General features: G+C 43.2%; 187 protein-coding genes, 3 tRNA genes, 2 other RNA genes and 1 pseudogene (1 of these 193 cut by a window edge). 129 read left to right on the forward strand and 64 right to left on the reverse strand.

Translation table 11 applies throughout. From position 1 onward, the window contains the following. The 9 genes from K370_RS12360 to K370_RS00050 form a co-directional block, all read left to right on the forward strand. Positions 1-8,358 (forward strand): VCBS domain-containing protein (locus tag K370_RS12360; RefSeq protein WP_152603123.1); only part of this gene is annotated, 8,358 nt, incomplete at its 5' end. A gap of 227 nt (positions 8,359-8,585) precedes the next feature. Beyond that, positions 8,586-10,109 (forward strand): TolC family outer membrane protein, encoded by a 1,524-nt coding sequence (locus K370_RS00015; RefSeq protein WP_235272634.1) that lies wholly within the window; start codon positions 8,586-8,588, stop codon positions 10,107-10,109. 305 nt (positions 10,110-10,414) lie between these two features. Then, the gene (locus tag K370_RS00020; RefSeq protein WP_081977121.1) at positions 10,415-14,869 is read left to right on the forward strand and encodes a filamentous hemagglutinin N-terminal domain-containing protein; all 4,455 of its coding nucleotides are present in this window, start codon (positions 10,415-10,417) and stop codon (positions 14,867-14,869) included. Positions 14,870-14,881: 12 nt separating this feature from the next. Further along, a complete protein-coding gene (locus K370_RS00025; RefSeq protein WP_088177641.1) occupies positions 14,882-16,603 on the forward strand; it encodes a ShlB/FhaC/HecB family hemolysin secretion/activation protein in 1,722 nt (573 codons plus the stop codon). Between the two features lie 129 nt (positions 16,604-16,732). Then, positions 16,733-16,819 (forward strand) — tRNA-Leu (locus K370_RS00030). Positions 16,820-17,199: 380 nt separating this feature from the next. Then, on the forward strand, positions 17,200-17,703 hold the full coding sequence (locus K370_RS00035) for a sigma-70 family RNA polymerase sigma factor (RefSeq protein ID WP_047536623.1): 504 nt from the start codon (positions 17,200-17,202) through the stop codon (positions 17,701-17,703). 26 nt (positions 17,704-17,729) lie between these two features. Further along, positions 17,730-18,689: a FecR domain-containing protein gene (locus tag K370_RS00040; protein ID WP_047536625.1), complete on the forward strand. Its 960-nt coding sequence runs from the start codon at positions 17,730-17,732 to the stop codon at positions 18,687-18,689. Between the two features lie 91 nt (positions 18,690-18,780). Continuing rightward, positions 18,781-22,311 carry a TonB-dependent receptor domain-containing protein gene (locus tag K370_RS00045; RefSeq protein WP_052185111.1) on the forward strand — a complete coding sequence of 1,177 codons (3,531 nt, stop codon included), beginning with the start codon at positions 18,781-18,783 and terminating at the stop codon, positions 22,309-22,311. Between the two features lie 303 nt (positions 22,312-22,614). Next, positions 22,615-22,854, forward strand: a complete 240-nt coding sequence (locus K370_RS00050) for a hypothetical protein (RefSeq protein WP_047536626.1) — start codon at positions 22,615-22,617, stop codon at positions 22,852-22,854. Between the two features lie 153 nt (positions 22,855-23,007). On the opposite strand, the gene K370_RS11925 is transcribed toward K370_RS00050, so the two are convergent. Together K370_RS11925 and K370_RS00055 are read right to left on the reverse strand one after the other, a co-directional pair. Then, positions 23,008-23,223, reverse strand: coding sequence for a hypothetical protein (locus K370_RS11925; RefSeq protein ID WP_235272635.1), 216 nt, complete (start codon positions 23,221-23,223; stop codon positions 23,008-23,010). Between the two features lie 84 nt (positions 23,224-23,307). After that, positions 23,308-23,841 (reverse strand): peroxiredoxin, encoded by a 534-nt coding sequence (locus tag K370_RS00055; RefSeq protein WP_047536628.1) that lies wholly within the window; start codon positions 23,839-23,841, stop codon positions 23,308-23,310. 196 nt (positions 23,842-24,037) lie between these two features. Here K370_RS00055 and K370_RS00060 point away from each other — a divergent pair. From K370_RS00060 to mauJ, 16 genes are all read left to right on the forward strand, one after another. Further along, positions 24,038-24,113: transfer RNA gene (locus tag K370_RS00060), tRNA-Arg, on the forward strand. Positions 24,114-24,851: 738 nt separating this feature from the next. Continuing rightward, complete coding sequence (locus tag K370_RS00070) at positions 24,852-25,196, forward strand: helix-turn-helix transcriptional regulator (RefSeq protein ID WP_047536632.1); 345 nt, start codon at positions 24,852-24,854, stop codon at positions 25,194-25,196. Continuing rightward, on the forward strand, positions 25,193-26,083 hold the full coding sequence (locus K370_RS00075; RefSeq protein WP_152603124.1) for a hypothetical protein: 891 nt from the start codon (positions 25,193-25,195) through the stop codon (positions 26,081-26,083). Before K370_RS00070 ends, K370_RS00075 begins: the two co-directional genes overlap by 4 nt. A 964-nt stretch (positions 26,084-27,047) precedes the next feature. Then, a complete protein-coding gene (locus K370_RS00085; protein WP_047536641.1) occupies positions 27,048-27,512 on the forward strand; it encodes a hypothetical protein in 465 nt (154 codons plus the stop codon). Between the two features lie 55 nt (positions 27,513-27,567). Continuing rightward, entirely contained in the window at positions 27,568-27,798 is a 231-nt protein-coding gene (locus K370_RS00090; RefSeq protein ID WP_152603125.1) for a hypothetical protein, read from the forward strand. A gap of 19 nt (positions 27,799-27,817) precedes the next feature. After that, entirely contained in the window at positions 27,818-29,452 is a 1,635-nt protein-coding gene (locus K370_RS00095; RefSeq protein ID WP_047536646.1) for a hypothetical protein, read from the forward strand. A gap of 69 nt (positions 29,453-29,521) precedes the next feature. Next, positions 29,522-30,058 (forward strand): hypothetical protein, encoded by a 537-nt coding sequence (locus tag K370_RS00100; protein ID WP_047536649.1) that lies wholly within the window; start codon positions 29,522-29,524, stop codon positions 30,056-30,058. 29 nt (positions 30,059-30,087) lie between these two features. Then, positions 30,088-30,420 carry a hypothetical protein gene (locus tag K370_RS00105; protein WP_047536652.1) on the forward strand — a complete coding sequence of 111 codons (333 nt, stop codon included), beginning with the start codon at positions 30,088-30,090 and terminating at the stop codon, positions 30,418-30,420. 55 nt (positions 30,421-30,475) lie between these two features. After that, positions 30,476-31,285, forward strand: a complete 810-nt coding sequence (locus tag K370_RS00110) for a hypothetical protein (protein WP_152603126.1) — start codon at positions 30,476-30,478, stop codon at positions 31,283-31,285. A 3-nt stretch (positions 31,286-31,288) separates the two neighbouring features. Beyond that, the gene (locus K370_RS00115; RefSeq protein ID WP_047536658.1) at positions 31,289-31,555 is read left to right on the forward strand and encodes a hypothetical protein; all 267 of its coding nucleotides are present in this window, start codon (positions 31,289-31,291) and stop codon (positions 31,553-31,555) included. Positions 31,556-31,567: 12 nt separating this feature from the next. After that, positions 31,568-32,635, forward strand: coding sequence for a type IV secretion system protein (locus tag K370_RS00120; protein ID WP_047536661.1), 1,068 nt, complete (start codon positions 31,568-31,570; stop codon positions 32,633-32,635). Positions 32,636-32,736: 101 nt separating this feature from the next. Beyond that, on the forward strand, positions 32,737-32,904 hold the full coding sequence (locus K370_RS12380) for a ribbon-helix-helix protein, CopG family (protein ID WP_081977123.1): 168 nt from the start codon (positions 32,737-32,739) through the stop codon (positions 32,902-32,904). After that, complete coding sequence (locus K370_RS00125; RefSeq protein ID WP_047536664.1) at positions 32,901-33,110, forward strand: hypothetical protein; 210 nt, start codon at positions 32,901-32,903, stop codon at positions 33,108-33,110. The genes K370_RS12380 and K370_RS00125 overlap by 4 nt, the downstream gene beginning before the upstream one ends. A 115-nt stretch (positions 33,111-33,225) precedes the next feature. After that, a complete protein-coding gene (locus tag K370_RS00130; protein WP_047536667.1) occupies positions 33,226-34,101 on the forward strand; it encodes a DUF5677 domain-containing protein in 876 nt (291 codons plus the stop codon). Between the two features lie 37 nt (positions 34,102-34,138). Then, complete coding sequence (locus K370_RS00135; protein WP_052185112.1) at positions 34,139-34,423, forward strand: hypothetical protein; 285 nt, start codon at positions 34,139-34,141, stop codon at positions 34,421-34,423. 1,648 nt (positions 34,424-36,071) lie between these two features. Continuing rightward, complete coding sequence (mauJ, locus tag K370_RS00140) at positions 36,072-37,412, forward strand: methylamine utilization protein MauJ (protein WP_047536670.1); 1,341 nt, start codon at positions 36,072-36,074, stop codon at positions 37,410-37,412. A 23-nt stretch (positions 37,413-37,435) separates the two neighbouring features. Here the strand turns inward: mauJ and K370_RS00145 are convergent, their stop codons facing one another. Beyond that, a complete protein-coding gene (locus K370_RS00145) occupies positions 37,436-38,188 on the reverse strand; it encodes a hypothetical protein (RefSeq protein WP_152603127.1) in 753 nt (250 codons plus the stop codon). Between the two features lie 391 nt (positions 38,189-38,579). Here K370_RS00145 and K370_RS00150 point away from each other — a divergent pair, with 391 nt between their 5' ends. Both K370_RS00150 and K370_RS00155 read left to right on the forward strand, forming a co-directional pair. After that, positions 38,580-38,795, forward strand: a complete 216-nt coding sequence (locus K370_RS00150; protein ID WP_047536676.1) for a hypothetical protein — start codon at positions 38,580-38,582, stop codon at positions 38,793-38,795. Between the two features lie 376 nt (positions 38,796-39,171). Continuing rightward, positions 39,172-39,735 carry a hypothetical protein gene (locus tag K370_RS00155; protein WP_047536679.1) on the forward strand — a complete coding sequence of 188 codons (564 nt, stop codon included), beginning with the start codon at positions 39,172-39,174 and terminating at the stop codon, positions 39,733-39,735. Between the two features lie 48 nt (positions 39,736-39,783). Here K370_RS00155 and K370_RS12210 read toward each other — a convergent pair whose 3' ends face one another. After that, entirely contained in the window at positions 39,784-39,927 is a 144-nt protein-coding gene (locus tag K370_RS12210) for a hypothetical protein (RefSeq protein ID WP_160255831.1), read from the reverse strand. A gap of 463 nt (positions 39,928-40,390) precedes the next feature. On the opposite strand from K370_RS12210, the gene K370_RS00160 reads away from it, so the two are divergent. Then, a complete protein-coding gene (locus K370_RS00160; protein WP_047536682.1) occupies positions 40,391-41,032 on the forward strand; it encodes an SOS response-associated peptidase in 642 nt (213 codons plus the stop codon). 36 nt (positions 41,033-41,068) lie between these two features. Here K370_RS00160 and K370_RS00165 read toward each other — a convergent pair whose 3' ends face one another. From K370_RS00165 to K370_RS00175, 3 genes are all read right to left on the reverse strand, one after another. Further along, the gene (locus K370_RS00165; protein WP_052185113.1) at positions 41,069-42,055 is read right to left on the reverse strand and encodes a hypothetical protein; all 987 of its coding nucleotides are present in this window, start codon (positions 42,053-42,055) and stop codon (positions 41,069-41,071) included. 70 nt (positions 42,056-42,125) lie between these two features. Further along, the gene (locus tag K370_RS00170; protein WP_047536685.1) at positions 42,126-43,400 is read right to left on the reverse strand and encodes a Y-family DNA polymerase; all 1,275 of its coding nucleotides are present in this window, start codon (positions 43,398-43,400) and stop codon (positions 42,126-42,128) included. 6 nt (positions 43,401-43,406) lie between these two features. After that, positions 43,407-44,039 carry a LexA family protein gene (locus K370_RS00175; RefSeq protein ID WP_047536688.1) on the reverse strand — a complete coding sequence of 211 codons (633 nt, stop codon included), beginning with the start codon at positions 44,037-44,039 and terminating at the stop codon, positions 43,407-43,409. Positions 44,040-44,224: 185 nt separating this feature from the next. Between K370_RS00175 and K370_RS00180 the strand changes: the two genes are divergently transcribed. From K370_RS00180 to K370_RS00215, 7 genes and pseudogenes are all read left to right on the forward strand, one after another. After that, positions 44,225-44,437 carry a hypothetical protein gene (locus tag K370_RS00180; protein WP_047536691.1) on the forward strand — a complete coding sequence of 71 codons (213 nt, stop codon included), beginning with the start codon at positions 44,225-44,227 and terminating at the stop codon, positions 44,435-44,437. Positions 44,438-44,587: 150 nt separating this feature from the next. After that, positions 44,588-45,262 (forward strand): hypothetical protein, encoded by a 675-nt coding sequence (locus K370_RS00185; protein ID WP_152603128.1) that lies wholly within the window; start codon positions 44,588-44,590, stop codon positions 45,260-45,262. A gap of 502 nt (positions 45,263-45,764) precedes the next feature. Further along, entirely contained in the window at positions 45,765-46,088 is a 324-nt protein-coding gene (locus tag K370_RS00195; protein WP_047536699.1) for an ArsR/SmtB family transcription factor, read from the forward strand. Positions 46,089-46,110: 22 nt separating this feature from the next. Next, entirely contained in the window at positions 46,111-47,178 is a 1,068-nt protein-coding gene (arsB, locus tag K370_RS00200; RefSeq protein WP_047538601.1) for an ACR3 family arsenite efflux transporter, read from the forward strand. 15 nt (positions 47,179-47,193) lie between these two features. After that, a pseudogene (locus tag K370_RS00205) lies at positions 47,194-47,672 on the forward strand (arsenate reductase ArsC). Further along, entirely contained in the window at positions 47,673-48,392 is a 720-nt protein-coding gene (gene arsH, locus K370_RS00210) for an arsenical resistance protein ArsH (RefSeq protein WP_047536702.1), read from the forward strand. It begins immediately after the preceding pseudogene. 17 nt (positions 48,393-48,409) lie between these two features. Further along, positions 48,410-48,724, forward strand: coding sequence for a thioredoxin family protein (locus K370_RS00215; protein WP_047536705.1), 315 nt, complete (start codon positions 48,410-48,412; stop codon positions 48,722-48,724). A gap of 118 nt (positions 48,725-48,842) precedes the next feature. On the opposite strand, the gene K370_RS00220 is transcribed toward K370_RS00215, so the two are convergent. The 10 genes from K370_RS00220 to K370_RS00260 form a co-directional block, all read right to left on the reverse strand. After that, positions 48,843-51,173: a heavy metal translocating P-type ATPase gene (locus K370_RS00220; RefSeq protein ID WP_047536708.1), complete on the reverse strand. Its 2,331-nt coding sequence runs from the start codon at positions 51,171-51,173 to the stop codon at positions 48,843-48,845. Between the two features lie 29 nt (positions 51,174-51,202). Then, the gene (locus tag K370_RS00225) at positions 51,203-51,454 is read right to left on the reverse strand and encodes a heavy-metal-associated domain-containing protein (protein ID WP_047536710.1); all 252 of its coding nucleotides are present in this window, start codon (positions 51,452-51,454) and stop codon (positions 51,203-51,205) included. Positions 51,455-51,612: 158 nt separating this feature from the next. After that, a complete protein-coding gene (locus K370_RS00230) occupies positions 51,613-53,007 on the reverse strand; it encodes a multicopper oxidase family protein (protein WP_047536713.1) in 1,395 nt (464 codons plus the stop codon). A 1-nt stretch (position 53,008) separates the two neighbouring features. Then, positions 53,009-54,397 (reverse strand): TolC family protein, encoded by a 1,389-nt coding sequence (locus tag K370_RS00235; protein WP_047538604.1) that lies wholly within the window; start codon positions 54,395-54,397, stop codon positions 53,009-53,011. Then, positions 54,387-55,640 (reverse strand): DUF2231 domain-containing protein, encoded by a 1,254-nt coding sequence (locus K370_RS00240; RefSeq protein WP_047536715.1) that lies wholly within the window; start codon positions 55,638-55,640, stop codon positions 54,387-54,389. The genes K370_RS00235 and K370_RS00240 overlap by 11 nt, the downstream gene beginning before the upstream one ends. Positions 55,641-55,722: 82 nt before the next feature. Further along, positions 55,723-56,013, reverse strand: coding sequence for a hypothetical protein (locus K370_RS00245; RefSeq protein ID WP_152603129.1), 291 nt, complete (start codon positions 56,011-56,013; stop codon positions 55,723-55,725). Positions 56,014-56,141: 128 nt separating this feature from the next. After that, positions 56,142-56,357 carry a hypothetical protein gene (locus tag K370_RS12175; RefSeq protein ID WP_152603130.1) on the reverse strand — a complete coding sequence of 72 codons (216 nt, stop codon included), beginning with the start codon at positions 56,355-56,357 and terminating at the stop codon, positions 56,142-56,144. A gap of 78 nt (positions 56,358-56,435) precedes the next feature. Then, positions 56,436-57,482, reverse strand: a complete 1,047-nt coding sequence (locus tag K370_RS00250; RefSeq protein WP_047536721.1) for a DMT family transporter — start codon at positions 57,480-57,482, stop codon at positions 56,436-56,438. Positions 57,483-57,732: 250 nt separating this feature from the next. Further along, positions 57,733-58,833 carry a site-specific integrase gene (locus K370_RS00255; protein WP_047536723.1) on the reverse strand — a complete coding sequence of 367 codons (1,101 nt, stop codon included), beginning with the start codon at positions 58,831-58,833 and terminating at the stop codon, positions 57,733-57,735. A gap of 219 nt (positions 58,834-59,052) precedes the next feature. Then, positions 59,053-59,568: a hypothetical protein gene (locus K370_RS00260; RefSeq protein ID WP_047536726.1), complete on the reverse strand. Its 516-nt coding sequence runs from the start codon at positions 59,566-59,568 to the stop codon at positions 59,053-59,055. A 190-nt stretch (positions 59,569-59,758) separates the two neighbouring features. Here K370_RS00260 and K370_RS00265 point away from each other — a divergent pair, with 190 nt between their 5' ends. Further along, positions 59,759-62,365: a glycosyltransferase gene (locus tag K370_RS00265; protein ID WP_047536729.1), complete on the forward strand. Its 2,607-nt coding sequence runs from the start codon at positions 59,759-59,761 to the stop codon at positions 62,363-62,365. A gap of 88 nt (positions 62,366-62,453) precedes the next feature. Here the strand turns inward: K370_RS00265 and K370_RS00270 are convergent, their stop codons facing one another. The 4 genes from K370_RS00270 to K370_RS00285 form a co-directional block, all read right to left on the reverse strand. After that, positions 62,454-63,995, reverse strand: a complete 1,542-nt coding sequence (locus tag K370_RS00270) for a sulfatase-like hydrolase/transferase (RefSeq protein WP_047536732.1) — start codon at positions 63,993-63,995, stop codon at positions 62,454-62,456. Positions 63,996-64,045: 50 nt separating this feature from the next. Next, a complete protein-coding gene (locus K370_RS00275) occupies positions 64,046-65,962 on the reverse strand; it encodes an ATP-binding cassette domain-containing protein (RefSeq protein WP_047536736.1) in 1,917 nt (638 codons plus the stop codon). A gap of 89 nt (positions 65,963-66,051) precedes the next feature. Then, a complete protein-coding gene (locus K370_RS00280; protein ID WP_052185114.1) occupies positions 66,052-68,151 on the reverse strand; it encodes an AsmA family protein in 2,100 nt (699 codons plus the stop codon). Positions 68,152-68,398: 247 nt separating this feature from the next. Next, complete coding sequence (locus tag K370_RS00285) at positions 68,399-70,435, reverse strand: UvrD-helicase domain-containing protein (protein WP_047536747.1); 2,037 nt, start codon at positions 70,433-70,435, stop codon at positions 68,399-68,401. 192 nt (positions 70,436-70,627) lie between these two features. Between K370_RS00285 and K370_RS00290 the strand changes: the two genes are divergently transcribed. From K370_RS00290 to K370_RS00300, 3 genes are all read left to right on the forward strand, one after another. After that, on the forward strand, positions 70,628-71,800 hold the full coding sequence (locus K370_RS00290; RefSeq protein ID WP_235272636.1) for a GGDEF domain-containing protein: 1,173 nt from the start codon (positions 70,628-70,630) through the stop codon (positions 71,798-71,800). A gap of 29 nt (positions 71,801-71,829) precedes the next feature. Continuing rightward, positions 71,830-72,138 (forward strand): hypothetical protein, encoded by a 309-nt coding sequence (locus K370_RS00295; protein WP_047536749.1) that lies wholly within the window; start codon positions 71,830-71,832, stop codon positions 72,136-72,138. Positions 72,139-72,341: 203 nt separating this feature from the next. Next, positions 72,342-73,511, forward strand: coding sequence for a GGDEF domain-containing protein (locus tag K370_RS00300; protein WP_047536751.1), 1,170 nt, complete (start codon positions 72,342-72,344; stop codon positions 73,509-73,511). Between the two features lie 118 nt (positions 73,512-73,629). On the opposite strand, the gene K370_RS00305 is transcribed toward K370_RS00300, so the two are convergent. From K370_RS00305 to K370_RS00320, 4 genes are all read right to left on the reverse strand, one after another. Next, positions 73,630-76,749, reverse strand: a complete 3,120-nt coding sequence (locus K370_RS00305) for an efflux RND transporter permease subunit (RefSeq protein ID WP_047536758.1) — start codon at positions 76,747-76,749, stop codon at positions 73,630-73,632. 68 nt (positions 76,750-76,817) lie between these two features. Continuing rightward, positions 76,818-78,335 (reverse strand): efflux RND transporter periplasmic adaptor subunit, encoded by a 1,518-nt coding sequence (locus tag K370_RS00310; protein ID WP_047536761.1) that lies wholly within the window; start codon positions 78,333-78,335, stop codon positions 76,818-76,820. 33 nt (positions 78,336-78,368) lie between these two features. Continuing rightward, positions 78,369-79,679, reverse strand: a complete 1,311-nt coding sequence (locus tag K370_RS00315; protein WP_047536763.1) for a TolC family protein — start codon at positions 79,677-79,679, stop codon at positions 78,369-78,371. Between the two features lie 86 nt (positions 79,680-79,765). Further along, entirely contained in the window at positions 79,766-80,176 is a 411-nt protein-coding gene (locus K370_RS00320; protein ID WP_235272637.1) for a hypothetical protein, read from the reverse strand. Positions 80,177-80,512: 336 nt separating this feature from the next. Between K370_RS00320 and kdpF the strand changes: the two genes are divergently transcribed. From kdpF to kdpE, 6 genes are all read left to right on the forward strand, one after another. Next, on the forward strand, positions 80,513-80,593 hold the full coding sequence (gene kdpF, locus K370_RS11935) for a K(+)-transporting ATPase subunit F (RefSeq protein ID WP_235272679.1): 81 nt from the start codon (positions 80,513-80,515) through the stop codon (positions 80,591-80,593). Next, complete coding sequence (gene kdpA / locus K370_RS00325; protein WP_047536765.1) at positions 80,593-82,416, forward strand: potassium-transporting ATPase subunit KdpA; 1,824 nt, start codon at positions 80,593-80,595, stop codon at positions 82,414-82,416. The genes kdpF and kdpA overlap by 1 nt, the downstream gene beginning before the upstream one ends. A gap of 22 nt (positions 82,417-82,438) precedes the next feature. After that, entirely contained in the window at positions 82,439-84,556 is a 2,118-nt protein-coding gene (gene kdpB / locus K370_RS00330) for a potassium-transporting ATPase subunit KdpB (protein WP_200883432.1), read from the forward strand. 26 nt (positions 84,557-84,582) lie between these two features. After that, the gene (gene kdpC, locus K370_RS00335; RefSeq protein ID WP_047536768.1) at positions 84,583-85,191 is read left to right on the forward strand and encodes a potassium-transporting ATPase subunit KdpC; all 609 of its coding nucleotides are present in this window, start codon (positions 84,583-84,585) and stop codon (positions 85,189-85,191) included. A 65-nt stretch (positions 85,192-85,256) separates the two neighbouring features. Then, positions 85,257-88,139 (forward strand): DUF4118 domain-containing protein, encoded by a 2,883-nt coding sequence (locus K370_RS00340; RefSeq protein ID WP_047536770.1) that lies wholly within the window; start codon positions 85,257-85,259, stop codon positions 88,137-88,139. Further along, positions 88,139-88,831, forward strand: coding sequence for a two-component system response regulator KdpE (gene kdpE, locus K370_RS00345; protein WP_047536772.1), 693 nt, complete (start codon positions 88,139-88,141; stop codon positions 88,829-88,831). The genes K370_RS00340 and kdpE overlap by 1 nt, the downstream gene beginning before the upstream one ends. A 45-nt stretch (positions 88,832-88,876) precedes the next feature. Here the strand turns inward: kdpE and ylqF are convergent, their stop codons facing one another. Then, on the reverse strand, positions 88,877-89,827 hold the full coding sequence (gene ylqF, locus K370_RS00350) for a ribosome biogenesis GTPase YlqF (RefSeq protein ID WP_047536774.1): 951 nt from the start codon (positions 89,825-89,827) through the stop codon (positions 88,877-88,879). A 240-nt stretch (positions 89,828-90,067) separates the two neighbouring features. Here ylqF and K370_RS00355 point away from each other — a divergent pair, with 240 nt between their 5' ends. The 4 genes from K370_RS00355 (at position 90,068) to K370_RS00370 (ending at position 96,943) form a co-directional block, all read left to right on the forward strand. Further along, positions 90,068-90,916: a class I SAM-dependent methyltransferase gene (locus K370_RS00355; RefSeq protein ID WP_047536776.1), complete on the forward strand. Its 849-nt coding sequence runs from the start codon at positions 90,068-90,070 to the stop codon at positions 90,914-90,916. Between the two features lie 26 nt (positions 90,917-90,942). Next, positions 90,943-91,788, forward strand: a complete 846-nt coding sequence (locus tag K370_RS00360; RefSeq protein ID WP_081977125.1) for a DNA ligase — start codon at positions 90,943-90,945, stop codon at positions 91,786-91,788. A gap of 155 nt (positions 91,789-91,943) precedes the next feature. After that, positions 91,944-96,005 carry an ATP-dependent RNA helicase HrpA gene (gene hrpA / locus K370_RS00365; RefSeq protein WP_419177386.1) on the forward strand — a complete coding sequence of 1,354 codons (4,062 nt, stop codon included), beginning with the start codon at positions 91,944-91,946 and terminating at the stop codon, positions 96,003-96,005. Positions 96,006-96,010: 5 nt separating this feature from the next. Beyond that, positions 96,011-96,943: a hypothetical protein gene (locus K370_RS00370; protein WP_047536781.1), complete on the forward strand. Its 933-nt coding sequence runs from the start codon at positions 96,011-96,013 to the stop codon at positions 96,941-96,943. Positions 96,944-96,991: 48 nt separating this feature from the next. Here K370_RS00370 and K370_RS00375 read toward each other — a convergent pair whose 3' ends face one another. The 4 genes from K370_RS00375 to K370_RS00390 form a co-directional block, all read right to left on the reverse strand. Continuing rightward, positions 96,992-97,366, reverse strand: coding sequence for an MliC family protein (locus K370_RS00375; RefSeq protein ID WP_235272638.1), 375 nt, complete (start codon positions 97,364-97,366; stop codon positions 96,992-96,994). A gap of 26 nt (positions 97,367-97,392) precedes the next feature. Next, complete coding sequence (locus tag K370_RS00380; RefSeq protein ID WP_047536784.1) at positions 97,393-98,424, reverse strand: CobW family GTP-binding protein; 1,032 nt, start codon at positions 98,422-98,424, stop codon at positions 97,393-97,395. A 59-nt stretch (positions 98,425-98,483) separates the two neighbouring features. Then, positions 98,484-99,719, reverse strand: a complete 1,236-nt coding sequence (zigA, locus tag K370_RS00385) for a zinc metallochaperone GTPase ZigA (protein ID WP_047536787.1) — start codon at positions 99,717-99,719, stop codon at positions 98,484-98,486. 236 nt (positions 99,720-99,955) lie between these two features. Continuing rightward, a complete protein-coding gene (locus K370_RS00390) occupies positions 99,956-100,360 on the reverse strand; it encodes a Fur family transcriptional regulator (protein WP_047536790.1) in 405 nt (134 codons plus the stop codon). 222 nt (positions 100,361-100,582) lie between these two features. Between K370_RS00390 and K370_RS00395 the strand changes: the two genes are divergently transcribed. From K370_RS00395 to K370_RS00410, 4 genes are read left to right on the forward strand one after another with little or no spacing between them, the layout of a single operon-like run. Beyond that, positions 100,583-102,487, forward strand: coding sequence for a ribonuclease catalytic domain-containing protein (locus K370_RS00395; RefSeq protein ID WP_047536793.1), 1,905 nt, complete (start codon positions 100,583-100,585; stop codon positions 102,485-102,487). A gap of 28 nt (positions 102,488-102,515) precedes the next feature. Beyond that, positions 102,516-103,289 carry a polyamine aminopropyltransferase gene (locus K370_RS00400; RefSeq protein WP_047536797.1) on the forward strand — a complete coding sequence of 258 codons (774 nt, stop codon included), beginning with the start codon at positions 102,516-102,518 and terminating at the stop codon, positions 103,287-103,289. A 49-nt stretch (positions 103,290-103,338) separates the two neighbouring features. Next, positions 103,339-104,481, forward strand: coding sequence for a THUMP domain-containing class I SAM-dependent RNA methyltransferase (locus tag K370_RS00405; RefSeq protein ID WP_047536800.1), 1,143 nt, complete (start codon positions 103,339-103,341; stop codon positions 104,479-104,481). A gap of 51 nt (positions 104,482-104,532) precedes the next feature. Then, complete coding sequence (locus tag K370_RS00410; RefSeq protein ID WP_235272639.1) at positions 104,533-104,904, forward strand: nucleotide pyrophosphohydrolase; 372 nt, start codon at positions 104,533-104,535, stop codon at positions 104,902-104,904. Positions 104,905-104,976: 72 nt separating this feature from the next. Here K370_RS00410 and tpx read toward each other — a convergent pair whose 3' ends face one another. Together tpx and K370_RS00420 are read right to left on the reverse strand one after the other, a co-directional pair. Next, complete coding sequence (tpx, locus tag K370_RS00415; RefSeq protein WP_047536809.1) at positions 104,977-105,480, reverse strand: thiol peroxidase; 504 nt, start codon at positions 105,478-105,480, stop codon at positions 104,977-104,979. 155 nt (positions 105,481-105,635) lie between these two features. After that, positions 105,636-106,796, reverse strand: a complete 1,161-nt coding sequence (locus K370_RS00420; RefSeq protein WP_047538628.1) for an FIST signal transduction protein — start codon at positions 106,794-106,796, stop codon at positions 105,636-105,638. A 260-nt stretch (positions 106,797-107,056) separates the two neighbouring features. Between K370_RS00420 and K370_RS00425 the strand changes: the two genes are divergently transcribed. The 8 genes from K370_RS00425 (at position 107,057) to tilS (ending at position 121,836) form a co-directional block, all read left to right on the forward strand. Beyond that, a complete protein-coding gene (locus K370_RS00425; protein WP_200883407.1) occupies positions 107,057-107,503 on the forward strand; it encodes a response regulator in 447 nt (148 codons plus the stop codon). 64 nt (positions 107,504-107,567) lie between these two features. Continuing rightward, positions 107,568-107,936: a response regulator gene (locus K370_RS00430; protein WP_047536812.1), complete on the forward strand. Its 369-nt coding sequence runs from the start codon at positions 107,568-107,570 to the stop codon at positions 107,934-107,936. Between the two features lie 61 nt (positions 107,937-107,997). After that, positions 107,998-108,522, forward strand: coding sequence for a chemotaxis protein CheW (locus K370_RS00435; protein WP_047536815.1), 525 nt, complete (start codon positions 107,998-108,000; stop codon positions 108,520-108,522). 132 nt (positions 108,523-108,654) lie between these two features. Beyond that, positions 108,655-110,406 (forward strand): methyl-accepting chemotaxis protein, encoded by a 1,752-nt coding sequence (locus K370_RS00440; protein WP_047536818.1) that lies wholly within the window; start codon positions 108,655-108,657, stop codon positions 110,404-110,406. A gap of 35 nt (positions 110,407-110,441) precedes the next feature. Continuing rightward, a complete protein-coding gene (locus tag K370_RS00445; RefSeq protein ID WP_047536820.1) occupies positions 110,442-115,775 on the forward strand; it encodes an Hpt domain-containing protein in 5,334 nt (1,777 codons plus the stop codon). A gap of 130 nt (positions 115,776-115,905) precedes the next feature. Beyond that, complete coding sequence (dnaE, locus tag K370_RS00450) at positions 115,906-119,397, forward strand: DNA polymerase III subunit alpha (RefSeq protein ID WP_047536822.1); 3,492 nt, start codon at positions 115,906-115,908, stop codon at positions 119,395-119,397. A 44-nt stretch (positions 119,398-119,441) separates the two neighbouring features. After that, positions 119,442-120,437 (forward strand): acetyl-CoA carboxylase carboxyltransferase subunit alpha, encoded by a 996-nt coding sequence (locus K370_RS00455; protein ID WP_047536824.1) that lies wholly within the window; start codon positions 119,442-119,444, stop codon positions 120,435-120,437. Continuing rightward, positions 120,406-121,836 (forward strand): tRNA lysidine(34) synthetase TilS, encoded by a 1,431-nt coding sequence (gene tilS / locus K370_RS00460; RefSeq protein WP_047536827.1) that lies wholly within the window; start codon positions 120,406-120,408, stop codon positions 121,834-121,836. Before K370_RS00455 ends, tilS begins: the two co-directional genes overlap by 32 nt. A 52-nt stretch (positions 121,837-121,888) precedes the next feature. Here the strand turns inward: tilS and K370_RS00465 are convergent, their stop codons facing one another. After that, the gene (locus tag K370_RS00465) at positions 121,889-122,602 is read right to left on the reverse strand and encodes an arylesterase (RefSeq protein WP_047536830.1); all 714 of its coding nucleotides are present in this window, start codon (positions 122,600-122,602) and stop codon (positions 121,889-121,891) included. Positions 122,603-122,604: 2 nt separating this feature from the next. On the opposite strand from K370_RS00465, the gene K370_RS00470 reads away from it, so the two are divergent. The 7 genes from K370_RS00470 to K370_RS00500 all read left to right on the forward strand — a co-directional run bounded on the left by K370_RS00470 (position 122,605) and on the right by K370_RS00500 (position 134,360). Further along, positions 122,605-123,348 (forward strand): ABC transporter ATP-binding protein, encoded by a 744-nt coding sequence (locus K370_RS00470; protein ID WP_047536833.1) that lies wholly within the window; start codon positions 122,605-122,607, stop codon positions 123,346-123,348. Then, complete coding sequence (locus K370_RS00475) at positions 123,345-125,849, forward strand: ABC transporter permease (RefSeq protein ID WP_047536836.1); 2,505 nt, start codon at positions 123,345-123,347, stop codon at positions 125,847-125,849. Before K370_RS00470 ends, K370_RS00475 begins: the two co-directional genes overlap by 4 nt. Before the next feature lie 177 nt (positions 125,850-126,026). Continuing rightward, positions 126,027-128,477, forward strand: coding sequence for a TonB-dependent receptor (locus K370_RS00480; protein ID WP_047536838.1), 2,451 nt, complete (start codon positions 126,027-126,029; stop codon positions 128,475-128,477). A gap of 34 nt (positions 128,478-128,511) precedes the next feature. Then, entirely contained in the window at positions 128,512-129,951 is a 1,440-nt protein-coding gene (locus K370_RS00485; RefSeq protein WP_047536841.1) for a sigma-54-dependent transcriptional regulator, read from the forward strand. Between the two features lie 162 nt (positions 129,952-130,113). After that, the gene (purT, locus tag K370_RS00490; protein WP_047536844.1) at positions 130,114-131,340 is read left to right on the forward strand and encodes a formate-dependent phosphoribosylglycinamide formyltransferase; all 1,227 of its coding nucleotides are present in this window, start codon (positions 130,114-130,116) and stop codon (positions 131,338-131,340) included. Positions 131,341-131,362: 22 nt separating this feature from the next. Then, positions 131,363-131,791: a group II truncated hemoglobin gene (locus K370_RS00495; RefSeq protein ID WP_047536847.1), complete on the forward strand. Its 429-nt coding sequence runs from the start codon at positions 131,363-131,365 to the stop codon at positions 131,789-131,791. Positions 131,792-132,221: 430 nt separating this feature from the next. After that, positions 132,222-134,360, forward strand: coding sequence for an EAL domain-containing protein (locus tag K370_RS00500; protein WP_047538638.1), 2,139 nt, complete (start codon positions 132,222-132,224; stop codon positions 134,358-134,360). Positions 134,361-134,457: 97 nt separating this feature from the next. On the opposite strand, the gene K370_RS00505 is transcribed toward K370_RS00500, so the two are convergent. Beyond that, the gene (locus K370_RS00505; protein WP_047538639.1) at positions 134,458-135,870 is read right to left on the reverse strand and encodes a DEAD/DEAH box helicase; all 1,413 of its coding nucleotides are present in this window, start codon (positions 135,868-135,870) and stop codon (positions 134,458-134,460) included. Between the two features lie 37 nt (positions 135,871-135,907). Continuing rightward, positions 135,908-137,731: a DEAD/DEAH box helicase gene (locus K370_RS00510; RefSeq protein WP_047538642.1), complete on the reverse strand. Its 1,824-nt coding sequence runs from the start codon at positions 137,729-137,731 to the stop codon at positions 135,908-135,910. 398 nt (positions 137,732-138,129) lie between these two features. Here K370_RS00510 and typA point away from each other — a divergent pair, with 398 nt between their 5' ends. Next, on the forward strand, positions 138,130-139,950 hold the full coding sequence (gene typA, locus K370_RS00515) for a translational GTPase TypA (protein ID WP_047538645.1): 1,821 nt from the start codon (positions 138,130-138,132) through the stop codon (positions 139,948-139,950). Between the two features lie 77 nt (positions 139,951-140,027). Here typA and K370_RS00520 read toward each other — a convergent pair whose 3' ends face one another. From K370_RS00520 to guaB, 5 genes are all read right to left on the reverse strand, one after another. Then, positions 140,028-141,623 carry an ABC-F family ATPase gene (locus K370_RS00520; protein WP_047536850.1) on the reverse strand — a complete coding sequence of 532 codons (1,596 nt, stop codon included), beginning with the start codon at positions 141,621-141,623 and terminating at the stop codon, positions 140,028-140,030. 46 nt (positions 141,624-141,669) lie between these two features. Beyond that, entirely contained in the window at positions 141,670-142,272 is a 603-nt protein-coding gene (locus K370_RS00525) for a nitroreductase family protein (protein ID WP_047538654.1), read from the reverse strand. A 56-nt stretch (positions 142,273-142,328) separates the two neighbouring features. Further along, complete coding sequence (locus K370_RS00530; RefSeq protein WP_047536853.1) at positions 142,329-142,841, reverse strand: GreA/GreB family elongation factor; 513 nt, start codon at positions 142,839-142,841, stop codon at positions 142,329-142,331. Between the two features lie 107 nt (positions 142,842-142,948). Then, complete coding sequence (guaA, locus tag K370_RS00535; protein WP_047536856.1) at positions 142,949-144,556, reverse strand: glutamine-hydrolyzing GMP synthase; 1,608 nt, start codon at positions 144,554-144,556, stop codon at positions 142,949-142,951. A gap of 101 nt (positions 144,557-144,657) precedes the next feature. After that, positions 144,658-146,118: an IMP dehydrogenase gene (gene guaB, locus K370_RS00540; protein ID WP_047536859.1), complete on the reverse strand. Its 1,461-nt coding sequence runs from the start codon at positions 146,116-146,118 to the stop codon at positions 144,658-144,660. 248 nt (positions 146,119-146,366) lie between these two features. Between guaB and K370_RS00545 the strand changes: the two genes are divergently transcribed. After that, the gene (locus K370_RS00545; protein WP_047536862.1) at positions 146,367-146,876 is read left to right on the forward strand and encodes a DUF4124 domain-containing protein; all 510 of its coding nucleotides are present in this window, start codon (positions 146,367-146,369) and stop codon (positions 146,874-146,876) included. Positions 146,877-147,088: 212 nt separating this feature from the next. Here K370_RS00545 and K370_RS00550 read toward each other — a convergent pair whose 3' ends face one another. After that, positions 147,089-147,529 carry a cupin domain-containing protein gene (locus tag K370_RS00550; protein ID WP_047536864.1) on the reverse strand — a complete coding sequence of 147 codons (441 nt, stop codon included), beginning with the start codon at positions 147,527-147,529 and terminating at the stop codon, positions 147,089-147,091. Positions 147,530-147,760: 231 nt separating this feature from the next. Between K370_RS00550 and K370_RS11830 the strand changes: the two genes are divergently transcribed. Continuing rightward, a complete protein-coding gene (locus K370_RS11830; RefSeq protein WP_052185116.1) occupies positions 147,761-149,185 on the forward strand; it encodes a PAS domain-containing protein in 1,425 nt (474 codons plus the stop codon). A 34-nt stretch (positions 149,186-149,219) separates the two neighbouring features. On the opposite strand, the gene K370_RS00560 is transcribed toward K370_RS11830, so the two are convergent. Both K370_RS00560 and K370_RS00565 read right to left on the reverse strand, forming a co-directional pair. Then, positions 149,220-149,507: an RnfH family protein gene (locus K370_RS00560; protein ID WP_047536866.1), complete on the reverse strand. Its 288-nt coding sequence runs from the start codon at positions 149,505-149,507 to the stop codon at positions 149,220-149,222. A 25-nt stretch (positions 149,508-149,532) separates the two neighbouring features. After that, positions 149,533-149,970: a type II toxin-antitoxin system RatA family toxin gene (locus K370_RS00565; RefSeq protein ID WP_047536868.1), complete on the reverse strand. Its 438-nt coding sequence runs from the start codon at positions 149,968-149,970 to the stop codon at positions 149,533-149,535. A gap of 70 nt (positions 149,971-150,040) precedes the next feature. Between K370_RS00565 and smpB the strand changes: the two genes are divergently transcribed. Both smpB and ssrA read left to right on the forward strand, forming a co-directional pair. After that, positions 150,041-150,499: an SsrA-binding protein SmpB gene (gene smpB, locus K370_RS00570; protein ID WP_268747047.1), complete on the forward strand. Its 459-nt coding sequence runs from the start codon at positions 150,041-150,043 to the stop codon at positions 150,497-150,499. A 100-nt stretch (positions 150,500-150,599) separates the two neighbouring features. Continuing rightward, positions 150,600-150,966: a transfer-messenger RNA gene (ssrA, locus tag K370_RS11940) on the forward strand. Positions 150,967-151,003: 37 nt separating this feature from the next. Here the strand turns inward: ssrA and K370_RS00575 are convergent. From K370_RS00575 to K370_RS00595, 5 genes are read right to left on the reverse strand one after another with little or no spacing between them, the layout of a single operon-like run. Further along, positions 151,004-151,960, reverse strand: coding sequence for a rhodanese-related sulfurtransferase (locus K370_RS00575; RefSeq protein ID WP_047536873.1), 957 nt, complete (start codon positions 151,958-151,960; stop codon positions 151,004-151,006). Positions 151,961-152,008: 48 nt separating this feature from the next. Then, positions 152,009-152,695 (reverse strand): formylmethanofuran dehydrogenase, encoded by a 687-nt coding sequence (locus tag K370_RS00580; protein WP_047536876.1) that lies wholly within the window; start codon positions 152,693-152,695, stop codon positions 152,009-152,011. Next, entirely contained in the window at positions 152,692-153,600 is a 909-nt protein-coding gene (gene fhcD, locus K370_RS00585; protein ID WP_047536879.1) for a formylmethanofuran--tetrahydromethanopterin N-formyltransferase, read from the reverse strand. The genes K370_RS00580 and fhcD overlap by 4 nt, the downstream gene beginning before the upstream one ends. Before the next feature lie 13 nt (positions 153,601-153,613). Further along, complete coding sequence (locus K370_RS00590; protein ID WP_047536882.1) at positions 153,614-155,275, reverse strand: formylmethanofuran dehydrogenase subunit A; 1,662 nt, start codon at positions 155,273-155,275, stop codon at positions 153,614-153,616. Next, positions 155,275-156,525 (reverse strand): formylmethanofuran dehydrogenase, encoded by a 1,251-nt coding sequence (locus tag K370_RS00595; RefSeq protein ID WP_235272641.1) that lies wholly within the window; start codon positions 156,523-156,525, stop codon positions 155,275-155,277. The genes K370_RS00590 and K370_RS00595 overlap by 1 nt, the downstream gene beginning before the upstream one ends. Before the next feature lie 96 nt (positions 156,526-156,621). Here K370_RS00595 and K370_RS00600 point away from each other — a divergent pair, with 96 nt between their 5' ends. Next, positions 156,622-157,086, forward strand: coding sequence for a DUF2721 domain-containing protein (locus K370_RS00600; RefSeq protein WP_047536892.1), 465 nt, complete (start codon positions 156,622-156,624; stop codon positions 157,084-157,086). A 69-nt stretch (positions 157,087-157,155) separates the two neighbouring features. Here the strand turns inward: K370_RS00600 and K370_RS00605 are convergent, their stop codons facing one another. Further along, complete coding sequence (locus K370_RS00605; protein ID WP_047536894.1) at positions 157,156-157,461, reverse strand: DUF5666 domain-containing protein; 306 nt, start codon at positions 157,459-157,461, stop codon at positions 157,156-157,158. A 321-nt stretch (positions 157,462-157,782) separates the two neighbouring features. On the opposite strand from K370_RS00605, the gene ndk reads away from it, so the two are divergent. The 12 genes from ndk (at position 157,783) to der (ending at position 169,692) form a co-directional block, all read left to right on the forward strand. Continuing rightward, positions 157,783-158,187: a nucleoside-diphosphate kinase gene (gene ndk, locus K370_RS00610; protein ID WP_047536897.1), complete on the forward strand. Its 405-nt coding sequence runs from the start codon at positions 157,783-157,785 to the stop codon at positions 158,185-158,187. A 147-nt stretch (positions 158,188-158,334) separates the two neighbouring features. Then, positions 158,335-159,453: a 23S rRNA (adenine(2503)-C(2))-methyltransferase RlmN gene (rlmN, locus tag K370_RS00615; protein ID WP_047536905.1), complete on the forward strand. Its 1,119-nt coding sequence runs from the start codon at positions 158,335-158,337 to the stop codon at positions 159,451-159,453. Then, positions 159,450-160,241, forward strand: a complete 792-nt coding sequence (gene pilW, locus K370_RS00620; protein WP_047536908.1) for a type IV pilus biogenesis/stability protein PilW — start codon at positions 159,450-159,452, stop codon at positions 160,239-160,241. The genes rlmN and pilW overlap by 4 nt, the downstream gene beginning before the upstream one ends. A gap of 40 nt (positions 160,242-160,281) precedes the next feature. Continuing rightward, complete coding sequence (locus tag K370_RS00625; RefSeq protein ID WP_047536915.1) at positions 160,282-161,295, forward strand: helix-turn-helix domain-containing protein; 1,014 nt, start codon at positions 160,282-160,284, stop codon at positions 161,293-161,295. Between the two features lie 36 nt (positions 161,296-161,331). Next, on the forward strand, positions 161,332-162,612 hold the full coding sequence (gene ispG / locus K370_RS00630) for a flavodoxin-dependent (E)-4-hydroxy-3-methylbut-2-enyl-diphosphate synthase (RefSeq protein ID WP_047536917.1): 1,281 nt from the start codon (positions 161,332-161,334) through the stop codon (positions 162,610-162,612). A 45-nt stretch (positions 162,613-162,657) separates the two neighbouring features. Further along, positions 162,658-163,932, forward strand: coding sequence for a histidine--tRNA ligase (gene hisS, locus K370_RS00635; protein WP_047536920.1), 1,275 nt, complete (start codon positions 162,658-162,660; stop codon positions 163,930-163,932). A gap of 30 nt (positions 163,933-163,962) precedes the next feature. Then, positions 163,963-164,730, forward strand: a complete 768-nt coding sequence (locus tag K370_RS00640) for an SIMPL domain-containing protein (protein WP_047536923.1) — start codon at positions 163,963-163,965, stop codon at positions 164,728-164,730. A 3-nt stretch (positions 164,731-164,733) separates the two neighbouring features. Beyond that, the gene (locus K370_RS11945) at positions 164,734-165,570 is read left to right on the forward strand and encodes an ATP-binding cassette domain-containing protein (protein ID WP_081977127.1); all 837 of its coding nucleotides are present in this window, start codon (positions 164,734-164,736) and stop codon (positions 165,568-165,570) included. After that, positions 165,567-166,379 carry an ABC transporter ATP-binding protein gene (locus tag K370_RS11950; protein WP_047538664.1) on the forward strand — a complete coding sequence of 271 codons (813 nt, stop codon included), beginning with the start codon at positions 165,567-165,569 and terminating at the stop codon, positions 166,377-166,379. The genes K370_RS11945 and K370_RS11950 overlap by 4 nt, the downstream gene beginning before the upstream one ends. 51 nt (positions 166,380-166,430) lie before the next feature. Further along, a complete protein-coding gene (locus tag K370_RS00655) occupies positions 166,431-167,057 on the forward strand; it encodes a YfgM family protein (protein ID WP_047536926.1) in 627 nt (208 codons plus the stop codon). Between the two features lie 15 nt (positions 167,058-167,072). Next, the gene (gene bamB / locus K370_RS00660; protein ID WP_047536930.1) at positions 167,073-168,248 is read left to right on the forward strand and encodes an outer membrane protein assembly factor BamB; all 1,176 of its coding nucleotides are present in this window, start codon (positions 167,073-167,075) and stop codon (positions 168,246-168,248) included. Positions 168,249-168,261: 13 nt separating this feature from the next. Continuing rightward, positions 168,262-169,692, forward strand: a complete 1,431-nt coding sequence (der, locus tag K370_RS00665; protein WP_047536933.1) for a ribosome biogenesis GTPase Der — start codon at positions 168,262-168,264, stop codon at positions 169,690-169,692. Positions 169,693-169,800: 108 nt separating this feature from the next. Here the strand turns inward: der and K370_RS00670 are convergent, their stop codons facing one another. After that, on the reverse strand, positions 169,801-170,628 hold the full coding sequence (locus K370_RS00670) for an outer membrane protein assembly factor BamD (protein ID WP_047536936.1): 828 nt from the start codon (positions 170,626-170,628) through the stop codon (positions 169,801-169,803). Positions 170,629-170,685: 57 nt separating this feature from the next. On the opposite strand from K370_RS00670, the gene rluD reads away from it, so the two are divergent. The 5 genes from rluD to K370_RS00695 all read left to right on the forward strand — a co-directional run bounded on the left by rluD (position 170,686) and on the right by K370_RS00695 (position 175,627). Then, positions 170,686-171,792: a 23S rRNA pseudouridine(1911/1915/1917) synthase RluD gene (rluD, locus tag K370_RS00675; RefSeq protein ID WP_047536944.1), complete on the forward strand. Its 1,107-nt coding sequence runs from the start codon at positions 170,686-170,688 to the stop codon at positions 171,790-171,792. Between the two features lie 47 nt (positions 171,793-171,839). Further along, positions 171,840-172,604, forward strand: coding sequence for a peptidoglycan editing factor PgeF (gene pgeF, locus K370_RS00680; protein WP_047536948.1), 765 nt, complete (start codon positions 171,840-171,842; stop codon positions 172,602-172,604). A gap of 163 nt (positions 172,605-172,767) precedes the next feature. After that, positions 172,768-173,661, forward strand: a complete 894-nt coding sequence (locus K370_RS00685) for a ZIP family metal transporter (RefSeq protein WP_047536957.1) — start codon at positions 172,768-172,770, stop codon at positions 173,659-173,661. A gap of 22 nt (positions 173,662-173,683) precedes the next feature. After that, positions 173,684-175,033, forward strand: coding sequence for a 30S ribosomal protein S12 methylthiotransferase RimO (rimO, locus tag K370_RS00690; RefSeq protein WP_047536959.1), 1,350 nt, complete (start codon positions 173,684-173,686; stop codon positions 175,031-175,033). A 3-nt stretch (positions 175,034-175,036) separates the two neighbouring features. Next, entirely contained in the window at positions 175,037-175,627 is a 591-nt protein-coding gene (locus K370_RS00695; RefSeq protein ID WP_047536962.1) for a hypothetical protein, read from the forward strand. A 38-nt stretch (positions 175,628-175,665) separates the two neighbouring features. Here K370_RS00695 and K370_RS00700 read toward each other — a convergent pair whose 3' ends face one another. Then, positions 175,666-176,013, reverse strand: a complete 348-nt coding sequence (locus K370_RS00700) for a hypothetical protein (RefSeq protein ID WP_235272642.1) — start codon at positions 176,011-176,013, stop codon at positions 175,666-175,668. A 93-nt stretch (positions 176,014-176,106) separates the two neighbouring features. Between K370_RS00700 and K370_RS00705 the strand changes: the two genes are divergently transcribed. Beyond that, the gene (locus tag K370_RS00705; RefSeq protein WP_052185117.1) at positions 176,107-176,907 is read left to right on the forward strand and encodes a phytanoyl-CoA dioxygenase family protein; all 801 of its coding nucleotides are present in this window, start codon (positions 176,107-176,109) and stop codon (positions 176,905-176,907) included. A gap of 22 nt (positions 176,908-176,929) precedes the next feature. Here the strand turns inward: K370_RS00705 and K370_RS00710 are convergent, their stop codons facing one another. Next, entirely contained in the window at positions 176,930-177,568 is a 639-nt protein-coding gene (locus K370_RS00710) for a TetR family transcriptional regulator (RefSeq protein WP_047536967.1), read from the reverse strand. A gap of 237 nt (positions 177,569-177,805) precedes the next feature. Between K370_RS00710 and K370_RS00715 the strand changes: the two genes are divergently transcribed. From K370_RS00715 to K370_RS00725, 3 genes are all read left to right on the forward strand, one after another. Further along, on the forward strand, positions 177,806-179,047 hold the full coding sequence (locus K370_RS00715) for an efflux RND transporter periplasmic adaptor subunit (protein WP_047536970.1): 1,242 nt from the start codon (positions 177,806-177,808) through the stop codon (positions 179,045-179,047). Positions 179,048-179,071: 24 nt separating this feature from the next. Further along, positions 179,072-182,200, forward strand: coding sequence for an efflux RND transporter permease subunit (locus K370_RS00720; protein WP_047536972.1), 3,129 nt, complete (start codon positions 179,072-179,074; stop codon positions 182,198-182,200). Positions 182,201-182,285: 85 nt separating this feature from the next. After that, a complete protein-coding gene (locus K370_RS00725; RefSeq protein WP_047536976.1) occupies positions 182,286-183,761 on the forward strand; it encodes an efflux transporter outer membrane subunit in 1,476 nt (491 codons plus the stop codon). Between the two features lie 4 nt (positions 183,762-183,765). On the opposite strand, the gene K370_RS00730 is transcribed toward K370_RS00725, so the two are convergent. Next, a complete protein-coding gene (locus K370_RS00730; protein WP_235272643.1) occupies positions 183,766-185,385 on the reverse strand; it encodes a hypothetical protein in 1,620 nt (539 codons plus the stop codon). A 238-nt stretch (positions 185,386-185,623) separates the two neighbouring features. Between K370_RS00730 and gltX the strand changes: the two genes are divergently transcribed. The 16 genes from gltX (at position 185,624) to K370_RS00810 (ending at position 201,337) form a co-directional block, all read left to right on the forward strand. Continuing rightward, positions 185,624-187,018 (forward strand): glutamate--tRNA ligase, encoded by a 1,395-nt coding sequence (gene gltX / locus K370_RS00735; protein WP_047536983.1) that lies wholly within the window; start codon positions 185,624-185,626, stop codon positions 187,016-187,018. 215 nt (positions 187,019-187,233) lie between these two features. After that, positions 187,234-187,473: an RNA chaperone Hfq gene (gene hfq / locus K370_RS00740; protein WP_047536986.1), complete on the forward strand. Its 240-nt coding sequence runs from the start codon at positions 187,234-187,236 to the stop codon at positions 187,471-187,473. Positions 187,474-187,482: 9 nt separating this feature from the next. Further along, positions 187,483-188,667, forward strand: coding sequence for a GTPase HflX (gene hflX / locus K370_RS00745; RefSeq protein WP_052185160.1), 1,185 nt, complete (start codon positions 187,483-187,485; stop codon positions 188,665-188,667). A 133-nt stretch (positions 188,668-188,800) separates the two neighbouring features. Continuing rightward, a complete protein-coding gene (gene hflK, locus K370_RS00750; RefSeq protein WP_047537001.1) occupies positions 188,801-189,958 on the forward strand; it encodes an FtsH protease activity modulator HflK in 1,158 nt (385 codons plus the stop codon). Positions 189,959-190,008: 50 nt separating this feature from the next. Next, positions 190,009-190,881: a protease modulator HflC gene (gene hflC, locus K370_RS00755; RefSeq protein WP_047537004.1), complete on the forward strand. Its 873-nt coding sequence runs from the start codon at positions 190,009-190,011 to the stop codon at positions 190,879-190,881. A 59-nt stretch (positions 190,882-190,940) separates the two neighbouring features. Further along, positions 190,941-191,126 (forward strand): DUF2065 domain-containing protein, encoded by a 186-nt coding sequence (locus K370_RS00760; protein ID WP_047537007.1) that lies wholly within the window; start codon positions 190,941-190,943, stop codon positions 191,124-191,126. Between the two features lie 124 nt (positions 191,127-191,250). Further along, on the forward strand, positions 191,251-192,405 hold the full coding sequence (locus K370_RS00765; RefSeq protein WP_047538670.1) for an ATP phosphoribosyltransferase regulatory subunit: 1,155 nt from the start codon (positions 191,251-191,253) through the stop codon (positions 192,403-192,405). Positions 192,406-192,493: 88 nt separating this feature from the next. Beyond that, positions 192,494-193,831, forward strand: a complete 1,338-nt coding sequence (locus K370_RS00770) for an adenylosuccinate synthase (protein WP_047537010.1) — start codon at positions 192,494-192,496, stop codon at positions 193,829-193,831. A gap of 126 nt (positions 193,832-193,957) precedes the next feature. Continuing rightward, positions 193,958-194,542 (forward strand): flavoprotein, encoded by a 585-nt coding sequence (locus K370_RS00775; RefSeq protein WP_047537013.1) that lies wholly within the window; start codon positions 193,958-193,960, stop codon positions 194,540-194,542. A gap of 11 nt (positions 194,543-194,553) precedes the next feature. Further along, the gene (locus K370_RS00780) at positions 194,554-195,993 is read left to right on the forward strand and encodes a DUF6513 domain-containing protein (protein ID WP_047537016.1); all 1,440 of its coding nucleotides are present in this window, start codon (positions 194,554-194,556) and stop codon (positions 195,991-195,993) included. Next, positions 195,990-196,565 carry a DUF447 domain-containing protein gene (locus K370_RS00785; protein WP_047537019.1) on the forward strand — a complete coding sequence of 192 codons (576 nt, stop codon included), beginning with the start codon at positions 195,990-195,992 and terminating at the stop codon, positions 196,563-196,565. The genes K370_RS00780 and K370_RS00785 overlap by 4 nt, the downstream gene beginning before the upstream one ends. 2 nt (positions 196,566-196,567) lie before the next feature. Continuing rightward, on the forward strand, positions 196,568-197,317 hold the full coding sequence (locus tag K370_RS00790; RefSeq protein WP_052185118.1) for a (5-formylfuran-3-yl)methyl phosphate synthase: 750 nt from the start codon (positions 196,568-196,570) through the stop codon (positions 197,315-197,317). Between the two features lie 63 nt (positions 197,318-197,380). Beyond that, positions 197,381-198,460 (forward strand): OmpA family protein, encoded by a 1,080-nt coding sequence (locus K370_RS00795; RefSeq protein ID WP_047537022.1) that lies wholly within the window; start codon positions 197,381-197,383, stop codon positions 198,458-198,460. 135 nt (positions 198,461-198,595) lie between these two features. Next, positions 198,596-199,960, forward strand: a complete 1,365-nt coding sequence (locus K370_RS00800; RefSeq protein ID WP_047537025.1) for a TRZ/ATZ family hydrolase — start codon at positions 198,596-198,598, stop codon at positions 199,958-199,960. 13 nt (positions 199,961-199,973) lie between these two features. Next, entirely contained in the window at positions 199,974-200,669 is a 696-nt protein-coding gene (ubiG, locus tag K370_RS00805; RefSeq protein WP_047537028.1) for a bifunctional 2-polyprenyl-6-hydroxyphenol methylase/3-demethylubiquinol 3-O-methyltransferase UbiG, read from the forward strand. A gap of 14 nt (positions 200,670-200,683) precedes the next feature. Continuing rightward, entirely contained in the window at positions 200,684-201,337 is a 654-nt protein-coding gene (locus K370_RS00810) for an HAD family hydrolase (protein WP_047537031.1), read from the forward strand. A 32-nt stretch (positions 201,338-201,369) separates the two neighbouring features. Here the strand turns inward: K370_RS00810 and recR are convergent, their stop codons facing one another. The 6 genes from recR to K370_RS00835 all read right to left on the reverse strand — a co-directional run bounded on the left by recR (position 201,370) and on the right by K370_RS00835 (position 206,411). Next, entirely contained in the window at positions 201,370-201,966 is a 597-nt protein-coding gene (recR, locus tag K370_RS00815) for a recombination mediator RecR (RefSeq protein ID WP_047537035.1), read from the reverse strand. A gap of 60 nt (positions 201,967-202,026) precedes the next feature. Beyond that, on the reverse strand, positions 202,027-202,335 hold the full coding sequence (locus K370_RS00820) for a YbaB/EbfC family nucleoid-associated protein (protein ID WP_200883408.1): 309 nt from the start codon (positions 202,333-202,335) through the stop codon (positions 202,027-202,029). A 37-nt stretch (positions 202,336-202,372) separates the two neighbouring features. Then, positions 202,373-204,118 carry a DNA polymerase III subunit gamma/tau gene (dnaX, locus tag K370_RS00825; protein WP_047537041.1) on the reverse strand — a complete coding sequence of 582 codons (1,746 nt, stop codon included), beginning with the start codon at positions 204,116-204,118 and terminating at the stop codon, positions 202,373-202,375. Between the two features lie 56 nt (positions 204,119-204,174). Next, positions 204,175-204,271: signal recognition particle sRNA small type (gene ffs, locus K370_RS11955), an RNA gene on the reverse strand. 90 nt (positions 204,272-204,361) lie between these two features. Then, positions 204,362-204,748 carry a DUF779 domain-containing protein gene (locus K370_RS00830; RefSeq protein ID WP_047537044.1) on the reverse strand — a complete coding sequence of 129 codons (387 nt, stop codon included), beginning with the start codon at positions 204,746-204,748 and terminating at the stop codon, positions 204,362-204,364. A 142-nt stretch (positions 204,749-204,890) separates the two neighbouring features. Next, the gene (locus tag K370_RS00835; RefSeq protein ID WP_047537047.1) at positions 204,891-206,411 is read right to left on the reverse strand and encodes an aldehyde dehydrogenase family protein; all 1,521 of its coding nucleotides are present in this window, start codon (positions 206,409-206,411) and stop codon (positions 204,891-204,893) included. A 324-nt stretch (positions 206,412-206,735) separates the two neighbouring features. Between K370_RS00835 and K370_RS00840 the strand changes: the two genes are divergently transcribed. Together K370_RS00840 and K370_RS00845 are read left to right on the forward strand one after the other, a co-directional pair. After that, entirely contained in the window at positions 206,736-207,974 is a 1,239-nt protein-coding gene (locus K370_RS00840; protein WP_047537050.1) for an adenylate/guanylate cyclase domain-containing protein, read from the forward strand. A 102-nt stretch (positions 207,975-208,076) separates the two neighbouring features. Beyond that, positions 208,077-208,166: transfer RNA gene (locus K370_RS00845), tRNA-Ser, on the forward strand. Positions 208,167-208,223: 57 nt separating this feature from the next. Here K370_RS00845 and K370_RS00850 read toward each other — a convergent pair. Continuing rightward, complete coding sequence (locus tag K370_RS00850) at positions 208,224-208,838, reverse strand: TetR/AcrR family transcriptional regulator (protein WP_047537055.1); 615 nt, start codon at positions 208,836-208,838, stop codon at positions 208,224-208,226. A 137-nt stretch (positions 208,839-208,975) separates the two neighbouring features. On the opposite strand from K370_RS00850, the gene K370_RS00855 reads away from it, so the two are divergent. From K370_RS00855 to K370_RS00870, 4 genes are all read left to right on the forward strand, one after another. Then, entirely contained in the window at positions 208,976-209,773 is a 798-nt protein-coding gene (locus K370_RS00855) for an SDR family NAD(P)-dependent oxidoreductase (protein WP_047537058.1), read from the forward strand. A gap of 45 nt (positions 209,774-209,818) precedes the next feature. Next, positions 209,819-210,724: an alpha/beta fold hydrolase gene (locus K370_RS00860; RefSeq protein ID WP_047537060.1), complete on the forward strand. Its 906-nt coding sequence runs from the start codon at positions 209,819-209,821 to the stop codon at positions 210,722-210,724. A gap of 71 nt (positions 210,725-210,795) precedes the next feature. Continuing rightward, a complete protein-coding gene (locus tag K370_RS00865) occupies positions 210,796-212,220 on the forward strand; it encodes a DHA2 family efflux MFS transporter permease subunit (protein ID WP_047537062.1) in 1,425 nt (474 codons plus the stop codon). Between the two features lie 92 nt (positions 212,221-212,312). Further along, positions 212,313-212,759: a YiiD C-terminal domain-containing protein gene (locus K370_RS00870; RefSeq protein WP_047537070.1), complete on the forward strand. Its 447-nt coding sequence runs from the start codon at positions 212,313-212,315 to the stop codon at positions 212,757-212,759. 82 nt (positions 212,760-212,841) lie between these two features. Here the strand turns inward: K370_RS00870 and K370_RS00875 are convergent, their stop codons facing one another. Both K370_RS00875 and K370_RS00880 read right to left on the reverse strand, forming a co-directional pair. Further along, positions 212,842-213,441, reverse strand: a complete 600-nt coding sequence (locus K370_RS00875) for a pyridoxamine 5'-phosphate oxidase family protein (RefSeq protein WP_047537073.1) — start codon at positions 213,439-213,441, stop codon at positions 212,842-212,844. A gap of 94 nt (positions 213,442-213,535) precedes the next feature. Beyond that, positions 213,536-214,081, reverse strand: coding sequence for a carboxymuconolactone decarboxylase family protein (locus K370_RS00880; protein WP_047537076.1), 546 nt, complete (start codon positions 214,079-214,081; stop codon positions 213,536-213,538). 138 nt (positions 214,082-214,219) lie between these two features. Here K370_RS00880 and K370_RS00885 point away from each other — a divergent pair, with 138 nt between their 5' ends. Further along, positions 214,220-215,113, forward strand: a complete 894-nt coding sequence (locus K370_RS00885) for a LysR family transcriptional regulator (RefSeq protein ID WP_047537079.1) — start codon at positions 214,220-214,222, stop codon at positions 215,111-215,113. Positions 215,114-215,243: 130 nt separating this feature from the next. On the opposite strand, the gene K370_RS00890 is transcribed toward K370_RS00885, so the two are convergent. Further along, the gene (locus K370_RS00890; protein WP_047537082.1) at positions 215,244-215,555 is read right to left on the reverse strand and encodes an ArsR/SmtB family transcription factor; all 312 of its coding nucleotides are present in this window, start codon (positions 215,553-215,555) and stop codon (positions 215,244-215,246) included. A 114-nt stretch (positions 215,556-215,669) separates the two neighbouring features. Between K370_RS00890 and K370_RS00895 the strand changes: the two genes are divergently transcribed. From K370_RS00895 to K370_RS00945, 11 genes are all read left to right on the forward strand, one after another. After that, positions 215,670-216,422 carry an SDR family NAD(P)-dependent oxidoreductase gene (locus tag K370_RS00895; RefSeq protein ID WP_047537085.1) on the forward strand — a complete coding sequence of 251 codons (753 nt, stop codon included), beginning with the start codon at positions 215,670-215,672 and terminating at the stop codon, positions 216,420-216,422. A gap of 618 nt (positions 216,423-217,040) precedes the next feature. After that, entirely contained in the window at positions 217,041-219,146 is a 2,106-nt protein-coding gene (locus K370_RS00900; RefSeq protein WP_047537088.1) for a TonB-dependent receptor, read from the forward strand. Positions 219,147-219,158: 12 nt separating this feature from the next. Continuing rightward, entirely contained in the window at positions 219,159-220,595 is a 1,437-nt protein-coding gene (locus tag K370_RS00905; RefSeq protein ID WP_047537091.1) for a PepSY domain-containing protein, read from the forward strand. Between the two features lie 149 nt (positions 220,596-220,744). Next, positions 220,745-221,851, forward strand: coding sequence for a sigma-54 interaction domain-containing protein (locus K370_RS00910; RefSeq protein ID WP_047537093.1), 1,107 nt, complete (start codon positions 220,745-220,747; stop codon positions 221,849-221,851). 410 nt (positions 221,852-222,261) lie between these two features. Further along, positions 222,262-223,062, forward strand: a complete 801-nt coding sequence (locus K370_RS00915) for an energy transducer TonB (RefSeq protein ID WP_047537096.1) — start codon at positions 222,262-222,264, stop codon at positions 223,060-223,062. Between the two features lie 43 nt (positions 223,063-223,105). Then, positions 223,106-223,828, forward strand: coding sequence for a MotA/TolQ/ExbB proton channel family protein (locus K370_RS00920; RefSeq protein ID WP_047537099.1), 723 nt, complete (start codon positions 223,106-223,108; stop codon positions 223,826-223,828). Further along, on the forward strand, positions 223,828-224,235 hold the full coding sequence (locus tag K370_RS00925) for an ExbD/TolR family protein (protein WP_047537102.1): 408 nt from the start codon (positions 223,828-223,830) through the stop codon (positions 224,233-224,235). Before K370_RS00920 ends, K370_RS00925 begins: the two co-directional genes overlap by 1 nt. 75 nt (positions 224,236-224,310) lie before the next feature. Beyond that, positions 224,311-224,733, forward strand: coding sequence for a DUF6152 family protein (locus tag K370_RS00930; protein ID WP_047537105.1), 423 nt, complete (start codon positions 224,311-224,313; stop codon positions 224,731-224,733). A 44-nt stretch (positions 224,734-224,777) separates the two neighbouring features. Then, a complete protein-coding gene (locus K370_RS00935; RefSeq protein WP_235272644.1) occupies positions 224,778-225,605 on the forward strand; it encodes a hypothetical protein in 828 nt (275 codons plus the stop codon). Between the two features lie 51 nt (positions 225,606-225,656). Then, the gene (locus K370_RS00940) at positions 225,657-226,673 is read left to right on the forward strand and encodes a hypothetical protein (protein ID WP_047537108.1); all 1,017 of its coding nucleotides are present in this window, start codon (positions 225,657-225,659) and stop codon (positions 226,671-226,673) included. Positions 226,674-226,766: 93 nt separating this feature from the next. Continuing rightward, positions 226,767-227,780: a hypothetical protein gene (locus tag K370_RS00945; protein ID WP_047537111.1), complete on the forward strand. Its 1,014-nt coding sequence runs from the start codon at positions 226,767-226,769 to the stop codon at positions 227,778-227,780. Positions 227,781-228,076: 296 nt separating this feature from the next. On the opposite strand, the gene K370_RS00950 is transcribed toward K370_RS00945, so the two are convergent. Next, a protein-coding gene (locus K370_RS00950; RefSeq protein WP_047537114.1) for a TonB-dependent receptor domain-containing protein crosses the window boundary here: on the reverse strand, positions 228,077-230,686 show its 3' portion. 222 nt of this gene lie beyond the right edge of the window; 2,610 of the gene's 2,832 nt are visible here — the last part of the coding sequence; the start codon falls outside the window, past its right edge; the stop codon is at positions 228,077-228,079.

The following is a 230,686-nucleotide window of genomic DNA, read 5'->3' on the forward strand; positions in this document are numbered from 1 at the left end:
GCGGCCGTCATCACTGGCAGCAGTACCGCCGACCTGACCGAGACCAATGCCGTACAAAGCACTGGCGGCACACTCACGGCGACCGACGTGGACAGCGCCGCGACCTTCGTGGCGCAGACCAACGTGGCCGGTTCCAACGGCTACGGCAAGTTCAGCATCAACGCCGCCGGCGTGTGGACCTACACCATGGATACCGCCCACAATGAATTCGTTGGCGGCACCAGCTACACCGACAGCATTACGGTGGCGACAGCCGACGGCACCACGCAAGTGATCACCGTCACCATCCTTGGCACCAACGATGCGGCGGTACTGGGCAGCGCCACGGTTAACCTCACCGAAACCAATGCCGTGCTCAGCACCAATGGCACACTCAGCATCAGCGACGTGGACAGCCCAGCCACCTTTGTGGCCCAAACCGCCACTGCTGGCACCTACGGCAGCTTCAGCATCAACGCGGCAGGCGCCTGGACCTATGTTGCCAGCAGCGCGCACAATGAATTCGTCGCTGGCACCACCTATACGGACACCTTTACGGTGACCAGTAGCGACGGCACCACCACCAGCGTCACCGTCACCATCCTTGGCACCAATGATGCGGCCGTCATCACTGGCAGCAGTACCGCCGACCTGACCGAGACCAATGCCGTACAAAGCACTGGCGGCACACTCACGGCGACCGACGTGGACAGCGCCGCGACCTTCGTGGCGCAGACCAACGTGGCCGGTTCCAACGGCTACGGCAAGTTCAGCATCAACGCCGCCGGCGTGTGGACCTACACCATGGATACCGCCCACAATGAATTCGTTGGCGGCACCAGCTACACCGACAGCATTACGGTGGCGACAGCCGACGGCACCACGCAAGTGATCACCGTCACCATCCTTGGCACCAACGATGCGGCGGTACTGGGCAGCGCCACGGTTAACCTCACCGAAACCAATGCCGTGCTCAGCACCAATGGCACACTCAGCATCAGCGACGTGGACAGCCCAGCCACCTTTGTGGCCCAAACCGCCACTGCTGGCACCTACGGCAGCTTCAGCATCAACGCGGCAGGCGCCTGGACCTATGTTGCCAGCAGCGCGCACAATGAATTCGTCGCTGGCACCACCTATACGGACACCTTTACGGTGACCAGTAGCGACGGCACCACCACCAGCGTCACCGTCACCATCCTTGGCACCAATGATGCGGCCGTCATCACTGGCAGCAGTACCGCCGACCTGACCGAGACCAATGCCGTACAAAGCACTGGCGGCACACTCACGGCGACCGACGTGGACAGCGCCGCGACCTTCGTGGCGCAGACCAACGTGGCCGGTTCCAACGGCTACGGCAAGTTCAGCATCAACGCCGCCGGCGTGTGGACCTACACCATGGATACCGCCCACAATGAATTCGTTGGCGGCACCAGCTACACCGACAGCATTACGGTGGCGACAGCCGACGGCACCACGCAAGTGATCACCGTCACCATCCTTGGCACCAACGATGCGGCGGTACTGGGCAGCGCCACGGTTAACCTCACCGAAACCAATGCCGTGCTCAGCACCAATGGCACACTCAGCATCAGCGACGTGGACAGCCCAGCCACCTTTGTGGCCCAAACCGCCACTGCTGGCACCTACGGCAGCTTCAGCATCAACGCGGCAGGCGCCTGGACCTATGTTGCCAGCAGCGCGCACAATGAATTCGTCGCTGGCACCACCTATACGGACACCTTTACGGTGACCAGTAGCGACGGCACCACCACCAGCGTCACCGTCACCATCCTTGGCACCAATGATGCGGCCGTCATCACTGGCAGCAGTACCGCCGACCTGACCGAGACCAATGCCGTACAAAGCACTGGCGGCACACTCACGGCGACCGACGTGGACAGCGCCGCGACCTTCGTGGCGCAGACCAACGTGGCCGGTTCCAACGGCTACGGCAAGTTCAGCATCAACGCCGCCGGCGTGTGGACCTACACCATGGATACCGCCCACAATGAATTCGTTGGCGGCACCAGCTACACCGACAGCATTACGGTGGCGACAGCCGACGGCACCACGCAAGTGATCACCGTCACCATCCTTGGCACCAACGATGCGGCGGTACTGGGCAGCGCCACGGTTAACCTCACCGAAACCAATGCCGTGCTCAGCACCAATGGCACACTCAGCATCAGCGACGTGGACAGCCCAGCCACCTTTGTGGCCCAAACCGCCACTGCTGGCACCTACGGCAGCTTCAGCATCAACGCGGCAGGCGCCTGGACCTATGTTGCCAGCAGCGCGCACAATGAATTCGTCGCTGGCACCACCTATACGGACACCTTTACGGTGACCAGTAGCGACGGCACCACCACCAGCGTCACCGTCACCATCCTTGGCACCAATGATGCGGCCGTCATCACTGGCAGCAGTACCGCCGACCTGACCGAGACCAATGCCGTACAAAGCACTGGCGGCACACTCACGGCGACCGACGTGGACAGCGCCGCGACCTTCGTGGCGCAGACCAACGTGGCCGGTTCCAACGGCTACGGCAAGTTCAGCATCAACGCCGCCGGCGTGTGGACCTACACCATGGATACCGCCCACAATGAATTCGTTGGCGGCACCAGCTACACCGACAGCATTACGGTGGCGACAGCCGACGGCACCACGCAAGTGATCACCGTCACCATCCTTGGCACCAACGATGCGGCGGTACTGGGCAGCGCCACGGTTAACCTCACCGAAACCAATGCCGTGCTCAGCACCAATGGCACACTCAGCATCAGCGACGTGGACAGCCCAGCCACCTTTGTGGCCCAAACCGCCACTGCTGGCACCTACGGCAGCTTCAGCATCAACGCGGCAGGCGCCTGGACCTATGTTGCCAGCAGCGCGCACAATGAATTCGTCGCTGGCACCACCTATACGGACACCTTTACGGTGACCAGTAGCGACGGCACCACCACCAGCGTCACCGTCACCATCCTTGGCACCAATGATGCGGCCGTCATCACTGGCAGCAGTACCGCCGACCTGACCGAGACCAATGCCGTACAAAGCACTGGCGGCACACTCACGGCGACCGACGTGGACAGCGCCGCGACCTTCGTGGCGCAGACCAACGTGGCCGGTTCCAACGGCTACGGCAAGTTCAGCATCAACGCCGCCGGCGTGTGGACCTACACCATGGATACCGCCCACAATGAATTCGTTGGCGGCACCAGCTACACCGACAGCATTACGGTGGCGACAGCCGACGGCACCACGCAAGTGATCACCGTCACCATCCTTGGCACCAACGATGCGGCGGTACTGGGCAGCGCCACGGTTAACCTCACCGAAACCAATGCCGTGCTCAGCACCAATGGCACACTCAGCATCAGCGACGTGGACAGCCCAGCCACCTTTGTGGCCCAAACCGCCACTGCTGGCACCTACGGCAGCTTCAGCATCAACGCGGCAGGCGCCTGGACCTATGTTGCCAGCAGCGCGCACAATGAATTCGTCGCTGGCACCACCTATACGGACACCTTTACGGTGACCAGTAGCGACGGCACCACCACCAGCGTCACCGTCACCATCCTTGGCACCAATGATGCGGCCGTCATCACTGGCAGCAGTACCGCCGACCTGACCGAGACCAATGCCGTACAAAGCACTGGCGGCACACTCACGGCGACCGACGTGGACAGCGCCGCGACCTTCGTGGCGCAGACCAACGTGGCCGGTTCCAACGGCTACGGCAAGTTCAGCATCAACGCCGCCGGCGTGTGGACCTACACCATGGATACCGCCCACAATGAATTCGTTGGCGGCACCAGCTACACCGACAGCATTACGGTGGCGACAGCCGACGGCACCACGCAAGTGATCACCGTCACCATCCTTGGCACCAACGATGCGGCGGTACTGGGCAGCGCCACGGTTAACCTCACCGAAACCAATGCCGTGCTCAGCACCAATGGCACACTCAGCATCAGCGACGTGGACAGCCCAGCCACCTTTGTGGCCCAAACCGCCACTGCTGGCACCTACGGCAGCTTCAGCATCAACGCGGCAGGCGCCTGGACCTATGTTGCCAGCAGCGCGCACAATGAATTCGTCGCTGGCACCACCTATACGGACACCTTTACGGTGACCAGTAGCGACGGCACCACCACCAGCGTCACCGTCACCATCCTTGGCACCAATGATGCGGCCGTCATCACTGGCAGCAGTACCGCCGACCTGACCGAGACCAATGCCGTACAAAGCACTGGCGGCACACTCACGGCGACCGACGTGGACAGCGCCGCGACCTTCGTGGCGCAGACCAACGTGGCCGGTTCCAACGGCTACGGCAAGTTCAGCATCAACGCCGCCGGCGTGTGGACCTACACCATGGATACCGCCCACAATGAATTCGTTGGCGGCACCAGCTACACCGACAGCATTACGGTGGCGACAGCCGACGGCACCACGCAAGTGATCACCGTCACCATCCTTGGCACCAACGATGCGGCGGTGGGCATTGTAGATAGCTTCGTTGTAACAGAAGGCACCTCGGCTGTCTTGGGTAATGTGCTAGCAAATGACACGGACGTTGATAGCGGAGCCCTGACTGTTGGGCAATTCGCTACTGATGCTGCCGGCACTGGCGCAAAGGCAGCTAATGGGTCAAATTCCATTACTACCGCTCTTGGCGGTACAGTGGTCATGAATGCTGATGGTACGTTTAATTACACTGCACCTGCATCCAGAATTCATGACGATGCAACTTCTGATGTAGACAGCTTTACTTACAAAACATCGGATGGATCAGCACTTTCTGCTACTTGGACAACCGTTTCCATTAATCTTGCAGATACGGCTCCAGTAGCGAATGACGATGTTGACAGCCTAAGCGGCAGTGGCGGCTCTATCACCGGCAATGTGATAACAGGCGCAGGCGGTACAGTTGCTGGCGGGGCGGATGTATTGGGTGCAGATGCTACCTCGATAACCAATGTAGGAGTAACGCAAGGTACCGTGATTTCCAACACTGTTGGCGCCGGCAACGTACGCACTATCGTCACTATCAACGGTACACTGGTTATCGACCAAGACGACGGCAGCTATACTTATACACAGGCAGCTACCAAGACTATTGCCGCTGGTACTGCCGCGAGCCTGGCTACATGGAACGCTGCTTTCAAGGTTTACGGTTATGACACTACGGGAACTACCACTCCTTATGTCGGCAATGTTGCGGCCAATGGTATTGATTTTGCCAAGTTGACTGCCACGCAGGCTGGTTTTGTAAGGTTCTGGAATAATACCGGCACAAATGATGATGGCATCGGTGTAGAGAGCACTGCAGGAACCACTACCACAGGTAAGATCGAGACCAATGAAAATCTGCTGATCGACCTTGGCATGACGACCACTTCGGCCACGGTCAGGTTAACAGACCTTACTGCCGCGGAAACAGCCACCTGGCGCGCTTACGCGCTTGACGGCAGTTTTGTTGGTACGGGTACGATCACTGGTGCTGCTGGCAATATTGCAAATTCAACGATTACTACCGCATCGGCCTTTAGTTATCTGGTATTTACCTCGGGCAGTGCAACCTATCGCCTTGATGGATTGACTGCCACACCAGTAATTGTTAAGCCAGATATTTTTACTTATACGCTGACTGATGCTGATGGCAGCACTTCTTCCGCGACGTTGACAATCAATCCAGGCATAGCGCCGGTTCTCGATCTGGATGCCTCAGGCGCGGGCACAGGTTTTTCGACCGTCTTTGCCCAAGGCGGCGCTGCAGTATCGATCGCGGATACCGACATCAGCATTACCGATGCCGATTCTACCAATATCACCAAGGCTACTATTACATTAACCAACTCCCAAGCAGGGGACGTATTAGCTGCAGGTACGCTGCCCGGAGGGATCACAGCTTCCGTTGTCGGGAATGTAGTGACCTTGACCGGCTCTGCGACCCTGGCCAATTACCAAACAGCGATCCGGGCGATTACCTTTAGCACAACCAGTACAAATACTACGGCGCGTAGCATCGATGTGGTGGTGACAGATGGCGCAAACAATAGCAACACAGCAATTACTACTGTAGCGGTGTCCTTACTGAATGCACCGGTTCTCGACCTGGATGCATCCGCCGCTGGCACTGGTTTTGCGACGGCTTACACGGAGAATGGTGCAGCCGTCTCGATTGCCGATGCGGATATCAGTATCACCGATGTTGATTCGACTAATATTACTGGTGCCACCATTACATTGACCAATGCGCAAGCTGGAGATGTGCTGACGGTCGGTGTACTGCCTGGCGGTATTAGCTCAAGCATTGTCGGCAATGTAGTGACTTTGAGCGGTGCCAGCTCGCTCGCAAACTATCAAGCTGCGATCCGGGCCATTACCTTTGCAAACTCTACCGAAAGCCCGGATACCACTCCGCGTATTATTAATGTGGTGGTGACCGATGGAACAAGCAATAGCAATACCGCTACCGCAACTATTGCGGTGATAGCAGTGAATGATGCGCCAGTTAACACTGTTCCAGGCGCACAAACCACCGCTGAAGATATTAGTAAGGCCATTACTGGCCTCAGTATCAGTGATGTGGATGCGGGTAGTGGCAGCATGACTGTGACTCTGTCGGTTACCAACGGTACGCTGACTGTCACTGGCGGTAGTGCCACCATTATAGGTAGCGGTACGGGAACAGTTACCTTGACAGGAACTGTGGCAGCAATTAATGCGACTTTAGCGTCAAATGTGACTTATCTGTCAGCACTTAACTATTATGGTAGTGATATTCTCACCATGACTACCAGCGACAATGGTAATACAGGCACTGGCGGCACACTCATCGATGTAGATACTGTCAATCTTACAATTACCTCAGTGACTGATGCACCGCAAATCATCATGCCTGCCTCTTTGTCGAGTGTCCACGCTGGCACACCAACTGCAGCCATTAATACAACTACTGCAATTACACAAGCGAATATAGAAACTGCATTGGGTTTACCAGCAGGCTCTCTGGATAATCGTTTTGATCCACCAACTGGAGGAGCGAATGACCCAGGGAACGTAGATGTATTTGATGGCGCCTATAGTAATTATGCAATTACCCTTGGTGCGGGTAGTCAGGTTGCATTCGATTGGAGCTTCTTCAACGGCGAGATTGTTCTTAGTGAAATCAACCAGGGATACAACGATATCGCGGTACTGGTCATTACCGCCCCCAATGGCGTGGTTACCTATCAGCTTCTTTCTTCATCGGAGCAAACTGGTATCAATGTGAACGGCACTGCAGTAGATGCGACCGGCACCGTTAATTACACCGCAACAACTACGGGACAGTATCAATTTTCGTGGCTGGTACTTAATGCGATCGATGGAAATAATGACTCTCAGCTTTCAGTTGGGGCACCCAAAATTTACTATAACGGGAACAGTTATGCTACACCGATCACATTCCCAATCAATGTGCTACCGGTGGGTGACGAAACTATTGGCCTGATCACTATATCCGGTCTGCCATTGAGTGGTGTTGGATTCAGTTTCATTGGCTCAAATGGCGTTGCTGTTGGAACAAATCTGGGTGGTGGTTCGTGGAGCTTCACCGAGTCTCAGTTGAGTAGTCTGCAGTTATTAACACCACCAGATTATGTTGGAACCATGAATCTCACTGTTTCAGCGATTGGAACCGAGAATGGCATAGACGCTACTGCCACACAAAATATATCGATTGAAGTTGCTGCAACAACTGTAAATATTATGGGTACGCAGGCTGGGAATACCTTGACTGGTAGTGCGGCTAATGACCTGATAGACGGTCTGGGCGGCAATGATATTATAGATGGAGGAAGCGGAAACGACATACTGTCTGGTGGTGCCGGCAACGATAATTTGAGTGGGGGTATTGGCAATGATTTCCTGATGGGCGGGTCAGGTAACGATACGCTAAATGGCGGTGCAGGCAACGATACGCTAATTGGGGGTGCTGGTAACGATACCATGACAGGTGGCTTAGGTGTGGATGTCTTCAAGTGGGAGTTGGCCGACAAAGGTGTGGTTGGTACCCCGGCAGCTGATATCGTGACTGATTTTGATGTGGCGTCTAGGGTTGCAGGTGGCGATGTGCTGGATCTGCGCGATCTCCTGACGGGTGAAAACCAGACAAATCTGACGAACTATCTACACTTTGAAAAATCCGGCGTCAATACCATCGTGCATATTAGCGACAGTGGGGCTTATGCCGGTGGCTTTAATAGTGCTAACGATGTTCAGGTAATCACGTTGCAGAATGTCGATCTGATCGGCTCATTTGCTAACGATCAGCAGGTTATCGCTGATTTGCTCACTAAGCAGAAACTTATTACGGATTAGCAAAATGTTGCTTTGGAACCAATTGCTTTTGTAAACAAATGTAAATAGCAAGGCCTGAATAAGCCAAGTCTGCGGACTTGGCTTATTTTTTTGCACGTAATTCCACACAAAGTCAATGGCTCTTGTGAAGCATAGTTTCACAGTTACAGTTCTGATAAACTTTTGTAACAATATGAAATAATTTATAAAACTAAAATAATAAAAAATTGATTTAAGGCTTAAATATTTTGAATATTATCAATGCGTTAAATATCCAAGTGCGCTCAAATACAGGAAAAGAGTTAATGGTGAAAAATAAGACATTTCTAAAAAGATTGTTAATTACCGCGGTCATGAATAGCTTGCTGATTTCTCCAGCTATCAATGCAGAACCAATTGTTACGTTAAAGCAAATGGTTGAAAAAACCATCTCATCTAATCCAGAAGTGCAAACCAGATACCACGCTTATCTTGGTGCTGGCTATGAGCAGGATGTGGTAAAAGGCGGATATCTACCCAAAGTCGATATTCAATCGACTTATCGCAAGCAAGAAGATATTAATGGTTTTCGTAATAGCACTGGCACAGAAATTCCTCGTTGGAACAATGAGTTAGTATTGCGTCAAATGATTTTTGATGGTTTTGCCACGCCTTCTGAAGTGAATCGTTTGGGCCATGCAAAGCGTGTTCGCTATTATGAGTTGCAAGCTGCGATGCAAGATACGACGCTGGAATTTATGCGCGCTTATATTGATACTTTGCGTTATAGCCAGCTGGCTGAGTATGCTAAAACCAATTATGTTACGCATAAACAGCTGTTCGATAAAATCAAGGAACGTGTCGATGCAGGTGTTGCACGTCGCGTAGATTTAGAGCAAGCGACTGGTCGCTTGGCATTGGCGGAAGCCAATTTATTGACAGAAATGACGAACTTACATGATGTCACTGCCCGTGTACAACGTTTGCTGGGCGAATTACCGCCTGAAACTTTAGAGCAGCCAGATTTCATCAGTACAGGCAAGCAAGCAACACCAGTTGAGACGCTCCGTGTTGCTTATTTGCAAAACCCCAATTTACTTTCAACGATTGAAGATATTCAAGCAACTAAAGATGAAGTGAAGACAAAAGAAGCTAAATATTTACCGCGTCTAGATTTGCAGGCACGTAAAAATTTAGGCACTAGTTCAGACGGTCGCAATAGTACCAATGCGGCAGATGTGCTTGAATTAACGATGAGTTTTAATTTATTTAACGGTTTCTCAGATAAAGCTTCAGTAGGTCAAGCGGTTGAAAAGCTGAACACAGCGAATGATTTCCGTGATAAAGCCTGTGTTGATACGCGTCAATTAGTGACGATTGCTTATAACGATATTAATCAATTAAAAGAGCAATTAACCTATCGTGATATCCATCAAAAGTCGATTGAAAATGCGCGCGAAGCTTATCGCAGGCAGTTTGACATTGGACAGCGTACGTTGCTGGATTTATTAGATACCGAAAATGAATACTTTCAAGCCAAACGTAGCTTTGCCAATACGAATTTTGATATACAAGCTGCTTATGCGCGACTTTATGCCAGTCAGGGTGAGTTACTGAATAAAATTGGTTCAGCGCGCCAAGGTTTGCCAGAGGTGACTCGCGAAACTTATATGGATGTTGCTAATATATGTGAAGCCATCGCGCCAGCACAGGTAACTGTGGATAAAGAGGCATTGTTGGCGAACGCGAAACCTTTAGGGGTAAACCAACAGTTGATTAAGCCAGTTCGCTAGTCTGCAGCCTAAAGGCGATTGCTAGGCGTGTTAAGGACCGAGCAAAATCCTGTCGTCAAAAGGACTGCGATATCAAATTGTACGAGAGCCTGTTAATAAATAAATTGCTGATGTTTTGCTTATAAGCACTAATCAGTATTAGTTTAAAGAGGCGCATTGTCTGTTAAGGTAATGCGCTTTTTTATTGCCTAAAGCTGAATTGATGGCGGCATGTAATTTGCTGATGTGCTATTAGTGCGGCAGTTTTTATTCATTCACTGCCTGTTTTTTCTGATTGTTAAAAAGAATTTTATTGGAACTTTGTGATGAATCATTGCTACCGTTTGGTGTTTAATAAATCTTCTCAGATATGGCAAGTGGTGTCTGAAATTGCTAAATCACACAGCAAATCCGCTGCGCTTGTATTGTTGCCACTATTGAGCTTATTACCCAATATGGCTGCTTGGGCAGACCCAGCGTTAAACGCTTTGCCGACTGGCGGGCAAGTGGTTTCAGGGCAATCTGCCATTACGCAAAATAGCAATCAATTGAATATTTTGCAAAATACGCAAAAATCCATCATCAACTGGAACACTTATAACATTGGCGCCAATGCGCAAGTGACTTATGTGCAGCCTAATGCCAATGCTATTTCACTTAATCGGGTGATTTCGGGTAATCCCAGTGAGATTTTCGGTAAGCTAAATTCAAATGGTCAGGTGTGGCTGATTAACCCTAACGGCGTGCTGTTTGGCAAAAACGCACAAGTGAATGTGGGTGGTATTGTTGCTACCACTTTAAATATTGCCGATGAAGATTTTTTAAATGGTAATTATCAGTTTACGGGTAATGCCGGCAGCGTTATCAATATGGGCAGTATTGTTGCTAACAGTGGCGGTTATGTTGCCCTACTGGCGCCGGAAGTGCGCAATGAAGGTGTGATCTCAGCACTGCAAGGCACGGTTGCAATGTCAGCAGGTAATGCAATAACGCTGGATTTTAATGGTAATGGTTTAATTAATGTGCAAGTGGATAGCGCCAGCGTGAATACGCTGGTTGAGAATAAACATTTGATTCAAGTAGGCAATGGCCAAGTGCTGATGAGCACAAAAGCGGCGGATGGGCTAATCACTTCCGTGATTAACAATAGTGGCAAAATTGAAGCCAATAGTATGGTGAGTGATGGTGGTGTGGTTCGTTTAACGGGGGCTAAAACTGTTGTCAATAGTGGCGAAATTTCAGCAGTTTCATCCAGCCAAAAAGGTGGCACGGTACATTTGTTGGGCGACAATGTCGGCATGTTTAGCACGAGTAGCGTGAACGTATCAGGCAAAACAGGCGGCGGTACGATTTTGATCGGGGGTGATTATCAAGGTAAAAACGCCGATATTCAAAATGCGACTAAAACATTTGTTCATCAAGATGCACAGTTAATCGCAGATGCCACAGATAGCGGCGATGGCGGTAAGGTGATTGTTTGGGGAAATGATATTACCCGTTATTACGGAAGTGTTTCGGCAAAAGGCGGTGTGGTTTCAGGCAATGGAGGTTTTGTTGAAATTTCTGGCAAACGTTTGCTTAACTTCTTAGGCAATGTGGATTTAAGTGCTGCGAATGGTCGGGGCGGTAATTTGTTGCTGGATCCAACTAATATTACGATTGGTGTTGGCACAGATGCAAATACAATAGGATTTTCAGCTGTTGATAATGAAGAGGCATTTGCAGAGGACTTAAATCAGGACAGTTTTTTTGATGTCACTGCGCTTACTGGTAGTTTTGCTGGCATCACAGAGGGCAGCACGATTACCTTGCAAGCCACTAACGATATTACTGTTAAAGATGCTTTTAATGTCGCAACAGCTACTGGTTCAGCTAATAACAACTTGGTGTTAGAAGCTAATAACGATATTCATGTAAAGGCAGCAATAGCTTTAGATGGCACAGGCGCATTAACTTTAAAAGCAGATGCTGATGACAATGGCGCAGGCAATGTGGCGATTGGTGCAAACATTACCACTCAACGTGGTGGCTTAACATTAGAAGGTTACGATATTACCCACACGGCTGGCAATATTGCGACGACTGGCGCTACCAACACTAATGCGGGCAATATTACTATTACGGCAAGTAACGCTGTTTTATTGGGTGGCGCTTTGATTACTGCCGATGGCGGTACAACATCTAGCGTAGGCCGGGCGGGAGGCATAGTCAATATTACTGCAAACGCAGGAGTAGAGACGGGTGCGATTTCCGCTAATGCAAGCCATGCGGCTGTATCTGATGCTGATGGCGGTAATGCTGGTTTTATTACCATCAATAATTTAGTAAGCGGCGATATAAAGGTTAATGGTAGTTTATTTGCACGTACTGGCACTTCAACAGGCACAGTTATTGGGGTTGGTGGAAATTTTGGTGAAGTCAAAATTATTAATCAAGCTAATGGCGGTAATGTAACGACAGGGGCAATAGATCTGAGAGCTAAGAACAAAGCGCATGGCGGTAATGTAGTTATTAGCTCTAAGGCGGATGTGACAGTTAATGGTTATATTGATACCAGTATAAACGTCCCTGTACCTACTAATGACGTTGCTGGCCGTAATGCCGGCAATATTACGATTACTGGCGTAAATCGCACTATTAATGGTGCAATAACAGCAAATGGCGGCGCAGGCGGAGCAAGTAATCAGGCTGGAGGTAATGCGGGGGTGATTTCTATTACAGGCGCAGGAGCGCTTACAACAGGCACAATCACTGCAAAAACAGGTAATGCAAATGGTACAGGAACTGGTGGTGCAGCAGGGAGTGTAACTTTAAGTGGTAGTCAAGTAACGTCCGCAGCCATTGATACTTCGCATGGCACAAATGGCACAGGTGGCAACGTAAATATCACCACGATAGGCGGCGGTACTTCTACCGTTACATCTATTAATGCGGATAATTCCGGTGCGATTAATATTAACAATATGGACACATTGACCGTCAGTGGCGTGATTGCTGGTGATAATGCTACAGTGACTAAATCGGGTGCAGGATCACTTATCTACGCAGGAACGAATACTTATACTGGTGGAACAGTTGTTAATGCGGGTGTTTTACAGATAGGTAATGGTGCAACTAATGGGTCTATAGTAGGAAATATTACCAATAATGCAACTGTAGTATTTAATCGGTCTGACGCATATAGTTATGCCGATAGCATTAGCGGGTCTGGTGCTGTAGAAAAAGTCGGTAGTGGTGAATTAACATTCTCTGGTAACAATACCTACATAGGTGCTACTAATATTAAGGCGGATACATTAAAGCTCGGTAACGCTGGCGCTATCGGTGATTTAAGTGCAATGAATATTTCATCTGGCGCTACATTTGATTTAAATGGTTATGCTGAAACTGTGGGTTCAATTGCAGGCGCGGGTAATATTGTTATGGGTACTGCTGCCTTAACCTCTGGCGGTAATAATGCATCTACTACATTTTCCGGCGTAATAAGCGGTACGGCTGGCAATTTTAATAAAGCAGGTTCTGGCACATTAACCTTAAGCGGCAATAATACTTATACTGGCGTAACCAATGTGCAAGGTGGAACTTTGACTGCAGCACACGCAAATGCGCTGGGTGCTACAGCAGGCGGTACGAATGTTGCCAGTGGCGCAACACTTAATGTGAATAATGTGACTTTAGCAGCAGAAGCAATTACTTTAGCCAATGCCGCGGCGTTGACAGGTACTGATGCGGCAATAGTTACTGGTAATGTGTCTGCGGGCGATAATAGCCAGATAGGTACAACATCTGCTGCATCCACTTTAACCATCAATGGCATATTAACTTCAGCCACTAATAGCACATTGGAAATTATTGGTGCAGGTAGTGTGATAGCAACTAATACAGACAATGATATCGATATTGTCAAAATCACCAATGCAAAAGATGTGAGTTTGCGCGATATAAACAGTATCCGTTTTGCAAATGCGGCATCTAATTTAACTGGCACGTTAACCGTCAATGCGATTGACAATATTACCTTGCAAACAGGCGGTACGATGACTAGCTCAGCGGGTGATATTTTATTAACCAGCAATGCGTTTATTAATAATGCAGGGGCGAATGCATTAACAGCCACAGCAGGCCGCTGGGTTGTGCATACGGATGCTCTAGCTGGTAATATTTACGGCGGACTTAATAGCGGCAACCAAGCGATTTATGGGCGCTCACTAGGTGTGGCGACGGCTGAAGCAGGTAATCGCTATGTATTTGTACAAAGCCCAACTTTAGATATTACCTCAACAGATCAAACCAAAACTTATGGGCAAGATGCAGCAACCTTAGTAGCTAATGCTTATATTGCAACGCCGTTTGTTAATGCAGCAACTTATGGCAATGTATTCACGCAAGATACTGTTGCTAACTCACTGACTGGTTCAGCTACTTCTACAGGTTCAGCAGTGGCAAGCAACGTAGGCAGTTATGCGATTGATGTGACTCCTGTTGCGGCAACAACAGGCTATACGCTGAATAAATCGAACGCAGGTAATTTAACTGTCACTGCGGCTATTTTACCAGTGAGCCCCGTCAATACCTCTGGCAATATCAGCGTGTTTAATAATGCCGTTACTCGATCAGATCAAGAGTTAGCTTGCTCTCAGTTTAACGGCAATCAGCCGATAGTTAACGGGCTTGATGCGTTTGGTGCGGATAATGTAGACTACGAGCCATCAATCAGCCAGCCTTTAGTGGGCGGCGTGGTGGCCAACGCCTTAGCGGCGACAACATGCTTAAAGCTATAATAAATAAAAAATATGAAAAACTTCAATAAGTTACCAGTTAGCCCGTTTATATTAAGTGGCCTGTTATTCACGATTTTTCAAACAAATTATCTGTATGCCGCGCCAAATATTGATTCTGGTAGCATACAGCGTGATATTGAAAACTTGAATACGCCCAACTTGCCGCCACCCACACAGCCTGTTGAGCCAACACAAGCTACACCTAAATCAGACAATGCGATTTCAGTAAAGGTGACTAGCTTTCAGTTTGTTGGCGCTACGTTGCTGCCTGATAGCCTGTTGCAAGCCGAAGTACAATCTTATATTGGTCAAACCTTAGATTATGATGACTTAACTAAAGTCACTCAAAGAATTAGTCAGTTGTATCAACGCAATGGATGGCTGGCAAAAGTGTTTTTACCACCACAAGATATTCAAAATGGCTTGGTGACAATTGAGATTAATGAAGCAAAGTTGGGTGAAGTGCGTACCAATAGCGACGCAAAAGCGCGTTTAAATCCAAAGCTAGCGACAAAAATGCTGGCAAGCACACAACAAAAAGGCATGCCGCTAAGTAGCCAAGCGCTAGAGCGCGCTATGTTGTTGATTAACGATACCCCTGGTTTCAGTGGGCAAGCGACTTTGTCGCAAGGTGCTCAAACAGGTGAAACCGATGTCACCGTTAATTTGGCAGATACACCTTTATTTAATGCGCGCGTTTGGGCCGACAATTATGGTTCAAGATTATTAGGTAAAGCACGCCTAAATGGCTTGGCTAGTTTTAACAACTTAACAGGTTGGGGCGATCAACTTACTGTAAATGCTTTAATAAGCAAAGGTCTTGAATACGTACAAGGCGCCTATGACTTTCCGGTTGGATATGCCGGCACGCGCATCCAGCTAGCGGGCTCGGTTTCTAATTATGAAGTGAATGGCGGTGATTTAAGTGTGCTTGACCCGGAAGGTGAATCCTATGCTTATCGGGCAAGTATTAAACATCCGTTGATTCGTAGTCGTTACAGTAACCTTGCTTTTCAAGGTAGTATTGAGTCGTTTAGCAGTAAAGATGACGTATTAGGGTTTGAGGTCTCTGATAAAGATTATCATGCGCTTACAGTTGGTTTAAAAGGTGATCATAGCGATGGTTTTGGCTTGGGTGGCACGTTTTGGGGCGGCGCAAGTTTAACCACTGGTGATCTAGACTTATCTGGAAATCGTGCTGAACAGGCATCGGACAGATTAACAAGGCGCTCTGACGGGCGTTATAACAAAATCAATTTTTATCTTGGGCGCCAACAAATACTGGGTGAAAAGCTCACTGCAAAAGCGCTGTTTTCTGGACAGTTAGCAGATGCGAATTTGGGCGGATATGAAAAATTTTCGCTTGGCGGGCCGGTCGGCTTGACTGGATTTACAGTAGGCGAAGCAGCAGCAGATCAAGGCTGGATGCTAAATTTAGAAGCTAAGTACGCAATCACATCACAATTTAGCGCAAGCTTGTTGGGCGATGCTGGTGGCGTGTGCCAATTCAAAGATACTTGGGCAGATTGGAATGCCGGCAATCCTAAATTAAAAAACTGCTATCAATTAGCAAGCGTCGGTTTTGGTTTAGGCTATACCAATCAATATTTAGATGCAAAATTAAGTTACGGGCGTCAGATTACGGGAAATCGTGGTTTGGATAGCAATGGAAACGACACTGAAGGCGAAGACAGCAAACATCAAGTTTGGCTACAAATAGGTAGTAATTTTTAATCGGCCTAAACCAGTATGGTTTTAACTGGGTTTGAGACAATAATATTCAAATTATTTTCACAAACTTTAGTCATAATTGACCTAACGATGTTAGAATACGCTCCGCAACAAATTCAGTAGTAATCACCCGCCCGGGTGGTGAAATTGGTAGACACAAGAGACTTAAAATCTCTCGACTTTACGGTCGTGCCGGTTCGATTCCGGCCCCGGGCACCATAAAAAAATCAATGAGTTAGCTGGTTTTTATATCACACTGTATCATTAAACCAATTTCGGTTCTGATGCGTGTTGGATCAAAGCGACCATTAATTATTGTTTCAATATTGTCCACTTCAATCGCGAATTAGAAACCGTTTAGAGCGTGCGTATATCATACGTTGAAGGACGCTTAGGGAAAGTTGTATTCGTTTGATCTGGTGGTTAATAACAACCTAAAACAACCAACTTTTGGTTGTTTACAGCCAATTTATAAAGCGCTTAAAAATATATTTAATTAACTTTATCTAATAAAACAAAGGCTTAATCGTTTTTATTTTTAGGCACGTTTTTCGCTATTAAATACAGCTAACCATCTAGCAGTATTTAAGGATAAGAATATGGTAATGCAAAGTGCGTTGGTCGGAGAGTTTTATGTTGAGCATAACTCTTGGCTGCATAAATGGCTGTCAAAAAAGGTGGGCTCTACTTTTGACGCTGCTGATTTAACGCAAGATACATTTATGCGTTTGCTTTCTAAGGTAGAAACTGAGCAGATTGTTGAGCCGCGCGCATACTTAACAAAAATAGCACATGGGTTGATGGCTAACTTTTTGCGCCGTCGCGATATTGAAACTGCTTATTTAAATGCCTTGGCGGCTCTTGGTGGAAGTCAAGATGCGTATAGTGGACAGTCTTTAGAAAATCAGCAAATTTTATTAGAAAGAATTATCGCGCTGGATTGTATGCTTAGTGGCCTTTCGCACAATGCGCGTGCCGCGTTTTTATTGCACCGTGTTGACGGCATGTCTTATGCAGAAATTGCGTTAGAGCTTGGTGTTACAGTGAGCTCTATTAAAAAATATATTGCAAAAGCGTTGTTACATTGCGCTTCTGCAGCTTAGCTGTCCACTATACTAATTATTTTAAAATGTCAGACTCTTTAAAAGCTGCGACAAACTGGTATGCAAAACTGAATGCAGATAATGTAACCGAGACTGATCGCCACGCTTTTCAAAATTGGCGGCAAGCATCTGAAGATAATGATCAGGCTTGGCAAAAAATACAATCTATTGCAGGTCAATTTGACGGCATTGCGCCTACAATCAGCAAAGCCACGTTACTTACAGCAAATCAACCTAAGTCTTTAGAGCGCCGCCGCTTACTGAAAAATTTAGGGATTGTGGCTGCAGCAACCACTACTGGCTGGCTAACTTATCAACATCAGCCATGGCAAACATTTACTGCTGATTACGCAACTCAAACGGGTGACCAGCGCGAAATTCAACTGGCAGATAATACAAAAATAATTCTGAATACTAACTCAGCAATTAACATCGATTACACCGAAAAAAGTCGTACAGTCATACTAATTAAGGGTGAAATATTCATCGAAACTGGCCACGGTGCTAATAGCGATTTGTCATTTATTGTACAAACCAAACAGGGAGATGTACGTGCATTAGGCACAAAATTTACCGTGCGCAACAATGGTAATTATCATACTGTGGCTGTGTTTGAAGGGGTCGTTGAAATTATACCAACTCCTACTGTCACATTAACACATGATCCTACTCTTAGAGTTAACCAAGGTGATATGGTCACTTTTGGGGAAGGCTATTTTTCTCAAACCAAGCCGCTAACTCCTAGCGCTGATTTATGGGTGAAAGGTATGTTTAATGTGGTGAATATGCCACTTAAAGACTTTGTTTTAGAGTTGCGTCGTTATCACAAAGGCATTTTACGGTGCGATTCTAATGCTGCAAAAATTCTCATCTCAGGCGCATTTCCCATTAAAGATATGAATGCACTATTTGCCAGTTTAGAAAGAACCTATCCTGTTCGCGTAGATTCGGTCACCAAGTATTGGGTGACTGTAAAAGCAATCTAAAAAAATTATTTAAAAATAATTAAAAAAGTATTGTCCCTTTTTGGTTTTCAAGTGGCATAGGCAGCATAAACCAAATTTTTAAAGAGACATTATGCTTAATCTTTCTCATGCCTTTCAAAAAAATGTTCTAGCTGCAGCTATTTCAGCGTTTGCCATACATTCACCCGTTGCAAATGCAGAGCCGCTTAAAACGAACATTCCCGCACAGTCTTTTAACATACCAGCAGGCGATTTAACTAATGCACTATCACTTTATGCTGCTAATGCTGGTGTACTACTTCCTTTTGATTCTACGCTAACCGAGGGGAAACACACACAAGGCTTAAAAGGCCAATATACGGTTAAAGACGGTTTTACTACATTACTTAAAGATTCTGGGCTTGAAATCATTAACAATAAAAAAGGCGAACTGGAACTCAGAAAAGCACCAACAGTTAAAGTCAGTGAAAACAACCTCCCAATCGATGTCGAGTTAGACCAAGTCCAAGTTCGTGCCAAGCGCTTCTACGAAATCGGCCCGTTGCCCGGTTTAGGACTCACCAAAGACCAGATCCCCGGCAACGTGCAAAGCATTACCGCCAAAGAGATCAAAGAATCCCATTCATTAAGTATTACCGACTTAATGAATAAAAAACTGCAATCCGTCACCGTCAATGATTACCAAGGCAACCCCTTTCAAATGGACGTGCAATACAGAGGCTTTACAGCAGGTCCACAAATCGGTACTCCGCAGGGTCTATCAGTATTCTTTGACGGTATCCGTGTCAATGAACCGTTTGGTGATGTAGTGAACTGGGACATGATTCCCATGAACGCTATCGCAAATTTTGATGTTTTCCCAGGATCAAATCCGTTGTTTGGATTGGGCACATTAGGTGGCGCTATTTCTGTTAAAACCAAAGATGGCTTTAACAATGAAGGCGTTGATGCAGAAGTGCTAACCGGTTCTTTTGGTCGTAAACAACTGCAAGTAGAAGGTGGCATTAACAATGGCACTTTTGCACTCTTTGGTGCAGGCAACTTTTTTATGGAAGATGGCTGGCGTGATAATTCACCTAGCAAGGTGAATCAGTTCTTTGGTAAAGCCAGCTACCGTGGCGATAAACTAGATTTAAGTTTCAGCAGCTTGATTGTGGGTAATGATTTGGTAGGAAATGGAGTTGTGCCTACCAATTTTTATGAACAAGACCGTAATAGTGTATTTACCAGCCCAGATACCACTAAAAACCGCCTTGCGCAGTTTCAGTTATCTGGCAATTATTTTGTGAATGACAATTTTACGGTTACGGGTCAGGTGTATAGACGTAACAGCAAGCGTAAGCAAAAGAATGCAGATGTATATACCGATTATGATAATCAAACGGTAAGCCAAAACTTTAAAGAAGGTGACCAATTTACTTGTCAATTCAATAGCACGAATAAATATGGCATCCCAGACTATGTAGTGATTGATCTTCCAGATCCGAATGACTTATCTTCAAGTGCTTTTCTAAATGAGTTGTTTAGTAATGGTGTTGCAGATTTTGATTTGTTAGGATCGGATGCATTTAATCGAGAGCTGCCTCAATATTATGCAGACTTACTTAAAGATCAGTTGGATTACTATGCAAATCCGACCCAATATGTTTATACAAATAAATTTCCATCAAATCGAACATTTTTTGGAGAAGAAACATCTTTTTCTAATGGAGAAGTATCCTATATTGCAAGAGTTGATGGTTTTTCGAATGACTTTGCTGTTTCTAGTTTAGCGTCGCTTGGCGTTGATTTTGAAATATTTAGCGGGCTAGGGGCAACAAATTATTATACTGAAGATGGTGTAAAACATATTGTTGCTTTTCGCCAGGCAGCAAATGGTGAAGCTTGCCTAAACACTCAAACTAATTCCAATGCGAATGTTGGCTTAGGCTACAACACATTGTTTGATCCAGTAACAAACCAGCCTAGGACGGTGGACGGTTTGTATGATGGGGGTGAAGGTTATGTAGAAGGTATCCCAACAGCTGTTATAACTGACAATCGCATCAATCAAATTGTAGACGGCTTTTCTACTCAGCTTAACTGGAACTTAGATCATCATAAATTCATGATTGGAGCTTCAATTGATAGTGCCTATGCTGAATATAATAATTCGCAACGTTTAGGTTTCTTTGATGCGAAGCGAAATGGAAAAATTGATCCTGATCGCGCATTAGATATTTATGCGGCTGCTGACAGGGGAATCTCAAATAATAACTTTGACGGTACATCGCGCACTAAAAGTTTATATTTTAGTGAAACATGGAGCCCAGTAGAAACTTTTCACATGACTGGTGCTGTGCGGTACAACGAAACGCAAGTGAACAGTACTTTAGCGGCACGTGATTTCGGCGCGTCAGAAATTAGCCTTTCCGACATTCTTAACACTCCTAACTTATTTGAAATATGTCCTAACGGTGTTTGTTCGGGCGAATTAGGTTATAGATTGGCGCCATTTAATCTGCAGTTTGGAGAGGCAGCAGAAAAATTCAGTTATTACTCACTAAATCCTTCACTAGGTGCCACCTGGCAAGCCAAGAAAAACTTGAATTTATATGCCAATTGGGCGCAGGGTGCACGTACCCCCAGTGTGGTAGAGCTTGGCTGTGCTTTAGATAAGACACCAACTGCGTTTGGATTAGATGCTAATGGCAATCAAGTTTTTGTTCCACGCAGTGTCGCCAATGGACGCTCTTGCCAACTACCCAGTGGCTTATCTGGCGACCCTTATTTACCACAAGTTAAAGCAGAAACGTTTGATTTAGGCATGCGTGGACATTGGGCAGATGCGATTGAATGGAATTTAGGCTATTACCGCACTGAACTTAAGGATGATATTTACATGGTCACCTATTTTGGTAATCAAAACTTTTTTGACAGTATTGGCAAAACACGTCGCCAGGGCATTGAAATGGGCATGAATGGTGATATAGGAAAAGCACGATTCAGCCTTAATTACGCACTGACAGATGCTAAATTCAGAAGTACATTCGTCACGGGTGGCGAAACAAATAGTAGCGCTAGCGCGCCAATTATACTTGCTGGCTCTGGTGAAACTGCTCCTGGTGAAATAACTGTAAAACCAGGCTCCCGCATACCGGGTGTGTCACTACATAATCTAAATGCTAATGTGAGTTATGACGTTACGCCGAACTGGACAGTAGGTTTAAGTGCGGTGATGCATTCCTGGTCTTACTTACGTGGTAATGAAAACAATGAGCATAGGAAGGGGGTTGCAAGGCCTGTATTCATTAAAGAGTTTGATGCGAATGGTGTACCAACTGGATTCAGAACTGTCTATCGGCAACCAACTACCAACCCAGGAAAAATCCCTGGTTATACGGTATTTAATTTCCAAACCAGTTACAAGTTCAATCAAGAGTGGACGGCTAGCATGTTGGTGAATAACGTTTTTGATAGGGAGTATTTTAGTGCTGGTCGTTTAGGTGTTAATCCTTTTTCACCCAGCATTAATGGAGCTATTGGCCCGGACGGCTACAACCATAATTCTGGCGATTGGCTCAGCACCAACTTTGTTGCACCTGGTGCACCGAGAGGTATTTGGTTTAGCTTGAATTGGCAGTTTGTACCGGATAAGAAGTAAGGCTATAAAAACAGAACAAAAAGCAGGGCATTTGCAACTGCCCTATAAAGCATTCAATCGCAACCATATTAGTACTTTACGAGGCGCTAAATGAGTTGTGATGAATTGGAGTAGCAGGCAGCCACAAATACCTGCTTATCAAACAATAGGGGACGGACCACGATTAATTGCTAACTTTGGGCTTTTAAACTGGATTCTCCCTTGTGGAGCATCCGTGCGGAATCTCTGCTACACCTTTCGCGGGAATAACGGATAAGACGTGAGCAATATCAATTGAGGCTCAATAATTTGAGTAATTAAAACATGTTAATAAAGTATACAAAAACATCAGCAGATTTAAACGATGTGGATGCTATTAACCTCGCTGAAATTGTGCGCGAGGTCAATCAACATGGATTTTATTCAGCATATTGCGCTATTCTGATGCGCCATATTGATGACCATGATGTGCTTATAGGTGAGATCAAGAAAATGGCGATACGCGCTAATTTGCAAGTAACATTTAATACAACTGAGACTATTTGTATTTTTGAGGCATTTTGATACTTGCCTCAATTATTCGCTAAGTAGAGGTTTTTTAACACCCACTATGGTTGAGTTTCAATGAGTCGCACAAAGCGGGCCGTCATACGAATTTGAGCCAGAGTTTGAAACTGAACTCATTATGACCTAAGTGATGTGGTTGCCAATAACGTATCAAGATTTACATGCCACACTGACTTCACGGCGTTGAATGGTGTAGTTTTCCAATTGGTCTGATGTATAGAACCCATTTGGGCAAATGGATCGTGCCTGTTGCCAGCATTCGTTCCAAGTCAAAAATCCGCTGCAGGTAAGTGTTCTCCACTTATGTGAATCTAGGTTAGCAACTTTAGGGCTTTGCGCGCAGCCAGCTAGTAGTGCCAGTGACATGGCTATTAATCCAAGCTTTACCAAGTTCCTCATCATCTCTCCTCAATACGGGCTATATGCAGATAGATTTATATATGACTTAAGCTATTTGAGTTTCGTTAAATCATCAATAATTTCTTGAGAGTGTTTTGATGTGTTCACGTTCAGATAGATTTTTTCTAGCTTGCCTGCAGGGTTAATTAAAAAAGTATAGCGTTTGGCAATTTTGATAAAGCCTAAATTGGTTAAGGCATTGTATTCTTTGGCTGCTCTGCCATCCTCATCGCTCAATAGCGGAAAAGGCAGATGATATTTTTTTGCAAATTCTGCATGACTGCGGCTATCGTCTACGCTGATTCCCACTACTTTTGCGCCTAGTTTTTCTAGTTTGTGCAAATCATCTCTAAACTGGCAGGCTTCTTTCGTGCAACCGGGTGTGTCATCTTTGGGATAAAAATACAGCACTAAATATTGCCCTGCATAATCGGATAAGTAATGCGTTTGGCCTTCTGCATCATTTAATGTGAAGCTAGGTGCATTGTCGCCAACTTTTAAAATATTGGATGAGTTTGAATAATGGCGATAACCAAAAAATGCCAATATTAGAACGGCAATGTAAAATAATATTTTTAGCATCATGGTCTTTGTTATGAGTCTTTGTAAGTATTGGTGTGCAAAATCGACAATAAGTTTATGTTAGTGCTGACAATTAATGCGCGCTAACACACACGATATGCTTTGAAATATGGATTTTGCAGACTAGTTTGCAAGCTGAAAATAATCATATTTTAAATATGCCCTGACAACTATATAATACAAGCCTTCTAAAGAAGTTGCCCCCGTAGCTCAGTGGATAGAGCATCCCCCTCCTAAGGGGAGGGTCACACGTTCGATTCGTGTCGGGGGTACCATTTATAAAGCATAGTACTTTGATTTTAAAGAAAATACTATGGTTTTATATCATTCCATATAATTCTATTTCACTATATATCATTATATTTTTAATATATGACTGTACCAAATTTGCACCAAGGTCATTTAAATGGTGTGCCTATTGGGTTTTAGAGACGTGGATAAGTATTTATCCATAAGTATATGTTTATAAAGAAATTATTTTTTATTTTATTATTTACATTTTATTATACTTAGGTATACTTTTATTTAAATATGAAGACAGACAATTCATTTAAAGCAATTCGGTACAGCCTAATCAACAGAAGAACTGATGGGCTGTTTAAATGCATTGAGCGGATCGAAAGTTTAATACGCTTTTCATTTAAACGAATTATGTTTAACTATCGATTTCCAAGTTCAGAGAGTATTGCTTTCCGTAGATTTCATGAAAAACGCGATTCAGAAGTTTTTTGTAAATGGTTACTTACTGTTTTTTTAAAATCATTAAAGGTATTAGTTGACGTGCTGATTGTAATTGAGCGCGTATTGATTAGTCAGCTAACAAAGCAGTTATTCGAGCGACCACCGCTTTTAAAATCGCGTCACATTGTCGATATTAATTTAACGCAACGACTCCTACCCGCACCGATTTCACTGAGCGCATAGAAGCCTCTTTTCAAGCCCTCGGGGGCATTCGGGTGCGCCCACATAAAATCCCATAGTTCTGGGCTGTAACTTCGTTATTGGAGTACAGCATGCAGTCAAATTTACAAACAACACAGTCAGAAAAGCAACAACAGCATTTAGAAATTCTTGATCCTAAAACCATATTTGTCGGCGTGGATTACGTTGCCGCGCTTCTAGGTGAAGAGCTTAGTACCATCTACAACAAATCTCATTCGGGGCGTCTTCCATTCCCTGTCTACAAGCCCACCAGTAGTTCTGTCAGATTCAAGTACAGTGAAATAATGGAGTGGGTTCAGAATTTAAAGCCGATTCAATCACGAAATAATAAAAGTAAAACAGACGCCTCGGTAAAGCGCGGCCGTGGGAGGCCACCAAAAAGACTACCAGACTCTGTGGCGGGTGGTTCTTTATGAGCAAATTGAATAATTGTGAAATAGAGGCAATTAAACAACGAGCTGAGTTAGTAGCGTCTCATTTACCGTTCTGTCACAAAGGATATTCCACACTTCCAAACATATTCTCAGGAAATAGCCTATTTGCAGCCACAGATGGGAAGTCAAAGTCTAAATCCCTTCAAATTTATGAAGAAGAAGTAAAGGTATATACACCTTCGAAGAGGTACGAAATATATTTCGTAGGTGAACCATTATCTCAATCTGACTTAACCACATATTTAAGAATTATTTCTCTGTATGGTATAGGTGGAACTAGGTTGGGTGAAAATATTTGGGTCAAATTACATGAGTTTCTAACTGAAGAAAAATCATCTGCGTCGTCACAAGCTTATGCTCGTTTTGAAGTTACGGTTCGAAGGCTCTACAACACAGAAGTAATTATTACTAGGCCAAATATGCCTCCGTTTTATTGTAGGTTAGTCTCTGGCCGCACGCCTGTTTTTATTGGTAATGGTAACAAGAAGATGCTCGAAATTTCTATCGAACGAACACTTCGTGATGCATTACAAATAGATGGATACTCATATATCAGTTTGAATGAAAGATTTAGCCTGGGGAATAACCAACTCGCTTTATGGTTGCACACGTACTACACAAGGCACGCGGAACCATATCCGATCACAGCTAGGTTTGTGTTCGAAAATTCAGGGGCTCGCGCAAAGGATTTTACAAGATGGATACGTTGTACTTTGGTGCAGGCAGTTGAGAAATTTAAGCCGTTGAATGGATGGTATCTACACCTCGATTTTAAAAATGGGCTTGATCAAGTTAAGCTACATTGCAAAAAGCCAGCCACGGCGAGCCAAGAAAAATACCTTAAAGATAGAGGTATTAATGTTGAATAATCAAAAGTCCGACGGCTATGTCTTTTCACTTAAAAAAGTCCGACGACTATGTCTTAAAGTACCGACGACTATGTCTTAAAACTATGCTTAAAGTCCGACGACTATGTCCGAAAGTCCGACGACTATGTCCCAAAAATCAAAATTTTAATTTTAATACATGAGGAAATAATCAATAAGAACAGTGGGTTAGATTGAATTTAAATATTCAATAAAATTGGGCTAATAAGTATTTAACAAGTCTTTTAATAAGACTTTAATAATTAGGATAATTTTGATTGTGGATATCTTTTTACGCAAAACAATGAATTCGCTAGCGCTCATGCTTTTTTTAAAAGCCCTCTGGCGGATGCGCTGAAGCGCAACCGTCCTCAACCCAATCGCGTTCCACGCTCTTGGGAGGATCCTTCCAGGGACCACCCACCAGCTTTGCTGGTGGACGGGTAATTCAAAAGCGGTCTGCAGGAAAAGGAGCACGTGAGATCTGCAAATAAAAGTGGAGTTAAAAGTAAATAGAACGAAAAAGCAGTCAATAGCTTTACCACAGGCCACAGCGTAGCGGAGCCGAAGGCGAGCAACGAATGGGCGCGGATAAAGGCGTAGCGAACTATTGACGGCTTTGTAGTGATTTAAGCTTTGGCATTGGTTGGTGGTTGGTTTTAACCGCCAACCGTTGCCCATCGGCGAGATGGTTTTGATCTTGAATTTGTGTAAATTTAACTTACCAATAATTTACTTTTATTTAGTCAAATTCCCTGCTTTTCTTAACAAGAAAACGACATGTTTTGCTTGTCCAAAACAGACAATAAATTTAACTGTATTTTTGTTGAATAAAAACAGTAAATCAACAGTAAGTAATTGAAAATAAAGGATAAATAGCCTTGTTAGTGTTTGAGTTTAGGAGTAATATTTAAGTGTTGATACAGCATTAATTTCATTATTATTTAATCTAAAAAAGGAGCAATTTATGCAAGTTACCCAAGATAATTTATTTGAGTATTTCGTACCTGTAAAGTCAGAATTTAAAGAAAAATCTTTGATATTGCTGACGGAAGATTACATGTTTGGGAAACGACTAATAGCGGTTGTCCACTGGCTCAACAGAAAGGTGAGTCTTACCTTCGCGGATGGCGTTTACAACAGTTCTCAAGTTCAAAACGGGATGGAGGAAGTTTTCACTGTTGAGTCGTTATTTCCGTCATATTTAGATAAAGAATATTTCAAAACCATGGGCGATGGTCATTTTGATGTTTCAAACAACCGCGGGTGGTCAGGGTCGGGTTGGAGTCAAAAAGTTCTAAATGAGATGGACGAATATCAAAATTACATATTGAGAAAAGTACGAGAAGCGCAAAATTTGCTGGATGAAGTTGGAGAAAATAATCCCGTTAACGAACAAATTCGTTCTGAAGTCCGCTCAATATTTAATTAAACCCTCCCCCGCGCGGATGGCCTCCATCCGCGAGGAAATAGGAATAGGAGTCGTTATGTCTGTTTTGAAAACCATCACAAACAATCTTGAGTCACCAACTTTGCAAATTGGCCTTGAATGCATTAACAAAGCGGATAGCGCTGAAGACGCCATTCGTAAGTTCCCTATTCATTCTGGCGAAATTGCGCTGGCAGCGATGGCGCTGCTTCTAACAGATGACGCGGCGCAAAATGAAATTTTTGAATATGTATCAAATCTTATTTTAGTTCATGACGAACTCTATTAATTTGAAAAAGGGGAACCTCATGAATGATTTAAAAACACCAACCAGCCTATTTAAGCGGATTGTCTCAGCTGTGACGTTGATTTGTTTCTCATCGTCAATACTGGTTGTGCCAAGCGCACAAGCAGGTACAACAGTAGATATTGCCCCTTCGTCTGGAATCTCCTCGACTTGGGCAAACCTTTCTGCTCAACCTAATAACTGGGTGAGCATGCCTAATTCACGTGGTTATGGCCAGAACGTAAAGTGGCCAAAGCTAAACTACACCAAGATTGCAGAATCCACATGGTCGGCAGACCGCACCAATGAAAACCAAGCTGCATTCGACTGGAAAATGATTGAAGGTGAGCGCTGGATTACCAATGGCCGTGAAGAGCTAGGACAAGCTGGCGTACCAAGTTCGCAGATTTCATCACGCATTAATGCTTTACCGAAAACCTCAGCTTATGTGTTCGCAGCCTATAGCCCAACCAACGCAGAACTTGTGATTGAGATTCAGAAAGTTGAAAAAACGCCAAATGGTCAGCTGATCGTCTATCGCGCAGATTACACCCCGCATCATGGTGAATATAATCGTTGGAAACGTGACTATTTAACGCCATCGGAAAATGCGGATCCAACTAAATTGGGATACAACCCATTCCAAAACTTCAAAGGTGCAACCAACGACAATGCTTTCCATAATATTTCATGGGAAGCGGTTGGTGTAGCCGTTGGTATGGCCATGCGTGCGAGTGATGCACACATTGGTTATATTGCGTCCGATAAATCGCGCTTTACTCAAAAAGTGAAAAAATCGGGGGGAATGTTAAAGAAAAAAGTCAAAGTCACAGTGCAGGGCTTTGTTAAACCGCAATGGTTTATTGCCACGCCCCTGGAGGTTCAACCCGAAGGTGGAATGTCTTCAATTTGCGCGGTAAATAGCGGTGCCGCAACTGGCCACGGCAACACCAGTTCTTGTGACTCTCCTTATCATTTAGTGACAAGCGGCGTATCTATCATGTCGTGGGCAGGCGGAAATATGCCCGAAACGGAGGAGTTGTTGTACAACTATGTTTACAAAAAATCTAGCTTCACCGTGTTGGCGTTTACGATTTTAACTTTTGCGTTGACTTGGGGGTTGGCGAGTGCTTTTGCGGCTGTTGTTGGGCCTGCCTCGGCAGCTAGTACTGCGGCAATTGGCAGCGCGGCTGGTTCTGGCATTGGATCTGCAACAATTGGAGCAATCGGCGCTGGTATTTATGCGGGTACAGCCGTGCTTGCAGGTGCCGATATCGTTGACGCACAAGCGGGATGGGCTGGCAGTACGGGCAATGGTGTCATGAAACCAAACACGAGCGCCCAGAGCAGGCATGAGAGTGGGCTTAATCAAGGCATTAAAAATAAGCAGATTACGAGTCGAGTTGGGACAGGTTTGGCGGGCTACCAAAGCCTGTATAAAGGTGATTGCCCTGAAACCATGGCAGGTAAAGATTGTATTGCTGCGGGGCTTGATACTGGCAGTATGCACAGAACTGACAGCTATTTGGAGTCCAACGTAGTGCGGCAGTTACGAGAGGCAGAAGTGCGTTGTAAAGCGAAAGGCTTAACGGGTAAGGCTTTAGCTATTTGTACAGCACCTAAAGCGGGGGCTTGGACAATTAGTACTGGTTTGTAAGTCAACTAAAAAATAACTAAAACGTTATACTGTTATAACGTTATACTGTTATAACATAATGGAGGATATATGAAGTGGTATCAAGTAATTAAGTTGCTGGGCGTGGGATTGATAATGCTAAATGCGGCAGGTTGTGCATCAACTGCAAATACGTTCCATAATTCAATAAGCTCAAATAAAACTGGGTCAATTGTTGGTTTTGCTTTGAGCAGTGCTCCCAGTAGTACGCAAAAAGAAAAGCTGGAGTATTGTGAAAAATTTAACCTGAATGATCCGCGTTGTTCAGATCACGATTACAGCATGGTAGCCGTTATGTCCGAATTCGGTTTCGCTAAGGCGTGGACTGGTGGTTTTGGCTTCGCCCACAAATCACTAAATCTGCCAGACAACTCAAAAAGCGGATGCGGAACAAATGGAAGTCAAGATCAAAAGTGCACCTATGTCAAATTACAGGTAGTGCCGAACAGCGTTGGAACGGTCTCTGAAGTAGTTTCACGCCCTGGCGATGGTAAGTGTAAGTGGGGTGGACTTCCACGCGCTGGCGGCGTGGTATGTGCAGGTGTATTCGATTACAAAACCGATAACCAAGCAGCAGTTTCTCAATAATAACTAACAAACTTTTTAAAGGGTTAAGCATGAAAAAACTAACTTTAGCATTACTACTTTCATTAGCATCTGGTGCTGCATTTTCTGCCGAAATTACTGGCCAGCTTATCGGCAATGACACTTCGGTCGAAGAGGCCTGCAAAGGCATTTACAAGGCAGATGATCGCTGTGTCACTCCTAACGATTATTTACTGTCTGCAATTGTCGCTAATAAAACTGAATCCGAAACTCTTAATGATGGCGAGGAAGTAGAAGCGGTTATTGCACTAATTAAAAAGTCAGATTTTGAAAGTCTCGAAGGTAAAACGGTAACTGCAAAATATGAGCCAGGTCAATTCGCAGAAATTATCGAAACAAAATAACCAATCCTGCTTCGGCAGGTTTTTTTTGCTCGTTGTACAGAAAGGACAAGCGCAAGTGTTTAAACAAAAAATTATATTGATCCCATTGTTAAGTGCATTTCTAAATACAAATGCAATGGCAGGCGGTGCAGCAGGCGGCGGAGCGTCTGAGGTTACTCAGGTTATGAATAATGGCGAGCTGATTGCGTCTGTTAGCAAGCAGTCTCAAATCGTGGCTGGTCAAATACGCGATTACACAGTTCAAATGAACCAACTGGCCAATGATCTGCAGAACTTAAAAAACGTACCAGTTGCCTTGGTTGCAAAAGCACTTAAGCCATACAAAAGTACCTTAAAAGCATTGGGCGAGTTGTATGTTGCGACCAACGAGGTGCATAAATCAAGTACAGATGCGTTTGATGCCCTACAAAGACGTAGGGCTGAAATGCGCAATTTGAATATGACTCCGACAGAATATTTGAATGCCGAGGCCTTGCTAGCCCACTCAAAAGGTGGTGTCTATAAAGCGCAAGCAGATCGTGATATTTCCGCATTCAAAAAAGCCGAGGAAAAGTCAGTGGCATTGGCTGCCATGGAGTCTCAAATATCAGCGGTAGGTGGCAACGTAGAAGGCCTTCAGTTGTTAGCCCAACAAAACCAAATAATGGCAGGTGAGCTGATGGAAATGAACGCCCAGATTCGTGAAAAATCACTTCAAGACAACATTGCTAAACAGCAGCAACAGGCAATTGAGGAAGAGAACAAAAAACGCGAAATTGCGTTACGAGAAAAGGCTCAAAAATCCTATACCGCAACACAAAATGCCATCAATAGTGGGAAATACGATGTTGAGGCCAACCGAAAAAGACTACTAAAGGACATGTAAAAAATGACAAAAATTAAACCAATTTACCGAGGAATACTGCATTTTTTCTGGGTACCTGAAGATGATGCTGCCAAGATTGTTGAGTCAATAAATAAATATGAAAAAGGTGTGACTGGCGACGATAGAAATGCACCAAAAATGGGGCTTAAGAGGTCATATGTAGCTTGGTCAGTAAGCATTACGTACTTCGAAACACCTTACCTCATTTATCTATTCATTTTTTGCTTTGGGTTTTTTATTCCAGCAAAATTCATTAGCTCATTTTTCTAAAGGCACATTTCAATGGCAGATCTCACGGCAATAAAACCAGTTATAACCAATGTGTTGCAGGCAATGGACAGCGTAGGAGTAGAGCTGTCGGCGAAACTTGGCGGTATGGATGGGGTAGGTTTTAAATTTTTAGGCATCGTATTTGCCCTAATGTTTCTCTATAACGTATTCATTTTTATGATCGACGGTAGTAACAAAGTAATGGTTGATGTAACCAAACTACTTTTAACATATGTGATATTGGCTTCGATGATCATTGGGTGGAGTAGTCCAATGGGCGGCAATGGCCCAACGTCATCTGTATCAGTGAGCGGATTTTTCCTAAAAGCGATTCCAGATATTGCCGAAGAATTTACCAATGGCAAAGATGCAACGGTTGAGATTGTCGATAAATATGCTACTTCGATTGGGCAAATGTACAAGGTTTTGTCACCACCAGAAAAGGAAACGCAAAGCATTTCTGACAAATTGATCAATGCTGTGCCAATTGCTGGCTTTGCTACGACTGTAAGCTTAATCTCAGGTGGCAATGCAATGCAAAATGCCAGTGGAATATCGCTTTTTATCAGCATTATAATTTTAGTTATTGCCGTATTTTTTCAGCTTTGGGCACTAGTTACTTTTATATTTATTTTGAACGCAGGCCAGCTAATGATGTATGTTGGCCTTGCGCTAGGACCTATCCTTATTCCATTTTTACTAATACCAAAACTGAGTTTCTTGTTTGATGGTTGGCTTAAATTCATGATTTCAGCGAGTTTGTTTAAGGTCGTTGCTGTATTGGTTGGATTGTTGTCACTTGGCACAATCGATGCGATTGTTGTTTATAGCAACGCGGCATCAACTGGCGATGAAAACATAATCTTTCTGTCACTAATGGTTCTTTTTTTTGCGATGCTCGGAAAACAGATGATGGGATTAGCTGACAATATTGCATCTTCAATTGCAACAGGTGGTGCTAATTCAGGTGGTGCGGGCGATAGTCATGCACTATTGGTTGGAGCTGCCAGGACAAATAATAGAGGCAGCAGTACGAAAGAAAAAGTGATAAAAGCCGAAAAGACTACAAAAGCTGCTTAGTAACATTTCAACGTATATTAAACCTTTTAAAATGGTTTAATATACGTTGTTAATTGGGTTCAAAGCAGATGTAAGTAGTGAAAAGGATTTCGAAATAGAAGATGGCCAGAGCGATTAAAAAACAAGAGTTGATACTAGATGCTAGGCTCACAATTAAATTGCCCGCAACGGAGCTTAAAGAGCTGAAAATGATTGCCTTGAAGAACGACACCACCTTGTCAGACTTTGTAAGGGCCGCAATCGAAGAACATAGAAAGAAATTGAAGTGAAATCAGACGTTCAAAGCATTCGGCTGGATCATTTAAATGGTGAGGTTGCTTGTTATGTTGGGACAACCAAAATCTGCTCAGTCAATAAAGAATTACTAAATCTGAATTCATCAGCTGATATTGAAGAGCTCATCAAAATCAACGGCTCAATTTCCATGGCCATAAAAACCATTCAAGAATCTTCTAGTGTTAAGCGCTCCTTCTAGATTGGTAACTCCCTTAATTTGCATGCTTTAAGTCAAGCTGTGCCTAATAAAGCATTGGAGCGGACAAGGCGCTGAATTCAGAGTTGGCGATAAAATCCAATAAAAAGTCACGAGCATGGATGAAATTCAAAAAATAATTAGTCGCTATGATGAGGTGTATATTTCAGAAAGCTTGAAATCCCTTGAAGATATTAATAAATTCACAGGGCTTTTCGTTAAAGATGTGGCTGAAATTTATGATTGCATAACACGGATAAGGAACGTTGATAGGAACCCTGTAGGCTTTTCATTAGATGATGCACCGATTTTGGGATTGCTTACAAAAATATGGAAGTTACTCAAGGAAATCGTTACATATTACGATAAAAATAATGCTGAAATAATTAGCATATTAGAAAGACCTCTTCTGGAGGCATCAATTATTGCTCAATATTTACTAATGCAAGATTCCGCAGTAATGGAAGACTATCGAAAGTGCTCTTATAAAGATCGACTAAGAATATTGAGGGAGTTAAAGGATGGTTCCCATTTTTTTGATACTAAAGCAGGTAAGAGATTGCTTGTGTCAATTCAAGAAAAAATGGATCTCGAAGGTTTTACTGAAGAAAGCTTTCAATCTCAGAAGAAAAATAGCTGGAAGTTACAAGGGAAAAATTTTTTTGAAATTTTTAAAGAAATCACGGATGAAGATCTTTATAAATGTACCTACGGAATAATGTCAGAGTCAATTCATGGCTCATGGAATGAATCAATGGACTGGTGTCTTCAAAAAAATGAAGATTCAACATTTTCAGCTTTTCCTTTCTACCACGAAGCCGATGTAAGATACATCTGCCCAACTATCAAGTTTTGCAATGAACCTTATAGATTATGGTTAAAGAGGATAGACTGCGAAGATGAGTATTTAACGGCTGTTCTTGATTGGGTTGAGAGAGTAAATGCGAGAATATTTATGATTTATGATCAAAAGTATGATGGGCCAAATGGCTAACAAAACGCGACTTTAGGCAAATACAAAAGGAAATTGAATGAATTCCGAAAATGGAAAAATAGAAGGCAGCATGGAAATCTTAAAGGACTTCCAACTTAACGGCACTATTACAGGTAATGCTACAGTTAAAAGCGGAGTGTACTTTAGGCTAAATGGAGTCGTTCTTGGCAATCTAACTATCGAGAATGGCGGTTCCTCTGATATCAATGGCGTAGTATGTGGCAATGTTATTAATGAGGGTGGCACAGTTAGCGTGACAGGTGTTGTTCAGGGCGCAATACATGGTGGGGCTAATATAAGTCCAAATGCAAAGATTGGTTGATCTTAATGCCTATCCACAAGTATTTTAGGGGATGGCAACACATAACTTGAATCTAAATCTCTATCAGGAATTCCAGAATCTCTTGCAATAATCTTTGCTAAAGATAAGTTGTCGCATGATAGGCCTTGGTTATACATATAAAATCCACCACCCAATTAAGGGTGGTGGCGTGCCTAGTATTACCTAGTCGCGAGTTGTTTAGTCTCACGCTTGCCGCAATCGGCCAAATGCTACACAGTAGCCCGTAAATGAGTCGGTTCAATAGTCTGTTTATCACGAGTTCAGACCAGTCGTTTAAAACACTTGCCAACAAAATATAAAAGGTCAGTTCATTAAGCTGTACCTAGTTTATTAAGTCTAAATCCACCACTTTTCGAGCAGTGTATCGCTATAGTCGCTCGAAAAACCCCGCCAAGGGTTTCTCGAGACTTCTGTTTGCCTGCCAAGGCAAAAGCACTTCTTTGTTACAACAACTTTTGGGATTCAACCCAACCGCACTGCGTACCCCTTTACTAACGGTGCCCTCGATGTTTTGAGGATTGCCAGACCTTTCGAGTCTGTTATTTATAGCCAATTACTCAACTATAAAGCCAGGCTTGCGCCCAACAACAACTGTCTTTCAACAACACTTTCAGTAACCTTTCACCCTCCACGTACAAGCTGCGCATATTGCCTATATGCGCCGTGGGTAGGGCTTCAAGTAATTAGTCTCTTTTACATCTTCGTTATAGTACGTCGTAAGCTCACTGTATTAATCTACTAACATTGGCCTTTGCCAATCTTTCAGGGGACCGAGGTTCCATAGCATCTCCCTTACCGATTTCTAATACATTGTTTCCACTTATTCGCAGGCACTGGAGGCCCTAGCGACACTTTTAACGCGGCTTTGCAGCCTCTTTCCTACTTTGCTGTTTCCAGCTTATCAACCCGATTGACGCTCCTCCACGACTCCCTACAGCTTCCCAATTGACTGGTTCACTATCTGGTAGCCACGATACTCACTTTTTCTAGAAGTGTTACCGTATGTGACCGTTTCGATCACTTTCATTGTGGGCCTCGGGTGAGGCACCAACCATGCAACATGTCTATCCCTAGATTTAGCTGCACAACTGGGCGGTGAGTTACACACCGTTTTATTACAAGACAGGGTTTAAGTCTTACTCGATATTTTGAGCTATACACTTTCCCTCTTTCTTACTCGCACAATTTCTATAATTTAAAGCTTATTCAAGGGACAAGATAAAGTGGTGAGTTTAGTTTCAGAAAAAATTACTTTCTAAAGATTACCTCACCACCTCCCTTGATGCACCGCTGATGCGAATTTCTTGGCTGCGGCGCTAAGGTACTTCTCAGTTGGCTGACTGAGTATTGCGGTAAGTTGTTAGAGTTGGCGCTCCCCGAGAAGTCATCCTAAATGGCCTCTGGGGGAGCGCCAATCCTAGCGTCTTAAGTAGATTGTAGACTAGTTATTTTTGCTTTTGTTAATTTTATATAGGAACCTCTATATGTTAACTAACAATAAATATGAACGCATATTAACAATCAAGAGCTTAACCATATTTGTTTATTTACAACAAAGACTTGCTTATTGATAATTAAAATCTTATTTTCTCAATACCTTAATTGCTTAAATTTGAAGAATTTAATTATGCAAACTAAATATGTTCCACACTATTTCGGTGAATTAGTGATTCAAAAATTATCAGGTAGAGTTGGATGGTTAACTGCTGGTGTTGCATCATCTATTCCATGGCCGAAGCTAGATGTTTGGGTGCAGTATGGAGGAGATGATTATATTCTTAGGGGAACAGAACTTAACGGAAAACAGTCACCACCTTGCATCACAGTACCTTGTGATTCTCATCAAGTGGATGAAGTATTGGCTAAAGTTTATCGATTTACTTCAATACTAAGTTGGTATTTACATGGCTATGTAGATGTTTCTGGGTATGTTTCAGGATCACATCCTATGCTATACGGTGACCCTATAAAGGTCTACTCCGAATTAGGTATTTACGGAAGTAAATCATTTAGTTGTAACCATATGCCAATAATAAAGAGTGAAAATGTGCGAAAAGCACTCGCATTTTGGCGCGAAGGTCAAAGGTTGCGGCGAGTGCACAGTAGTTATGCATTTCTAAGTTTTTATAAAGTCATAGAATCTCAATTTTCAAAACCTGCCCTCAAAATAGCCTGGATTAATGAAAATTTAGATAAGTTAACTGCAAAAGCTGCTAGAAGAGTTTTAGACCTTCAAGGAGAAGGTATTGATGTAAGTAAGCATCTATTTGAAAGTGGAAGATGTGCAGTCGCACATGCAACCCTTGAAGGCGAGATCGTTGATCCAGATATACCAGCTGATAGGCGTAGACTAACATCCGATATGGACATTATGGAACAGTTAGCTGAGCGTTACATTAGATGTGAATTAAAAGTCCCAAATGAAAGAACTTTGTATGAATCAAGAAATCGCTTAGAGCCATGGGAAATATTAATATCTCCTGAGAATTTAGCCATTCTAAAAAATGGCGAAACGCCATCGAACTTCACTGATTTAGATAATCTTTATGTTTCAGTAGGTTTATGGCCAGATGGACCAATCCTTGGATTGGAAAATATGATTATGCATGTTGACGTGATAGAAAGGGGTGTTGTAAAAATTGTACTATTCAATAATCGAAAAACAGTATTTCTTGTGTTCTTTTTAGATTTCGTAAATGGCCGTTTACACGCCAATTTAGAAGATGGTGGTTTGTGTAAAGGTGACAATGATCCTAATGAGGATGATGTTAGATCCTATTACTCTTTTTTCTATTATCTTCTATGGAATGGTATAGCGGAACTCACGTGTAATGACATTGAGCCAATTGATTGTGAAGTTATCATACCTGTGAATATTATTCCTCAAAATCCAATTGAGGCAATTGAAAAAACTATTTCAGCATTTCGCTTACAAGAAAATAAAAGCAAAGCATTAAAGTTGTATTAAACTTTTAATGCTTCACTTTTTATTTAAATTAATTCTAATAATTCGTTTGCTTGGTCGGCAGCTTTTAATAGCCTTTCATTTTCAACATTGTTCATTTGCTTAACTAAATCTTGAAGTGTTAAGTCCTTGAACACTTCAATTCGCGGCATGGTTGGTAGTTTCACAGGTAACACCTGCGGATATGCTGACTTACGTTTTTTATTCCAAGTTTTACGACCGTAGTCATTAAGGTCTATAACCTGGTCACGTATCCCGCTAAACATCGGCATATGGCCAATACGACTAAAGTAATCTTTTAAAGCTTGCTCACCTGAGTCTGCTGCACCTTTAGACATGGCAAGTTGATCCTTAAAATACTCCTTTTGCATTTGCCATGTCCATGTGATTTTGCCACCTTGCTTTCTATCACGTTGAATTTGGGTTAAGTGGTATTGATCGCGCCAAGTCAGCGGCACTTTTAGTGCGTCTGACAGTTTTTCTCTTTCATGAGTTAATCCACTGCCTGGCGTAGCTAAAAGCCAATACATAACCTTAGTTTTGTCCTTATCGTGGGGAAAAATCACTAGTTTGGCTGCGGCTTTCCCCTTTTTCTTGAGAGTTTCTCGTTGAGATTGGGTGGCTTCCACACCGTAAAGGCTATTCATTTTAGATGCGAAGGCTTCTGCTTTAGAGAAGTGCATCACACCACAGGTCCAGTTTCGATAGCCAGTGCTTACGAGTAATTGAAGGTAAGACATAGCGGCAGCTTTTGAGGTGGGAATATTGATTGATTGCATGACAAACTCCATCAGTAACAAATTTAGTGAATTGGTTACTGAAGTTTTGAGTTACATCACTTCTTGAAGCGCTAAGCAGCTACCTATTTCTACTTAGTTATGAAGATGTTTAATGCATAAATATATTAGTTTAGATTAACTGAAAATGCAATATATCCTATTGATTTATAGTGATTAATTGATTTTTTGTAGATTTGTTTACTCAATTATTTTTATAGTCTGATGTTGCTCCTATAAAACTGGCTGAAGTTTGGGTTTATCCCTTTTTAAGGCGTTAAGCAGCTACCTAATATCCAGTATTTTGTATTAATTTTAATTCATTAAATTTTATGTTCATGTGTAATACCTATAGAGCTTAGAAAGTTAAATTTTAATAATTGAGGTATTCATAATGAGTAATAAAAAATTAGATGCAAAAAATGTTGTAACTATCGAAATAGACAATGAGTTTGCAGATATTTGTAAGCGTAACTGCACAAATCCAGTTGAAGTCTTAAATGGATTTATTGCTGATTTATGTGAACTAAATAATAGCCATGGAAGCGACGAAAGGCGGTTAGCCAATGATTATTTTGACAGAGTAGGATATTCATGGAGAGCCCAATAAATTGGGGCTAAGTAAATTCTAAAGTAAAAACCACACTCATTATAGAGTGTGGTTTTTTTACTTTTGAGATTTCATGCTCAATATTGTCACTCCTTAGCCAATTTTAAGTGCCTTTGAAGATCCTTCTAAGCCCCTTCAAAGGGTGGCTATACTCCGTTTAAGATAACTTTTTGAAACCCTTCCGAGGCCCTTCTTAGGGTACTAAAAATTATTTACTCACCGTTAAGAAACTCTTTTGAAACCGTTTCGAAACTGTTTCAAAACCCTTACATTAACCCAAGAAAAGTAAACCTGTTTTGGGCATAATACGTGTGCAAAGACGTGCTTGGATGTTTTCAAGACACAACACAAAAAATAAAAATAAGGAGTAGTAAAAATGAATGTTTCAAAGAATAAAATATTAAAAGGATGGGCTTTAAGTGCATTGGTAGCAATGACTGTTGGATGCGCGAGTGTGGACAGCCAAGTTAAATCTAGAGTAGATAACTCTTATAAATTAGTTAAGTCAGCAGATGGAATAGCTTATGGCTCATTTTTCATCTTGGACGATCAATCAGTTAAAACCAAGCTTTGCGAAGCAGTCAATTATTCCGATGCCCGATGTCAAGATTTGGATAACTACAATGCTGTAAATGTATTTCACGGGTTTGGTTTTAAAGCCGCCGCAGCCAATTCTTTAGCGTTAGCACCAAAAGATTTCCCCGCTAAAAATACCTGTGGTCGTGTTGGAGATTCTAAATGCACTTACGTTTCAGTTAAAGTTGCACAGAATTCAATCACCTCAGTTATAGATATCGCATCTGCCAATAACGATAACAAGTGTTACTGGAAGGGTGGCGCTCGCTCTGGTGGCACCGTTTGTCCTGCTTATAACTGGGATTACCGCAAAGATTTAAACGACTGGGATACTACTAACGGCGTATTGTCAGTAGATAAATAAAAAAAGCCATACACGATGTATGGCCTCCTCTTTGCTGCGAATTACAGATTACAGGCCAGTGTTAATTGTCCATGCCCCCGCTTTTGGGGCTGTACAAATCGCTAAAGCCTTACCCGTTAAACCTTTCGCTTTACAACGCACCTCTGCTTCACGCAATTGACGCACCACGTTGGATTCAAGGTAACTATCCAAGAAGTTGTTGAGTCTACTGTTAAGAAACCGTTTTGAAACAGTTCATTAAACCCTTTCGAAACCGTTTGGAAACCCTTTCACTAACCCAATAAAAGTAAACACGTTTTGGGCATAATATGGCAATATTGCAGAATGCCGATTGGGTAGAAAAGCACTTCGATTGCGAATTGAATATAGAGGATACATTATGAATGCAGTCACTTTAACATTAGGTTTAGCCGTTTTAATGACTATTGGCAGCGTAATCATGGCGTATAAATTGCGCAAGATTAATAACGCCCGTGAACAACAAGCTAAGTCAAAAACTTAGATAAAAAGGACAGAATAACTTCTGTCCTAATTTTAGGATTTTTATTATGTACGAATTAGCTATGATTATTTTAACAATCGGCGTTATCTACATTGCTTTGGCGTGTTTTTTTGCAAATAAATTGCACAAGAAAAATCGACAATCCAGAGCGTAATGTGCAGCAATTTTCAACCAATTAAAAATCACCATGCCGACTGGGTAAAGAAGCACTTTGATTGCGAATTACCTAACGAGGAATGGCGCGATGAAACATACCCAACATATTCCGCCCCATTTGTTTACCTTGATGATGGTAAGCCACGCTGCGAGCTAGCCCAGTTTGGCCTTGTTCCGCATTGGGCACCTGATAAAAAGAAATACGGCTTACGCACATACAACGCAAGATCAGAAACTGTTCACGAAAAACCTAGTTATCGAGAGGCTTGGAAGGAACGTAGATTCGGTTTGGTACTTATGGAAAGTTTCTATGAACCTAGTTGGGAAACTGGTAAGGCAGTACGTTGGCGTATCAGAAGATCTGACGGGCAACCATCAGCAGCCGCATCCATTTGGGAACGTATAATCGATAAGGAAACAGGGGAGGTTATATTCTCTTTTTCAATGCTTACAATCAACGCAGATGGCCATGAAGTGATGAAACATTTCCATCGGCCAGAAGATGAAAAGCGTTCAATTGTGGTGCTGAATGATTCGGATTACATGGGTTGGTTGTTTTCAAGTAATCATAAAGCTAATAATTTACTAAAACTAACACCAAAACATTTTTTACTTTCAGAGCCAGCACCCCAAAAATGAATTAAAAACTGGCAATTTAAGTTAGGTCATTGACTTCTAGTAATTTGAACTTGAATCTTTGGTAAGGTTAACTTTCTTAAACTTACCTTCAAAGAGTTCAATGTGTATAGATGGTCGTGAAATTGTATAGCTACGAGATGCTTCAACTTCATCAATCGCAGAATTTAGAAATTGATATAGCATTTCTCCTGTCGAATTGCCTGCTTTTGTCGCGGCTTCAAATTTGGCTTGTGCAGAATCTTCAAATTTCTTCCGCATCCCTAATACTGCAACTTGATTTTGAAGCATTTCTTGTCGATTAAAATAAACTTCAATGACACCATTTACAGTTTTAGACTGCATTCTGTATGTATATAAATGATGCGTATGTTTGCAGGGGCAGTAAATTCCAACTACAAAATCGGTGTGCATATTATTTAAATCTTGTTGGCTGATGCAATACTTTCGAACTGACGAAAGTGCAATATTAAGTGAATGTTCTATTGTATCGGCCAGAAAATCTGCTGTAACTATTCCCTTGAAGTCACTATCTAAAAAAGTATCTTCACCCCACGAGGTTGGGTCTTTAGGATCTTTTAGTAAATTATATTGACAATGCCTTTGTACAATGTAGTTTCCAGGGTTTGAAAAATTTTCATTTCTTTTGTAACTTATTTCTAATTTTTTTAAATGTTCTGTAACTGTATTAATAGCGTGTGAAGCAGCTAAAGTGCTCCCTGAAAAGGCTATAAAGCAATTAGACTCCAAAAATGTAGAAGAATAGCTTTTAAAGTATCTTCCGACGAAATATGGCTTCCATACTTTAATTGTTATTTCATGAATTTTACGATGGCCACTCAATATTGGAGTCGCTCCTTGTGAACCCATTGAAGTAATTACACTATCTGCTACCACAAATAATCCACTTGCTTTAAGTTTAGGAGCTTCTTGACCCTTTGAAGTAGTGCGTTTCTTTTCCTCATCACCCCAAACAGAATCCCAAGGATCTTTTGCTAACTCATGTCCTGCAATAACCAATGTCATAATTGTTTTTCTTAATTAATTTAATAGCTTACTTCAAATAAGTTGGAACCTTAATATTATAGAATGTTTATTAATTTACTTCGGGTAAATCTTCCCACTTAGTCGTATAACTCGGACTCATGTTTTCCTGCTTCATCTTCCAAGGCCGCGTAAAACCCTCGCTGGCCAGCTTAACGGCTTCTTTACCCATTTTACGATTAATCTTATCCATAGCAGCCATCAAAGCATTTGATTTAGGTGAGACTTGCACCTGGCTGAATAAATCGGTTTGCACGCCAGCTGAAGGAACCAGTTCGGAGAGCATTACTCCTGCCTTCGCGTATTTAAAGTTTGGTTTGAATATCTGTTTTAAGCCCCATAGAGCGACGTTTGCCAGTTGTCTAGTGTCATCGGTGGGGGATGGCATTGGAAGTGTCATGCCGTTGCTGTAGTAAGGTTGATTAGGCTTGAATTCACTCGTTCTGATGAATACATATACCGAACCTGCAAATGACTGTTGTTTACGTAATTTCTCTGCAGCGCGACTCATGTACAACGTAATTGATTCTGACAGGCTGTTGTAGTCGTACACTGCATGGCCGAAGCTCCTTGAGCTAACTATCTGCTTCTTAGGCGGAGCAATTTCCTCCATCTCAATGCAGACTATGCCATTTAACTCATGAATCGTTTTCTGCATGACAACACTGAATTGCTGTCGCAACGCATTCGCATCAGCGCGTTTTAAATCCAGTACGGTGTTGTAACCAAGCGCTTGCAGCTTGGGGGCTAGTTTGCGGCCCACACCCCAAATCTCACCAACTCCAATTTGACCTAATAGATTATCCAGCTCAATAACTGGCATGGCATTGAAATTACACACGCCATTAAATTCAGAACGCTTTTTAGCACAATGATTGGCCAGTTTGGATAGTGTTTTAGTTGAAGCAATGCCAACACATACGGGCAGCCCAGTCCACTTCAGAACACGCTTGCGCATCTGTTGGCCATAATTGATTAGATCCAGCGATTTAAATGCAGTGAGTTCGAGGAAGGATTCATCAATCGAATAAACCTCTTGGTCTGGGCTAAATTCGCGCAAGATATTCATGACGCGATTGCTCATGTCAGCATAGAGGGCATAGTTGCTTGAGAGGGCTTTGATGCCATGTTGCTTGGCCAAGTCTGCGAACTTAAACCAAGGCGCACCCATGCCGACACCTAGCGCTTTAACCTCATTGCTACGAGCTACGGCGCAGCCATCATTATTTGATAAAACAACGACAGGAATATTAATTAGCTTGGGATTAAATACACGTTCACACGAAACGTAAAAGTTGTTTACGTCGATAAGGGCAATACTGCGCATACAACACTACTTTTGGAAACGTCTAAAGGAGCCTGTGCAAACTCCCCAGATTTCAAACTGCATTTCTTCAGTAATTTCTATGGGGGAATATGCGCCTGTGGAATTTGCTGGTAAAAGTCTTGGGGCTTTCGTCTTGCTATGACGACCAAGAATTTTAATAGTGAATTCACCATTCACAATAGCCAACACGATATCGCCAACAGAAGCATCTTTAGAGCGATCAATTACGGCTTTATCACCTGGTAACAAGCCGACATCAATCATTGATTGACCTTGGATGGTTACGAAGAATGTAGCGTCTTTTTGATCAATCAAGAACTCACTTGGATCAAGGCGTGTTTCTACATGGTCGTCAGCTGGTGATGGAAAGCCTGCAGAGACTTTTGATGAATACAATGGAAGTGATACAGGCAACGCGCTAAGACTCGGTAACTCAAACTCTGCAATCACATCTAGATCAGTCAATAATTTTTTATGCTGGTAGGCTGCCAAAAAATCTTTAATGACAGGTTCTTGACTGACTGGAACACGGACTACAGATGTCGGCTCACCAAACTTGCCTGTACCTTCTCTGCGGCCAGCATTAGGCCGAGCACCACCATGGGTTATTTCTAAAATATTTGATTTATTATCGTTCATTTGATTATTGTAACAGTAATCAAGTTTAAAATTGCTATATTGCTATATTGCTATATTGCTATATTGCTATATTGCTATATTGCTATATTGCTATATTGCTATATTGCTATATTGCTATATCGCTATATCGCTATATCGCTATATCGCTATAATTATAGATAACCGATTCGTAATGGAGATTTGATATGTTTTTATATATTTTTGCGGCTGGATTGTTGGCTGATGCCCACCATCAATCAAATGAAGGTTTGTACTTTTTCGGTTATTTTCTTTGTGGCTTTGCATTCTTAATGTCTATTGCATCTTTTGTTGGTGCTATGAAGCTAAAAAATATTAATGATAAAAGGGAACAGGATAAAAGCATTGCAGCTCGATTAAAGTTAAGCGTGAAGCCATAATCAGATAGTTTACAAATTCAGCTATTGATTCAGAGTTAAATTAAGGAAGTTAGATATTTCCTAATTGAGCTTACTTTGACTAGAATATTTTCGAACAGACTCTCTGTCTCTATAATTACTGTTAAGTGTGTTTAATCTGGAGCCTGGTTAGTGTTTAGTGATTCTGATCGCAACTTTATGGCCAGCAACATGAAAATTGTTGTTGAATCTATTGAACACAAACTTAATGAATCGTTTTTTGCCGAATTCAAGCCAATTGCGATTAGCACAATATCTACATACATTGAAGCCATTAAAAATTTCGAGGCGTCAGGAGTAAAACGGGACTTGGATTTTGGCCAAGACAACGAGGCTGAAGAGTTTATACGTTCACATCACTGCGACCTTGTAGATGAAATCGACAATGAGGATGTTATTCAGGTGCTTGATACTTTACGGTACTCATTTTCGTGTTATGCATACAACGGCCTTCACCAACTCTATACTCGCCAAGAAAACGAATGTTGGCATCCCAAAATAAAACTCACAGAGGTTCTAACGCCTAATGATATTGAATTACTTGATCAAGTTCTAACCCTGTATCGAGGTTGCGATATTAGTGAGCTTGAAAATAACTCTTTCGGTCAGGCGTGGACTACTTCATTAGAGGCGGCCAAAGAGTTCGCATACATTCATTATCGAAACCAAGCTTGGTTCAATGAAAACAACAGAGTCGTGTTAGAAACAACATACTCCAAAGATCATGTATTATTTTCAGATCAATCAGATGAGTATGAAGTGGTGGTTGATGTGGGAAAATTAGTTGATGTACGTAAACACTCCTAACCTTTCAGTCAACCTGACCGCCCAAAGCTGCGCTTTGGGTTCCCTCCATCCCTCTGGCATTTCGGCGGCAGGTTGCTTCCAACGTTAAGCTCTTAGTCGCCACATTCATGTTTTAATTCATCAGACACAGCCAATTGGAAGATTCGAAATGGAAATCGGAAAAACATACGACATTGCCTTTTCAACAGGCCGCTATGAGATTGAATATGAAAAGTATGTGACATGCATTAAGAAAACACCGAAGTCATATCGCGTAAAAAGAGTGAATGGAACTACTAGGCTCGTCGGCCATGACTCCATTTTGGAATTAAAAGAAGTTTCACCACTAACTGGAATGGAAACTCCGTTGAACTGAACATTTGGCCTACTCATCATTCAAGCAGAATGTCCGAATTGGGCCGTTTTCGACTACTTAGGATTGACGTTATCCGGCCCGAAGCAGCCATTCGCTAAATAAATATATCTCTTGACTGTATTTCTATATTTATGGAAATATAGCTACATGGATATTAAATCAGCCGTATTACAACTTTCATCAATTGCCCAAGAAGCGCGTCTGGAAATATTCAGACTACTGGTGCAGGCTGGACCAGAAGGCCTGCCTGCCGGAAGCATTGGCGAAACACTTCAAATCCCCGCCAGCACGCTTTCATTCCATCTTAAAGAATTAAGCCATGCTGGATTGATTCATTCACGCCAAGTGAGCCGTTTTATTTACTACTCAGCAAACTATGAGGCTATGAATGGCTTGCTAGCTTACCTCACTGAAAATTGCTGTGCAGGGGCAAAAGATTGCGCTCCTTCCTCTATATGCAAACCAAAATAGAGAGTTCTAAGTAAGGATGGGTATGGATAAAGTAACTGAATCAGGCGAATTGCAAATCACTAAACCAGCAATCGGAACTTTTGAACGCAATCTAACGTGGTGGGTGCTTGGCTGTATTGCTGTAGGTATCGCACTAGGCAAAGTCTTTCCAAGTTTCTTCCAATTAGTAGGAAGTCTAAAGGTTGCGGAAGTGAATTTTCCAGTAGCGGTGTTGATATGGCTGATGATTATTCCGATGTTGCTTAAAATTGACTTCAGTGCAATGAAAGAAGTGCTGACACATAGCAAAGGCATAGGAGTAACACTGTTTATCAATTGGGTGGTGAAGCCCTTCTCAATGGCATTACTGGCTTGGATATTTATACGACACTTATTTGCTGGCTTGTTACCTGTAGAACAGATTGATAGCTACATCGCAGGATTGATTCTATTAGCCGCTGCGCCATGCACGGCAATGGTATTTGTATGGAGTGGCTTATGTGGTGGTGAGCCTAAGTTTACGCTCTCTCAAGTGGCAATTAATGATGCCATTATGTTGTTTGCATTCGCTCCACTTGTTGCTTTGTTACTCGGCCTATCAAGCATTACTGTGCCTTGGGCTACGCTATTTTTATCTGTTTTGTTGTTTATCGTAGTGCCTGTGGTGATTAGTCAAATCTTACGTAAACTACTGCTATCAAAAGACGTTAATACTTTAGAAATCACGCTTAAACGCTTACATCCAATCTCACTCTTAGCATTACTCATTACATTAGTACTCTTGTTTGCATTTCAAGGCGAGCAAATATTAGCTCAGCCTATCATTATTGGACTTCTAGCCATTCCAATTACTATTCAGGTGTATTTCAATTCAATGTTGGCCTATTGGCTGAATAAGAAACTCAAAGTAGCACATTGCGTAGCTGGTCCATCTGCACTAATTGGTGCTTCAAATTTCTTTGAGCTAGCTGTGGCTACTGCAATTGCATTATTTGGGTTTAACTCAGGTGCAGCTCTTGCCACTGTTGTTGGTGTGTTGATTGAAGTGCCTGTGATGTTATCGGTGGTATCTATCGTTAATCGCAGTAAACATTGGTATGAAACTAATTAATTTTAAGAGTAACGCATGAACATATTATTTTTATGTACGGGCAATTCTTGCCGTTCCATCTTAGCTGAAGCGACATTTAATGCATTAGCACCTAGTGGCATAAAACCATGAGTGCAGGTAGTCAGCCTGCTGGATATGTGCATCCGAAATCTATTGCTTTGTTAATATCTAAAGGCATTGCAACTGAAGGCTATTACAGTAAGTCTTGGGATAACCTACCAGTAACACCCGATATCGTAATTACTGTTTGTGGTAATGCTGCAGGTGAAACTTGTCCAGCTTATTTAGGCAAAGTGATTAGAGCGCATTGGGGTGTTGAAGACCCTGCAAAAGCAACAGGAACCGATGCAGAGATTGATGCGGCTTTTGAATTGGCCTATTTAATACTGCGTAAACGTATTGAAGCATTTATAAAATTACCAGCATCACTATTTGAAGCTAAAAACGAAGCTCAACTTCAAGCTCAGCTCAATGCAATTGGTGAGATTAATTAAATGGAAACAATTGATATTTTGCCAAACATTGACAATACACTGCTCAGTAAAACTCACGTTTCTGAGTTAACCAATTACACGCCCTCTACACATGCACCTCGTTTTTTATTGCTATATGGCTCTTTACGGGAACGGTCTTACAGTAAATTACTGATACTTGAAGCGGCTAGATTGCTCGAAGCATTAGGAGGCGAAGTTAAGATATTCGACCCGCATGGTTTGCCATTACCTGATGATGCGCCAGACACACATTCCAAAGTGCAGGAGTTACGAGAACTGGCGCTATGGTCTGAAGGCATGGTGTGGTGCTCACCTGAAAGACATGGCGCAATGACTGGCATCATGAAGGCACAAATTGATTGGATACCATTAACCATGGGCGCTGTTAGACCAACGCAGGGGAAAACACTTGCCGTCATGGAAGTATCGGGTGGTTCTCAATCATTCAACGCAGTCAATCAAATGAGAATATTGGGACGCTGGATGCGGATGATTACTATACCCAACCAATCATCTGTCGCTAAAGCTTTCCAAGAATTTAATGAGGATGGCAGAATGAAGCCATCTGCATACTATGACCGAGTGGTTGATGTGATGGAGGAACTGGTTAAATTCACGTTATTAACACGTGATGTATCAGGGTTACTGGTAGATCGATACAGTGAACGTAAAGAATCAGTGGATGCACTCAGCAGTCGTGTTAATCAGCAAAAGATTTAAGAAAGTAAAACATCCTAATGACGACCTCACCAATATCCGAACCTACACGCGAAGAAATCAATCAACTCACTGGTGCTGTGATGCTGGAGTTTGGTGCTGAGTGGTGTGAATATTGCCAAGTGGCACAAGACATTATTTCCTCTGAGCTTGTCCTACACCACAATATACGGCATATCAAGATTGAAGATGGCAAGGGTCGCGTTCTTGGTAGGACATTTACTGTTAAGCTTTGGCCGACTTTGATTTTTATGAAAAATGGAGTCGAGTTGAAACGATTAGTAAGGCAATTCAACCCCGAAGAGATTGAATCAGCATTAAACTTGATTGATTAGTAATTATTATAGTTAATTACAATCGTCTACTTTGAGCCGCTTCATGTCTTTTTGCTGAGATGTAATAGTTCGGCCCTAAGCGGATTGTGAATTCAAGTTAAAATCATAAAACTACATTTTATGTGTGAGAATTTCTCAAACGTAATGCATTCGTAATCACAGAAACTGAACTCAAACTCATCGCCAAAGCCGCAATCATGGGTGAGAGTAACCATCCAGTGAATGGATAAAGCACTCCCGCAGCTAGCGGCACACCTAATGCGTTATAAACAAAAGCAAAACCTAAGTTTTGTTTCATATTAGCGATGGTTTGCTCCGATATAGCACGAGCTTGCGCAATCCCGCGTAAGTCACCCTTAACGAGTGTTACCTGAGCGCTATTCATCGCTACATCAGTGCCAGTACCCATAGCGACACCAACGTCAGCTTTCGCAAGCGCAGGGGCATCGTTGATACCGTCTCCTGCCATTGCCACAATACGACCTTCGCGCTGCAACTTATCTACGAGTGCTAATTTGTCTGCAGGTTTAACTTCTCCATATACTTCATCAATACCTAACTTGGAGGCCACGGACTTTGCTGTCATCAATCCATCGCCTGTCGCCATGATGACGCGCATGCCAGATGATTGTAAAGTAGCCAATGCTTCGGCTGTGCTTTCCTTAATTGGATCTGACACGGAAAGCAACCCTGCTAGCTGACCATCAACGGCCAAATACATCACGCTGGCGCCTGTAGCACGTAATTCTTCTGCCTGTACTTTCAATGATTCGATATGCACATTAAGTTGAGTCATCAGCGCAGTATTCCCTAGGGCCAGTTGTTTGCCGTTTACACGGCCACGCACACCAATACCCGTACTGGATTCAAAGTCTTCTACTTTATCAATAACCAAACCCTTTTCACGCGCGGCTTTCACAATAGCATCAGCTAATGGGTGTTCACTGCCTTGGTCAAGGCTGGCTGCTAGACCTAATACTTCGTCTTCGGTATAACCTGATAATGCCAAAGCTTGATTAAAGCGCGGCTTTCCTTCTGTCAGCGTACCAGTCTTGTCTACGATTAAGGTATCTACTTTACGGAAGTTTTCGATAGCGGCTGCGTCGCGGAACAGAACACCCTGCGTTGCTGCCTTACCAGTAGCGACCATGATTGACATCGGAGTAGCTAATCCCAAAGCGCAAGGGCATGCAATGATAAGCACCGCCACTGCGTTGATCAAGCCATAAACCCAGCTAGGTTCTGGACCAAATAACCCCCAAACAACAAATGTCAGCAATGCGATTGCAACGACAGTGACTACAAAGTAGCCAGCCACTTGGTCTGCCATACGTTGCATCGGTGCTTTGGAGCGCTGGGCTTGGATAACCATCTGCACGATACTGGCCAATACAGTTTGCGAACCTACTTTTTCTGAGCGCATGATTAGTGCGCCGTTAGTGTTTAGCGTTGCGCCAATGAGCTTATCGCCGACACCTTTAGTCACGGGCATTGGTTCACCGGTGAGCATGGACTCATCTACAGCGCTGCCACCCTCAGTCACCACACCGTCGACAGGGATTTTTTCACCTGGACGTATCCGTAACATGTCACCAACATGTACATGCGTGAGAGGAACATCTTCTTCCACTCCATCAGCATTTATTCTGCGAGCTGTTTTAGGTGATAAACCAAGCAATGATTTTATTGCAGCAGACGTTTGTGAACGTGCTTTGAGCTCTAGAATTTGGCCGAGTAATGTTAACGATATAATCACTGCTGCCGCTTCAAAGTATACGGATACACGACCCATTGCCATAAATGATGCAGGGAATACGTTTGGTGCAACCGTGGCCACAACGCTATAAATGAAAGCCGCTGCAGTACCCAATCCAATCAACGTCCACATATTTGGACTACGATTGATTACTGATTGGATACCCCGCTCGAAGAAAGGCCAGCCTGCCCATAGCACTATAGGTAGCGTTAACACCAGTTCAATCCAACTTTGTGTGGTCATCTCAAACCACTGCAACCGATGACCAAGCATGGCTAAGAAAGTGACGATAATAGTGAGCGGAAGCGTCCAGATAAATCGTCTTTTAAAGTCGTGCAATTCTGGACTCTCAGCATCATCTAAAATAGGCATTTCTGGCTCTAATGCCATGCCACACTTTGGACAATCTCCAGCCTGATCTTGCCGAACCTCTGGGTGCATCGGACAAGTGTATATAGTCCCAGTGGGGATAGGTTCGGACAAAGTAGATTTTGTTTCTAAAACTTTGCTATCCGAGCTTGAGTTTTTATCTGAATACTTCGCTGGATCACCCACAAACTTAGCTCTGCAGCTAGCACTACAGAAATAAACTGGCTTGCCTTTGTAATTGAATACGTTAGGAGATTGATCTGTCACCGCCATGCCGCAGACGGGGTCTTTTAATGCTTGCAATACAGGACTATTTATAATCATGATGTCTCACTCCTGCTGTTATAAAGCAATTATCCGCAACAGCCTTTACCTTGAGATTGCTGTGCAGTATTGGATGTATCTACCCCATAACCAGCTCCTATTACCGCTGATTTTAATTGTTCAGGAGAGGTTAATTTCTCGTCATATTGCACTGTTGCCTTCCCATCGGATAAAGAAACGGTGACATCATTAACTCCATTAACGGTTTTAAGCGCTTGTGTAACATTAGATGTACAACCGCCACAGGTCATTCCTGTTACTTGTATAATTTCAGCTTGCATGGTGAAACTCCTTTTTCATTGTATTCAAGCAAATATCTGCCAACTTGTCATCTATCAATTGATGTTCAAAGTCTGTTCGATAACACATCTTAGATGTAAAGACGCATTGAATTAACAACACCAGCTATACTAACTTTTATAGCTGGTGTTAAGTTAAATCAATGCTCCATATGCTCCATCGGTTTTCGTACAGACATTTCCGTACCGCCTTCTGGAACAGTCATCTCTGATCGTTCAACAGGTGGTAAATCGTTAATCACTTCATGTGCAACTGTACCTTTAGGGTTTTTGTAAGGTCCTGGATCTTTATAATCGTTACGCGCTAAACCTTCACGCACTTTGAGCGTGGTGAACATGCCACCCATATCAATGGCACCGAATTGACCAGTGCCGGACATCATGGGCAGTGTATTCTCTGGCAGCGGCATATCCATCATGCCAGCCATTTCACTCATCTCGGCCATACCAGTTGCGCCCATGGGCATGTAGTCAGGCACTAGATTACCAATTTTTTTCACCAAATCCCCTTGCTTTACACCGAGTAATGTAGGTACGTCATGCCCCATCGGGTTCATAGTGTGGTGACTTTTATGGCAATGAAATGCCCAATCTCCAGGATTATTCGCCACAAATTCAATGGCGCGCATCTGGCCTACCGCGATGTCTGTAGTAACCTCTGGCCAGCGTGCTGTTTTCGGCACCCAACCGCCATCGGTGCCAGTCACTTCAAATTCATGTCCGTGCAAGTGGATGGGGTGATTCGTCATGGTGAGGTTGCCAACACGAATGCGTACTCGGTCGTTTTTGCGCACTACCAATGGGTCTGTGCCTGGAAAAACGCGGCTATTAAATGCCCACAAATTGAAGTTCAGCATTTCCGCTATCCGAGGTGTATAGCTACCAGGCTCTATATCGTAGGAACTGAGTAAAAATACAAAATCTCGGTCAACGGCCATGAATTTAGGATTTTTTGGATGCGTCACCCAACTACCCATCATGCCCATCGCCATTTGCACCATTTCATCGGCGTGTGGGTGGTACATGAAGGTACCTGGACGCTTAGCCTCAAACTCATAGACAAAAGTTTTCCCAGGTTGTATTGGTGGCTGTGTTAAACCACTCACGCCGTCCATTCCGTTTGGCAATGGCTGTCCGTGCCAGTGAATGCTTGTATGTTCAGGTAGTCTATTCGTTACAAATATTCTTACTTTATCGCCTTCAACTACTTCAATAGTAGGCCCTGGGCTTTGGCCGTTATAACCCCATAAGTGCGCTTTCATACCAGGTGCAATTTCACGTAATACTGGTTCAGCCACTAAATGAAATTCTTTTACGCCTTTATTCATACGCCATGGCAAAGTCCAACCGTTAAGTGTTACTACTGGATTGTAAGGTCGGCCGGTATTGGGTTGCAACGGCGCTTGAGTATTAGCATGCTCTGTAGAAACAATTTCTGGTAATGCGGCCATTGCTACTTTACTAACTGCGGATGCAGCAATACCTGCACCTGCTAATCTAAAAAAGTCACGTCTGTTAAATTTAGAAAAATCCATGTTAATTTCCTTCAATCATATTTTCGTTACCAATAAGTGTCATTTGTAATGTGCTATCGGCCACCCAAAATTCACGTAAAGATTCGATATAACTTTGCACACTTGTCACTTGCGCACGCGCATCTCCAAACAGTTCAAATGGACTGGTCAGCATGCCGTTATAGCGAAGTTGGTTTTCTTGCAGAATTTTTTTGCGAAGCGGCACAATTTCATCACGTATATGCTTTGTCACATCGTAATTGGTACGATAGGTGTTATAGGCCTCACGGATTTCAGACTGTGCATTGATTGCTACTTGTGCGACCCGATTGACCGATTGCATGTAAATGGATTCAGCCCGTGCAACGCGCGCTGTACCCCAATCAAATATTGGCAATTCAAATGAAAGCTCTACACCCTTTTTATAAGGATCGCCACGACGACCTTCTAACACTCTTGCTGGGCCAATTTCTAATACATTAATGAAGCGTGTCGTCTTGGTAAGCCCGAGTTGTTTAGCTAATGCATCCGTTTCTAGTCGCATAGCCTGTAAATCTAGTCGCTGTTCAAAAGCTGCTTTCTCAAATGGTTGCAACTCTGTGATTGACTTAGGTAAATCTGGCAAACGTTCTTCCAAACTAAACTGATCAACTGATACACCTAGCAAACGTGATAGCGCTTCATAGGCAGATACTTTCTTGTTTGTCGCACTTGCGTAATCTAGTGCTGCATCAGCATAAAAGCTCTGCTCACGTGCTTGCTGTAGCTTGTTAAAGTTACCTGCCTTGACCATCCGTCTTGCTAATTCAGCACTGGCTTCTGCAGATTCTTTTACTTGCTCGCTATAGCGTACTTGCTCTGTTGCAGCGACTGCATTGAAATAGGCAATACGTGTGTGATTTGCGATTTTAATCACTTCAAAAGCAGTTTTCTTCTGAGTTTGCACAAATCTCTGGCGTTCTATCTCTTTCATTTTAGGCATGGTTATAAGCGAGAAAATATTAAACGTGAGCGCTTGTTCTATACTATATTCACCATTATTTCTCACATACAGCATAGAAAACTTAGGGTTAGGCAAACGACCAGCCTGCACCAAATCCGCTTCCGATATACCAAGGTTGTAAAAGTCTGCCTGCAACCCTTTATTATTGAATAGAGCAATTTGTACGGCTTGCTCTACATTTAAACGTTTCGATAATAATTCGTTTACACGTTCAGTGACTTTATTCTTTTCACCTTCTGTTTTTGGCCAAACCACCTCTTGCTTGATGTGTTTTTGAGTAGTATCTTGCACAGCGCCAAAACCACCATCTTTAGAAAAAGTAGCACAACCGCCGAGTGCAAAACTGGCACTGATAATGGCGATTAGAGTACGAGATTTGATTGCTGCATGTTGTGCATTAGTGTTCATGCGATTCTCCTTTTTCATCATCATGTTGCTCTGTAGGTTTATCAGACCTTGTGTTAGCGGTAGCATTAACATCACCGTGGTGACCATGGCCTGCACCCTCACTGGCGGGAATAGATAACACACCTATGCCGTGTCGATAAACTACTTCTCCTCCCAACCATGCTGTCACAGCAATCGCTTGAGAAAGCAGTAAAAGTAAAAACAACATTGGTACTGATATCAGTTCATTGACACGATACTTCCATGCATCCCAGCTAGCCAGCAAGATTAAGCCTAAAGCCGATGGAATGGCCCAAGAACGGTGTAACAACATCGCTGCATGGCCAGCATCATCGTGGTTCACTGAATTAAAAGCGAGCCAGCCAAATAACACTGCTGTTGCAGCACCGATTGCAGCAAGCCATAAGATAAAGTGACCAGCGGCGGCCAGCTGTGCCGAGATCGGATGGCTACGTCGTGCGTAAGCTGCGATACTCAATAGAAATGCGATGATGGTTAAAGCAATTGGGAAATGCACAACAATCGGATGAAAGTTAGGAATTATCTGCCATTGTGTGGGTTGCACTTTAGATGCAGCCATTGAAGGCATTACCATACCTGCATGCTCAGCCCCTTGTTTAGAGGCATGCTCGTGTGGTTGAGACTCATCTTGGGCGGCAGCGTCATGACTTGGTTGCATTTCATCCGGCTTTGATTCACTCATCTTGGAGTGATCCATCGCTTTCATATCAGAACTAGCATGATCATGCTCGGCCATTTTGTCGTGGCTCATCTCTGGCATGTCGTCTTTTTTCATAGCCTGCATCGGTGGTTTATTATCAGACTTGGACTTCATACTGCCATGATCCATCTCTGCCATTGGCGCCGCAGAATGGTCATGTTTCATTTGGCTATGATCCATACCTTTGATACTACCTGAGTCCGTATTTTCCATGCCTTCCATCTTGCTATGGTCCATACCCTCCATTCCAGGCATATCCTTACTTTCAGAAGACATATTAGCCATCTGCTCTGGCGTCATTTTATGTTGCATGCCAGCCATGGAGTGTACGGCATGAACGCCACCGCTTGAAGGTACGTTTATAGATTGCCAATCTGATAAGTTGTCATCAGATAAGGGTTTGTAGTCATCAAAGGATGATTGATAGGTATTGTTCTCTTGAGGGGCATCCGCGGCAAAAGCTGGCGTAAATGCACCTATCGCAAGAGAAAGAATAAACAACGATAAGTTGAATAGTTTCATCGAAATCTCATTTCAAAAATAAATATGGCGAATCAGCAACAGGCCGAAATGGCCTAGAGCTGAGTTAAATCCATCGACTTATTTAAGAAATGGGAGGTCTTTGAGGCTGTGCACTGATGTGCGAGTGGTAACTTGGCTCAAACAAGCTCACTTCGATTGCTTGAACCTGGGATTGCATATTGTCAAGTTGACGAGGTGGCAGAACGGTAAAGCAAGCCATGCAGTGACCGCATTTAGAGCAATTGTCATTGGCTGACTGTTTCTGATCTGCATCGTGCTGATGGTTTTCATGTTGATTCATGCCATGGTCATCATGATTATGGCTTTCAGTACTTGCTGCATGATTATCACAAAGTTGGTCAGCAACCATCATTCCGCTCGCGTAAACAGTATCTGTGAAGAATATTGTTAGCAGAAGGAAAATGAATACACGAAATGATCGCAGTTGCTTAAATTGCATAAGCGTTAGTTTACGCCAACTCAATAAAGTTTAATTAAAAATTAATGGCAGTGATAAGGAACTGAGCCGTTGTGACAACCAGCGCTATTTGTACCACCACTATGGGAAGGAGCACCATGAGTGCCTTCAGCATCATGAGTGTGACCACTATAAAATTCTACTGCGATTCTAGGGCTTATAACATTAGCGACTACAACTGTCGCTCCGACTACACCTACAGTTGCTAAAACAATTAAAAAACCCTTTTTAATATTCATTATTGTCTCCCAGTATTTTTAGAGTTGTGTATCAACTGCCAGCTAATACTGAGCTTTATCTAATTTCATGTCAAAGCTTTATTTCACGAGCTCATCATGATCATGTTGATGATGAACGTCTGGAAAATGTGAGTGGCTATGTTCTATAGGTTCGTGTGAATGTCTATGGGTATGCGTTAGGCTAACATCTCCCGATTTAGCATGGGTGTGCTGGTGATGTTCATCATGACTGTGTTCATGCTCATGTTCTAAAGGCGTGTGTTCGTGTAAATGCTCATGGCACTCACTCAAATGTAGCCAGATTCCAGCAGCCATTAGAATTCCAGTGATGATCAATGGCAGAGTAATAGGGTCACCCAAAGCAATTGCAAGTAGCGCCCCAAAAAATGGTGCTACCGAGAAATACGCGCCAGTTCGTGCTGTACCCAAATGACGCAAGCCAACCACGAATAAAGCCAGACTTACACCATAAGCAAAGAACCCCACAAACATTGAGCCTGCTACATTAAATAAAGAAGGCAAAGTAGCACCAACTGTAAATGCCAAAATTAAATTGACTGACCCAGCAATCAAGCCTTTAATAGAAGCAATCCAAGCAGCATCTGATAATGAAATTTTACGCGTTAGGTTGTTATCCAATCCCCAAGAAAAGCAAGCACCAAGCACTGCTAACGATGGCCATATCCCAGAAAACTTTATTTCACTTGGCCAACTTAAGGTTAGTGCACCTACAACTATTAATGCCATACCAAGCGCAATGCGGCGGTCAAAGTTTTCTTTAAATACAAACCATGCTAACAGAGTAGTAAATACACCTTCCATGTTGAGCAGTAAAGATGCGCCTGATGCCGGCATAGATGTCAAACCCAGCATTAAGAGTACAGGTGCTATTACTCCGCCAGCTAAGATTGCGGCTGCAAACCAAGCAATTTCTTCTCGCTCTAATTTGACTGATGGCGCACGAATAATAAAGCGATAAACCGTTAGGCCAATACCAGAGCCAAGATATAAAAGTCCAGCAAGCAGCCACGGACTAATATGATTGAGTAAAAGCTTTGCAAGTGGAGTGCCAGCCCCAAATAACAAAGCAGAACCTAATGCAGCAAGAATACCTTTTTGTAACATTTTTAAATTCTATATGTATATTGGAGTAAATAAGTACCTTAATTTGCTTGGTCACTTTTCATTATACTTTCGGGTACTAGCAGTCCGCTTTGGGCCGTTTTTTGCCCTTTGACCTACATAAAATCTTTCCGTAAAGCAGACAGTTAAAAGTACAATCAACATTATTTTATGAAGTTTATTTAGCTAGTAGCAATACCTATACTTTATAAGTAATGCTGATGACTTGAAAGAAACAATTATCAAATTGAAACTATAAAGAATTTACAGCCATTTTCTTAGCCAGGTCATCAACACTCACTTGATAATATCTATTAAGCATTTTCAGATCAGAGTGGCCAGTAACGCGACTAAGCTCAATTACGTTCGGAAGAAGGGCAGCCAACCGACTCGTTGCTTCGTGCCGCAAATCGTGAAATCTTAGGTTAACCAAGAAGTTTTCATCAATCTTAACGCCATTCAACTCACATTCATTCAGATACTTGGCCAGTGCGCGATCTCTGGCGCGTTCAAAAGCTTGGCTTATATATTCACCCTTCAGCCCAAATACGAAACCATCTATGCGAGCTGGCAGGGCCTTTAACAGTTCAGCAGCAGTTGGTATCAATGGCGCTACTCTGTTTTTACCATTTTTGGTTTCCATCAGCTTTGCAGATGGAACAGTTAAATCAATATTTATTCGCATTAAATTCGATATTTCACCGCGCCGCATTGCAGTATAAAGCGCAAGTTTTACGATTGATGCTAACTCAATACTGCTTGTGTTGTTGCAAATGGCCTCAATCTCAGCATCGCTAACGCGTCTTTCACGAGCATCATCAACAGATAGTTTTTTAACTTTAGGTATGCCGTGTGGCAATGTGATTTTGCAGTCGTCATGAGCATAAGACAATAATCGGTTTAAAGTCGTAATTTCTCGATTGGCGGAGTTTGCCTGAATTGTTTCAAGTCTAGTGTTTCGGAATTGGATGATGACACTGGTTGTTATGGCACCAATAATTTTACTTCCCAAAGCTTTCTCAATGATATTGAGGCGTGAAACTTCCTGAGGCTGTGCTTTTATGGAAAGCTTGGTTTTATCTGTCTTTGTTTTTGGAGTTTTTTCATCTGCCTCTGACTCTGATTTCGGCTTAATGTTGAGTTTTTCTTTTTTGTATCGTTTGATTAGTTGGCTTAGTGTAGTGCGCTCGGCTTCATTTGTATTAATAAAGATTCCGCGATCAATCTCACTTTCGGTTTTTCTTGCCCAGACATCAGCGTCTTTCTGATAAAAAAAGGTTTTACTGATTTGATGGCCTTTTCGCCTGATTGAAGCACGCCACTGGAATTCACCGCGATATGTAATAGTAGCCATTTAAGCCTTCACTGTACCAAATTTGCACCAATAAATAGCATTAAATCATCAGATGTTTTATTTTACAAGGGATGTAGCGTGTATTTAGTTCCCCCTCCTAAGGGGAGGGTCACACGTTCGATTCGTGTCGGGGGTACCAAATATAAAGGGTGAATATAAAAAGGTTAGTTTTAATCACTAACCTTTTTTGTTTTTAATCGATTGTATTTAATATACAGCTTAAACTGATTTAGGCTTTGCTTTTGGTTTTAGCATCACACAATTTTCTGTTCCATAATTCCCTGTATTTTTTGGCTCTGCTTTGGTTTCGCCAGTATTTGCAATCTGATTAGATTCATAATAGTGATTGATGTAGCTAAAGTGCTTGTTCTTGGCTTGCTTAAAGCGGGCGATACCCGTGCTAAAAATCACTGCGTTACCATCAACTATTTCAATCGTTAAAGCCATGTCGCTTCCGTTAACGATTGCTTGACCACCGTAGGTGGTTGAATTTTCTGTTTCTATGGTTAAATCATATCGACCCAGGTTGCGATGGCTATACACTTTATTTAACTCGAAAGTAATCAGCAAATTATAACTGCCTATTTTTGCATTATTTCCCGCGCATGAGTAGACTCCACTATAATCTGTGCCTGTGAATTTTGCTGCTGCTGGTTTGGATGCGGCAAGTGCACTTGTTGTACATAAGAGTTGTGTGGTGATAGCGACGAGTAGTGTTAAGAATATTTTGTTCATATGAATGGGTGATATTTAGCCGAACTAGATTGTAACTTGATGCTTGCGGTTTTAGAAATAACTATTATATTTATTCTGAATCTATTTCGTTTTCAGCACACTTACTCTTTGCTTTGACGTTTTTTAGATTTGAAATAGATTAAACAAACACAAAGATTTTTTACTCATTATTTTGATAAACATGGATTGAATGAATTTTTTTAACAAACGTATCTTTACACCATTATTGTTTGCGCTCGTTGTTGGAGCAGTCCATTTTGGCATTTGGGCATTATTCAATCAAACATTGCCTTTAATTAATGCGCCTCAAGTGGTCAATGGTTTTGCTTACAGTGGCTTTCAACAAAGCCAAAGTCCTTTGGAGCGGAATTATCCAAGCACGGCTGAATTGTTGGCCGATTTAAAGTTGCTTAAACCGTTAACTAATCATATTCGCATCTACGGCGCGCTTGAGAACAGTGAAGTGACGCCGCTTGCCTCCAGCTTGGGCTTTAAGATTTCAGCAGGCGCGTGGCTTGGTGCCGATAAAGTAGCTAATGATCGTGAAATCTCTGCCTTAAAAGCGCAAATCAAAATTTACCCTAATATTGAGCGTGCAATAGTGGGTAATGAGGTTCTGTTACGAAAGGATATGACTAACGAAGAGTTGTTTGCTTACCTTGACGAGGTGCGTGAATCCACAACTCTGCCGATTTCTACCGCTGAGCCGTGGCATGTCTGGTTAAGAAATCCAGATTTAGTTAAGCATGTGGATTACATTGCAGTGCATTTGCTGCCTTACCATGAGGGCTTGCATGTAGAACAAGCAGTTGACTATTCTTTATTAAAATATCAAGAGCTTATGGCAGCTTTTCCTAGAAAAAAAATAGTGATTACCGAGGTTGGCTGGCCGAGTGAAGGCCCTGCGATTGGCTCTTCAGTTGCCTCAAAAATTAACCAGGCTCATTTTGTGCGGGAATTCATCGCAAAAACCGCTTATAAAAATTATGACTATTACTTGATGGAAGCCTTTGACCAGCCGTGGAAGAAGAATCTGGAAGGTTGGGCGGGTGCATATTGGGGCATGTTTAGTGCAGATCGTACTCTAAAGTACTCATTACAAGGCGCAGTGCCTAAAGACGTGCGATGGATTACCAAGGCAACCTGGGCAACATTAATTGCTTTTTTACCTATTTTATTTATTGCGTATCGTTTTAGAAATTGGGGCTTAGGTGGACGAATCTCACTGGCAGTTTTATTGCAGGCATGTATCACAATCTTGGTCATCGCCTGGAATTTGCCGGGGGATTATTACTACACATTAATGGATTTCAGCATATTAATTGCCTTGATTATGGGTATGTTCCTGACCTCTGCGGTATTAATGATCTATGGCGTAGAGTTTAGCGAGGTGATGTTTAAAAAGCTGGGATGGAAAATCTACGGGCGCGCAAAGCCATTACCTGCCGACGAAGAGTTATTTGTGTCAATCCATCTTGCTTGTTACAACGAGCCACCAGAAATGGTGATTCAAACCATTGAAAGTTTGCTCAAACTAAACTACACAAAATTTGAAGTGATTGTGGTGGATAACAACACCAAGGATGAGGCGAAGTGGAAGCCAATTGAAGCGTATATGGCCACAATGCCTAGTAATTTTCATTTCTATCACTTACCACAATGGCCCGGTTTCAAAGCGGGCGCTTTAAATTTTGCGCTGAGTAAAACCAATCCTGCGGCAGAAGTTGTTGGTGTGGTGGATGCGGATTATGTCGTCACTGCGGATTGGCTATCAGATTTGGTGCCACATTTTAAAGAGGCTGGGGTTGCCGTTGTGCAGGCTCCACAAGCGCATAGAGAGTGGGAGAATAATTTTTTCCGTCGCATGAGCAATTGGGAGTTTGAAGGTTTTTTCCGTATTGGTATGCATCATCGGCATGAGCGCAACGCTTTGATTCAGCATGGCACGATGACATTGATTCGCCATGAATCGCTGCTGCAATGCGGTTCATGGTCGGAATGGTGTATTTGTGAAGATACGGAATTAGGCTTAAGGTTGCTTGAAGATGGTTATGAGCTGCGTTATGTTGATGACACCTTCGGACGCGGACTTACTCCTTCTGATTTTAAAGCACTTAAGTCGCAACGTTCCCGTTGGGCTTTTGGTGCGATGCAGATTTTAAAACATCATCTTCCAAAACTTCTCGGAAAATCCACATTAACTTTTGGTCAGCGTTATCACTTTTTGACCGGTTGGTTTGGTTGGCTGGGCGATGCCTTACAGCTTATTTTTACGATTGGCTCTATCGGCTGGAGTATCGCCATGATTGCCTTCCCTAAAGAATTTTCTCTGCCCGTGACAATTATGATTGCGCCTATTGTGTGCTTTTTGTTTATTAAAGCGGCATTAGGTCCTATTTTGTATCGCAAAACCATGAATTGCCAATGGAAAGATATTCTTGGTGCATCTTTGGCTAGCTTGGGTTTATCTCACGCAATTGCTACTGGTATTATCGCTGGCATCATTCAAAAGAATGGTGTATTTAAAGTGACTTCCAAAGGTAAGCTGAAAACTAAAAAGCTGGCGATTTTGAACCCGATTGTTGAGGAGGTCGTGCTACTGGCTGCTTTGGTGATTTGTGCCACGGCAATGATAATAACTAGGGGCGTAGAGAATTTTGATGCTCAACTATGGGTGGGCTTGTTGGCACTGCAATCATTGCCTTACGTGAGTGCGCTAATTTGCCAGATTCTTGCACACACTTCTGAGGCAGAGAGTTCTGGTGCCAGTGAAAGTAAAGCGATATTAGACGTTTAAGGTGCTTAATTAAAGCCGTTTATCTAACTTGGGTAGTTTCTAGTCTGTTTAAAAATAGGTTATTTAATCAGTAAATACCCTATTTTTCTTATTGTTTTGCTACTTGTTTTTCTTGCCAAAGCTCTAGGTATTTTTCCGAGTTATTCAGTAAATCCTCCTTCATGTCTTCATAAATAGTAGCTGGCGGTAGCGGTGTGTTTTGTGAGATAGCACTAAAACCTAAACCGAGCTTGCCACCTTCTACCTGAAGTCCGATGAATTCCAACATCGTCGGGAACAAATCAAAATGCAGAATGTATTCACGATTTTTTGTGATGGGTTTATTTGAAATAAAACGATTGTAAATATAACGTTGCTTGATTTTATCTAGCTGTTTATGCGACGGGTTGTACATCGCTAAATGATCACCAATAATCACCACATTGGTATCTTTAAGGTAGCCATTTTTTTTCATAAATTTTATAAAATCAACCACTTGAGTTGCGGTGCACTCTACAATTCCCTTGAATTCTTTAACGCCGCGACTTTTGCAGTATTTTGAAAAATGGCCATCTGGCCCGTGCGTATCAATGGTCGTAAATGTTAAGTTAAACGGTTGGGATTGAGCATGCAGTTCTTTAAGTTTGGCTTTAACTAATACCAATAAATCGTCGTCATACAGCCCCCAGTAATTCATTTCATTAACAGTCAGGTTTTTCTTAAGCTCTTCTCTACCATAGACCTCATCGTAATGATGATCTTGAAAAAATTTGCCCTTGCCTGAGAAACTTAACGCATCGCCACCCATGTAAACGTTGTGGTAGCCAGCATCGTGCAGAACATCACCCAGGCAAACTGCATTAGGTAAAAATGCTTTAATTCTTTCGCCTTGGTCATTGCCGCCGTACAAGCTGACAGTTTTCAGTGGAACACCACATTGTGTTGCGGTGATGCCAGCAATGGTCCAGTTTGTACCAGGTGCTTGTTTGTATTGACTAAAGCTGACACCCTTGAGTGCATCTAAACTGCTGAGCAGGTTTTTACCAAATTTTGTCTCATCTTTATAACTGTCTTCTAAAGACTCTACATAAATAAGCACTAAATTCTTAGGTTTTGCGTTGGCCTTTATTGGTTCAATTTTAACCGACCGCGGGTTAACGTAATGTTCGCCAAAGTAATCTGGACCTAATTGATTGTGTACAAAAGCGCTGATTGAAAATTGAAAAGCAAAGTAAATCGAGCAGGCGATCAATGTATATAAAGGCGCACGATGGCTGATGAACCAATAAAACACCTTTAAACCTTGCACATTGAAGATTTGCATGGGTTTTGCAAACCAGTGTTTTGAGTTGTAAATCAGATATAGGGCAATCGAATATTCAACAATCACCAACAGCAATGCGAAACTAATCGGTAATGCCAGGCAAGTTAGAATAAAACTTCTGACGATGCCGACATCTGTGGCTACCAAGCCATCCATGCCAAATTGCGCGTGATATAACACTTGCTCTAGCGAGGCTTGACCAAAGTTTGAAGTCACCCAATAAGCAATGCTTGCTAAAAAAAATGCGAATAAATAACTAAAAAACCTGACAGCGGCTCTTAAATAATGCCTTTGCTGGTTTTGGCTTATTTGTTCACTGGAAAGCATGGATGATTTGATGGTTAACTATTGTCAGATGGTAGTAAATTCAAAGCAATCTACTTATTATCCGTTTTACTATCCAGCGTTTCCCAGCGTGCTAAAAGCGTTTCTAACAGATTTTCAATCTCACTTAATCTCGCTTGCAGACTTTTTACAAGAGGTGCTTGTGTGACATAAATCTCGCTATCAGCCAGTTGCGCGTTGATGCTGCTTTGTTCAGCTTCCAGTAGCTCAATTTGCGCTGGAATGCCTTCCAACTCTTGCTGCTCTTTAAAGCTTAATTTATTGGTCGGTTTGCTTTGCTTGGGACTGGCAGTGTTTTGTTTATTGTTCGCCTTAGCTGCGTTATCGGCTTTTTTATCGTCTAAACGTTGCTGCGTAAAGCGTTGCCAGTCATCATAACCGCCGCCAAACTCCGTTAATACCGCATTGCCTTCAAAGGCGATGACCTGTGTCACAGTGTTTTCCAAGAAAGCGCGGTCATGGCTGACTAAAAATAGTGTGCCGGCAAATTCTTGCAACAGGCTTTCCAATAATTCAAGCGTATCAATATCCAAGTCATTGGTTGGCTCATCCAGCACCAGTACATTAGCAGGGCGGGCAAACAGGCGCGCCAATAGTAAACGGTTGCGTTCGCCACCAGAAAGTGATTTTACCGGGGAGCGTGAACGTTGCGGCGGGAACAGGAAGTCTTCCAAATAGCTGATGACGTGTTTACGTTCATTGCCGATTTCCACAAAATCCGAACCCGGACTGATCGTATCTGCCAGAGTCGCTTCTTCGTCCAGTTGCTCACGCATCTGGTCAAAATACGCCACATTGATTTTAGTCCCACGTTGAATATCACCGCTATCGGCTTCAATATCGCCTAGAATTAATTTCAGCAATGTTGTTTTGCCAATACCGTTAGGTCCGAGTAAACCGATTTTATCGCCGCGTAAAATGCGTGTACTGAAACCGTTAATCAAGGTTCTGCCGCCGTAGGCTTTGACAACGTTTTCAAGTTCAGCAACTAACTTGCCACTACGTTCGCCCGCATCCAGATTCAATCTCACATTGCCTTGGCGTTCGCGTCGAGCGGCGCGGTCTAGGCGCAATGCTTCCAGTCTGCGCACGCGACCTTCGTTACGGGTGCGACGCGCTTTAATGCCTTGGCGAATCCATACTTCTTCCTGTGCTAAAAACTTATCAAATTTGGCTGCATGTGTTTCTTCAACAGCAATCAGTTCTTCTTTTTTGACTTGATATTGCGTGAAGTTGCCGACGAAATCGGTGAGTTTTCCGCGGTCTAATTCGGTAATGCGTGTAGCCAATCTGTCCAAGAAGCGGCGGTCATGCGTAATAAACAGCACGCTGCCGTTAAAGCCTAATAATAAATCTTCCAGCCATTCAATCGCTTCTAAGTCTAAATGGTTGGTGGGCTCGTCCAGCAATAGTACTTCAGGCTCGGCGACCAAGGCGCGGCCTAATGCCACACGTTTGCGCCAGCCGCCCGATAAAGTTGAAATCAAAGCGTCGGCATCTAGCTTTAAACGACTTAACACGGTTTCAACACGCGACTGCGCCGCCCAGCCATTTTGTGTATCCAAATCATGCTGCAAAGCCTGCATTTTGGTCATCAGTGCATCAATATCGGCATCAGGCATGCCCATGTCGTGCGTCACAGCGTGATAATCAATAATCGTTTGCTGTAACGAGCCCAAGCCCTCAGCGACCGCTTCGAATATGGTGTGCGAAGTATCCAGTTCCGGTTCTTGTGGCACATACACCACACGTACATTGGGCGCACGCCATACACTGCCTTCGTCTAGCTTAATGGTTCCGGCAATGGCTTTTAATAAGCTGGATTTGCCTGCGCCATTTCGACCAATGAGGCCGACACGCTCTCCGGAGTCTAGCTGGAAATCTGCGTGGTCGAGTAATGGATGGTGCCCGTAAGCGAGGCTAGCTTGGTCTAAGGTGATATATGGCATAAGCGTTATTTTAACACGGACGCGTAAATGCCAGCCGTGTTTAAGTGCTTAGTTAACATTCATTTAATTTGATGTTAAATGTATGTGAGTTACAGATTTTTCTTAAAATCTGCCAAACTTTGTTTGCAAGGAGATTCCTCTCCTGATCCTGCATCTAAAAATGGCACAATCGCAGCAAGCGGGTTAATGAACGCTAATGCAATACCGCCCAAAACACGTGCGACAATCGGCGTTTTTTCGATGGAAACATCAGGGGTTTTAAACGTGCCTTTTACATGGATAGGTGAGCGCACGGTAAACGGTGACATGTTTTTAGGTTTTGCTGCCAAGCGTAAATCCAAGGTTTCTTTGGCAATGTTCACATTGCCGTCAATCAGTATCAAGGTTACAGGTGTATCTATTAGTGCTACTTTAGGTATGGCAATGCCTTTTTTAGCAGTCAAATCCATTACCGCACATTGCATCGGTAGTGCGTTGTCTTTTGTCAGTAATATACCTAATCCTTGCGCGATATCTAAACCAAGCGCCTCCACAATTAAATGTGAGACAGTGCCTTTATGGATATAAAGCGATACATCGCCATCTAAAGAACTTAACATTTCGGCAGTTGAATTGCCTGTACCCGTTAACTTGGTTTTGCCGTTAAGCATGCCGGTTACATAAGAAGGTGGGCTTTCTTTTTTGCCTTCTGATTGTGCTTGTTTCTTTGGCTGGGTTGAAACCGCTAGCCATTTTTCAACATCAATATCTTTCCAGCGCAGATTAATATTCCAAGTAGGTGCAAGTGCTGTTTTTTTTGTAGCGTTTGCTAATTCTTTATCATTATTTAAGCCTGCGTCTTTTAAATGCGTATCGATGGATATCAAGCCAGCAATGCTACCATCAGCCGTGCGTGCATCAATTTTTGAGAGCGATAATTTTCCGCTATCCAGCAATAAATCTGCTTTTAATGGCGTAATAGGGCGTGAAAATGCATTGCCCAATTCCACATATTGTAAGTTCACCGCAATTTGTGCATCCATTTTATTTAACGATGGTAAGTCGAGCGGGCGATCAGGAATTACTTGGTTATTCTCTGGTTTTGCAACAGAGCCATCGCTATTTTTGGTACCGAACGCAGGTGCTAAGTCGGCTAGAAAAAAGCGTTTTCCGCCTAAGTTGCCTTTCAACACGGGCCTTACAGGTCTAGGGTCATAGGTAAAATTGCCATTCAAATCGCTTTTGCCCACATGCGCAGAAACCGCATTAGCAACCCAGACTTCACTGTTTTTTTCAATTAAGGTGCTCAGTGAAAACTTATCAGTTGTCGGCAACACCACATTCACTAGTTTGCCCAATACTGCAAGAGACGGGCCTTTTACTGACAACTTGCCTTTTACATCATGTTGTCCAAATAAGTCAGAAACCGTACCGATAAAGTCGGCACGTAATCCTGCATGCTCTAGCCAAGCTTTTGAGGAGATAGGTGGAGATGCACTGTCATGTGTTGCAATCGGCAAAAAGCCGTCTGTTATTAACTGGCCTTTAATGGTTTTTTGAGTGAATTTTCCTTGTATCTCAATCACCGAGCTTGCTGTTTTATTTAAATGCCCTTCATCTGTATGAAACTTTGCGGCTAAGTCAATTTGTGTTTGCGGGTCTAAAATTTTTGCAGAGCCGTTTTGCACCACAAGTGTTTCAACAATTGGAAAAGGGCTGTCCGGCTTGTTAGGGTCAGCATTAAATTGCCAAGTAGACGCGCCGTCTTGGTGACGCAAAAGTTGTGCATCAATTTGATTTACGCGTAGTGACTTAATACGTAACTGATTGGATTTTTTGAAATTAAACAGATCGCTATAACGCAGGTTAAGCGTAATATTCTTGGTATCAATAAAATGCGGCGCATCAAATTCTTTCGGCGCCGATATATACAAACCACCGACATTCAATTTTACGCCGCCAACCAGTTTAAGATTAAACGGCTGCTCGATTCTAACGGTGCGTTCCAGTTGCTTACTGGCGAAGCGTTCGGCAGGTTCTCTTAAAAAAGGCCATCCTAAAGCTTCACAGATAATCACTGCAAGAATAGCCGCGCTGAACAATATGAGCCAAAACTTGGCTAGACTAAATTTTTTCTTGGCGGCAATTGAATCCGTTTGGATGTTAGATGCATTTGCTTCTGGTATGTGGGTTTGAGGTTCTTCAATCATACTGAATGCCTTCTTTATTCTTAAAATTATTATGCGTGCAAGTTAGTACTCGCGAGTACGGCATGTATTTACAAACTTAAAATTACGCTTGCCGATGAGTAAAACTGGTTGATGGATTAAAATCGGATGCTGGCGATAATCATCAACGTCATTCAGTTATATCTAATTTTTGAGGGTTACAAAACCAAGATAAAGATGATTTTGATGTCGGAACAGGCCTACACGCGATCAATTTTAAGTGGATTAATCAGCTGGTTTTTTTGCCTAGCATGGCGTGGATATTCGCCATACGTGCTTTGCCATGCTCTTTGCTGACAACAGGATCGTTAAACGGATTACCAAAATGCTTTACATCGGCTGTAGGCAACTCCGTAATGAATCGACTGGGTTCGCACATTTGAACCTCGCCTGCGCGCTTGCGTTTTTTACACCATGAGATATTCAGCGATTTTTGCGCACGCGTAATGCCCACGTACATCAAACGCCGTTCTTCCTCGATTTTTGTAGGATCTGCCACACCTAAATCGATGCTTTCACGATGCGGCAAAATGCCTTCTTCAACGCCGATTAAGAATACATGACCAAACTCCAGACCTTTGGCCGCATGTAGCGTCGATAGTTTTACCGCATCTGGCTCGCCATCTTCACGGCCTTCCAGCATGCTAATCAGCGAAACCATTTGCGTGAGTTCCAGCAGGTTTTTGCCTTCGGTTTCATTGCCGAATTCAGTACTTGGTTCGCCTTTTTTGGTTAACCAGCCTATAAAATCTAATACATTGCTCCATTTACTTTCAGCCGCACGCGGCTCTTCAGAATCGTACAAAAACGCTTCATATTGAATGGTGTTGATTAAGTCATTTAATACTTCACCAGCTGGGTCGCGTACGGCACGGCTTTGTATTTTTTGGATGTATTGACAGAAGTTAAGTAAGTCATCCAGCTGTTTAGCACCAACGTCACGCTGAAAGTCGCCTTCAAATGCCGCTGCAAACAATGATAGTTTGTGCGCACTGGCATATTCGCCCAGTCGTTCAAGTGTGGTGTTACCGATACCTTTTTTTGGTGTAGTCGCTGCGCGAATGAATGCTGGATCGTCATCTTCATTGGCCACCAAGCGTAAATAGCTCACCAAGTCTTTAATCTCGGCTTTATCAAAAAACGATTGCCCGCCAGAGATGGTGTAAGGGATTTTTTGGTTGCGTAGATGTTGTTCAAATATACGCGCCTGATGATTGCCGCGATATAAAATCGCATAGTCCAGAAATTTAGTGCGGTTCTCAAATTTATGCGCCTGCAGCTTCATCATCACAGATTCGGCTTCATGCTCTTCACTCATGGCGGCAGAAACTTGAATCAAGTCGCCAGTGCCAAGCTCGCTCCAAAGTTTTTTTTCAAATAACTTAGGATTGTTGCTGATGACTTGGTTTGCTGCACGCAGAATGCGCACTGTGGAGCGATAATTCTGCTCTAATTTAATCACTTTTAGCTTACTGAAATCGGTGGTGAGTTGACGTAAGTTTTCCACATCAGCGCCACGCCAGCCATAAATCGCCTGGTCGTCATCGCCCACCGCAGTAAACTGTCCGCGCACACCGGTGAGCATTTTCACCAATTTATATTGGCAAGCGTTGGTGTCTTGGTATTCATCCACCAGCAAATACTGCAGTTTGCGCTGCCATTTGTTTAGCGCTTCCTCGTGCTGCTCAAATAACTCAACCGGTAGCTTGATTAAATCATCAAAATCTACCGCTTGATAAGCTTTAAGTGTTTGCTGGTATAGCTGATAAACCTTGGCAGCGGCATGTGTGAGTTCCTCATCTGCTGTCGCTTTGGCTTGATCTGGATTAATAAACCCATTTTTCCAAGCGGAAATTTGCCACTGTGTTTTGCGTAATAGCTGTTTGTCTGTCGTTGATAAAATGTCTGCCACGATTTTCAAACTATCGCTGGAATCTAAAATAGAAAACTGCGGTTTATAGCCCAGTAAAGCGGCTTCGGCGCGCAGCATTTGCAGGCCAAGCGAGTGGAATGTCGCAATAGTTAGACCTTTGGTGGACTTTCCCGCCATCAGCTTACTTACACGCTCCTGCATTTCACGCGCGGCTTTATTGGTAAATGTGATAGCGGCTATTTCTTTGGGGGAATAGCCAGCTTCATCGATTAAATAGCCTATTTTTTGCGTAATCACGCGTGTCTTACCACTGCCAGCACCCGCCAATACAAGTAAAGGACCATCGAGATATTTAACGGCTTCGCGTTGTGGTGAATTAAGGCTATTTAGCATGAATTTACTGGATTTAAGATGAATTTATAAGGCTGGAATGCCAAAACGCGCTGGGTGGCGTTATACTGACAAGCATTACTACAACACAATATTTTAACTGTTAAATCAAAAATCAGCGTTATTTAATTCACTAAATATAATTTTAATACTTTAATTTTGATGCCAAAATTTGATTTAAAAACCATTATCTTCATGTCAATGTTGCTCACATTCATGTTGTCTATGTTGTTGGCAATTACGCGTAAACATCATAAAGAGGTGGGCGGCCCGGGTTATTGGGCAGTGGGTAATCTGGTGGTTGGTTTGGGCATGGTGCTGGTGCTGATTCAGTTGGATACCCCCAAAGTACTTTTTCTGCCGGGCCTGGCATTAATAGGCGCGGGCTTAAGTTTGTATTTAAACGGTATTCAAGCCTTTATTGGTAAAAAGCCCGATCATCGTATTCCAGTCGTTCTGTTTTTTTTACTGGTGGCGATTGACGTTTTTTTTGTAATACTACAGCACGATTTACGCATAGCAACAGCGCTGGGTGCACTGGTTTTTGCAGGTATTTATCTGGTCAGTGCGCGCCTTACTTTTTCGCGCGATGAAGGCATTGTCGGCAGTTTGTTTTGGGTTGCTTCCAGTTTATTTTTGCTGATGGCTTTGTTTATGCTAGGCCGTGCTTTCGCAACGGTTAAAGCCGATGCTGCGGTGTTTACCAGCTTTGCGACGTGGCCTATCAATGCTTACACTTTTATGCTGGGCGCTGTTTCACAGTTTTTTATTTCCAGCCTGTTTGTCTTATTGCTAAGTTACCGTCTGAATCAGAATCTGGAATCCATTGCGACTATCGATAGTTTGACAGGGATACTAAATCGGCGCGGTTTGGAAGATTCCGCCTTCAAAATGCAAGGTGTTTGTAAGCGTATCAACCTTAGTATGGCAGTGTTGGTGATTGATGTGGATCACTTTAAAAAAGTGAATGATAAACATGGACATTTATTTGGTGATGATGTGCTGAAAGGTTTGGCCAAAACGATTGCGGAAATTCTGCGTTCTGGAGATGTGCTGGGGCGATACGGTGGCGAAGAGTTTTTTGTTTTTTTGCCCAACACCAATGAAAAAGATGCGGCTAATTTGGCGGAACGGATTCGTATGGGTGTTGAAAAAACACTCCATACCGTGAATCATAAAATCATTAAAGGCACGGTGAGTATTGGCGTGGCGGATTCTGTGCGTGCAGGCTACGATTTTAAGGGCTTAGTCGCTGCGGCAGATAGTGCGTTGTATGTGGCTAAAAATAGCGGCAGAAACCGTGTTGTCAGCTATACCAATATTACGCGGGATAGTAAATTAGATACCCGATTTGCTGATGTACTCTAACGTATCATATTGAGCTAAATATTTAAATTATGCGATCAACCAAAGCCAGTGCGGCAATAGACCGATTAAAACGCCGTAGTGGTAACGACAACTACTCAATGGCGATGACGAGTAATGGACTGTTTAGTCTGATGCTGCCTAGCACAATTGAAGCGCTTCTTGCTGATGACCAAATAACGCCAGCAGGCAATAAACCTACCCGTCTATGTGAGCCAATGCCGATAGATGAGTTTGTTGTTTTCGTGAATGCTTATGGCCCGCAAACGCCTAAGCGTGTGAGTAAGCTGGATGTTGCTTTTAGTCAGCAGCTTGCCAAAGGTAGAAACAACCGCTCTTAGAACTGCCGTTTTCAAACCATATTCAAATAGTAGTGCTATAAATAGAGCACTAATTCAATGTATCAAAATAATAGTTCAAGAAATCTTTCAATTCGAATAAAACACAATCTGCATCAGTAGCTGGCATAGAAAATGCTGATAATTTCATAGGATGTTAAGAAATAAATGACTGTCTGTTAGTGTTATCTAAAGGTTAAGTAAAAATGATGTTTGCGTGGCTAGAGTTCAGAACGATGTTGTTTATGTCCGGATTATTGGCAGTAGCCTTATCTATATTGCTGCTGACAATTAACTCGCGTACTGTCATGCTCAATGGCTTAAAAGAATGGGTGTACGCTAACTTGTTGATAGGTGGCGCCATTATCACTTTCACACAAGTGATGGTGCCACTCGATATTCGAACTTTTATCGGTGGTTTACTGATTGTTTCAGGTCTTGCTCTCTATTTCATTTCGATTCGCATTTTTGATCAGCGCCCAATAGAGCGGCGATATATTCAGTCTGCATTTCTCATTTTTATCGTGCTAAAAATAACGATTGCGGTGTTGTCAAAAAGTGAATATGCCTCTGTTGTCTTTAATACCGCTATTTGCATGATATTAACCGCTGTGATTGCTTTGTATCTACTCAAGTATTCAAGCCAAAAACGCTCACCGGAATATCGCTTTACAGGTGTTTTTTTTGTTATTTTCACCGGCATCACACTCTGGCGGTTTTATATACTGTGTGCTGATACTGTCTCGCCTTTGGCACATTTAACCGAATGGACATTAAATGAGGTGACATTTCTGGGTTGTATGTTAAGTGTGTTGGCTATTAATTTCGGGTTTATTGCGATGGTCAACGTCAGATTGGCCGAATTGCTTGCGTATAGCGCAGGGCATGATTGGTTAACTGGCGTGATGAATCGTGGCAATTTAGAGAAAGGTGCCGAATTATTGACACTGAAATCGTTTAAATCGAAACAAACACAGGCCATGTTGTTAATGGATTTAGATCATTTCAAAGAGGTTAACGATACTTATGGCCATCTGCTTGGAGACAAAGTGATTCAAACGTTTGCCCAATTGGCTAAAGATAATATGCGTGATATTGATTTATTAGGGCGCTATGGTGGTGAAGAATTCTGTATCCTAATACCCAATGCTAGTGAAAAAGAGGCGTTAATGCTGGCCGAACGGATACGCCAAAAATATGAAAACATGCCTATTATGTTGAATGACCAGTCAGTGAATTGCACCGTCAGTGCGGGCGTTTGCGATTCTAGTCAATTAGGCAGCGATTTTAAAAGTATGTTTTCAGCCGCAGATAAAGCCTTGTATGCAGCTAAAAAAGCGGGTAGAAATAAAGTCGTTTTATATTCAAGTTTGTAATGGTTTGATTGCTGTCATTAGATTGTCGGCGTTGCATTGGCGGCGATATGGCAGTTAATCAAAAGACTCTGCAAGACTTGCTAGTGCGAGCCTTACAGAGTTTATGTATTAGATATCGCTATTGATCAGATCGATAAAACAGGCGATATAAAACAGGTAATACCAATAAGGTTAACAGCGTTGATGACCAGATGCCACCAATGACTACTGTAGCCAAAGGTCTTTGTACTTCTGCGCCTGTTCCCGTTGCGATTGCCATTGGCACAAACCCTAATGAAGCCACCAATGCGGTAATCAATATCGGGCGTAGTCGGCTGATGCTGCCTTCCTGAATCGCAGTGTCGATAGATTTATTTTCAGCGATTAACTGACGAATAAAGCTAATCATCACCAAGCCATTTAGTACTGCGACACCCGATAGTGCAATGAAGCCAACACCTGCGGAAATAGATAACGGAATGTCACGCAAATACAAAGCTAACACACCGCCTGTCAGTGCAAAAGGGATTCCGGTAAATACGATTAACCCATCTTTCACATTATTAAACATCGCGTAAAGCAGTATAAACACCATTAACAAGGCAAGAGGAACCACCAGCTGTAAACGCTTGCTGGCAGATTGCAACTGCTCAAAAGTACCGCCCCAGTTTATCCAATAACCTGAGGGAATTTTGACCTCATTTTGAATACGTTCCTGCGCTTCATTGATATAAGAACCGATGTCACGGTCGCGAACGTTAGCAGTCACGACCACACTGCGTTTACCATTCTCACGACTGAATTGATTCGCTCCAGGCGCAACATCAATACTCGCGACTTCACCTAATTGCAAATAAACTGGCGTATCACTGTTACTCGCGATTTTAATGGGTAAACGTTTAAAGCTTTCAATATCCGCTCTGGATTCATCAGGCAGGCGCACCACAATATCATAGCGTCTGTCTCCCTGAAATAAAGTGCCTGCTGCGCGACCATTCATGGCGATTGAAATAGCGTCCTGTACATCGGCAACATTCACACCCAATCTGGCAATCTTTTGGCGATCAATATTCACAGTCAGGATTGGTAAGCCAGTGGTGTGTTCGATTTTGACATCTTCGCCGCCTTGAACATTAGCAAGCACTTTTGAAATTTCTTTGGCAGACTCATTCATCACCTCCATGTCATCACCAAATACTTTAACGGCGACATCGCTACGTACCCCTGAAATCAGCTCATTAAAGCGCATCTGTATCGGTTGGGTAAACTCGTAGTTATTGCCTGGCACCTGAGTCATTGCTTTTTGCATTTGTGCGACTAATTCATTTTTAGTTAAATTGGGGTTTGGCCATTCAGATTTTGGCTTGAGCATCACAAAGTTATCCGCCACGCTTGGTGGCATTGGGTCGCTGGCAATTTCAGAGGTGCCCAATTTAGCAACGATGCGTTCTACTTGCGGAAAACCTACAATGGTATGTTCAAGCTCTCTTTGCATTTCAATCGCCTGGCTTAAGCTAGTGCCTGGAATGCGCAAGGCATGCAGTGCGATATCCCCTTCATTTAAGCTGGGTACAAATTCGCTGCCCATGCGGCTGGCTAATAAACCACTCAGCAATACGGATACAATAGCAATTGTGATGACCAGCGCTTTGTTAAACATTGCCCACTGCAATATGGGTAAATAGCTTTTTTTCACCCAGCCAATGAGCGGTTGCTCTGTTTCGTTGATCTTGCCGTTGATGAAAAGCGCTATCGCGGCAGGAATGAATGTGACGGAAAGCAACATGGCACCAAGTAGCGCAATCACTACGGTAAATGCCATTGGGTGAAACATTTTTCCCTCTACGCCAGTCAGCGCAAAAATGGGTAAATAAACCACCATGATAATAAGCTGGCCAAATATCAAAGGTTTTTTGGCTTCTTGTGCAGCGCTAAACACTGCTTCGAATCGTTCCGATTTTGTGAGCGTTCGTCCCAAATTTGCTTGGGCATGTGCAAGTCGGCGCATGCAGTTTTCTACAATCACCACGGCACCGTCAATGATAATGCCGAAATCCAGCGCACCTAAGCTCATTAAATTTGCACTGACTTTGCCTGTTAACATGCCAGAAAAAGTAAATAGCATGGAAAGCGGAATCACCAGCATGGCGATAATGGCGGCGCGCATATTGCCCAAAAAGATGAACAAGATGGCAATCACTAATAGTGCGCCTTCCAGCAGGTTGGTTTTAACCGTATTAATGGCTTTATCAATCAAAATTGTGCGGTCATACACGGTTTTTGCAATAATGCCAGCAGGTAAGGTTTGGTTAATTTTTTGCAATTGCGCTTCTACCGCAGCAGAAACCGTACGACTATTTTCGCCTGTGAGCATAAATACCGTGCCCAACACAACTTCCTGTCCATTCTCCGTGGCGGCACCATCGCGCGCTTCGTTGCCAATCATCACTTCTGCAACATCCTTTACACGCACAGGCACACCAGATTTTGCATCTATCACAATATTGCCAATATCTTCCAAATTGCTCACTTGTCCAGGCACGCGAATCAAATATTGCTCACCCGATTTTTCAATATAGCCAGCACCAATGTTGGCGTTGTTATTTTCTAAAGCGCTCACCAAATCATTTAACGATAAGCCTCTGGTGATTAATCGATCTAGATACGGCGCAACTTGATACTGCCTGACGTAGCCACCGACGGTATTGATTTCATTCACGCCAGGCACATTGCGTAGTTGTGGCTTGATGATCCAATCTTGCACTTCGCGCAAATCCATTGGGTTGTAAGGCGTGCCATCAGCTTTTAATGCACCCTCTTTTGCTTCAACAGTCCACATGAAAATCTCGCCCAAGCCAGTGGAGGTAGGGCCCATCTTCGGCAAAATACTCGCTGGCAATTTCTCTTTTGCCTGACTAATGCGTTCACTCACCAACTGGCGCGCGAAATAAATATCCGTACCTTCTTTAAATACCACCGTCACTTGCGACAAGCCGTAGCGGGATATCGAGCGCGTTTGTTCCAGTTTAGGCAATCCAGCCATTGCCGTTTCAATCGGATAGGTGATACGTTGTTCCGTTTCCAATGGCGCATAACCCGGCGCAGATGTATTAATCTGCACCTGAATATTGGTAATATCCGGCACGGCATCAATCGGTAGTTTTTGGTAGCTGAAAATACCCAGTACTGCGATACCAAGCGCGATAAGCATGACAAGCCAGCGCTGATTAATCGAGAATCGAATGATATGATCAAACATATTGCTGTTCCTTTTGGTGTTGCTTAAGTATCTTTTTAAAATTCAGCAGATTTTTAATGAGAATTGGTTTAGTGGTCATGACTTGCACCCGCCTTACCAATATCCGCTTTGATTAAAAAGCTATTACCAGCAGCATATTGCTCACCGGCACTTAGGCCTTCCAGAACCTCAACATATATATCGTCACGGCTACCTAATTTTAGTGGCCTTGCCTCAAAGTATTCCCCATAACGTCCAAACACCACCGTCCAATCTCTTAGTGTCTGCAGGCCTTCTATAGAAACTGCCAGAGGCACTTTTATTTCCTCAGAAATCAATTCAATATTCACAGGCAAGCCAGGCAGCCAGGTTTGATCAGGATTGTTTAATACCACACGCGCCATCGCAGTACGCGATTGTTCACCGACCAGCGCACCGACATAGGAAATCGTGCCAACGGCTTGTGCATCAAACGCGCTTGCTTTAATGGTAACGTTTTGCCCTGTTTTTACCGTATTAATATCTTTGGCATAAATGGTCATTTCTGCCCAAACGGTGCTTAAATCCGCTATTTCAAACAGGCTGTCAGCTTCACTGACGACTTGACCAAGGCTAATTTTCTTATTAGTCACTACGCCGTCTATAGGTGAGCGTAATTCATAACGTGATAAACCACCTGTACTGGAACCTGCACCAATCGCCCCGAGTTTTTGCTGAATGCGCTGGCTGTTAATTTTCGCTTCTTGTAAATCGTGTTGCGCCTGTAAATAATCTTGTTCGGCAGATATTTTTTCTTCCCACAATTGCTTCTCTCGATTATAAGTAGCGTTTGCTAGCTCGATTCTTTTTTGCGCCGCCAATAAATCACTGCGCATATCCGCAATCGATTGACTCGAAATAGACGCCAATACTTGCCCCTTGCGTACTTTGTCGCCAGCGTTAGCGTTTACCGACTCAACAATGCCGCCAACGCGCGGCACGATATGCACGCTTTTATCAGCATTTAATTTGATCTTGCCTTGCAAATGCAGTGTGCTTTTGATTTTTGCCGGGCCTGCCGTTAACACTTCAATGCTATTAATTGTCAGTTGCTTATCTGTTATTTTGACTCTGGCTTCAATTTGCTCATAAGAAAACTGATGGTGTTTATCGGCATGTTTAGCGGTAATCTTTACCTTAAATGAATGCGGCTCTTCAATAACGGCATTGCCTTTTAGATAGTCCTTTTCTGGAGAAAATTGAATCAGTTGCGGCTTGTTGCCCAACCTTTCTAATTGGATGGTAATGACTGACTTTGCAGGACTAAGCGGCTGGCCATTTTCATAGGTGTAGATCCTAAATTCGGGTGGCGTATTACGCTCAAAAATAGTCACTTCAACGCCATAATCATCTTGGGTAAATAACTTGCCACCATGCGGGCCTTTAATGATTTCTTGCGCTTGAGGAGCATGGTCATGGTTATCCATAATGGCTGGTGATTCTTCATCTGTGTGTTGTTCGTGCTCATGATCTTTTGATGGATTTGAGCTAAGAATAAGCGCGCCCAAAATAATGCCAATGAGAATGACGGCAATAATGGCTAACGATTGTTTGTGTTTAAGCTGCATGATTGTTCCTGATAATTGATGCTTAAGTTTCGCTTAATATTGATTGTGGTGTGAAATGACATCACCCAGAATGCGTTCTATTTCCGCCACTGCCTGATGCGCATCCAGTAATGTCTCTATGTATTGAGATTTGGCTTGAACCAGCGTGCGTTGTGCATCCAGTACATCCAGAAAATTGAATTTACCAGCGCTAAAACCTTTATTGGCTGCATCAAAAGCACTTTGAGCGCTTGGCAAAATGTCGGTTTTAAGCGATTCTGCCGCTTGTCTGGCTGTATTTAAGCGTTCGTATTGACCTGATAAATTCGCCGCAAGCTGGTTTTTGAGTGCGACTAATTCATCCTGCGCCTTGTATTGGCGACTGACCGCTTCCTGCAAATTGCCTTGGTTGCGATCAAAGATTGGAATAGGAATGGATAAACCCAATAAAGCCTGATTAACACCGCCAAGCTCTTGGTTATTAACAACACCGGCGCTAATGGTGATATTCGGCGTACCTTTACTGCGCTCAATTTTTGTCAGCGCACTGCGTGAATCAATTTCAATGTTTGCCAGTTTTATGGCCGGGGCATTATCCAGTTGGCTGGCCAGTGTACTAAAAGCGGCCATTTCAGGAATGACAGTGGCATCGCCTTCAGCATTTTCAAATGTGTGCAATGCGCTGCCCCATAACGCAGCTAGACGTTTGCGGGAATTTGTTAATTGCGTGTTGGCTTGGTTGAATTCAATTTTTGCGCTGGCTTCTGCGATTTTTGACTTGGTTTCTTCTACAGGCGAACTTTTGCCAGCTTTTACGCGCTTACTGGCGGCATCGCGTGCTAGCTCAGCAATGTCGAGTGACGACTTTGCCAAAGTTAATCGTTCCTGCGCGATTAGAACTGTATAAAAAGCTGCGATAACATTGGCGTGAATCTCGGTTTTTTTATTGTCTAACTCCGCTTCGGCCTTGGTGTAAAAAGAATCAGCCGCTTCTATTCTCGCCTCTCGTTTATTGCCAAGCTCAATTTCTTGGTTAAGCTGTAAGAGGGTCTGCCTGTTGGAACTGCGGGTATCTTGAATCGAAGTCGATAGTGATGGATTTGGTCTAGTGGCGGCTTGTGTCTTAATGCCCTCAATTGCCTCGCGTTCACGTATGGCGACAGCAATTTCAGGATTGGCGTTAAGGGCTAAATTTAACGCATCCTTTAAGGTTAAATGCGCGGCTGGCAAGCTTGCTTGTAAGACAGGTGCATAAGAGTCAGCAAAAATTGCAGTTGAATTACCGATTAACAATAGCGATATCAATATGTTTTGAATGCCGGATTGTAGGCATTTTGACCCAAGTTTTGGTCGTGTGAATTGCATGACGCACTCCTGAAAAATCTAATATAAATTCAAATAAAACCACGCAATATGGCAATTACCATATGCAGGAAATCAAGGGATTGAATTTAGATTTGTGGTGGTGCGCGCGGGGTGGGAAGCCGGCGTTTAAGCGGCTGGAGAGTGACTAAACTTAACGGAAAAAACTGCCCTGAAACGGGCATTAAGGCAAGTGGAAAACACAGGAAAAATAGCACCAGTAAACTTGTGCTAACGAGCAACGTTGAGTTGATATCCTGTTTGATGCCAGATGCGACTGATATGGTATGTGCGGCATGCGGTTCAGCAGATAAAAGATTGCTTTCTGCATGAACTAAACTGATTACTTTTTCTTCATGCGCATCGCCTACATGAAAACCGGTATTTTGAATGGGATGCTCTGTATCTAAATGCGCGTGAATAAAAGGCGACAAGACTTGTAGCAGTGCAAAACACACTACCATAAAATAAACAAGAAAATTAGCTTTGACGCGCAACATGCCTTAAATATAGCATTTATTCAGGTTTTCTGTAATACATAGCGACTTACTCCCGTTATTAAACTTCAAGTTTTAAACTCAAATCTTAATCAAACTACAGTCTGGATTAGGTGCATTTTTACGCTTTCTTTACACGTAACCCCGTAGTTCTTACGACATTTTTATCTGCATCCGCCTAACATTACATATCTCTTAATTCGCAATAGTGAGATTAAGAATGTTAATTTAAATGTTGATTATGGATATCTTGGGTGTTGGCTGGATATTGGTTTATCTGGCGGTGTGTATTTTGATGGCTTGTGTCCTTGTCAATTTGGAAGGTAAAAAATGAACGTGATGCTGTGGTTAAGTGGCGCGCTTGCGCTATTTATATTGGTTTATTTATTTTATGTATTAATTAAACCGGAGAATTTTTGATGTTATCGAATGCTGGATTTTTTTCTAATGCCATCGTCCAAGTGGGTTTGTACCTCACGGTTTTACTGCTTATTACTAAGCCGATGGGTATTTGGATTTACAAGGTTATGCATGGTGAATCGGCTATCGCGAATAAAGTTGGAGGCCCAATTGAGCGGCTTATTTACCGTGGTTTGGGCGTTAAGCCTGAGCAGGAAATGCACTGGAAGCATTATGCAGTCGCATTAATGCTATTCAACATTATTGGCATTGCATTTGTATATTTGTTACAACGCTTGCAGTTTTCATTGCCGCTTAACCCACAACAATTTGCAAATGTGAGTGTTGATTCCGCATTTAATACTGCGGTTAGTTTTGTGACCAATACCAATTGGCAAGGTTACGCAGGCGAATCGACCATGAGCTATCTCACACAAATGTTAGCGCTTACAGTGCAAAATTTTCTGTCAGCGGCAACTGGGTTGGCAGTAGTGATTGCATTGATTCGTGGTTTCGCGCGCCATAGCGCAAAAACCATCGGTAATTTTTGGGTGGATATCACGCGTTCCACTTTGTACATTTTGCTACCGTTATCGTTTATTCTCGCGATCTTTTTGATGGGCCAAGGGGTGATTCAAAACTTTGACGCATACAAACAAGTGACGACTTTACAGCCAACCAGCTACTCAATCACTGATGCAGCAGGTGAACTCGCTACGCAAACCACAAGCACGCAAACCCTTGCAATGGGGCCAGTGGCTTCGCAAGAAGCAATTAAAATGCTGGGAACAAATGGTGGTGGTTTTTTCAACGCCAACTCTGCACATCCGTTTGAAAACCCAACGCCACTTTCTAACTTGTTACAAATGCTGGCTATTTTCTTAATTCCAGCCGGGCTGTGCTTTACGTTTGGCTTAATGGTGGGTGATAAAAGACAAGGTTGGGCAGTATTTTCCGCCATGGCGATGGTATTTGTGGTGATGGTGGGTGTGGTGGTTTGGGCAGAACAAGCAGGTAATCCAGCGCTGGCAAATAGCGGTGCTAATCAATCGTTCATAGACCAATCAAGCATTGCTTCACCATCAGGCATGGAATTGCAATCTGGCGGCAATATGGAAGGCAAAGAAACACGTTTTGGTATTGTTGCCTCTAGTTTATTTGCCACCGTTACCACTGCGGCTTCTTGTGGTGCGGTTAATGCCATGCACGATTCATTTACGCCAATTGGCGGCATGGTGCCAATGTGGTTAATGCAGTTGGGTGAGGTGATTTTTGGCGGCGTGGGTTCCGGGCTTTATACCATGCTGATCTATGCAGTCTTGGCCGTGTTTATTGCGGGTTTAATGATTGGTCGTACGCCAGAATATCTAGGTAAAAAGATAGAGATATTCGACATGAAAATGACGGCGATTATTATATTAGCCACACCATTGCTAGTGTTAATCGGCACTGCCGTTGCAGTAAGCGTTGCTTCTGGCACCGTCGGCATTGCAAACCCCGGCGCGCATGGCTTTAGCGAGATTTTATATGCGCTGTCATCCACTGCTAACAATAACGGTAGTGCATTTGCGGGTTTATCTGCCAATACGCCTTTCTACAACACTTTATTGGCAATTGCGATGTTTGTAGGCCGTTTCGGCATCATTCTGGCAGTGTTGGCAATTGCAGGTTCTATGGCGGCTAAAAAGCGTATCCCAGTGAGCTTAGGCACTATGCCTACGCATGGTCCACTATTTGTCACCTTGTTGATTGGCGCAGTGATACTGGTAGGTGCGCTGACTTATATCCCTGCGTTGGCGCTTGGCCCTATCGTTGAGCAGTTGCTCATGACTGCTGTTAATTAATTGCTGAATATTAGGAAAAATGATGTCAAGTTCAAGTACTAAAGATTTAAGTATGAAATCTATGTTTGATCCAGCATTAGTCAAACCAGCTATTGCGGATTCGTTTAAAAAATTGGCGCCGCAGACACAATGGCGCAACCCAGTGATGTTTGTGGTGTATTTGGGTAGCATATTAACCACACTAATATTGCTGCAGGCTTTATTTAGTCGTGCAGATGTGCCAACCGGCTTTATTGCGCTAGTGGCTATATGGCTTTGGTTTACTGTGCTGTTTGCCAACTTTGCCGAGGCGATGGCGGAAGGGCGCAGTAAAGCACAAGCTGCTTCCTTACGCAGCGCCAAGAAAAACGTAGTTGCTAAAAAGTTGGCAACAGCAGCACGTGACTCTACGGTGACACTTACCGATAGTAGCAGCTTGCGCAAAGGCGATATTTTACTGATAGAAGCTGGCGATATGATTCCTGCCGACGGTGAAGTGATTGATGGTATTGCTTCAGTGAATGAGGCGGCGATTACTGGGGAGTCTGCGCCAGTGATTCGTGAATCTGGCGGTGACTTCAGTGCTGTAACAGGTGGTACGCAAGTATTATCCGATTGGATAGTGGTACGCGTAGCGGTGAACCCAGGAGAAGCGTTTTTAGACCGCATGATTGCCATGGTGGAAGGTGCAAAACGCCAAAAAACACCGAATGAAATCGCGCTAACTATCCTATTAGTTGCATTAACCATTGTGTTTTTACTGGTGACCGTGACTTTATTGCCGTTTTCAACCTTTGGCGTAACAGCTTCAGGTGGCGCAGGTTCGCCGCCCAGTATTACCGTGCTGGTTTCACTGTTGGTCTGTTTAATTCCCACCACTATTGCAGGTTTGTTATCTGCTATTGGCGTAGCAGGTATGAGCCGCATGATGCAAGCCAATGTGATTGCGACTTCTGGCCGCGCAGTAGAAGCGGCGGGCGATGTTAACGTATTGCTATTAGATAAAACAGGCACCATTACCTTGGGCAATCGCCAAGCTTCTGTGTTTATTCCGGCAGAAGACGTAACGGAGCAAGCGTTAGCAGATGCGGCGCAATTGGCATCGCTTACCGATGAAACGCCAGAAGGTCGTAGCATTGTGGTGCTGGCAAAAAATCGCTTTAACATTCGTGAACGGGATATCGCATCGCTTCATGCCAAGTTTATTACGTTTACCGCGCAAACCAGAATGAGCGGGGTGGACTTGCAAGATGCAGGCGGACTGGATTCCAATAAGAAAGTCCGCCAAATTCGTAAAGGTGCTGCCAGTGCGATTAAGTTGCATATTGAAACTTTAGGTGGTGTATTTTCAGCTGAAATGAGCCAAAAAGTAGATGAAGTAGCGCGTCGCGGCAGTACGCCGTTAGTCGTTTCAGATGGTGACAAAGTGCTGGGTGTGGTTGAGCTTAAAGATATTGTAAAAGGCGGCATTAAAGAACGCTTTGCCGAGTTACGTCGCATGGGTATCACAACCATTATGATTACCGGCGATAACCACTTAACTGCCGCTGCGATTGCCGCCGAAGCTGGTGTGGACGACTTTTTAGCAGAAGCCACGCCTGAGGCGAAACTAAAGCTGATTCGCGAACATCAAGCGGAAGGCAAGTTGGTTGCCATGACAGGTGACGGCACCAACGACGCGCCAGCCTTAGCACAAGCTGACGTTGCCGTTGCCATGAATACCGGAACGCAGGCAGCCAAAGAAGCGGGCAATATGGTGGATTTGGATTCAAACCCGACCAAGCTGATTGAAATAGTGGAGATTGGTAAACAAATGCTAATGACGCGCGGCTCTCTCACCACATTCAGTATCGCTAATGATGTGGCCAAATATTTTGCGATTATCCCCGCCGCATTTGCCAGCACTTATCCCGCGTTAAATAGCTTAAATATCATGCAATTAGCCAGCCCCAATTCGGCCATTCTTTCTGCAGTGATATTCAATGCGCTGATTATTATCGTATTAATACCATTGGCCTTAAAGGGCGTGGCTTACAAAGCCGTTGGTGCACAACAGTTATTACGTAGAAACTTATTGATTTACGGGCTTGGCGGTTTGATAGTGCCGTTTATCGGCATCAAGGCAATTGATTTGGTGCTGACTTCAGTTGGTTTTGCCTAATTTTAATTATATAAAAAGGATTCATCATGGAAAATAGTTTAAAAAATATAACGTTACAAAGTTTAAGGCCGGCCTTGGGTTTATTTGTGATACTGAGCATTATTACAGGTATCGTTTATCCATTACTCACTACAGCATTAGGCCAATCGTTCATGCCTGCGCAAGCCAATGGCTCACTGATTACGCAAGGAGATAAAGTCATAGGCTCAAGCTTAATTGGCCAAAACTTTACTGAAGCCAAATACTTTTGGGGTCGCCCGTCTGCTACTGGGCCATATCCCAACAATGCTGCGGCTTCATCTGGCTCAAATCAAGGGCCGTTAAACCCTGCATTAGCAGAAGCTGTTAAAAACAGGGTTGCTGCGTTAAAAGCGGCAGATTCAGATAATACATTACCGATCCCTATCGATTTAGTCACCGCTTCTGCCAGTGGGTTAGATCCTGAAATTAGTCCTGCAGCAGCAAATTATCAGGTGAGCAGGGTAGTCAAAGCCAGAGAGTTAACAGTGGAAACCGTGCAAAAATTAATCGCAGAAAATACCAAGGGTCGCCAATGGGGTGTGTTTGGTGAGCCTCGTGTGAATGTATTGCAGTTGAATATTGCATTGGACAAATTGACTGTTATTCAGCCATAGTAAGCAATAACGTTTTTAGCAAATTTAATTAAACATTAGAATCAAACCTACTATAAGACACAGGCATGGCCGAATCAGAATCCAATGTAGAGTTTCGCCCCAATCCAGATCAGCTTCTGCAAAAGATTAATCAAGAAGCTGAAAAAGAAAAACGCGGCTGTTTAAAGATTTTCTTTGGCGCGTGTGCGGGGGTGGGTAAAACATTCGCCATGCTCAATGCTGCGCACCATTTGCAATCAAAAAGCCAGCAATCACAACAGTTAGACGTACTTGTTGGTATTGTCGAAACGCATGGTCGCGCTGGCACAGCTGCGCAACTGTTAGGTTTAACAGTGTTGCCGTTAAAAACGTTTCATTATCGTGAGCGTGAGCTAAAAGAGTTTGATTTAGATGCCGCATTAGTGCGCAAACCTGATTTGATCTTGGTGGATGAACTAGCGCACTCTAATGTGGAAGGTTCGCGCCACCCCAAGCGCTGGCAAGATGTTGAAGAGTTATTAGCCGCAGGTATCGACGTATTTACCACGCTGAATGTACAACATCTGGAAAGTCTTAACGATATTGTTGGCCAGATTACGGGTATTCGCGTCACGGAAACCCTGCCAGATAAAGTGTTTGCTGATGCAGATGAAGTCACATTGGTGGATTTGCCAGCAGATGAATTATTACAGCGATTGCAAGATGGCAAAGTGTATCAATCGCAGCAGGCGGAACGCGCAAGCAAAAGTTTTTTTCGCAAAGGTAATTTAATTGCACTGCGTGAAATGGCACTTAGATGTACGGCGGACCGTGTGGATTCACAGATGCGCGAATATCGCAGCAATTCGTCCATTCAACAAGTATGGCAAGCGAAGGATAGGCTGTTAGTTTGTGTTGGTACAGGCGTAGAAGCTGAAAGGTTAGTCAGAGTGGCGGCTAGGCTGGCGCAAAGTTTAAAGTCTGATTGGCTGGCCGTGTATGTAGAAACGCCTAAACTACAGCGATTATCGAACACCGCGCGCGATACGATTCTGAAGACATTAAAACTAGCCGAAACTTTAGGCGCAGAAACGGCTACATTGAGCGGCACCAAAGTGGCTAATGTTGTGCTGAACTATGCTCGCAGTCGGAATGTGTCTAAGCTGGTTGTAGGTAAGTCCACACGCTCTGCTTTTGCGCGTTTAATCATGCCTGGCGTCATTGACGACTTAACGAATCAGGCGACTGATATTGATATCCACGTGGTTTCGCGTGAAAAAACGCTTGGCGAAAAAGATGCACATACCTTAGATATTAAGCGCAATAACCAGCATAACGATTACCAAAATCATGCGCATAGCGAATCAACCCTAAAAGGTTACTATTGGGCGGCAGCGGTATGTGCAGGCACATCAATATTGGTGGCATTGATTCTGCCTTATTTTGAGCTGGCGAATGTGGTGATGGTGTTTTTGCTTGGCGTCATTCTTATTTCATCCAAATTTGGCAGAGGGCCGGGCATTTTTTCATCGCTGATTAGCGTTGCCAGTTTTGATTTCTTTTTTGTCTCGCCAAAATTTTCTTTTTCAGTATCCGATACTCAGTATTTACTGACTTTTGGCGTGATGTTTGTGGTGGCTTTGGTGGTTAGCAATTTGACGGCTAATCTGCGCTATCAAGCGGTGATTGCGATGCGTCGTGAAAAACGCAGCCGTGCTTTGTATGATTTAGGCAAGTCGTTGGCATCATCACTCACTGCAGAGCATATCATTGAAATCAGCACGCATCATTTAACTGGTATTTTCCAATCTAAAATAGCGATATTGCTGCCAGATAATCATGAGAAAATCACACAGCCAATTTCAAATCATGTGCAGCATAGCGATGCGGACAGCAATAGTTTACACGTTGATTTAGGAATTGCTCAGTGGGTGTACGACAATCAACAGCAGGCTGGTTACGGCACCAACACCTTGCCATCATCCGCTATTTTATATATCCCCTTGCAAGCACCCATGCGCACAAGAGGCGTGCTGGCAATCATGCCTAACCATGAAGAAGGTTTAATGGCAAAATCCAGGCGCATGATTTTTCTGCCAGAGCAACGGCAGTTGTTAGATACATTCGCTTCACAAATTGCCATTGCGATAGAGCGTGTACATTATGTGGATATCGCGCAAAATGCATTGGTTTCGATGGAATCTGAACGCTTAAGGAACTCCGTATTAAGTGCAATATCACATGATTTAAATACGCCATTAACCACGATTGTGGCAACCGCTGGTTTGCTTAAACAGCAATTAAATACGCCGCTAAGCCATAACTTAACAGACCATAAAAAACAGGAAGACGAGCGAAACGAATACGTTGATATGCTGTATGAGCAATCAATACGCATGAAGAGTCTGGTCGTTAACTTGCTTGATATGGCGAGATTACAATCTGGAAAAGTTCAGCTCAATAAACAATGGCAAACGTTAGAGGAAGTAGTCGGTACGGCCTTGCGCACCATGAAGCAACCGCTGGAAAAACACCCTATTGTGATTGATCTAACCAATACGTCTACCGGCGATTTACCATTAATACAGTTCGATGCGGTGTTAATCGATCGCGTATTGTGTAATTTACTGGATAACGCTGCCAAATACGCATCAGAAGGCAGTAAAATCATTATTAGCGCCAGAACAACACATCAAGACGTGCTGGTCTCGATTTCAGACGAAGGTCCTGGCTTACCAGGGAGTTTGGAAGATCAGATATTTGAGAAATTTACACGTGGAGAAAAAGAGTCTACCAAAGCAGGTGTTGGGCTTGGCTTGTCAATTTGCAAGGCGATTATTGAGGCGCACGGTGGAAAAATTGGCGCGCGTAACAAGTTAACTTCTAATGGAAATGACCATTCTAAAACACATATAACTGGCGCAATTTTTACATTCACTTTACCGCTGGGTACGCCGCCTAGCTTGCCTGATGAAGATTCATTATCGTAATGGCTAACTATTTGGCAAACATTGTACTGATAGAAGACGAACAGCAAATTCGACGTTTTGTAACAACTGCGCTTGAGATTGAAAATTTTCAGGTTTTTAGCGCAGAAACTGGTAAGCAAGGTTTGATTGAAATTGGTACCAGAAAACCAGATGCGGTTATTTTAGACTTAGGCTTGCCCGATATTGATGGTTTAGAAGTGATTCGCGAAGTTAGAACCTGGAGCAACATTCCTATTATTGTGCTTTCTGCCAGAACACAAGAAGCCGAGAAAGTGGCTGCATTAGATGCTGGCGCGGATGACTTTCTATCTAAACCATTTGGCACGCCTGAATTATTAGCTAGAGTTCGCGCACAATTGCGCCGCAGAAGCATGTTAAATGAAACGAGCAGTGAAGGCGTTTATGCGTTTGGCGACATCAGTATTGATTTTCCGAAACGATTGATTTCAAAAGCTGGTGCGCCAGTGCATTTAACGCCAATTGAATTTAGGCTATTTACTGAACTGGTTAAAAATGCCGGCAGGGTTGTCACCCAAAGGCAACTACTGAAAGAAGTTTGGGGTCCAGCCTATGTGGATAATGAACATTACCTCAGGATATACATGAGTCATCTGCGTCAAAAACTAGAAAATGATCCCGCGCAGCCAGAACATTTAATCACCGAAATAGGTGTGGGGTTTAGGTTTATATAGCGCTTGAATATTTGCAGCAAATAATTGTTAAGTTACGATGAGTACTTATTCGTTTTGCCCATCTATCTCAGTTGCTGCTTTATCTGGGCCATTATCTGGTAAAACGTTATCAGCTGGCGTGCTATTTTGTTGCATCATCAATAAGCGACTTTGTGGCGTTTCTAAACTAACGCGGCCAATTGCGCCGCTACGATAATCAGTTAAAAATGCTACTGCGGTTTTTTCCATATCCCACAAACCATCATGACGCTTGTAACTACGGCGTTTGGCAATCGCCTCTAATAAATCGACGCCATCAATTTGCGATACATCGATTTTCATCGCATCCAGCTTGTAGCGCGCATTGATTAAATCGGGATAAGTTTGCAATAAATTATCCGCCAGAAAAGTCGCCACATCTTCATCAATCACCGCGTTGCGACCAATCGCATGGCTGGCAGCCAGCATATAGCCATCTGATTCATATGCGATTTTCGGCCACATCATGCCTGGCGTGTCCGTAATGCTAAAAGTAGCATCCAACTCAAACCGCTGTTGGCTCTTGGTTACAGCAGGCTCATCGCCAACTTTGGCCACACGGCGATTCAGCAGTGCGTTCATCAAAGTCGATTTTCCCACGTTAGGAATACCCATGATTAATGCGCGCAGAGGCTTTAAATGTGTGCCGCGATGCGGAGTTAATTTACGACAAACAGCGGGTATTTTTTTTGCGTCACCGGCTTTTTTACAGCTTAAGGCGACAGCTTTAGTGTTGGGTAAACTATTGAAGTAATTCAACCAAGCTTCTGTGGCTTTCGGGTCAGCTAAATCGGCTTTGTTTAAAATTTTAAGATTGGGGCGTTGGCGAAACAAACGCATTTCGTTAATGACAGGATTGTGGCTGGCTTCCGGCACGCGCGCGTCCAACACTTCAATCACCATATCGGTGAATTCCATGGTTTCTTCCGCTTTTTTGCGGGCTTGGGTCATGTGGCCCGGGTACCATTGAATTGCCATTTTGTCTCCTGATTAACGCTGGCGTTGTTGCCTGCGCCTTGCCGTACTGATTACACTGAATTTTGCCTAGATTTTTTAATTTTGATAGGCATTAAAGTAGTGTTGCGAGTTGAGTAATCATGAATTTTATCATTTGGCGCGAAAAATACAGGATTTATCTGTGCAGGGGCATGCTTGATTCATTAATCACAAACAAAACTAAATATGATTGATTTAAACCAATTGCATTAAAATATCAGCATGCAAACCCCTGATAATTTAAAATCGCTAGACTTAAAATCACTAGTTCAGCCGAATCAATCTATTACGCTACTAAAGGCGCTGCACATTCTTACCGTTGATGGCAAGCTGAATCAAGATAGTCGCCGCAAATTGAAGCAGGTGACGCACTTAATCAATTTTATTGCGCCATTATTAAATGAAATATTGGTCAGCAATGCTAATCCCACCATTGTTGACCACGGTGCCGGAAAATCCTACTTGGGATTTATTTTGTATGATTTATTGTTAAAACAGCATGCGGCAGGGCGAGTGATTGGTATAGAAACTCGTGCCGATTTGGTTGAGAAATCCAAAGTGCTGGCGCTTGATTGTGGGTTTGATCGCATGGATTTTCAGCATTTAAGTGTAGAGCAATCCATTACCTCGCAAGCATTACCAGATACGGTGGATATTGTGACAGCGCTGCATGCTTGCAATACCGCAACCGATGACGCGATTAAGTTTGGCCTGAAAAAACGGGCTAAATATATGGTGCTAGTGCCGTGCTGTCAGGCCGAAGTGGCCGAGGTTTTACGCAAACATAAAAATGAAAGTTTCGGTAAAACGCCGTTAAGTGAAATCTGGCGACATCCGATTCATACGCGTGAGTTTGGTAGCCAAATCACTAATGTATTACGTTGCTTGCAACTGGAAGCAGCGGGTTATCAAGTCACCGTGACTGAACTGGTGGGTTGGGAACACTCCATGAAAAATGAGCTAATTATTGCTAAATACACAGGTCAGAAACGCAAAAATGCTCTCGAGCGATTAACGGCAATTTTAAACGAGTTTAATTTGCAGGATTTACAGCCGCGCTTTCTGGCTTAACGCGCATTAAATCATTCAGTTTTCATATGCATTTAAGCCGTTATTTACTATTAATTGCGTTGATATTCACGCAACTGTTTTCTATACAGGTCCTTGCTCAAGAGCCGCCTCAGTTACTATTGGCACAAACTTATCAGCAAGGTATTGATGTTAAACAATATTTAATCAGCGAAAAATATGATGGTGTGCGTGCTTTTTGGGATGGTGAACAACTGATAACTCGCCAAGGCAATCCAATTAACGCACCGGGCTGGTTTACCAAGAACTTACCCAAAATACCGTTGGATGGCGAGTTGTGGTGGGCGAGAGGGAGATTTGATGATCTTTCTGGCGCAGTGCGAAAAGATAAACCAGTCGAAGCTGAGTGGAAAAATATCAGCTATCAGATTTTTGAGTTGCCAAACGCCAAAGGTACGTTTGAAGCACGTGCCAGACGCATTGTCGAAATCGTCAAACAAGCCAATCTGCCGCACCTGAAAGCCGTTGCACAGTTTCGCATTAGCGATGAAGCGGCGTTAAATAGTCGCTTAAAACAGGTAGTGAAAAGCGGTGGTGAAGGTTTGATGCTACATCGTGCTGATGCAATCTACACAACAGGCCGTAGCGACGTATTGCTTAAATTAAAACCTTTATTCGATGCTGAAGCAAAAGTCATTGCCCATACTGTGGGCAAAGGCCAATACGCCGGAAAATTGGGCGCATTGGTGGTAGAAACGCCACAAGGAGTTCGCTTTAAACTTGGCACAGGTTTTAGTGATGTGCAACGTAATCATCCTCCTAAGATTGGCAGTGTTGTCACTTACACGTATAAAGATATGACTAAAAATGGCAAGCCGAAATTCGCCAGTTTTTTAAGAGTGAGAAATGAATAAAAAAGTCGTAATATCAAGCGAGTACAAAAATATTGCTTTTAATTAAGCATTAAGTACCCATATAAACACTAACCAACCCAATAAAATTGAAATAGCAGCCAATGTTAGCCTCTTGTAAAAATGGCTTGACGCTGCCATGTTAAAATACCCGCCGCATGACGATAACTGTTAATCCCAGCACGACTAATCAACAATTGCAAATCTGCATGCTGGCAGACAGGCACGCGTTACGCCGAAAACTGCGCGATGCGGAGGGTTTGCTCAAGTTAAAAGATGAGAAGTCTGCGCTAAAAGCCCAGCGTTTGCAGGCGGAAGTCGCGCAGAAGTTACGCACTTCGCAAGCTAAATATGCGGCGCGATTAGCCAATTTACCCAAGCCTGAATATTCGCTTGAATTGCCGGTTTCATCACGTCGCGATGAAATTGCTGCAGCGATTAAAAACAATCAAGTGGTGATTGTGTGCGGTGAAACAGGCTCTGGTAAAACCACACAGTTGCCTAAAATCTGCCTGGAACTTGGGCGTGGCGTTGCTGGCTTGATTGGTCATACGCAACCGCGGCGTATTGCGGCGCGTTCGGTGGCATCGCGCATCGCACAAGAACTGCAAAGTCCGCTGGGCGAAGTGGTTGGCTACAAAGTGCGCTTTAACGACAAACTTTCAGAGTCCAGTTACATCAAGTTGATGACGGATGGTATTTTGTTGGCTGAAACGCAGGGCGACAGATTTCTTAACGCTTACGACACCATCATTATTGATGAGGCGCATGAGCGCAGCTTGAATATTGATTTTCTGCTGGGCTATCTCAAACAGTTATTACCAAAACGCCCCGATCTAAAAGTCATCGTCACTTCTGCCACAATCGATGCCGATAGATTTTCGCAGCATTTTTCAGCGCAAACCAGTGTTGGAGTTATAAAAGCTGCACCAGTGATTGAGGTTTCTGGGCGGACTTATCCAGTTGAGATTCGTTATAGGCCACTTGGTAAAGCAGGTTTTCGCACGAAAGAAATCGCGGCAGATAACGCATTTGATTTAGATGATGAAGCCGAGTTTGCAAATGAAAGCCTGTTGGGCATTCCACGCAAAGCCAAAACAGAAGCACGCTGGCTTGAGGAAGACGATGAAGAAGAGGCGATTGAAGAAGCGATTTTAGATGCTGCCGATGATTTATTGCGACAAGGCGACGGCGATATTCTGGTGTTTTTGCCAGGTGAGCGTGAGATTCGCGATACTGCAGAGCATTTACGCAAATACCAAGGCCGTTCAGCCAAGCTAAAACATATTGAAGTTTTGCCTTTATTTGCACGCTTAAGTATTGAAAATCAGCAAAAAATATTTAAAAGCCATAGTTCACGCAGAATTGTATTGGCGACTAACGTGGCAGAAACTTCACTCACCGTGCCAGGTATTAAATATGTGATTGACGCAGGATTGGCGCGGGTAAGCCGTTATAGCTCGCGTGCAAAAGTAGAGCAGTTGCAAATAGAAAAGATTAGCCAGGCGGCAGCGAAACAACGTGCAGGACGCTGCGGTCGCGTTTCTAATGGTATTTGTGTGCGTTTGTATTCTGAGCAGGATTTTGATGGACGATCTGAGTTTACTGAACCAGAAATTCTGCGCAGTTCACTTGCCAGTGTTATTTTGCGCATGGCAGCGCTACGGCTTGGTGATGTAGTTGATTTTCCGTTTATTGAAGCGCCAAGTTCCAGATTGATTGCCGATGGTTATCAACTTTTACAAGAGTTGGGTGCAGTGGATGTGCGCCGCCAAATTACCGAAACAGGTTTGCAGCTTGCCAAGTTGCCGCTAGATCCGCGCGTAGGGCGCATGATTCTGGCGGCCAAGCGTGAAGGCTGCCTGAACGAGATTTTGATTATCGCCAGTGTGTTAAGTATTCAAGATCCGCGCGAACGACCGATGGATAAACGCGAAGCGGCAGATAATGCGCATGCCAAATTTGCCGGTGAAGGTTCAGATTTCATGAGCTATCTCAAGCTGTGGGATTTCTTTGATAATGCACTGAAAACTAAAAAATCCAATAAAGATTTGCTGAATCAATGCCACACCAATTTCTTATCGTTTCTACGCTTAAAAGAATGGCGCGAACTGCACGCCCAAATCAAGCAGATTACTGACGAAATGGATTTTAAGCTTAATGAAAAAGAAGCTAACTATGAGCAGATTCATAAAGCTTTATTAGCAGGTTTGTTAGGCAATATTGGCTTTAAAGATGGCGATAATGACGCATATTCAGGCGCTCGTGGCATTCGTTTTCATGTGGCACCGGGTTCTACACTTAAAAAAACGCGGCCGAAATGGGTGATTGCGGCTGAGTTGGTGGATACAACCAAGCTATACGCGCGCTGTGTAGCGAAAATAGAGCCCGATTGGATTGAGCCGCTTGCACGCACATTAACCGAAAGCCAATATACCGACCCGCGCTGGGATAGAAAAATGGGCATGGTAAACGCTTGGGAACGCGTTTCTTTGTATGGTTTAACTATTATTCCTAAACGCCGTGTGCATTACGGGCCGATTAACCCTGCTGAATCACGTGAAATATTCATTCGTGAAGCTTTGGCAAATGGTGAGTTCGATACGCGTGCTGCATTCTTTATCGCGAATGAGCGCTTGATTGCCGAGGTTGAGGAGCTGGAACACAAGGCGCGTCGTCAGGATGTGCTGGTGGATGAGCATAAGTTATTTGCTTTTTATGATGCAAAAATTCCTGCTGATATTTTTCAGGCCGCTACTTTTGAAAAGTGGCGTGAAGGCGCAGAGAAACTTAATCCCAAGTTGCTGTATTTAACGCGTGATGACCTGATGCGTCATGGTGCCGATGCGATTACCGCAGTGCAGTTTCCTGAAAAAATCACTTTGGATGGTGTGGAAGTGAGCCTTAAATATCGCTTTGAGCCGAGCCATGTACTGGATGGTGTGACTGCAACGATTCCGTTAGCGCTATTGAACCAGCTAAATCCAACGCAAACTGAATGGTTAGTGCCGGGCATGTTGCGCGAAAAGCTTACTTATTTGATTAAAGCTTTGCCGAAAACCTTTCGTCGCGTATGTGTGCCTGTGCCGGAGTTTGTGACGAATTTTTTAGATAAACATCAAGTGGGAGAAGTACCGATCAAGCAAGCGCTTGCCGCGTATATTCAGCTTGTGACTACACTCAAAATTGGTATTGATGATTGGGTGGAAGAAACGCCAGCGCATCTGCTGATGAATTTTAGCGTGGTGGATGATGCCGGGCGCGAATTGGCGATGGGGCGTAATTGGAATGCGCTGAAAAAACAATTGGGCTCTGCCGCGCAATTAACTTTTAGAAATACGCTGCCCGATATTGAAAAAACAGGTTTGAAGCAGTGGGATTTTGGCGATTTACCCGAGAAATTATCTTTTGAGCGCGATGGGTTAAAGGTGACGGGGTATCCGGCATTGGAAGATAACACCGATAGTGTTGCAGTTAAGTTGTTTGATACAGAATATGCGGCACATGTAAATCACCGTAAAGGTGTTTGCAGGCTGATGCGTTTTGAGTTAAAAGAACAGGTTAAACAGTTAGAAAAAAGCCTGCCAAATTTTAACCAATATGCCCTTACTTTAAGAAATATCATGTCGCCCGAAGAGTTGCGTGAAGATATGGTGACTGCGATTGCCGACCGCGCCTTTATGGGTGAGGATGATTTGCCACGAACCAATGCGGAGTTTATGACGCTGAAACAACGCGCCCGCACACGTCTGCCAGCGGTGACGCAAGCGATTGCAAGGCAAGTGCAGGCAATCGCGACCGAATATCAGTTGTTGATTGCACAGCAAAGTAAGATGCCCGCAACGGTTAATCGATTAAAACGCGATGTAGAGCAGCAAGTGGGTTTGCTGGTGTATAAAAATTGTTTGTCACTCACGCCTTGGGAGTATTTGCAGCATGTGCCGCGCTACTTAAAAGCGTTAAGGCTAAGGATTGAAAAACAACCCGCCAACCCTGACCGAGATGGCAAAAATGCCGCCAGCGTTGGGTTAACATGGCAAAAATGGCAAGATAAGGTGAGCAGTTTGCAGCAAGCGCACCGTGAAGTGCCGCAAAACTTACAGGATTTTCGTTGGTTAATAGAAGAATTACGTGTTTCTTTGTTTGCACAAGAACTCAAAACGCCTATGCCTATCTCAGTTAAACGGTTAGATAAAATCTGGGCAGACATGAGCTTATAGTTTTGATGTTAAATAGTGAACATAGTTTTGATGCATTTTTAGAAAAGCCGCGTGGTGACCAGGTTTTTCGCATTCAATTTAGCCGTAACACGCTAATTGCGGTCATCATTTCCTTGCTGATCCATGCGCTAATCGCATTTTTTGCCTTACCAAAATTTGAACCAGATAAAGCAGAATCACCCGCGCGTGAATTAGAAGTCAGCCTGGCACCGCCGACACCAGAAAGAAAGGTGGCTGAGCTAACCCCAGAAACACCGGCAGTGCCTCCTGAAGTTGTTCCAGAACCAATCGTGAAGCCTAAACCAAAGGTCATCACACAGCAAATCAATAAACCAGCTAAAAAACCAGCGTTTAAAGTGCCGGATGTCTTGGCAACCAATAAACCTGCGCCGGAAAAAATCCCACCAAATTTGAGCATACCAAAAGAGTCTACTCAAACAGAAACGCCACCAGAAGATGCGCCTCCGGTGGATATGATGGCGTATGTGAATCAACAGCGGGCAAAGCGCGCCGCGCAAGAGTCGGATGCTGCCCGTCAAAATGCGGAAGCAACGGCGCGTGAACGTGGGCCAAGTGCCGAGCAAATCCGCGATGAAAAAATCAAGCAGAATTTCCAGACAGGCGTGAATGGTATTTTTGAAATTACTAATTTAGAAGCACGTAACGCGAGCTTTACTTTTAACGGCTGGACAAATAATTTTAGCAGCGCCAGACGTGAGTTTTTTGAAGTGCAAGCGAACCCAGGTCAGGATGTACGTTTGCTAATGATTAAGAAAATGATTAGCTTAATACGACGGCATTATCAGGGTGATTTTAATTGGGAGTCGCACCGCATGAATCGCACCATCGTGATGTCAGCAAGGCCTGAAGATAACGCTGGCTTGGAAGAGTTTATGATGTTGGAATTTTTCGGGCAGAATTACAAAACGGCGTTTTAAACTTAAATATCCAGTTAACTACACTTTTTAATTTTACTTAAGACTTAGCTAAGGCTTGGCTAGGCACTGTTCTGCAAGCATCCTGCCGACAGACCACATTGCTTCGTTACCTTTTCCTCTCAAGCTGTATTTACCATTGCTGTACATAAAGCCAGAAGCTACTATCTGCGCTGGTAATGTAATTAATGTTCCGTCGGCTAGCGTGACGTTTGCTACGAAATCTTTTACTTTATCCTGGTGCGCGGTATTTCTGTCAGCGCGTTCCTTTGTAAAGTCTCTATCCGTGAACGTGACACTTAGACTGGTTCCGCGATCACATTGATAATCAACAGTCTTTACAGGTGCAGGTTTCGTCGCACAGGCGCCAACTGTAATTATTGCAAATAATACAACGAGGATATGCTTTTTCTTATCTTGCATCATGTGAGTTCTTTTCATTTTTAGCTGGTTTATACCTGCATCAATGTTTTTCTGATGGTTAATTCATCAATGCCTTTACCAATAATCACAATGCGTGAAATAGGCTCATCTTCATCCCAGCCTTCCAATAATGTGGGTGGATAGGGCGTAAAGTGCACTGCATGAATCGCCAGCGGTGCAGGTTGATCTTCGGCATGGATAATGCCTTTTAATCGTAGTAAATTTTTGCCATGTATTTGGCACAGATTCAGAATCACCGGTTTCAAATCGCGCCAATTCAGCGGTTTTGGCATAAACACGGTAAAACTCACGATTTCATCATCATGCGCTTTTTGCGGCAATGTGCCTTTTGGTGTGGCAGTTTTTAAGGGCGCGCGCAGCCAGCGTTGTGGTTCTGCTTGTTTGGTCGCAATATCAAATAAACCGACATCAATCACAAATTGTGGATCTAATTCACCATTTAACACGCGATGCTGAGTGGCGCCTAGATTAATGGTAATGAGTTTTTCTTTTAGCTCGTTTATTTGCTCTACTGTGGCTAAATCGGTTTTGGTGATTAATAGCACATCTGCTACCGCCACCTGTTTCAATGCTTCGATATTGTCAGTGATTTGCTGTAAGCCATATACCGCATCAATGGTCACGACAACGGCATCAAGCCTGTAAGTTGATTCAATCACTGGCTCATTCATCAGGTTGCCCAAAATAGGACCTGGGTCTGCCATACCAGTAGTTTCAATGATTAAACGTTTAAACTCCGGGATTGCTTGCAACGCACGCTTAAAAAATAAGTCGCGCATGGTATCCGCCAGTTCATTTTTAAGTGTGCAGCATAAACAGCCGCTACTTAATAAAACCGTATTGTCGTCAATATGTTCGTTTTCAATATTCTCAGCCAAATTGCTATTGGCGAATATTTGATCCAAACCTGCATCGCCTAGCTCGTTAATAATCACGGCGGTGTCTTTCATGGCCGGGTCGTGCAGTAATTTATTCAATAGCGTGGTTTTTCCACTGCCTAGAAAGCCGGTAAGCAGGGTGACAGGAATGCGTTTATCCATTTTATTTTTTTGCTGATAATTATTAAGTGATGAAAGGTTAATTTTAACCTAGATGTAAGTTAAGCAGTTTCTAAATATGACTCTGACTCATGTTGATGCCAGATAGGAAAAGGGTCGCTGAGCGCTTTCCAGCCTTGCATATATTCACCCATGTCGCCCAGTAACATTTCAGTTGGTGTCAGTAAGCAGCGGTCAAACTCTGTGATTAAAGCTGTTTTATCCATATTGATTCCGATTAATACTAACTCTTGCTGCCTATCGCCAAATGGTTCTTGCCAGCGATTTTTAATCTCTTCTAACTGATCAATATCTTGCGGCCAATATTCTTTAGGCGTAGCAGCCCACCAAAACCCAGCTAACTCGTTACGCGAAATAGCGCCAGCCTGCGACCAGCTAATGCAAAACTCTGGTCTGGAGGCGATCCAGAAGTTACCTTTTGAGCGAATCACACCTGGCCATTCCTGGCCGATATAATCATAGAATCGTTGTGGATGAAAAGGACATCTGGCCTTGTAGACAAAGCTACTGATGCCATACTCTTCACTTTCTGGCACATGTTCGCCACGCAGTTCTTTTAGCCAACCAGCGGCATCTTCGGCGGCTTCAAAGTTAAATAAACCTGTATTCATCACCGCATCCAGTGGCACTTTGCTAAATTGGCTGTGCACGATTTTTGCCCGGGGATTGAAAGTTTTTAAAATACCTTCCAGTTGACCTATTTCGTCCTGATTTAATAAATCGGTTTTGTTTAACACCAGCACATCGCAAAACTCAATTTGCTCAACCAGCAAATCGACAACTGTTCGTTGGTCTTCATCGCCCATGCTTTCTCCCCGTTGCGAGATGAAGTCGCGCGAACTGTAATCTTTAAGAAAGTTAAAACCATCTACTACCGTTACCATTGTGTCCAATTCCGCCACGTCAGATAAACTCAAGCCATCTTCGCCACGGAAAGTAAACGTTTCTGCTACAGGTAATGGTTCTGAAATGCCTGTCGATTCGATGAGCAAATAATCAAAGCGATTTTCTTTGGCTAAACGCGTGATTTCGATGAGTAAGTCTTCCCGTAAGGTGCAGCAAATACAGCCATTGCTCATTTCAACTAATTTTTCTTCACTGCGCGATAGCGCCGCGCCGCCATTGCGCACTAATTGTGCGTCGATATTGATTTCACTCATATCATTCACGATAACGGCAACGCGTTTGCCTTCACGATTATTTAAAATGTGATTAAGTAGCGTGGTTTTACCTGCGCCCAAAAAACCAGATAGAACGGTGACGGGGAGTTTTTTCATGCTAATTCCTTCAAGTTACTTGTTCATGTTTTTTTGATGCATTGATGGCTTTAGTCATGACAAATAGATTTAAAATTGCGATTGAATTTTATGCAACATTGTTGCGTTTGTTGGCATATTAACCACAATGTAGAGTTTATGCAACTAAGTTGCATTTTTATGGCGCAATTATTGTTTTGTTGAAAGGGGCTGGGAAATTAGCGTTTAAGGACTGGGTAGAGGATTTAGTATGAAAGTTAAGGCTGGCAGTTGGCGCAAATACCGCTAATGCTTAAGTGCACGTTGTTGGCGGTAAATCTCTCAGGCAGGCTTTGAGCGATGGCGTCATCCACTTTGTCCAGACAGTACACTTGCCCGCATTTTGTACATTCAAAATGCGCGTGCTGATGTTGGCTTGGCTGTGTATTGGTCTTGAATCGTCTGGTTTTATCTGGGCTAATTACGCTGTGCACAAAGCCTTGGGCACTTAACCAATCCAATACTCTGTAAATCGTCACACGGTCGATAGGTTCTACGATTCTCTTTTGGATTTCAGGATGCGACAGCGGTAAAGGCGCATTTAATAAAGTGTCTAATACCAATACCCGTGCGCTGGTCGGCGTTTGGGATTGTGCTTGTATCAATTCAAAGGCTTTGCTCATGGTTCGAATATACCGTATTTTTAATGGCAGCATCAACAGTAAATTTTTACAGAATTGAAGATGAATCGGGCATATGTACAGTGAAAGCAAGGCGTGATATTGGAATTAAACAAGCTTAATTGCTTAGAACACATTAAAATTATGCTTTAAAAATAATGACGCTTAAAAATACGTTATTTAATTCTGCGCTAGATAAATTTAATTGAAGAAAAAACAACCCCAATGAATGTGTTTTACGAAGAAGATGGCAGCTTTAAGGTGGCCTCTATCATGTCTGAGTCGCCTGCCGCGTTACAGGTGGAATCGCTTTCCGGCAAGCGTTCAAAAATTAAGACAAATAATGTATTAATGCAGTTTGAAGCACCGTTAACAGGTCTTATGGAAGCCGCGCTAAATGAAGCGGAAAGCCTGGACATTGATTTTTTGTGGGAGTGCTGCGGCGAGCCGGAGTTTGCTTTTGAAGATTTAGCCAGCGATTATTATGGCAAAAAGCCTAGCCCAATCGAAGCCGCCGCGACGGCGATTAAGCTGCACAGTGCGCCCATGTATTTTTACCGCAAAGGTAAAGGCCGCTACAAAGCAGCGCCGGCTGACACGCTGAAATTAGCGTTGGCAGCAGTAGAGCGCAAAAAACTGCAGGCTGAACAAGTGGCAGTTTGGGTGGCGCAGCTTAATAATAAGCAATTGCCAGAAGGCTTTGCAGCAAAAGCGGATGCCTTGATTTATAACCCAGATAAAAATAGTCTGGAATGGAAGGCGATTGACGAAGCTGCGCAAGTCTCTGGCAGACTAGCATTAAGCGTGATGGCCGATTGCGGCTTGATTCAAAGCGCGCACGACTATCATCTGGGTGCATTTTTGCGCGAGATGTTTCCTAGCAAAGATGGAAAATCAGGGGTGGATTTCCCTGCATATGAAATGCCTGACATCCCTGACGATTTGCCATTGGCAACAGTTGAATGCTTCAGTATTGATGACTCGACGACCACCGAAGTGGATGATGCGTTTAGCTTGGAAGCATTAAGTAACGGTAATACGCGCCTAGGCATTCATATTGCCGCGCCAAGTTTGGGTTTGCCTGTTGATTCCAGCTTAGATTCGATTGTGTTATCGCGATTATCAACGGTATATATTCCCGGTAATAAAATCACCATGTTGCCCGAAAATGTCGTTAAGCCATTCAGTTTAGACGCAGGTGAGATAAAACCCGCGCTTAGTTTGTATTTGGAAGTGACGTCTGACTTTGAGATAGTCGCGCATGAAACGCGACTGGAAAAAATAAAAGTTGCGGATAATTTGCGCCATGACACGATTGAGCCGTTCTTTAACGCACAGTCATTAGATGCGGACAATGGTCATATCTATTGGGCAAAGCTTAAGTTGCTGTTTAGCTTGGCTGAAAAGTTAGAAATTGCGCGCGGCAAGGCCGACCCGAATCGCGCACCACAGATTGATTACAGTTTTTATGTGCGTGATGGAAAAGTACAGATTGTGCCGCGCGAACGTGGCGCACCGATAGATAAATTGGTGGCGGAATTAATGATTTACGCCAACAGCCATTGGGGTGGGTTGTTGAAAGAGGCGGGCTTTGCCGGCATTTATCGCGCGCAAACGGGTGGTAAAGTATTTATGACCACCAGCGCGGAACCGCATCAGGGTTTAGGTGTGTCGCAATATGCATGGAATACATCGCCATTACGTCGTGCGGTAGATCTGGTTAATCAGCGACAATTAATTGCTATGCTGAATAACGAACCTGCGCCTTACAACGTGGCAGATGGAAAATTGAACGTCATTATGCGTAATTTTGACCAAACTTACAGCGCCTACAGTGACTTCCAAACCCGTATGGAACGTTACTGGTGTTTGCAGTATTTGATTCAAGAGCAATTGAGCGAAGTGACTGCCACCGTTTGGCGCGAAAATTTAGTCCGCATAGACGGCATGTTTTACATCACCAAAGTGCCCAGTTTGCCTGAGCTTGAAGTGGGCACAAAAGTCAGCCTGGATATTAAACATATCGATACTTTGCTAATGGAATTGAACTGTAAATTTAAAGCGATAATCCCGGTGGAAATTGCTGAGTCAGAGCCAGTTGCTGTAGTTGAAGAAAATACTGAAATATAAACACATTGAAATTGAATATAAGTAATTTATGCTGAGATTTAATCGCAAAATCCATAAAAGTGTCGCCGAAGATAGTGTTGTCGAGGTATCTGAAAGTAATGGCATACGTTCGTTGCATTTAGGCTCAGTGACAATCCAAAGCAGCATGAAAGTGAAAGACCCATTTGCGCTAGAGCTGACTTATACGCGCGGCATGATGGGATTCTTGCTGTTTTCCAATACGGTTAAAAGCGTGCTGACAATTGGCTTGGGCGGTGGTTCGGTGCCTAAATATGTTTATACACATTGCCCCAATATCAACCAAACCATTGTAGAGATTAATCCGCAAATTATCAGCATTGCGCGCACCCATTTTTGCGTGCCGGATGACGATGCCAGATTTAACGTGATTGAAGGCGATGGTATTGCCCACTTAAAGGCTAATCAAAACAGCGTAGATTGTTTGATGATTGACGCTTTTGACCGCTTTGGTATTCCGCCGGATTTTTGTAGTCAGGATTTTTTTGATGATTGCGCAGCCACTTTGTCGAACCAAGGCATATTTGTGATTAACTTGTGGGGTAGCGACAAGAACTTTGATATTTACTTGCAGCGTATTGAGCAAAGTTTTAATCATCACACTTTGATGCTGCCAACAGGCAAGCCTGGCAATATTGTCGTATTTGGCTTTAAGCGCGCTACGCAATTGAATGAGAAGAAACTAAGAGAGCGTGCTAAAGCGCTTCAAAACACACACAACATAGAGTTTTTAAGTTTTGTTGAAAAGCTGTGCGAACATAACCACAATTATCTCGCCAATTAAACCAAATAATTTAAACTCGCTAAATTGAACAAGAAATGACAATTAACCTATGATGAATCAATATTTTGCCACTTGCCCACGCGGTCTAGAGGCTTTGCTGGTAAACGAGCTGAAAAACAGCAACGCAAAAGACATCAAGCCGACCGATGGCGGCGTTGGTTTTGCAGGGGAATTAAGTGTTTGCTACCACGCGAATTTACATTCGCGCATTGCCACACGCATCCTGATGCAAGCTGGGCAGGGAAAATATGCCACTGAAGATGATTTATACCAAGCAGCCTATAAGCTGAATTGGCCTAATTGGTTTGATGTGAAGCATGATTTTATGGTGAAAGTCACTGGCGTGAAATGTCCGCTTAAAAGCCTGGAGTTTGCGACCTTGCGCATTAAAGATGCGATTTGCGATAAATTTAGGCAGGTGGTGAATTCACGGCCTTATATTGATACCAAAACGCCTGCTGTGCGTGTTCATGCCTATTTAACTGCGGATAGTTATGTTTATTATGTAGACACTTCTGGTGATGCTTTGTATCAGCGCGGCAATCGCAAAGCCAGCATTGAAGCGCCATTGCGTGAAAATTTAGCAGCAGGTATTTTGCAATTAAGTGGCTGGCAAGCCGGGCAACCTTTGTTGGATCCCATGTGTGGCAGCGGCACGTTTTTGCTGGAAGCAGCGATGATGGCGCTGAATATCGCACCGGGATTAAAGCGTGATTTTGGCTTTGAAAAGCTGAAAAACTTTGAAAGTGACACTTGGAAAAAAATTAAAAATACAGCACTTAAAAATGTGAAGCCAGTCACTTTTCAAAAACTGTATGGCTCAGATAGCGATTTGCGCGCTGTGCGTGTTGCCAAGCAAAACCTTACAGAAGCAGGCTTGGCAGAGGCCGTGCAGTTAACACAAACCAATATTACCGAAGTAGTGCCGCCTGCCGACAATGGCGTGCTGGTTGCCAATCCACCGTATGGCGTGCGCATTGGTGAAGATGAAGAGCTGGCTTTGCTTTACCCGAAAATGGGTGAAGCATTAAAGCGCAAATTTGCAGGTTGGAATACGTATTTTTTAACCAATGATTTACGACTACCAAAATTAATGCGTTTAACGCCAAGCAAACGTACGCCATTATTTAACGGGCCACTGGAATGTCGATTATTTGAAATTAAAATGGTTGCAGGCAGTAACAGAAAGTAGTTTAACGCTAAATAGTTAATTAAAAATCACCGCTAATTTAAGGTTAATTGAATGATGGATACGATACATCCCCTGGATTCATTACAACATTTACGACTTCGCATTAACCAGTTTGTGAATGAACGCGATTGGGCGCAGTTTCATACGCCTAAAAATTTAGCCATGGCAATGATTGTAGAAGCTGCCGAACTGGTTGAACATTTTCAATGGGATACGCCAACTGAAAGTCAGCAATTAACACCTGAAAAACGGGAAGAGGTGAGCCATGAATTGGCGGATACTTTTGTTTATCTATTAAGAATTGCAGAGGTGTTGAATATCGATTTGATTGAAGCTGCCAACAAAAAGATTGATTTGAATGCCTTGAAATATCCGGTGGAGAAGGCCAAAGGTAGCAATGCGAAATACACAGAATATCTTTAAGCTATTTAAATAAAATCTGAAACGACAATAAAAAAGCCAGCATATGCTGGCTTTTTTAAAATCTGAAACGATTTATTTTAATGCGGCTAAAGCGGCATCATAATTAGGTTCGTTTGCGATTTCTGGTACTAACTCAATGTATTTAATCACATTGTTTTCATCAATTACAATCACTGCACGCGCTGCTAAACCGGCTAATTTGCTGGTAAACAATAATACGCCGTAATTCATTAAGAAATCACGGCCGCGCATTGTAGATAAGTTAACTACATTTTCAATACCTTCTGCTGCACAAAAACGCGTTTGAGCAAACGGTAGGTCGGCAGAAATATTCAACACCACTGTATTTGTTAAGTTGGCAGCATGCTTATTGAAAGCGCGTACAGATGAGGCACACGTTGGTGTATCTACGCTTGGGAAAATATTAAGAACTTTACGTTTGCCAGCGTACGTTTCTAATGTAACGTCTGCTAGCGCTTTGTCAACTAAAGTGAAGTTGGGCGCAGTACTGCCAATTTTTGGCAAATTGCCTGCAACATCAACTGGATTGCCTTTGAGAGTTACTGAGCTAGACATGATTTTTTCCTTTTTGAATGATATAAAGCGCCTGAATATTAGCGCGTTTATTTATGCTAACTATAATAAAACAAAAAGCACCTGTTTAAAACAGGTGCTTATCGATTTGACGCAATAAAGTTTGAAATTAAATTACACGATAATTGATTAATCAATTAAGCCAGTAAATTCTCACTTAAATAACCAATTGTCATGGTTTGATTGTGCAATACGCTATCCGTCGTATTAGGGCGTGGTGCTAATTCCCCATAAGAATAGAAGCCGGTTAAGCTAGTTTGAGGGCCTAAAATTTGTTGCACTAATTTTATTTCATCGCCTACCAGTTCAGCCATCACGCCTTTGCGACCAACACAGCTAACACAGAGAGCTAAACCGGTTTGATTGGTTTTATTGGCACTCAAGCCATCCATTACCAGATTCGCAGCAGCGCCAGCACCATCAACGAGTCGATCATGGTTGGTCTGACATAAGCGTACCGTTTCGCCTTCTTCAACGTTGCCAGCAAAAGTTAAGCTATTGTTTTTGGTATCAATAGCCAACAAGGTACGGATTTTCTCCACATCGCGTTTGCCTTCTTCAATGACCGCAAGTGGGAATTTTAAGCCGGTACCTGGCAAACCTTTTGAAAACGCTTCACCAATATACATTCTGTAAAGCGGTAGCGCTGGCTTACCATCCATTTCAAACACAACGTTTTTCTCTGATTTGGTCACTGTGCGCGGTGGGCCATAAGGTTTCCAGCCGCCAAGAGCGCCGCTTGCCGTGATTAATGCGTTGCCGTATAAGCCGACTGCAATAACTAGATTATCCGAAACGGTATCGTTATATAGTTGTAAGGTTTTAACAAAGGCACCGCCATCGCCTGCTAAACCGCCAACAATTGGAATGTCGCCTAAAACACTTTGAAAACCTTTTAATAATTCGGAGCCATTGACGTTTAAACCATCTGATATTACTAATACTGTACGTAAAGTATCGGCCTTCAACTGCTTTGCTAAACCAGCTGCAGCCTCAAAAGAGCTTTGCATACCGGACATTTTGGTTTGTGCCACCCGTTGAACGGTTTTTTCCCATTGAATCGCCGTGATTTGAATGCTGTCGTCAAAGACGCCGTTGGGGCTTATTTCACCGGAAGTGGTACAGCCAACTACTTGGGCTGTTGGGTAGCGAGATTTTAGAAAGCCTTGCAATTTGCCTTCGTTAAATCTTTTGATAGAGCCAAATACCAGTACTAAATTAGCACTTGCTAGCGGTGATATGCCAGGTAAATCTTTAAGCGCCGTTTTGGAATCTACAGATTCTTGTCTTATAAGCATTATTCTTTGCTCCCAAGCATGCAATTATTTCTACGTGTTTTAAATAATCGTAATTTATACATTAATTATTGAATGTTGTTAAAGTATTTTATTACAAATATTACGTAAGTGTTGCAAATTGTTTTAAAAAATGTAATATTTTGTGTGTGCTGACGAATATCACTCAACTCAAAGTTGTTAATGAGTTGTTAATAGAATAAAGTAAAAACATTTTTTTAGATAGAGTGATTTATAATTTGGTTATATAAACGTATGTTTATATGCTGGGAGAATATAAAGTGGCGCAAACAAATCTGGCTGGCACTAAAGTAATGGTGATTGACGATAGCAATACCATTAGACGTAGTGCTGAAATATTTCTGAAATCAGCGGGTTGCGAAGTCATTTTGGCGGAGGATGGGTTTGATGCGCTAGCAAAGATCGCCGATCAACATCCTCAGATTATTTTTGTCGACATTATGATGCCGCGCTTAGATGGTTATCAAACCTGTGCACTAATCAAGCGCAACAGCCGTTTCAAATCAACTCCTGTCATTATGTTGTCCAGCAAAGATGGTCTATTTGATCGCGCGCGTGGACGCATGGCGGGGTCAGATCAGTATTTAACTAAGCCTTTCACACAAGATACGTTAATTGATGCAATTAATACGTACACCAGTGATGCCTATCTGAGCAGCAAAAATAATGCAGAAAATATTGTTGATTAATAAATTGCTTGGTTAATAAAAGCGTTAGTTAGTAAACTAGTAACGAGTAATTGGGGGAGTAACGATGGCAATCAGTAAAATTTTAATAGTGGACGATTCAGCAACGGACCGTTTTTATCTAACAGAGTTGTTAGAGTCAGAAGGTTACCAGGTGATTGCTTTAGAAAGTGGCGAGGCTTGCGTGGAACGCGCAGCTGGTATTGCGCCGGATTTGGTGATTATGGACATCATTATGACTGGTTTAACCGGCTTTCAGGCGGCGAGATCGTTAACAAAAGACGCTGCTACAGCAACAATTCCGGTTATTTTGTGCTCAGGAAAATTGCAGGTTACCGATCATGCGTGGGCGGAAAAAATGGGCGCAAAAGGGTGTTTGTTGAAACCCATACAAAAAAATGATTTAAAAGCATTGATTGATAAAATCGATGCATGACATTGACTATGCTGATTTTTAGCATGGACATGTTTTTAAAATAATTGGAACCGCTGCATTTATGTCAAAACAATCACAATTACGTGAGTATCAAACTAATATTTTAGCTAGATTGGAAAATGCTAAAAAGGCCGGTGCTGAATCGCCTGCAGGTTATTTAGGTGTGATTATTGGCGGAAAAAATGTGCTGGTTAACTTGCAGGAAATTAGTGAAACACTGCCAATTATGGATATTCAGCGTGTACCACTGGTTAAGCCATGGTTTTTAGGTGTGGCAAACGTGCGCGGTGTGTTGTATGCCATTAATGATTTAGCGCAATTGCTTGAAAACACTTTCACTAATATTTCATCGAATGCACGCTTATTGCTCATCAGTGATTCAGTGACGAGCAATGTGGCTTTCCTGGTTGATAAATTAGTCGGCCTGCGTAAGCTGGATGAAATGAAGTTAGCTGATGTACTGCTTGATGATAATATTTGTTTAAAAAATCAAACTTATACAGATGACGAAAATCGTGTGTGGCATTTACTCGATTGTGACAAGTTGGTACGTTCAAAAGATTTTACAACTCCTTATGCAACTTAAAATGTATTTGTGGTTTAGTTTTCATAGATAGAAGTGTTTTAGAAGTTAATTTTAGTCATTAAATTTAGTTGAATTTAATAGTTCAGATGGCAGTTATTTGAAACAGTTAAGTGAGGCTTAAAGGGAATCAACATGGCATTGAATATTCAAGTAATCAAAGAGTTACCAGCAAAAATCTCACAGTTGTTCAATAAGGGGTCTTCCGAAGGCAGCAGTCGTGGCTATGGGCAAGTAATCGGACCGGTAATCGGTTTGATTATCTTTATTATTTTGGCGTTCTATGTGATTAATCAGGTGCGCGTTGGCGGCCCTGTGTACGATCAAATTAAGCTCAGTAACGATTTGCGTGCAGATATTCTGCCGCCTCCACTTTATGCGGTGGATGCGTTCGCGGCGACAAACGAGGCCTATGTGGCGACATCAAGTTCTGACTATCAGAAAAGAGACCGCAAACTGGAGGAAGTAAAAGCGCTTGAGGCTGACTATAGAAATCGTTTGGCTTTTTGGCAAACGGCAATTGCTAGATTTGATGAAGAGGGTGTTAAACGATTAAAAGGCCCATTTGAGGCGGTGGCAAAATCTAACGAAAACTTTTATCGTATTTACAATAAAGATTTTGAAGTGGCTATTAAGTTAGGTGCGATTGCTGCGGCTAAACCACTGGGCGATTTAGCCGGTGCCTATGAAATCAATAAACAAACTGTTAAGGCGCTAAATCAAGAGCTTGAGAGAGAGTCGGCACGGATTACATCTTCTAGCAATACATTGGTAAAAGGTATTTTGTTGGCGTTGGGTTTATTGGGTTTATTGATTCTGTTCTTAATTGCTTACTTTGGTTCACGCCAGGTGAAACAAATTGAAAGCGCAGTGCAGATGCTGGAAAATGATGGTCAGCAAAACCAAATGGCTGTTCTTAACTTACTGGATGAGATGGGTGATTTGGCGGACGGTGACTTAACGGTACGTGCAGAGGTAAAAGAAAACATTACGGGCGCGATTGCTGACTCTATTAACTATACGATTGATAGCTTGCGTGATCTGGTAACAGAGATTAACCGTGCATCAGAGCAGGTGAATACGGCAACTGGGCAAGCGCAAGCGACCTCGATTGGTTTGTTATCAGCGGCAGAAAAACAATCCAAACAAATTACAGAAACGACAGATGCTGTTTCAAACATGACACGTTCCATTCTGCAAGTATCAAGCAATGCGAGTCAGGCGTCACAGGTTGCGCAACGTTCATTGCAAGCTGCGACACAAGGGTCGCAAGCGGTACAAAACACAATTACGGGTATGAACGGTATTCGTGAACAGATTCAGGAAACATCAAAACGGATTAAACGTCTGGGTGAAAGCTCGCAAGAGATTGGTGAGATTGTGGAGTTGATTTCTGATATTACGGAGCAAACGAATATTCTGGCGTTGAATGCGGCGATTCAAGCTGCTTCTGCGGGTGAAGCCGGTCGTGGCTTTACGGTGGTTGCGGAAGAGGTTCAGCGCTTGGCGGAACGTTCATCTGAAGCGACGAAGCAGATTGGCGCGATTGTAAAAACGATTCAAACCGATACCAACTCTGCGGTTGCGGCGATGGAGAAAAGTACTGAGGGTGTGGTAGAAGGTGCGCGACTTTCTGATGCGGCGGGTAAAGCGCTGACAGAGATTGAAACCGTTACTAACAGCTTGGCACGATTGATTCAGTCGATTTCTAGCGCAACAGAAGCACAAACAGAAGTGGCTTCTACCGTGACTAAAAACATGCAGCAGATTCAGGAAATTACTTCACAAACTACCGAAGGTACTAAACAAACAGCAGAATCGGTCGGGCAGTTAACAACGCTAGCTGAAGAGTTACGTGAATCAGTAGCTGGTTTTAAATTGGCTTAAATTGAATAGGTTGATATCTTTGGAGTCGAATTTAAGTGTCTGAAAATTTTGATATAGGCCCCTTAACGTGGGTTAAAGACCAGATAGATCAATCGCTTGCTACTGTTTTAGATAATCTAAAAACAGTACAAGGCAACTTACATGACACAGCTCCCATGCGTTTTTCGCAAACGCATTTATATCAAGCATCAGGCGCGCTGGATATGGTGGGTCTGGAAGGATGTAAGCGATTTTGTGCTGAATTAGAAAAGCTGGCGAGTCGCTTAGAGAAGAAAACACTGGATGCGACGCCTGAGCTAATTGATCGTTTTATTAAAGCCGTTGAATCATTGCAATCTTATTTACAAGACTTGTTAAACGGCGCGCCTGATATTCCATTACGTTTATATCCAATCATCCATCCAATCGTTTTAGCACTGGGTGAGACGATGGATGAAAGCGAATTATTTTTCCCCGATACCAGTAATAGCGCACCCAAAGACTTACCCGTTAAACAGTTAGAAGCTGCTGAATATTCTGCATTTATCGTAGAGCAACGTACGAGTTATCAAAAGTCTCTATTAAGCTGGTTGCAAACCAAGCAAAGCAATGCGCTGCATAGCATGACTGAAGCGGTGAGCAATGTTAGCCATGCACAGAAGAAAAATAGCGACAAAACCTTATGGTGGGCGGCTAGTGCATTTACCGAATCTTTAGAGCAGAAGGAAATTGCTGAAAATCTAGGCGCAAAACGCTTATGCCGCAAACTGGATCAGGAATTGCGCCAACTGACTGATGGTGTTAATAAGCCGCACAGCAGTTTATTGCGCGATATTTTGTATTACGTGGCAATCAGTAATGTAGATAGGGATAACGTTCAAAAAGTAAAAGAAGTTTTTGAACTGAATCTGCTTGTCGATAAGAAAAACGCTGTTAGTTTTGATACAAGCTCAATTGATGTAAATGAATTGACTGTTGTACAAGAGTTAATCACGCAGTTAGAAGTATTGCGTGAACTGTGGGATGACGTATCCAATACCATCGACTTTAGTAAAGTAGATGCTAGCGCTAGCTTTGCACAAGTACATGTAGATAACGTACTGATTACTAAATTTTCTGACACATTGGTTGTTAGCCAAACACTTACGCAGCAACTAAGCCAGGTGGTCATTGTTGATTTGTATACATCTTTGCAGCTTGCCAGCAGTACTTTGCGTGATGACGCAACCAAAGTGAACCATGCTGCATTAATTGAAATTGCTGCTGCGCTTAATTTATTGGAAACTTCGCTTAACCATTATCAACATCTTGACGCTGACCGTGTACAAAAATTGCTTTCTGAAATGCATCGATTAGAAGCGATTTCATCTGGTGAAAGTTATGATAAGTTAGATGGTGACAGAACGGGCGAGCTTGATCGCGATACGATAAAAGCACTTGTTATCCAAATTAAAGAATCACTTAAAATTACGGAACAAGCTTTAGATAGCTTCTTCCGTCATCCAGCTGAAAAATCACCACTTGCATTAACGGCTAAACCTTTAAAACAAATCGCAGCTGTTTTTGACATGCTCGGGTTAGCAACGCCAACCGCTATCGTGAAAGCAAGTAATCGTTTAGTACAGCATTTCCAAGCTGAAGATTATGTTTCAAACCAACAGCACTTTGAGCTGGTAGCAGAAAGTTTGAGTATGGTTGGCATTTATGCGGATGAAATGCCAAAAATACGTCCCGAATCAGAGCTGGCTTTAGAAGGTGCTGTGACGCGCCTGACTAGCGTGCTTGCAGATGCGGGTGTTCATTTTGCTACAGTTGGTTTAGATGATGTTTCAATCAATTCTGATACAACAGAATATGCAACTGATTCAAATGCTGAGTCTAGCGAATACTCGAACGAAAAACATGCAGAGCAAGCGACAACAACGCCTTCCCAGTTAGTTACTAACCCAAGTGATGTCAAAGTAATTGACCAAGCATTCGACGCGGAATTGCTGGACATTTATTTGACTGAAGCAGAAGAAGTGCTGGCGCATATTGCTCAAAATTGCCAGGCGTTACGCGTCAATGCAACCGATAGTGAAGCGCTGGTTGAAGTCAGACGTAGTTATCACACCTTAAAAGGTAGCGGCCGTACGGTAGGTTTAAATGCCATGGGTGACATTGCTGGCCAAGTAGAGCAGTTTTTAAATGGTGTTTTAGATAAAAAATCGATACTTGATCAGTCGCAAATTGCGGGCATTGAACAACTAAGCGCTGCTTTTGCAGATTGGGCAGCAGAACTGCGTACAAATGGGCAGGTTGAAATTAATCAAACCGCATGGACGGCACGCGTTGCTGCACTTTCTCAAGCGACGGCGGTTGAACATTCGGCCGCTCAGGAATCATCCGCTCCAGTCGTTACAGAAGTAGATAAAGCTGAATCAATAAGTAATGAAAATACTCAATTCAGGCAAGATTCTGAGCCGCCATTAACCCCTAAAAAAGCTAAAAAAACAGAGCCCCAGGTATTGATTGGTGGTACGCGCAAAATGAGTCGTGCTTTCTACGATATTTTTGTTAAAGAAAGCATGCAAAACATCACCATTCTTGAGCAGGATGTTGCTAAGTTAATTGCAGATGCTAGCTTAACACCTGCTCAAGTGGCAAAAGTAGCGATACACACGCTAGCCAGTAATGCACTCGTTGCAGAGTTTAAGCCTATGGGTGAACTGGGTCGCGCACTTGAGGTCTGGTTAAATGATGTGGAAACCTGGACGCCGCAGCATACCGAGTTGTACAGCAATACCGTTAAATCACTTTCTACTATGTGGGTGAAAATTTCAGAGTTGCGTAATCCGCGCTCTGCAAGAGCATTGATTGAAGTGCTGAATCAGGCTGCTGATCAAGCTCGACAAAACAAAGCTTTAACTATGGTACCTAGCGAGGTGCCAGAAGCGGTAGAAGAAATTACCTTCACCTTACCAACTACTTTACCGACTGAAACCCCAACTGTTGAATTGTTAAGTGAGCTTGGCACACCAAGTGTTGATTTAGAACAAGCCGCGATTGTTAATTTAGCAGAAGCGCCTGCTGCCGCAGCTGTTGAATTTAGTCATGATGACTATGAAGTTAAATTGGTTACGGAAAGCAAGGCCTACCAAAATGTCTCGGCCAGTGATATTGGTAAGAACGTAGAGTTGGATAGAACGCAGGTTGATCAAGAACTGCTAACCATGTTTATTGAAGAGGCGCGTGAAATTCTGCCTGAAATTGGCACGGAATTACGCGCTTGGCGAGCACATCCAAAGCAATCAGAACATCCTGATGCACTACAGCGCGCATTGCATACCTTAAAAGGTAGCGCGCGTATGGCGGGGCAATCTGGGCTTGGCGATGCCGTACATGAGATGGAAGACTTAGTTATCCGATCATTAAAACGCAAAACGGTTGATATCGATTTTGACAGTATGTTTGTCGATTTAGACAAAATAGGTAGTTTTTTTGAAGAAACACTAGAAGGTACATCGGCTGAAACCATTAGCGCGATTAAGCAACAGGATATTCCGTTAGCGAGCCGTGTAACGGATCGTAAAGCACAATTCTTGCGTATGCGTGCAGATACGCTGGATCGACTGATTAACGATGCTGGTGAAATCTCAATCATCCGTTCACGTATGGATAGGGAAATCAGCGGCGTTAAACAATCATCAAATGACCTAACCGAGAGCGTGACACGTTTACGTAACTATTTACGCGAGTTGGAAATTGAAGCAGAAACACAGTTGCAATCGCGCTTGAATATCCTGCAGGAATCGAATGAAAATTTCGACCCCTTGGAATTTGACCGATTCACACGCCTGCAAGAACTGACGCGCATGATTGCTGAGAGCGTTAACGACGTGGCGACGATTCAGCACGGCTTGTTGACTAACTTAGGTCAATCAGAAGCTGCACTACAACAACAAAACCGCATGAACCGCGATTTGCAGCAAACTTTACTGGGTGTGCGTATGTTGCCATTTCAGCAGATTGCCGAGCGTTTACAGCGAATTGTGCGACAAACGGCGCGTGAACTTAATAAGTCTGTCGATTTAGTGATTGTTGGTGAAACGACAGAAATTGACCGCAGCGTACTGGATAAACTAGGTGCACCGTTAGAGCATTTGTTGCGTAACGCAGTAGCGCATGGTTTGGAGCTGCCGGCAGAGCGTAAAAATCAAGGTAAAGCAGAAACAGGTACGATTGAGCTAAAGATACGCCAAGAAAATGACGAGATTCATATTACCGTTACGGATGATGGTGCTGGTGTCAACTTGCAGCGCGTTAAAGAAAAAGCCATTAAAAATAATTTGATTGATGAATCTTCAGATATCACTGAGCAATCGTTGATGTCCATTATTTTTGAAACAGGTTTCTCAACAGCGGACAAAGTGTCGCAAATTGCTGGTCGTGGTGTCGGTTTGGATGTGGTGCGTAACGATATTAGTGGTCTGGGCGGGCGTGTCGATTTAAATAGCGAGTTCGGTAAAGGCACGGTGTTTAATGTGCATTTGCCAGTGACATTGACAGTCGCGCAGGTTTTAGCCGTGCGTTCCGGCGCTTCGATTTATGCCTTGCCAGTGGGGATGATTGAGCAGGCACAGAAAATTAAACGCCAGGATTTAATCAATGCTTATAGTGCAGGCGAAATTAACTGGGCAGGGAAGCAATACCCGATTCACGATTTATCTAAATTATTAGACCATGAGGATCATCAGCCAGAAGATCATGCTTATGCTTCTGTGTTACTACTGCGCAGCGGTACGTACAATATAGCGCTGCATATCGATGAAGTAATTGGCAACCAGGAGGCGGTGATGAAGCCAATTGGTGCGCAGTTGGCACGCGTACCAGGCATTGTAGGCGCTACGGTTGCAGGTGACGGTAAGATCATGTTGATTATTAACCCTGTACAACTGGCTAATCGTGAAATTTTGGCGGTTGGCAGTGTAGTGGTTAAAGCAGATAAAAAAGCCGTTAAAGCAACGACTAAACCGCGTGCTTTAGTCGTTGATGATTCGCTGACCATGCGCAAGGTGTTAGGTCGGTTACTAGAGCGTGAAGGTTATGAGGTGCTAGTGGCAAAAGATGGTATGGATGCGATGCAGGTATTGCAGCAATTGACACCGGATATCATTTTGACAGACATCGAAATGCCACGGATGGATGGTTTTGGTTTGGCGCGGAATATCCGCGATGATGTGCGCACCGCTAATACACCGTTGATTATGATTAGCTCACGTACTGCCGATAAGCATCAAAATCTGGCGAAAGAAATTGGGGTAGATGCTTTCTTTGGTAAACCAGTGCAAGATGAGGAATTAATGAGTAAAGTCAATGAGTTGCTTGCTGGGCAATCGACTAAACATTAATGTAGCGCTGCAATAAAGCAAAAATCCGCTAGACCTAATCTGAAGGTCTAGCGGATTTTTGCTTTAAAGTCGCTCAATTTAACATTATTAATTTTGCGTCAATTTGTGTATGAGCGGGTAAAATAGCACTATGCAAAATGAAGTAAATATTCCATCTGATCATACACAAATGCCCAGTCCGCAGTTTGTACATTTGCGCTGCCATAGCGAGTATTCAATTGTCGATGGCACGGTGCGCATTGATGATTATATTCAGGCAGCCAGCGCAGATGCCATGCCAGCAGTCGCGTTAACAGATTTAAGTAATTTATTTGGTGCAGTCAAGTTTTATAAAGCAGCACGTGGTCGCGGTGTTAAACCGATTTTAGGTTGCGATATTTGGCTGGAAAACGCTAAAAATCGTGACCAAGCGCATCGTTTATTATTGCTCGTACAAAACACTGCAGGGTATCGTCAATTATGCGCATTGTTAAGTCGCGCTTATCTTGAAAATCAATATCGTGGTCGTGCGGAGATTAAGCAGGAGTGGCTACAGAATACTGAAGGGTTACTGCTGTTTTCTGGCAGCGCGCTAAGTGATATTGGCACAGCATTAATTGCCGGTAACACAGTACAAGCAACGCAGTTGGTTAACACTTGGTCTGCCCTGTTTCCCAATCGCTTTTATTTGGAATTGCAACGCGTATCTGACCCTAAAGACAGCCCAGCGCAAGAAGCGCTAATTCAACAAATACTCGATTTAGCCAGCGCTGCTGATTTGCCAGTAGTGGCGACGCATCCGATACAGTTTACAACGGCAGATGATTTCGAAGCGCACGAAGCTCGCACCTGTATTGCAGAAGGCTATATGCTGGCAGATAAGCGTCGGCCTAAAAACTTTACACAGCAACAGTACTTTAAATCACAAGCGGAAATGTGTGCGCTGTTTGCGGATATTCCTGAAGCGTTAATGAATACGGTTGAAATTGCTAAACGCTGTAATTTGGTGATCGAGTTGGGTAAAAATTATTTGCCAAACTTTCCAACACCTGACCAATCCAGTTTGGATACGTATTTAGTTGCGCAATCGCATATTGGATTATCAGGGCGCTTAAAAAGTCTGTATCCCGACGATGCAAAGCGCGAAGCCAAACGACCAGAATATGAAGCCAGGTTAGAGTTTGAATGCAAGATTATTAACCAGATGGGCTTTGCCGGTTATTTCTTGATCGTGGCTGATTTTATTAACTGGGCTAAAAATAATGGTGTGCCAGTAGGTCCTGGGCGCGGCTCAGGCGCAGGTTCTTTGGTTGCCTATAGTTTAAATATTACCGATTTGGATCCGCTGCAATATAACTTACTGTTTGAGCGCTTTTTAAATCCAGATCGCGTTTCAATGCCTGACTTTGATATCGACTTCTGCATGGACGGACGCGATCGCGTGATTGATTACGTGAAGCAAAAATATGGCTTGGATGCCGTGTCGCAAATTGCCACCTTCGGTACTATGGCGGCAAAAGCGGTGATTCGCGATGTCGGTCGTGTGCTGGATTTACCGTTTAATTTTGTGGATGGAATTGCCAAATTAATTCCGCTTGAATTGGGAATTACGCTAAGCAGTGCACTAGAAAAAGAACCGCAATTACAAGAGCGCCGCGAAAAAGAAGAAGAAGTCGCACATTTGCTGGAGCTGGCATTAAGACTGGAAGGCTTGGTGCGCAACGTGGGCATGCATGCAGGCGGCGTGTTGATTAGCCCGGGAAAAATATCCGATTTTTCACCTATTTACTGTCAGCCGGATGGCGCCAGTTTGGTGAGCCAATACGACAAAGATGATGTTGAAGCAGTTGGTCTGGTCAAGTTCGACTTTTTGGGCTTAAGAACGCTGACTATTCTGGAATTGGCCTTAGCCAATGCCAATAAGCAGCGCGCCACTTTAGGTGAGCCGCCACTTAGTTTTGAAACATTACCGCTTAACGATAAAGCCAGTTATCAATTACTCAAAACGGCCAATACTACCGCGGTTTTTCAGCTGGAGTCGCGCGGCATGAAAGACATGCTCAAGCAGGCGATGCCAGATTGCTTTGAAGATATTATTGCCTTGGTAGCATTGTATCGCCCCGGCCCAATGGATTTGATTCCCGATTTTTGTCGCCGTAAACATGGTAAGCAGCGTGTGGAATACCCACACCCAGCCACGGAGTCGATTCTAAAAGAAACTTACGGCATCGCGGTTTACCAAGAGCAGGTGATGCAAATTGCGCAAGTGGTAGCCGGCTATAGCTTGGGTGGCGCGGATTTGCTGCGGCGCGCCATGGGTAAAAAGAAGAAAGAAGAAATGGATGCGCAGCGCGCTATTTTTGTGGAAGGCTCACTTAAAAATGGCCTTAACGAAAAACAGGCGACTGAATTATTTGATTTGCTGGAAAAATTTGCGGGTTATGGTTTCAATAAGTCGCATGCCGCAGCTTATGCGTTGGTTGCTTACCACACCGCGTATTTAAAAGCGCATTATCCTGCTGCATTTTTAGCAGCAACAATGTCGGCAGACATGAACAATACGGACAACATTCACAGCTTTTTTGATGATTGCGCACCAAATAAAGTAGAGGTGTTACCGCCAGATATTAACCAAAGCGGTTATCGATTCTTGCCGTTGAATAATAGTCAGATGCTATATGGTTTGGGTGCGATAAAGGGAACGGGTTTAGCGGCAATCGAGCTTATTGTGGCGTCTCGCGAGTCAAGTGGACCATTTAAGAGTTTGTTTGATTTTTGTAATCGGCTGGATTTACGCAAGGTGAATCGACGTGTGATTGAATCGCTGATCCGCGTTGGAGCGTTTGATAAGCTGGAGCCAAACCGCGCAGCGTTATTGGCAGCAGTCAGCATGGCAATTGCTGCGGCTGAGCAAAATAATAGTAATGCAGGGCAAGATAATCTATTTGGCGATGTATCTGAGACCAAGCACGATCTGCCAAACGTAGCAGAATGGACGCCGCAACAAGCGTTAATTGAAGAAAAGGCCGCGTTGGGTTTTTATTTAAGTGGTCATCCATTTTTAAACGCTAAGCATGATGTGAGTCAGTTTGTACGTGGTTCGCTAGCAGACTTAACACCTCAAGAACAACCAAAATTAATGGCCGGTATTGTAGTAGGCGTGCGTGTGCGCATGACGCAGCGCGGTAAAATGGCGATAGTGACCATTGATGACGCGGTATCGCGCGTCGATGTGGTGGTGGGTAGCGAAATGCTCAATCAGTCTGCGCAGTTAATTAAAGAAGATGCCTTGCTGATTATTGAAGGACGCGTGAGCTATGATGATTTTTCTGGCGGAATCCGTGTAAACGCACGTAAGTTGTACGACTTAGCATCTGCACGTAGTCAATATGCCAGCATGCTGAAGATTTCATGTAATGGACAATCCGATGCCGCAAAACTGACTGCTATATTAAACCCCTATCGCAGAAAAGCAGCAGAAACCGACAAAAAGCTGTGCCCCATTAAAATTGAATATCACAATGCGCAAGGCCAAGCGAGTATGATGCTGGGCGATGCGTGGCGCGTAGAGTTGCATGATGAGTTATTGCAGAATCTGACCGCATGGTTATCGAAAGAAAATGTTAAAATCCTATATAATTAGGTCGGTTAAAACATTCACTTTAAATAGTTGAGCAATATAAAAATATGAGCCTTAGACGCGCTACAGATACAAAAATAAGTTACTTGGATTTTGAGCAATCCATTGCTGAACTTCAACAACGCATTGAAGCATTGCAGATATCGCATGATGAGCATGATGGATTGGATATTTCTAAAGAGTTAGACCAGCTAGAGAAAAAACAAAAAAAACTGCTGCAAGAAACCTATCAGAATTTAAGTGCGTGGCAGATTTCGCAAGTTGCGCGCCATTCACAACGACCTTACACGCTGGACTATATTCGTGAGTTATTTACTGATTTTGAAGAGCTTCATGGTGATCGCGCTTATGCGGATGATCCGGCAATTGTCGGTGGTTTAGGACGATTTGAAGGTGTTCCAGTCGTTGTAATTGGACATCAAAAAGGCCGTGATGTAAAAGAGCGGCAATATCGGAATTTTGGTATGCCGCGCCCTGAGGGTTATCGCAAAGCCTTGCGTTTGTATCGCATGGCAGAAAAATTTAATCTGCCGATTATTACCTTGATTGATACGCCAGGCGCTTACCCTGGCATCGGTGCGGAAGAGCGCGGACAGAGTGAGGCGATTGCTAAAAATCTATATGTAATGGCCGAGCTTAAAACACCGATTATTGGCGTGATTATTGGTGAAGGCGGTTCTGGTGGTGCATTGGCGCTAGGTGTGGTCGATCACCTTTTGATGTTGCAATATGCAACTTATTCCGTTATCTCACCTGAAGGCTGTGCATCGATTTTATGGAAAAGCGCTAGCAAAGCGCCAGAGGCAGCAGAAACACTGGCAATTACTGCAGACCGTCTAAAGGCACTCGGTTTGGTTGATACGATCGTGAGTGAGCCATTAGGTGGTGCGCATCGTGACATTTCATTAATGATGCAGACGCTACGTAAACTGCTTAAAGATCAATTGGTTGCGTTGCAGAAAAAAGATACCGAGCAGCTATTAACGGCACGTTATGCCCGCTTGATGAGTTATGGAAAATTCAAAGAAACAACGCCAAAATAAAAAAATAAATGAGCGCGATAGTTCGCTATCGCAGCAAGTCAGTTCTTTTTTAAGCGATGTTTTCTCTGTACAAAATTCTGAACAGACTTCTTCTGTTCAACCCGTATTAACAATTGCATTTAGTGGTGGGCTGGATTCATGTGTGTTATTGCATGTTTTAGCCGGCCTTAGACAAAGTGTGGGGTTTCTATTAACTGCCCATCATGTGCATCATGGCCTCAGTATTCACGCAGACGCATGGGCAGATTTTTGCCAAACAAGATGTAAGCAGCTCAATATTCCACTCATTATTTCAACAGTCAATGTCGACTCTAATAGCTGTCTGGGTGTTGAGGCGGCAGCCAGAAAAGCCCGTTATGCGGCACTGATGAACCAAAATACAGGCTTTGTCTGTACAGCACACCATCAAGATGACCAAGCTGAAACCCTACTTTTACAGCTTGCGCGTGGGGCAGGTGTGAAAGGCTTGGCGGCCATGGCGCCAATGGATGCAAAAAGAAAATTATTGCGTCCATTATTGAATACATCCAGAACCACCTTAGAGCGTTATGCCAAACAATATCAATTGGCTTGGGTGGACGATGAGAGTAACTTGAATCAGCAGTTTGATCGTAACTTTATGCGACATTCGATTTTGCCGATTTTCATGCGGCAGTATCCCAGCATCAAACAAAACTTAGCACGCACCGCTGCACATCTAGCTGAAGCGAATCATTTACTGGATGAATTGGCAGAGCAAGATGCAAAAGCTTGTTTTAACGATGATTTGACTATTAACACGCTATTATTGCCTCCATTAATCGGGTTGAGTCAGTCTAGAGTCAATAATGTATTGCGTTGGTGGCTGGCACAGAATGATGTGCGCATGCCGAGCACCAGTCAATTGCAGCAGATCACGCAGCAATTATTCAATGCTAAATCTGATGCGGCAATTAAAATAAAGGTGACTCAAGAAAATTTTAGCGACGATGATGAAAGCTCGCCTGAGTTAATGCTCAGGCGCTATCGACATTGTGCGTATTTGGTCGCAGAATCAACTGCCAATGCGCCTATAGATGCTGTATGGAAAAATGAACAAGTCGTACATTTACCTAACCAAAGCTATTTAAGTTTTAGCCAAAAGTTGGGTGAAGGTATTGCGATTAAGCATTTAAATAACAAGCAGTTACTCATTAAAAATCGAGTCGGTGGTGAGCGGTTTAAGCCGGATTTAAACCGACCTAGCCGCAGCTTAAAAGTAGCCCTGCAAACCTCAAGCGTACCGCCATGGCAACGCGCACAATTGCCACTTATTTATCTGGAAGATACCTTGGCTATTATTCCGGATATTGGCGTTGATGCCCATTTAAAAGCAGCCGCAGATGAAATGGGCTTGCTGGTGAGTTGGCATGCAGAATAATAAGAGAATGCCGATAGTTTGATTTAATTAACTGAGACTACTTAACTATTTGTTACTTAATAAGCTTTCTCAGTTGCGACCAAACGTTTTCTAATAGTTTGTCTTGTGCAATTGCCTTGGGATGCAAGCCATCATCTAAGATCAGGCTCGGATTGCCTGCAACACCCTCTAGAAAAAATGGCACCAAAACTAAGCCATGTTTTTGCGCCAAATTAGCATAGGTTTCGCTGAATTGCTGGGTATATTGAATGCCATAATTTGGCGGTATTCTCATGCCAAGTAGTAGCACTTTGGCTTTGGTGGCTTTTGCTTGGGTAATCATGCCATCCAAATTACTTTGCATTTCGCGTACGCTTAAACCGCGCAAGCCATCATTTGCGCCTAGTTCAATAATGACAATATTGGGCTTATGCGTCGTGAGCATCGTTTTAAAACGCCCCAAGCCGCCGCTGGTGGTCTCACCGCTAATGCTGGCATTCACCACTTTATAGTCAAGCTTTTGCTGATTAAGCTTGTTTTCCAGCAGTTTGACCCAACCTTCATTCTGCTGAATGCCATAAGCCGCAGACAAACTGTCACCAAAAATGACAATAGTTTGTGTTGCCTGCGCGGAAGTTGCAACCAAACTCATTACCGCTAGACTAATACCAAGACTTAAGCTTAACTTTCTAAAGTACAGTTTGGAAATTTTCAGGTTTAGAACTTTAAAACTGGATTTTTTAAATGCAGACACATACAGCAAAAATCCTAATAAACGAGAGCACATACATGTTACTTTCTAATGAGCACAGCCCAATTAATGTCAATCAACCATCAACGCATCATCATACGATAACGGCTACTCCAGCTATTCTAGCGACAAATCTATGCAAAAGCGTGGGTGAAGAGCCAAATAAAATTAGCATCCTCTCTGAGTTGCAACTAAAAGTGGCTGCTGGTGAGAGTGTGGCTATTGTTGGTAGTTCAGGTTCAGGTAAATCCACTTTACTTGGCCTGCTGGCAGGATTAGATCAGCCAAGTAGTGGTAGCGTTAGCGTTAAAGGCGCAGCGTTCAGTGGTTTAGATGAGGATGCACGTGCCGCAATACGCGGTAAAAATATGGGGTTTGTGTTTCAGTCATTTCAACTATTGCCTACGATGACTGCACTGGAAAATGTCATGCTGCCGATGCAGTTGGCGAATCAAGCAAATGCGAAGCAAGTGGCGCTGGCGACGTTGGAAAAAGTCGGTTTAAGCGCACGTGTCAGTCATTATCCCAAGCAGCTTTCAGGCGGTGAGCAGCAGCGTGTAGCCATTGCGCGCGCATTTGCCTCGCAGCCCGCCATTTTATTTGCAGATGAGCCAACTGGTAATTTAGATTTAGCTACAGGTGAGCGCATCATTGAATTGCTGTTTGATTTAAATCATGCAGCAGGCACTACACTTATTTTAGTCACACATGACATGAAATTAGCCAAGCGTTGCCAACGCTCATTAACATTGAATAATGGTCAGTTGAGCGAGTCATTATGATGGTAAAACTGGCTTGGCAGCAATTGTTTTCACAGTGGAAATCGGGTGATTTACGCGTCATGCTATTGGCCTTGGTATTGGCAGTCACTTCAATTACAGCGGTTAATTTCTTTATTAATCGCATCGCGCTGCATCTTAACGCACAAGGCGGTTTGCTGTTAGGTGGCGATTTAGTCGTTATTTCCGATCATGCAATTCCGCAGTCCTATCATCAATTAGCCAAGCAATATGGCTTGCAAAGCACGACTACACTTGAGTTCCCTAGCATGGTGATTCAAGGTGACCGCAACCAGCTGGCAGAAATAAAAGCCTTGTCTGATGGTTTCCCGTTGAGAGGAGATTTTGGCGTACAGCTAAGCAATAACCAATTGCCAACCAGTGTACAAACTACGCCCAAAAAAGGTGAAGTGTGGGTTGAGGCGCGTCTGGTGAATGCGTTGAAAATAGGCATTGGCGATGAGATTGAATTGGGTGCAGCGCGCTTCAAAGTCGCAGGTATTTTAGCGCGTGAACCATCGCGCGGCGGCGATATGTTTAGCTTCGCGCCGCGCTTAATGATGCACGCAGACGATATTGCCGCAACACAATTGGTGCAGTTTGGTAGCCGGGTTAAATATCAGTTATTGGTCGCAGGCGCATCCGACAAGGTTGCGCAGTTTTCCAATGATTTAGCTACAAAATTGCAACGTGGTGAACGTATTGAAGACGTTAAAACCGCGCGGCCAGAGATTAAAAGCGCATTGGATAAAGCAGAAACTTTCTTAAGCTTAAGTGCATTTGCCAGCGTGATTTTATCCATCGTCGCCATGTTGCTGGCGAGCATTCCTTTTATCGCGCGCTGCACCGACACCGCCGCTTTGATGCGTTGTTTTGGCGCGAGTAAAGCCAGCATACAAAAGCTCATGTTGTTGCAAAGTACGTTTTTGGCGCTGATTGGCGGACTGTTAGGTTGTTTGCTGGGTTATATTTTGCAGTACGGTTTAGCTTATATTGCGGGCAGATTGTTTTTGGAAGCGTTGCCAGCACCAGACTTTACACCAATATTCATGGGCTTAGCATTGGCGTTTGCAATTCTGTTCAGCATTATGCTGCCACATATTCAAGCTTTAAAAAATGTGCCGATTATGCGTATTTTGCGACATGATTTTGCAGAACAGTCTGTCTCGGTTTGGCTGAAATATGCACCGATTGCGATTGTGGTTGTTTTATTCATGTTCGTGCTGGCCAAAACGCTGCAATTGGCCTTGGTGTTTTTAGCAGGTATCTTGGGTATTTGTTTAGTGGCAGGTTTGCTGGCCTATGGCTTGGCAAAAATGCTTAAAAAGATCAGCCAGCAAGCCACAGATTATTCAAACCAACATTACGCGATCAGTCTTGGGTTCGCCAATTTAAACAGACGCTTAGGTTTATCAATCGCGCAGATTATTGGCTTTAGTTTAGGCGCGATGGTGTTGATGCTATTGATGATGATTAAAACCGATTTAATGCAATCATGGCAGGCTTCGCTGCCAATTGATGCGCCGAATCGTTTTATTATTAATATTCAGCCAGATCAGGTTGCATCAACAGAAACTTTTCTTCATGGCGTTGGAGTTGTCGCGCCACAGGTATTTCCAATGATTCGCGGCAGGTTAATGGCGATTAACAATCAGGCGGTTGACCCAAATTCATTTACTGAAGAGCGCGCTAAACGTCTTGCTTCGCGCGAGTTTAATTTATCCAGCGCCGCACAAATGCAAACGGATAATAAGCTGCTACAAGGCCGCTGGTGGCAACCGAATGAAGCTGGAAAACCGCTTTTATCCTTAGAGCAAGATATTGCGACAGCGCTGAATATTAAGCTTGGTGATACGTTAACTTATGACATCGCAGGCAGCAAAATCACGCTGACAGTGACCAGTATCCGTAAAGTGGAATGGGATAGCATGCGCGCTAACTTTTTTGCGGTGACACCAGTCGATACGCTTAAAAACTACCCAACCAGTTATATGACAGCGTTTTATCTACCCAAAGACCAAGATAACGCATTGAATCAGTTAGTGCAAAAATTCCCTAATTTTACGGTGATTGATGTTGCCAATTTAATGAACCAAGTACGCGATATCATGAATAAGTTAGCACTTGCGATTGGTTTTGTTTTTATGTTTTGCTTAGTGGCAGGTTTAGTGGTTTTATATGCTGCGTTGATTGCTACGTTAGATGCGCGTTTGCGAGAGTCGGCATTGCTACGTGTATTAGGCGCATCGCGCGCGCAAACTACCATTGCAACGCTCACCGAGTTTGCCAGTATCGGCACGGTGGCAGCAACTGTCGCAATTATGATGGCCACTGGACTCAGTTACTATTTAAGTAGTTTCGTACTGGATATTCCTTATCAATTTAATATTAGTTTAGCTTTAAGTGTATTTCTGCTGACTTTTGTATTGATTCCTTTTGCTGCATGGCTTGTTATCCGCAGGTATTTGAATATACCGCCTAAGCAATTACTCAATAGCATTTGAGTTGGTTGTATACAACCATATTGGTGGTTGTATACAACCAATAAACCAATTTATAATAGCTGTTTTTCACGGCGATAAAATTTAGCCATTGATTTAATTGAAGTTTTTATAACTGTTGATTCTGGAACGCGTCTTGCATAGTTATGCCAGTTGTATATTTAAATCTAGGGAGTCAACATGCAAGCAACACTTAAATCTAAAATAAAATTACAAAGTAAACCAAAATTAACCCTCATTTCTGTCATGATTTCCTGTGCTTTGCCACAATTGGCGCAAGCAGAAGAGATGGCGCGTACAAGCGCTGAGAAAATTGAAGTGATTTCTACTACGCCATTACCAGGGATTGGGTTGCCACTTCATAAAGTGCCAGCCAATATTCAAGTGGCTGTACCTCAAGATGTGAATAATCAAACAGGCGTTTCGATTGCCGATTACATGAATAACAATATGCAAGGTGTTTCCGTTACCGAAATGGGCGGCAATCCTTGGCAGCCTGAAATTAACTTCCGTGGCTACTCTTCATCACCGTTATTAGGCAATGCACAAGGTCTTTCTACTTATATCGATGGTGTGCGTGTCAATGAACCGTTTGGCGATGTGACGCTCTGGGACAAGATTCCTAGTTTTGCTATCGGCAATATGCAAATGATTCCTGGATCCAATCCATTGTTTGGTTTAAATACTTTAGGTGGCGCTATTGCTATTCAGACCAAGAATGGTCGTGATAATCAAGGCGCTGCAGTTGAATACGAGGCTGGCTCATGGGGTCGTCAACGTGCGTTAATTGAATACGGTGGCGTTTCAGAAGATGGTTCCGTTGACTACATGTTTGGCTATCAACATACTACCGAAAATGGTTGGAGAGATTATTCACCATCGCATGTGAATCAGCTATTTGGTAAAACAGGCTGGCAAAATGAATCTACCAAGTTAGACCTTACCTATATTGGTACAGATAATAATTTAATTGGTAATGGCTTTACACCTGAAATTCTGTTGCATGGCAAGCGTGACCAGATTCACACACGCCCAGACTTTACTAATAACTATTCTCACTTTTTAGCGCTAAATGGTTCACATTTCTTTAATGAAGATACGATGTTCTCAGGTAATGTGTACTATAAAAAATCAAACCGTCACACTAAAAATGGTGATGCGTGGGAAGGTGACAATGAAGATGGAGACCTGGAAGCGCTATATCCTGGCTATGCTGGGGAATTCGACGATGAAGAATATCTTGGTGCTGTCATGAACACGACCAAGACCACTCAAGACACATACGGTTTAACTGGTCAGTTTGCTTTTGATCAGGATTGGATGGGTAAAAAGAATCAGTTTATCGTTGGCGCAGGTTACGACTATACACTCATGCGATTCAAACAGTCAGAGCACGTCAATGTGGCTGGTGAAGAGGATGACGTGTTTGATGATGGATTAGGCGAAAATGTATGGACACCGTCAAGAAAACCAATTATGAGCGGCCCTGAATTTGAAGATGGCGCAGGCTTGCTTCCCAAACGCCAAACTGTTGGTTTAACCGGTAAACAATACACTGCTCGTCTCTTTGCAACAGACACATTATCGTTAAACGATCAATGGCATTTGAATGCAGGCGCAAGCTGGAATTTCACACGTATTGATAATTCAGACACATTACGCGGCGATGATGGTGATTTATCGCTTACTGCTAAAGATAGTTACACACGCCTAAATCCAACAATCGGTCTAACACATACGCCAAGTGAAAGTTTGACTTTCTATACCTCTTATAGTGAATCAAGCCGTGCACCAACAGCAATTGAGCTAGGTTGCTCTAATCCAGCCAATCCATGTCTATTGCCGGCTGCGATGGCAGATGACCCTCCACTGAACCAAGTGGTTGCTAAAACCTATGAATTTGGTGGACGTGGCAAGTTAACTGATTCTATCAACTGGAATGCTGGCATTTACCATGCCGTGAATCACGACGACATTCAGTTCACTGCATCAAATCAACTATCCGGTGCAGGTTACTACAGAAACATTGGCAGAACTAAACGTCAAGGTCTGGATTTTGGTTTGAACGGTAATTTAGAAAAATTCAAATGGGGTGCGTCATATAGTTATGTAAGAGCCACTTATGACACAGAGGTTGAATTTGCTAATGAGTCAAACTCATCTCACGATGATGGTATTTATACTGCGACTAAAGGTGATTATTTACCATCTATTCCTAAACACCAGATCAAACTGCGTGGCCAATATGCAGTCACCCCTGCATGGACAGTCGGTGCGAACGTCATTGGTTATTCAAGCCAGTATGTGTGGGGGAATGAAAACAACAAACACAAGGCAAACTCTGCTAATTGTGATGGTGGTGAAGACTGCGCAACCGGTAAAGGCAAAATTAGCGGTTACTTTGTTGTGAACCTGGATACCCAATACAACATTGGTAATGGCTGGAAAGCATTTGCAAAAGCCACTAATATTTTTGACAAAAACTATTACATCAGTGGTCGTTTAGCTGAAACCGCATTTAACTCTGCCGGCGTATTTGGTGAAGAGGCCAGAATGTTAGGTTTGTTGCCTGGTGCTCCACGTGCTGCTTGGTTGGGCTTGCGCTATGAGTTTGCTGCACCAAAAAAATAGCCAGAGTCATTTAATGATTAACGCAGGAGTTTAATTGCTCGCACAACACACTCAATCAAAACCCGCCCATGCAGATTCTGGGCGTGCAGAACAGTCAACGCACTTCAACCAATCTAAAAAAATATTGATTGTAGAAGATGAGGTGCTGTTTGCACGCGCGGTGCAAAAGCGTTTGCAAAAAGCGGGTTTTGAGTGTGAGCATGTTGAAAATTTAGCCGATGCGCGTGCGATCATTAAGCAGTTCAACGCAGATCTAGTCTTGCTGGATATGCGTTTGCCGGATGGTAATGGTTTAGATTTATTGAGTGAGTTCGTTGCAAAAAGTATGACGACGATCGTCATGACAGCATATGGCGAAGTTAGCGATGCCGTAACTGCAATGAAGTTAGGCGCAAATGATTACTTAAAAAAACCAATTGATTTAGAAGAGTTATTATTAGTTGTTCAAAAAAACGAAAAAACCTCAGCGCTTCAAACCAGCTTGGATTATGCGCGGCAACGCAATGCACATTCTAGCGACGGTATTGCATTAATTGGTGATAGCCCCGCCACCCAAAGTATTCATATGCAAATTGCGCGTATTGCACAGTTGGGGCATTTGACTGATTCTGTCGCGCCAACGGTTTTAATTACAGGTGAAACCGGTACAGGGAAAGATGTTGCAGCCCGATTACTGCATGCCTCTGGAACCAATAGTGAAAAGCCTTTTGTACATGTTGACTGTGCTTCTTTGCCAAACGAATTAATTGAAAGTGAGCTATTCGGCCACGAAAAAGGTGCATTTACCAATGCGATTACTTCAAGACCTGGTTTGATTGAGGCAGCAGAAGACGGCACGCTGTTTTTGGATGAAATTGGCGAGTTGCCGTTAGCATTGCAAGCGAAGTTATTAAGTGTGCTGGAACGTCGCCGCGTAAGGCGATTGGGTTCAACTAAAGAACGTATCGTACCAGCGCGTATTATTGCGGCAACCAACCGCAATTTGCATGAGATGTCGCAAAATGGGCGTTTCCGCTCAGATTTATACTATCGCTTAAATGTGATGACGATATCACTTGCGCCTTTGCGTGAGCGCGGTAACGATATATTGCAGTTAGCAAAACATTTTATGCAGTTAACTGAAAAGCGCTACGGATTAGCGAAACATCAGTTTAGCCAGTCGGCAATCGATGCGATGCAGCTTTACAATTGGCCTGGCAATGTGCGTGAGTTACGTCACCAAATTAGCCGCGCCGTATTATTAAGCAGCCAAGCCCAAATTACGGCTAATGATTTAAATTTGCTCGACAGTAAAAATAAAGCTGGTAATGAGCATCATCAACAATCCCAATTAACCTTAGATGCAACTGAAAAAAGTATGTTACTGAAGGCTTTAGAGGCTGCACATAACAATGTATCTGAGGCTGCACGCCAATTAGGCATTACTCGTATGACTATGCGCTATCGCATGGATAAGCATGGCATTAGCTTTTAAAGCTAATCAATTTATCTAGTTAACAATCTTATATTAAGTTTCTGCGCTTTAGTCAGCTACTTATAGCCAGTCTCTAGACGTACGATTTCTGCATCCCCGCGTGGTATTATTCTAGTCATTTCCAATACTCAAAAATCAGATACAGCGCATGGGCAAAATTTTATGAAACTAGGCACTCCTCTTACCGCTTCGGCGACCAAAGTCATGTTGCTGGGTAGCGGCGAACTTGGCAAAGAAGTGATTATTGCACTGCAACGCTTTGGGGTAGAAGTGATTGCAGTTGACCGCTATGCCAACGCACCAGGCCACCAAGTAGCACATCGCGCGCATACAATCGATATGACAGATGCTGTCGCACTTAAGGCATTAATCAAGCAGGAAAATCCTCATTTTATTGTGCCGGAAATCGAAGCATTGAATACCGACGTACTGGCCGACGTTGAGAGCGAAGGATTGGCAACGGTCATTCCTACGGTTAGAGCTGTACAGCTCACCATGAATCGCGAGGGAATACGGCGTTTGGCGGCAGAAGAGTTGCAGTTACCGGTTTCACCTTATGCTTTTGCACGAAGCGAAGCCGAATTGCAAGCCGCCATTGACGGGGATGTGCATGCAGGTAAAGCGGGTATTGGTTATCCGTGCTTTATTAAGCCAACCATGTCTTCCAGCGGGAAAGGTCAATCGCGCATTACACAAGCCAGTGAAGTAAAAGCTGCATGGGATTATGCCGCAACGGGTGGGCGCGTCAATCAAGGTGTCGTGATTGTAGAAGGCCAAATTGATTTTGATTATGAAATTACCTTATTAACAGTGCGTGCAAAAAATGCAGCAGGTGAAACACAGACTTATTTTTGTGAGCCGATAGGACATCTGCAAAAAAACGGTGATTACGTTGAAAGCTGGCAGCCACAAAAAATGACAGCCAATGCGCTTAAAGCCGCGCAGCATGTTGCTAAAACCATTACCGATAGTTTGGGTGGGCTTGGCTTATTTGGCGTAGAACTGTTCGTTAAAAACGATCAGGTTTGGTTCAGCGAAGTGAGTCCGCGCCCACATGACACAGGTATGGTGACGATGTGTTCGCAGCGACTAAGTGAGTTTGAATTGCACGCACGTGCTATTTTGGGCTTGCCTGTTGATGTGAGCATGAAAGAAGCGGGCGCTAGCGCAGTCATTTATGGTGCAGTGGAAAGTAACAATCTTCAATATGATGGTCTGCAAGCTGCTTTAAATGTGCCTGGTAGTGATGTGCGCTTGTTTGGCAAGCCAGAGTCATTTGCGCGTCGCCGCATGGGAGTTGCTCTGGCAACTGGTAAAGATACTGACGAAGCGAGAGCACGCGCTAAATTGGCAGCGAGCTTGGTGAAACCAAGCGCTGCATCGCATTAAGTAACGGAAAGTTAAGTAACGAATGTTAGACAAGATACAAGAAGCAGGCAGTAGTAAGTCCACCTTTTATACCTTGCTCGGTGGCGAGCAAGGTGGTACTGCTGCGATTCGCCTGTTGGTAGAAACATTTTATGACATTATGGATAGCGACCCGAAAGCCGCGCCAATTCGTGCCATGCATTCGGCTGATTTAACGGCCGCGCGTGAGAAGCTTTTTATGTTTTTAACAGGCTGGACGGGCGGCCCGCAGTTGTACATAGAGCGTTATGGAAATCCATTTTTGCGGCGTAGACATTTGCCTTTTAGCATCGGTGAAAGTGAACGTGACCAATGGATGTACTGCATGATAAAAGCCATGCAAACCTTGAAAATGGATGAGGTGTTAATGCAGAAATTGGCCGAGCAATTATATGGTGTAGCGGATTTCATGCGTAATCGCGAGGCAGAATAAACAGAATTATTGAAGCAGCCTAATTCTGGTCATTATTGCGGTAACCTACAGAAAAACTGAGAGTTAACTCATTTTAAAAACATAAACTGTCGTAATAAAATAACGGCTCACGTCTGTTATTGCTCAAACTCAACAAGTTACAGCCCACCAGACATCTCACACAAATTTCTCAATCATTGGTCAGACACGCTTAATTAGAAGCAGCAGGATCAATTATATTCCGCCAGATTTCATTATTTTAGATATACAATTACTTGTATATTAACGAGTTAGACGTATCGTGTAGGAAAGAGCGTGCCCATGTAACCGTCAGGCGGCCATGAAAATTATTAGCGATGGCTGTTTGTTATATTAAAAAAATCAATTGATCCGATGTTAGCGATTCAACAAGTAGAACTAAAAATAAACGACAAAACAAGATGAGGTGATTGTGAGAATTTTAGTTGTTGAAAGTGATGAGAGCTCTAGGCAGTTATTGGAAACTGAGTTGACGGCAAAAGGTTATGCCGTAGTCAGTTTTGACAATAGTTTAAGCGCGCTGCCCTATTTACAAACGCAGGCAGTTGATCTGGTTATTTCAGATAATCCCATGCCTGAAATGGATGGGTATGGCTTGTGTCGAGCCATTAAACAAGACCAGAACCTTAAGCATATTCCCATTGTTTTTTATACAGCGACTTATACATCAGAACAACACAAACATTTTGCATTGTCACTTGGTGCGGCTAAATACTTGGTAAAACCCATGCTAGTGCCAGAACTAATGGATATGGTTGATGAAGTTCTACGACTCAATCAGCCAGTAGGCTCATTCAAAAGTCACGATTTAAATCATGAGGATCATCGTAAACTGGATAAACAAGGTGCAGACCTTGTACTTAGTAATTTAGATAAAAAAATCTTGGAGTTGAGTGAAGAGCGAGAAAAGCTTATCGCAAGTGAGGCGCGATTTAGAGATTTTGCGGAAGCTTCTGCAGACTGGTTTTGGGAATCCGATGAGGATTTAAAAATAATTGCAGTAACGGGTGGACCTCAAGGGTTGAGCTTTAACAGTTTGACCGATTTGGCAGAGGCTTGCCATAGTCACAGTTCTAACGAAATGCTAAAAACCTTGCAATCACATAAAAGCTTTGCGGATTATGTCGTGCACTGTACCGATGAAATGGGCAAGTTAGTTTATTTACGCATTTCCGGTAAGCCTGTATTTGCGAAAGATGGCAATTTTATTGGCTACCGTGGTGTTGGGCGAGATGTGAGCGAAGCGATTGCCTTAAATCGCAAAGTGGAGTTTTTAGCCTCGCATGATGAATTAACTGGCTTACCCAACCGTAGCATGTTCAGGCAGCGATTAGAGCATGCGGTAACAAAAGCTGCGCGCGAAGGTAATCAGGTTCTACTGTTATTTTTTGATTTAGATCATTTTAAAACCGTCAATGATACGCTCGGCCATGAAGTGGGTGACCAATTGCTAATGCTGGCAACCAAGCGTATTACAGAGCGTGTGCGCGCAACCGATGTGCTGTGTCGATTGGGCGGTGATGAGTTTGTCATGATTATGGAAGGCGCATCACCGCAGGATGGACATCGTTTGGTGCGCGATATCATTGCTGCATTTGCAACACCGTTTGAGATTCAACAACAAAAAGTACAATGCACAGTAAGTATTGGTGTGAGTGTTTATCCGGATGATACGACTGATGCGCAAACGCTTTTGGTCTATGCTGATTTAGCCATGTATCGCGCCAAACAAAATGGGCGTAATGATTTCGAGTTCTATACCAGTAATCTGAATTTTATTGCGCATCAATGGTTGGAAATGGAGCATGGTATCCGCCATGCGCTAATCGCCAGTCAGCTGTTTATTATGTACCAGCCGCAATTAGAAAATACGCACAATCAGTTAATTGGCATTGAAGCATTAATCCGCTGGCGTCATCCTGAGCGGGGTCTGATTCCACCATTAGAATTCATTAAAATCGCAGAACAATCTTCATTGATTAATCTGATCGGTGAATGGGTGTTAGAAGCGACTTGCAAGCAATTGCGTATATGGCTAGATAAGAAATATAAAGTGCCGCGCGTATCGATGAATATTTCAGTCCGCCACTTACGTTCAGATAGTTTAATCAAAACATTGAGTACCATCCCGGTTAAATACAATATCGCCCCGGCGATGTTGTGCATTGAAATAACTGAATATGCTTTGCTGGAAGAAGTGGATGCCGTTAAAAATAATATTCGCTTAATCAAGGATTTGGGTTTTAATATTTCGCTAGATGATTTTGGTATGGGGCATTCATCGCTTTTATCGCTAAAACGCTGGGCCGTGGATGAAGTGAAAATAGACCGTTCATTTGTTGAGGACTTGGTCAATCGTGAAGAAGACCGTGTCATTGTTAAAGCGATTATTGCGCTGGGCGATGCACTGGGTTTGGATCTGATAGCAGAGGGCGTAGAGAACCAGGAGCAAGCTGATATTCTCATTGCAAGTGGATGTAAAAAAGTACAAGGCTATTTTTATTCGCCACCATTAGAGCCAAAGGAAATGGAAACTTGGCTTAAAAAGTAGTAATGAAATCAGTTTGAAAACTACTTTGAAAATTGATATAAAAAAACAGTTAAGCTTTTAGGCTTAACTGTTTAATTTAGCTATTTTTTAAACATGGCTATTTTTGAATTGCTCTATTACTGAGCTTTAGCCCACCTAATAAAGCGGCCACAGGTGCTTTGTGCAACCTGGCTTGAATCGGCGCAGTGCTGTTATTTGCCTGGTGAACTGTCGGTTCATACGGTTTATCAAACCAAGGGTCTTTTGAAGGTTTACGCGTGTGTTGGCGTGGTTTAGCATGGCGGTTAGATGCAACGGTATCGTTATCTTGTTGCGGTAAATGATCAGTTGTTCTTTTGCCATTTGTTGCGCTGGATTGATGCGTTGTTTTCACAAGGATTTTTGGGTCAACTTGTACTTTTTCAACGCTACGTTTGATCAGCTTCTCAATATCTGCCAGATATTTTTCTTCATCTTCACTCACTAAAGAAATGGCGATACCGCTTGCACCTGCACGGCCTGTGCGGCCAATACGATGCACATAATCTTCTGGCGCACTAGGTATTTCGTAGTTAATCACCATTGGCAAATCGGTAATATCCAAGCCGCGCGCAGCAACATCGGTTGCCACGAGTGCCGTGATTTTTCCCGCTTTAAAAGCATCCAATGCTTCAATGCGTTCTTTTTGACTTTTATCGCCATGAATTGCATCAGCTGTGATGCCTTCTTTTTGCAAAGCACGACTTAATTTGCTAGCGGTGATTTTAGTTTTAGTGAAAATGATGACTTGTTTGCTGTCCGATTCACTTAATAAGTGAGTCAGCAATGCTTGTTTACTATTTTGTGCAACCAAATATACTTTTTGCGTCACATTGTCGTTAGTGGCGTTACTACGAGCCACTTCAATCAGTGTTGGGTTGGTTAAAAAGTCATCGGATAATTTTTTAATTTCATTTGAAAACGTCGCAGAGAACATCAAGTTTTGACGCTGTTTCGGCAATAAAGCCAAAATACGTTTTAAATCGGGCATAAAACCCATGTCCAACATTCTGTCCGCTTCATCCAGCACTAAAATCTGCACTTGCGATAGGTTTAAGGTTTTTTGCTCAACGTGATCAAGCAAGCGTCCAGGCGTTGCGACTAAAACTTCTATGCCCGTTTTTAAATGCGGAATTTGCGTCTTGATATCTACGCCGCCAAAAACCACTAAACTCTTTAGTGGTGTATGTTTGGCATAAACCTTAATACTTTCTTCTACCTGAATCGCCAATTCACGCGTTGGTGTTAGCACCAGTGCGCGTATCGGGTGTTTTGCAGGAGAAGTGCTTGTACTTGCAAAAGGCAGTAGTTTTTGCAAAATAGGCAGCGCAAAAGCCGCCGTTTTGCCGGTACCTGTCTGTGCGCCAGCCATCAAATCCAAGCCTTGCAATGCCAATGGAATTGCTTTGGCTTGGATGGGTGTCGGTGTAGTGTAGCCAGTTTCGCTCACCGCTTTTAACAGCGGTGCAGCGAGACCTAGCGCATCAAACATAATGGGTTCAATCGTTGTATCCATTTAGTTTGTTTTCTTATACAAAACTACGTGGGCGACGTGGTGCAGAATCACCGCCGTTACGTGCCGGACGGTCACCTGTTGGGCGTTGCGGGCGTGGATTACCGAATTTTTCGCCAGTATTGTTTCTTGGCGCTACACCGCGTGGAGCATCACCGCGTGGCGTAGAGCGTGAACCTTCACTGCGATTTGGTCTGTCGCCAAAGCTGCCTTCTGGTTTACGTGCATAAGGTTTAGGCGCGCCTGTTCTATCGCCAGATTTACCGCCGAAACCTTTACTTAATTCGCGTGCGAATTGCATATCGGTATCTTTGGTATAGCTACGGCTATTACCATCTACTTCGCGTGGAGTAGATGAGCGGTTGTCGTTGCTGTTAGCAAAACGGTCGCTGTTACGCGCTGGACGCTCTGAGTTAGAAAACGCAGGCTTATCACCAAAAGCAGGACGGTCGCCAAATGAGCGAGCAGGGCGTGCGCCATCATGTGTACGCTCTTTGTTGCGGTCGTTAAAGCCGCCACTGCGTGCACCATAGGATTTTTCGCCAGCTGGTTTTTCACCCATTACGCGGTCACCAAATGTGCCTCGGTTGTCGCGTGATTGATAGCCACCACGGTCACCTGGTTTGTGTGCAGAGCGTTCGTTGCGGCCACCACGGTCGTTACCACGTCTTGCACCATCTGATTTACCAGAACCAGTGCTAAAACTGCGTTTTGGTTCGAAGCCTTCCACTACTGCTGCATCTAATTTTTGACCTGTGTACTGCTCGATTTTGCGCAATAAATGGCGATCCATATTCGATGCAAATGAAATCGCGATACCTTTATTGTTTGCACGGCCAGTACGACCAATGCGGTGTACGTAATCTTCAGCGAATTTTGGCAGGTCGTAGTTGATTACATGGCTAATGCCTTGCACATCAATACCGCGTGCTGCAACATCAGTTGCTACTAAAACTTTTACATCACCCTGGCGTAATTTAGTCAAAGTACGGTTACGCGCACCTTGTGTCATATCGCCGTGTAAAGCAGCTGTTTTATGGCCAGCTGCATATAAGTCTTCTGCTAATACATCTGCATGGCGTTTAGTGCTGGTGAAGATAATGGCTTGGTTCACGTCTGGTGCAATCAACAAGTGCTCAAGCAGTTTGTTTTTGTGCGTCATGTCGTCTACAAAGTGTAAACGTTGCTCAATATTGGCGTGTTTTTCTTTTTGACCAGCAACTTGCAACGTGATTGGGTTGGTTAAGAACTGTTTGCCAATATGCATAATGCCATCTAATGTGGCTGAAAATAACAATGTTTGGCGCTCTTTAGGTAATGCTTCGCAAATGCGTTCTACGTCTGGCATAAAACCCATGTCCAACATGCGGTCGGCTTCGTCCAGTACTAACATTTGCAGACGGCTTAAATCGATACGGCCGCGTTCCATATGGTCAATAAAACGGCCGGGTGTAGCGACTAGAATATCTAATGGCTGTGAAAGTAATTTGTTTTGCAATGGGTAAGGCATACCACCCACGATACTCACGGTACGGGCACGGATGTATTTACCGTATTTACGCGCAGCTTCGTTAACTTGTGCAGCTAATTCGCGTGTTGGAGTTAATACTAAAATACGTGGGCCACGGCTGTTAAGCGCGTGTGGTGTAGCTAATAAGTTTAATGCGGGCAATGTAAATGCCGCTGTTTTACCAGTACCTGTTTGCGCAGAAGCCATAATGTCACGGCCTTCTAAGGCTGGGGGAATCGCTTGTGCTTGTACAGCTGTTGGAGTGTCGTAACCTGCTTCAAGCACGGCACGTAAAATGGTTGGGTGTAGATTTAATGAATCAAAAGACAAAATGATGTCCCTTTCTAATAAGTACAAAAAGGGCGCAAGCAATCACATTAATGCTGAAGTTATTTGAAAATAACTTGCCAACATAAAACGCGTAAAGCATATATTTATTAAATTAAAATGCTTTTTACCAGCGCACGGGCATAGCCGCTAACCAGTAAAAGATAGATTGTGTGTAAATTAAATTTACAAATCTATATGATAGTTGCTTCAACATTTCACGAGCAACAATTGGGTCAGGGCAATGAGTCTAAAACTAAACTTTGTATTGCGAACTTAGCTTTAAGTTGTGCGCATTATAAGCATAAATTTTACTTTGTCAAAGGTTATTCGATTTTAATCAGCAGTTAATGGTCGTTTATGTGTTAAAATCGCGCCCTTTCAAACCAATGGCTTCATCTATGTCTACACCTAATTCTCGAAATCTGCGTAACGTCGCAATTATTGCCCACGTTGACCATGGTAAAACTACCATGGTAGATAAACTTTTACAACAGGCTGGCACGTTTTCTTCTCATCAGCAAGTCACTGAACGTGTGATGGACAGCGGCGATATCGAAAAAGAGCGTGGCATCACTATTCTGGCCAAAAATACAGCACTTAACTACGAAGGTACACATATTAACGTAGTGGATACGCCAGGCCATGCCGACTTCGGTGGTGAAGTCGAGCGTGTATTGGGTATGGTAGATGGTGTTGTGCTATTGGTTGATGCTGTAGAAGGTCCGATGCCGCAAACAAGATTCGTCACTAAAAAAGCGTTGGCGCTTGGTTTAAAGCCTATCGTCGTTATTAATAAAGTTGACCGTCCAGGTGCGCGTCCTGATTGGGTGATTAACCACACGTTTGACCTGTTTGCCAACCTTGGCGCTACAGACGAACAATTGGATTTTCCTGTAGTTTACGCATCTGCATTAAACGGCTTTGCAATGTTAGATATGAAAGCACCATCTGACAATATGCGCGCGTTATTTGAAACCATTATTAGCCATGTAGCGCCACCAGCTGGCGACAGCAACGCGCCATTGCAAATGCAAATTTCAGCATTAGATTACTCTACTTACACAGGCCGTCTTGGCGTTGGCCGTATTACTAACGGTAGAATTAAGCCTGGCCAGTCAGTTACCGTGATGAACGAAGACAAGCAAATTGCTCTTGGTAAAATCAACCAAGTATTGGGTTTCCGCGGTTTAGAGCGTGTGGCGGTAGAAGAGGCTGAAGCTGGCGATATTGTCATTATTTCTGGTTTGGATGACATTGGTATTGGCTTTACCATTTGCGACCGTGAAAATCCAAAAGGCTTGCCGCATTTAGGCGTGGACGAGCCTACTTTGACCATGGATTTTATGGTGAACACTTCACCAATAGCTGGCACCGAAGGTAAGTTTGTGACCTCGCGTCAGATTCGTGATCGTTTAACGAAAGAGTTATTGGTTAACGTGGCATTGCGTGTTGATGAAACAGAGGACGCAGATGTGTTTCGTGTTTCAGGCCGTGGTGAGTTGCATCTGACTATTTTGCTAGAGAATATGCGCCGCGAAGGTTTTGAATTGGCGGTAGGTAAGCCAAAAGTGGTGTACCGCGAAATCAATGGTGAAAAATGTGAACCGTATGAGATTTTAACGGTTGATTTAGAAGATGAACATCAAGGTGCTGCGATGGAGGAGTTAGGCCGTCGCCGTGGTGAAATGCAAAATATGGAATCTGACGGCAATGGTCGTACACGTCTCGAATATAAAATTCCAGCACGTGGCTTAATTGGCTTTCAGGGCGAGTTTTTAACCATGACACGCGGTACAGGTTTAATGGCACATATTTTTGATGAATATGCGCCAGTTAAAGCTGATATGCCAGGTCGTCGTAATGGTGTATTGATTTCTTCTGAGCATGGTGAAGCTGTAGCTTATGCACTGTGGAAATTACAAGATCGCGGCAAAATGTTTGCAGTTCCTGGCGATAAATTGTACGAAGGCATGATCATTGGTATTCACAGTCGTGATAACGATTTGATTGTGAACCCGATTAAAGGTAAACAGTTAACAAACGTTCGCTCATCTGGTACCGATGAAGCTGTGCGCTTGATTACACCAATTGCGTTGACTTTAGAGTCTGCCGTTGAGTTTATTGATGATGATGAGTTGGTTGAAATTACGCCAAAAACTATCCGTATTCGTAAACGCTATTTGTTAGAGCATGAGCGTAAACGTGCATCGAAAGAATAGTTAAGTAACTTTAGAATCATTAAAAAAGCCAGCGAAAGCTGGCTTTTTTAATGAGCGATGAATTGTTAAAAATTAATTTACTCAACACCCTGACTGGCTAAGTAATCTTCATAGTTCCCCGTAAAGTCGACAATGCCATCGGCTTTAATTTCAATAATGCGGGTGGCGATAGAGCTGACAAATTCACGATCATGGCTGACAAAAAATAGTGTGCCTTTATATTTATCCAGCGCGGTGTTTAATGCTTCAATCGACTCCATATCCATGTGGTTGGTGGGTTCATCCATTAGCATTACATTGGTTCTGCCTAGCATTAATTTGCCATATAGCATGCGGCCTTTTTCGCCGCCGGATAAGACTTTGACGGATTTTTTAGTGTCGTCTCCGCCGAATAATAAGCGTCCCAGCATGCTACGTACCACTTGGTCGTCGTCACCTGTTTGGCGGTAAAGCGTCATCCATTCAAATAAATCTTCGCCGTTTTCAAACTCGTATTCGTGGTCTTGTGCAAAATAGCCAATGGTGGCTTTTTCTGCCCACTTCACTTCGCCATGTTTAGGATGTAAGTCCTTGGCTAAGCAGCGTAAAAAGGTGGTTTTACCGATACCATTTTCACCGATAATGGCCACTTTTTCGCCCGCTTCAAACATGAGCTCAACATCATTAAACAAGATTTTATCAAAGCCATGGCTGAGTTTTTTAAGTTCAACAGCATTGCGATGCAGTTTATCGCGCTCATCATATTCAAAGCGAATAAACGGATATTGACGTGAAGAAGGTTTGAATTCCTCCACCTTGATTTTATCAATCTGTTTAGCGCGGCTGGTGGCTTGTTTGGCTTTAGAAGCATTGGCAGAGAAACGGCGCACAAAATCCTGTAAATCTGCAATCTGTTGTTTAGCCTTGGCGTTGTCTTTGGCTTGCTGATTACGGGCAGCAATACTGGCTTCCATGTAATCATCGTAATTGCCTGGATACATGGCGATTTTACCGTAATCCATATCGCAAGTATGCGTACATACCTGGTTTAAAAAGTGTCTGTCATGCGAAATAATCACCATGGTGCAATCGCGATTATTCAGCACGTTTTCTAGCCAGCGAATGGTGTTGATGTCCAGGTTGTTGGTCGGTTCATCCAGCAACAAAATATCAGGGTTAGAAAATAGTGCTTGTACCAGTAGTACGCGCAGTTTCCAGCCGGGTGCAACCGCACTCATTGGGCCATTATGTTGCTCAATCGGAATGCCAACACCCAGCAATAGTTCACCGGCGCGCGCTTCGGCTGTGTAACCGTCATATTCTGCAAATACACCTTCTAATTCGGCGGCGTGCATATAGTCGTCTTCTGTCGCTTCCAGATTGGCGTAAATAGCATCACGCTCCTGCATTGCCGCCCACATTTTCTCATGTCCCATCATCACTACGTCTAGCACACGCTGGTCTTCATAAGCAAATTGGTCTTGACGCAGAAAGGCCATACGCTCATGGCTGTCAATTGAAATATTGCCGGAAGTTGGTGTTAACTCACCCGCTAATATTTTCATATAAGTGGATTTTCCGCAGCCATTGGCGCCGATTAAACCATAGCGATTACTATCGCCAAATTTGACGGAGATGTTCTCAAACAGTGGCTTTGCGCCAAATTGCATGGTGATATTGTTACTAATTAACACAGTGATACCTTAAAAATAATTGAGAATAAATAATGAAATTTTGTTTTTAAAATGTATTGTAAATAAGTACTTCGCTTAGTTCTAACTGACCAGCACGTTGCGCAGCGGGCTTAATGGCTTTACCCACGGTGATAAACATCACCGGTGTATGGTCGGCAGGCAGGTTAATTAATTTAGCCACTGCGTCAAAATCAAAGCCGTCCATTGGACAGGTGTCATAGCCCATTTCTTTGGCCGCCAACATAATGGTTTGCGCGGCGATACCGCATGAACGCATCGCTTCATCACGCTGAACGCGCTCATTATTTTCATAATAATGCCCAATGGCCGGGAGCAAATGATCTTGTACCGCTTGCGGCGCATTAGCCCAATAGCGGCTTGGCTGTTTAGCCCACGCCTGTAAGTCGGCAGTTAATATGATGAGCAGGGATGCTTCTTCAATTTGTGCTTGATTCCAGCTCACTGCGCGAATTTGCTGACGTAAAACAGGGTCAGTCACCACTACAAAACGCCAATGCTGAATATTAAAAGCAGTAGGCGACAATATCGCGAGCGATAGCAATGACTCAATTTCCGCTTGTGTCATTTTGTGATTGGTATCGTAATGTTTAATCGAGCGGCGGGTTTGTATTGCTTCAATAACGTTCAAAATGCTTAACCCCAAATAATCAATAATACTTAAAAATACAATTTAAAAAGTGCTGTTTAAATATAGCGTATAGCGGTAATGGTTAATTCCTGGTTGCCGGCTGGCCGCAACCAAATGACCGACTCATCCAGTTTATGGCCAATTAACGCTTGGCCAAGTGGTGATGTATAGCTGATTTTGTTCGCTTTAATATTCGCTTCATCTTCACCCACAATCGTATATGTATGGCTATCACCAGCTTCGTCTTCAACCGTAACAGTTGCGCCAAATAGCACGGTTTGGTTGTCTGTATTAGATCGTGCGTCATTGGTTTGGATAATCAATGCACTTTCTAAACGTGCTGCAACATACCTTAAATCGCGATTAACCACTGCTAATTGCTGCATTGCCGTTTGGTCATCTTTTTTATTGCTTAAATCTACACGCTGTTTTTCCAGTGTTTCTGCCAGCATTTCCAGCTGTCGGTAACCATTTGTTGTGACATAGTTGGCGTGCAGGCTCACTGGCCGCTCAGGTACATCGGTACCGGCATGTTCTAAATCATCTTCTTTAACAAATCCGCGGCTCATAAAAGTTCAAGCCAAGCTTAACAATATTAGTAGGCTTGGCTTTTAGGCTTTAATTTTATATTAAAAAACGTAACCTATTGATAAATTTAAAAAATTAAGCAAGTGACTTATTCCCACTCAATGGTCGCAGGTGGTTTTCCAGAAATATCGTAGACCACGCGGTTAATGCCTCTTACCTCATTAATAATGCGGTTAGACACTTTACCCAATAATGCATAAGGTAATTCTGCCCAGTGCGCAGTCATAAAGTCACTGGTAACTACCGCTCTAAGTGCAACAACATAATCATAAGTGCGGCCATCGCCCATCACGCCAACAGACTTAACCGGTAAAAATACCGCAAAAGCCTGGCTGGTGAGCGCATACCAGCTTTTATCTGTTTTTTCATCGATGGTGTTGCGTAACTCTTCAATGAAAATAGCATCTGCACGACGTAATAAATCGGCGAATTCAGTTTTGATTTCGCCTAAAATACGCACGCCCAAACCTGGGCCTGGGAAAGGGTGGCGATACACCATGTCATGCGGTAAGCCAAGCGCCACGCCCAATTCGCGCACTTCGTCTTTAAATAAATCGCGCAAAGGTTCTAATAATTTCAAGCCCAGCGTTTCAGGTAAGCCACCTACGTTGTGATGGCTTTTAATGGTGACGGCTTTTTTGGATTTTGCTCCGCCCGATTCGATCACATCCGGGTAAATCGTGCCCTGTGCAAGGAAGGTCGCACCCTTATGACCGCCAGTACCCGCTTTTAGTTTAGCTGCCTCAGCTTTGAATACCTCAACAAATTCGCGGCCGATAATTTTACGCTTGGCCTCAGGCTCACTGACGCCATTGAGGTGTCCCATAAATTGCGTAGTGGCATCCACGCGAATGACGTTCACATGTAAACGTCCGGCAAACATATCCATCACCATGTCGCCTTCATTTAAGCGCAGTAATCCGTGGTCTACAAACACGCAGGTAAGCTGGTCACCAATAGCGCGATGAATTAAAGCCGCAGCGACTGAAGAGTCTACGCCGCCAGATAGACCAAGGATCACTTCTTCATCGCCCACTTGGGCTTTAATCTTTGCTACAGCTTCCTTGATGTAGTCACCCATAATCCAGTCTGGTTTTACCTGGCAAATTTCCAACACGAAGCGCTCAAGCATGGCTTGCCCAAGTTTGGTATGCGTCACTTCTGGGTGAAATTGCACACCATAGAATTTGCGCTCTTCATCAGCAAATGCGGCGATTGGTGTTGTTTCGTTGCTGGCAATTACTTTAAAGTTGGGCGGTAATTCTGTGACTTTATCGCCATGGCTCATCCACACGTCAATTAAACCATGACCTTGTTCATTGCTACGATCTTGAATGTTACGGAAAAGTGCAGAATGGCCACGGGCGCGAATTTCAGCATGACCAAATTCACGTTTAGCACCAGCTTCCACCTTACCACCGAGTTGCTGCGCCATAGTTTGCATCCCGTAGCAAATACCTAAAACTGGAATGCCCAGTTCAAATACGGCTTGCGGTGCCGTATCTGTATCAGTTTCATAAACACTGGCGTGACTGCCTGAAAGAATAATGCCGTCTGCATTAAAGCTTTTAACAAAGTCATCGGAAACATCGCAAGGATGAATTTCGCAATACACATGCGCTTCACGCACGCGTCTGGCAATCAGTTGCGTTACTTGTGAGCCGAAATCGAGAATGAGGATTTTTGAATGGGACATGGTTAATCAATACTAAAAGTTAAGGGCAAATGGTTTTATCAATAAACCATTCGCCCTAATTTAAATAAATGAATCAATAAAATGCTAGTTAACTGTTTAAACTAGTCAATTCTGTAATTAGGCGCTTCTTTGGTAATTTGCACGTCATGCACATGCGACTCACGCATGCCTGCACTGGTGATTTGCACAAATGCTGCTTTTTCACGCATTTGTGTAATATCCGCCGCACCCACATAGCCCATGGATGCGCGTAAACCACCCATTAACTGGTGAATCACCGCTAATACACTGCCTTTGTAAGGCACGCGACCTTCAATGCCTTCTGGTACGAGTTTATCCGCATTGCCATTATTGTCCTGGAAATAGCGGTCGCTGGAGCCTTTTTGCATCGCGCCGATTGAACCCATGCCGCGATACGATTTGTAAGAACGGCCTTGGAACAATTCCACTTCACCGGGAGCCTCTTCAGTGCCTGCAAACATACCACCCAGCATAACTGAGTAAGCGCCAGCAGCGATGGCTTTTGAGATGTCGCCGGAGAAGCGAATGCCGCCATCGGCAATAAATGGAACGCCTGATCCACGCAAAGCCTCTTCTACATTACTAATGGCGGAGATTTGCGGAACACCAACACCAGCAACGATGCGGGTTGTACAGATTGAGCCTGGGCCAATACCTACTTTAACGCCATCTGCACCGGCATCTACAAGTGCTTTTGCCGCGTCGGCAGTGGCAATATTGCCGCCAATCACTTCAATGTGCGGATAATTTTTCTTCACCCAATTCACGCGATCTAAAACACCTTGTGAATGGCCATGTGCGGTATCAACCACAATGACATCGACACCAGCAGCAGCTAAAGCTGCCACGCGCTCTTCAGTTTCTGCACCGACACCAACTGCTGCGCCAACACGCAAACGGCCTTTACTATCTTTACATGCAAATGGATGATCATGTGATTTCTGGATATCTTTAACGGTGATCAAGCCTTTAAGTGTATCGACTTCATCAATCACCAATACGCGTTCTAAGCGATATTGGTGTAGCAGGCGAATCACTTCTTCTTTACTCGCGCCTTCGCGTACCGTAATTAAACGTGCGCGTGGCGTCATGATGTTGCTAATAGATTGGTCTAGATTTGTTTCGAATCGCAAATCACGATTGGTGACAATGCCGACTATTTTGTTGCCATCCACAACAGGCAGGCCGGATATTTTATGTTTATGTGTTAATGCTAAAACGTCGCGCACGGTCATGTGCGGCTGAATCGTCACGGGGTCATTGACAACGCCAGATTCAAAGCGTTTAACACGCGAGACATGTGCTGCTTGCTCGGCGGCTGTCATATTTTTATGAATAATGCCAAGACCGCCTTCTTGCGCCAATGCAATGGCTAACGGCGCTTCGGTAACAGTATCCATTGCGGCAGAAACTAGGGGGATATTAAGTTTAATGTTTCGGGTGAGTTGCGTACTCAGACTAACTTCGCGTGGCATGACCACTGAGTGCGCGGGAACGAGTAAAACATCATCAAAAGTAAGAGCTTGTTGCAGCAAACGCATGAGTCATCCTTATTTCCAAAACGAGATTATACCGATTTGCAACACTTATTAAAAGTTGAACCAGCAATTGTGTTAAGAAAGCTGTTAAAAATCATCCAATCATAGCTAAATTAAGCATAATTCCGTAAACTTAATGCGCATTGCTGGCATGATTTAGTATGGGATATGCTTAACAGGCTCAGCAAACGACATTCGTTAAAATAAATAAAATAACTAATAAGTTTATAAACCTAAGATTGGGAAAAGAAATGAAATTTGACCATTTAATATTAGCGTTAGCCGTTTGTATTGCATTGCCAACTTTAGGCCATGCGGAGCTTTATAAATGGAAGGACAAAAATGGGCAAACGCAATATACCGATACGCCACCGCCTTCTAATATCAAGATTGAAAATATGAGTGGTAAAAAAATCCATAGCCCAACAGGTAAGGAGCCATTATCTGCTGTCCCAAATCCGGAGTCCGTACCAGTAAGTGTGTCGCCGCCGCAAATGCCAACAGTAAGTGCGGAAGATGCTGCAGCAAAAATACGTCAAGAAAATGCTGAGAGAGAAAAGCAAAACAAGCAAGAAAAAGAAGCACAAGCAAAGCTTAAAGAAGAAAACTGTAAGGCAGCAAAAGCTAATCTCCAATCGTATGCACAAGGCGGACGTGTATACAAAATGAATGAGAAAGGTGAGCGAGAGTATTTGGATGATGCGGGATTAAAACAAGGTGCTGATAAAGCGCGCAGCGAAGTGGCGCAATATTGTAATTAATTTAGAAATCTTAAAAAAATAACTAATGCAGTGTTGATGCACTAGTTATTGCTTGATTTGTATTTAGCTAACAGACGTCCCATATCTATAGTAGTTAGCAGGCCCACTATTCCTAAAGAAGTTAAGGCGTAGTGGGCTTTGCAGAGCGCTAACTGGCAGCTAAGATATTAAAGGGGCGAGTTGTTTTGCAACTGGCTCCTGATATTGTAGCCTTAGAACTGTTTACGTTGTCCGCAGGCGAATGCTGTACCACTTGTGTCGGATGAGAAGGTGATTGTTGAGCCTTTTGGAAAGAATAAAACGTCGCCTGGCTCGCCTTTCACTTTTTGCTTGCCATCAGAAAAGTAAATGTGACCTTCTAGAATGACTTTTGCATCGTCGTAATCATAGTTGTACACCAGTGATTGACCCTTTTCGATTTTGAACAAACCGCACCAAATTGGAGCAGCTGGGCTGCTGCTTCCCACAATATCCTGAAAGTAAGCGTTAACGCCTGGTTCGTTCATAGAAGCGATTGGCTGACTTTTAGGGTTTTTGAAAAACTGAAGGCTTTTGCTTCCTTCTGGAACTGTGACGCCATGCGCAAATGATAAAGCAGAAAATAGTGCGATACCGGCTACAGTTAAAGACTTTGCTATTGATAACTTATTCATAACGATGCTCCTCTAAAAGATAATTTAAATGCCTTAAAAGCCAGCTTAATTAGTGCGGTGACACATGTTTAGCGATAAATTAGGACATTGGTGATATTTATACAGGGTAATTTATTACTTGTAAAGTAATAAATTACTTATTAAGTGATAATATGGCTGAACTATTTTATTTGGATAGTGTTTTATATTTATAATCATCTGAATTAATTAAAAGAATTGAGCTTAAGCAGTATGTCAAAAAGTAATAGTAAAAATGGTTTCTCTGAACGTTTGGCGGTGTTAATGCAGCAAAAGCAATTAACTTTTGCACAAATAGCAAACGCAGTTGGTAAATCCGCTCCCTCTGTACATCGATGGGCAAATGGAGGCGAAATTGATTATGAAAACTTAAGAGTACTAGCCAATTTTCTAGAGGTTAACTGGATTTGGCTTCGCTATGGGGATGATGCTATTCAAAGCATTCAAGATGTAGTTCAGGGGCAACGTCAAAGCGCGATGACAGATATAAGAAGAAAGTATCTGACTGACATTATGGAAAGCGAAGCGCGCATGAAGTTGACGCTTGAAATGGCCGGGGTTGTCTCTTGGGAGTGGAATGTATTAACTGGCTCAATAACCTTTAGTGACAATGCAAAGCAGGTTTTCGGTGTAGAACCTGAACAAATAAGAGCGAAGTTATTGCCTTTTGAAGAGATGCTGCTTGAAGATTTGATTGATCAGTTTGATGTTGCAACGCCACCCAACTGGGATTTTAGCTTAAATGATTCTAAAACTAACGAAGAGCGCTGGTTCAACTCTAGAGGCATGCTTGTTAGGGACTCTATGCAAAGACCATCAAAATTGATGGCAATTAGTGCGGATATCACAGATAGAAAGCGTGCTGAAAAGGCGCTGGAATTTAGCGATCTTATGATGAGAAACATGATTGATATTATTCCGGTAGGTTTATGTGGGGCAGATAAAGATGGGCACATACATCTTTTAAATCCAGAAGTGAAAAGGATTTGGGGCGGTGAAAGATATGTGGATCTGGATAAATACGGTGAGTACAAAGGCTGGAAAGAAGCGGATGGGAATGAACTAGGAGCTGAAGGTTGGGCTTTGGCGCGCGCGGTGAAGCACGGAGAGATTGTTGCTAAAGAAACTGTCAATATCCAAGCGTTTGATGGAGAGAAAAGAACTATCGTTATGTATGCAATGCCGTTGTTAGATGCGGATAAACAAATTGTCGGTGCGATAGAGGTTAACCAAGATATTACCGACGCTAAGAATTTAGAGCGCACTTATAAAATAGGCCTGCAAAATTGGGACGCTATTTTTTCTCAGGAAAGCTATGGCGTGATGGTGCTAAAAGGATCGAATCGCATTGAGGCTGTTAATAAAAAAATAGCGGAAATTTGCGGTAAAAATGAAGCTGAAATTTTAAAACGTGGATTAGAAATAATTTTTGGAGATGATACCTGCCAGCGAATCAGCGATCTTTTAAGCAAATTTAAAAAAGGAGTGGTTAGCACGCATAGGCTAACAGCTGAGGTGAAAAAACACTCATCAACCAGCAAGGCGTACACATTATTAGCTGGCGAGATTCTTGTGTTTGTGGATGCGCGAGATGAGAGTCGACTGAAAGCGACGGTGCTGATGTTGGATAGTTTTTAGTAACAGGACTGAAAATGCTTTCTTGTTTGTTTCATTATTTTTTATCGGTTGCACGCTTTCTACGCAAAGCTTTAGGGTCCGCAATTAATGGGCGATATATTTCGATTCTATCCAAGTGCCGAATATGAGCGTTTAACTTGGCAATCTTGCCAAAAACGCCCACCTTGTGCATATTTAAATCAATTTCTGGGAATTTTTGTAAGATACCTGAAGCGTGAATTGCTGCTTCAATGCTAGATTGTTGTGGCACTTGTACCGGGATAATCAGTTGATTATCCGATAGCGCATAAGCAACTTCTACAGTAATTAATGCATCATCCATATTTAACTTAACGTATTAGAATGCGCTATTTTGTTGCATATACCTTGTCGGCTCTGGCGACAAAACCATCCACAAAAGTATTAGCGATATGGCTGAATACAGGTGCGATTATTTTCTCTAACAAGTTATTTGCAAACTCATAATTTAATCTAAATTCAATTTTGCAGGCGTCTGGCCGCAACTCAATAAATTGCCAATGGCCGTCTAATTGTTTAAACGGGCCATCTTTTAATTTGATATCCATGTGGTGTGGAAATTGTTTCAGGTTTTGCGTGGTAAATTTTTGTTTTAAACCATGATAATTAATATGCAAAGTCGCACTAGTGCTTGTTTCCGTACGCTCCAGTAAATCAACCCCACCGCACCAAGGTAAAAATTTAGGATAATCTTCAACTGCATCCACCAGCGCATACATTTGTGCTGCGGAGTGCATTACTAAAACAGTTTTTTCAACCTTATTCATTCAGATTTTTTCTATTAGTCAGTTAGTCAAACTAGCGTAAAATACCATTTTAAGTCATAAATACGCCAATATTAGTAATATGAGCATTGCCCAAAATAAAAAAGCCTTTTTTGATTATTTTATCGAAGATAAATACGAAGCGGGGATTGTGCTGGAAGGCTGGGAAGTAAAAGCTATCCGCGACAATCGTGTCAACCTGAAAGAGGCCTATGTCATTATTCAACGTGGTGAAATTTACATCATTGGCTGCCATGTCACGCCATTGGGGGCCGCTTCTACACATGTTCGGCCAGATGCAATCAGAACGCGAAAGTTATTGTTACATGATGCGGAAATCATCAAGCTGATTGAAAAAGTAGATCGCGCAGGCTACACGATTGTGCCACTGGATATGCATTTTTCCAAAGGCCGCGTAAAAGTACAGATTGGCTTAGCCAAAGGTAAAAAGCAGCACGACAAGCGCGATACCGAAAAAACCAGAGATTGGGAGCGCGAAAAAGGCCGCATTATGCGCGCGCATAATAAATAGTTTTTGAACAATTTCAAGAATCCGGAATCAATAGAATACTGTTCAATAATAAGTTGCAAGGCTAATCAAACCAAATCAGCGTATAATTGAATTCTGTTTTGGGGCTGACCAGGTTTCGACGTGGGTTACAAAGCAGTGCAGGGCATACCGAGGCTCAGATTACCTCGTAAATACAGCTGAAACAAGTATAGTCGCAAACGACGAAACTTACGCTCTAGCAGCTTAGTCCTGCTAGACGCTGCACCATCTCTCCCGTGGGGTGGGTGGCCTTAAAACCATCGCAGCGTCATATACACGGGATACGTGAAGTGTTGGGTTACTTAGCACCTCATTAACCTTAAGGTAGCTCGCGTGCAAACTGCTTGTCTGTTGGTGTGTTGCACGTTAAATTAAACAACAAGGCTAAGTATGTAGAACTGTCTGTGGAGGATTTGCGGACGCGGGTTCGATTCCCGCCAGCTCCACCAATAAATAAAAAAGCCACTCTTTTGAGTGGCTTTTTTATTATGACTTTTGTTTTTCACCAATATGCGTTTGGCCACGCTTTTTAGCTAAAATCACTTGCTTCTGCCTTTCGGTCAAACTGGCGCGCTTTTCTTCGCTAATCGTGTTGTAGCAATATGGACACGAGATGCCAGGCGTATATTCTGCGCTCTCCATTTCAGCAGGAGAGAGTGGGTGGCGACAGGCATAGCATTGGTCAAACTCACCCACTTCCAAGTTGTGTTTAACTGCTACGCGCTGGTCAAATACAAAGCATTCACCTTGCCATAGGCTTTGCGCTTCTGGCACGGTTTCCAAATATTTTAAAATGCCGCCTTGCAGGTGATACACTTCTTCAAAGCCTTGATCCATCATGTAGCTACTGGCTTTTTCGCAACGAATGCCGCCCGTACAAAACATGGCGACTTTTTTGTGTTTGGTTTTATCTAGGTTTTTTGCCACGTACTCAGGAAACTCCCGAAACGTGGTGGTTTTTGGGTCAACTGCACCTTTAAAAGTACCAATGTCAACCTCGTAATCATTGCGCGTGTCGATTAAAATCACGTCTGGGTCACTGATTAACGCATTCCAATCTTGTGGTTTTACATAAGTGCCGACTAGCTTGGTTGGGCTAACGCCTGCAACGCCAAGCGTCACAATCTCTTTTTTCAGTTTTACTTTCATGCGGTAAAACGGATGTTCATCAGCAAAAGACTCTTTATGTTCTAAATCGCTAAAGCAGCCATTGAAAATGTGATCCTCACGCAAAAATTTAAGTACTGCGTTAATGTCATTTGGCAGTCCGGCAATCGTGCCGTTAATGCCTTCAGCAGCTAATAATATCGTGCCTTTAATATGATGTGCTTCGCAGGCGGCATGAATAGGGACTTGAAGAGCGGTGTAGTTAGGCAGGCTAACGAATTTATACAGCGCAGCAGTCAGATATTTTGCTTGGATATTGGGTTTTATTTCAGGCATGGCAATGCTTAACAATTACTAAAAAAGCTATTTTAACACCTACAATAATTAAGCAGAAACATTGGTGTTGCAAATAAGTATTTCGCCGTTGCCATTACACGCTAAATCGCCGGCATAACGCTGTACACGCAGATTTTTAAGTGCATTAAATGGCGTATTGAATGCGCTAAACGATTTGAAAAGTAAGGTTAAAAATGGCAGGGTGTGTGTGCCGCAGTCTTGAATCGTGGCAAGTAAGCTAGGTACTTTGGTCAGCAAAATTGTGCCGCGTTTCATGGCGAATCCAATGTTGCTCCCTATGTTGCCATAAATGCCGATTGTGCCGGCAATCATGCGACTGCCGCAATAATCACCAGCGTCGCCTGCAATTAAAATCAAGCCGCGCCGCATTTGATCGCCAACGCGGTCATTAGCATTGCCATGGCAAATGATATTGCCGCCACGCATATTTGCACCTAAAAAATCGCCACAGTCGCCTTCAATGGTGATTTGCCCACTTGTCATTTTATGGCCAATATAATCCAGTTGATGGTGCGTTTTTTTGAAAATAATATGATTGGCATCTGTTCCTGAAACATCAAAGCAATCGGCAATTTTTGGTGAGTTTTTAGTGTTAAGTAAGCTTAAATTTTCAATTTGAGCAACTGTTAAGTTAGCTAAGTTATTCGGCGTTAAACGGCGACAATCAACGTTGTGTGCTGAATTTGATTTAGACGTGAATGTCAGTGCAGTCATGATGAAGCGCTACCCATAATTTCATGTAATTTGAAATGATGCGGTCCCAGCTTTCCGCCATAATTGCCTGCGGAAATGCGCTTTACGCCGCTGGACTCACCTAAATCGCAAATAGCTTGGATGCCCACGCGCATGGATGTAGCGATGTCATCAAATGTTAGGCCATCAATCACAATTTCCATTACGCTTTCAATGTTGTCACTTAATTCACTATTCACTAAACCTTTTAATGTCGGGCAAAATGCATCATTGGTTGAGGCGAACATTTTTGGGTATTTGCTGCCAACTTTAGAGCCAGAACGCACCACACCACCAGGAAATGGCATGATGACATTGGGCACTTGTTTCATGGCTTCAATCGCGGTTTCTGCTGCGTGCAAAGCGGCGGGTTGTGAAGTGGCTAAAATTAAAAAGTTACCGCCACCAATCGCGCGCACCATACCAGTGGTTTCTTCAGTGAGAAATTCGCCGTCCATCACTGGAATGCGCCAATATCTTTTGCCATTAATTAGTTTGGAGGTTTGATAGCCATCGCCAAAGTAGCGCAAATTTTTACCTAAACTGATTTGATCGTCCGATTCAATACCTGCAAAAGCGGCTGCGGTCGGGCAGGTGAGAATACATTGACCCATACGGGTTTCCAGCTGTTGCATCAACACTTTGCTGCCCATGGCGAACATCAAAATACTAATACCTGGCCTGCCATCTGGTGTTTCATCTGCTGATAATTCACGCTCAATACCAGCTTCAACGCCGCAGCCAATTACACTGGTAGCAAATCCGGTCATGGCGTTGGCTGCGTGGTAAGCCCACTTGTGGTTTTGCGCGGTAATGAGTACACGCGTGCCACGCATATTAAAGGCCTCGGCAAAGGTGTCATCAATTTTAATAGAGTTAATAATCATGGTTGTTGCGTGATTAATTCGTATGATTGATGATGCCGCCGCGACCATCTTCGGCGATTTCATCATTCGATATCTTAAAGTTATCTAATTGAATCGTATGGTATTTATCGAAATATTGTTTTAAGCCTTGCTCTACACCAATATCAAATGCAGGTTTTGCGGTATGGGTTTTACCCCAAACCACTTTGACTACTTTGCCATCTTTTACAACCAGTTCACCATCTTTGAATACGTAGTCAGGCTTGGCAAACATAGCTTCGCGGTCAGATTGGTCGGTGTAAATGGTAATGTCTGCCGCGGCACCAGCACCTAAATGTCCGCGATCGTTTAGGCCGATTAGTTTGGCGGCGCCTGCACGCGTCATAATGGCAATTTCATACAGGCTATATTCGCGATTTAAACTGGTTAAGTTGCTCATGGCTTGCGCATCCAAATTCAGTTTGGCAAAAGCATCGTTTCGGAAACTCTTATCCATCAGCAAGCGAATCAAATGTGGATAGCTGGTAAATGGTGCGCCGTTTGGATGGTCGGTGGTTAAAAAGATGCGCCAGGGATCTTCAACTGATAGGAAAATTTCCAAGCCAATTGCCCATTGCAGTGCGTTAACATAGTTTTGATCTCGATATTTAAATGGCACTACGCCACAGCCTGCATCGCATTCAATATCCATAATCACCGATTTTTTAGGGTTCGCGAGTTTTGCGTTTAAGTGCTGCATCATACTATCGCCAGAAGCCGTGACAGTTTGGCCGAATAGAATTTGCCCAACATCAGCGGTGATATGTTTATTCCTATTCAGCGCTTCTGAAATCTGAGCAGCGGCGGATGAAAATTTCTTGTCACCTTCTGTGCCGTAGCTGTGAAATTGAATATGTGTCAAATGCATGGGTACACCGTCAGATGCGCCCATGGTATTAAGTGTGGTTTCAAAGTTACCGGCGGCGCCCAAATTATTGCAATGTACGTGCAAAGGTTTAGCGATGCCTAAATCATGCACGGCGCGGCTTAAACTTTTTAGAATTTGGCGTGGTGAAATTTGATAGTGGCTGTGATTTTCATCCAAATCTAATCGGCGTTGATTGAATTTAAAGGCCGAAATTCCACCAGGATTAACCACTTTAATGCCGATTGCCTGTGTCGCATGTAGTGTCCAGGCCACATAGTCGTTAATCGCCTTTTGATCGGCGTTGCTACTTAATAGACGCAAAAAGTAGTCATCATTACCCAGCATGGCATAGCCGCCTTTATCTATCATCGGCGTGTCGGCCATTTCCAGATGTGCCTGACGGGCGTTAATCGGCAAAATCGCCGGCTCGAAAGCGGCGGTATAACCCATTTCGATATATCTAAAACCAGTGTCACTGGTGTTGGGAGTTGCATGATGACTGCAGTTTGGCGTGCAGATATGCGCCTCAGGCTCGCTATAATTCTTTGTTTCCTGAAATTCAGGCAACATCATGCGCGCAATATTGACCTTGCCGCCGCCAATATGGCTGTGCATGTCAATTGCGCCAGCCATCACGATTTTTCCAGCTAAATCAAAAGTTTGGCTTATTTTTTCATGACTGGCTGGTTTGGCAATAATTTTGCCGTTGCGAATGTAAATGTCCTGAACCACGCCATCTGCGCCCATGACTGGGCAATAAATTCTGCCGTTTTTTAAATGCGTAATCACTAAAGCAAACCCTCAATCTGGCGTGCAATTTCACTTAATGTCGGTAAATTATTTTCGCGTATTTTTTTTAATGGCAGAATCACAGCCGAATCCACTCTAAATAATGTGCCGCTGCAATCTAATCCCGGCGTGGTTACAGGGATAAATACATCAGGGGTTTGTTCGAATTTTGTATTGGCATTGCCTAAAACAATCAACGGATGCTTTGTTTTTTCTGGCAATTTTTTAGCATTAAAACTATTAATCCAAACTAACGCATCGTGTTCGATGTTGTCATTGTTCAGACTGAAACCACTTAACCAAGTGCTTGCATTGTTCGCAGATGTATCGCCATCGCTGCCACCCAATGATAAGCCTGCTGCGCGACCTGTGCGGTTGCTATCATTTTGATTAAGTAAAGTCACTGTTTCAGTAATGCTTTGAATCGTGAGTGCTGCATGCGGAAAATCTAGGTCTTTCGCAATCCAAGCCAGCACAGCATATTTGGCTTGTCTCAATTTATCAGCTACTGCGATTAAATCACTTATTTGGATGCCTGCTACGTTTTGCGCTTTAAGGTTTTTACCCATGATTAAAGCGCGTAATACCGCTAATATTTCAGGCAAATCAGATTTGCTGCAATTGACTGATTCTGGCTGTCTGCCATCTGGTGAAATGCCTGCTTTAGTATTGAGATTTTCACCAATATAAATCACTTCACGTTTACCAGAATCCGTAAACATGGCATCTGATTTTTGATTGTTTAACCAAACAAAACGCTCAAAAAATCGCGTGTTGTGGGAAATAATATCGGTGCCAATACACACAATTACATCCGCGCGATTCTTCACTTCAGTCAGTGTGGTCGTTTGCCAGCCGGAACTTTGCAACACTGCCATATTACGCGCCATACTTTGTGCATTGATGTGTTGTAAGTTGCCATTGGTTTTGTTGGCAAGATTATAAATGGCACGAAAGCCCTGCACGTCGGTACTTAAACCTGCAAATAAAGGATTTTTGCTGGCTTTTAATAAACTTGCGGCGTGTGAAATCGCTTGTTTTAAGGTGGTCGATTCACCATTGATTTTTGGTGAGTCATCACTTAAAGCTTGCTCAAAAAACTGAATGCTTTTTGGGCAAGCTGTATTTAAAACACGGATGCGTGATTGCTTAATCTCAACTGACACATTGTCGCACAACAAGCCACAAGCAGGGCAGGTGACGATTGTCGTGCTGGGGTTATTTGGTGCATTGTCTTGCGTTATTTCCATGACGAGATTTTGCCACAATTCGTGCTAGTCATGCTTTTAACTTTCAGGTGATACCGTTAAAATGGGTTCAATCTATTATTCTGATCGCAAAATCGCATGCAAATTATTACCGAAAATTTAACCAACGTTGCACATGTGATTCAACTAGCCGTTGCACCTGTATTCTTACTAACTGGCATCGGTGCCGTTTTGAGTGTGCTGACAGGCCGACTTGGTCGAATAGTCGACCGTTATAGAGTGCTTAACGAAGCGGAGATCGCACTGCCGCAAAACAAATTAAGCGAGTTATCCATATTGTCCGTTCGCGCATCGTGGGTGCATTGGGCAATCACGTTGTGCACCGCATCTGCCTTATTTGTTTCGCTGGTCATTGGCGCTTTATTTGTAGGTGCAGTGGTTCACATTGACCCATCACGGATCGTTTCAATTTTATTTATTGTTACCATGGCAAGCTTGATTATTGGCTTAGGTTGTTTTCTGCGTGAGATATCGTTGTCGGTACATATTTTTGATGTGAATAAAGGCAATGCTCGAAAATCACCGAAAAATTTAAAGAACTAAAAATTAAATTAAGTGAATTAAATAAAAAAGAGGCTATAGCCTCTTTTTTATTTAACAGAAATCCAGTAGTTACTTTCTACCACATTTTGCTGGCTTGGCAGACTCAATCTCTTTCACTACGCCTTTTTTGTGCTCAACTTCAACACATGAGCCCACAACCAACGGACCGTGATCATTGTCGATTTTTGTTTTATCCGTTACTTCAACCTGCTGGCCACTCACAACCCAAATGCCAGGGTTTTCAGTTGGGCGGCTTTCAATAGTGCCATAAAACTCTTCATCGGCAAAAGCTGGGCTACTTAATGCAAAGCAGCTGATAGCAATGAACAAGCTCGATTTTAATGAAAAAAGTGGATTGGTTTTTGCAGTATTCATATCATTCTCCTAAATTTAAGCGGGGAATCAGTTTTAATTTTGAAACTGAAGTGTGATATGAATGTTAGTCAGCATTGCTGATGCTGCGTATAGGATAGATGTGGATTGTGATGTAGGAATTGATGAAGTAATAAAGCAAGTCGGAAATGACAAATAGATAAGCATGTTTTTAAGATTAATCATTCGCAAAACTTTTTTATAATGCGGCATTGTTTTTTTGTGGTTTATCAAATCCGTCAAAAATGCTAAAATCTACGCCTTTCTAAGTAGTTATTTTAATTATTTATTTTTGGAAAACTTTTTTAATTATTGGAGTACAGAATGGCAGTAGAACGCACCCTTAGCATTATCAAACCAGACGCAGTAGCAAAAAACGTAATTGGCCAGATTTATACGCGTTTTGAAAACGCTGGTTTAAAAATTGTTGAAGCCAAAATGGTTCAATTGACTAAAGCTGAGGCTGAAGGTTTTTACGCTGTGCACGCAGCACGTCCATTTTTCAACGATTTAGTTAAATTCATGATTTCTGGTCCTGTGATGATTCAAGCGTTAGAAGGCGAAGGCGCTGTATTGAAAAACCGTGATTTAATGGGCGCAACAAATCCTAAAGAAGCCGCTGCTGGTACGATTCGCGCTGATTTTGCTGAAAGCATTGATGCAAATGCAGTGCATGGTTCAGACTCTGCAGAGAATGCGGCCATCGAAATTAAATACTTCTTCGGCTAAATAATTCAATCTTCGTCATTATGCTGCGTTGCGAATAAAAGATAATTTCCTTACATACTTTCATGTGTGTCTCGCTATTATTTTTTATTCACTCTTGACCTAATTTAGAAGTTTGAATTCTTTGAACATAAGAAAAGGTTTAACTAATTGATTAATTTATTGAATTTTAATCAACCGCAACTCGCCGATTACTTTGCAAGTATCGGTGAGAAACCTTTTCGCGCCAAGCAGTTGATGCGCTGGATGCATCATTTTGGTGTGCACGATTTTGCGCAGATGACGGATATTGCCAAAAGTTTGCGTGAGAAGTTAGCCGTTAATTCTGAAATTGTTTTGCCGAATGTGCAGTTGGAACAGGTATCCAACGACGGCACACGCAAGTGGTTAATCGGTACGGATGACCTTAAAACCGGTGCGGCCAGCAGTGTTGAAACGGTATTTATTCCTGAAGATGACCGTGGTACTTTGTGCATCTCCAGCCAGGTGGGTTGTGCGCTGGCTTGTACGTTTTGCAGTACAGGCGCGCAGGGTTTTAACCGCAATTTAAGTGTGTCGGAAATTATCGGCCAGTTGGCGATTGCCAATAAGTCACTACGCAGTGAATCTGGATACGATTTGCTTTCTGCTAATGACCGCATCATTTCAAATGTGGTGATGATGGGCATGGGCGAGCCGCTGACGAACTACGATAATGTTGTCACCGCCATGCAGATCATGCTGGATGACAGTGCCTATGGTTTAAGTCGCCGTCGCGTCACGCTTTCCACATCTGGCATTGTGCCTGCAATGGATAGGTTAAAAGAAGATTGTCCTGTGGCATTGGCCGTTTCATTACATGCGCCTAATGATGCCTTGCGTGATGTGATTGTGCCAATCAATAAAAAATACCCGATTAAAGAACTGATGGCAGCTTGTAATCGCTATTTAGAAAAAGCGCCGCGTGATTTTGTAACATTTGAATATGTGATGCTGGACGGTGTGAATGATACGGTCGAGCATGCGCATCAATTGCTGGATGTGATTAAAACTGTGCCGTGCAAGCTGAATTTGATTCCGTTTAATCCGTTTCCAAATAGTGGATACGAAACCTCAAAGCCTAGTCATATTCGCGTGTTTCGTGATATTTTAATGCAGGCGGGTTATATCGTAACCGTGCGCAAAACGCGCGGCGATGATATTGACGCGGCTTGCGGGCAGTTGGCGGGCAAGGTGTTAGATAAAACGAAGCGGTCACTTAAAAATATTCCAATAGAGGTGGTTGCATGATGGTGAATTTAATCAAGATTAGAAGTTCGATGAAAATGTTTGTGCTTGGATTGCTAATGATCTTGCCGCTTGCTGCTTGTGTCACAAACCCACAAACCAGTAATCAAGGTATTTATAGCGAAACTGCCATTACTGAACGCGCGCGCGCGCACAGTGATTTAGCTGCCGCCTATTTGCAGCAGAATAAATATGAAATCGCACTGAATGAATTTACAATCGCCACGCAAATCGACCCTGCTTATTCACCAGCCTATAATGGACTGGCTTTAGTGCAATCGGCTTTGGGTGAAGATGCTAAAGCCGATGCTAACTTCAAAAAAGCGATCCAGCTTAAGCCTAACAGTTCAGAATCACATAACAATTATGGTAGTTTTTTATGTGCCAGAAAGCGTTATGATGAATCGATCATTCATTTTCTGGAAGCAGTAAAAAACCCGCTTTATACAACGCCGAATCTGGCGTATGCCAATGCTGGTATTTGTTCCGCGCGTAAAAACGATATTAAAAATGCTGAGCTTTATTTGAACAAGGCCTTGCAGATACAACCATTAACTTATTCTGCTGCTTATCAGTTGGCAGATATCCAATTTAAACGCGGAGATGTAGTTACAGCAAAATCTACCTTACAAAATGTTCTGGTAGCTGCACCAAGCCCTGAATCATTATGGTTGGGCATTAAAATTGAGCGTGTTTTAGGTGGGCGAGATAATGAGGCCAGTTATGCATTGCAGTTGCGCCAACAGTACCCAAACTCTGAACAAACTAGCTTATTATTAAGCGGTCAATAATCATTTGCTAAACTCAGAGCGATAAATATAGGGCGATAATATGGCACGTAAAAATACCGATAATGTAGATGTGAAGCAAGCACCTGAACAGGCTAACGTAAGCGAAAACTTAGCATCATCTACTGCTGACGCTAATCAGGCGGAATACTTGGCTTATTCACGTTCGCGTTGCGGTGGCGCGTTACGAATCGCGCGTGAAAAGCAAGGCTTGTCATTAAATGATGTAACGAGCCGGCTTAAGATCAGCAATAAACAGATTGAAGCGATTGAGGCGGATAATTTTACGGCTTTGCCTGAATCAACGATTGTGAAGGGATTTATTCGCAATTATGCCAAATTGCTTAAGCTGGATGCCGGACCTCTATTGGATGCTTATAACGTATTGGTGCCAAGTAAAGAACCATTGGCTTTTACGATTAAACCTAGTTCCACCATGAAAGTGGGTGGATATAAAAAACCTAAAACAGGACGTTATATTGTATTCAGTGTGTTGCTGGCATTAGCATTGGCAACATGGCTTTTTTATCAGCATTACATTGAAAAACCTAGCCCAACTGCACCTATAGCCGGCACAGAAAAATTAGAACCTTTGCCGGAACAAGCCTTACCAGCGGTGGAGCGAATGGAGCAATCCACTGAGATTGCATTGCCACCAGCGACTGTTGATTCTCTGAATGCGCCACAGTCTACGAATTCGCCCGACTCTTTAAATGCGCCTCAAGCGGCATTAACACCGAACTCTTCTGCTACAGCTAATGCACAGTTAATGCTAAATCCTAACGCGGCATCAGCCAGTACGCCAGTCGTTGACCAAAGGGGGACTCGCTTGGAGCTTGCAGCTAGTCAGGAAACCTGGGTGAGTGTTGTGGATGCCAAAGGCAAACAGGTGTATAGCAAAATCATTTTTGCCGGTGGACGCGAAACGGTCGAGGCTAAAACTCCTTTAGAATTGGTGATTGGCAACGCGATTGGCACTACTTTGATGGTGAACGGAAAGTCTGTTGATCTGGCTCCGCATACGCGTGTAAATGTAGCGCGGCTTAAATTAGAATAACTTTTTAGAATTATTGGAATTGTAGAGTCGTTATTCATGCGTAGAAACACCCGTCAAGTCATGGTAGGCGATGTGCCAGTAGGCGGTGGCTTGTATGGCACAATTGCTTCTCCGGTTGTCGTGCAAAGCATGACCAACACTGATACTGCCGATGCACAAGCCACTATCCAGCAGGTGTTTGAGTTGTGGCAAGCGGGTAGTGAGGTCGTACGCATTACGGTTAACTCGCCCGAAGCTGCAGCACAAGTCGGCAATATTCGCGCCGGTTTGGATGCACTCGGTTGCAATGTGCCTTTGGTCGGTGACTTTCATTATAACGGTCACAAATTACTAGCCGCTTATCCTGATTGTGCAAAAAGTTTAGCTAAATATCGTATTAATCCAGGTAATGTAGGTAAAGGCAGTAAGCGTGACGAGCAATTCGCTGCCATGATTGAAGCCGCTATTCATTACAAAAAATCGGTGCGAATTGGTGTTAACTGGGGCAGCCTAGATCAAGCAAAAATGGCGCAGATGATGGATGATAACGCCAAGCTTGCGGAGCCATTATCTTCAGACGCCTTAATGCGTGAGGCATTGATACAATCTGCTTTAGAAAGTGCGCAACAGGCGGTTGATATTGGTTTAGACCCTAATCAGATAATCATTTCCTGTAAAGTCAGCAATGTACAGGATTTGGTTAAGGTGTATGCCGATTTAGCAACTCGCTGTGATTATCCTTTGCATCTGGGTTTAACCGAAGCTGGCATGGGTTCCAAAGGCATTGTCGCTTCTACAGCGGCATTGGCATTATTGTTGCAACAAGGCATTGGCGATACGATTCGCGTCAGTTTGACACCAGAACCAAACGAATCCCGAACAAAAGAAGTCGTTGTTGCACAAGAGATTCTACAAACCATGGGCATCCGCTCATTCACGCCTTTAGTCACGGCTTGTCCAGGTTGTGGCCGTACCACTTCAACCTATTTCCAGGAGTTAGCCATGCAAATTCAGAGCTATTTGCGTGTGCAAATGCCTGTTTGGCGCAGCGCATATCCAGGCGTGGAAGATATGAGCGTTGCTGTGATGGGTTGTGTGGTGAATGGGCCAGGTGAATCCAAACTGGCTAATATAGGCATTAGCTTGCCAGGTACTGGCGAAACACCAGTCGCACCGGTATTCGTAGATGGTGAAAAAACAGTCACTTTGAAAGGTGATCATATTGCCGAAGAGTTTCAGGCGATTGTAGAAGATTATGTACAGAAAAACTATGCTGAAGGCGGAAAACTACGCGTCGCAGTTATCCAAAAAACCATTCCTATTCAATCCATCAGCTAAGTAACGGCTGTACCTTTCTAATATAAATCCTGTTCTAATATAATCGTGTCTAATACCAAATCTACCAATACCAAATTTCAAAGCGTCAAAGGCTTCTACGATATTCTGCCTGAGGCGACACCGCTGTGGTTTAAGCTGGAGGACACCGCAAGGCATATATTAAGTCAATATGGCTATAATAATATTCGCATGCCCTTGGTCGAACCAACCGATTTATTTGTGCGTTCAGTCGGTGAGCATACCGATATTGTTGAAAAAGAGATGTACGCGTGGGAAGATAAACTGAATGGTGACAAGCTGACGTTGCGTCCAGAGGGGACTGCAGGCTGCGTGCGTGCGGTTGTTGAACATAATTTGACATATAACGGCCCACAACGTTTGTGGTATTCAGGCCCTATGTTCAGGCATGAGAATGTGCAAAAAGGCCGTCAACGCCAGTTTCACCAAATTGGCGTAGAAGCTTTTGGCTTTGATGGCCCGGATGTGGATGCTGAACAGATCGTTTTGCTGGCAAGATTGTGGCGCGAGTTAGGCATTGCTGATGTTGAGTTGCAGATCAATAGTATTGGCGATGCGGCAGAGCGCGCCGAATATCGCCAAACTTTAATTGCCTATTTTGAGCAACATTTGGATGTGCTTGATGAAGATGCAAAACGCCGTTTACACACGAATCCAATGCGCATTTTAGATACAAAAAATCCGCGCATGCAGGCGATGTGCGAAGCGGCACCTAAACTCATGGATTGTTTAGGTGAAGCAAGTCGAACCCATTTTGAAAGATTGTGTCATTTACTAAACGATGCAGGTATTGTTTTTATCATTAATCATCGCTTGGTAAGAGGCTTGGATTATTACAATCGTACAGTATTTGAATGGGTGACCACTAAGTTGGGTGCACAAGGAACGATTGCTGGTGGTGGACGTTATGACGCTTTAGTCGAGCGTTTAGGCGGTAATCCAACACCTGCATGCGGTTTCGGTATCGGTTTAGAGCGCGTGTTTTTGTTGATGCAGGAATATGGTGTGACCGCCACGAATTCACCAGATATTTATTTGGTTAACGTGGGCGACTTAGCTGAAAAACAGGCATTTATGACGGCTGAAGCCTTACGCAGCTTTGGTCTGAGCGTAGTATTACATGCGGGTGGCGGCAGTTTTAAATCACAAATGAAAAAAGCCGATAGAAGCGGCGCGCACTTTGCGGCAATTATCGGTGATGATGAAGCTGCAGCAAATGAAATATCATTAAAGCCCTTATTACAAGCGGGTGAACAAAAACGTTGTAAACTAAGCGAAGTGGTTAATTTTCTGCGGAGCTAGACAAAACTAGCCGCTAATGAGAGGACTAATATGACCGATAGCAAGCTAAAAGAAAATAAACAGTTTTCAACTGCTATTATTGTGCTGGGTTTGTTGTTGGCGATTGGCATGGCAAGTGCTGCATTCATATTGGGTGTACAAGCCAAACGTGCGGTTTCAGGTCAACAGTCCATTACAGTAAAAGGTTTAGCAGAAAAGCCAATCAAGGCTGATAGCGCAGAATGGACAATCACTGTTGGCGTGACGCAGCCTACCCAAGCAGCAGCGTTAGAAAGTCTGGCGACAGAACGCAAAGTGGTCGAAGCGTTTTTAGTCAAACAAGGTTTCGCTAGCGAAACTTGGTCGGCAGATGTTGAGACAATCGGCCCGCATTATGAGGAAGTCTTTGTAAAAGACATCCCGCGCCAAGTGCAGAATGGTTTTGATGCTTATCAGAACATTCGTGTCACTAGCCAGGATTTAACTAAGATTGCCGCTGCAAATAAGGCGTTTCTGCAATTGCGTGCAGAAAATCATCCTGTTACAGCCCAATCACCGAATTATTTAGTTGGTAATTTAGAAGCCATTAAAATGTCATTGATTGCAGATGCCACTAAAAATGCGCGCAGCCGTGCCACAGAGTTTGTTAAACAAGATGGCGTAAAAGTAGGTGTAATGAAATCAGCTAGCCAGGGCGCGTTTTACATACTGCCTGTAGGCGGTGATGCAGGCGATGATAGCTATGGCGGAGTTTACGACAAATCAACAATCGACAAAATTGCGCGCGTTGTGGTGACGATTGTTTACAACATTGAATAAACCATGGCCGAAATTCTAAATATCAGCAATTTAACTATCACGCCAAAAAATGAGCCTAATCGGTTTTTGGTTAAAGATGCAAGTTTGAGCTTATTGGCTGGTAAAACTACCTGTATCGTGGGTGAGTCTGGCAGTGGCAAAAGCTTAACGGCCTTGAGTATTATGGGTTTGCTTTCTAAACAACTGCAGTCAACGGGTAGTGTTATATTTAAAGGTCAAGATATTGCAACGCTGGATAATAAAGCCTTGCAAAAAGTCCGCGGCGCTAAAATCGGCATGATTTTTCAAGAGCCGATGACTTCACTTAACCCTGTTTTGACGGTCGGTTATCAAATTGGCGAATCACTCACGGCACATTTAGGCCTTAAAGGCTCTGGCTTAAAATTGCGCGTTGAAAGTTTATTGCAGCAAGTCGGTATCCCAATGGAGCGTGCCAATAGCTACCCTGATGAATTGTCAGGCGGGCAGCGTCAACGCGTGATGATTGCGACGAGCATTGCCTGCGAGCCAGCATTGTTAATTGCAGATGAGCCTACAACTGCGCTGGATATGACGGTGCAAGCGCAAATTTTGCATTTATTAGATGAGCTCAAAACACGCATGAATATGGCGATGTTGTTTATCACACACGATTTTGGCGTGGTGGCGGATATTGCCGACGATGTGATTGTGATGTTTAGAGGCGAGATTGTTGAAACCGGCACAAAAAAACAAATTTTAGAAAAGCCGCAACATCCATATACCAAAGCTTTGCTGGCCTGCGTGCCTGATTACGAAGGCAGGAAACAACTTAAACCCATTGATTACGCTTGGTTAAAAGATAGCAAGGTTGCTGCATGAGTAATACGGATGCCGGCAACATTATCTTGCAAGCCAATCATTTGGTGAAAACTTACATACAAAGCAGCGGGCGTTTTGGCTTTGGAAAAGCACAAGTTAGGGCGCTGGATGATGTCAGTATTGCGCTTAAAGAAGGTTCTACACTTGCGATAGTAGGTGAATCTGGTTCTGGTAAATCCACCTTGGCGCGTTGTCTGTTACAATTGCAACCTGTGGACAGCGGTGAAGTGCTGTTTCAAGGGCAAAATTTAGCCAAATTAGATGCGCAATCACTTAGAGCCGTTCGTAAGAATTTACAAATGGTGTTTCAAGATCCTTTTGCCTCGCTTAATCCCCGCATGCACGTTGGTGAAATTGTCGGTGAGGGTTTGCTGATTCATGGTTTGGGTAGTGTGGCCGAGCAAAAAAATAAAGTGTATCAAATGCTGGAGCGTGTTGGCTTAAAGGCAAATGATGCACTGAAATACCCCCATCAGTTTTCTGGTGGACAACGACAGCGTATTGGTATCGCGCGCGCATTAGTGCTAGAGCCAAAAATAGTTGTGTGTGATGAGCCAGTATCTGCATTAGATGTGTCGGTGCAAGCGCAAATTTTGTTGTTATTAAAAGAATTGCAAGTTGAGATGAACTTGAGTTATTTGTTTATCAGTCACGATTTAAGAGTAGTGCGTCACATTGCTGATGAAATGGTCGTGATGCATAAAGGTAAAATTGTAGAGCAGGGCAATGTAGTGGAAATTTACAACTCACCGCAGCAGCCTTATACACAGCAGTTATTAAGTGCGATTCCAGGCCGAAAAGCGGCCTAGTTTAGTTAAAAGGTATTTGGAAGCAAATTAGTTATTAAGAGAGAAAGAGTAATGGCATACGATTTAGAAGAGCAAGAACAGTTAGATGAATTTAAAGCTTGGTGGAAAAAGAGTGGGAAATTAATCTCTAATTTAATACTGGTAGTATTGCTGGCCTATGCTGGATGGCAAGGTTATCATTATTTTCAAGCTAAAAAATCGGTTGAAGCATCTACTTTATATCAAACCCTGGTTACCACAGATACAAGCAAATTAGCCGATATTCAAGCGCAAGCGACAAAATTAACGGCAGATTATGCTGGTACGCCCTATGCTGGACGAGCAGCAATTTATGCGGCAAAAGTGAATATTGCCGCAAACGATCACAAAAATGCTAAAACTCAGCTTGAGTGGGCGGCTAAAAATGCCAAAGAAAGTACAACCAAAGCAATAGCCAGTTTGCAGTTGGCTGGTATTTTGTTTGAAGAGAAAAGCTATGATGCTGCGCTGAAATTGTTGTCAAGTGACAGCGACAAAGGCTTTGTAGGGCTAAAGGAAGATTTAAAGGGTGATATTTACATGGCCCAAGGTAAAAAAACAGAGGCTAAAAAAGCTTATGAAACAGCTTTAATTGAGCTAGATTCTCAAGGTAGATTGTCGCAATATACGCGTCAAAAACTTGAATCACTTGGCGTTTAATTGCTGGCCTACACAATGCGTAAATCCATTTTTAAATACAGTTTAATTCTTAGTTTGGCATTCTTAAGCGCTTGTAGTGTGTTGACAGAGTTCCGTTCCGACCTTGCTGATAAGGTATTCGGTCGTGAGCCGGCCAATCCACCAGCTGAACTGGAAGATTTTAAAGCGACTTATGTGGCTAAAATTGATTGGTCCGCCAAAGCTGGCGTTACGGACAAGTATGACTACACGCCAGCCAGGGATTCCGATGCCGTTTATGTCGCTAATACCAAAGGCGAGATTGCTAAGTTTGATGCAGCCAGCGGCCGTGAATTATGGCGTATGAGTATTGGTGAGCCTATTAGTGGTGGTGTTGGTGTAGGTGGTGGAGTTGTGATGGTGGGCAGCAATAAAGGCTATGTGCATGCGGTAGATACGGCAGGCAAGTTTTTATGGAAAGCCAAAGTTTCCAGCGAAATATTAAGTGTGCCGCGTTATTTCGATGGCATGGTGATTGCGCGATCTGGTGACAACCGTATCTATGGATTGGATGCCACAGATGGCAGCCGTAAATGGGTTTATGAACGCATTACGCCGGCATTATCATTACGCAGTAGCGTTGGTTTTGTCGTAGATGCGGGCGCAGTTTATGCTGGTTTTGCCGGTGGGAAATTAGTTGCCATACGCGCAGATACTGGTAAGATTTTATGGGAAGCGACCATCGCACAGCCTAAAGGCGTGACAGAAATTGAGCGAATTGCTGATATAACCAGCTTGCCTTTTATTGATGGCAGCGTGATTTATGCGGTTGCATATCAAGGAAAGATAGCGGCAGTGGATCGCGCAACTGGCAAAGTGCTCTGGAATCGCGATATTTCTAGCTACTCAGGCTTAAGTGCCGAAGATGCAAAAATATTTGTTTCGCATACATTAGGTTCTGTTTACTCACTGGATTACACCAGTGGTAAAACCTTTTGGCGGCAAGGTGCCTTGTCTAATCGCCGCCTGACAGCACCATTGCCAATGGGCAGTTTAATTGCCGTTGGCGATTTGGAAGGCTATATCCATTTTTTAAGTCGAGATGATGGTAATTTTTCTGCCCGAATTAAAGTTGATAGCAACCCTGTCATGTCTCTTATTCCTGGTTCCAATACTTCGCAATTAATTGCAGAAACACGCGGCGGTGGCGTTTACGCCATCAGTGTAAAATAGTCGCCTCAAAAATATGTTACCTACCATTGTATTAGTCGGTCGACCTAACGTTGGCAAATCTACCCTTTTTAATCGCATGACTAAAAGTCGTGATGCTTTGGTGGCTGATTTGCCCGGCCTGACACGTGATAGACACTACGGTCGCGGCATTGGTGCAAGTAAGCCTTATTTGGTGATCGATACTGGTGGTTTTGAACCCACAGCCGAAAGCGGTATTTTAAAAGAAATGGCGCGCCAGACATTGTTGGCGATAGATGAAGCGGATATCGTCATTTTTCTGGTGGATGGTCGCGCGGGTATGACGCCACAAGAGTTTATTATTGCTGATAAATTACGTAAATCTCAACGCCCTGTATTGTTGGCCGTGAATAAAACTGAAGGCATGAATAAAGCAGTGGTTTCGGCTGACTTTCATGAGCTAGGTTTGGGCGATCCACTGTCAATATCCTCTGCGCATGGCGAAGGCGTGAAAGATTTGGTGGAGTTAGCGTTAGAGAGTTTTCCAGAGCACGATTTTGAAGAAGCTAGAACCAATCTTAACAAACCTAAAATCGCCATTGTCGGTCGCCCAAACGTAGGTAAATCAACACTGGTTAATGCTTTGTTAGGCGAGGAGCGCGTAATTGCGTTTGATGAACCTGGTACGACGCGTGATTCAATTGAAATTGATTTAGAAAAAAATGGTAAAACTTATACCATTATTGATACTGCAGGCGTTCGTAAGCGTGGCCGCGTATTTGAAGCCATTGAGAAGTTCTCGGTTGTTAAAACCATGCAGGCGATTGAAGACGCCAATGTAGCGATTCTGGTGGTGGATGCGCAAGAAGGCATCACCGAGCAAGATGCACACGTAGCAGCATACATATTAGATGCTGGTCGTGCACTGGTCGTTGCGGTGAATAAGTGGGATGGCTTGCCGGAAGACGAGCGTGAATTCATCAAAAAAGAGATTGACCGTAAATTAGTGTTTTTAGATTTTGCCAAATTTCACTATATTTCAGCGTTAAGAAAAAAAGGCTTACCTGAATTATTCACATCAGTGGATGGTGCGTTTAAAGCGGCAATGGTCAAGCTAGCTACGCCGCAACTTACCCGCGTTTTAATTGATGCCATCGCGCAACATCAGCCACCGGTTAGTCGTGGTACAAGGCCTAAATTGAAATATGCGCATCAGGGCGGCATGAACCCGCCGATTGTGGTGGTGCATGGCACCCATGTAGATGATATTAAAGACAGCTATAAACGCTATTTAGAAGGCGTTTATCGCAAGACTTTTCAGCTTACTGGTACGCCATTGCGCGTACAGTTTAAGCAGGGCGACAACCCATTTGCAGAGCCAGAAAAGCGTAAAGCAGGTGAAGGTATTGTGAGTATGCGTCGCCGCAAAACTGCGCAACGTGCAGAGCTTAAAGCTAAGAAGGATATTGAAGATAAGAAGCGTTAATTTATTTTGGCCATGCTAATCTGGTAATCCTTACGCTTACCAAATTAGTGTAAAGCCAGTTAAATTAATTAAGGTTTGCTCTTAAATTAAGCATAAATACTAGCCGTTTTAATACATGCTTTCCCAAAACTTCCACCAAACGCGCTCGTCATTAGTTACTTTACCTAATATCATCGGATTTTCTGGATAGTTGGTTTTCAGTATACGTAGCGTATCTTCTTTCAAGTCCGTTAAATCCATGTAGTCGTAGGCACTAATGCTGATAACCAGCGCTTCTTCAACTGAAGTTGAGTTTGGGTAATATTCCAGCACATATTTGGCACGATTTAATGCCGCTAAATAGGCTGTGCGGTTCATGTAATAACGCGCAACATGCAACTCATGCTGGGCAAGCGTGTTGACCAAATAAACCATGCGCTGCGTTGCATCTTTGTAATAACGGCTTTTGGGGAAGCGTTCAACTAATTCTTTTAATGCAGCAAAAGATACTTTGAGCGTTTTAGGGTCGCGGTCGCTGATTTCCTGAGCGGTATATTTTTCAATCACGCCACGCTCATTAAAGCTGGCCAGACCTTTTATGTAATAAGCATAATCTACATTAGGATGATTCGGATGTAATTTAATAAAACGATCAGCTGCTGCGACAGTAGAAACTGGATCTTGCTTTTTATAATACGCATAAGCAATTTCTAATTGTGCTTGTGTCGCGTACTTTCCATGTGGAAAGCGAGATTCTAGAATTTGAAAATAGCGTAAGGCCTGATCATAATCTTTATCGAGCATTTTCTGCTCGCCTTCTGCATAGATGCGGTCAGCTTGCCAGCCTTTTGTATCATCTAATTCGGTAGGGTCACCAAAAATGGCGCAGCTGGTTAATACTAAAGGCAGCAATAAAGCCGCAATGGATTTGAATAAAAGCGGTAAAATACGTTTCACAATTTAAAACCTACAATCAATTTAAGTTTTATTATAACTTAAGCTGTTAAGAAACTGATGCCAAAAAAAGAGTTACAACACAACATACCTGATAATCGTTTAGATACCCCTGTGGAAATGCTGAATGTTCCGATGAGTTTAGGCGGCGAACGACTGGATATTGCTTTGCAACAAATGCTGCCCGCACATTCACGCTCGCGCCTACAAACCTGGATTAAAGCAGGTTTGGTCACATTAAACGGTGAAGCGGCTACACCTAAAACCAAAGTGTGGGGCGGCGAACAAGTGTGCGTTGTAATACAAGCCAATGTGCAAGAGCAGGCCTTTTTGCCAGAAAACATTCCGCTGAATATTGTGTATGAAGATGACACGATTTTAGTGATTAACAAACCTGCTGGTTTGGTCGTACACCCAGCTGCGGGTAACTGGAGTGGAACACTTTTAAATGCGCTGTTATACCATTTGCCGCAATTGAAAGATGTGCCACGCGCAGGCATCGTACATCGATTAGATAAAGATACCAGCGGCTTGCTGGTTGTTGCTAAAACACTAGAGGCACAGACTAGCTTGGTACGCCAGTTGCAGGCACGTACGGTTAAGCGAGAGTATCGTGCAATCGTTTGGGGGCAACTGTGGCGCAATGGCACTATCAATCAGCCGATTGGTCGCCATTCGCATGCGCGAACAAAAATGGCGATTTCGCGTACAGGCAAGCCCGCTGTTACACATTACGAAGTGCTAGAGCGTTTTGGCGTGCATACTTATTTGCGCTGCCAGCTTGAAACCGGCCGCACGCATCAAATTCGTGTGCATATGCAGTTTTTAAAAGCGCCTATGTTGGGTGACCCTGTTTACGGAATCGGTAATATTATTCCGCACAAATTCATGACACAAACATTACGCGATGCGGTGAGCGGTTTTAATCGTCAGGCACTACACGCGGTAAAACTTGGTCTAATTCATCCTAAAACAGACACCTTTATGGAATGGCAGATTGAGTTGGCGGACGATATGAAGGTTTTGCTGGAAGCGATGCGTCATGAAGATGCGCCACTTGATGATGAAGAATCATTTGATTTTAGTTATCAAGACGGGGATTATTATGAAGGTGAAGCCGATGATGATTTTGAGGACTTGGATGACGACGAGTTGGAAGATGAGTAAGTAATCTAGGCAGTACTTAGAATTTAAAGCCATTAAAACTTAAGACGATGCTTAAAACTAGTGATTTTATTATTCCTGATTGGCCAGCTCCGGTCAATATACATGCCCTGCAAACCACGCGGCAAGGAGGCATTAGCTTGGCCCCGTATGACAGTCTTAATTTAGGCAGTCATGTGCAAGATGATCTTATCCATGTTGCACATAATCGCCAGTTATTAAGCCAGTTTGTACCGTCTGAGCCAGTTTGGCTGAATCAGGTTCATGGCATAAACGTAGTGGATGCTGCGAATACCGACTGTGTGCCAAATGCAGATGCCAGTTTTACTACGCGTCACAATGCCGTATGCGTAACTATGACAGCCGATTGTTTGCCCATATTGTTATGTGATAAAGCTGGCACTGTAGTCGCAAGCGTTCATGCCGGTTGGCGGAGCCTTTGTGACGGTGTGATAGAGGCGACAGTGCAAAAAATGCCGGCAGATGCTGATCAGTTAATGGCTTGGCTAGGCCCGGCGATTGGCCCGCAAGCGTTTGAAGTAGGCAGTGAAGTAAGAGCACAGTTTCTAGCAAAAGACGCACAGGCCGAAATTGCATTTAAACCACAACTTGCATCTGAATCAAACAGTGGCGATAAATGGTTAGCCGATATCTATACACTTGCCGCGCAACGCCTTAATAATATAGGCGTCAAACAGATTTACGGCGGCGGCCAGCAAGAAACCTTCTGTACTTTTACCGATGAGCAACGTTTTTTCTCGTTCCGTCGCGACAATCTGACGGGTCGCATGGCGACACTTATCTGGATAACCTAGTTTCTGATTAACTTAGAAAAATCACTGATTTTCACGTATTAACTGGTTTTCAATCATGATGTAAGCTTAATGCAATAAAGTTGCATTATTGAGCATTGCGGAATAGCAGTTAAAACAGTGTCTTACGCTATAATGCCGTTTATTCTTGAATCTATAAGTCCGCATGACTATTCCTGACCTTTCCGTTTTACTTTGGATATTATTATTTAGCTTGCTTGGCGGCGTATTGAGTGTCGCTGGCGCTGCATTAGTCGCACTCAACATCAGTAAATCTACGGTTCCTATGCTGATTAGCTACGCAATTGGCGCGATGCTGGGCGCAGTCTTCTTAGAAATTCTGCCTGAAGCCATTGAAGTCGCGACTAGCCCAAAACATATCACCGTGACGGTTTTGCTGGGTATATTGCTATTTTTTGCTTTAGAAAAGTTAGTCATTTGGCGGCATTGTCATGGTGACCATTGCGAAGTACATGCGGTACATACTGCGGATGATTGCCCCAATGCCGAAATGCAGACGGAAACGACATCTGCGCCAGCAACAAAATATAAAGCAGTCACAATAAAGCAGCCTTCTATTACGGCGCACCATCATCACACGCAACATGATCATGGCCGTAGTGGTTTAATGATTATGATTGGCGATACCTTTCATAATTTTGTAGATGGTATTTTGATTGCATCTGCTTTTATGGTGGATATAAAAGTTGGCATTGTGACGGCTATCGCCATCATTGCGCATGAAATTCCGCAAGAAGTGGGCGACTTTCTAATTCTATTGCATTCTGGCTATAGCAAAAAACAAGCTTTTATTTTTAACTTAGTCTCCAGCTTGGCAACTGTAGTTGGCGGGGTTGTCGCTTATTTTGCCTTAACCCACGTGCAAAGTTGGATTCCTACCATTTTAGGTTTAGCTGCTGCCAGCATGCTTTACGTGGCTGTCGCCGATTTAATCCCCAGCTTGCACAAGCGCACCGAATTACGCGCCACTATTTCGCAACTTGTCCTGATTGCCTGCGGCGTCGCATCCATTTGGCTGGTTGGCTACTTTTTAGAATAAAACTATTGATGAAAACAAACGTATGAAAACATCTGCATTAACATCCACACCAAAAGTTGGTTTTGTATCACTTGGCTGCCCTAAAGCAGGCTCTGATGCCGAGCGCATACTGACTCAATTGCGCGCAGAAGGCTATGAGATTTCAGCGAGTTATGAAGACTCGGATTTAGTCGTCGTGAATACCTGTGGCTTTATTGATTCTGCCGTACAGGAATCTTTAGATGCGATTGGTGAGGCGATTCATAAAAATGGCAAAGTGATTGTGACCGGCTGCTTGGGTGCAAAAAAAGGTGTGGTAGAAGCAGCGCATCCGAGTGTTTTAGCCGTCACAGGCCCGCACGCACTTGAAGAAGTAATGACGCATGTGCATCATAATCTGCCAAAATTACACGATCCATACACGGATTTAGTGCCGCCTCAAGGCGTGCGTTTAACGCCTAGTCACTATGCTTATTTGAAAATTTCTGAGGGCTGTAATCATAGATGCAGCTTCTGCATTATTCCCAGCATGCGTGGCGATTTAGTGAGCCGCCCAATCGGTGATGTGCTAAATGAAGCAGAAAACCTTGTTAATGCAGGTGTTTCAGAGATGTTGGTCATTTCGCAGGATACTAGTGCTTATGGCGTTGATGTGAAATATCGCCCAGGCTTTTGGAATGGACGCCCAGTAAAAACGCGTATGACAGAGTTATGTGGTGCGTTAAGTGAGCTAGGTATTTGGACGCGTTTACATTATGTATATCCATATCCACATGTGGATGAAGTGATTCCATTAATGGCTGATGGCCTAATTTTGCCGTATTTGGATGTGCCATTTCAACACGCCAGTCCACGTATCTTAAAAGCCATGAAGCGTCCTGCACATGCCGAAAATAACTTGGCACGCATTAAAGCCTGGCGCGAAATCTGCCCAGATATTACCGTACGCAGTACATTTATTGCAGGTTTCCCAGGCGAGACAGAAGATGATTTCAAAATGCTGCTCGACTTTTTAGAAGCGGCTCAATTAGACAGGGTAGGTTGCTTTACCTATTCAGCAGTGGATGGTGCAAAAGCCAATGAATTGCCAGACCACGTGCCGCAAGAGGTAAAAGAAGAACGCCTGGCACGATTCATGGAGGTGCAAGAGCGTATCAGCGCGGCAAAATTGCAGGCTAAAATTGGCAGTATGCAAACGGTTTTAGTGGATGAGATTAACGAGCTAGAAGACGGTAGTTTTGAGGCGATAGGGCGTACAAAAGCAGATGCACCAGAGATTGATGGTGTAGTGTATTTAGAGGATGCCGAAGGATTAACGCCTGGTGATTTTGTAGAGGTTGAGATTTATAGTGCGGATGGACATGATTTATGGGGTGGGCCACCAAGAGATTAAGTGATGGAATCAGAAGCTCAATCAATCACCGAGTTGGAAAATGCCAGGAATCTTGCTTTACAAAAATATGGACGTAATGTTTACAATTTTGGTCTTTTAGAGTCATGGCTGAAAGTGTTGGTTTCACGGGCTGAAATCTCAGGCCATGTAAGCGAACTTCCAGAGATATTAAATCGACAATCAGAGGCTATACGTAATAAGACGATGGGGCAAGTAATTAAGCAATTCGTCGAAAAAATTGACCCTGATTATGTACCTCTTAATAAAGAGCCCTTAGAAGTAAAAGATTTATATATATCTCATACTTTTAACTTAGAGATTGATAATGATGAGTTCCAAGAAAAGAAATTGATATTGGAAGCCATATCTAAAGATCGTAATGAATTAATTCACCATTTTCATGAGCGTTTTAAATTTGATTCAATTCAAAATTGTCAGAAGGCTATTAAATTTCTTGATTTGCAGCGAGAAGAGTGTTGGCCGTATTTTGAAGAAATTCGGAATTTACTAAGAGTCTACGGCGAAGGTATGAAAGAAGTTGCTGAGATGATGAATTCTGAACAGTTTTTGAATGCCATTGTTGATGCTAATTAGTCTGGTTTCGGACCGAGTAATCGTGTTACATGCTGTAATCAAACTACGTTAAATAAATCCGGCAATATCGGTGCTGGTCTTTGGCTATCTGCACGATCTTCTAAAAAATCAAAAGTAAGCGGGCAGCGGGTTGGTTTTTTTGCAGCTTTGCGACGTTTGGGTGTGGTGGCTTGTAAATCAATATACGGTGTTTGGCTAATGCGGATATAGCCTGATGCAGCTAATTTTTGTGCTGTGGTTTCAAATAGGCTTAGTGGATTGTCAATGTTTTGCAGAGTGACAATCTCGTCAGCAACTCCTTTTGATTTGGTGACTTTTAGTACGTTGTACATCACCAATTTGGCCGCAGTTTGTTTGCCGTAAATTTCGCCTGTTTGTATCTGCAAGGTCACTCCAAATGGGCTATAGAACATTCATTAAAAATAATAGTACAATTATTGGCAATTATAAAGCAATTAACCAGTTGATTAAGCAAATTAATGGACGTGATTATGCATGCTGAATTTAAAAAAAATGGTTATGTGTATATTAAAAACTTTTTCTCTCAGGCTGAGGTTGATGCGCTGGTTGCTGATATTAAAGAGGCGTCTGCGACTAAGTCAGGGAAGGATGTTTTAGATAAGGGTGATTTAAAGTTTCATGCATTAATTATGCATCGTAGCGAAAAATTACGTGCTTTTATCTCGCAGTCCAAAATCATCGACTTTTTAAAACAATTTGCAGGTCCTGATATTTGGGTGAGATGGGATCAGGCTGTAGAAAAAAAACCGGGTGCTGGTACTTTTCCTTGGCATCAAGATAATCAGTACAGCCAATTGAAAGACCAGCACTTTCAATTTTGGATTTCATTGACAACGATGACGGCAGATAATGGTGGTTTGTGGGTTGTGCCGGGAAGTCATAAAGGTATGTTGAAATATGATGTAGATGATAACCACGTTTCATACAACGGAGATGTGAGCAAGGCTGAGTTTATTTCGGCTGAGCCCGGCGATGTTGTTTTGTTTTCATCCTTTCTATTGCATTCCACAACACCCAACATTACGCAGAACAGCCGCTGGGCATATGTCATTGAGTATATGCAAATGGATAGTATTGACCCATACATTGATGCGCCATATTTAGTTGTGGCTAAAGATGGGCAATCACATTTGGAGTATTTAGATAGGTTGCCAAGTGAAAATGACTGGGTAAATCGCTGGAAATATTGGGATATGAAGCACAAAGTTAAACAACAAATTAAGACCAGTTTAGCTGCAATTAAAAATACAGTTTTTTAAAAGACAGTTCTTAAGTCTTGTTTTAAAGCTTAATCTGTTTGCGTCGTAAATTAATGTGCGATTGAATTAATTCTTTTGCTTGATGGCGGAATCGGCTACCGTCAGCATCTTTTACCCACATATGTAATAAGCCGCTAAAAAACAAGTGTGTATCTAACGCCAATGCATGTGGTGTATGGTTTGGCGCTAAAATATTCTGCGCCTGTGCACGTTCGTATGCGAGTTGAATTTTTTCTGTAATATTCGAGCAATTGTTTAAGATTTGCTGTAGCACGGTGGCAAATTCATCTACATATTCACACTTAATCATCATGATTTCATAAATCTGACGCATTTCAATGTTTTCATTGAGTCCATTGATGGTGACGCACATGCTGTTTTCAATTTGAGTGAGCGCGTCAACATCGTCCGCTAGGTTGGCGATTGCGAGTGTATCATCCATGCGGTCGATTAAAGGTAAAATAACCCGATCACGCATAGCATTGAAAATTTCAGTTTTATTTTTAAAATGCCAATATACGGCACCACGAGTGACCTCGGCTTGTAACGCAATGTGCTCAAGCGTAGTGCGACTTACCCCGCGTTTTAAAAAAACCTCCTTGGCCGCGTCAATAATACGTTGCCTTGTAAGTTCTGCATCTTCTTTCGTTTTTCTTACCATAATTTAAGCACTTAATTCTGATCTAACATTTATTTAAAATATTTACATGTTTGGTTTGTTGCTCGGAGTTCAACTCCGTGTCTATATAACGATTTAGTTAAAAAATAGTTTACATACATTCTTGTTTGTATATAATATACAACAAATATGATTATAAATAAATAACTATTATCATTACCAATATCATGGTTAATTATTAATTGTGATAAAAATTACTTTAAACAGGGCTCTTAAATCATGCTTTTTTTGCCGCAACAAAATAACTTAAAACCAAAACACTTAAAAAAACAAAATTTTTCACGCGCCAGCTTAATTGTTATGGCAGTTGTAGCCATCGCTTTACAGAGCTGCGGCAAAAAAGAAGATGTCGCCGCCAGTGCGCCGCCTGCAATGCCAGTTAGTTATGTCAGTGTACAGCCTACCAATGTGCCAATGAGTGTGGAAGCAGTTGCGCAAACTGAAGGCGCCAGAGAGGTTGAGGTTAGGCCGCGTGTGGGCGGTATCATCCTAAAGAAAATGTTTGAAGAAGGCGAATCAGTAAAGGCTGGTCAAGTGCTGTTTATTATTGATCCGGTACCATTTCAAATTGCATTGGCACAAGCCAAAGCACAAGCGGCAGGTCAAGGCGCGCGTATTACGCAAACCTCACGTGAGTCGAATCGTTTGAAAGAGTTGCTTGAAACTCAATCAGTGAGTCAGCGTGAGTATGACAATGCAACATCAGACGCAAGTATTTCTCAGGCAGATATGTTGCAGGCACAGGCAAATATTAAAGAAGCGGAGTTGAATCTTTCTTATACGCAAGTAACGGCACCTGTTTCTGGCATCGCTGGCCGTTTCCAGTTCTCCGAAGGGGCATTGGTTGCTGCAAACACTAGTTTGCTGACGACTATTGTTCAGTTGTCACCCATTTGGGCGCGTTTTAGTTTGTCTGCATCAGAACTTGCCAGTTTGGGTGGGCATGTTAATTCAAGCAGTGTGACGGACGTGACTTTGATATTGCCTAATGGTAGTGAGTATGCACAAAAAGGTAAGCTTAATTTTACCGCAAATCAAATTGATCCAACTTTAGGCACACAGGAGCTGCGCGCGACTTTTAATAACGACGATAAAGCGTTGTTGCCAGGTCAGTTTGTTCGCGCTCGTGTGACGACTGGTGAGCGTGAAGGGGTGTTTTTGGTGCCGCAGGCTGCCGTGCTATCAGGGGATCTAGGCAAGTTTGTTTATGTGGCTAATGCCAAAAATGAAGCGACCCCAACGCCTGTAACTGTGGGTGCGTGGCATGGTAAGGATTGGATTATCTTGGATGGTTTAAAGGCTAACGATAAAGTGATTGTTGATAATTTGATCAAATTACGCCCTGGAGCAGTAGTGCAACCGAAAATTTTTGTTCAGCCTACTCAATCAACTCAAGAACCTGCTGCTATAGATAAGTCGACCTCTAAGTCTACGACTAAATCTAAAGTAAAAGTTGGTTAATCAAACATCTGAGCACATAAAACCATGACCAAATTTTTTATCACAAGGCCTATTTTTGCCTCAGTTCTGTCCATCATTATTGTATTGGCAGGTTTAGCTGCTGCGCTTAAATTGCCGATTGCGCAATACCCGCAGATTGCACCGCCGACAGTACTGATTACTGCAACCTATCCCGGTGCCAGTGCAGAAACGCTATCTAAAACCGTTGCAGCGCCGATTGAAGAGCAGTTGAGTGGCGTTGAGGGTTTGCTGTACTTTAACTCTAGCGCTGACTCCAGCGGCACATTAACGATTACTGCTACTTTTGAAATCGGCACTGATGTGAATCAGGCAACATTTAACGTGAGCAATCGCGTTAATATTGCATTGCCACGCTTGCCTGATGAGGTGCGTCGCACTGGTTTGGTCGTACAAAAGCGTTCAAACGACATTCTGCTTGTGGTGATGTTGACCGATAAGCAAAAGAAATATGATCCGCTGTATTTAAGCAACTACGGTACGCTTAATGTATTAGATGAACTTAAACGTATTAACGGTGTGGGCGATGCGATTATTTTCGGTGCACAAGATTACTCTATGCGTATCTGGTTAAAACCAGACCGCATGGCGCAATTGGGTGTGACGACTACTGATATTGCAAATGCAATTCAATCGCAGAATAACCAGTATGCGGCAGGTAAAATCGGTCAGGAGCCATCACCTGATTCGCAGCAGTTGATTTATACCGTTACCGCTAAAGGCCGCTTAATTGACCCGAGTGAGTTTGGCAGTATCATTATTCGCGCAGATGGTCCACGTGGTGTGCTTTATTTAAAAGATGTTGCACGAGTTGAGTTAGGTTCGCAAACCTATAACGTGCGTACTGCGCTAGATGGTTTGCCGGGTGTAGGTATCCCTATTTTCTTGCAAACAGGTGCCAATGCGCTTGATACAGCACAAGCTGTTAAAGACAAAATGAATGAGCTGAAACTACGCTTTCCAGAAGGCGTAGATTGGGAAACGCCTTATGACACCAGCGACTTTGTTAAATCATCAATATCGGAAGTGCTTAAAACGCTGGCTGAGGCTCTAGTCTTAGTTGTGTTAGTGGTGTATGTGTTCTTACAAAGCTGGCGTGCGACTTTAATTCCGTTGATTGCGGTCCCGATTTCATTAATTGGTACGTTTGCAGGTTTATGGATATTTGGCTTTTCTATTAATACGTTAACGCTATTTGCCATGGTGCTTTCAATTGGTATCGTGGTTGATGATGCGATTGTGGTGCTAGAAAACGTTGAGCGACTGATGGCAGAAGAGAAGCTGTCACCGATTAAAGCTGCAATTAAATCCATGGAGCAGGTTTCAGGCGCTGTGGTGGCGATTGTGCTGGTGCTGTGCGCAGTATTCGTCCCAGTAGCATTCTTGGGCGGTATTGCGGGTGAAATGTATCGCCAATTCGCGGTTACTGTCGCCGTGGCAGTGGTCATTTCAGGTGTTGTTGCCTTAACATTAACGCCTGCATTGTGTGCAATCTTGCTGAAATCTGTACATGAAGAATCTAAATTCTTTAAACCGTTTAACCGTGGTTTTGGGAAGTTAACGAATTTTTATACGAGTACGGTTAATCTAACTTTGCATCATAGAATTATTGGCACCATTGTATTCGTTGGCATTATTGCGCTGGTTGCGATATTACTTAGAACTGTGCCAGGTAGTTTTGTGCCGGCAGAAGATCAAGGTTATGTCGTTACTGCGGTGATTATGCCGGATGGGGCAACTTTGAGTCGTACCACTAAAACCACGGAAGCAGTGCGTACTGAAATTGCCAAAGACCCTGCTGTCGCGACTGAGTTTGCAGTCTATGGTTTTGACTTGATTGGTGGCGGCAACAAAACCAATGCAGCTACCATGTTTGTGCGTATGACCGATTGGGATAAGCGCACAACGACGGCGGATGACATTGTCGGTAAGTTATTTGGCATTGGTATGCAACAGCCAGATGGCATGGCTATTGCGTTTAATCCACCGGCAATTCGTGGTTTAGGTAGTTCAGGTGGTTTTGAGTTGTATTTGCAAAGTCGTGGCGATGCAGATCCGTTGCGTTTATCAGCTGTCGTTAATAACTTTATGGATGCCTTGCGCAAAGAGCAACGTTTAACTGGTATTAACTCATTTTTCCGCCCAACTGTGCCGCAACTATTTGTGGAAGTCGATGAAGCAAAAGCGATTTCGCAAGGTGTGCCAGTAGCAGACATTTATGCGACGCTGCAAAGTACGATGGGTTCTTTATATGTGAATGACTTCAATAAGTCTGGCCGTACTTATCGCGTGCAATTGCAAGCAGAGGCTGAATATCGCATGAAAGCAGAAGATTTAGGCAAAGTATATGTACGTTCTAATACTGGGAAAATGGTGCCTTTATCCGCATTAAGTAGAGTAAGCAGTATCGTTGGTGCTGAGCAACTAGAGCGTTACAACGGCTTGCTTTCTGCCAAAGTGATGGGTAGTGGCGCTGCAGGTGTGAGCTCTGGTGACGCGATTAAAATGGTTGAAAAAATCGCTGCGGAAAACTTGCCTGAGAACTATCAAATTGCATGGACAGGTCAAGCCTATCAAGAAAAACGGACTGGCTCTGCTGCGGTTCTAGCTTTTGGTTTTGCCATCATTATGGTGTTCTTGATTCTTGCAGCACAATTTGAAACCTGGGCGTTGCCTCTGGCTGTTATTATGGCGGTGCCGTTTGCCTTGGCTGGTGCTCTGCTAGCTGTGCTGGTGCGCGGTATGCCAAATGATATTTACTTCCAAATCGGACTCATTACGTTGGTTGGATTGGCAGCGAAAAATGCGATTCTGATTGTGGAGTTCGCCAGCCAGAAAATGGAAGAGGGTATGCCTGTGATGGAAGCTGCGATTGAAGCCGCACGTTTAAGGTTTAGACCAATCGTGATGACATCGATGGCGTTTGTACTAGGTATCGTACCATTGGTTATCGCTACTGGCGCGGGTGCTGCAGCGCGACGTAGTATGGGTACCGGCGTGTTTGGCGGCATGATGTTAGCGACATTTGTGGCGACGATATTTATTCCGCTATTCTTTACATGGTTAAGTAATACGCATGTAGATAGGAAACATCATGACAAAGGCTTGGTGGATCACTCTAAGGAAACCGCTTGATACATTACAAAAAAATCAAATAACATCAATAAGGCTTCATTAATAAGCCTTATTAATTAAGTATAAAAATTAGGTAAAAATCTGTATGAAAAAACTAAGTTTATTGTTACTACTGCTTTTGGCTTCATGCAAAATGTTGGGGCCAGATTATCAGCGCAGCGAGGCGAATTTGCCTGCGGCATATAGCGAAGCAGAGGCGGGTTCTAATGCTGCGGAAAATTTAACGAAGCAGTGGTGGAAACATTACCAGGATGCAAAATTGAATGAGCTGATTGAGTTAAGTTTAAAAAACAATACTGATATTCAATTAGCGGTAGCGCGTATTGAAGAAGCCGATGCCAGCATGCGCGAAGTGGGTGCATCATTGTTTCCTGAAGTGAATTTGTCTGGCAGTGCGGCGCGTTCAAAAGTAACAGAGTTAGGTGCTAACCCAGTATCGATTTCCCCAATTCGAAACAATTATACAATTGGTGTTAACACTAATTATGAGATAGATTTTTGGGGCAAAATCAGACGCGCTAAAGAAGCCGCAGCGGCAACTGCATTGGCTACACGCTATTCAAAAGAAACCGTTGAACTTTCACTGATTGGATTAGTAAGTAGTAACTATTTGCAATTACGCGGTATTGAGGCGCAAATTGCAGTGACAAAAGATAGTTTGCGTAGCCGTACAGAATCATTGGGCTTAACACAACGTCGTCTTGCTGGAGGTATTGCAAGCAGCTTGGAAGTCAGTCAGGCAGAAGTGGCTGTGACCAATTTAGATGCGCAGTTAATCGAATTAAACCGTTTGCGGGCATTAAGCGTGCATCAATTAGCCGTGTTAACGGGGGTGCTGGATTTAAAATTAGATAATGATGTTAATCAGGCTGATATTCGCTCATTGCCTTTGCCGCCAGTACCGCCTGCAGGCTTGCCATCTGCATTACTTGAAAATCGTCCAGATATTCGCCAGGCAGAACAAGCGTTAATTGCTCAAAATGCTCAAATCGGTGTTGCCAAGGCTGCCTTGTATCCTAGTATTAGCTTAACCGGCAGTTTTGGCGGTGAGAGTTTAGAGTTAGGCGATATATTGAAGTCTGGTGCGCGTATTTGGTCGCTTGGATTGGGGTTAGACTTACCTATTTTTGACTCAGGCAGACGTAATGCGCGAGTTGATCAAGCAACTGCGCGACAAAAGCAAGCATTAGCGCAATATCAAACAGCGATTCAAGGCGCGTTTAGAGAGGTGAATGATGCGCTGGTAACAAGGCGTCTAAACGTAGAGCGTGAACAAAGTTTAGCTTCAAGCGAGGCTTCAGCTAAAAAAGCGCTTACTGTTGCTGAAAATCGCTATAAAGCAGGCTATTCGGCTTATTTAGAAGTGCTGGATGCGCAACGCGTACACAATGATGCGGCTTTGGCAAAAGTACAAGCTAGGCAGGCGAGTAGTTTAGCAACAGTTGAGTTATTTAAAGCCTTGGGCGGTGATTGGCGTGGTGCTGAGCAGGTGGATGCTAACAATCCTACTGCTCCGGATAGTTCTGTTTCAAGTGATAAGGCTGAAACATCACCTCAATAAAAGACTAAAACGGAAAAGCGACTTTGACCCAATCGTCGCGTGATTCAATCGGCTCACCCAATCTGGCATGTTTGGGTGAGCCGGAAATATTGATCGCATAAGATGTGTTAGGTCGGTAATTGATTTTTGGCAATATCAATGTCGATATACTAGACAAGCCTTCTTCAATGGGTAAATAAACACCTGCAAACAGACTGGTTTCAATCAATGCTGATTGACTTGTTTGTATGGTTTCTGACACCGTATCGGCAAAAGATTCGCCATGATGTAACTGCCGTAATTGCACCCAGTTCGGATGGCGCGACAGAATTTCGATGCCAACTTTAAACTGATTGCCAGTGGTTGATTTCACACTTCTGATAATCCCAATCACAATTTCACTTGGATCTTCATCCATCATCAAGCCGATTAACTTATCCGGCCTGGCCAGAATATTGGCATATTTATTGACTCTGGTACCCAAACCGTGCGGACTTTCATCCGTCACAATCCAGGTATCAAGTGACCCACTGTTGAGACCTAGGCCAGAGGATTGTGTCAAAACAGTATGACCACGCAATCGTTCATCAAACGATCTGCCATCACGCGATAATCGTAAGCCGCTACTGATTTGATTGGCTTGTAACACTTGATTGCAGATATTCGAAACGCCTGCATTGACTTTGGCCGTTTTTGAAGTTGCATGGCGTTCTTCTTTGCGGCGTTGTCTCACATAATGCGTTTTAGTCCACTCTGCCAGCATGATATTTAATGTGCTGTTTAATTTTTTTACATTATCGATTTTTGCAAATTTTAAACTATCCGGAATTTCCCCGCGATCCGTCACTGTAATGGCAATGGTAATTTGTTTTTCTAACTCATCTAATTCCCAATAACGGCATTGCTCATTGGCTTCAAAATTGCGCATACGCTTGGCAGCGATGTCTTTTTCCAGGTCAATATAAAACAGGTATTGTTCAGGCGTGTCATTTTTACTGATATGCGCACGCGTTAACCAAGTCGTTAACACGCGGTAAACAATGTCTACTTGTTGCTTATTCAAATTGGTTTGTACCAATTGCCCCAGCATGCATATTTGAACAAAATAAGCAGATAGGGTGGTCGGTGGCGATAGTTTGAACAGTTCAATCGGACTATTTAATAATGCCTGTTGGCTGGCAATACGGTACAGCATATAAATTTGAATCCACATTTTTGTCGGTGGGTTCGCTTGCGTCAGCATGCGCCACTTCATCATGTTCATTGCGGCAAAAATCGCTCTGGCAATGATGATAATCTGCATATTCCCTTCTAATTTAAACTTGCTGGGATTTATTACTTTTTCAATGATTTTAAGGTGGGCGATATACGATTGGCGGCAGTAGTTATAGCAAGTTTCTGAAATGTTCACTTCCAGCTCTGGCTTCAGGTTTTCTACTTGCGCAAATTGAGATGATATTTTTTCTAAGTGCGGAAAATTAAGCTCTTCAAGTGTAATCATTAAATCGAGCAGAGCGTGATAATCCGTCGATTCATTGGATTGCATCTGCGCGATAATGACAGCAAGCTGTTGATAGCTAAACTTTAATGCGGCAAGACTTTCCATCTCCGCAATATCATCCACCCAAGCAAATTGAGTGTGCATTTTTTTGCTATGAGCGAGACTAAATAATTGTTCGATAATATTTTTCATTTAGCTTACAAAAAGTTAAATATATATTGTTACAGCATTATTCTCATATATTTAGTTAAAATATAATTATAAATAATTGAATAATCAATAGTTATTTTTAAATTAATCATTCAAACTGCGTAAACAAGCAGTCAAAATAAGCCATTAAGCGCATGGTAGAATAGCGTTTTCCAATAAAACGATTTAACACATGAACGTTCGTACTCGATTTGCCCCTAGCCCCACTGGTTTTTTACATATTGGCGGCGCACGCACCGCACTATTTTCTTGGGCTTATGCTAAAAAAAATGCAGGCCGATTTATATTGCGTATCGAGGATACCGATGTAGAGCGCAGTACGCCAGAAGCGGTGCAAGCGATTTTGGATGGTATGCATTGGCTGGGTTTGGATTACGATGAGGGTCCGTTTTATCAGATGCAACGCATGGATACTTATAAAAAAGTGATTCAAGGCATGCTGGACAAGGGTGCGGCGTACTACTGTTATAGCAGTAAAGATGAGCTGGAAGTTTTGCGTGAAAGCCAAATGCAGCAAGGTTTAAAGCCACGTTATGACGGAAAATGGCGCCCAGAAAGCGGTAAAAACTTGCCCGCTATTCCAGCGAATATTTCACCGGTGGTGCGTTTTAAGAACCCACAAACCGGTGTTGTGGCTTGGGATGATTTGGTTAAGGGCAGAATCGAAATCGCTAATAGCGAATTGGATGATTTGATTATTGCCCGTGCCGATGGCACGCCTACTTACAATTTTTGTGTGGTGGTAGATGATTTTGAAATGGGCATCACGCAAGTGATTCGCGGTGATGACCATGTAAACAATACACCGCGTCAAATCAATATGCTCAATGCTTTGGGGGCAACGGTTCCGCAATATGCACATTTGTCGATGATATTGGGCGATGATGGTCAAAAACTTTCCAAGCGGCATGGCGCTGTCAGCGTGATGCAATATCATGAGGATGGCTATTTGAAAGAGGCCGTTCTAAATTATCTTGCACGTCTTGGCTGGAGCCACGGTGATGCGGAAATTTTTAATATGCAACAGTTTTGCGAATGGTTTGATTTGGATCATATTACGCCATCAGCTGCGCAATTTAATACCGAAAAACTCAATTGGTTGAATGCACATTACATCAAAGAATCCAGTTTGGATGCGCTTTCTGCCGACATTACAAACCGCTTGGCAAAGATGAGTGTTAAGGTTGCAGCTTCTCCAGATTTAAAAGCGGTACTGAATTTATATCGCGAACGTGCCAATAACTTGAATCAATTAGCTGCGGATATTGCTTATTTTTACGCCTTGCCAGAGGCAAGTGCAGCAGATGTTGAAAAACATATCACAGCTGAGATTCAACCAGTGATTAAAGCCTTAGTTGAAAAGTTATTAACAATTGAATGGACAGCGGAAGCGATTCATCATGCAATCAATACCGTTGTGACCGAAAACCAACTTAAGTTTCCTAAAGTAGCCATGCCATTGCGCGTGATGTTGACGGGCATTGCGCAATCGCCCAGTATCGATCAAGTGATGGCCTTATTAGGTCAAAAAGAGACATTGGTCAGAATAAATAGCTATTTAGCATAGGTGGTTTTGTTAGAAGTCGATTTTAAAGTTGTTCAGATATTATTCCAAAGGCTATAGAGCGCTGCTTATTAAAGTTAATGTGAAAATATCCGCAAAATTGTGAGATTTTGCTATTGAAAAGCGAACAAAAAGCCACAATACTACTCATACGCGTGGCAGTTTTAGCTTTTTCACAAAAGCTACTCCAACATTATTACAACTAAAAGGAGCACAATATGAATAACAAAGGACAAATGCTGCAGGATCCATTCTTAAATGCCCTCAGAAAAGAGCATGTACAAGTATCTATCTATCTGGTTAATGGTATTAAATTACAAGGCCAGGTAGATTCGTTTGATCAATATGTGATTTTACTAAAAAATACTGTGACTCAAATGGTATACAAACATGCGATTTCGACCATTGTGCCAGCGCGCGCAGTGAGTATGGCGCTATCAGGCGAAGCGGAAGAGTAAGGTTTGGCAATTAGACCTTCCGGTTACGGCGAAAATACCCTAGCAAACCCAACGACTTTAACAACGCCATCAGATGGTGGTGTTGTTTTAGTGAGTATAGATTTTGGTGAGCCAGATTATGCAGAAAGTCTGCATGAGCTGCGTCAATTAGTCATTTCTGCAAAAATGCAAGTGCGTGCTACGCTTGAAGGTAAGCGGAGTATTCCAGATGCGAAATTGTTTATTGGTAGTGGGAAAGCCGATGAGTTAAAGCAGATATTAGAAGCCAGTGAGACAAATTTGGTGGCTTTTAACCATGACTTAAGTCCTTCACAACAACGGAATCTTGAGCGCTTCCTGCAAGCCAAAGTGCTTGATAGAACAGGCCTGATTCTAGATATCTTTGCGCAGCGCGCGCAAAGTCATGAAGGTAAGTTGCAGATTGAGCTGGCCCAGCTAGAGCATTTATCTACCAGGCTGGTACGCGGCTGGACACACTTGGAACGGCAAAAAGGCGGTATTGGCGTGCGTGGTGGCCCGGGTGAGACGCAGTTGGAGTTGGACCGTCGTATGCTACGTGTCCGCGTTAAACAATTGCGTGAAAAATTGGATAAACTCAAATCGCAACGTGGCATGCAAAGGCGTGCGCGTAAACGTTCTAATTTGATGACTGTCTCGTTGGTCGGCTACACCAACGCAGGTAAATCTACGCTATTTAATCGATTAACCCAGTCTGGTGTTTATGCGGCAGATCAGCTATTCGCCACGCTGGATACCACTTCACGCAAAATGTATCTAGGCGAAGATTACCATTCAGGCGGCGGCTCTGTGGTAATTTCGGATACGGTCGGGTTTATTAAACATTTGCCGACCACTTTAATTGAAGCATTCGGTGCAACTTTAGAGGAAGCAGCGCAAGCGGATTTATTGTTGCACGTTGTGGATGTTGCCAGCACCAATCGCGATGCGCAGATTGCACAGGTGAACTTTGTATTGGAAGAAATCGGCGCATCAAAAGTGCCGCAAATTCTGGTATTAAATCAAATCGACAAGCTAGATATGTCTGCCGGCTTGATTCGTGACGAGTATGGTAATATTTCAAAAGTGAGTATTTCAGCTGTCTCTGGTGCTGGAATCGATTTGTTGAAATTGGCATTAACAGAACATCAGCAACTTTTAAGACGCAGAAGCACAGAAGAAAGTGCTTATGTTTAATCGTAATTTTTAATAAAGATAGTATTTTAAATACGCCATTTTTTGGCCAAATGTAACTTTAAAACAAGTGTAACTTTAAAAAGTACAATATTTAAATACTAAATGTAATCTCTAAATGTATGTGGAGTAGTGAATGATTAAGTTTCCTGGATTCGGCCAAAACAACAGCGAAGGCCCACCTGATCTGGACAAAATATTGGGTGACTTAAACGAAAAAGTCAGCAATCTTTTTGGTAAAAAAGGCGGTGGTAATAATAACTCACCATCCAATCGTAAAGACTTTGATGTGCCTGTGTTGCCAATTGCTGCGGTCGTTGTCGCTATTTGGATGGCAACTGGTTTTTATATCGTCGATCAAGGTTCGCTAGGTGTTGTGCAGCGTTTTGGTAAATATAACGAAACCACTGAAACTGGTCCGCGCTGGCATTGGCCTTATCCGTTTGAATCGGTTACGGTGGTTAACATGGAACAAGTGCGCCGCTTGGAAGTGGGTTACAGAAGTAATGGCGAAGGTGTTGGCGGCAAAACTAAGCAGCCAAAAGAGGCTTTAATGCTCACAGAAGATGAAAATATTATCGATCTGCAATTCGCCGTGCAATACAACCTAAAAAACGCTAAAGATTATTTATTTAATAATCGCGCCACAGACGCTGCGGTGATGTCGGCTGCAGAAACGGCTATTCGCGAGGTGGTTGGTAAAAATAAACTGGATGATTTACTGCAAAAAGGTTTGGCTGACACGTCAGAGCGTATGCAGGCTATTTTGGATGGCTATAACACCGGCGTAAAAATCACAAGTGTATCGTTGCAAAGTGCACAGCCGCCAGAACAAGTGCAAGAAGCGTTTGAGGATGTGAACCGTGCGAACCAAGATTATCAGCGTTTTATTAATGAAGGCCAGGCATACGCTAATGATGTCATTCCTAAAGCACGAGGTACTGCGTCGCGGCTATCAGCAGAAGCGGCCGGTTATCAGTTAAAAGTTGAAAACGAGGCTAAAGGTAACGCCAGTCGTTTTGAACAGATTTTAGCGCAATACGCAAAAGCACCGGAAGTGACGCGTCAACGTCTGTATTTAGATGCGCAAGAACAAATTATGTCTAGCACCAGCAAAGTGATCGTGGATCAGCCGGGTGGTAATAGTTTGTTGTATTTACCGCTAGATAAATTAATGTCGGCAACGGTGCCATCTGCTGCTGTACCTGCAGCCGTTCATAATGTTGAATCTAAAGATAATCAAGCCAGTGTGGATACTTCACGTGACTTAACGCGTGATCGTGACAGTCGCTAGTCAATAGACGTGCGTTAATGATTGAATTTAAAAGTTAAGAGAATATTAAGATGAAAAATATAGGCACCTTTTTAATTGGCATATTTGCCGCGCTGGTGATACTCAGCATGTCCTTCTATACGGTGGATCAACGCGAATACGCATTGGTATTCAGGTTGGGTGAGATCGTAGCAGTTAAAGATAAGCCAGGACTCTATTTCAAAGTGCCGCTCGTTGATGATTTGAAAAAATTTGATAATCGTATCATTACTTTGGATTGGGAAGAGCCTGCCAAATTTAACACCAGCGAAAATAAATATATGATGGTGGATTCATTTGTGAAATGGCGCATTATTGACCCTGCTAAATATTATGTTTCAATTAAAGAAGGTGGCGAAGCGGCAGCGGAAGATAGACTTTCTAAAGTAGTTAATGCAGGATTCCGTGCAGAATTTGGTAAGCGTACAGTGCATGATGTGATTGCCGGTGAGCGTACTGCAATTATGGATAATCTACGTAAGCGTGCCGATGCGGAAGCGCGTCAAATCGGTATTCAGGTAGTGGATGTACGCTTGAAACGTGTGGATTATTCTGAAGAAATCAGCAAGTCTGTGTTTGACCGTATGATTGCAGAACGTAAACGTATCGCTAATCAGTTACGTTCTGAAGGCTCCGCTGCATCTGAAAAAATTCGTGCAGATGCGGATAAACAGCGTGAAGTGATTATTGCCGAAGCCTTTAGAGATGCGCAAAAAATGAAGGGTGAGGGCGATGCAAAAGCCGCGGAAATTTACTCCAGTGCTTATGGCAAAAATCCTGAATTCTATGCGTTTTATCGTAGTCAGGAAGCTTACAAAAATAGCTTCAAAAGCAAATCAGATGTCATGGTGCTAGATCCTAAATCCGACTTCTTTAAATATATGCGCAGCTCTAGCGGTCGATAGATTGCAGGCGGTTTATTAACGACGACAATCTTTTAATTTAACGATAAGTTGGTGTTCCAATGAATACAACTTTATTAACTGCGCTCGGGTTGATGTTGGTATTAGAAGGGCTAATGCCCTTAATAGCGCCGAAATCATGGCGCGAAACTTTCAAGCGCATGATTGCACTCAATGATGGTCAACTGCGTTTTGTTGGTCTGATTTCCCTGTTGGGTGGATTGTTGTTGATATTCTTTAGTCGGTAATGTTTTTCTGTGAGCGCTTAGTCGCAAGACTAAGCCGCCTAATACTGCTTCTGTAAATCGGTTTGTATAAGTCGCAAGCATTTACCCTAAGTCAATTGAATCGTTTGCTTGTATAATAATGGCTATGCGAAATTGGTTACTCCCCGAATATATTGAAGATGTGCTGCCCGCCGAGGCGGCACGATTAGAAGCTTTGCGCCGTCAGTTATTGGATTTATTCAAAGTGCATGGCTATCAATATGTCATCCCGCCCACGCTGGAATACTTAGAATCCCTTATTACTGGCACGGGCCATGATTTAGATTTAGCCACCTTTAAAGTGGTCGATCAATTAACAGGTCGTCTGATGGGTATTCGTGCAGACATGACACCACAGGCTGCCAGAATTGATGCGCACATGCTGAATCACCAAGGTGTATCGCGGCTTTGTTATGCAGGCACGGTTTTGCGTACTAAGCCAGATGGTCTGGCGCATACACGTGAGCCTTTGCAACTGGGGGCGGAACTGTTCGGGCATGCTGGTATAGAGAGCGATATCGAAATTCATCGTTTAATGATTAAAGCTTTGCAGGCCTTGGGCTTAAAAGAACTGCATATCGATTTTAGTCATGTGGCGATATTTGAAGCTTTAGTTAAAGCTGGCAATATTAATGCTAATTTAGAGCAAGCTTTGTATGCTGCATTGCAAAGTAAAGATAAGGCTAGTGTTGTATTGCTGGCAGATAGTTTAGATACCACTGTTAAACAAGCATTGATGGATTTAACCGATTTAAATGGCGATGCAAGCGTGCTGCAAAAAGCAGAACAGCAATTGCCAAAATTGCCTGCGATCAGTAAAGCATTAGCAGATTTACGTATTGTCGCCAGCCAGTTAAATGATTTAAATGTCAATGTATCGTTCGATTTAAGTGAGCTACGCGGTTATCACTATCATAGTGGTATTGTGTTTGCTGCTTACGCAAAAGGCTACACAGGGCCGATTGCTTTGGGTGGTCGTTATGATGAAGTGGGTTTGGTTTTTGGTCGCGCGCGTCCAGCTACAGGTTTCAGTTTAGATTTGCGCGGTGCTGTGACTGCATTAATGCCCGCAGTCAATGCAAAAACGATTCTTGCGCCAGCGGGAGATGATAAGGCACTGCTCAGTACGATTGAAGCATTGCGTGCAGACGGCCAAGTCGTGATACAAGCATTACCAAACTCAACAAGTAATATCGTTGAGATGAGTTGCGATAAACAGTTAATTTATAGCAATAATCAATGGCAAGTTCAGGGTTTCTGATTGTTTATTAAAACTATCCATTAGAACCACTCATAAATAAGCATTAATCTCATTAATATTTCAGTTGAAAAATAGTTAAGTTAAAGTTATGGCGCAAAATACAGTAAAAAATCCTGCTAAAAATGTGGTCGTTATCGGCACACAATGGGGCGATGAAGGTAAAGGTAAGATTGTGGATTGGTTGACCGACCATGCACAGGGCGTAGTCCGTTTTCAAGGCGGACATAATGCCGGTCATACATTAGTTGTTGGGCAAGGCAGTGATCAGCGTGTGTACAAGTTAAACCTTGTGCCATCTGGCATTGTGCGCGCAGGCGTGAATTGTTATATCGGTAACGGTGTTGTGCTGGATGCAGGACATTTATTGAGCGAAATCGCTACATTAGAAAAAGATGGTTTGGAAGTTAAAAGCCGCTTAAAAGTAAGCTCTGGCTGCCCGCTGATTTTAAGTCATCATGTCGCTTTAGATACCGCACGGGAAGCTAAACGTGCGATTAAAATTGGCACAACAGGTAAAGGCATCGGCCCAACTTATGAAGATAAAGTAGCTCGCCGTGCTTTGCGTGTTTATGATTTGTTCTATCCAGAGCGTTTTGCGGAAAAATTACGTGAAGTGATGGATTACCACAATTTTGTACTAACTAATTATCTTGGATCTCAAGTCGTTGATTTTAATCAGCAATATGATGCCAGTATGGCACATGCAATTGCATTGAAACCAATGGTCGCAGATATTTCGGCTGAACTTTATGCGGCGAATGCTAGAGGCGAGAATCTGCTGTTTGAAGGCGCACAAGGCACATTGCTTGATATTGATCATGGTACTTATCCGTATGTCACTTCAAGCAACTGTATTGCTGGACAAGCTTCTGCAGGCACTGGTGTCGGTGCTAATATGCTGCATTATGTATTAGGCATTACTAAAGCCTATACCACGCGCGTCGGTGGTGGGCCTTTTCCTAGTGAACTGGATATTGAAACCGAAGGTGTACCAGGTCATCAAATGTCGAATAAAGGCCAGGAAATCGGCACTGTTACTAGACGCAAACGCCGCTGTGGTTGGTTTGATGCGGCTGCACTGCGCCGTTCTGCGCGTATTAACGGTTTAACTGGATTGTGTATTACTAAACTGGATGTTTTAGACGGCATTGAAAGTTTAGATATTTGCACTGGTTACGAGTTGGATGGCAAAGCAGTCGATATGTTGCCAGTTGGCGCGGATGATGTAGCACGATGTAAGCCTCTCTATGAAACAGTTGCCGGTTGGAAAGAAAGCACATTTGGCGTTAAAACTTGGGATGGTTTGCCTAAAAATGCGCAACATTACCTTAAACGTCTAGAAGCGTTATGTGGCGTGCCAATCGCGATTGTGTCTACTGGCCCAGAGCGCGATGAGACGATTATTATTGAGCATCCTTTTGCATAAAAAGTAAACTCCGTCGCTATGCTTTGTTGCTACATGAAAAATTATCGCTTACATACCAATTGTATGTGGGGCTCAATTTTCTCATTTGCACTTAACCTAGCTTAGATTTCGCATTTTATTATTTAAATGTCCACTTTACAAAAACAGCGATTAGCTTGGGCGATTACAGGTTCTGGTCATTATCTGCGCGAATGTTTAGACGTTTTACAGGCGCTTAAAAATCAAAATTTAACGTCTGTAGATGTTTTTTTAAGCAGGGCCGCGGCTGAAATTATTAAGCAATATGGCTTTCAAACACAATTAGAAGCTGCTGCCCATCGTGTTTTTCAGGACAAAACTGCCAGCAGCGTTCCTGTTGAGTTTTTCTATAAGGGGCAATATCACACACTGGTGATTGCACCCGCAACCTCCAACACAGTGGCCAAAATGGCGTACGGTTTTTCAGATAGTCTAGTCACGAACCTATATGCGCAAGCAGGTAAAACACGTGTGCCCAGCATTGTGTTCGCTTGCGACACTGTGCCTGCGCTTGGAGTTTCGTTTATCGAATCTGAAGCGCCGCGCGAAAATATCGTCAAAGTTTTTCCTCGTCAAATCGATTTGGATAATGTGGCCAAGTTATCGCAATTTGAATTAACGCAGGTAGCCTCCAGTATTGACGAACTTCAAAAAACATTAAATCAGCGCCTAAACGAACCGTCATTTAAATAAATAGCTTTTAAATGAAACCAAATAAGCCAGAAAATCTACTTTTTTTGACAGGCAAGCTGGCGGAAAAAAGTCTGAATAAAGTGTTGCAAACGATTCAATCCGACGCTAAAACACCGCAGTTTAAATATCGCATTGAGCAAATAGGCGTTTCTGTAGCCGCGTTGATGACGCCGGATTTGATTGCAAGACGTTTAAAAGATATTGGCAATGCAGATAAAGTGATTTTGCCTGGATTGTGTCAGGGGGATCTAACCGTGTTGCAAACGCAATATGGTGTGCCGATTGAACGCGGACCCGCGGATTTAAAAGATTTGCCGCAATACTTTGGCAATAAAGGTGTGGCGCCAGACTTAAGCCAATATTCAGTGCAAATTTTCGCTGAAATCGTCGATGCGCCAGATTTAAGTGTAGATGCGATTTTAGAAAAAGCATTACGTTTTGAGGCGCAGGGCGCCAACGTGATTGATTTGGGCTGCTTGCCGGGGAAATCATTTTTGCATTTAAAAGACGCTATTCAAACGCTCAAGTCCGCTGGGCTCAAAGTGAGCGTGGATTCGATGCATGCGGATGATTTGTTGTTAGCGGGGAAATCTGGTGCAGATTATCTGTTAAGTTTGACTGAGAAAACGATATGGATTGCCGATGAAGTCGCCGCTACGCCGATTTTAATTCCCGCCAAGCCGGGCAACATGGCGTCACTGTATCGCGCAATTGAGCATTGTCTTAAACACAGTAAACCGTTTATTGCCGATGCGATATTGGATCCTATTCATTTTGGTTTGGCTGATTCGATTGTGCGGTACCACAAGCTGCGTAAAAAATATCCACAGATTCAAATCATGATGGGCGTGGGTAATCTAACTGAATTAACCGACGCCGATACCACAGGCATTAATGCGATTTTGTTTGGCTTGATTAGCGAGTTGGATATTCAAGCGGTATTAGCCACCTCTGTGAGTGCGCATGCGGTTAATGCGATTGCTGAAGCGGATAATGCGCGCCGCGTCATGCATCGCGCAAAGCTGGATGGCAGGCTGCCACGCGGTTACAGCAATGGGTTGCTTGGACTGCATGATAGAAAACCTTTTCCTTATAATAAAGAGGAAATTGGCGAAATAGCCGCGCAAATCAAAGACCCTAGTTTTAGAATTATGGTGAGTGAAGCTGGTGTGCACGTCTATAATCGTGATGGTTTGCAGCAAGATGTTGATCCATTTGCCTTTTATCCCAGTTTAGGTGTGCAAAATGATGCATCACATGCTTTTTATTTGGGTGTAGAACTTGCGCGTGCGCAAATTGCTTGGCAATTAAAGAAGCGTTATGTGCAGGATGAAGCTTTGAATTGGGGTGTTTCAAGTTTAATGGAAAAAGTAGACGATAGAAAAAGTCACCGTGAAGCTTCTTTAAAAGAAAAGCAGCAAGCAAAACAACAAGAAAATAAAAAACAATGATTTTTGAAACCATTATTACCACTATTAATACAGCAGGCGTTCCGCATGTCACGCCTTTTGGTGTGCGTTATGAGGGCGAGAATGTTGTTATTTCTCCTTACAAACCATCGACGACTTTAACGAATATCTTAGCAACAAAAAATGCGGTGATGAATTTAACGGATGATGTCCGCGTGTTTGCGGCGGCTTTAACTAATCGTCAAGCGTGGCAGCTATTAAAAGCCAATCAAATAAATGGCTTCAGGCTGGCGAATTGCCTTGAACATGTAGAGTTGGCGTTAATTGAAGTGCGTGATGATGCAGTTAGGCCGCAGCTTATTCTGCAGAAAATAGAAACGCAACATCATCAAGCGTTTAGTGGTTTTAATCGTGCGCAGGCAGCTGTGATAGAACTTGCCGTTTTGGTGAGTCGTTTGCATTTGCTGCCTATAGAAAAAATCCAAACTGAAATGCAGTATCTACAAATTGCGATTGATAAAACTGCCGGTGAAAATGAACTGCTGGCATGGACTTGGCTGGTGGAAAAAGTAAACCAATTTTATGCGACACAAATACCAGAAAAGAAACATTAGGCATGACACAGTTATTGATTAGCGTTAAGGATGCTGAAGAGGCGTTAGTCGCGTTAGATGCTGGCGTTGATATCATCGATTTGAAAGATCCCAATGTTGGTGCGTTAGGTGCGCTGAATTTAGATGTTAGCCTACAAATCTTACAAAAAGTTCAGCAATATAAACAGTTAAGCCCCCACCGAGCTTTACCACTGACTAGCGCTACGGTGGGTGAAGTTCATGCAAATTTAGATGCACTGCTCAACGAGGTTGATGCAAGAGTAAAAATGGGTGTTGATATTATTAAAATTGCGGTGTCTGATCTATTCAACAATACTGATTATCTAATTGATATTGCTCGATTGCAGCATACCAAGTTAATCGCCGTATTTTTTGCGGATCAGCCTATGGATTTAACCTCGCTTGAAAAGTTAAAAATTAGTGGCTTTTATGGTGCGATGATTGATACGCATAAAAAACAGCAAAACCTGCTTGAAATATGTAGTTTATCGACTTTACAAAGCTTTACACAAGCCTGTAAGGAAATTGGCTTAAAATCTGGTCTTGCTGGCTCTTTAAAACCACAACATATTGAAAGTGTGGTTGCTATCAACCCATCCTATATTGGTTTTAGAGGCGGTGTATGCGCGAGTGAGTCACGAGTAAACAGATTAATTCATCATAAGCTCGTCGATGTGAAAGAAATGTTGCAAGAACACAACAAAATCAAGAGCAAGGCGCAAGTAAGCTTGAGTTTAGCGTTGCATAGTTAAAGTAGTTTAAGTATAGTTCGTATGTAGATGTTTGTTCGTCTGTTTTTAATTAGGAGTTTAACAATGAAAAAGAATTTAATCGGTTTAGCTGTAGCAACGACACTTAGCCTTACAGCCTTAGCAGTATCTGCAGAAGATATGTACCGTGGCGCTTGGTATGCAGTACCAGGTGTTAGCTATATGCACACAGATAGCGACTTAGAGGCTGACAATGGTTTACATGGTGGCTTTATTAGCATTGGTAAAGAATTAAGCCCAAGCTGGGATCTACAAGGCCGTTTAGGTTATAACCGTGCTGATGAAGATACAGGCATTGCTGGTGCTGGCGGTAAATACAAACAAACTACATTGGGTTTAGACGCATTGTATATGTTCAGCCGTGAAAAGTTCCGTCCATTCTTACTTGCTGGTATTGGTGCAGCACGTAACAACGTAGACTACTCAGGTGTAGATATTGGTGACAAAACTAAAACATCTTTAATGGCTAATGTGGGCTTGGGTGCTCAGTATCTATTTAATGATAAATTTGGTTTACAAGCTGATTTACGTCATCAGTGGAGTAGGTCAGATGCTAAATCATCAACAAACGATTTTGATGCAGATAAAACAATTGGCAACACATTGTTCAACGTTGGTGCTATTTTCCGTTTCGGCGCACCAGCACCAGTAGTTGCAGAAGCAACTCCAGAACCAGCTCCAATCGCCGCAGCAGAGCCAGCACCTGAGCCAGCTCCAGTTGCATGCACTCCACAATTAGAAACGATTACTGTTGATGCAGAAAAGCTATTCGGTTTTGATCAGGCAAACCTAAAAGGTGAAGGTAAAGTGGCATTAGATGACGCTGCTGCTAAAATCAAGGAAAATCCTGCTATTCAAGCAGTGATTGTAACTGGTCACACAGACCGTATCGGTTCAGATGCTTATAATCAAAAATTGTCTGAGCGTCGTGCTAATCAAGTAAAAGATTACTTGACTGCACAAGGTGTTGATCAATCAATCATTCAAGCAATCGGCAAGGGCGAGTCTGAGCCTGTTGTTCAGTGCGTAGGTAACAGTAAAACTAAGAAATTAATTTCTTGCTTACAGCCTAACCGTCGCGTAACAATTCAAGCTGAAGCTAAAAAAGAAGTTGGTTGCAATTAAGTTTTATTTCAATATTTAATTAAAACCTAATTAAATAAAAAAGCCCTGCAATGCGGGGCTTTTTTATTGCCTGCTGACTATTGTTATTGTAGACACTTTATTAATAGCCAGTTAATTTGTCGTTATAATATACCTATGAAACAATCTGCTGACTTAATCATTGAAGCACGTTGGTTGCTGCCAATTATCCCACGCAATAAATTGTTAGAGTATCAGGCCGTAGTCATTCAGTCTGGCAAAATTATTGATGTTTGTACATTTGCACAAGCCAGTCAGCAATATGAGCCCAAAGAGCTTGTTCAGTTGAATGAGCATGTACTGATGCCAGGATTAGTAAATTTACATGCACATGCCGCGATGAGTTTGATGCGCGGCTTAGCGGATGATTTGCCATTAATGCCATGGTTAGAGCAGCATATTTGGCCTGCGGAGCAAAGGTTACTGTCCCCCAGTTTTGTGTATGACGGTACTTTGTTAGCATGTGCCGAGATGTTAAGTGGTGGAATAACGACATTTAATGATATGTATTTTTACCCAGTGGCGGCGGCAGAAGCCAGTTTAAAAATTGGCATGCGTGCAAACTTGGGTCTGGTTGTGCTGGAGTTTGCCACTCAATATGCTAATGATGCTGAAAGCTATATCGATAAGGGTACGGATGCGCGCGATCAACTTAAAAGTGAATCGCTTATTTCATTTAGTTTTGCACCACACGCGCCTTACACGGTAAATGATACAACGTTTAAGCAAATTAATACGTTAAGTGCGCAGCTTAATATCGGATTACATATTCATCTGCACGAAACTTTAGCCGAAATCGCACAAAGCGAAAAAAAGCACGGTACACGACCGTTGGCACGTTTGGCACAGCTAGGTTTACTTGACGCAGCAACCACTTTTGCACATTGTGTGCACTTAAATGCATTTGAAATACAATTATTGGCGGAACATGGATGCAGTATTGCACATTGTCCGAGTTCAAATTTGAAATTAGCTTCAGGTATTGCGCCCATTGCGGAATACACAGCGCAGGGCATTAATGTTGGTTTAGGTACAGACAGTGCAGCCAGTAATAATCGTTTAGATATGTTTGCAGAAATGCGGCTTGCTGCTTTATTGGCAAAAGGTTTTAGTCATGATGCAACCGCTATTTCAGCGCATCAAGCTTTAGAAATGGCGACGATTAATGGCGCAAAAGCATTGGGTTTGGATGATCAGTTGGGCTCGATTGAAATTGGCAAGCTTGCCGATTTAACTGCAATTAAATTAAGCGATATCAATATGCAACCGTGTTTTGATCCTGTGTCGCATTTGGTTTATGTGGCTGGACGTGAGCAAGTCAGCCATGTTTGGGTGAGTGGCGATTTGAAGTATTACAAACCGAATAATAACGACGGTGTCTATAGCCATGTGGAGCCACAAGAGTTGGTGGATATTGTGACTAAATGGCAAACTAAACTTGCTGAGTTTAAAACAACCACCTCTAAACCATTATTTAATTAAGTGATTAAATTTTATGTCCAATTACGATATTGCTGAACTGAACAAATTTAGTGAGTTAGCCCATAAATGGTGGGATAAAACCAGTGAATTTAAACCGCTACATGACATTAATCCCTTGCGTTTACAATATATTGACCAAGCGATTTCATTATCAGGAAAAACTGTTTTAGACGTTGGGTGTGGCGGCGGTATTTTAAGTGAATCAATGGCAGAAAAAGGCGCAACTGTTACCGGGATTGACTTAGGTGAAAAGGCATTAAAAGTCGCGCAGTTGCATAGCTTGGAAACAGGGGTCGAGGTTGATTATCGCTTAATAGCGGTTGAGCAGTTAGCGGAAGAAATGCCGGCAAGTTTCGATGTTGTTACCTGTCTGGAGATGTTGGAGCATGTGCCAGATCCCGCCAGTATTGTGCGAGCCTGCGCTAAATTAGTGAAACCTAGCGGCCATGTATTTTTCTCTACGATTAATCGCAATGCAAAAGCCTATGTATTTGCCGTTATTGGGGCAGAATACGTGCTCAATATGCTACCAAAAGGTACGCATGATTATGCTAAATTCATCAAGCCTTCTGAACTGGCAAGTTGGTTAAGAAATTCTGATCTCTCATTGCAACATCAAATTGGCATGCAATATAACCCTATTACGCAGCGTTATTGGCTGGATGGTGATATTTCAGTGAATTACATGATGCACACGATTAAAGCTTAATAGGTATTATTGAATTGATTCATACAATTTTGTTTGATTTAGATGGCACATTAGTTGATACCGCACCAGATTTAGGCCACGCACTCAATATTCAATTGAGCAGACACGGTAAATCAACCTTAAGCGATGCGACCATTCGACCTTTTGCTTCACATGGTTCACGTGGGCTGATTGGATTGGGTTTTGGCATTACGCCAGCAGATGCCAGTTTTTTAGCCCTGCGCGATGAGTATCTTAATATTTATGATACCGTGTTCACACGTAGCCCAGTATTACTGCAAGGTATTGCAGCGCTATTGCAAGTGATTGAAAGTAAAGGATTAAAGTGGGGAGTTGTGACTAATAAGCCACGCCGTTTCACCCAGCCATTAATTAAAAGCATGGGTTTAGATCAGCGAGCAGCCTGTGTGGTAAGCGGGGATGATGCACCGCAACCTAAACCATCGCCAGCTACACTTTTAATGGCTTGTGAACAGATGAATGTGAAACCGGAAAACTGTATTTACATTGGCGATGCGGAACGCGACATTCAAGCAGGCAAGGCAGCTGGCATGCAAACTGCAGTCGCTTTGTTTGGATACATTGATAATAGCGATAAGCCGCAGGATTGGGGTGCGGATGTCATGTTGCATAAACCTGAAGATTTATTAGATTTAATTGGCTTTTGAGTTTTAATTTATAACCAGACAACGATGATAATTTAAAGCTGCTTTCTACCAAGTAGCGCCATGGATAAAGTCCCACTGTCTACATATTCAATTTCACCACCCATTGGCAAGCCGCGTGCAATACGGCTTACGGCGATTCCGCGTGTTTTTAGCAGCTCGCTAATGTAATGTGCTGTTGCTTCGCCTTCAACCGTGTAATTTGTCGCTAGAATGACTTCACTAATCACACCATCTTGCGCACGTTTAATTAGCTTATCCAGATTAATCTCTTTAGGACCTATGCCATCCAAAGGTGATAGTTTGCCCATCAACACAAAATACATGCCGCTGTATGAGTGCGTTTGTTCCATCATCATTAAATCCGTTGGCATTTCAATCACGCATAATTGTGATTGTTCGCGTTTATCCGATGCACATAGTGGGCAAACAGGTGTTTCAGAGAAGTTATTGCATAGCGTGCAATGACCTAGTGCTTGTAAGGCATTTTCTAAGCTATTACCTAATTTTGCAGCGCCTTTGCGGTCACGTTGCAATAGATAATAAGCCATCCGCAAAGCGGATTTTGGGCCTACACCAGGCAAACAGCGGAGCGAATCGATTAATTGCTCAAGAGCAGGCGGGTTTTTCAACGCAGAAACTTTGTGTGATTAAATTAAAGTAAATAATGAAAAAGACTGAGATAAAATCACTTAAAAAGGTAATTTAAAGCCAGCAGGCATCATGCCGCTCATGCGCGCATTGGATGTTGTTTCTGCTTTTGCTCTTGCATCATTTAAGGCAATCAGTAACAAATCTTCTAACGTTTCTCTGTCATCCATTGCAGCGTCATCAATCACTACGCGTTTTACCACGTTATTACAGGTCATGCTGATTTTAACCAAGCCGCTGCTGGCAACACCTTCTACCAATGTTTCAGCTAATTCAGCCTGCGCTTTTTGCATATTCGCTTGCATTTGCTGGGCCTGCTTCATCATATTGCCCATGCCGCCTTTCATCATGTTTTGCTCCTTTTTTAATCGTTAATTGTATTTAAATTTAAACAGGTTTTATTGAGTTAGGGATTATGGTTGCGCCAAAATCATTCATTAATGCTTGGACAAAGCTGTCTTGCATAATCGCCGCTTCTGCCGCGCTTTGCACCGTTGCTTTTTCTGCTGCATTTTGTTTGGCTGGCGTAATAATTTCGGCTTCATGTACGTTACCGACTTCAACATTTAATTTTATTTTCTTACCAAAATATTGGTTAATCGCAGTAGATAGTTTGTCTTGATAACTTGGGCTGACTAAATGCTTCTGACTCTCTGCAACACGCAAGGTGATACTGTTGTCGTCATAACTCACCATCTCACAATTTTGTGCCAGTGCGCGCGCAAGCCCTAGTTTCAAGTTTTGTTCAACTAATCTGCGCCAATTACCATCGAAACTGGTGTTCGCTGCGTTAGTATTTTCTACACTATTATTCTGTTGTTCGGTGTTGCTAGGTTCAATAATGCTAGGTTCAGGATTACTCGTTTCAACGGTAGATGTTTTAGTCTCCGACGCAGGTGATTCCGCAATACGTAATGCATTGTCATGTAAATTGGTGCGTGCTAAGTCAGGCTGTTTTTCAATCGGACTAGGAATAGCATTATTAGTTGGTTTTGATAGTGGCTGTTGCGTTGAAATGGAAGGTTTTGGCTGAATAGCAGTTAATTTCTCATGCGGTGCAAAAGCCAACATCCGCAGTAAACTCATGGTAAAGCCTGCATACTCGTCAGGTGCTAAACCAATATCTCGGCGACCCAGCAATGCAATTTGATAATACAACTGTAATGTCTCTGCTGGCAATTTTGCGGCTAAATCCATGAGTAATGCATGCTCAGGATAATCGTCTGCAATGCTGTTAGGCACGGTTTGTATGACAGCAATCTGGTGCAGAATATTAGCTAAATCATTTAAAGCGGCTTCAAACGCAATGTTGCGCATTTGCATGGATAAGGCTTTTTCAATCAGCCCTGCGCCATCCTGGTTAATTAGCGCATACAAAATATCAAACAGATATGTTTGGTCGATTGCGCCCAGCATGCTGCGCACTTCAGTTTCATTCACGGTTTGATTGCCGTATGCAATCGCTTGGTCTGTCAGTGATAAGGCATCGCGCATGCTGCCTGCCGCTGCACGTGCAATCAGGTTAATTGCCGCTGGCTCATAAGTGATGTTTTCTTGAGTGAGTACATTTTGCAGATGCTCAGTGATGGTGATACTGGCCATCTGCCTTAAATTAAACTGTAAGCAACGCGATAAGACGGTGACAGGTACTTTTTGTGGGTCAGTCGTAGCTAGAATGAATTTAACGTGTGCTGGAGGCTCTTCTAGCGTTTTAAGCATGGCATTGAACGCACTTTTAGACAGCATATGCACTTCGTCAATAATATACACTTTAAAACGGCCAACTGTAGGCGCGTATTGCGCGTTATCCAGCAACTCACGCATGGCATCCACTTGTGTGTTAGATGCAGCATCCACTTCTAACATATCTACAAAGCGACCACGGTCAATCTCAGTACAGGCATTACACACACCACAGGGCGTGGCGGTGATGCCTGTTTCGCAATTCAGCGATTTGGCTAAAATCCGCGCAATGGTTGTTTTGCCAACGCCGCGTGTGCCTGTAAACAGATAAGCATGGTGCAATCTTTGCTGCGTCAACGCATTGGTTAATGCGCGCACTACATGCGGTTGGCCAACTAAGGTATCAAAAGATTTGGGGCGATATTTGCGTGCTAAAACGAGATATGACATAAGCGAGACTTTAGCTTAAAAATTGGATTTCGTCTAAGCTAAAATGATTTTTAAGAAGAGGCGAGCCAAGCCCCCGGCACTTGCTCAATAGTTGTGGCTGCTTGCTTCCGCATCTGACCAGGTTGGCTACTTTACAATGCGGGGAGGCCCGCCAGACGGTATTTTACCTTAATTCCAGAATCCACCAATAAAAATTGTACATTTTTATTGGTTAAGTATTCGCGAAATTTAAACTTCAAACTTCTATGCATAGCCAGCACGTTGCACAGGTGGCAACGCGGCAAGTTCTTCGTCCGAATATAAACGTCCTTGTGTAATAAATGCAAATCCACTGCCGCAGTCTAACGAAAATGAACCGCTAGAACCAGGTTGTGCATCAAGTATCGTGTGCATATTCTCAGCGAAAGTAAAATGGCTGTCACTCATATAAAAAGTGGCTTTTTTCTCCGTGCCTAATACACCAAGAATGACATCAGATGCACTGGCATGGAACTCATTTTTTGGCATGCATAATGGGCCGCTGCCCTCACAACAACCACCGGATTGTAAAAATACTATTTCACCATATTGAGCAGTTAACTTATCAATTAATGTTAACGCTGACGCGGTTGCAGATAAACGTTCAGCCATGATTAACTCTCCAAACTAAATCTAGTTAGTTACCGTGTGACCTTAAATATAACACGCGCAAATACCAGAAACTAAATGTAACGCTGAATAAATAGGGGCGAGTAAACCCGCCCCTATTTTTGCTCAATATACTAAAGTTATTTTAGAAGAAACCTAGTTTATTTGGGTTATAACTTACTAATAAGTTCTTAGTTTGTTGGTAATGATCCAACATCATTTTGTGATTCTCGCGACCAACACCTGATTCTTTATAACCACCGAATGCTGCATGCGCAGGGTAGGCATGGTAGCAGTTTGTCCACACACGGCCTGCTTTAATACCACGACCCATGCGGTAAGCGGTTGTACCATTGCGAGTCCAAACACCAGCACCTAAGCCGAAAATAGTGTCATTAGCGATTGCCAATGCCTCTGCTTCGTCTTTGAACGTAGTTACAGCAAGCACTGGGCCAAAAATTTCTTCTTGGAACACGCGCATTTTGTTGTGGCCTTTTAGCAAGGTTGGTTGAACATAATAGCCTTCTGCAAAGTCACCTTTTAACTCATTGCGGTTACCGCCGATTAATACTTCCGCGCCTTCTTGTTTACCAATATCAATGTAATTCATGATTTTGTTCAATTGGTCTTGCGAAGCTTGTGCGCCAAGCATGGTATTTGGGTCTAGTGGATTGCCTTGTTTAATCGCCGCAACACGTTTTAATACGCGTTCCATAAATTTATCGTAAATGGATTCTTGAATAATGGCGCGTGATGGGCAAGTACAGACTTCGCCTTGGTTGAAAGCAAACAATACCAAGCCTTCAATCGCTTTATCGAAGAACGCATCATCTTCATCCATAATATCGGCGAAGAAAATGTTAGGTGATTTACCACCTAGCTCAAGCGTAGCAGGAATCAAATTGCTGGCGGCTGCTTGTGCAATCGCGCGGCCAGTTGCAGTCGAGCCAGTGAAACCGATTTTAGCGATACGTTTACTGTTAGCTAACGGTGCTCCTACTTCACGGCCATAACCATTCACAATGTTAATCACACCAGCCGGTACCAAGTCGCCAATTACTTCCATTAAGATTAAGATAGAAAGCGGTGTGAATTCAGCGGGTTTTAATACGACACAGTTGCCTGCAGCCAGTGCAGGTGCCAGTTTCCAAGCTGCCATCAGAATAGGGAAGTTCCAGGGGATAATTTGCCCAACAACACCTAGCGGTTCATGGAAGTGATAAGCAATCGTGTCGTTATCAATCTCGCTAATGCTGCCTTCTTGTGCGCGTATTGCGCCGGCGAAATAGCGGAAATGGTCAACTGTTAATGGAATATCCGCATTCATCGTTTCACGAATGGGTTTGCCGTTATCAATGGTGTCGGCAGTTGCAATTAACTCTAGGTTCGCTTCAATTCTATCGGCGATTTTAAGTAAGATGTTGGAACGTTCAGTTGTGGAAGTCTTGCCCCACTTGTCAGCGATAGCATGCGCAGCATCCAATGCTAGCTCAACATCTTCTGCGCTAGAGCGTGCAGCCTTTGTATAAGCTTTGCCTGTAATCGGTGTAATTACATCAAAATATTCGCCTTTAACAGGAGCAACCCATTTGCCGCCGATGAAATTATCGTATTGGGCTTTATAAGGGATTTTTACGCCAAGGCCTTTTAGTAAATCTAAACTCATGCTAACTCCTCTAGTTTTGCTATTGATAATATAGTATTTCCGTTGTTACAACCGCATCGCTTCGTTGCTGTTTTTGGGATGTCTAAATTTTCACTTAGTTCCACGTATGTATTTGTTATTTAAGATTTTTTTATCTCTTTAACAAATACATTTACCATTAATTGGTTGAGGTAAACAATAACTCTTAGTTGTGTGCAAATCAAGCAAAAATAATATTTTCATTCCAAATTTATTCTCGATCTATGGCGAAGCGATGCCGCATACGCTATAGTTTGCGCAATAGAAGAATGTTAACTTTATAATAAGTAAGGTAAAAACGCATTTATGTCTGATTCGTCAGCGGTTTTTGGAGTTACCACTAGAGAGTTTTGGCATAACATCAGCCATCCAACAGATTCCACCTTAGGCAAAGCCATACTTTCAATTCTAGTTTTCGCTGAAAGTCTGGTTTGTATTTTTTGGATATTTACACTTTCGGGCCTTGGCGAAGGTTATGCAATCATGGCTGCCGTGCCATATGCCTATATTATTCTTTCCTACGCCAGTCTTCTGGTTTTTTACCGCACTAAAAAATTCGAATATTTCACTTTTACTCAGTTAGTCATGTTGCTGGTTATGCCATTTTTTATGCAATGGGCAATTGGCGGGTACGAAGCTTCTAGCGGTATAGCGATTTGGGCAATTTTGTCGCCCATTGGCGCGCTAATGATTTTAGGCACTAAACAATCCACGCCCTGGTTTATTTTATTTGCTTTTTTGGCGGGTTTGTCTTGGAAACTTAACTACTTATTTGCCGGCAATTCTTTGCCGATCCCCACGCATGTAAAAGATACTTATTTTTTAATGAATATTATGGGCACCGCATGTATTTTGTATGCGGTAATGCGGTATTTTCAAAGCCAAAAAGAACGTACCCTGCATGAGCTTAAATTAGAGCAAGAACGTTCAGAAAAACTGTTGCTGAATATTCTGCCAAAATCCATTGCAAATCGTTTAAAAGATAATGATATGCGTATTGCAGATAGCCACGATGCCGTGACTATTTTATTTGCGGACATTGTAGATTTTACTAAACTCACAGCCGATATGCCGCCAGCCGAGTTGGTTGATTTGCTAAGTCAGCTATTTTCTCGTTTTGATCGATTGGCGGATCGTTACGGTTTAGAAAAAATAAAAACCATCGGTGATGGCTATATGGTGGTAGGTGGGGCGCCAGTTAGTTTGGATGATCATGCCAATATTATTGCGCAACTGGCCTTACAAATGCAGGATGAGCTAGCGCTATTTAATGCGCATATTGATAAGAAATTACAAATGCGCATTGGTATCAGTAGCGGTCCTGTGGTCGCAGGCGTCATCGGCACCAGTAAATTTGCCTATGATATTTGGGGTGATCCGGTCAATATGGCTAGCCGAATGGAAAAAAATGGACTCCCTGGCATGATTCAAGTGAGTGAATTTACTTATAATCTCATTAAAGATAAGCATACTCTTGAATCGCGAGGTTTAATCCAAATTAAAGGTAAAGGTAAAGTTAATACTTATTTGCTTAAAGCTCAATAATTTGCTGCATTCAAGTTGCTAAGTCGCTTTGCGCGCGTTTGTGTATCGTATATAATCCGCCGCTCAAGTTAAGGCAAAACTTGCACTAGTAATATTCTACTAGGAGAGATGGATGAGCGGTTTAAGTCACCACCCTGGAAAGGTGGCACAGGGTTTACCCTGTCGAGAGTTCGAATCTCTCTCTCTCCGCCAATAATTAGTTTCAAGCAATCCAGTCAAATCCCAAAAACCAGCCTAAGCGCTGGTTTTTTATTGATTATTTCCCGGCCAAATTTTCAGCGCTAATTTAGCGACTTCTAAAAGTTCATCTTTTGCAGCACCACTTGTCGCCTGTACTGACATGCCTTGGTGCAAGGTAGCCAGATACTTAGCCAAATTTTTAGGGCTTGTATCATCTGGTAAATCACCATCTACTTTTGCTTTCGCAAAGCGCTCCGCCAATAAGTTTTCGTATGAAACTCTGTATTTGATTAGAACATCTCGAATCAGCTCGGCACTCTCGCCGCTCGACAACGCCCCCTGAACAATCATGCATCCTTTGGGATGCTGGGGGTCAGTAAGAAACTCAGCAGCCTTAACTAAAAAAGCCTCTGCAACTTTGTAAGCAGTTGGCTCATTGATGACATCTTTCACAAATGCTACAGGGCCTGTTGCATATTTCAGTAATGCTTTATGAAACAGCTCTTCTTTATTGCCGAAGGCTGCGTACAAGCTGGGCTTATTAATGCCGAGTGTTTCGGTGAGTTCAGCTAAAGATGCACCCTCATAACCTCTTTCCCAAAAGATTTTCAGTGCTTTATCAAGCGCTTCATCCATATCAAACACTCTGGGGCGACCACGCGATTTTTTAAGTTCAGTTGTCATGAATAATCTCTTAAATTAATTAATATACCAATTGTTACAAAAAAAGATTGACATGGCAATAGTGATTGAATTATATTTATTTACCAATTGGTATTTAATTATCAATTTTCATTATATTTTTAATAGCAGAGGTGAATATGAGTTCAGTACAAAAACAAGGTAAGGCATTAATAACAGGTGCATCAACAGGTATAGGGGCTATCTATGCAGATCGACTGGCTAAACGCGGCTATGACCTGATTTTAGTTGCACGTGATGAAGCAAAGCTCAACCGGGTTGCCGACAAGATTAAGGCTGAGTATGAAGTAAGCGTTACAGTGATTTCGGCTGACCTGACTTTGAAAGATGAGTTAGCGCGTATCGAAAGTGTGCTTCGTTCAGACAGCAGCATTACTTTGTTGGTCAATAATGCCGGGCTGGGTGCAGTGACAAAACTTGCGGAATCCAATATAGATGATATCGAAACTATGATTTCCTTAAATGTGATTGCGCTAACAAGACTATCAGCCGCGATTACACCGGGGCTCATTGCAAGTGGTCATGGCGCCATCATCAATATTGCATCCATCGTGGCACTGGCACCTGAATTACTGAATGGCGCATACAGCGGTTCAAAAGCCTATGTAGTGAACTTCACGCAGTCAATGCATCTTGAGTTAGCCGATAAAGGTATCAGAGTGCAAGCCGTGTTACCAGGTGCTATTGATACACCGTTCTGGGATAAGAGCGGAATGCCCGTTAACCATCTCCCCGCACAAATCGTCATGAATCCAGAGGCATTGGTCGATGCGGCTTTAGCTGGTTTTGATATGGGTGAAGTCATCACGATTCCATCATTGCCAGATTTGAACGATTGGAATGTGCTGGAAAATGCGCGTAAAGCACTGGCCCCCAATTTATCACATACAACACCTGCAAGCCGATATCTGAGTTAAGCATCATTTTCCACTATACATAGATGAATCAAAAAGGAGTTATACATGCATAAATTTTTAAAATCCCTACTATTCGTAGCCACTACATTTTCAGTGGTTGAGTCGAGCGCAGCGCTAGCTGCTGAAAAACTAGAAACAGCGCCAACTCAATATATAGAGGCTAATGGCGTCAAATTTTCCTACCGCACACTTGGGCCTAAATCGGGCACGCCATTGATATTTCTTCAACACTTTACTGGTAACATGGATGCTTGGGATCCAGCTGTAGTGAATGCTTTAGCCAAAACACGTCCTGTAGTAGTGTTTAACAACAGAGGCGTTGGCGCAACTAACGGGGTGGTAGCAGATAGCGTTGCACAAATGACAACCGATGCTTATGCCTTTATTCAAGCATTAGGCTATAAGCAAGTGGATTTACTCGGCTTTTCCATGGGTGGTTTTATTGCCCAAGAGTTGGCTGCTCAACATCCTGAATTAGTGCATAAGGTCATTCTTGCCGGCACTACACATCAAGGGGGTGGTAATCATTTGATGAAGGTACTCGGCGAAGCCTTTGCAAGAGCCAATGCACCAGATCCACGTGATTATTTATTCTTCTCTCAAACAGATGCAGGTAAGCAAGCCGGCAAAGCGTTTCTGGCAAGAGTGTATGCAAGAACAAAAGACCGTGACCCTGAGAGTGGTAAAGAAATTGCAGATGCCCATGGTAAAGCGTTGATTGTATTTACCAGTACACCAGACCCTGAGTATAAAACATTGAAGGCAATCCAGCAGCCTGTATTGGTTGTCACTGGTAGTAATGACACGATGCTGCCTACCGAAGGTTCGATCACGCTGTATAAGCAACTTGAAAATGCGCAATTAGTGCTTTATCCAGACTCCAATCATGGGTCTATCTTTCAGTACCACGATGCATTCGTTAACACAGTGGACTTTTTCTTAAGTCATTAACTAACCGGCCACGCCTCAAGGAGGCAGTGGCCAGTTACCACCATTATTTATACTGAATAGTGAGAACATAGATGAAACCAGCAGAGTTTGTGTATGCCCCTAGCGAAAAAATAATGCCTGGCGCATGGCGTGTGTTTGCCATTGCATGCATTGCAGTCTTTATGGTGTCCCTCGATACCACCATCCTGTATGCAGGGTTTAACAATATTCTGCAAAGTTTTCCTGCTTCTACCGCTGCCGATTTATCTTGGGCAATGAATGCTTACTCGATTGTATATGCTGCGATGCTGATACCAGCGGGCGGCATTGCAGATAAATACGGTAGGAAAAAAGTATTTATATTGGGTGTTACTCTGTTTATTACAGCTTCACTTGCCTGTGGTGCTTCACCCAGCGTATTTTGGTTGATCGTTGCACGCGTCTTCCAGTCAATAGGCGCATGTTTATTATCACCAGCAGCATTAGCCATTGTGCTTGAGGCTTTTCCAAGAGAAAAGCGCATGATAGTGATGGGTGCTTGGGGGGCGGTGGGTGCTCTAGCCGCTGCATTAGGCCCTGGAATCGGCTCATTTATTATTGATATAGGCGGCTGGCAGTGGGCATTTTTTATCAATATTCCCATTGGTTTATTTTGCCTCTGGCAAAGTATGACAACATTGCATGAGTCGACACAGCCTAGAGACAAAATACGCCTAGACTGGGTTGGAATGCTATTGCTGATCATCGGTGTGGGCGCGATTGCATTTAGTATTGTCGAGTTGAATTCGGCGTATTGGTCTAAACCGGCACTAGCAGGGGTCATGCTGCTTGGTTTGGCTGTAATTCTGAGTTATATCCCTTGGGCTAAAATTAATTCAGAGCCACTATTCGATCTAGATCTATTTAAAAACAAAACTTTTTTATTTTCTAATCTGGCTGGGGTTGTGTTTAGCATTGCGTTTTCAATCATGTTTTTTTCGTTTTTCTTTTGGATGAAAAACGTTTGGCACTATAGTCAGACATTGGCAGGTGCTGCAATCATGCCCGGGCCATTGCTTGTCGTACCAACTGCAATTATTGCAGGAAAACTCGCCTCGAAAATCGGGCATCGCCCATTATTAATCACGGGGTCACTCACTTATGCCTTAAGTGGCTTATGGTTTATGCTAATGCCAGACACAAGCCCCGACTATGCCACAGAGTGGCTTCCGGGCTTAATACTCAGTGGTATCTCTGTAGGGTTGGTGATGCCTTCAATATCAGCCGCTGCAGTGTTTGGCTTACCTGCAAAAGATTATGCAGTTGGCAGTGCCATCAGTCATGCGGTACGCCAAATAGGTACAGTGATCGGCGTTGCTATCACCGTGCTTTTGCTCGCGCAGACCAAGCTGCAGATCACCGACTTTACACCAGTGTATGCAATTCATATTGTTTTAGCACTTATAACAGCCATGCTGTGTATTCCAGTCAATACACATCCTAGACAGTTGTTGCCTGTAATCAGTCAGAAAGGTTAGTTGTATAAAACGAAAGGTAGTTATGGGTATTGGGGTTGTAAGCTCATAATCGCGTTAAAATATTACTTAATTCTTTCTTGAATGAGCTCAATATGCTTATACCCGAGTTTGAGCAATACCTATTCCGTGCTATTCCCATCACACGAGCGCTAGGCATAAAAATTGATGCCATTGACGCTAGCCGTGCATCAATATCCGCGCCTATTGAGTTGAATAAAAACCATCTCGACACGGTCTTTGGTGGAAGTTCATCGATGGTATGCATAGTGACAGCCTGGTCACTATTCCAACATCGTATTATTTCCAATCAGCTGAATGGGCAATTAATGATTCGTGAGCAAGAAGTGAATTATTTTAAGCCGATTACAGATGATTTCGTATGTCATGCTTATTTTAATGAAGATGCAAACTGGGATTTATTTTTAACTACATTTAAAAACAAAAATAAGGCAAGGCTAGGCATTACTGCGAGCATCTATCAGGACGATAAGCTTGCTGTCGAATTTAAAGGGGTATTTGTCTTACTTGGTTCAGATTGAGAATAAGTGATAAAACACCGTCGAAAACAGTATTTAACAACTCAATAAAAAGCGGACTCAACATCCGCTTTTTATTTGGTGGCTACATTGCGGCATTTTCACGTAGAAACGTAATTTCTTCGATCAATGGTTGAATAATGGTATCCACTTCGGCTTTGCTGTAGCGAGGCGTAATATGCTGTGGGCAGTTCCATTCAACAGCTTCTATATGAATGATAATTCCCCGCTCTACGCGCGCGCGGTAGCTTGGCACTTCTAAACGAGCAATGATCTCAGGCGCCTCTGATTCATGCACAATCCGAACTGTCCCCCACAGTTTCAGGCGGCGGCGATTAGGATAATCCATCAGAATAAGCGAGATTCTGGGGTTAGCATTCAAATTACCCACACTCAGGTATTGTTTGTTACCGCTAAAATCAGCATAGCCAATCGTTTCATTATCAATCACACGCAAAAAACCTGCTGGTCCCCCACGATGTTGTACATAAGGCCAACCACTTTCTGAAATGGTCGCTTGATAGAAACTGTCACGCGCCTGTATAAATTCAGTCTCAAATTCACCTAATGTATTACGCGGATCATCCGATAGCTCAAAATGCTGATTGCGCTCGCGACTTCCATAGAGACTTTGCGCCGCTTTAACGCTATCGGTAAAACTAATAGTGGCAAATGCTTTTGGCATGATCAAACTCCTTTGCAGCTTTATAGTAACAACTAAGAATCAAATGAATCAAATGAATCGAACGCATCTAAACCGCTGAAAAACCGTGATGCAATTAGACAGAAATCTTTAAAGCAACCTTAGGAAAATCAATGTCTAAGCGGCTCGCTTTACCAATCATATTGGTCAGAATATTCAGGCCAACATGGGTGATAATTTCTACGATATCTGCATCTGAGTAACCTGCGTTTCTTGCCTCTAGCAATTCAGCGGTCGTAACTTCACCGGTATGTTCAGCAAGAGAGCGTGCCAATTTCACGGCTATCGCAGCTTTAGCATCTTGGCTACTTCCCGCGCGGTTAGCAGAGATTTCATCACCGTTTAACCCCGCTTTTTTACCAATAGCCGTATGCGCAGACAAACAATACTCACAAGCATTTTGCTGGGCCAAGGCCAGTGCGATACGTTCACGTGTTTGTGGCTCTAAGCTACCTTCATTCGCAATACCATGCAGACCCAAAAAGGCGCGTAATGCTGCGGGTGAGTTAGCAAAGACCTTTAGAAAATTTGGCACCATCCCTAGTTGCGATTGAATGGCATCCAGTAATTCTTTTTGTTCTGTATTTGCAGTTTCATTGGTAATAGTTGTAATGCGGCTCATGATGAATCTCCTTTAAAGTTAGCTGTATTTGCACCGCTTAATCTATTGATGCAGCGGATGTATGCATTCTTTCACTTTACATTTGCAATAAGAATACTTAAAAAATACAATAAACTATTTCATTTATAGGAATAATAAATGGACAGATTGAACGTGATGGCCATTTTTGTCGCAGTGGCTGAACAAGAAGGGTTTGCTGGCGCGTCGCGCCTTTTAAACATATCACCACCAGCAGTTACCCGTGCCATAGCTGCACTGGAAGAGCATTTGGGGGTAAAGCTTTTTAACCGTACAACGCGCTTTGTCAGATTAACGGAAGCTGGTCAGCGCTATTTAGAAGATGCCAGACGTATTATTGCGGCTGCAGACGAGGCGGATGAAGCGGCAACGGGTATCAACGCTGAGCCAAAAGGCCATCTGGTTGTCACCGCTCCAGTCTTATTTGGTCGCTTGTATGTGATGCCAGGTATCTCAGACTATTTGCAACGGTATCAAAACACTGAGGTTACTGCGCTATTTTTAGACCGCATTGTCAATCTGCTGGAAGAGGGGGTGGATGTTGGTATTCGCATTGGCGAGCTTCCTGACTCCAGCTACAACGCATTGCGCGTGGGTCAAGTAAGGCGCGTTTTATGTGCGTCACCTTCGTATCTCTCAGAACACGGCATTCCATCTGTACCAGATGCACTGGTAAAACACCAACTTATTGTGGCTGGTGCGATTAGCTCTACAGTAGACTGGCGATTTGAGGATGCAGGCTCACCTGTGACTATTCGAGTTAAACCACGTCTCAGAGTCACCAGTAATGATTCAGCGATTGAAGCAGCTATGTTGGGATTAGGCATTACACGCCTGCTTTCATATCAAATCGCAACACAATTAGCCTCGGGGGAACTCAAAATCATCATGAGCGATTTTGAGCCAAAGCCTATGCCCATTAACATTATTCATCGTGAAGGCCGGTATGACTCTGCAAAGATCCGATCTTTTATTGACTTGATTTCTATGAGATTAAAAACAACACTTCGTTGAATGAATAGTTTATAAAATTTAATTGGCTGTGCAAATTGTTCGTAAAGTCCATTCAATAAATTTCGATTAATATTAAAGACAGTAAACGAGCCAAAGCGGTGATTATGGCATCATAAAATAAAAGAAATATTTAATCTGCGAATTTTAAAATTTCATCTAGCAAGCCAGGGAAGCGCTTGTTAATGTCATCGTAACGCAGAACATTTCTATTTGTTACGCCAACTTTTCCTGTTCGGATAATGCCAGCTTCACGCAAAATACGAAAATGATGTGAAAGTGTGGACTTTGCCATATTGGGGCAAGGTGCAGCTTCAGAGCAGGACATACAATCATTCTTCTTGATCATATTTCCTACAATGCGCAAGCGCATAGGATCAGCCAACGCACCAAGCACGCCAGTGAGAGTAATATCTTCTATAGATGGGTGAACAAACTGAACCATGCAATAAATTATACAGGAGTCGTTGACAAGGTTCAATAGTTCAATTATATTGAACTATTGAATGATGAAGCATCATTTGAATTTAAATTCCTAAAATTATGAATGGAGATAAAAATGAATAAAAGATTAGCAGGAAAAGTTGCTTTAGTTACTGGCGCATCAAAAGGCATAGGTGCGGCAATTGCATTGCGTTTAGCTGATGAGGGAGCACTAGTTGCAGTAAATTATAGTTCTAGCAAAGAAGGTGCTGACTACGTAGTATCTGAAATTATAACCAGAGGTGGTAGAGCAGTTGCTGTGCATGGTAATTTATCCGAGCCAGAAGAAATTAAAAGCGTTATCGATGCAACCAAAAAAGCATTTGGTGCAATCGATATTCTTGTGAATAACGCAGGCGTGTATGAATTTTCACCGCTAGATAGCATTACACCAGAACACTTTCACAAGCAATTTAACCTGAATGTGCTGGGTTTACTGCTTACAACACAAGAAGCCGTACGAGCATTTAGCGATAAAGGCGGCAGTGTTGTGAATATTAGCTCAGGTGTTTCTACAATTACGCCGCCAAACAGCGCTGTATACACCGCTACTAAGGGCGCAGTGGATGCGATTACCATGGTGCTATCTAAAGAGTTGGCAGCAAAAAAAATACGTGTGAATTCGGTAAATCCTGGCATGATTGCAACCGAAGGGGTAGTAGCCGCAGGATTTCACGAAGGTGATATGCGCACTTGGATTGAATCCGTTACGCCGATGGGTCGCATCGGTACAGTGGAAGAAATTGCTTCAGTTGTAGCCTTTCTTGCCTCTGAAGATGCGGCTTATGTAACAGGTGAAACTTTACATGTTACGGGAGGTTTGCGTTAATAATTGAAATATTTCAGATGGCCATTATCTCAAAAGAAAAGCGATAGATATGGCCATTTTGAGTCGGTAACATTTTTTTACTGAGTTGACCTAAAAAGCAGTGCTTTAATGAAGTCTGCTAGAGTAAGTTTTAGCCATAATCACTGAAGTCTGGTTTCAAGTAGAGCTGACCAGTCAAGTCCAATAAGCCAGCCAAACTGCTGGTTTATTTTAAAGTGAAACTACAGCTTAATAGATAGACACAAATTCTACTACGCCAGTCAACATCTCAAATCCATCACTTAGACCATCAATGCTCCTCATGAGCGGCATTGCAACATCCCTTTATTCTCTAAATAAATTTTTTCAAATTTGTCTCTGCAGAAACAGTTACATCTCGTAATTGTTGCGCATTAAACAGTAATTGACGCTTTGATTTGTAAGATATTGATTTTTATGTATTTTTTATTGGCATGATTCATGCCAATAACTATCTATATAGGGTGCCCACCTATCGGACATTCAGCACTGATGGTCAGGTTAACAATCACTATATTTAAGTTTAGTTATACATGTTCAATTCAGCCTGGTTGCATTGTTATTTAGAAACAATGCTGCCTGAATAAATTAAGGGAAGTGATGAGTAAATATAATAAATTATTGGCGGCTGCAATTGCAATCGCGCTGCCTTATACAAGCGTTTACGCGGAGGACGATGTGCTGTTGGGTGAGGTTGTTGTGACGGAAAAAAATCAGGCTAAAAGTGCATTGAAATTAACTGATGTAAACAAGACAGGAAGTCGGCTAGGCTTGACTGCTCTGGAAACACCAACCAGTATAGAGTCAATTGATATTTCTACTATCCGATCCCGTGGCGATAACAATGTACGCGAGGCCGTTTCGCGTTCAACTGGTATCACCGACATTAGCAATCTTGGCACGGGCGTTGCCTTTTCTGCGCGAGGTTTTACAGGAAACAACTCTGTTGGGCAAGCCGAAGATGGCATACGTTTACAGACGGCTGCGAGCACATTGACTTACCCGTCTGATACTTGGGGTTACCAGCAGTTCGATATTCTGCGTGGGCCTGCTTCTGTGTTGTATGGGGATGGTACTGTAGGCGGCATCATTAATAGCATACGTAAAGCACCTAGTCGCGAAAGCCAGTTTGAGGCACTAATCGGGGCAGGTACGCTTGGTGTTTATCGCGCAGGTGTTGGCGGGAGCGGGGCATTGGGCGAAGCCGGTGCATTTCGAGTCGATGCCTCTGTAACGGGAGGCAACGGCTATGTTAATCATGGGGATTATGACAGTGCAAAGATAATGTCAGGCGTGTTGATTGATATTAATGAAGACCTACGCATTAATTTAACTGCTGACGTAGCGGATGAAAATCCAACCCGTTACACCGGTATCCCTCTCAGAAATGGTCGCATTGATGAGTCATTACGTAATCAAAATTACAATGTTAGTGATAGTAAGCAGCATTTTGAGGATACACGCCTGCGCGCTAAAGTAGACTGGGATATTAATGATACGACTAAGTTAAGTAATATCAGTTATTGGTCCAAGGCAGATCGACATTGGCGAAATGTGGAATACTTTTCGATTGATGATACAAGCAATACAGTTGATAGGTTTGGTTATACGGAAATTAAGCATAAACAAAAGCAACTTGGTGATCGTTTAGAGCTGGCTTCAACCGCAGACATATTTGGGCACCATAATCGCTGGGCTGTTGGCTACGAAATCTCACGCGTGGATTTTAGTTATTATGATAATTTTTATGATGGTAACGATCCATCCTCTAATGTGCCGATTAAAAATTTCCCACGCGGATATTTCACAACTATTGACCCAACAGTCAAAGATTTTGTTTCAACAACCCAACAGCAAGCATTCTTTGCTGAAAATGCTTTTGATATTACCAAGCAAATCAAGTTTATTACGGGTTTAAGACAGGATTGGATAGATGTTGACCATGAAAGCAAGCTTGGCCGTGCCAATCTGGATGCAGACTATGCACCTTTTTCATATCGCGTAGGGGCTGTATTTCAGCCGACAAAATCATCTTCTTTGTATGGACAGTTTAGTCGTGGATCCGACCCGGTATCCTCTATCGTTTCGATTCGACCCAGCAGTGGTGCGTTTAAGCTCACTTCGGCACAACAAGCAGAAGTTGGTGTTAAGCATGTCTTAGCAGATGGCAAAGGCGAATTGACTTTCGCGTTTTATCATATTGCTAAAGATGACATTATCACGCGCGATCCAAATAACTCAACATTGCGCGTTCAAGGTGGCAAACAGTCATCACGCGGCGTAGAGCTGGCAGCAAGTCTTTTTCCAATAGAACATTGGCGCACTGATCTAAATGTAGCTTTATTAGATGCGCGTTATGACAAGTTGACTGAAGGTGGTGGAGTTAATCGCGCAGGGAATACGCCGATAGATGTACCTGAAAAGACCGCTAACCTGTGGCTTTATTATCAACAGCCTGAATGGGAAGCTGGTATTGGCGCAAGATTTGTAGGAAAGCGCTATGCGGATAATGCAAATACATCTGTTATGCGTGGTTATACAATTTATGACGCGAATGTCGCCTGGAACGTAAATCCGAAAACCACACTCAGGGCAAGTTTACGCAATTTAACAGATAAAGTTTACGCGCCTGTTTCATATGATACGGAGCAGTTTATTTTGGGTGAATCACGCCGAGTTGAGCTTACTGCAGAACTGAAATATTAAGCCAGTTTAGTGATGATTAAATTTGTAATTCGCTATCTGTCCCTGTGGCATCGCTGGCTTGGCATTTTTGCCTGTTGTTTGTTCATGCTATGGTTTGCTACAGGGTTGGTATTACATTTTGTGCATTTTCCTGAACTGAGTGCTGAAGAGAGGTTTGCTGGATTAAAGCCAATTGCAACACAAAGCGTAAAGCTTTCGTTGTATGAGGCTATTCGCCCTTTGCCTTATTTTGAGCGCATAACAAGAGCAAAATTAGTCATGTCTGGCAGTCGCCCCGTTTATGTCGTACAGCATGATAAAAGCGTAAATGGCATCTATGCAGATACAGGTGAGGTGCTGCAAACAGTTTCAACAAGTGCGGCGCTTGCCATTGCTAATCAACACGCTGAGCAACGTGGCATTGATGTACAACAATCTGTCCACGTAGCGCTGAATGATATTGACCAATGGACAGTCTCTAATGGCTTGGATGCTTACAGACCATTGCATCGTATCCTTATAAATGACGATAAAAAAACGGAGCTATATCTCTCTGATATAACTGGGGAGGTAGTGCGTGATACCACCCAGTTTGAAAGGGGCTGGAATTACGCTGGCTCAGTTGTACATTGGATATATCCTACTTTTCTGAGAAAGCACTGGCAAGTGTGGAATTGGCTGGTTTGGACACTATCATTAATAGCATTGATCGCAGCAGTTACTGGCATTGTTCTGGGGATTGTGCGATTGCGATGGAATCATGCCAAGTCTGTTTCACCATTTCGCGGTATGCATTACCTGCATCACTTAGGTGGTGTGCTGGTTGCCACGTTTCTGTTTACTTATATATTAAGTGGCTGGTTGTCGATGGATCACGACCTTTTATTTTCGGGTAATGATGTAACTGCAACGCAAAGACAAACTCTGGCGGGTGGAAAAATTAACTGGCAGCAGTTTGATTCTGTAGAAATTACGCTTGCAGAAGGCGTAAAACAATTAGAGTGGGTTCAGTTAGCTGGCAACCCATATGTTTTGGCAACGTATCAGTACGACTCTCAAAAGGTTTTAAGTCAACTTGGTATAAGTGATAATTTTGCACTATCAGCATTTACATCGCAAAGTACACAGTTTCTAGAAGGCGCCAGTTGCGTAATACCCATTTTAGTAGATAAAAATGATGCTTATCGTAGTGCAACGGCTAAGCCTGATGCGCAATTGCTACGTGTGATTTGTGATGATGCTAATAAAACTTGGTTTCATATTGATGGATCCAATGCGCAAATCATAGAAAAAATTGATTACTCAAGACGTTGGTATCGCTGGTTATATAGCGGACTTCACACATTGGATTTTTCAATCTTAAATAATAATCCTCAGTATAAAACTGCTTTAGTTCTGATTTTTTGCGTGTTGGGATTCTTGTTTAGCCTGACAGGCGTTGTCTTAGGTTGGCGCCGCCTAAGGTTTTAGATGAGAGTTTAGTATCAAAATTTTATTCTGATTTTTGTAGAGTTTATTGGTTTTATATAACTTTTTATTATTAAAGTATAACTTTATATTATTTAAAAACATAAGGACATGGTGATACATTTCCGTTTTAGTTATGAATCGCCACCAAAATGTACGGAATTCACATTGATAGAAAATCTAGCGTAGACACTGCTAGTACGGAATCTGAATGGACAAAAAAGTCTATCATTCAATTCCCGGATCCTCAAAAAATTAGCCTATCAATAAGAGCTAGTGCGCTTATATTTGCGGATGAAAAATCTCAACAGCTATTATCGCTCATTGAAAAAGTCGCGCCTAGCAATGCAACGGCTTTGATTAAGGGTGAGACAGGCACGGGTAAAGAGCTGGTTGCAAGGCATTTGCACAATCTTAGCCCGCGCAGGGAAGGACCATTTGCTGCGATTAATTGCGGCGCATTTTCAGAGGCCTTGGTGGAAAGCGAGCTATTTGGTTATGAGCGTGGTGCTTTTACCGGCGCAGTGGGTTCTAAAAAAGGCTGGTTTGAAACAGCCAATGGCGGTACCTTATTTTTAGATGAAATTGGTGACTTGCCTTTATCTACACAGGTAAAGTTGTTGCGTGTACTGCAGGAAAGGGAGGTCATCCCTATTGGTTCTAGAAGACCAATCCCAATTGATGTCAGGTTGATTGCTGCAACCAACGTAAATCTAACAGAGGCGGTTAAAGCTGGTCGTTTCAGGGAAGATTTGTATTATCGAATTAAAGTCGTGCCGATAGAAATACCTCCTTTGCGAGAGCGTAAGGGCGATATTTTGCCTTTGGTTGAGCATTTTCTTGAGGTGTATCGCAATCGCTTGCACACAACAAAACCCGAGTTAACGCCTGATACCGTGAATAATTTAGTGGATTATCCTTGGCCAGGTAATATTCGCGAGCTTGAAAATGTCATCCATAGGGCATTGCTGGTTTGCGATGGAAGGACATTGAAACCATCTGATTTAAGTTTGCCTAGCATACAGCCAATTATTGAAACGGATGCGGATTATGAGCAAACGACTAACCAAAAGTTAGGAAGTGCTATTAATGAATTAATTCAGCAAGAGCCAGAACAGCTTTATGATTTGTTCCTGAACAAAATTGTGCTGCAAACATATGAGTATTGCAAAAACAATCAGGTGCAGACTGCAAGAGTGCTTGGGATCAGTCGTAATGTGTTACGTGCATTATTAAAGCAATTTGGTCATATTCAATAGACTTCATTATCGTTTGGCATATGCCCGCTTTATTAAAAATAAAGTGGGCTTTTTTGTATCCCTTGTCTTATCACATGAGGCTTTTTTGGGGTGACTTTAGTATTCCGGTAGGCGATAACCGTGCTGTTGATATTGAAGCAAGGCGCTAGATGAGTTGTTTCTCAGGCAACAGCTTCTTTTATTTTTTGAATGAAAATATATGTTAACTAATTGATTTTAAATAATTAATTATATTGGCATAGCGCTTGCTAAATTAAATGTAGATTTAAATAATTTTGTGAAGCGTTAGTCAGTATGTTGAATAAATATTTAGAAAAAAACAAACAAGAAAGCCCATCTTTAATTCATTACTCGGGAGAGAGTCTATTGATTGTAGGTGCATTGGTGTTTAGTCGGTTGGGGTACTAATCATGTCTAGTTCGCTTAGTTCTTATATCGCTACGCCACTGCGAGGTGTAGGCACTATCCAATCAGGCGAGTCGTCAGATCAGCAGGCAGAACGTCTGAAGCTGTTACAACTGCGAGCAGTGAAATCTTATGATAAGGAAGTCAATTCAAGTGCTAAATATTGGTCTGTCGCCGCTATTGTCGGCTTACATGTAGCTTTAATTTCTCTTTACGCTAATCGTGACCAGACGTCACCGGTGCCTATTGCAAAGCATGAAGTGGCTATTGAGTTTATTAAGCCAGAAATTGAGCCACCACCGCCTCCTCCGGTTGAGCCTCCAAAACCACCGCCACCGCCTAAGGTTCAAAAAGCACCACCGCCACCTGCTTTGAGAACGCCTGTGGCAACTCAAGACATTGCGCCTGATGACATCGTTGTACAAGAGAACACCCAGGCGCCAGTTTCCAGTGGGCCAGTGGTGGCAGCTGAAGAGCCAACACCGCCTGCGCCTCCACCTGCACCGGTTGTGGAGGAGCCTGTGACGGAAGCTTCGGCAAATGCTGGGTACTTAAAAAATCCGCCTCCTGAATATCCGGCTAGGGCCACTCAGATGGGCTGGGGAGGAACAGTTATTTTACGTGTGAGAGTGTCCGCAGATGGCAGTACTCAAAGCGTAAGTGTGAAAAAGTCGAGTGGCCACAAAGTGCTGGATGATTCGGCGGTTGCCGCCGTAAAAAAATGGACGTTCGTTCCTTCAAAGCGTGGAAGTACGCCGATAGATGGGTGGGCAACAGTGCCAATTATATTTAATTCTGAACAGTAGTTAATCTAATAAGTAGTTAATTTAAGTAAAGTGAGGTAAGAAAATGTTTAATTTAGATCCAAATGCATCACCAATAGTAGTAGGTGTTTTAGTTTCTCTGATTTTGGCTTCGGTCATTACTTGGACGATTGTGTTACTCAAAACAATTCAAGTGTGGCGCATGCGTCGGCAAAATAATAAATTTCGCGCAGCCTTTTGGGCGGCAAAAGATTTACAGGACGCAGCAAATCTCGAGGGATTCGGCGGGCCGGTTTATCGTGTTGCTCAGGTAGGATTCCACGCATTGAATGAGGCAGATTCTGTTGCAGACTTGCGCCATTCTGGTGATCGCCAGGAAGTACTAGAGCGCTCATTAAGACAGCAAATTCAAAAAGAGCGTGTTACGCGTGAAAGTGGATTAGTGGTGTTAGCCAGTATTGGTAGTACGTCACCATTTATTGGTTTGTTTGGTACGGTTTGGGGCATTATGCATGCGCTGACAGGTATCAGCAAGGCGGGAAGTGCGAGCCTGGATGTGGTTGCTGGCCCAATTGGCGAAGCTTTATTGGCGACAGGTGTTGGTATCGCGGTGGCTGTGCCTGCTGTGCTTGCTTACAACTTTTTCTTAAGACGTTTAAAAACTAGTAGCAATAATCTGGATGATTTTGCTGAAGACTTAATCAAAGTGTTGCGTCGTGTTTCATATCGCAAAGTAGTCGACGCCAATGGTAAGGCTGATGCTTCTAGTGCCGGCGTAGTACATACATTAAAAGGAGCAGTTGCATAATGGCTTTTTCCTCTCAAAGTGATGGTGATGAAGTGATGAGTGAAATCAACGTCACGCCATTGGTGGATGTGATGTTGGTTTTATTGGTGGCATTTATTGTGACCGTGCCAGTGATGACTAATGCAATTCAGGTTAACTTGCCTAAAACAGCGGCTACAAAGCCGCCTGAGCCTAGTAAGCCTATTACGATCAGTGTGAATGCTGAAGGCAATGCTTTTATTAATCAAACTCAGGTCGAGTTGCCTCAGCTTGAGACAGAGTTAATTGCACGACAAGCGACTAATCCTGAACAAGTTTATCACCTGAGTTCCGATGAATCTGTGAAGTATGGCAGTGTGGCTAAAGTGATGGCGGTAATTGAGCGTTCTGGTATTACAAAGCTGGCAGTGTTAACTCAGAATCAATAACCATTAGTACAGATCGTTAATCAGATTAATTTCAACATTTTGCACAATAATATTTTAATAGTTAGGGAAAAATAAATGTCTCGTAAAACAATAGTAGCAGGCGCGTTAGCAGTTCTGGGTGTGGTCGTCAGTACGCTGCCAGCAAATGCGCACCACGCATTCTCAGCTGAATTTGATGCGGCACAGCCGATTAAAGTAAAGGGCATCGTAACCAAATTTGAGTTAGTTAACCCGCATAGCTGGTTATATATTGATGTGACTGGTCCAGATGGCAAAGTGACTCAATGGGGTTTTGAGTTCGGTGCGCCATTTGGCTTGAAAGAAAAAGGCATCACCAAAAAAACATTAGCGGTGGGTACGGAAATCACTATTAATGGTTACAAGGCGAAAAATGACCAGAATTTTGGCTATGCAGTTGAAAGTACGCTAGCAGATGGCCGAACCATTAAAACCGGTGGCGCTCAAGATGCTCCAGCAGCTCAGCCAGCAACCAATTAATAAAAATAACTTACGCTATCAATGCAGATAACTGGAGAAATTTCTTGAATACATTACGCTTGAATACATTACAAAGGTACAGACCTGCTAAGTTTAAAAAGGTCGGCTCCGCGTTGCTATTACTACTAGCTGTTTTTACGTTTTCATTAGTCGCACCAAGCGCTGATGCACATGACAATAAAAAAATACCGCGCTTAGCAAATGGTAAGCCAGATTTTTCTGGAATATGGCAGACAACCAGTGCGGCAGATTATGATTTGGAGCCTCACTCTAATCGTAAAGACGCACCTCCAGGCCCCGGTATTGTAGAGGGCGGTGAAATCCCTTACTTGCCCAAAGCCTTAGTGCAAAGAAAGAAAAACTTTGAAAATCGCGCTACGGATGACCCGGCATTAAAAGGCTATACCTTGGGCGTGCCTCGTGCTGTGTATTATCCAGAGCCATTCCAGATTTTTCAACGTGCACGTGATTTAACTGTGGTGCCTCAATTTGGTCATTCAGTACGGACTATTCATACCAATAATACCGAGCATCCAGAAGATCCTAATGACTGGTGGTTAGGCGATTCAAGAGCTAAATGGGAAGGCGATACTTTAGTTGTTGATGCAAAGCATTTTAATGATAAAACATGGCTGGATCGTTCAGGTAACTTCCATAGTGACGCATTGCAAGTGGTTGAGCGTTGGAAATTTCTTGACCCTAACACGATTGAATACAAGGCAACTCTAACCGATGAGCAGGTTTTCAGTAAGCCATGGAATATCAGCGTTATTTTGCACCGTCATCGTGAAAAGAATTTTCAGTTGATTGAAGATTACCGCTATACCCTAGATTATGACCAATACTATCCACCAAAACCGGATCAGAAATAAGGCATATATGCCTCTGAATATCGCATCCTTTAAGAATAAAATGAGGACAATATGAATAGCAATTTAAGAAAACGGCAAAGAGCGTTTTCTACCTTGATATTGGGTGCTTTAATTAGCGCTTCGCTAGTAAGTGTTGCGGCAGATGAAAATGTAACGCCCTCAGCACAAGAGAAAAAATCTGTAACCAAGCCCGTAGAAACTGCCCCTCCTACACAAACCAGAAGACCGCGTGAAAAATCATTTCCCAAGATTGCTTCAGGTAAATGGACTGGGCCGCGTTTAGCTGACGGACAGCCGGATGTGAGTGGTTTCTGGTCTAACACTATCGGTAACCATGGTAATTTGACTGATCCACAAGGTGGCGTTATCGGTGAGGCCAGACGAACACCGTTAGGGCCGAGAGAGCAGCGTGCACCTAGCCGCGTGAGCGATCCTGCCGATGGTCAGTTTCCATTCCAGCCGTGGGCTTTAGCTAAAGTAAAAGATTTTCAGGTAGGGTTTCACAATCCTACTTACCCTGGGCATGTAGAGCCAAATGCACGTTGCGCGCCAGGCGGAGTGCCGAAATCTTTGTACTGGCATGGCTATGATATTTTGCAATATCCAGGCTATGTGGTGTTCGTGTTTGATAACGGCTCACGCATTATCCATTTGGACGAAAAGAAACCTCATTTGCCAGAAAAGCTTAAATTGTGGAATGGTGACTCGCGTGGTCATTGGGAAGGCAATACTTTAGTTGTCGATGTAAAAAATCACAATGGCAAAGCGTTGTTTGGACGTTCTGGCGAGTTCATCAGTGAGAACGGTACCATTCAAGAAAAATACATTTTTGCTAATGATGGTGCGCGTTATAACTATGAGGGCACCTTTACCGATCCAACGGTTTATACGCGGCCATTTACCATCACAATACCTGCCATTAAATACACTAAAGCGGAAGAAACCGATGGCTGGAATCTAGAGGCGCGCTGGGCAAAACATACTGGTAAAACACAAATCCTGGAGCACGATGAGCGTATTTGCCATGAAAATAACGGCGGCTTTGGGTTAGGTTCTGCACAGAAATAATCATTTACAAATAATTGCGTAGTAACTACCAATTATAAATTTAAGTAAATGTACCGTTAATCATTGAGTGAACTGAATACGATAAGAGGAATTATGAAAAATAATGTAAGTCATCTCAAGCTAAAGCTTAACATTAAGAATTTGGTGATATTGGCTATCGCCACTGCGCCTTTGATGGCAGTCTCAGCGGATGATGCTAAAGCGAAAGAAGCAAAGCCACAACAGCAACCTGTTGCAGCCCAACAGGCTGACGGGCCAAATTATAGAAATGAGGCATCGTTTCCAAAAATTGCTTCAGGAAAATGGACTGGCCCGAAATTAGCCGATGGTCAGCCTGATATCAGCGGTCATTGGTCTAATACGATAGCAAACCATAATAACTTTACAGACCCACAAGGCGGTATTCCTAATGACCCGGCGCCACGCCGTACGCCATTAGGTAAGCGTGAGGATCGTGCGCCTAGTCGTGTCAGTGATCCTGCAGATGGACAAGTGCCATTTCAGCCTTGGGCATTAGAAGAAGTTAAGAAGTTTCAGGTAGGGTTTCATAACCCAACCGAACCGAAGTATATTGAACCTTTAGCCCGTTGCGCGCCATGTGGCGTACCAAAGTCTTTTTATTGGCATGGTTACGAAATTGCGCAATACCCAGGTTATGTATTGTTTGTTTTTAACAATGGCACCCGTATTATCCACTTAGATGGCAAGCCGCATTTACCAGAGAAAGTTAAATTGTGGAATGCAGATTCACGCGGTCATTGGGAGGGTAACACCTTAGTTGTCGATGTTAGAAACCACAATGGCAAAGCTCTGTTTGGTCGCTCTGGTGAATTTATCAGTGAGAACGGTACTATCCAAGAGAAGTATATTTTCTCTAGCGATAGAAAACGCTTTAATTATGAAGCGGTATTTACTGATCCAACAGTTTATACGCGTCCATTCACTGTGACGATTCCAGCAAGACAATGGACATATGAAGATAAACCGAATGGCTGGCATTTTGAAGCGCGCTTAGCAAAACATGCTGGCAAAGAGCCGATTGTAGAGCGGGAAGAGCGCATTTGTGCTGAAAACAATGGTGGCTTTGGATTAGGCGCACGTAAGTAATAATTAGTATTATCTAAAAAACGCTGTGGTCATTTTGGCTACAGCGTTTTTTGTTGCCTGTCACAAATTTTATTATCTACTCAGTTTTATCATCCTTACCTTCTAATGATTAAATAAGCATAATTACCCCAAAGGCCTGCGCATTGTTTTCAGATTTTCCAGTGACGGATATTGAGAGCGATTGATACTGCTGGCAGTATCAGTTCAAATTGCTAGGTTGATTGTGCGTCCAAACAAAAAAACCATGGCCAATTAAGGTCATGGTTTTTTATCAAACAATTATAGTTTTATGTGAATTACAATTTACTGCTGAAAACCACGCCAACCCAACGTGGAAGGCTGGGTGTGTAACTACTAAAGCCTTCAACATTATATTCCTTGTTTAACGCGTTTTTAGCGATGAAATTCAAATCAAACAATTTATCTTGTCTGCCGATACCTACACCTAAATCTAAAATGCCATAAGCATCCAATTTGTCATATGACGAACGGCTTCTTAATTGCGAAGCGCTGTATGAGTAGTTAGCATTGGTATGGAAAACCCAGTTACCAAAAACCGGTAAATTGTAGTCCACACCTAGATTGGCAGAGAATTTAGGCGCAAATGTTAAAGTTTCACCTTTTGCGTTAGAGAATCGAGGGTTTGTGCCAGTGGTATTCTCCTCACTTGGCCTTGCAAGGAAAATATCTTTTGAATATCTGGCATCATTATAGGCAGCCGCCAATCTGATGTTGAAATGGTCAAAGCCACTATAGTTAGCATCGACTTCAATACCTTTAACTCTCACGCCAGGCACGTTACCAACAACACTCTGGAATTGAATGCTATCGGCTAGAGGCACTCCTGGGTTTGATGCTTGAAATGCCGCAGTAGCAACTGGGTCTACAACACCAACTGTTGATTGAAAGTCTTTAATATCATTTAAAAACACGTCAGCATTAACAGTTAAGGTTTTTTCAAATAAATTAGTTCTAATCCCCAGTTCATAACCTTTGGTTTTCTCTTTATCAATTAAATTAGATTCACCAGCAGTATTGATTTGAGCAATACCGGCTTTTTCACCATATTGCAATGTGCCATATACCGTTAAATCTTCATTGAATTTGTTGGTCAGGCTGACATTTGCACTATTGATATTGTCATTCCAGGTTCTATCTGCATTTTTAATGTTGTAAAGAGAGTTAGGTTGTAAAGTTGCATTTCTTACAACAGTCGCTTGCTTAAGTTGAGTACGTTGTGGCGCTGTTAGCCCAGCATATGTAGTACCAGTACCAAAATATCTACTGGCCAGGCGATCTGCAGCAGCTGTGGCTTCTGGAGTTGTGGGATCTGGTAGCGTAGCAAGTGTCGTGCCGTTACCAAATGCATTTGTAAGGTCTGCACCAACGCCTTTATCCGCAAGAAAAATACCTTGTGCCGTTTTGCGGTCTTCCTTAGAGATACGGTAACCGGTTGTTAGCGTCAGTGGCTCGGTGATGTGCCAGTCTGCTTGACCAAATAATGCCGTACTTTGGTTTTTAACAATAGTTTGCGTATTTTTATATGCCAGATTGAGTGAGTCTTTAAGTAATGCTTGCCCAGTACCAGAAGCATAAAGTGCATTGTAAATAGTGTCGTTGGCTTGAAAAGCACCAGCATCGTTACCGTAACGTGTGCGAGAGTTGGAGTCGTTATCTGTTTCTATAAAGTAAACACCTCCAAGGTAGTCAACTAAACTGTTTTTATCAGGCGCTGAGGACACACGCAGTTCTTGGCTAATTTGGCTGTACGCTGTGATATAGCCACCACTTTTGGTGATGTCGTATGGTGTGCCTTCATCATTTGCAGCACTAAACCAATGGCTACGGTAACCAGTAATCGATTTAAGATTATGGCCTGCCACATTCCAGTCTAAGTTAATGGTTGCACCTTTGGAGCCAGTGATAATGCCGCCATTATTATCCACATTGGTGGGGTCTTTAAAGTAATCTGTAGCAGGATTCCAAGTAGTGGGGCTATTGTTAAACCATTGACGATTAACATATTTGTTGTAAGCAACATCCACACTGGCCGCTGAACGGGCCGTTCCGTCAGTGAAAGTTCTGGGTTCAGGATGTCTGACCGTATTGCCGTTAACAAACTCTGAGCCTCTAGGTTGATGCTCTACACTTAATTTTGCACTAAAATTTTCTGTAGGCGTTAGCAGGAACTGAATGCGTCCAAAAGTACGATCCACATTCTGATAACTATCTCTACCGTCTAAGTCTGGAAACTGGTTTTCAAATTTCTTGGAAGTAGGGCCATCGGCTTGCTCACGATAAAACGTACCGCGCCAAGCTAGTAAGTTATCAACAACAGGGCCGCCTAATACTGCAGATGAGCGCAGAGTGTTCCAATCACCGAATGTTTGTGAAAAATTAGCTTCTGGCGTAAAAGTAGGCGCCTTAGTTGTAAATGTAAGGCGACCAATATTGGAAGCTTTACCACCCTGCGTACCTTGTGGGCCGCGTGTGGCATCAATGGTGTCAATGTCGGTAAATATATAACCATTGACAAGTGGAGTGTAAGCGATACTCACACCATCAAGCAAAGTACCAATTGATGGATCAATTTGGTCGCTAGAGCCTGTAGTGATGCCGCGTAGGGTGAGTGAACCTGTACGTGAGTTGCCATAGTTAAAGTTTACGTTACCAATGCGACGTAAAACTTCTGTGGTATTAGTTGCATTTAGGCTATCAAGCTCTTCACCACTGACAATAGAGACTGATGTTGGAACATCTTTTATCTTTTCAAGCACCGGTTTCTTTTTGAATTTTACAATGATTGCATCAAGTGCCGATGGCTCTTGAGTGGCTGCGGTATTTTCTTGAGGTTCTGCTTTATCTTCTGTAGTAGCAGCTGTATTTGTTGAGTTATCCGTGCTACT

Origin of the sequence: Methylotenera versatilis 7 (assembly GCF_000799165.1) — a bacterium.
Taxonomy (GTDB): Bacteria; Pseudomonadota; Gammaproteobacteria; order Burkholderiales; family Methylophilaceae; genus Methylotenera_A; species Methylotenera_A versatilis_A.

Coding starts and splice junctions, on each gene's coding strand:
- K370_RS00290 (WP_235272636.1), top strand. CDS start 70,628: ATGTCAATGTTGCTCACATTCATGTTGTCTATGTTGTTGGCAATTACG.
- K370_RS00860 (WP_047537060.1), top strand. CDS start 209,819: ATGCATAAATTTTTAAAATCCCTACTATTCGTAGCCACTACATTTTCA.
- gltX (WP_047536983.1), top strand. CDS start 185,624: ATGAACGTTCGTACTCGATTTGCCCCTAGCCCCACTGGTTTTTTACAT.
- hflK (WP_047537001.1), top strand. CDS start 188,801: ATGATTAAGTTTCCTGGATTCGGCCAAAACAACAGCGAAGGCCCACCT.
- K370_RS00565 (WP_047536868.1), bottom strand. CDS start 149,970: ATGAATAAGGTTGAAAAAACTGTTTTAGTAATGCACTCCGCAGCACAA.
- K370_RS00165 (WP_052185113.1), bottom strand. CDS start 42,055: ATGACATTGGTTATTGCAGGACATGAGTTAGCAAAAGATCCTTGGGAT.
- K370_RS00240 (WP_047536715.1), bottom strand. CDS start 55,640: ATGAAACTATTCAACTTATCGTTGTTTATTCTTTCTCTTGCGATAGGT.
- K370_RS00135 (WP_052185112.1), top strand. CDS start 34,139: ATGAATTCCGAAAATGGAAAAATAGAAGGCAGCATGGAAATCTTAAAG.
- K370_RS00215 (WP_047536705.1), top strand. CDS start 48,410: ATGACGACCTCACCAATATCCGAACCTACACGCGAAGAAATCAATCAA.
- K370_RS00305 (WP_047536758.1), bottom strand. CDS start 76,749: ATGTTTGATCATATCATTCGATTCTCGATTAATCAGCGCTGGCTTGTC.
- K370_RS00695 (WP_047536962.1), top strand. CDS start 175,037: ATGGAATCAGAAGCTCAATCAATCACCGAGTTGGAAAATGCCAGGAAT.
- K370_RS00285 (WP_047536747.1), bottom strand. CDS start 70,435: ATGCTAAATAGCCTTAATTCACCACAACGCGAAGCCGTTAAATATCTC.
- fhcD (WP_047536879.1), bottom strand. CDS start 153,600: ATGATTATTAACTCTATTAAAATTGATGACACCTTTGCCGAGGCCTTT.
- K370_RS00265 (WP_047536729.1), top strand. CDS start 59,759: ATGAATTTTTTTAACAAACGTATCTTTACACCATTATTGTTTGCGCTC.
- kdpC (WP_047536768.1), top strand. CDS start 84,583: ATGGAAAATAGTTTAAAAAATATAACGTTACAAAGTTTAAGGCCGGCC.
- K370_RS00375 (WP_235272638.1), bottom strand. CDS start 97,366: ATGATGCAAGATAAGAAAAAGCATATCCTCGTTGTATTATTTGCAATA.
- K370_RS00150 (WP_047536676.1), top strand. CDS start 38,580: ATGAGTAATAAAAAATTAGATGCAAAAAATGTTGTAACTATCGAAATA.
- K370_RS00175 (WP_047536688.1), bottom strand. CDS start 44,039: ATGAACGATAATAAATCAAATATTTTAGAAATAACCCATGGTGGTGCT.
- hfq (WP_047536986.1), top strand. CDS start 187,234: ATGAATAACAAAGGACAAATGCTGCAGGATCCATTCTTAAATGCCCTC.
- K370_RS00475 (WP_047536836.1), top strand. CDS start 123,345: ATGATGGTAAAACTGGCTTGGCAGCAATTGTTTTCACAGTGGAAATCG.
- K370_RS00130 (WP_047536667.1), top strand. CDS start 33,226: ATGGATGAAATTCAAAAAATAATTAGTCGCTATGATGAGGTGTATATT.
- K370_RS00355 (WP_047536776.1), top strand. CDS start 90,068: ATGCAAACCCCTGATAATTTAAAATCGCTAGACTTAAAATCACTAGTT.
- K370_RS00600 (WP_047536892.1), top strand. CDS start 156,622: ATGCAAATTATTACCGAAAATTTAACCAACGTTGCACATGTGATTCAA.
- K370_RS00035 (WP_047536623.1), top strand. CDS start 17,200: ATGGTAATGCAAAGTGCGTTGGTCGGAGAGTTTTATGTTGAGCATAAC.
- dnaX (WP_047537041.1), bottom strand. CDS start 204,118: ATGTCATATCTCGTTTTAGCACGCAAATATCGCCCCAAATCTTTTGAT.
- K370_RS00420 (WP_047538628.1), bottom strand. CDS start 106,796: ATGCTTATAAGACAAGAATCTGTAGATTCCAAAACGGCGCTTAAAGAT.
- K370_RS00250 (WP_047536721.1), bottom strand. CDS start 57,482: ATGTTACAAAAAGGTATTCTTGCTGCATTAGGTTCTGCTTTGTTATTT.
- tpx (WP_047536809.1), bottom strand. CDS start 105,480: ATGTCTAGCTCAGTAACTCTCAAAGGCAATCCAGTTGATGTTGCAGGC.
- K370_RS00235 (WP_047538604.1), bottom strand. CDS start 54,397: ATGAACACTAATGCACAACATGCAGCAATCAAATCTCGTACTCTAATC.
- pilW (WP_047536908.1), top strand. CDS start 159,450: ATGATGGTGAATTTAATCAAGATTAGAAGTTCGATGAAAATGTTTGTG.
- K370_RS00605 (WP_047536894.1), bottom strand. CDS start 157,461: ATGAATACTGCAAAAACCAATCCACTTTTTTCATTAAAATCGAGCTTG.
- K370_RS00315 (WP_047536763.1), bottom strand. CDS start 79,679: ATGCAATTCACACGACCAAAACTTGGGTCAAAATGCCTACAATCCGGC.
- K370_RS00400 (WP_047536797.1), top strand. CDS start 102,516: ATGCTGAGATTTAATCGCAAAATCCATAAAAGTGTCGCCGAAGATAGT.
- K370_RS00940 (WP_047537108.1), top strand. CDS start 225,657: ATGAATAGCAATTTAAGAAAACGGCAAAGAGCGTTTTCTACCTTGATA.
- K370_RS00830 (WP_047537044.1), bottom strand. CDS start 204,748: ATGGCTGAACGTTTATCTGCAACCGCGTCAGCGTTAACATTAATTGAT.
- K370_RS00380 (WP_047536784.1), bottom strand. CDS start 98,424: ATGGATAAACGCATTCCTGTCACCCTGCTTACCGGCTTTCTAGGCAGT.
- K370_RS00435 (WP_047536815.1), top strand. CDS start 107,998: ATGTCAAAACAATCACAATTACGTGAGTATCAAACTAATATTTTAGCT.
- K370_RS00270 (WP_047536732.1), bottom strand. CDS start 63,995: ATGCTTTCCAGTGAACAAATAAGCCAAAACCAGCAAAGGCATTATTTA.
- mauJ (WP_047536670.1), top strand. CDS start 36,072: ATGCAAACTAAATATGTTCCACACTATTTCGGTGAATTAGTGATTCAA.
- purT (WP_047536844.1), top strand. CDS start 130,114: ATGAAACTAGGCACTCCTCTTACCGCTTCGGCGACCAAAGTCATGTTG.
- kdpE (WP_047536772.1), top strand. CDS start 88,139: ATGGCTAACTATTTGGCAAACATTGTACTGATAGAAGACGAACAGCAA.
- K370_RS00100 (WP_047536649.1), top strand. CDS start 29,522: ATGAAGTGGTATCAAGTAATTAAGTTGCTGGGCGTGGGATTGATAATG.
- K370_RS00180 (WP_047536691.1), top strand. CDS start 44,225: ATGTTTTTATATATTTTTGCGGCTGGATTGTTGGCTGATGCCCACCAT.
- K370_RS00820 (WP_200883408.1), bottom strand. CDS start 202,335: ATGATGAAAGGCGGCATGGGCAATATGATGAAGCAGGCCCAGCAAATG.
- K370_RS00705 (WP_052185117.1), top strand. CDS start 176,107: ATGGACGTGATTATGCATGCTGAATTTAAAAAAAATGGTTATGTGTAT.
- zigA (WP_047536787.1), bottom strand. CDS start 99,719: ATGAAAAAACTCCCCGTCACCGTTCTATCTGGTTTTTTGGGCGCAGGT.
- K370_RS00440 (WP_047536818.1), top strand. CDS start 108,655: ATGGCATTGAATATTCAAGTAATCAAAGAGTTACCAGCAAAAATCTCA.
- K370_RS00255 (WP_047536723.1), bottom strand. CDS start 58,833: ATGGCTACTATTACATATCGCGGTGAATTCCAGTGGCGTGCTTCAATC.
- arsB (WP_047538601.1), top strand. CDS start 46,111: ATGGATAAAGTAACTGAATCAGGCGAATTGCAAATCACTAAACCAGCA.
- K370_RS00120 (WP_047536661.1), top strand. CDS start 31,568: ATGGCAGATCTCACGGCAATAAAACCAGTTATAACCAATGTGTTGCAG.
- K370_RS00025 (WP_088177641.1), top strand. CDS start 14,882: ATGAAAAACTTCAATAAGTTACCAGTTAGCCCGTTTATATTAAGTGGC.
- ylqF (WP_047536774.1), bottom strand. CDS start 89,827: ATGGCAATTCAATGGTACCCGGGCCACATGACCCAAGCCCGCAAAAAA.
- K370_RS00115 (WP_047536658.1), top strand. CDS start 31,289: ATGACAAAAATTAAACCAATTTACCGAGGAATACTGCATTTTTTCTGG.
- K370_RS00480 (WP_047536838.1), top strand. CDS start 126,027: ATGCAAGCAACACTTAAATCTAAAATAAAATTACAAAGTAAACCAAAA.
- K370_RS00405 (WP_047536800.1), top strand. CDS start 103,339: ATGATGAATCAATATTTTGCCACTTGCCCACGCGGTCTAGAGGCTTTG.
- rluD (WP_047536944.1), top strand. CDS start 170,686: ATGCCAAAAAAAGAGTTACAACACAACATACCTGATAATCGTTTAGAT.
- K370_RS00410 (WP_235272639.1), top strand. CDS start 104,533: ATGATGGATACGATACATCCCCTGGATTCATTACAACATTTACGACTT.
- K370_RS00280 (WP_052185114.1), bottom strand. CDS start 68,151: ATGATTGAAGAACCTCAAACCCACATACCAGAAGCAAATGCATCTAAC.
- hrpA (WP_419177386.1), top strand. CDS start 91,944: ATGACGATAACTGTTAATCCCAGCACGACTAATCAACAATTGCAAATC.
- kdpA (WP_047536765.1), top strand. CDS start 80,593: ATGTTATCGAATGCTGGATTTTTTTCTAATGCCATCGTCCAAGTGGGT.
- pgeF (WP_047536948.1), top strand. CDS start 171,840: ATGCTTAAAACTAGTGATTTTATTATTCCTGATTGGCCAGCTCCGGTC.
- K370_RS00495 (WP_047536847.1), top strand. CDS start 131,363: ATGTTAGACAAGATACAAGAAGCAGGCAGTAGTAAGTCCACCTTTTAT.
- kdpF (WP_235272679.1), top strand. CDS start 80,513: ATGCTGTGGTTAAGTGGCGCGCTTGCGCTATTTATATTGGTTTATTTA.
- ndk (WP_047536897.1), top strand. CDS start 157,783: ATGGCAGTAGAACGCACCCTTAGCATTATCAAACCAGACGCAGTAGCA.
- K370_RS00155 (WP_047536679.1), top strand. CDS start 39,172: ATGAATGTTTCAAAGAATAAAATATTAAAAGGATGGGCTTTAAGTGCA.
- K370_RS00800 (WP_047537025.1), top strand. CDS start 198,596: ATGAAACAATCTGCTGACTTAATCATTGAAGCACGTTGGTTGCTGCCA.
- typA (WP_047538645.1), top strand. CDS start 138,130: ATGTCTACACCTAATTCTCGAAATCTGCGTAACGTCGCAATTATTGCC.
- K370_RS00835 (WP_047537047.1), bottom strand. CDS start 206,411: ATGAGTTTAGATTTACTAAAAGGCCTTGGCGTAAAAATCCCTTATAAA.
- der (WP_047536933.1), top strand. CDS start 168,262: ATGTTACCTACCATTGTATTAGTCGGTCGACCTAACGTTGGCAAATCT.
- K370_RS00045 (WP_052185111.1), top strand. CDS start 18,781: ATGCTTAATCTTTCTCATGCCTTTCAAAAAAATGTTCTAGCTGCAGCT.
- K370_RS00300 (WP_047536751.1), top strand. CDS start 72,342: ATGATGTTTGCGTGGCTAGAGTTCAGAACGATGTTGTTTATGTCCGGA.
- K370_RS00395 (WP_047536793.1), top strand. CDS start 100,583: ATGAATGTGTTTTACGAAGAAGATGGCAGCTTTAAGGTGGCCTCTATC.
- K370_RS00145 (WP_152603127.1), bottom strand. CDS start 38,188: ATGCAATCAATCAATATTCCCACCTCAAAAGCTGCCGCTATGTCTTAC.
- K370_RS00465 (WP_047536830.1), bottom strand. CDS start 122,602: ATGTGCTCTCGTTTATTAGGATTTTTGCTGTATGTGTCTGCATTTAAA.
- K370_RS00245 (WP_152603129.1), bottom strand. CDS start 56,013: ATGATGGTTGCTGACCAACTTTGTGATAATCATGCAGCAAGTACTGAA.
- K370_RS00905 (WP_047537091.1), top strand. CDS start 219,159: ATGATTAAATTTGTAATTCGCTATCTGTCCCTGTGGCATCGCTGGCTT.
- K370_RS11925 (WP_235272635.1), bottom strand. CDS start 23,223: ATGTCACTGGCACTACTAGCTGGCTGCGCGCAAAGCCCTAAAGTTGCT.
- K370_RS00900 (WP_047537088.1), top strand. CDS start 217,041: ATGAGTAAATATAATAAATTATTGGCGGCTGCAATTGCAATCGCGCTG.
- K370_RS00710 (WP_047536967.1), bottom strand. CDS start 177,568: ATGGTAAGAAAAACGAAAGAAGATGCAGAACTTACAAGGCAACGTATT.
- K370_RS00870 (WP_047537070.1), top strand. CDS start 212,313: ATGCTTATACCCGAGTTTGAGCAATACCTATTCCGTGCTATTCCCATC.
- K370_RS00895 (WP_047537085.1), top strand. CDS start 215,670: ATGAATAAAAGATTAGCAGGAAAAGTTGCTTTAGTTACTGGCGCATCA.
- K370_RS00360 (WP_081977125.1), top strand. CDS start 90,943: ATGCATTTAAGCCGTTATTTACTATTAATTGCGTTGATATTCACGCAA.
- K370_RS12175 (WP_152603130.1), bottom strand. CDS start 56,357: ATGAATATTAAAAAGGGTTTTTTAATTGTTTTAGCAACTGTAGGTGTA.
- K370_RS00715 (WP_047536970.1), top strand. CDS start 177,806: ATGCTTTTTTTGCCGCAACAAAATAACTTAAAACCAAAACACTTAAAA.
- K370_RS00105 (WP_047536652.1), top strand. CDS start 30,088: ATGAAAAAACTAACTTTAGCATTACTACTTTCATTAGCATCTGGTGCT.
- K370_RS00055 (WP_047536628.1), bottom strand. CDS start 23,841: ATGATGCTAAAAATATTATTTTACATTGCCGTTCTAATATTGGCATTT.
- K370_RS00795 (WP_047537022.1), top strand. CDS start 197,381: ATGAAAAAGAATTTAATCGGTTTAGCTGTAGCAACGACACTTAGCCTT.
- K370_RS00765 (WP_047538670.1), top strand. CDS start 191,251: ATGCGAAATTGGTTACTCCCCGAATATATTGAAGATGTGCTGCCCGCC.
- K370_RS00275 (WP_047536736.1), bottom strand. CDS start 65,962: ATGCCATATATCACCTTAGACCAAGCTAGCCTCGCTTACGGGCACCAT.
- K370_RS00020 (WP_081977121.1), top strand. CDS start 10,415: ATGAATCATTGCTACCGTTTGGTGTTTAATAAATCTTCTCAGATATGG.
- tilS (WP_047536827.1), top strand. CDS start 120,406: ATGGAAAATTCAAAGAAACAACGCCAAAATAAAAAAATAAATGAGCGC.
- K370_RS00780 (WP_047537016.1), top strand. CDS start 194,554: ATGAAACCAAATAAGCCAGAAAATCTACTTTTTTTGACAGGCAAGCTG.
- K370_RS00430 (WP_047536812.1), top strand. CDS start 107,568: ATGGCAATCAGTAAAATTTTAATAGTGGACGATTCAGCAACGGACCGT.
- K370_RS00910 (WP_047537093.1), top strand. CDS start 220,745: ATGTACGGAATTCACATTGATAGAAAATCTAGCGTAGACACTGCTAGT.
- K370_RS00085 (WP_047536641.1), top strand. CDS start 27,048: ATGCAAGTTACCCAAGATAATTTATTTGAGTATTTCGTACCTGTAAAG.
- K370_RS00575 (WP_047536873.1), bottom strand. CDS start 151,960: ATGCCTGAAATAAAACCCAATATCCAAGCAAAATATCTGACTGCTGCG.
- ubiG (WP_047537028.1), top strand. CDS start 199,974: ATGTCCAATTACGATATTGCTGAACTGAACAAATTTAGTGAGTTAGCC.
- K370_RS00195 (WP_047536699.1), top strand. CDS start 45,765: ATGGATATTAAATCAGCCGTATTACAACTTTCATCAATTGCCCAAGAA.
- hflC (WP_047537004.1), top strand. CDS start 190,009: ATGAAAAATATAGGCACCTTTTTAATTGGCATATTTGCCGCGCTGGTG.
- K370_RS00545 (WP_047536862.1), top strand. CDS start 146,367: ATGAAATTTGACCATTTAATATTAGCGTTAGCCGTTTGTATTGCATTG.
- K370_RS12380 (WP_081977123.1), top strand. CDS start 32,737: ATGGCCAGAGCGATTAAAAAACAAGAGTTGATACTAGATGCTAGGCTC.
- K370_RS00220 (WP_047536708.1), bottom strand. CDS start 51,173: ATGATTATAAATAGTCCTGTATTGCAAGCATTAAAAGACCCCGTCTGC.
- K370_RS00855 (WP_047537058.1), top strand. CDS start 208,976: ATGAGTTCAGTACAAAAACAAGGTAAGGCATTAATAACAGGTGCATCA.
- K370_RS00095 (WP_047536646.1), top strand. CDS start 27,818: ATGAATGATTTAAAAACACCAACCAGCCTATTTAAGCGGATTGTCTCA.
- K370_RS00075 (WP_152603124.1), top strand. CDS start 25,193: ATGAGCAAATTGAATAATTGTGAAATAGAGGCAATTAAACAACGAGCT.
- K370_RS00720 (WP_047536972.1), top strand. CDS start 179,072: ATGACCAAATTTTTTATCACAAGGCCTATTTTTGCCTCAGTTCTGTCC.
- K370_RS00640 (WP_047536923.1), top strand. CDS start 163,963: ATGACCGATAGCAAGCTAAAAGAAAATAAACAGTTTTCAACTGCTATT.
- K370_RS00760 (WP_047537007.1), top strand. CDS start 190,941: ATGAATACAACTTTATTAACTGCGCTCGGGTTGATGTTGGTATTAGAA.
- K370_RS00595 (WP_235272641.1), bottom strand. CDS start 156,525: ATGGAAATAACGCAAGACAATGCACCAAATAACCCCAGCACGACAATC.
- rimO (WP_047536959.1), top strand. CDS start 173,684: ATGAAAACATCTGCATTAACATCCACACCAAAAGTTGGTTTTGTATCA.
- K370_RS00920 (WP_047537099.1), top strand. CDS start 223,106: ATGTTTAATTTAGATCCAAATGCATCACCAATAGTAGTAGGTGTTTTA.
- K370_RS00790 (WP_052185118.1), top strand. CDS start 196,568: ATGACACAGTTATTGATTAGCGTTAAGGATGCTGAAGAGGCGTTAGTC.
- K370_RS00225 (WP_047536710.1), bottom strand. CDS start 51,454: ATGCAAGCTGAAATTATACAAGTAACAGGAATGACCTGTGGCGGTTGT.
- K370_RS00945 (WP_047537111.1), top strand. CDS start 226,767: ATGAAAAATAATGTAAGTCATCTCAAGCTAAAGCTTAACATTAAGAAT.
- K370_RS00730 (WP_235272643.1), bottom strand. CDS start 185,385: ATGCACACTCAATTTGCTTGGGTGGATGATATTGCGGAGATGGAAAGT.
- K370_RS00725 (WP_047536976.1), top strand. CDS start 182,286: ATGAAAAAACTAAGTTTATTGTTACTACTGCTTTTGGCTTCATGCAAA.
- K370_RS00230 (WP_047536713.1), bottom strand. CDS start 53,007: ATGGATTTTTCTAAATTTAACAGACGTGACTTTTTTAGATTAGCAGGT.
- K370_RS00295 (WP_047536749.1), top strand. CDS start 71,830: ATGCGATCAACCAAAGCCAGTGCGGCAATAGACCGATTAAAACGCCGT.
- K370_RS00505 (WP_047538639.1), bottom strand. CDS start 135,870: ATGTTTGATGCGCTAGGTCTCGCTGCACCGCTGTTAAAAGCGGTGAGC.
- K370_RS00925 (WP_047537102.1), top strand. CDS start 223,828: ATGGCTTTTTCCTCTCAAAGTGATGGTGATGAAGTGATGAGTGAAATC.
- K370_RS00425 (WP_200883407.1), top strand. CDS start 107,057: ATGCTGGGAGAATATAAAGTGGCGCAAACAAATCTGGCTGGCACTAAA.
- K370_RS00875 (WP_047537073.1), bottom strand. CDS start 213,441: ATGCCAAAAGCATTTGCCACTATTAGTTTTACCGATAGCGTTAAAGCG.
- dnaE (WP_047536822.1), top strand. CDS start 115,906: ATGCAAAATGAAGTAAATATTCCATCTGATCATACACAAATGCCCAGT.
- K370_RS00050 (WP_047536626.1), top strand. CDS start 22,615: ATGTTAATAAAGTATACAAAAACATCAGCAGATTTAAACGATGTGGAT.
- K370_RS00625 (WP_047536915.1), top strand. CDS start 160,282: ATGGCACGTAAAAATACCGATAATGTAGATGTGAAGCAAGCACCTGAA.
- K370_RS00560 (WP_047536866.1), bottom strand. CDS start 149,507: ATGGATGATGCATTAATTACTGTAGAAGTTGCTTATGCGCTATCGGAT.
- K370_RS00455 (WP_047536824.1), top strand. CDS start 119,442: ATGAGCCTTAGACGCGCTACAGATACAAAAATAAGTTACTTGGATTTT.
- ispG (WP_047536917.1), top strand. CDS start 161,332: ATGCGTAGAAACACCCGTCAAGTCATGGTAGGCGATGTGCCAGTAGGC.
- K370_RS00770 (WP_047537010.1), top strand. CDS start 192,494: ATGGCGCAAAATACAGTAAAAAATCCTGCTAAAAATGTGGTCGTTATC.
- K370_RS00040 (WP_047536625.1), top strand. CDS start 17,730: ATGTCAGACTCTTTAAAAGCTGCGACAAACTGGTATGCAAAACTGAAT.
- K370_RS00915 (WP_047537096.1), top strand. CDS start 222,262: ATGTCTAGTTCGCTTAGTTCTTATATCGCTACGCCACTGCGAGGTGTA.
- K370_RS00685 (WP_047536957.1), top strand. CDS start 172,768: ATGACTATTCCTGACCTTTCCGTTTTACTTTGGATATTATTATTTAGC.
- K370_RS00370 (WP_047536781.1), top strand. CDS start 96,011: ATGTTAAATAGTGAACATAGTTTTGATGCATTTTTAGAAAAGCCGCGT.
- K370_RS00930 (WP_047537105.1), top strand. CDS start 224,311: ATGTCTCGTAAAACAATAGTAGCAGGCGCGTTAGCAGTTCTGGGTGTG.
- bamB (WP_047536930.1), top strand. CDS start 167,073: ATGCGTAAATCCATTTTTAAATACAGTTTAATTCTTAGTTTGGCATTC.
- K370_RS00785 (WP_047537019.1), top strand. CDS start 195,990: ATGATTTTTGAAACCATTATTACCACTATTAATACAGCAGGCGTTCCG.
- K370_RS00310 (WP_047536761.1), bottom strand. CDS start 78,335: ATGCAGCTTAAACACAAACAATCGTTAGCCATTATTGCCGTCATTCTC.
- K370_RS00865 (WP_047537062.1), top strand. CDS start 210,796: ATGAAACCAGCAGAGTTTGTGTATGCCCCTAGCGAAAAAATAATGCCT.
- K370_RS00890 (WP_047537082.1), bottom strand. CDS start 215,555: ATGGTTCAGTTTGTTCACCCATCTATAGAAGATATTACTCTCACTGGC.
- K370_RS00850 (WP_047537055.1), bottom strand. CDS start 208,838: ATGACAACTGAACTTAAAAAATCGCGTGGTCGCCCCAGAGTGTTTGAT.
- K370_RS00470 (WP_047536833.1), top strand. CDS start 122,605: ATGTTACTTTCTAATGAGCACAGCCCAATTAATGTCAATCAACCATCA.
- K370_RS11945 (WP_081977127.1), top strand. CDS start 164,734: ATGGCCGAAATTCTAAATATCAGCAATTTAACTATCACGCCAAAAAAT.
- K370_RS00390 (WP_047536790.1), bottom strand. CDS start 100,360: ATGAGCAAAGCCTTTGAATTGATACAAGCACAATCCCAAACGCCGACC.
- K370_RS11830 (WP_052185116.1), top strand. CDS start 147,761: ATGTCAAAAAGTAATAGTAAAAATGGTTTCTCTGAACGTTTGGCGGTG.
- K370_RS00655 (WP_047536926.1), top strand. CDS start 166,431: ATGGCATACGATTTAGAAGAGCAAGAACAGTTAGATGAATTTAAAGCT.
- K370_RS00070 (WP_047536632.1), top strand. CDS start 24,852: ATGCAGTCAAATTTACAAACAACACAGTCAGAAAAGCAACAACAGCAT.
- K370_RS00775 (WP_047537013.1), top strand. CDS start 193,958: ATGTCCACTTTACAAAAACAGCGATTAGCTTGGGCGATTACAGGTTCT.
- kdpB (WP_200883432.1), top strand. CDS start 82,439: ATGTCAAGTTCAAGTACTAAAGATTTAAGTATGAAATCTATGTTTGAT.
- guaA (WP_047536856.1), bottom strand. CDS start 144,556: ATGTCCCATTCAAAAATCCTCATTCTCGATTTCGGCTCACAAGTAACG.
- K370_RS00550 (WP_047536864.1), bottom strand. CDS start 147,529: ATGAATAAGTTATCAATAGCAAAGTCTTTAACTGTAGCCGGTATCGCA.
- K370_RS00580 (WP_047536876.1), bottom strand. CDS start 152,695: ATGACTGCACTGACATTCACGTCTAAATCAAATTCAGCACACAACGTT.
- K370_RS00880 (WP_047537076.1), bottom strand. CDS start 214,081: ATGAGCCGCATTACAACTATTACCAATGAAACTGCAAATACAGAACAA.
- arsH (WP_047536702.1), top strand. CDS start 47,673: ATGGAAACAATTGATATTTTGCCAAACATTGACAATACACTGCTCAGT.
- guaB (WP_047536859.1), bottom strand. CDS start 146,118: ATGCGTTTGCTGCAACAAGCTCTTACTTTTGATGATGTTTTACTCGTT.
- K370_RS11950 (WP_047538664.1), top strand. CDS start 165,567: ATGAGTAATACGGATGCCGGCAACATTATCTTGCAAGCCAATCATTTG.
- K370_RS00340 (WP_047536770.1), top strand. CDS start 85,257: ATGGCCGAATCAGAATCCAATGTAGAGTTTCGCCCCAATCCAGATCAG.
- K370_RS00260 (WP_047536726.1), bottom strand. CDS start 59,568: ATGAACAAAATATTCTTAACACTACTCGTCGCTATCACCACACAACTC.
- K370_RS00090 (WP_152603125.1), top strand. CDS start 27,568: ATGTCTGTTTTGAAAACCATCACAAACAATCTTGAGTCACCAACTTTG.
- K370_RS00160 (WP_047536682.1), top strand. CDS start 40,391: ATGTGCAGCAATTTTCAACCAATTAAAAATCACCATGCCGACTGGGTA.
- K370_RS00320 (WP_235272637.1), bottom strand. CDS start 80,176: ATGTTGCGCGTCAAAGCTAATTTTCTTGTTTATTTTATGGTAGTGTGT.
- K370_RS00170 (WP_047536685.1), bottom strand. CDS start 43,400: ATGCGCAGTATTGCCCTTATCGACGTAAACAACTTTTACGTTTCGTGT.
- K370_RS00840 (WP_047537050.1), top strand. CDS start 206,736: ATGTCTGATTCGTCAGCGGTTTTTGGAGTTACCACTAGAGAGTTTTGG.
- K370_RS00530 (WP_047536853.1), bottom strand. CDS start 142,841: ATGAGCCGCGGATTTGTTAAAGAAGATGATTTAGAACATGCCGGTACC.
- K370_RS00885 (WP_047537079.1), top strand. CDS start 214,220: ATGGACAGATTGAACGTGATGGCCATTTTTGTCGCAGTGGCTGAACAA.